This window comes from Phenylobacterium sp. GW823-FHT02A09, from assembly GCF_058797775.1.
Window position 1 is genome coordinate 331,297 of sequence record NZ_JBXAJZ010000003.1, and the last position, 220,266, is coordinate 551,562.

Here is a 220,266-nt window from a genome sequence, read left to right on the forward strand (position 1 = left end):
AACTACTCGGCCAACATCATCCGGGCCGGCATCTCTGGCCCGATCATTGAGGACAAGCTGGCCGCCAGCCTGTCCTACATCCACCGCGAGCGCCGCGGGTTCGTCTACAACGTCACCAACGACGAATATGTCGGCGACGTCGCAACCGACGCGATCCGGCTGAAGGTGAACTACAACGCCACCGACAAGCTCGCGATCCTGTTCGCCGCCGACTACTTCGAGGACAACGGCGACCCGACCCCGAAGCAGACCCGCGTGCAGCCGGGCGGGGTGATCAACAAGAAGGTCAACTACTCGGAGTGGCCGATCAGCAACCACACCGAGCTGGGCGGCGCCTCGATCCGCGCGACCTACGAGCTGGACGAGAACACGTCGTTGCGCTCGATCACCTCGTATCGGGCCTTCAAGCAGCCGGGCTACTATGATCAGGACGGCGGCGCCAACGCGATCAACCGCACCTACTCCGATCACCGCAACGAGAACTGGTCGCAGGAGATCCAGTACCTCTACAACGGAGATCGGCTGAACGTCGTCGGCGGCCTGTTCTACCTCTACGACAACTTCCGTTCCTACCGGACCGGCTATTCGCCGCTGAACAGCCACGCGCTGCTGCCCTACCGCAACGAGTTCCTGCAGGCGCGGACGACGCTCCAGGACTCGGCCGAGAAGACCAAGAACTACTCGGTCTATGGTCAGGCGACCTATGAGCTGACGCCGACCATCAGCGTCATCGCCGGCGCCCGCTACACCGTCGAGAAGCACAATTTCCGCTTCACCGGCGACGAGCGCAACGCCCAGGGCCAGTACCTTCCGATCAACTACACGATCTATCGCGACTGGGAGAATTGGAACTCGTTCACGCCGAAGCTGGGAGTCGACTGGCGGGCCAACGACCATGTCCTGGCCTATCTGACCTATTCCAAGGGGTTCAAGGCGGGGGGCTTCGACGGCCGGGCCAATTCCAAGGAGGCGGCCGGCCTGCCGTACGATCCCGAGTACGTGACGGCCATCGAGGCCGGTCTGAAGACCGACTTCTTCAACCGCAGCCTGCGCGCCAACCTGGCGGTCTTCCACAACAAGATCAAAGGCTACCAGGCCACCGCCCTGGACGAGAACAACGTCAGCCACCGCATCAACCTCGGCGAAGTCGAGACGCAGGGCTTCGAGCTCGAAACCACCTGGGCGCCGGTCGCGGGCCTCTCCCTGCTCTACAACATCGCCTTCATGGACTCCGAGGTCCTGAGCGCCGGGGGCGCGGCGTCCAACACCGCACAGTTCGTGGGCAAGAAGGTCCAGAACGCGCCGGAGTGGTCGCACTTCGTCTCGGTCGACTACGTGCTGCCGATCACCAAGTTCGGCGAGTACCGGGTCGGCGCCGAGTACGTGAACCGCTCGGAATACTTCATCGACGGCCCCAACACCGTCACGGCCGCGGCCGAGGCCCAGGAGTTGGTGAACCTCTCGGCCAGCTTCCAGCCTGAAAACGCCCGCAACTGGCGTTTCTCGTTCACCGTCCGCAACCTGCTGAACGACCAGTTCGACACCGGCGGCACCCGCGGCAACGGCGTCACGTCGTCCAACGCCACCACCTATTCGGATCCGCGCACCTGGTTCGTGCGCGTCCGCTACGCTTACTGAGGCCGCGTCCCATGCAGTACGTCAATCTGGGCCCGACGGGCCTGAAGGTTTCCCGCATCGCGTTCGGTTGCTCGAGCTACGGCTCCACCGACTGGATGCCGTGGGCGCTGCCGCCCTCCGAAGCGCTGCCCTTCTACAAGGCGGCGTTGGAGGCGGGGATCAACTTCTTCGACAACGCCGACTCCTATTCGACCGGCCTCGCCGAAACGATCCAGGGCGACGTCTTCAAGGAGCTGGGCGTGGACCGCGAGCGCGTCGTCATCGCCACCAAGGTGTTCGGCGCCATGGGCCCGGACGTCAACCAGCGGGGGCTGTCGCGCAAGCACATCCGCCATGCGGTCGAGGCCTCGCTGCGTCGGTTGCGGACCGACTACATCGACCTCTACCAGATCCACCGGCTCGACCCGACCACCCCGCCGGAAGAGGTGCTGGAAGCGCTGGACGGCCTCGTGCGCGAGGGCAAGGTCCTGCACATCGGCGCCTCGAGCATGTACGCGTGGCAGTTCGCCAAGCTGCAGGCCCTGGCCGAGCAGAATGGCCTGACCAAGTTCGTGACCATGCAGAACCGCTACAACCTCCTCTACCGGGAGGAGGAGCGGGAGATGATCCCGTTGTGCCTCGACCAGGGCGTCGGCGTCATTCCCTACAGCCCGCTGGCGCGGGGTCTGCTCACCGGTTCGCGCCGGCGCGGCACCAAGCGCTCGGAGGTGGTGAAGGACTTCGCCCGTCCCGAGGACGAGGCCGTGGTCGACCGCGTGCTGGAGGTCGCCGAGGCCCGCGGCGCGCCGGCCGCGCAGGTCGGTCTGGCCTGGCTGCTCTCGCGCCCGGGCGTCACCGCCCCGATCGTCGGGGCCACCAAGCTCAACCACATCACCGACGCGGTGGCGGCGCTGGACGTGGCGCTGACGCCCGAGGAGATCGCGCGGCTGGAGGAGCCCTATGTGGCTCAGCCCCCGCAGTTCGGCCGCGAGACCGTGCCCTCGCACAACGCCGCGTCGCGCGCGGCGATCGCCGCCGCGCTCGGCCAGGCGGAAGACTGACATGGCTGGCAAGCGCACCCTGCCGACGCCGTTCTCGGATCCCTTGCGGTTCGAGGGCGCGGCGCGGACCTCGACCGCCTCGCGCGGGCTGAACGTCGCGCGCCGCGTGGGGCTGCGCCTGCTGACCCATGTGCTGCCGCTGATGCTGGTTATCATCACCTGCACGTTCTTCCTGATCCACTCGGCGCCTGGCAGCTTCGTCGAGATCATGTCCTCGGAGATGCAGATCTCCGATCAGGCGATGATCGACCGGCTGACCGTGACCTACGGGCTCGATCAGCCGCTCTGGATCCAGTGGCTCAAGTACCTCGAGGCGATCGCCCGCTTCGACCTGGGGTTCTCGTACCGCCAGAACATGCCGGTGCTCGACGCGATCCTGCACCACCTGCCGGCGACCCTGATCCTGATGGTGACGGGTCTGCTGGTCGCATTGATCTCCGGTGTCGCGGCCGGCGTCCTGGCGGCGTCGCGGCCCAACAGCACGCTCGATCGGGTCCTGTCGCTGGCCGGCGTCTTCCTGTTCGCCGCGCCGGGCTTCTGGCTCGGCATCATGTTGATCGTGCTGTTCGGGGTCGTGCTCGGATGGCTGCCGATCGGCGACATGCGCACCATCGGCGGCGACTTCGGCGTCGTCGGCGGCGTGCTGGACGTTGCCAAGCACCTGATTCTGCCGGCCGTCGCCATGGGGCTGCACCAGTCGGCGATCTATCTGCGCGTCACCCGCGCGGCGATGATCGAGGCGTCCGCCGCCGACTATGTGAAGACCGCGCGCGCCAAGGGCCTGTCGGAACGGGCGGTGGCCCTGCGCCACGTCTTCCGCAATGCGCTGTTGCCGATCGTCACCGTGCTGGGACTGCAGTTCGCGACGGTGTTCTCGGGCTCGGTGGTGGTCGAGGCGGTGTTCAACTGGCCCGGCATCGGCAGTCTGCTCTACGACGCCGTCGTGGCCCGCGACTATCCCATGGTGCTGGGGGTGATCATCCTCAGCGCCCTGGTCGTCATCCTGGTGAACCTCGTGGTCGACGCGCTCTACGCGTGGCTCGATCCGCGCATCGCGCTGGACTAGCGGCATGATCAGCTTCCTCCAACGGTTCTCGCAGAACCGCCTGGCCCTGGCAGGTCTGATCCTGCTGGGCCTCGTCCTGCTGGTCGCCCTGCTGGCGCCGGTCATTTCTCCGCAAGACCCCCTGCGGATCGTCGGACCGGCGTTGTCGCCGCCGTTCTCGCCGGGCTTCCCTCTGGGGACCGACGCGCTGGGCCGCGACATGCTGGCGATGCTGGTCCACGGCGCGCGCACCACCTTGCTGATCGGCGTCGCCGCGGCCCTCACGGCGATCTTGATCGGCGTCTCGGTCGGCGCCATCGCCGGCTACTACGGCGGCGTCGTCGGGGCGTTCTTCACGCGCCTGATCGAGCTCTTCCAGACCATTCCCGGCCTCATCTTCCTGCTGGCGGTGGTGTCGTTCGTCGGTCCGCAGCTGATCTTCGTGGTGCTGGCCATCGGCCTCATCTCATGGGAGTCGATCGCGCGCCTGACCCGCGGCGAGTTCCTGACCTGGCGCAAGCGCGACTTCGTGCTGGCCGGCCGGACCATCGGCATGGGCGACCTGCAGATCATCTTCGGCGAGATCCTGCCCAACGCCATCGGGCCGGTGCTGGCGGTGTCCACGCTCAGCATCGCCGGCGCGATCCTGGCGGAGTCGGGATTGTCGTTCCTGGGGCTCGGCGACCCGTCGGTGACCACCTGGGGTCGGCTGATCGGCGAGGGCCGGGGACTGATCCGCACCGCCTGGTACGTCTGCGCCATCCCCGGGGTGGCGATCGTGCTCACCGTCTTCGCGCTCAGCCTGGTCAGCGACGGCCTCAACGACGTTCTCAATCCCCGGAGGCAGCGATGACCTTGGCCGAGCCGCTGATCGAGGCGCGGGGACTGTCCACCGCTGTGCGGACCGCGGCGGGCGAAACGTCGATCGTGCGCTCGCTCGACCTGTCGATCGGCCGCGGCGAGACCGTGGCGATCGTCGGGGAGTCCGGCTGCGGCAAGTCGCTGGCCGCCCTCTCGATGATCCGTCTGCTGCCCAAGGGACAGGCGCGGGTCACCGGCGGCGAGGTGCGGCTGGACGGGCGCGACATCCTGGGACTGCGCGAGCGCGAGATGAACGCCCTGCGCGGGCGCGACATCGCCCTGATCTCCCAGGACCCCATGAGCGCGCTCAATCCGCTGATGACCGTCGGCGCCCAGCTCTACGAAGCGATCGGCGCGCATGCGGCCTTGCCGCGCGAGGCCCTGCGCGCGCGGGCCCTGGAGCTCATGCGCCTGGTTCGCATCCCCGATCCGGAGACGCGGCTGGGCGAATATCCGCATCGCCTCTCGGGCGGCATGTGCCAGCGGATCGTCATCGCCATGGCGATCGCGGGCAATCCGCGGCTGCTGATCGCCGACGAGCCGACGACGGCGCTGGACGTGACGATCCAGGCCCAGGTGCTGCAACTGCTGCAGCGCCTGAAGGAGGAGACCGGGATGGCGTTGCTCATCGTCACCCACGACTTCGGGGTCGTCGCTGAAATGGCCGACCGGGTCGCGGTGATGTACGCCGGCCGGATCGTCGAGGAAGGCCCGGTGCGCGAGATCTTCCGCGCGCCCCGGCATCCCTACACGCAAGGGCTCCTGGCCCTGACGCGGCCGGTCCCGGCCGGAGAGCGGCTGCCGGAGATCCCCGGCGTCGTGCCGCCCTATGCCGACCGACCCGCGGGCTGCGCATTCCGCGGCCGCTGCGAGCGTGCGCTGGAGATCTGCGGAACGACGGCCCCGGTCCGCCGCATCGTCGGCCGCCGCCATGAGGTCGAGTGCTGGTTCGATGGGGAGGTGAGCGCATGAGTCTGCTCAGCATCAAGGATCTGCACGTCAGGCTGCCGACCGGGCAGGGCGTGGTGCACGCCGTCAACGGCCTGGATCTCGAGATCGAGGCCGGGACGACGGTCGGACTGATCGGCGAGTCGGGCTGCGGAAAGTCGACGCTCGGCAAGGCGATCCTGCGACTGGCGCCGTCGGCCGAGGGCGCGATCGAGCTCGACGGGCGGGACATCACCCATCTGGACGCCCAGGCGCTGCGCGCCGTGCGGCCGAAGATGCAGATGATCTTCCAAGACAACGGCAGCGCGCTCAATCCGCGCCACACCATCGGCAAGAGCATCGGCCAGCCGCTGCGCCTGGCCGGGTGGTCGGCAAAGGAGACCCGTCACCGGGTCGAGGAGCTGCTGGCCCTGGTCGGACTTCCCGCCGACGCTTATGGCCGCTATCCGAACGCGTTCTCGGGCGGCCAGCGCCAGCGGATCGGCATCGCCCGCGCGATCGCCCTCAATCCCAGCCTGATCGTCTGCGACGAGCCGGTGTCGGCCCTCGACGTCTCCGTGCGGGCCCAGGTCATAAACCTGCTGGGCGACCTGCAGCGCGATCTGCAGATGTCCTACCTGTTCATCTCGCACGACCTTTCGGTGGTCGAACACATCGCCGATCGGGTGGTGGTCATGTACCTCGGCCGGATCGTCGAGCAGGGGACGCGGCAGACCTTCTGGTCGGCGCCCCGGCACCCCTATACGCGCGCGCTGCTGGCCGCCGCGCCGGCGACCGATCCCGACGCCGTCAAGGCCATCGACAAGCCCGTCCTGCAGGGCGAGCTGCCCAGCAACCTGAACCTGCCCCAGGGCTGCTTCTTCCAGGGCCGCTGCCCGCTGGTCGAGCCGCGCTGCCGCGAGGTCGCGCCGCAACTGCGGCCCGCCGAGGGCGGCAATCTCGTCGCCTGCCATCTCGTTCCCGAAGCCGCCGGCGCACAGGCCGGCGCGTCGGTCCAACTTGCTCCTACCGAAAGTCAGTAACCCGATGCCCTCGACCCTGATCTCCACGCGCCAAGGCTGGATCCAAGACCCGCAGGCGCTGTTCGACGCCGTGCAATCGGCCCTGACCGAGAGCATCGGCACGCCGCCGGCGGCGCGTCACCTGCGGCTGGTCGAGCACCCCGCCAGCCATTTCAACAGCGGCCCGGGCGAGAGCGACCGCTACACCGAGCTGCAGATCACGCTCTTCTCGGGGCGCACCGACGAGCTCAAGCAGGCGCTGTTCGCGGCGGTGAAGCGCAATCTCGGCGGCCTCGGCCTGGCGGAGGCCGACGTCAAGGTGATCCTGATCGAGTCCCCGCGCGAAAACTGGAGCTGAGCGGTCCGGCCGATTTTCGATGACCGCTTTCGCCGCCTTTCGTTCGGGCGACTTCCGTTGGTTCTACGCGGCGCGGGTCGCCAACAACCTGGGCACCAACATCATGCTGCCGACGCTGGGTTGGCAGGTCTATGCGCTGACGCGTGATCCCCTCGCGCTGGGCATGGTGGGGCTGGCGGTCTTCGTGCCGGTCCTGCTGTCCACCTTGCCGTCGGGCCAAGCCGCCGACCGCTTCGAGCGGCGCAACGTCTATCGCCTCTTTCAGCTGGTGCTGACCGCCGCGGCGGTGCTGCTTACCGCGTGCACGATCGCGGGCGTGACCTCGGCGGCGCCGTACTTCCTCGCGGCCGGCGTCTTCGGCATGGGCAAGACCTTCTCGGCGCCGTCGGCCCTGGCCTGGATGCCGCGGCTGCTGCCGGTCCAGGATCTGCCCAACGCGGTGGCGTGGACCTCCTCGGCCTTCCAGCTGACCGCCATCGCCGGGCCTGCGATCGCGGGCCTGATCATCGCCGGCTCGGGCGAGGCGTCGGCCTACGGCGTGGCGGCGGGCTCCTATCTCGCCTCCTTCGTCCTGGCCACCCTGGTGAAGACCCGCAGTCGCGGCGGCGACACCCAGACCAGGGGCCTGGCGCATCTGCTCGGCGGGCTGACCTTCATCGCCCGCAGCCCGCTGATCCTGTCGGTGACGACCATGGACCTGTTCGCCGGCCTGCTGGGCGGGGCGACGGCGCTGCTTCCGATCTTCGCCACCGAGATCCTCCACGTCGGCGAGGCCGGCTTCGGGGTGCTGCGCAGCGCCCTGGCGGTCGGAGCCCTGGCGGCCGGGACGCTCATCGCCCTCCGGCCGCTGCGGCGACGGGTGGGACTCTGGACCTTCGTGGCGCTCGCCGTGTTCGGGGCCTCGCTGGTCGTGTTCGGACTGTCGAAGTCCTACCTGCTGTCGGTCGCCGCGCTGACGGTGATGGGCGCGGCGCGGATGGTCGGGGCCTGCGTGCGCCAGCTGCTCATCCAGCTCTCGACGCCGGACGACATGCGCGGACGGGTGAGCTCGGCCAACATGGTGTTCGGAAGCGCCTCGACGGAGCTCGGCGACATGGAGGCCGGGTTCGTCGCCTCCCTGACCGGGGCCGCGCCGGCCGCTGTCATCGGCGGCGTCGGGGTGCTGGCGGTGGGCGGCCTGTGGCTGTGGCTTTTTCCGACCCTGCGGAAGATCGACCGGATCGAGGATGCTCTGACGCCGTCCTTCGCTGGCGCAGGGGAGCCCGCCCGGCCCGCCGCGTTGGCGGGCCGGGGGACGTCCGGCTAGGAAGGACCCTGGGCCGGCGCGTTCTCGGGGAACCGCGCCCCGACGGTCACGCCGACCGGGAAGGCGGCCTCCAGTTCGGCGAGGATCTCCTGGTCCAGCTGCAGGTCGTTGGCCGCCCAGTTGCTTTCCAGGTGCGAGACCCGCCGCGTGCCCGGGATCGGGACGACGTTCTTGGAGAGCACCCAGGCCAGCGCCACCTGGGCGCTGGTGGCGCCGAGCCGGCCCGCGACGCCTTCGATCGCGGCGCGGCGGCGGGCGTTCGCCTCGACCGCCTCGGCCTGGAACCGGGGGTGACGGTGACGGACGTCCTCGGAGTCCTCGGGCGCCGAAGCCCCGGCCAGGAACCCGCGACCCAGCGGCGAGAACGGCACGAAGGTGACGCCCAGCTCGCGGGTGGTCGGCAGGATCTCGGCCTCCACCTCGCGGGTCCACAGCGAGTACTCGCTCTGCAGGGCGGCGATCGGATGCACCGCGTGCGCGCGCCGGACGGTCTCGGCGGTCGCTTCGGAGAGGCCGATCGCGCCGATCTTGCCTTCCTCCTTCAGCCGCACCAGCCCGCCGATCGCGTCCTCGATCGGCAGCGAGGCGTCGATGCGGTGCAGGTAGTAGAGGTCGATCTGCTCGACCCCGAGCCGCTTGAGGCTCTTCTCGACCTGGAGGCGGGTATAGGCGGGGCTGTTGTTCACCCGCTTGCCTTCGGCGCCCTCCTGGGCTTCGCCGCCGCCGACGATGCCGACCTTGCTGGCGATCACCACCTGGTCGCGGCGGCCGCGGATCGCCCGGCCGACCAGCTCCTCGTTGTGGCCGGCGCCGTAGACGTTCGCCGTGTCGATCAGATTGATCCCGAGCTCCAGCACGCGCTCCAGCGTCCGTAGCGACTCCGCCTCATCGGCATGCCCGTAGTTGTGGGACAGGCCCATGGCCCCGAACCCCTGGCGGCTCACCTGGAATGATCCGATCGAGCTCATTTGTTATCCTTCTAATCCTATTGACCTACTAGGATATGGCGCGTAACAGACACGGCCTCAGGGGGCAAGGCGAGCCTTGCCGCCAGCCGGCTCAAGGCGCGTTGCGCGCCGCAGCTGGACAGTGAAAATCTAGCGGGACCACGGCGAAATGAGCAACAGACCTCTGCATTTCGGCTTCAGCTACACGCCGTACGGCGAGCCCGGGGCGCGGTTCGATCCGTTCGATCCCGCGCAGATTTCAAACCTGGCTCAGAGCGTCGAGAAGGCCGGCTTCACCTTCATCCGTTTCCAGGACAAGCAGGCGGTCGGCGAGGGGCCGGCGGCCTTCGCCCGCACCGAACCCTTCACGACGGCGTCGTTCCTGGCCACCCGCACCAAGCGGCTCGGCTTCTTCGTCACCGGCAATACGAGCTATTTCGAGCCCTTCAACCTGGCGCGCCTCACCTCGTCGCTGGACCACGTCACCCATGGCCGGGCCGGCTGGGAGCTGGTTTCGGGCGCCTCCTATCCCGCGGCGATCAATTACAGCCAGGCTGAGCCGTCGGCCGAGGAGCACTACGGACGTGCGGCCGAGGCCACCGAGATCCTGCGCAAGCTGTGGGACTCCTGGGAGGACGACGCCTTCATCCGCAACAAGGCGACCGGCGAGTACGTCGACGGCGACAAGATCCATCCGATCCATCACGCCGGCGAGCGCTTCCGCATCAAGGGGCCGCTGAACGTCGCGCGGCCGCCCCAAGGCCAGCTCGTCGTGGCGCACGAGATCACCTCGGAGCTGTCCTATCGGCTCGCCGCCGCCGAGGCCGAAGTGGTCTTCTTCGGCGCCCATCCGGTCGAAGAGCTGAAGGCTCGCGTTCAGACCTTCCTGGCGGCGCTCGCCGCCGCCGGCCGTGACCGCTCTGAGGTCCGCCTGTTCGCCGAGGCGACGCCGATCGTGGCGGCAGATGCGGCCGACGCCGCGGCGCTGCTGGAGCAACTCGGCGCGGACGCCGCTTCGCATTTCGCCGGGACGCCGGGCGAGATCGCCGCGCAGCTGGCCGCCCATGCCGACGCGGTCGGCCTCGATGGCCTGACGCTGAAGGCCGCGGCGCTGCCGGGGCAGCTCGACGCCCTGGTCGAGCAGCTTGCGCCCGAACTGCAGCGCCTGGGCCTGCTGGCCGCCCCGCAGAACGGCGCGACCCTGCGCGACCACCTGGCCCTGAAGAAGCCCGTGAACCGCTACGCGGCCGCCTGAGCCGAAGCATCGACGTCGGTCGGCCGTGGGGCCGGCCGACCCAACAATTGACGACTCTCGCCGGCCAAGGTTCGCCGGCGCCAAAGTGGAAATGTCCTATGGCTGAGCGTGAACTGCACTTCGGACTGATGTTCTGGGCGAACGGCACCCACCCGTCGGGGTGGCGGATGCCGACGGCGCTCGAGACCGCGCCCTTCGACATCGAGTTTCTGCAAGGCGTGACCCAGATCGCCGAAGCGGCGAAGTTCGACTTCCTGTTCCTGGGCGACCGCCTGGCCTCCGACCCGGCGCTGCAGACCACCAATCCCTCGCAGATGTCGCGGCTGGAGCCGTTCATTTCGGCCTCCAGCCTGGCCGCCGCCACCAGCCGCATCGGCATCGTGGTCACCGCCAACCCGACCTATTACGACCCCTTCGCCATCGCGCACCTGACGGCGTCGCTGGACCATCTGTCCGGCGGGCGCGCCTCGTGGAACCTGGTGACCGGCGCAGATGAGATCGCCGCCGCGAACTTCAGCCGCGACGAGCACTGGGACACCGACAAGCGCTACGACTGGGCCGAGGAGTTCGTCCAGGTCGCCAAGAAGCTGTGGGATTCCTGGGACGAGGACGCCTATGGGCCCGAGCCGAACAGCGGCGCCCGGTCCATCAACCACCGCGGCCGCTTCTTCTCCATCGACGGCCCGTTGCCGGTGCGCCGTCCGCCGCAGGGCCACGTGGTGATCCTGCACGCCGGCACCTCCGATCGCTCGCGTGAGCTGGCGGCCCGCGACGCCGACGTCGTGTTCGCCGCCGGCCCCACCATCGCGGTGGCCAAGGCCTATTATGACGACGTGAAGACCCGGGCGAGAAAGTACGGCCGCACGCCCGACCAGATCGCCATCCTGCCGGGCATGACGCCGATCGTCGCCCCGACCACCGCCGAGGCGGTGAAGATCTACGACCAGCTCAACAGCTTCATCCAGCTCGACGCCGAGGACACGCTCGAAGAGCATCGCCGCTATGGCGCGCTGGGCGGCCGCGGCAAGCGCAACCTCTCCAACGTCACCCGGGTGATCGAGGTCGACGTGCGCGGGCGCGCGCCGGACGAGGCCGTCGACCCGCGGGTCCTGAAGGAAGCCAACGAGGAGGGCCAGCGCCTGTTCGCCCAGATCAGCGAGCGCACGCGCCGCGACGTCACCGGCGCGAACCGCATCACCTACCGCGACCTGATCATCGCCGCGGCGGGCCAGGGCGGCGGCGTGGTCGGCGATCCGATCGAAGTCGCGGACTACATCCAGGACTGGTTCGAGAAGGAGGCCTGCGACGGCTTCAACATCTTCCCGTCGTACAATCCCGACTCGGTCAGCGCCTTCGCCGATCTGGTCGTGCCGGTGCTGCAGGACCGCGGGCTCTATCGCCGCGACTATTCGGGTCCGACCTTCCGCGATCATCTCGGCCTGGCGCGCCCGGCCAACACCCTGAGCGGCGCCCGCGCCGCGGCGGAATAGGTCATGAGCCGCTCCGAAGTCCTGATCTCGGCTGGGGACCTGAAGTCGCGGCCTGACGCGGTGCTGATCGACGTCGGCCCGCGCGAAGGCCGCGACGTCGGCCTCGCCGGCGCCGCGCCGGCGGAGCTCGGCGCCGACTTCGCCGGCGTCGGCGGCGGCGACCTCGGATCCCGGCCGTTGCCGCAGGTCGCCGATCTGCAGGCCCGCGTCCGGCGCTGGGGCGTCAACGCCGACGCCCTGGTCGTGGTCTATGACGACAAGGGCGGCCTGCAGGCCGCCAGAGCTTGGTGGACGCTGCGCTGGGCGGGGCTGTCCCAGGTGCGATTGCTCGACGGGGGGCTCCAGGCGGCGCAGGCCACAGGGCTGCCGCTCGGGCCGCTCACGGAGCGATCCGGTCCGCAAGGCGATGTCGTCCTGTCGGCCGGGCATCTGCCGGTTCTGGACGCGGACGGCGCCGCCGGACTGGCGCGCGCGGGACGGCTGCTCGACGCACGCGGCGCCTCGCCCTTCAAGGGCGACGAGGCGGCGCGGACCGGCGGGCATATTCCCGGTTCCGTCAATCTTCCGGCCGCGGGCAACCTCGGCCCGGACGGGCTCTTCCTGTCAGACGAGGCCTTGGCGTCGCGCTATGCGGCGTGGGGCGACGGACTGGGCGTCTCATGCGGGGCGGGCGTGTCGGCTGCGCACGCCGCCGCGGCGCTGGCGATCCTCGGCAAGACGCCCGCGCTCTACGTGGCGTCCTGGTCGGGATGGAGCAGCGACCCGCATCGCCCCGTGGCGTACGGCTAGCTTCAGGCTAATTGGGACGACACGAGCCCTGGCGGCCCGGGAGGGACTCGAACCCCCGACCTTCGCTTTAGGAAAGCGCTGCTCTATCCTGCTGAGCTACCGGGCCGACCGGTGGGGGTGATAGCGCAAGGCTGTTCCGGTGGGAATGGCTGCGATAGAGGGGCGTATGGGGTTCTTGAAGGTGTTTCGCCTGCTCTACGTGCAGGTTCTCGTCGCGATCGCGCTGGGCATCGCCGTGGGCGCGATATGGCCTGACGTCGGCATCGCGCTGAAACCGCTCGGCGACGGCTTCATCAAGCTGATCAAGATGGCCGTCGCGCCGGTGATCTTCTGCACCATCGTCGCCGGCATCGCCCGGATGAGCGACATCAAGGCGTTCGGCCGGCTGGGCGCCAAGACGCTGATCTATTTCGAGGTGGTCTCGACCCTGGCGCTGGTCATCGGCCTGGTGGTCGGCAACCTGGTCAAGCCGGGGCAGGGGTTCAACATCGACCCCAGCACCCTCGATCCCAGCATCGCCGCCGGCTATGTCGAGAAGGCCGAGCATGGCGACAGCCTGCCCGACTACATCCTCAGCCTGATCCCCGACGCCTTCTTCGGCGCCTTCGCCGACGGCGCGCTGCTGCAGGTGCTGGTCATCGCGATCATCACCGGCTTCGCCTGCTCGCGGCTGGGGGCGTTCGGCGACAAGGTCGCCGGCGTGCTCGAGGACATCTCGAAGGTGTTCTTCTCGATCATCCAGGTGATCGTGAAGCTGGCCCCGATCGGCGCGTTCGGCGCCATGGGCTTCACCATCGGCAAGTACGGGCTCGCGGCGCTGCTGAAGCTGGGCGCGCTGGTGGCGACCTTCTATGCGACATCGCTGCTGTTCGTGCTGGTGGTGCTGGGCCTGATCGCGCTGGCCGCCGGCTTCTCGATCTTCAAGTTCCTGCGCTACATCCGCGAGGAGCTGCTGATCGTGCTGGGCACCTCCTCGTCGGAGTCTGTGCTGCCGCAGATGATGGACAAGATGCAGCGGCTGGGCGCGGGCAAGACCACGACCGGCCTGGTGATCCCGACCGGCTACTCGTTCAATCTCGACGGCACCAACATCTACATGACCCTGGCCACGCTGTTCCTGGCCCAGGCGACCAACATCGACCTGACCCTGACCCAGGAACTGACCCTGCTGGGGGTGGCGATGCTGACCTCGAAGGGCGCCAGCGGCGTCACCGGCGCGGGGTTCATCACCCTGGCCGCGACCCTGGCGGTGGCGCCTCAGATCCCCATCGCCTCGCTGGCGATCCTGGTCGGCGTCGATCGGTTCATGAGCGAGTGCCGGGCCCTGACCAACCTGGTCGGCAACGGCGTGGCCACCCTGGTCATCGCCCGCTGGGAGGGCGATCTCGACCGCGAAACCCTGGCCCGCGAGCTCGAACGCGGCCCCAACCATGTCGCCGCCGCGCCGGTCCCCGCCCACGCCGAAGCCGACTGAACCGGCGAATTCAAATCGCGATCAACCCGCGATTGACTTGCGTCGGGTGGCGCCGATGAGGCAGGTTCAACCTAGGGCTAGTAGTTGAAGCGCCAGGGGAGCACGCCATGTTGGAGGCGGCCGCTCAGAGGGGGATGTCGGGCGGTGACCCGAAGGACCCGGTCTTCGCCCTCGTCGAGGTGATCGAGGCGCTGTCCGGCGTGCGCTCGGTCGAGCAGATCGCCGACATCGTGCGGACCCGCGCCCGCGCCCTGTCGGGCGCCGACGGGGTGACCTTCGTGCTGCGCGACGGCGAGGAGTGCGTCTATCTGGACGAGGACGCCGTCGCCCCGCTCTGGAAGGGGCTGCGCTTCCCGATGAGCGCCTGCATCTCGGGGTGGGCGATGCTGAACGGGCGGACCGCGGTGGTCCCGGACATCTACGTCGACGCGCGGATCCCGCTTGACGCCTATCGTCCGACATTCGTGCGCAGCCTGGTGATGACGCCGGTGCGTCCAGACGACGCCATCGCCGCCATCGGCGCCTACTGGAGCCAGCCGCGCGAGCCGACCGAGGCGGAGGTCACCCTGCTGCAGGTGATCGCCCGCGCCACGGCCACGGCCCTGGCCAACGTCCAGGCCTACGCCTCGCTGGAAGAGACACTGGAGCGGCGCAAACTGCTGATCCGCGAGCTCGACCATCGCTGCAAGAACACCCTGGCCGCCGTGCAGTCGATCGCCGACCAGACGCTGCGGCGCTCGGCCTCGCCGGCGCATTTCGTCGAAGCGTTCAGCGGCCGGATAGACGCGTTGTCTCGGGCGCACGAACTGCTGACCCGCGGCGACTGGGGGCCGGCGGGCCTGGCCGACGTGGTGGGGCAGGCGCTGACCCCGTTCTGCGGGGTCGGCGGGCTGCGGCTGGCGGTGTCGGGACCCCAGGTCGGGCTGACCCCCGAGACGGCCGTGGCGCTGCACATGACGGTTCACGAGCTGGCGGTGAATGCGACCAAGTACGGTGCGCTCAGCGTCGAGGGCGGACGGCTCGACGTGAGCTGGGAGGTCGACCAGCGCGAGGCGCCTGGCGCGCTGGAGTTCCGCTGGATCGAGCGCGGCGGCCCGAAAGTCGATGCGCCGAGCACGCGCGGGTTCGGTTCGCGGCTGATCGAACAGGGCATGGCCCAGGAGCTCGGCGGCGAGGCGCAGATCATGTTCGACCCGGAAGGCGTGCAGTTCCGTCTCCGCGCGCCGCTCTCGGCGCGGATGGCGCTCGCATGACGCCGCGGGTGGTGCTGGTCGAGGACGAGCCGCTGGTCTCGATGATGATGCAGGACCTGCTGACGGACCTGGGCTGCGAGGTCGCCGCGGCCTTCGGAGCGCTGGCGCCGGCGCTGGCGTGGCTGTCGCGTCAGGAAACGCCGCCGGACGGAGCGGTGCTGGACGTCAATCTCGGCGGCGGCGAGACGGTGTTCCCGCTGGCCGAGGCGCTGCGCGCGCGGGGGGTGCCGTTCGTCTTCGCGACGGGTTATGGAGTCCTGCCGAGCGACGGCTTTCCGGACACTCCGCTGCTGAGCAAGCCGGTCAACCAGGATCAGCTCTTGCCGGTGGTGCGGGCGTTTGCGGCCCTCGCCTAGCGTCGCTTAACGGGCCAGGTTCGGCCCGACGGGAACCAGGATGCAGCAACGCGCCCCATCCCGTATCGGGTCCGCCACGCCGTCGCGCCGCCTGCTGCTCGCCGGCCTGGGCGGGCTGCTCGCCACGCCGGTCGCCGCCCGCGTGATCCCCGGCGTGACGGAAGACGTCTGGTTGGCCTACGAGGCGCGGTTGCGCGCGCGGGCGAGCGACGCCGGCGGCGGCGCGTTCCAGGGCGCGAGCGAGCGCCAGCTGCTGGTCCTGACCAACGCGGCCCGCACGGCGAGCGGCGCCCCGGCCCTGGCCTGGAATTCCGAACTGGCCAAGGTCGCGCGCGGGCATGCCGCCGACCTCGCCGCCCGCGGCTATGTCGAGCACTTGTCGCCCGAGGGCTTCGATCCCAGCCACCGGGTGGGACTGCTGGCGCGGCGGATGATCGGGTCGGCCAGCGAGAATATCGCCTATCGCCGCGCGGCGCAGACCGCCGACGCCGACGACTTGATGGGCATCTGGCGGCGCAGTCCCTCGCACTGGTCGAACCTGCTGCGGACGCGCTACGCCCAGGCCGGGTTCGGCGTCGTGGCGCGCGGCCAGCGGACCTATGCAGTGGGGCTCTATGCGCGCCCGGACGGGGCGCTGGGCGCGCCGCTCCCGTTCAAGCTGGAACAGGAGGCCGAGCTCGCCAACGCTTTACGGCAGGCCTCGCCGGCGTTCGACAGCTTCGCCCTGGCCGACCCGCTGGATGAGGACGCGGCCTGGGCGCGGCTCGAGGGGGGCGAGCCGCTGCCGCCGGGGATCTATCAGCTGCGGCCGCGGCGGCGCGTCGACCGCTTGCGCTACCAGATCCTCTGGGGACCGATCTTCGCGCGGGTCTAGCCGAGCCGCGCCAGCAATTCGGCGCGGATCGTGGGCCAGGCCTGCGAGGTCGGATCGATCAGTTCGAAGTGGCCGGCGTCTGCGAAGTCGATCACCTGCACGGCGTCGCCCGCCGCGGCTGCGGCGCGGCCGTACGCGGCGCCGAAGGCGCTCGGCACGATGTGGTCCAGGGCCCCGGAGATCACCGTCTGCGGTGCGCCAAGCGGCAGCAGGCGGGGCGGAGAGGTGTCGGCGTAGACGTCGTCGCGCGCGCCGGCTCCGACCAGGGCGTCGATGACCCCCGGGCCGCCGCACTCGTCGGGCCCCTCGGCGTGATAGGCGGCCAGGTCGATGATCCCGGCCAGCGGGACCGCGCCGCGCGCGGGCAGGGGGCCTTCGACGTAGAGCGGACTGGTCGGGGCCAGGCGCGGGCGCCCCAGCGCCCAGACCGCCAGGTGACCGCCGGCCGAGTGACCGCTGAAGACGGTGCGCGAGAGGTCGAGCGCGTGCGGCCTCGCAAGCTGGCGCAGGTGGTCGACGGCCGCGCCGACGTCAAGGAAGGTGCCGGGGAAGCCGCCGCCGTCATGGCCGATGCGGCGGTACTCGATGTTCCACACGGCCACGCCGTGCGCGCGCAGGTCGGCGCAGGCGTAGTCCATCAGTTCCAGTCCCGGCAGGTCGGCGCGCCAGCAGCCGCCGTGGATCATCACCAACAGCCGGCGGGGGCCGGCCCCGGGCGGCAGCCAGAGTTCCCCGAACTGCAGCGGATGCACGCCGTAGGCGATGCGCAGGTCGGCGGCGACGCGGGGGCGGGACAGCAGGTCGCTGAAAGTGATCGGCGCGGGCATGCGGAACTCTGGATGCGAAAACGCCCGACCTTGCGGCCGGGCGCTTCGAACTTGCAATCGGGTGGGGCGGTTAAGCCGCCACCGCCTTCACCAGGCTCTTGTTGAGGATGGTGATGGCCTCTTCGCGGTCGATGCGCTCGATCGCGGCGACTTCGCGGGCCATGCGGTCCAGCGCCGATTCATAGAGCTGGCGTTCCGAGTACGACTGCTCCGGCTGGTTTTCGGCGCGGTGCAGGTCGCGGACCACTTCGGCGATCGAGATCAGGTCGCCCGAGTTGATCTTGGCTTCGTATTCCTGGGCGCGACGCGACCACATGGTGCGCTTCACGCGGGCGCGGCCCTTCAGGGTGGTCAGCGCCTGGACGACGACGTTGCCTTCGGCCAGCGAACGCAGCCCGGCGGTGCGGGCTTTCGCGGTCGGGACGCGGAGGGTCATCTTTTCGTGGTCGAAGGTGATGACGTAAACTTCGAGAGAATAGCCGGCGACTTCCTGGGTTTCGATCCCCTGTACCTGGCCCACGCCATGAGCCGGATAGACGACGTGATCGCCGACCGAGAATTCCAGACCGCTCTTGCTCATTCGCTCAAGTCCTTTCGACTCGTCCGAACCCGTTAAGAGGCGTTAATCGGCGCCCACAAGGCCAAAGGACATCCGCCGCAAAAACTGCGCGGTGTCTTACCCCTGTAGGAACGGAATAGACCTCTAGGACACCCTTCGCCTTTTTGCGGCGTGACACTGGCCGGGGACGGCTCTTCTGCAGAAATTGATGCGGCGCGCGTGATCGCTACCCTCACATCAGCGCGGAAGGTATCATAAAAATCAGCCGAAAGAAAGGCTTGCCCCTTTAGGAGGCGCCTATGAGCCGCGGCCGGGCTTTTCGCTGAAGTACTTTTCGAACTTGCCGGTCTCGCGCTCGAACTCCTCGCGGTCGGCGGGCGGCTCGCCCTTCACCGTGATGTTCGGCCAGACCTTGGCGTAGTCGGTGTTGACCTTCAGCCACTTGGAGTCGGCGTCGTCCTCGGTGTCCGGCTTGATCGCGTCCACCGGGCATTCCGGTTCGCAGACGCCGCAGTCGATGCACTCGTCCGGATTGATGACGAGGAAGTTCTCGCCTTCGTAGAAGCAGTCGACCGGACACACCTCGACGCAGTCCATGAACTTACATTTGATGCAAGGATCCATGACGATGTAGGTCATCGCGAGGTACAACTCCGGCCGGTCTAATCGGGCGGCGGTTTTTCCGGCTCCGGGCGCCCAAAGTCAATGGCCGTGGCCCGCAACTTATCTGGAAGGGGCTTTAGCCGCTCCCGTCGGGCGCAGACTCATCACCGTTTCGGTCGCCGCCTCGACCGCCGTCCGCGAGTAGGTCAGCGGCACGTACCGCCCCTTGGCCCACAACGGAAACAGGTCGCGGAAGTGCGGGCTGGCCGGGTCGCCGGACTGGCCCGGCGTGTTGATCGCCACGCTGTTGTCCCAGGCGCCGACGTCCAACACCATTCGGAAGGAGGCGCCGGCGACGACGCGGTAGTCGTTCGGCCGCCAGGTCGCGGCCAGCGGCGACAGCGCCGTCCCGGCCATCGGCGCGGTCCCGCTGGACCAGGCCTCGCGCTCGGCGGCCGGGACCAACGGAGTCAGCGCGTGATCGAATCGCGCCTGATGCAGCTTGCCCCACGCCCAGGCCTTCGGATCGGGGCCGAGCTGGCCGGCGACCTCGTCATAGGCGGCCAGCAGGCTTTCGGAGAGGATGGCGTCGCGCGCGGCGGCCGGATCGGCGCCCAGGCTGGCGTCCGGCGCCTCGAGCAGCGCCATGACCGCGGCGATGTCGCCATTCCCCACCGCGGCGCGGGCGGCCTGCGGCACGGCGCGGGCGACGGCGGCCTTGCCCAGGTGCTTGGTGATCCAGACCTCGTAGAGCGCCGCGCCGGCGCTGTCGGCGCTGGTCTTCTGGTCCCATCCGGCCAGCAGGGCGATGGCGGCGGCCAGCTTGGCGTCGTTGGTCTTCACGCCAGCCAGCAGGGCGTTCATCCGCCGCACGGTGACGTCGGTCGGATCCGTCTGCAGCGCCATGGCGTCGGCCAGGGTCAGCTTGTCCTTGGCGGCCAGCACCTCCTCGATCCGCTGCATGCGGGCGGCGTTGGACCACTCGAACCCGACCTTGCGCTCAGCGTAGGGGTAGTCCCTGGGCAGGTTCAGCTGGTTGGCCGAGGCGAACCAGCCCGAGGCCGGGTTATGTGTGCTGGGCAGTTCCTCAAGCTTCAGGAAGCCGGTCCACTCGTAGCGGCCGTCGCCCGGGACCGGCGTCAAGCCGTCCCAGTTGGCGCGCCGCGGCACCTTGCCGGCCGCGACCCAGCCGATGTCGCCCTTGGTGTCGGCGAAGACCTGGTTCTCGGACGGCGCGCCCCATTCCGACAACGCGTCGCGGAAGCTCGGCCAGTCCTTGGCGGTCATGTAGCCCATCGAGCCGAAATAGGCCGACGTGCCGGGCTCGGCCCAGACGCTGCGCACGGCGAAGGCGCGCGACTTGGCGGCGTCGGCGTAGACCACCGGGCCGTGGCGGGTGAAGTGCAGCTCGACCTTGCGCGGCGCCTCGCCCTTGACTTCGATGGTCTCGGTGACGGCGGTCATGTCGGCCCAGCCGTCGGCGTAGCGATACTTGAGCGGCGCGCCGGCCTGCGTCTCGTAGACGTAGAGATCTTCCTGGTCGGCCGGGAAGATGGTCAGGCCGAACGCGACCGTGCCGTTGTGGCCGATGGAGACGCCGGGCAGCGCTGGCTCGCCGGCGCCGATCACCGAAAAGCCGGGGGCTTCCATGTGCACGATGTAGCGCAGCGAGGGGGCCGAGTGCTCGCGGTGCGGGTCGTTGGCCAGGATCGGGCGGCCGCTGGCCGTGCGGCTGCCGGCCACGGTCCAGTTGTTCGAGCCGATCGCCTCGGGCGGGATCTCGAGCATGGCGAGCTTGGCCTGCGAGCCGGTAAAGCGCACGCCGCGCGTGGCCAGTTCGTAGTCGCCCAGCACCGCCTCGGGGATGTCGCAGGGATCGAGGCCCTCGGGGACCTTGGTCTCCCACTTGGGTTCGATGTGCTTGTAGAGCCGGGCGGCGTCGATGCCGGCGGCGCAGGCGATGCGGGCGCGGCCGACTTCGTTGGGGACGTTGCGGGTCAGGCCGTGGCTGCGGATGCGGACCACGTCGTCGGCGCTCCAGCGCTCGGGCCTGGTTCCGGCGACCTGGAACTCCTGGGGCAGCGGCCGTTTGCCGGCAGCGATCTCGTCGACAAAGGCGTTGAGGCCGGCGACGAAGGCTTCGGTGTTGTCCTTGGCCCCGGCGCCATAGGCGTTCCACTCGCGGGACATGTCGCCGCGATAGAGGAACAGGCGCGCCGCGCGGTCCTGGGCGACGTAGTCGGGCCCGAAGTCCTTGGCCAGCAGGCCGAGGCCGCGCTTGCGCCAGAGGTCGACCTGCCAGAGCCGGTCTCGGGCGACGTTGTAGCCCTGCAGGAAGAAGGCGTCGCGGGTGCCCGCCGCATAGATGTGGGCGATGCCCCAGCGGTCGATGCGGATCTCGGCGGGCTTGTTCAGCCCGGCGACGCTCAGCGTCTCCTGCCTGGGCGCGGCGACCGCGGCGGTGGAGCAGAACAGGACGGCGAGCAGGGCGGCGGACACGAGGCGTTGCATACGGCCACGCTAGGCTGCGCGGTCGGCGCCGACTAGCCCTTGGAGGCGGCGATCAGCGCCGCGCGTTCTTCGGCGGTGAGCGGCCGCCACTTGCCCTCCGGCAGGTCGCCGAGCTTCAGGGGGCCGACGCGGACGCGCATCAGGTCGACGACGCGCAGTTCGACCAGCTCGGCCATGCGGCGGATCTGGCGGTTGCGGCCTTCCTTGAGCACGATATTCAGCTTCTGCTCGGTCACCTGGGTGACCTTGGCCGGGCGCAGCTTGCGGCCGTCGAGCTCGAGGCCATGGCGCAGCAGGGCGATCTTCTGGGGGGTGATCACCCCGGTCAGGAGCACGTTGTACTCCTTGTCCATCTCGCTCTCCGGCCCGATCAGGGCCTTGGCCAGCACGCCGTCCTCGGACAGCACCAGCAGGCCGCGCGACTCGCGGTCCAGCCGGCCGAGCGGGGCCAGGTTGTTGGCGGCGGTCGGAATGGTCGCTTCGCCGCCCCATAGCGCCTGACGGGTCAGCAGGGTGACGGCCTCGACCTGGTCGTCCTGCGGCAGCGACGAGACGATGCCGATCGGCTTGTGCAGCACGATCGAGAGGCTGGAACTCAGCTGTTCCTGGGCGCTGTCGTTCAACACCAGGGTCTGGCCCTGCAGGATTTTGCGGCCGGCGTCGTCCACTCGCTCGCCGTCGATGAACACCAGCCCCTGGGTGATCAGGCCCTCGGCCTCGCGCCGCGAGCAGACGCCGCTCTGCGCCAGCCACTTGTTGACGCGTTGGGGTTCAGGGTCGTCGTAGCGCCGGGTCCAAGCCATGGCGTCCATGTAGGCCGCGGGCTAGCCGGCGTCCATCGGGGCGTAGAGCGTGCGGGCCTCCTCGGCCGGGCCGCGGCGTTCGCCCAGGGCGGCGACCTCGACGGCGATCAGCCGCCCGCCGAGGGCGAAGACCACCCGGTCGCCGACCTTCAGCGGCCGGGCGCACTTGTCGATGCGGGTCTCGGTCCCGCCGCGGGTCAGGCGCACCTTCCCGTCGTCGAGGAACTTGGCGGCCAGCGAGCGGGTCTTGAAGAACCGCGCGCGCCACAGCCACACGTCCGCCCGGCAGGCGTCCTCGCTCACGACGCCTGGCTCCGCGCCGCCTTCGGCTTACGCCGTCGGCGGGGGCGGCGCGCGGGCGGCGGCGCCTCCTTCAGCGCCGCGAGGGCGGCGAACGGCGAGTTGGCGGGCGGCGGGGCGGCGATCTGCGGCTTCGGCTTCTCGCCGCGCCGGCGCCAGACCAGCGGCTCGCCGTCCTTGGGCTTGGTGGTGGGGGCGAAGGCGAGGGCGCGCATGATCTCGCGGGCGTCGGTCTCGCTCCAGCCGAGCTCTTCCCGGGCCTGGTCCGAGAGCAGGCCGGCCTTGGGCGCGGCGCGCAGCAGGGCGTCCAGCCGCTCCAGGGTCTCGACCGGGACGGCGTGGCGGCCGACCGCGCGCAGGCCGAAGGCGGCGAGGATCCGCGGTTCGGGGAGCGGGCCGTCGAGGCGTCCGGCGGCGGGCCGCCCCTCGCGCGGGACGAAGCCCTGGGCGAAGGCCAGGGCCTGCGACCGCAGGAGCGCCGGCAGATAGAGGCTGAAGGCGCCCAGCCGCACGCCCAGCGACTTCAGGGTGCGTCGCTCGACCTGGCTCAGCGCCTTGGCGTCGGCCCGCACCAGGTCGCGATCCAGCACCCCGCCGGCCTCGATCAGGCGATAGGCGAGCCCGCGGGCCAGACCCTTGACCTTGCCCGTGGCGACGGCGCTCTCGAGCCTGCGCAGCGGCGCCAGGCGGCGGGCGGCCTCAGCGGCGAGGAACGCTTCCAGCCGACGGGCTGCGCGTTCGCGGGCCTGGCCGGGGCCAAGCTCGCCATAGAGCCGCACGCGCGGCGCGAACGGCGTGCCGCCGGCGAAGGCCCCGGCCGCCTCGCCGCGCCAGAGCACGACGCCGTCGGGGGTGAAGGCAAAGGCCTCGTCCGGCTCGGCCGACAACTGGCCGAGCCGCTTGGCGATCTCGGGCGAGACGGCGGCGACGGCGGCGGCGCGCAGCGCCTTCTCCTCGATCACCGAGGAGCCATGGGCCGGTTCGAAGGCGACGCCGCTCAGCTTGCCGACGTACTGGCCTTCGACCGTCACCGCGCCGTCGGCGGCGACGCCGGCGAGCACGTCGCCGCGCACGTGCAGCGCGCGCATCAGCACGCTGGTGCGGCGGTCGACGAACCGCGCCATCAGCTTCTCGTGCAGGGTGTCGGAAAGCCGGTCTTCGAGCAGTCGGGTCTTGCCTTGCCAGCCGCCCGGGTCGGCCAGCCAGTCGGGGCGGTTAGCGACGTAGGCCAGGGTGCGGACGCTGGCGAGTCTGGCCGCCAGGGTGTCGATCTCGCCGTCGGTGCGGTCCAGGTGCTTGTACTGGCCGGCGATCCAGTCCTCCGGGACCTTGCGGTCGCGGCTGGTCAGCCAGCCGAAGAACTCGCGCACCAGCCGGATGTGCTCCTCGCCCGAGGTCTTGCGGAAGTCCGGCGTCTGGCAGACGTCCCACAGGCGGGTCATGGCCGAGCGGTCGCGCTGGGTGCGGTCGATCACCTCCGGCTCGTCGGCCAGGGCGCGCAGGGTCTTTTCGTCCAGCGCCTCGGCCGACAGCTTCAGGCCGGGCTGGGCCGGCGGCGCCGAGAGCGAGCGCTGCAGGGCCGCGACCGAGGAGAAGTCGAGGGCGGCGTTGCGCCACTCGGCGGCGGTCACGGCTTCGAAGTGGTGCTCCTGCACCGCCTCGATCAGGTCGGCGTCCATGTCTTCGCACTCGCCGGTGACGCCGAAGGTGCCGTCGCGGGTGAAGCGGCCGGCGCGGCCGGCGATCTGGCCGACCTCGGGCGGGTGCAGGAAGCGGGTGCGCTTGCCGTCGAACTTGCGCAGGCCCGCAAAGGCCACGTGGTCGACGTCCATGTTCAGGCCCATGCCGATGGCGTCGGTGGCGACCAGGAAGTCGACCTCGCCGGACTGGTAGAGCGCGACCTGGGCGTTGCGGGTGCGGGGGCTCAAGGATCCCATGACCACCGCCGCGCCGCCGCGCTGACGGCGGATCAGCTCGGCGATGGCGTAGACCTGGTCGGCGGAGAAGGCGACGACGGCCGAGCGGCGCGGCAGGCGGGTGAGCTTCTTGGGCCCGGAATAGGTGAGGCGCGAGAACCGCTCGCGGGTGACGATCTCGGCTTCGGGCAGCAGCCGGCGGATCAGCGGCGCCATGGTGCCGGCGCCCATGAACATGGTCTCGAACCGACCGCGGGCGTGCAGCAGGCGGTGGGTGAAGATGTGGCCGCGCTCGGGGTCGGCGCAGAGCTGGATCTCGTCGACGGCCAGGAACTCGACCTGGCGGCTTAGCGGCATCGCCTCGACGGTACAGACGAAGTACTGCGCGCGGGCCGGGACGATCTTCTCCTCGCCGGTGATCAGGGCCACGCAGGACGGGCCGCGCAGTTTGACGATGCGATCGTAGATTTCGCGCGCCAGCAGCCGCAGGGGCAGGCCGATCATGCCGCTGGCATGGCCGAGCATCCGCTCGACGGCCAGGTGGGTCTTGCCGGTATTGGTCGGTCCGAGCACCGCCACCAACTTGGGCGGGCCGAAGTCCGACAGACGCGCGCTCATGAACTGAAGGTGGGGCGGGAATCACCGCGCGGCAAGCGCGGCTAAAGATGCCGGCCGACGTCCATCCTCTGGTGAAGCACCCGGACCACATCGAGCACGTCATCGATGAGCCGATAGAACAAAAGATGGGACCCGACGGAGACCTTGAAGTAGCCGGCTCGAACCTCGTGGCATGCACGGCCGCGGAGCGGATGGGCCGCTGCGTGCTCAATCGCCCGTTGGATGTCGCGAATGTAGTCCGTGGCGCGGTCGGCGCCCCAGCGATCGGCCCCGTAGTCCCAGATATCGCCAAGGTCGGCTTTCGCTTTGGGCGAAAGGACGTATGGGGCCATGGAGGATCTAGGCGCGCTTGGCGGCGATGAACGCGTCGAAATCGAAGGGCGTAGAAGGGCCGCTCTCTTCGCCCTCGATCAGGGCAAGGCGGAGGGCCTCAAGCTGGACCTCGCGTTCCTCCAGAAGGCGCAGGCTCGCACGCACGACCTCGCTGGCCGAGGCGTAGCGCCCTTTTGCGACTTCCATCTCGATGAACGTGGAGAAGTGTTCGCCGAGGCTGATGGAGGTGTTTTTGCCCATAGCGCGATGTTACCAAAAATTGGTACGTGTGGCTAGCCCGGCGGCGGCGTGAGCCGCCGCCGGAGCTTGGACTCCTACTTCGCCGCGGCGATGTAGTTGTCGATCACCTGGTCGAGGACCGTCAGCGGGGCGCCGCCCGAGAGCAGGCCCGCGTCGTGGAACTTGCGGATGTCGAACTTGCGGCCCAGCGCCTTCTTGGCTCGGGCGCGGGCGTCCATCCAGGTGATCTTGCCGACCATGTAGCTGCAGGCCTGGCCCGGCCAGACGCAGTAGCGCTCGACCTCGGTGATGGCGCTGGCCTCGGCATCGCCGATGTTGTCGACGAAGTACTTCACCGCCTGCTCGCGGCTCCAGCGCTTGTGGTGCATGCCCGAGTCGACCACCAGGCGGACGGCGCGGAACATGGCGTCGTGGATCATGCCGATGTGGCCGAGCACGTCGTTGTCGTACATGCCCATCTCGACCGCGAGCTGCTCGGCGTAGAGCGCCCATCCTTCGCTGTAGCCCGAGAAGCCAATCACCTTGCGGATCAGCGGCAGGTCGCCGGCTTCGTTGTTGAGCGCCAGCTGCAGATGGTGGCCCGGAAGACCCTCATGATAGGTCAGGGTCGGCAGGGTCCAGGCCGGCACCTCAGCGGTGTCGCGCAGGTTGATCCAGTAGATGCCCGGCCGCGTGCCATCGAGGCTGGGGGAGAAGTAGTAGCCGCCCGGAGCGCCGGCCTCGGTGGCCGGCGGCACGCGGCGGATTTCCAGCGGGGCCTTGGGCAGCTGGCCGAACCACTGCGGCAGCTTGCCTTCGATGACCTTCACCTGCTCGTTGAGCTTGGCCAGCAGCTCTTCCTTGCCGGCGTCGGTGTTCGGGTAGACCTGCTTGGGATCCTGGGCCATCGCGCGGTAGCGCTCGCCGACGCTGCCCTTGGTGTAGCCGGCCTTCTTCATCAGGGCGTCGGCCTCGGCGCCCAGGCTGGCGACCAGGTCGAGGCCGGTCTTGTGCACCTCGTCCGGCGTGATGTTCGAGGTCGTGTAGTTGCGCAGGCCAAGGCGATAGTACTCGTCGCCGTCCGGCAGGCGCCAGCAGCCGGCGTCGTGCACGGCCTTGGGGCGCAGGCCTTCCAGCAGGGCCAGCTGGCGGGCGAGGGCGGGGCGGACCTTGTCGGCGTAGAGGCCCTGGGCCTGACCGGCCCAGTCGCCCTCGATGTTCTTTTCCTTGGTGCGGCGCACGAGGCTGGCGACCAGCGGCGCCTTTTCAGGCTCGTAGGCGAGGAACGCCTTGAGCTGGGTGATCGCCTTGTCGAGCACGAAGTCCGGCGGGGTGACGCCCAGCGCCACGTCGTGGCGGACGACGTCGGCTTCCTGGTCGAGCAGGCGGCCGAACGCTTCCATCCGCGCGACATAGGCGTCGGCGTCGTCCTTGGCCTCGATCCGGTGCTGGGTGTCGAGGAAGTCCGGCATCTGCTGATAGGCGCCGGTCAGCTGCGAGATCACATAGGGCGAGTTCACGCCCTGGCCGCCGTACTGGAAGCGGCGATTGGCTTCGTCCTGAACCGCCAGCACGAACTCGACGGTGTCGTAGTTGACCGCGTCCATGCCCTTGAGCTGCTTGCGGTCGATGCTGCGCAGGTCCTTGAGGTCGCGGGCGGTGTTGGCCTTGTTCTCGGCGAGCGCGGTCAGCGAGTAGTCGGACAGTTCCGACTTGGTCCAAGCCAAGTCGCCCTTGTCGATGCCGAGCGCGGTCGGCAGCTCGGGCGAGCGGCGGAAGGTCTGGGCCATCGCCTTGTCGAAGTAGGCGTACATTTTGGCGGCTTCGCCGGTCGGCGCGGCGGCGAGGGCGAGCTTGGGCGCGGCGGCGGCGGCGCCGAACGCGGCGGCGCTCGCCAGAAGCTGGCGACGGTTATGCATGGGATCCCCCGAAACTGTAACTTTACAAAAGCAGTTACACCGCCGCAGGCCGGGGCTCTCGTTAAATCGTGCTAATCTGGCGCCACGTCCCTGGGGTCAATCCAAGGTGCGGCGGTAGCGGGCCATGGCCAGGGCGGTGACCACGCAGACGAAGGCGGTCAGGGCCAGCAGTTCGCGCCACATGTCCTCGATGCCCTGGCCTTTCAGCAGCGCGCCGCGCACGACCCGCAGGAAGTGGGTGACGGGCACCACCTCGCCGATCGCCTGGGCCCAGGCCGGCATGCCGCGGAACGGGAACATGAAGCCCGACAGCAGGATCGAGGGCATGATGTAGAACATGCTCATCTGCATCGCCTGCAGCTGGGTGCGCGCGACCGTCGACATCAGGAAGCCGAGCGCCAGCGAGCCGATGATGAACAGCGCCACCCCCAGCGAGAGGCCGACCCACCCGCCCATCATCGGCACGTCGAACAGGAAGCGGGCCAGCAGCAGAATGATCGCGGTCTGGATCAGGCCGACGACGACGTAGGGCGCCAGCTTCCCGACCATGACTTCGATCGGCTCGACGGGCGTGGCCAGCAGGCTTTCCATGGTGCCGCGCTCGGCCTCGCGGGTGACCGACAGCGCGGTCATCATCACCAGGGTCATGGACAGGATGACGCCCAGCAGGCCGGGGACGATGTTGTAGGAGGTGATCGCCTCGGGATTGTAGCGGCGGTGAACGATCACCTCGAACGGCCCGGCGACCGGCGCGCGTTGAGCCAGCGCGCCCTTCAGATCGTGAACCAGAGCCTGGGTCGGCAGGGCGGCGAGGGCGGCCACCGCCGGGCCGGTGGCGGACGGGTCGGCGGCGTCGACGTCGACGAGGATCTGGGCCTGGTCGCCGCGGGCGACGCGGCGCGTGAAGTCGCCGGGGATGGTGATTGCGAACTGCACCTCGCCGCGCCGGACCATCTCGTCCAGTTCGGCCGGCGTGCGGGCCTGGGCCACCAGGTCGAAGTACTCGCTGTTCTTCAGCGCGGCGGCGATGGAGCGGGCGAAGACGCTGTCTTCCTGCACCAAGAGGGCGGTCGGCAGGTGGCGCGGTTCGGAATTGATCGCGTAGCCGAACAGCAGCAGCTGGACGACCGGCATGGCCAGCATCATCGCGTAGGTGAGCTTGTCGCGAGTGAGCTGCTTGAACTCCTTGATCATCACCGCCAGCACGCGGCCCGCCGAGAACCCGTTCATCGGAAGTTGTCCTCCGACGTCTCCATCAGGCGGATGAAGACGTCCTCGAGGCTGGGCTCGACTTGTGTCCACTTGAACGGCGCACGGCGATAGGGGGCCAGGGCGGCCTCGAGCGCGGCGCGGTCGGTTCCCGAGACGTGCAGCGACTGGCCGAACGGCGCGGCCATCTCGACGCCGGGCAGGGCGCTGATCTCAACCGACAGACGGTCGATGCCCGGTCCTTCGCCGTTGAAGGTGATCAGGTGCGTGCTTTGGATCACCTCCTCGGCCGTGCCGCGGGCGATCAGCCGGCCGTAGCTGATGTAGGCGATCTCATGACAGCGCTCGGCCTCGTCCATGTAGTGGGTGGAGACCAGCACGGTCAGGCCCTCGGCCGAGAGGGCGTGGATCTCGTCCCAGAACGTGCGGCGCGCCTTGGGGTCGACGCCGGCGGTCGGCTCGTCGAGCAGCAGCAGCTTGGGTTCGTGCAGCGTGGCGGTGGCGAGCGCCAGCCGCTGCTTCCAGCCGCCCGACAGCGAGCCGGCCAGCTGGCCGCGGCGCTCGATCAGGCCGAGCCGCTCCAGCGCCTGGTCGACCCGCTGCTTGCGGTGGTCGAGGCTGTGGATGCGGGCGGAGAACTGCAGGTTCTCCTCGATGGTCAGGTCCTCATAGAGCGAGAACTTCTGGGTCATGTAGCCGGCGCGGCGCTTGATCAGGTTGGCCTGGGTGATGATGTCGAGGCCGAGCGCCGTGCCTTCGCCGCTGTCCGGCGTCAGCAGGCCGCAGAGCATCCGCAGGGTGGTGGTCTTGCCCGAGCCGTTGGGGCCGAGGAAGCCGCAGATCTTGCCTTCCTCGACCTGCAGCGAGACGTCCTGGACGACGTGCTTGTCGCCAAAGCTCTTGTTCAGCCCGCGGACGTCGATGGCCAGCGTCACTTGGCGCGCTCCAGCGGCTCGACGTCCACCGGCTGGCCGGGATTGAGCCGGGCCGAGGGAACCGCCTCGACCAGGAACACCATTCGGTCGCGGGCCTCGCGGCTGTAGATCACCGGCGGGGTGAATTCCGGCCGCGGGCTGATGTAACTGACCTTGGCGCTGAGCCCGCTCGGGCAGCCGTCGCAGGCGAACTTGACCACCGAGCCGACCGTGTAGATCGAGATGTCGGCCTGGGGCACGAAGAAGCGGACCTTGATGCGATCGTCCGGCAGCAGAGCCAGGATCGGCTGGTTGGCGGCGGCCCACTCGCCGGTCTGGAAGAAGACGTCCTCGACCCGGGCCGGGCCGGGGGCGATGGGCGCGATGTCGGTCAGCCGGGCCTGGGCGGCGACGAGGGCGGCGTCGGCCTGGGCCACGCGGCTGTCGGCGGCGCGGATCTGATCCTCGCGCGCGCCGAGCGCGGCGGCCTGGCGCTGTTTGCGGGCGGCGGCGACCTGGGCGGCGGCGGCGTCGCGGGCCGCCTGGGCGTCGTCGAGTTGAGCCTTGGCGTAGAAGCCCTTCTCGGCCAGCGGGCGGACCCGGCGCAGGGTGGCCTCGGCGTCGCGCAAGGTCGCCTCGGCGGCGGCGACATTGGCGTCGAACACCGCCAGTTCCACCGGCCGCTGACCCTTGCGGGCGTCGGCGGCCTGGGCCTGGGCGGCGGAGACCTCGGCGCTGGCCTGGTCGCGGGCGCCCTGCAGCTGTGAAGGGTCGACCACGAACAGCTTCTGGCCGCCCGCGACCTGATCGCCGCGTTGGACCAGCATCTGCTCGACGCGGCCGGCGACCGGCGAGGCCAGATAGAGCGCTTCGCCCTCGACATAGCCCGAGAGCACCGGCGAGCGGTGCAGCCGCGGGAAGACCCAAAGCACGGCGACCAGCACGGCGGCGACGACGAGCAGGCCGATGACCAGAAGGCGTTGCCTCATGCGGCGGCTCCTGTGTCGGGACGCGTGCCGCGGAGCCACAGCTCCACGTGCTGCTGCGCCAGGGTCGGAATGTCGAGCGGCTCGGCGCCGACGGGGACGAAGGTCTCGCGCCAGATGACGCCGAGCAGCATCGGCGAGACCAGCGAGATCGCGGCGAGGCGCGGGTCGCCGGCGCGCAGCTCGCCGCGGGCCTGGGCGGCGGCGATGGCCGCGGTCATCGTCCCAAGGGCCGGCTCGACCAGGCGTTCGCGCCAGGTGCGGGCGAGTTCCGGGAAGTTCCGCGACTCGCCGATCACCATCTTGATGATCCCGCCGACCGGGGTGTCCGTCGCGATGTTCGAAACGATCCCGGCGAAGGCCCGCAGCAGGTCGGGGAACGCCGCATGGTGTTCGGCCAGCGCGGTCTGGATGCGGCCGAGATTAGGGGCGACGCCGTGCTCGATCACGGCCCGGAAGATGTCCTCCTTGGTCGCGAAGTAGAGGTAGAGCGCGCCCTTGGAGACGCCGGCGCGGGCGGCGATGTCGTCGAGGCGCGCGGCGGCGAAGCCCTTTTCGGCAAAGATCGCCATCGCCGCGGCGATGATCTCGTCCGGGCGGTCGGCCTTGCGGCGCTTGAATTTCGGCTGTCCGGAGGGGAGCATCGGCGTTGCCACTAATAACTGACTGGTCAGTTATTAACGTCTCGCAGCGGGTTCCGCAATCCCATGGCGCTCCGGGCCGTTCTCACTGCCTAAGGTTCCGATGCGGAGCGGGTTCCCGAGCGGCCGACGAATTTTTCGCGGGACCGTGCGAGGCGCGCCAATCCAAAGGCAGGCTTGGGGTTTTGCGCTCCTACGGCCCGGCTAAGGGAAGACCCTGAGAGCCCGCCACCCTGGCCATCTGGCCAGGGTGCGACGGAACGTCGCCGCAACCTGTTGGCAACCATGCGCTGGCGAGGCCGTTACCGACGCCGAAGTCTGCCCGTTCAATGCGGGGAAACCCTTGGCTCATCAGGGGCGTTCGAAAGCATCCAGACTTAGGACAGAGGCGACGGGAGAGGTCGTAAGAAGATGATCGGTACAAAAACTCGCGCGGTGGTGTTGAGCGCGCTCGCTATCGGGACGCTCGGCCTCGGCGGCTGCGCCACCAAGAAGTTCGTCAACGAGCAAGTGGCCGTCGTGGACGGCAAGGTCGCCCAGCACGAGACCCGTCTGGGCGAACTGGACCGCACCTCGCGCGAAGCCCTGGACCGCGCGACCGCGGCCGGCAAGCTGGCCGAGGGTAAGTTCATGTACTCGGTGGTGATGTCGGACGACGCGCTGAAGTTCCCGCTCGGCAAGTCGACGCTGTCGCCGGAAGCCGAGTCGCGGCTGTCGGCCTTCGCCGAGCAGCTGAAGGGCGAGAACAAGAACGTCTACGTCGAGGTTCAAGGCCACACCGACGCCACCGGCTCGCCGGAAGGCAACATGCGCCTGGCCCAGGACCGCGCCGAGACGGTTCGCCGCTACCTGAACAAGCAGGGCGTGGCTCTGAACCGCATCGCCACCATCGCCTATGGCGAGGACGAGCCGGTCGCGCCGAACGACACCCGCGAAGGCCGCATGGCCAACCGCCGCGTCGTGCTGGTGGTCCTGTCCTAACAGGCAGGCTGCACCGCAGAATCGAAAGCCCCGCGCGTCCGCGTGCGGGGCTTTTGTCATTCTCGGCGAACGGCGTTCTGAGGTTAACGGCGGGTGGGAACACCGGCGAAACGAAGGGTGACCGAATCAGCGACTCGGGCCGATTCAGTTTTTGTTCCCTACAAGCTATTGTATCTCAAGGTCATTGGACCACAACGCGGCTCGCCGTCGGTCAGCACCGGGAGTCGCTTTTCTGACGGTTTGGGGCAGGCAAATGTCGGCTCCGCCTTGACGCCGACGGGACCCTTCGACTATATCGCCCGCTCCTTGGCGCGGGTTCGCCCGCCGCCCATCCCTTTCTCGCGTAGGTCATAAAGCCATGTCGCGTCGTTGCGAACTCACCGGTGTCGGTCCCATGGTCGGCCACAACGTCAGCCACTCGAACATCAAGACGAAGCGCCGCTTCCTGCCGGCCCTGTCGCCCGCCACGCTCCAGTCGGACGCGCTGGGCCAGTCGTTCCGTCTGCGCGTGACCAACGCCGCGCTGCGCACCCTGGACTTCAAGGGCGGCCTGGACGTGTTCCTCGCCGGCGCTCGTGACGAGCAGCTGTCGCCGCGCGCTCTGAAGATCAAGCGCCAGCTGAAGGCCAAGCTGGCCAGCCAAGCCGCCGCCTAAGTTTACGAGCTCTCTCCAGAGTTCAAAGGGCCGCCCTCCGGGGCGGCCTTTTTCGTTTCGGCCCTTGTCCGATCGGCCCATATTCGGCCGGGTCCGACTTGGAGCCCCCGCCATGACCCTTCGCAACGCCGCCCTGGCCCTGACCGCGCTGGCCGCGCTGGCGGCCTGCTCGCCGAAGTCCGAGCGCGCCGCGCCGCCCGAGCCCGCCGCCGTCGCGCAGGCCCCCTACAGCTTCAAGATCGGCGAGCTGCAGGCCAACGCCCTGCTGGACGGAACGATCAAGGTCGCCAACGACGGTAAGACCTTCGGGCTCGGCCACCCGCCCGCCGAGGTCGCCGCCGTACTCAAGGGCGCGGGCCACGACTCGCTCGATCTCAGCATCCAGCCCCTGTTGGTCCGTGGGCAGGGCCGCGTCATGCTGTTCGACGCCGGAGCGGCGAGGGTCGGGTTCGCGCAAGGCGGCCGGCTGCTCGCCTCGATGCGGGCGGCCGGCGTCGAACCCGCCCAGGTCACGGACATCTTCATCTCGCACAGCCACGCCGACCATGTCGGCGGCCTGACCGATGCGGGCGGCGCCCTGACCTTCCCCAATGCGACGATCCACGTCTCCGCGCCCGAATGGGCGGCGATGCAGGCCGATGCGGGCCAGGCGGCGCTGGTGAAGGCGATCTCGCCGAAGGTCGCGCCGTTCGCGCCGGGGGCGGAGATCCTGCCGGGCCTGGTGACGGCGGTCGAGGTCAGGGGGCATACGCCGGGCCACAGCGCCTACGAGATCGCCTCGGACGACAAGCGGCTGCTCTATATCGGCGATGCGGTGCATCACTTCGTGATCTCGGTCGCCAAGCCCGACTGGGCGATCGAGTACGACGGCGGCTCGGCGAGCGCCCCGGTCAGCCGCCGGGCGCTGCTCAAGATGGCCGCCGACCAGGACCTGCAGCTGTATGCGGTGCACTTCCCGTATCCGGGCCTGGGCCGGGTGAAGGCGCACGGCGAGGGGTTCGCCTGGGTTCCGGCAGAGGGCTAGGGCGAACCGGCCGATAGGACGGGTTTGCGGGCCAACAATCTGCCCGTAGGGCGTTTTGGCCTGCCGATAGGCGCGCCAGCGGCAGGTTTCGGCCGCGGGCTTCCAGCAAGCCGCCGCTAGGGCTTCCAGTCGAAGGCGAGCAGCAGGGTGCGCTGGCTGCTTTGGAAGTTGTCGTCCGACAGCATATAGAACCGCACCGAGCCGTCCTTGGCCGGGACCGCGGCGATGGCCTCGAAATTGTCGATGGTCAGCGGCCGCGCCATGTCCATGCGGGCGATCTCGCCCGCGCCGTCGTGGATGGTCAGGGCGATGCGGTTGCCGCGCACCGGGTCCCAGGCGCGCTGCAGCCAGGCGGTGCGGCCCTGGGGCAGGCGGGTGACGGCGACGAGGCCGAACTCGGCCGGCTTGGCGATGACCGGGCCGGGCGTGCAGCCGCCCGAGAGCTTGCAGGTCCAAGTCTGGCCGCTTTCCTCGCCGCCGGCGACATAGGCGTCGGGGCCGTTCGCGGGATCGGGGCCGAGCGCTTCCATGCCGCCGTTGGGCGGGAAGGTCGCTTCGGGGGCGGGGGCCTCGCGCGGCGGCGAGCCGTCGGCCGGGTAGAGCCAGATGCGGTGGCGCTGCTCGAAGCTGATCAGCATGTCGCCGTTGGCCAGCAGGGCCATGCCTTCGGAATCGGACTCCAGCTTGCCCTGCAGGGGCTTGCCGTCGAGACCGGCGAGGGCGCTGACCTTGCCGTCGGTCAACCCGACCAGGCGGCCGGCCTTGTCGAGCACGAGTCGCGCCTTGAGGAGGTCGCCTTCGTCGCTGACCGCGGTCAGGTCGACGCCATTGCGGACGGCCATGTCAGAGAGGCCGTGGAAGCGGGCGGTGTCGGACGAGGACAGCACCAGGCCGCCGGCGTAGTGGAAGTCGTCGATGCGGTCCTGAGCCGGGTCGGCCGGGTTCAGCGGGACCGGGGCGGCGATGATGGCGATGGCCGGACCGGCCGGCAGCGGCGCGATCGGCAGCGCCGGGGCCTTCTGGGCGCAGGCGGCCAGGGTCAGGGCGGCGAGGGCCGCCAGCTTCAATGCTCTCATGGTCGCAGTCCCCCTGGCTCGCAGCGGCGGCAGGCTAGCGCCCGGCGGGGGCCCGCCGCAACCTCTCCTGCAGGCCGCGTCGGGCAGCATTCACGCGTTCCGAGTTCCTCTCCCCCAAGGGGGCGAGGGAGAAGGGGGGCGGCGTCTAGGCCACGGCTCTGCGGACTTCCTTGAAGGTCGAGCGGCGGGCGGGGCCGCCTTGGGGGCCCTGGGTGCTGGGCGGCGGGGCCAGAAGGCCGGCGGTCTTGCGGGTGACCTTGCGGATCTCCTCGTCGAACAGCTCGGCCAGCTGGTCGACGATGACGCCGGCCAGTTGCTCGACGTCGACGATGGTGACGGCCCGGCGATAGTAGCGGGTGACGTCGTGGCCGATGCCGATGGCGATCAGCTGCACTGGGCTCTTGGTCTCGATCTCGGTGATCACGTCGCGCAGGTGACGCTCGAGGTAGTGGCCCGAGTTCACCGACAGGGTCGAGTCGTCGACGGGGGCCCCGTCGGAAATGACCATCAGGATGCGGCGCGCCTCGGGGCGGCCGATCAGCCGCTGGTGCGCCCACATCAGGGCCTCGCCGTCGATGTTCTCCTTGAGCAGGCCCTCGCGCATCATCAGGCCGAGGTTGCGGCGGGCGCGGCGCCACGGGGCGTCGGCGGCCTTGTAGATGATGTGGCGCAGGTCGTTCAGGCGGCCGGGCTGGGCCGGCTTGCCGGCCTTCAGCCAGTCCTCGCGAGAGGAGCCGCCCTTCCAGGCCCGGGTGGTGAAGCCGAGGATCTCGGTCTTGACGCCGCAGCGTTCGAGCGTGCGGGCCAGGATGTCGGCGCAGACGGCGGCGACCATGATCGGGCGGCCGCGCATCGAGCCGGAGTTGTCGATCAGGATGGTGACCACCGTGTCGCGGAACTCGGTGTCTTCCTCTTCCTTGAAGGCCAGCGAGGCGGTCGGGTCGGTGATCACCCGGGTCAGGCGCGCGGTGTCGAGGATGCCTTCCTCGAGGTCGAAGCTCCACGAGCGGTTCTGCTGGGCCATCAGCTTGCGCTGCAGCTTGTTGGCCAGGCGCGAGACGACGCTGGAGAGGCTGGCCAGCTGCTGGTCGAGATAGGCGCGCAGCCGGGTCAGCTCCTCGGCGTCGCAGAGCTCCTCGGCGGCGACGATCTCGTCGTGGGCGGTGGTGAACACCTTGTAGGTGGCGACCTTGGCGTCGCCCTTGAGGTCGGGGCGGGCCGGCTGCTCGCCTTCGCCCATCTCCGGCGGCTCGTCGGTGTCCTCGGCGTTGGGATCGTCCTCCGCCTGCATCATCTGGCTGTCGGCGTCCTCGCTCTCGCGATGGGTCGCCTCGTTCTCGTCCATCGAGGTCTGCTGGGGCGACGCGCCTTCGCCTTCGCCCTCGTCGCCGTCGTCCTGCGATTCCGCCTCGCCGTCCTCGCTGTCGCCTTCCTCGTCGTCGGCCTGATCGGGCGCGTCGGTCAGATCATCGCCCATGGAGAGGTCGCGCAGGATGGTCCGGGCGATCTTGGCGAACGCCTTCTGGTCGCCGGCCGCTTCCGCCAGGCGGTCGAGGTCGGCGCCGGCCTTGGATTCCACCTCGGCGCGGAACAGGTCGACCAAGGGCTTGGCCATCGAGGGCGGCGGTTCGCCGGTCATCCGCTCGCGGGCCAGCAGCGCGACGACATCGGCCATCGGCGGGTTGGCCAGCGCCTCGAGCTGGTTGAGCGGCTTCTTGGCCCAGGCGTGCTCGTGGACCGCGCGCAGGTTCGCCTTCACGCCGCCGAGGGCGTTGGCGCCGATCGCCTCGATGCGGGCCTGCTCCAGCGCGTCGTAGATCGGGGCGCCGAGCGCCGAGGCTGGCCGGCCCTTGGCGTGGGCGGCGGTGTCGTGGTGGGCCAGGCGCAGGGCCATCTGGTCGGCCAGGCCGCGGATGCGGGCGGCGTCGGCCGGGGTCAGGTCGCGGGGCGGATGTGGCAGCACGGCGCGGTTGCCGGCCAGCTGCGGGCCCTCGCCCGAATAGACGATTTCCAGGTCCGGCTTCTCAGCCAGGGAGCGCGCGGCGTGGGCCAGGGCGCGCTTGAAGGGCTCGACAGGGCTTTCCGGGTTCTTGGCCATGGCAGTCATTTAGAACGACGGTCCGCGTCGCCCAAGGGGGAATGCGCTCTGACGTGGGGGCAAGATGCGCTTGCAAGAAAATCGACGGGGTTGTCGGATCGCCGTCGGCGCCGTCGTCCTTGGTGCAACGGGCCGATGGGGCCGAGGAGGAAAGACGATGCGCGTGATGGTTCTGGTGAAGGCGACGGCCGACAGCGAAGCTGGGCTGATGCCGTCGAGCGAGCTGCTGGAGGAGATGGGCCGCTACAACGAGCTGCTGGTCGAGGCCGGGATCATGAAGGGCGGCGACGGGCTGCAGCCCTCGGCCAAGGGCAAGCGGGTGGCGTTCGACGGCGACAAGCGCGCGGTGATCGACGGGCCGTTCACCGAGACCAAGGAGATCGTCGCCGGCTACTGGCTGTGGGAGGTCAAGGACATGGACGAGGCGGTGGCGTGGGTGAAGCGCTGCCCCAACCCGATGCCGGGCCCGAGCGAGATTGAGATCCGCCCGTTCTACGAGATGGAGGACTTCGGCGAGGCGCTGACCCCGGCCGCGGCCGAGATCCACGACCGGGTCCGCGACAAGCTGGAGTCGAACTAGGCGGACCCGTCCCGCGAGGCGTCGAACAGCACGCGGATCATCGGGGTCAGGACGGCTTCCAGGTCGGCCGGCTGCGCGCCGGCCAGGGTCTTGATCTCCATCATCTGGCGCATGACCTGCAGGCCGGCGACCAGCGACAGGGCGATCGCGGCCCGCTCACGCGAGAGCGGGCCGCCGATCATGCGCTCCAGCGTCTCCTGGTGGCCGCGGCTGATCCAGTCGCGGCCGATCTGCGCCGCGCGCGGGCTGGAGGCCGAGTGCAGCAGCACCAGGAAGCCGTCGAGCGGCGTCTCGCCGGGGGCGGTGACCTGAACCAGGGCCTTGGCGAAGGCGGCCGGGAAGTCCTTCGCCGCCAGGTTGGCCGCCGACAGGATCACCGGGTCTCGCATGGTGTCGGTGCAGACCTCGGCGAACAGCTTTTCCTTCGAACCGAAGTAGCGGTTGACCAGCATGGCGGTGACCCCGGCGCCGGCGGCGATCTCGCGCACGCCGGCCCCGTCGTAGCCGGACTTGGCGAACGCACGGCGGGCGGAGGCCAGGATCGCGGCGCGAGTGGCGGCGGCGTTGCGGCGGCGGGGCGGGGTCGGTTGGGTCATGAATCTACGTCTGTAGACATACTCGCGTTCGATAAGTATACAAGTGAAGACTTATCGGATCGAGCGGCAGGAGCGAGCGATGGCGCAGCGGGTGTTGGTGACCGGCGGGACGGGGTTCGTCGGCGGTTGGACGATCGTGGAGCTGCTGCGGCGCGGCTATCAGGTCCGCACGACCGTGCGCAGCGCGGCGCGCGAGGCGGACGTGCGGGCGGCGGTGGCGACGCAGGTCCCGCCGGACGGGCTGGAGTTCGCGGTCGCCGACCTGAAGTCGGACGCCGGCTGGGACGACGCGGTCGCAGGCTGCGAGGCTGTGCTGCACATAGCCTCGCCGCTGGGCGGCGACGATGGCGAAGGCCTGATCGCGGCGGCTCGGGAGGGAACGCTGCGGGTGCTGGGCGCGGCGGCGCGGGCCGGCGTGACGCGGGTGGTGATGACCTCCTCGACGGCGGCCTGCACGCCGGCGGGGCCGTTGGAGCGGGCGATCGACGAAAGCGACTGGACCGATCCCGAGCAAAAGGACCTGGCGGCCTACCGCAAGTCCAAGCTGCTGGCCGAGAGGGCGGCGTGGGCGTTCATCGCCACGGCGCCGCAGACGCAGCTGACCACCCTCCTGCCCGGCGCGATCTTCGGGCCGGTGCTGACCCGCGAGCATCTGGGCTCGGTGGGGATCATCCAGCGGCTGCTGGACGGGCAGCCGCCGGCGCTGCCGCGGCTGGGGTTCAACATCACCGACGTGCGCGATCTGGCCGATCTGCACATCAAGGCGATGGAGGCGCCGGCGGCGGCTGGCCAGCGCTACATCGCGCTGGGCGAGTCGCTGTGGTTCGCCGAGTTGTCGCAGACCCTGCGCGAGCGGCTGGGCGCGGCCGGCGCCAAGGCCCCGAGCGCGAACATGCCCGACCTGGTGGCCAAGGGGCTGGCCGTGGCCTCGCCGGAGATGAAGGCGCTGCTGCCGCTGCTGGGCCGGACCCAGAAGTTCAGTACGCAGAAGGCGCGCGCGGAGTTGGGCTTCGCGCCGCGGCCGGCGCGCGACACGGTCGCCGACTGCGGGGCGAGCCTGGTCGACTGAAGCGACCGGAACGGGCGCCGGGCACGGGCGTTGCCTCCACAGTCAAGGAGGCGTTCCGATGCTTAAATGGGCTCTTATTTTCGCGGTGGTGGCGTTGATCGCCGGCGCCCTGGGATTTGGCGGGATCGCCGGCGCAGCGGCCGGCATCGCCAAGATCCTGTTCTTCGTGTTCCTGGTCGGCTTCGTGCTGTTCCTGGTGCTCGGCTTCATGGCCGGCAAGAAGATCACTGGCGGCTAGCCGCCAGAAGGCCTCCTCTCCCCCGCGGGGGGAGAGGAGGACGCCGCCTACTTCTTGGCCAGGTAGGCCTGGGACTGGCTGCCGACGAGGTCGACGAGGTCGCCCATGGCGAGGTTGACGTCGATCAGATGCAGGCCCCAATCCTTGAGGATGATCGGGCCGGCCTTCACGTCGCCGGCGATCTCGTCCGTACGCGGATCGTTCGGATCGGCGTTGATCCCCACCGACAGATAATCGAAGCCGTCCTTGGAGACGCACTCGCCGGTCAGCAGGCCGGGGACCGAGACGAACGGCGTCGTCACCTTGGCGCCGTCCTTGGTCCAGGCCGGCGGCGGCGCGGCTTCGGCGGCGATCATCGCCCCCGAGGACAGGTAGGCGTGCAGCGGCGCCTTGCCGCCGCCCAGCGCGGCCGGGTTGACGCAAGCCGCCTGCATGGCCGGGTTCGGCTCGCGCGGGACGCCGAAGCGGCTGCCCTTGGGCGGCGGCGAGGTCTCGCGGAAGCTGACATATGCCACCGCGCAGCCGGTCTGGGTCGGGCTCTTGCACAGCGGGATCGACTTGAAGGTCCCGACATCCTGGCCCTTGAGCACTGGCAGGTTGGTTCCGAGCAGCAGGGCCGAGACAAGCTGCTTCTGGGCCGGCTTGCCGTCGATCTCCTTGGCGATCAGCTCGGTCAGCAGGCCTGCGCCCTGGGAGTGGCCGATCAGCACGACGCCGCGGCCGTTGTTCTCGTGCTTCAGGTAGTAGTTCCAGGCGTCGGCGACGTCGTCGTAGTTGGTGGTCGGGATCGGTCCGGCCGGCGGCTTGGCGCCCGGGGCCATGCGCGCGCGCAGGGTGGTCAGGGTCACCTGCCGGTACATCGGCGCGTAGATCCTGCACTTGGAGCCGAAGCGGGCGAGCTGCTGCTCGACGACGCGGCGCTCCTCGGCGTTCGGCGTCATGTCCGAGAACAGGCCCGGATCGTTGGAGACGGTCGGATAGACGTAGAAGCAGTCGACCGGCGCGGCGAGGTCGGGCTTCCAGGTCTCCTTGGTCATCGAGCCATCCGCCTTGATCACCGTCGTGGTGTTGTCGATGGCGCAGGCGTCGGCGCGGCCCGGCCAGCACAGCCAGGCGTCGGTCTTCGAGTAGTCGTTATGGCCCGCAGCGGCCGGCGCCTGGGCGGCGGCCGGGACGGCGAAAGCGCTGAAAAGCAGGCCGGCGGCCGCGGCCGCAAGCGTGATCCTGGACATGTTTCCCCACCTGAAAATCTGGTCTTCGTAATGCGCCGGAGAATGCGCAGAACGCCGGTCGGGGTCCAGGCTTCTTAGCTGACCTCGGCTGTCAGGCGACCCGCTGTTCGGCGCAGAGGCGGGTGTCGAGGGCGCGGTCGATGGCGTCGAGCAGGTGGATGATCTCGATCGGCTTGGGCACGAAGCCGTTCATGCCGGCGGCCAGGTACTCGGCGACCTGGTGGTGCATGACGTTGGCCGATAGCGCCAGGATCGGGATCGGCGGCAGGTCGCGCTCGCCCTCGAGCCGGCGGATGGCGACGGTGGCCTCGACCCCGTTCATCACCGGCATCTGGCCGTCCATCAGGATCAGCTGGAAGTCGCCCTCGAAGAACGCGTCGACCGCCTGGGCGCCGTCGCCGACGATGGTCAGCTCGATCGGGAACGGCTCCAGCATGGCGCGCAGGATCAGCTGGTTGGTCAGGTTGTCCTCGGCCGCCAGGACGCGCAGGCGCGCGTCGGGTCGGGGGAGCCTGGCCTGGGCCGACGGCAGCGGCGCGGCGGGCGTCAGGGCCGGGGCGCGCCATTCCAGCGGCACGTGCAGGGTGAAGACCGAGCCCTCGCCGGGGACGCTTTCGACGGTGAGTTCGCCGCCCATCATCGCGGCCAGCTCGTGGCTGATCGCCAGGCCAAGGCCCGTGCCGCCGTAGCGGCGGGTGGTGGAGGCGTCGACCTGGATGAACTTGTCGAACAGGTCGTGCATGCGGTCGGCGGGGATGCCGATGCCGGTGTCGGCGACCGAGATGCGGACGGCCTCGGCCTGACGTTCCACGCGAACGGCGACCTCGCCGACGTCGGTGAACTTGACGGCGTTGGAGACGAGGTTGGCGATCACCTGCCGCAGCCGCACGCCGTCGCCGCACCAGACGCCGTCCGCGGCGGGGTCGAGGTCGAAGCGCAGGTCGACGCCCTTCTCGGCGGCCAGGGCCGCGAACGGCGCGCAGGCGACGTGCACGGCCTGGCCGAGGTCGAACTCGTGGGCGTCGATCTGCAGGCGGCCGGCCTCGATCTTCGACATGTCGAGGATGTCGTTGAGCAGCACCAGCAGGGTCTGGCCGCTCTCGCGCACCACGTCGAGCTGGCGGCGCTGGCCCTCCGTCAGGTCCTCGCGCGCCAGGATCTGGGTCATGCCGAGGATGCCGTTCAGCGGGGTGCGGATCTCGTGGCTCATATTGGCCACGAACTGCGACTTGGCGATGCTGGCGGCGGCGGCCTCGTCGCGGGCGCGGACCAGATCGTCCATGGTCTGGCGCAGCACCAGATCGTTGCGGTCGATCTCGCCGAACACCCGGTGGACGCGGGCGGCGAGCAGCAGGGCCGAGATCAGCAGCGCGACCATGCCGAGGGCGAACAGCGGCGCGACCTGGCGCAGCACGGCGTTGCCGGGGTGGCTGCTCGTCCAGGCGAGGGCGGCGATCGGCGTTTCGTCGGGCGCGCGCAGCTGCACGCTGGCCGGGACGGCGCGGTTCCAGGGCACAAGGCGCACGTCGGCGACCCGCATGGCTTGGGCCACGTCCTGCAGCAGGGCGGAGTCGACGCGGCGGGCCGAGATCAGCAGCCGGTCGGGCGCGCCGCGCGAATTGATGGCCGGGGTCTCGGGCACGATGTTGGTCACCGCGGCCATGTAGAGCTCGCCGCCGACGCTGATGATCCCGGTGCGGGTGATCGAGCCGCCGATGCCGCGGTTGCGGGCCGCGCCGCGCAGGGCCTCCAGCTCGCGGACCTTGGCGACCAGCGGGGCGGTCTCGCGCAGGAAGGCGGCGGCCTGGCGTTCGCCGGCGCGGGCCCCGTCGCGCCAGGCGTAGACCGGCTGGTCGGCCTCATCGAGCACGAACGAGGCGGCGTGGCGCATGTAGGTTTCGAAGTAGCTGCCGACGTAGAGGTCGGCCCATTCGGCGTCGAAGCCGTTGCGGCCGAGCTTCTGGTAGGCGTCGTCCCAGATCGAGGCCGAGATCAGCTGGCCGACCAGCTCGTGCTCGCGCTCGCGCAGGTAGTTCGAAACCAGCGCCCGTTCCTCGTCCACGTGGGCGCGGTCGACGACCTTGGCGGTGTAGAAGATTAGGCCCAGGCAGCCGGCGGCGACGATCAGCAGCACCGCCGAGGAAAACGCGACAATCCGGCTGATGGCGCGCCGGTTACGGGCGAGACTCGATCTGATCACACGACACACGCGACACCTGGTTCACCCAAGGTGTCGCCTACGCCGCGCTAGCAAATGGTGAATCGCGCCAGCTGGGCGGGAAATCTGCGACATCCCGCCTCAGCCATTGACGTTAGGTCAGGCCACGCGGACGCGGGCGGTGCTTTCCGGCAGGTCCTGGCCGAAGGCGCGCTGGAAGAACTCGGCCACGGTGCCGCGTTCGAGCTCGTCGCACTTGTTCAGGAAGGTCATGCGGAAGGCGAGCGCGATGTCGCCGCCGAAGATCTCGGCGTTCTGGGCCCAGGTGATCACGGTCCGCGGGCTCATGACGGTCGAGATGTCGCCGTTCATGAAGGCGTTGCGGGTCATGTCGGCGACGCGGACCATCGCGGCGATGGTGCGCTTGCCTTCCGGGGTGTCGTAGTGCGGCGACTTGGCCAGCACGATGTCGGCTTCGACGTCGTGGGCCAGGTAGTTCAGCGTGGTGACGATCGACCAGCGGTCCATCTGACCTTGGTTGATCTGCTGGGTGCCGTGATAGAGGCCGGTGGTGTCGCCCAGACCGATGGTGTTGGTCGTCGAGAACAGCCGGAAGAACGGGTTCGGGCGGATGACGCGGTTCTGGTCGAGCAGGGTCAGCTTGCCCTGCGCCTCCAGGATGCGCTGGATCACGAACATCACGTCCGGGCGGCCGGCGTCGTATTCGTCGAACACCAGCGCCACCGGGCGCTGGATCGCCCAGGGCAGGATGCCCTCGCGGAACTCGGTGACCTGCTTGCCGTCCTTCAGGACGATGGCGTCCTTGCCGACCAGGTCGATACGCGAGACGTGGCTGTCGAGGTTGACGCGGATCAGCGGCCAGTTGAGGCGCGCGGCGACCTGCTCGATGTGGGTCGACTTGCCGGTGCCGTGATAGCCCTGGACCATCACGCGGCGGTCGAAGGCGAACCCGGCGCAGATGGCCTTGGTCGTCTCGGCGTCGAACTTGTAGGCCGGGTCGATGTCCGGGACGTGAGCGTCACGTTCGGAGAACGCCGGAACGGTCATGTCGACGTCGACGCCGAAGGTCTCGCGAACCGAGACCTTCTTGTCCGGCACCAGGGCGATGAGCTTGTCTTCTTGCGTATTGGCGAAAGAGGTCATGGCGCGGTTCGATTACAAGGTTACGGGGCCGATGCAAACGGCTGTTTGCGCATGACGTCGCGTCGGCCTGGGAAGGGCAACGTCTTTAGCCGGATTCCACCTGTGAGGGCAGCCCGATCGCCCGATCGCGGGCAGACCGGTGCAGCCTGGCGCGCAATGTCAAAACTTCGGCGCATGAGGTCAACTGTTCGGGCGTAGGCTGCGCTCAAACAGGAGGAAACGACCATGGGCCAGATGCTCGCCGACGCGCTCACCGTCACCCCGCAGCCGAGCGGGTTCGGCGCGTTGATCACAGGCCTGGACCTGTCGGCGCCGCTCGCGCCCGAGACGCTGAGGCAGGTCAAGGACGCCTGGGCCCGGCACGCGGTGGTGGCGTTTCCCGACCAGCCGCTGAGCCTGGAGGCGCTGGAGGCCTTCACCCTGCAGATCGGGCCGTTCGGGGTCGATCCGTTCATCAAGCCGATGGCCGGCCATCCCAACGTGCTGGAGCTGCGCCGCGAGCCGGACGAGAAGGCCAAGAACTTCGGGGCCGGCTGGCACTCGGACTGGAGCTTTCAGAAGGAGCCGCCGGCCGCGACGCTGTTGCGCTCGGAGGTCACTCCGCCGGTCGGCGGCGACACCCTGTTCGCCGACTGCGCGCGGGCCTACGATGCGCTGTCGGACGGGATGAAGGCGCTGCTGGCGCCGCTGAAGGCGGTGCATTCGGCGACCCGCGCCTATGGGACGCAAGGCGTCTTCGCCAAGGAGACCGAGGCGCGGACGATGGAGATCATCGTCTCGGCCGAGGCCGACAAGACCCTGGTTCATCCGTTGGTCCGCACTCATCCGGTCACCGGCCGCAAGGCGCTGTTCGTCAGCCCGACCTACACGGTCGGCATCGAGGGCCTGACCTTCCAGGAGAGCCACGCGATCCTCGGCTATCTCTATCAGCACATGACCCAGGAGCAGTTCATCTACCGCCACAAGTGGAAGCAGGGGATGCTGCTGATGTGGGACAACCGCTGCACCGTGCACTTCGCCGAGGGCGGCTATGACGGCCACCTGCGGGTCATGCACCGCACGACGGTGGCCGGGGACGTGCCGGTTTAGGGGCTCTCAGCCGCTCATCCCGGCGAAGGCCGGGACCCAAGCGGAATTTCAGACACGCAGCCGGCGATTAATCGAAACGCCGCTTGGGTCCCGGCCTTCGCCGGGATGAGCGGCTGAGGGGGAGGCGCGATCATGAAACTCGGTCCGGCGCTGGTGATGACGCCTGACCTGGAGGCGGCGCTGGTCTTCTATCGCGACGTGCTGGGGCTGACGCTGGCCGAGCGGTTCGAGGGGCAGCTGGTGTTCGACCTGGGCGGGCGGGGGCTGCACGTCTTCGCCAGCGCGCGGCCGGCGCCGGAGACCGAGCATGGGGCCGACGGCGCCAGCGTGATCAGTTTCGAGGTCGAGGCGATCGCGCCGGCGATGGCGGCGCTGGCCGCCAAGGGCGTCGAGTTCCTGCACGCGCAGCCGGCCTGGAACGCCCAGGCGGGGCTGGCCTATGCGGCGTTCCGCGCGCCGGGCGGGATCGTGCACGAGCTGGTCGAGCGGCGGGGCTAGGCGCTGCGGATCGCCTTCCAGTGCTGGAGCCGTTCGGCGATCAGCGCCAGGCGGGCGGCGTCGTCGCGGCCGTCCATGATCGCGACCTCGGCCGGGTCGGCGCGCAGGTAGACGCCGGAGGTGCGGGCCCGGCTCTCGGGCTCGGCTTCGAACAGGGTGACGAAGTAGCCGGAGGCGCGGTCGGGGCTTTCCAGCAGGATCTCGGCGGTGCCGTGCAGCTGCGGCGCATCGGGATGCAGCGGCCGCTCGCCCTTCCAGTAGTAGAACAGGCCGGCCGGATCGCGTCGTTCGCGGACCGCCTCGCTCCAGTAGCGCGAGGAGAGGGCCCCGTCTTCCTGCCAGGCGCGGCCGGTCAGCTCCAGCTCCCCGCCTCGGCCGCGGGCGATGCGCAGCAGGCTCAGCGCAGAGGGCTCGCGCTCGCTGCGGGCGGTGAGCGAGAACTGCCACCAGGCGCCTTCGATGCGCGAGAGGCTGCGCTCGGCCTCGATGGCGCCGCGCAGCTTCTGCAGCATGGCCTTGGTCTCGGCGCCGGTGAGGGCGTCGTCGTAGCGCACGCAGGTCAGGCCAAGCAGATCGGTCGGCAGTTTCGCGCCGCGGGCGTGCAGGATGAAGGTGCGACGCATGCCCAGCACGCCGCCGAACAGGCCGGCCTCGAAGACCACGTTGTCGCGCGGCGAAGCCTGGGCGGCGTCATGGTCGGGCGCGGCGGCGGTCCAGTCGTCCTGGGCGAAGACGAAGGCGGCGAAGTCGACTTGGCCGGTCAGCTCCAGCAGGCGGCCGAGCGTGGTGGTGCCGGGATTGAAGGTCGTGGTCCAGGGCTCGACGTCGGCGACGTCCTCCAGCCCGCGGGTCAGGGCGGCGAGCAGCTTGGCCTGCTTGCCCGACGAGCCGAGGAAGATGCGCGGCTTGGTCATGTGGTCCTCCGGCCTGTCGGGACCAGAGTGCGGGCGAGGCGGGCGGCGGCGCCATCGGGGTTTCCCCGGAGATCGAGGGCGGACTCAGCGAGGGCGGCGAGACCATACGGCAAGCGGGCCGGCGGGAGCGAACCCGCGCTGCTGGGCCGAGGCCAGATTGCCGCCTTCATAGCAAACGACAGCGCGTCGAGGCAGCAGCGAGCCGACGGCGGCCAGGGCCTGACCACGTGATCCGAAAACGTTGGTCAGACCGATCACCTCCGCGGCCTCGTAGGCGACGGCTCCCGCTACGATTTTGTCCTGCGAATCGAAGCCGCCGAGGACGTGGACTTGGGCGTCGCGCAGCAGGTCGTCCGGAAACGTCCTGGCCTGCGCGACATGGCCTTCCCCGCGCCAAGCACTTTCCCAGTGTTTCAGATCGGGGAGCTCGACACGCCGCCAGCGCACGCCATCGCGCGGAGCAGAAGGGCCGTTGGGCTCGCGCCAGAGCCAAGCGGCGGTGAAAAGCTGTTCCATGCCGGCGTCGGCCAGGGGCAGGGAAGCGAAGCTGTCTTTGACGCTGAACTCGAAGGCCGACTGTCGGGCGAGGTCTTGGATGAACCTCGTCTGGGCCTGGAGATCGGCGTCAGGATCGACCGTCACGACGTTCGGATAGAACTGCGGGGTCTCTTCGATGCAGAACCACAGGCCGTGGGCGCGCTCGACAGGGAGGCCATGCGCCTTCCACACGGCGGCGCACCATTCAGCGTTGTTGCGCGCGGCGATCGCGTCTCGTCTCTCGAACAATTTGAGCTCGCGGTAACTAGGCGTCCCGCGCCGCCAGCCGCGCGGCGAGGGTGCGGGTGCGGCGCACGACGGTCCAGGCGGCGCCGGCGACGATGACCAGCAGGCCGAGGACGACGGCGTGGCCGTCCCAGCCCCAGAACGGCTCGAAGGCGGCGATGGCGCAGGTGGCGGTGAGGGCGGCCATGCGGTGCGGCTTGGCCATGGGGCCGGAGAAGTCGGCGGGAAGGCCGAGGCCGCGGCCGAGCTCGCGGACATAGGCGGTGAGCACGGCGAGGACCGCGGCGGCCCAGCCGAGCGGGGCGCCGAGGGTGAAGCCGGAGAGATCGGCGAAATAGCCGGCGCCGACCAGGAACAGGGCGTCGGCGATGCGGTCGGGCAGCTCGTTCCAGATCGGACCGGAGGGGCCGCCCTTGCCGTGCTCGACCGCCACCATGCCGTCGAGCAGGTTGCAGAGCAGGCGCAGCTGGATGCAGACCCCGGCCCCGATCAGCAGCGCGCCGCGATGGAACCGGGTCTGGTCGCCAGCCGCATAGAGGAAGGCCAGCAGGCCGAGCAGGGCGAAGATGATGCTGCCGGCCGAGATCATGTCCGGGCTGGCGCCGGCCTTGGCCAGGCCCGAGGCCAGGCCCTGGGCCCAGCCGGTCCCGCGCGACTTCAGGGGGCGGCGATTCTCGGGCGTTTCGGTCATCTGGGAGCCTTGGCTTGGCCGCGCGCCAAGGTCGCGGCGTAGACGATGGCGTAGAGGGTGGAGACCGACCACGGCACGGCGATGGTGCGGACGATCTCGGGCGTGCCGATCAGGGTGTGGACGCCGACCAGCAGGGCGAGGGTCGCCGTTGCGGTGACGGCGGGCGGGACGACATAGGCGAGCGCCCCGGCGAAGCGCGGGCTCATCGCCTCCAGCGCCCGCTTGAGCACCAGGGTGATCAGGCCCGAGAGCACGCCTTGCGAGACCGCCGGGAGCGCGGCGGCGGCCAGGCCGTGGCCGGCGTTGGCGTAGAGCGCCCAGCCGCCCATCGCCAGGAAGGCGAAGCCGACGTGGGCGAAGGTCGTGCCGGCGAAGGTGCGGAGCGCGCTCAAAGGTGACAGGACGTGGCTTTGCTGCTGGGGGGATGGAATCTGCGCCGCCATCGGCTGTACGGTCAAGGCTGCGAACCAGCAGGAGCAGCTGACGGATGGATGCGGTCTCGGCCTTCTTTGCACAGCAGTCGCCGGTGGTCCTGTGGGGCCTCTCCGGGGTGCTGGCGGTGCTGACCCTGGCGGTCGGGATCACGGCGCTGCTGCCGGTGATCAAGCCGGCGGGGGACTTCACCAACCTGCGCCAGCGGATCGCCTCGTGGTGGGTGATGATCGCGCTGCTGGCCGGGGCGCTGCTGCTGGGCTGGCAGGCGTTCACGGCGCTGATGATCGTGATCTCGTTTATCGCCCTGCGGGAGTTCCTGTCGCTGGCCCCGGTGCGGCGCGAGGACCGGCTGATCGTGCTGGCGGCGTTCGTGGCGATGGGGATCAACTACCTCTTCATCGTCATCGACGACTACGGCCTCTATCGGGTGTTCATCCCGACCTATGTGTTCCTGATCATCCCGTTCCTGATGGCCTGCATCGGCCAGACGCGGGCCTTCCTGGCGACCACGGCGACGTTCCACTGGGCCATCGTCACCTGCGTCTACAACCTCGGCTACATCGCCTTCCTGATGCGCACCCCGGCCGCCGAAGCGCAGCCGGCCGGGGCGGCGGGGCTGGTGTTCTTCCTGCTGGTGGTCACCGAGGCCAACGACGTGGCGCAGTACGTCTGGGGCAAACTGTTCGGCAAGCGCAAGATCGTGCCCAAGGTCAGCCCCAACAAGACCTGGGAGGGCTTCATCGGCGGATGGGCGACCACCAGCGCGCTGATCTGGTTCCTAGGTCCGGTGTTCACGCCGCTGAGCGGGATCGGGCTGGCCTGCCTGGCGATCTTCCTGCCGCTGGCGGGCTTCGCCGGCGACGTGACGATGAGCGCCATCAAGCGCGACATCGGGGTCAAGGACACCAGCGCCCTGATCCCCGGCCACGGCGGGCTGCTGGACCGGGCCGACAGCCTGACCTTCACCGCGCCGCTCTACTTCCACATCCTCGCTTACTTCGCCCTGGGGCACTTCTGATGCGCTGGTTCCGCCGCCTCGTCCTGGTGCTGATCGGTCGGCCGATCGCGCGGGTGTTCACCGGCGCCGACATCGTCGGGCGCGAGAAGCTGCCCTTGAAGGGGCCGGCGATCCTGGCCGCCAACCACGCCAGCCACGTCGACACCATCCTGATGCTGACGCTCTATCCGTCCAAGGGCCTGGACCGGGTGCGGCCGGCGGCGGCGGCCGACTACTTCCTGCGCGGCGGACTGATCAGCTGGCTGTCGAACACCATCATCGGCATCGTCCCGGTGGCCCGCGACAAGGCCGGCACCGGGGTAGACGTGCTGGCGCCGGTGCGCGCGGCGCTGGAGGCCGGCGACATCGTGCTGATCTTCCCGGAGGGTACGCGCGGCGACGGCGAGGAGATGGCGCAGCTGAAGAGCGGCGTGGCGCGGCTGGCCGAGGACGTGCCGCAGGCGCCGGTCTATCCGATCTGGCTGCAGGGCGCGGGCCGGGTGCTGCCCAAGGGCGAGGCGCTGCCGGTGCCGATGAACTGCACGGTGCTGGTCGGCGACCCGCTGCACTGGCGGGGCGACCGCAAGGCGTTCCTGGAGGAGCTGCGCGTGCGGCTGGAGGACCTGAAGGCCAAGGCGCCGCCGCAGCGGTGGGCTTGATTTCGCCTTCTCCCGCAAGGGGAGAAGGAAGCTTCAGAACCCCTCGGCGTCGAGGTCGACGGCGATGTCGGAGCCCGCGGCGAGGTCGAGCCAGAGGGCGATGCGGGGCATTTCCTGTTCGAAGAAGTAGCGGCAGGCAGCGACCTTGCCGGCGGTGAAGGCGTCGGCGGGGAGCGTCTTGGCGGCCAGCGCCATGTCGAGCCACAGCCAGCCGACCAGCGCATGGCCGAAGGCGCGCAGGGCGCTAGTGGCGCCGGCCAGGGCGTGCGGGGTCAGCGGCGCGGCGATGTCCCTGGCGAAGGCGGCGATCTGCTCCCAGGCGGCGAGCAGGGCCTGAGCGTTCGCCGCGAGGACGGCGTCGCCTTGCGCCGCGGCGGCGGTGGCTTCGATGCGGGCGCGCAGCTCGGCCAGGGCGGCCGGATCGCGGGCCAGCTTGCGGCCGACCAGGTCGATGCCCTGGACGCCGGTCGTGCCCTCGTGGATCGGGTTGAGGCGGTTGTCGCGGTAGATCTGCTCGACGTCGAAGTCGCGGGTGTAGCCGTAGCCGCCGTGGATCTGGATGGCGAGGTCGTTGGCGGCCAGGCCCATCTCCGAGGGCCAGGTCTTGGCGGCCGGGGTCAGCAGGTCGAGCAGGCGGCGCGCGGCCTCGGGGTCGGCGCCCGTCTGCTCCTCGTCGAGCAGGCGCGCGCAGTAGAAGATCAACGCCATGGCGCCCTCGGCGTAGGCCTTCTGGGCCAGCAGCATGTTCCGGACGTCGGGGTGGCCGATGATCGGGGCCGGCGCATTGGCCCCTGCCGGGCGGCCCTGCAGCCGCTCCTGGGCGTAGGCCAGCGACTGCCGGTAGCCGCGATAGCCGAGCATGGCGGCGCCGAGGCCGACATTGATGCGGGCCTCGTTCATCATCTGGAACATCTGCGCCAGGCCCTGGCCGACCTCGCCGACCAGGTAGCCGACCGCGCCGGGCCGGCCGCCGGGCGCGTGGGCGCCGTCGCCGAAGGCCAGCACGGTGTTGGGGATGCCGCGATAGCCCATCTTGTGATTGAGGCCGGTGACGACGACGTCGTTGCGCGCGCCATCCAGGACCTTGGGCACGATGAAGAGGGAGATGCCCTTGACGCCCGGCAGCGGCTTGCCGTCCGGGCCAGGGGTCTTGGCCAGCACCAGGTGGACGATGTCGCCGGTGATGTCGTGGTCGGCGCCGCTGATCCACATCTTGCCGCCGCGCAGGCGGTAGCGGGCGCCCAGGGCGTCGTCGCCGTCGGGCGTCGCCAGGGTGGTGATGTCGGCGAGCGAGGAGCCGGCCTGCGGCTCGGACAGGCACATGGTGCCGAGCGCCTCGCCGGCGATCTGCGGCTGGGCGAAGGCGGCGACCTGGGCGGGCGTGCCGAAGGTCGCGATCAGCCGGGCGTTGGCCATGGTCAGCATCGGGAAGGCCGAGGCCGAGATGTTGGCGGCCATGAACGCGGCCATCGAGGCGCTGGCGGCGACGATCGGCAGCTGCAGGCCGCCGAGATCGGCCTCGAAGGTTCCGGCCATCAACCCGGCGGCGGCGTACTGGCGCACGGCGTCGGCGATCTCGGGGATGACGTGGACGCCGGCCGCGTCGAGCCACGGCTCGCGCTGGTCGGCGGGCTTGTAGGCGGGGACGAACACTTCGGCGGCCAGGCCCTCGCTGAGGTCGAGAACCGCGTCGAGGGTTTCGCGCGAATGGTCGGCGAAGCGCGGCTGCGCAAGCAGGTCCTCGATCTTCAGCCAGTCGAACAGCAGGAAGTCGAGATCGCGGCGGTTCAGGTGGTAGCTGCTCATCGATACGCCCTCGCGGCGCACCTGCGCGCCGGGGCGGGTGCTAGCAGACGCGCCTTGACTTGCAAATTGAAACTTATTGAGCTGCGCGCCTGCTGACAGCATGCTGGCGGCAGGGGGCGAGCAGGATCTTCGCAATGAAGGAGGCGAGGATGATCCGGGGAAGCTGCAACTGCGGGACGGTCAGGTTCGAACTGGCCGCGCCGCCGACGATGATGGGGACCTGCCACTGCTCGCGCTGCCGCAAGGCCGGGGCGGGGACGTTCGTGATCGTGGCGCGCGAGACGCTGAACTGGATCGCCGGGCGCGAGGACGTCGCCAGCTATCTGCCCGACCCGCCGTTCAAGTACGCGCGGTGTTTCTGCCGCCGTTGCGGGACCGGGCTGGGGGAGATCGCCTCGGAGGCGGAGAGCTTCCCGATCGCCGCCCACTGCCTGGACGACGACCCGCAGGTGCGCAACCGCTTCCACGAGTGGGTGTCGGTCAAGCCGGCCTGGTACGAGATCTGCGACAGCGCCAAGCAGTTCCCGGAGAACCCGGGATAGGGCGTCAGCTCATGCTGGCGAGCGTTTTCACGTAGTCGCCCAGGTGCGGCTCCACGAGGCGCGCGACCTCGTTGAGCAGCAGGAGCAAAAGGAGCCAGCCCGCTGTCCAAAGCAGCGCTCGCTTGAAGAAGGAGGCGGCGATGATGGTCATCAGCGCCATGGCTCCTGGCATCCAGCTTATCATGAGCAGCCGATAAGCCTGAGTATGAGGGATCAGCTGCTGCTTCGCGATTAGGGGAACCAGCGACACGCCAATCGAGACGAGCGACAGCAGGACGACGACCCCGATGAGCGGGATTGCGACACAAAAGAAGACGACGAAGGCCGTCACGCAGAGCGCACAGAACAGGTACTCGAAGCGGCGCCTGGGTAGATCGGCCATCATGTCGTCGATCGCCGCCTTGCCCTTCTCGTTGCCCCAAAACGACCTGAGCATGTCGAGGAATGAGATTCCCCGAGTGGTGAGAAGTTGGCCGTTGATCGCCGCCAGGCCGAGCCCGAGGATCGTCAGGGCGTCTCGCGTGCGGTCCGGCAGATGGAAGGGCAGCCAGCCATAGAGCGTGTTCTGGATCTCGCGGAAAATCGCCACGAGCAGCTTCATGCTAAGCGAGAGCGTAATCAGGCCCTGGGCGCTTCCGATGATATTGAAGGTCGCCACGACGCCCAGAAAGAAGGTGATCCGGGTCATCGCCGTGGCGATCGGGTGGCGTTGCTCTTTGGCCTCGATGACGTCTTCGCTCATGGCGCGCACCTTCTCGGAGGGTGCGACAAGCTTAACTACAGCGGCCGGTTGTTCGTCCAGCGTGCGCCGGCGTCGCCCCTCAGGCCATCTTGGCCTTCCTGAGGACCTGGTAGGCCTTGATCACGCGCTGGAGCTTGTGTTCGGCCGAGCGGTCGCCGCCGTTGGAGTCGGGGTGGGTGCGCTTGACCAGCTCGATGTAGCGGGCGCGGATGGTCGGGCCGTCGGCGTCCTCGTCGAGATCGAGGTCGGCCAGGGCGTTGCGCTCGAGCTTGCCGAGACGGCGGGCCGGCTCAGCGGCCTTGGCCTGCGGCTTGGCGCCGGCCCCGAACAGGCTGAACGGGTCGGCGTAGCCTTCGCCCTTGCCGAAGCCGTGGGCGGCGCCGGCGGCCTCGCGCGAGAACTTGCTGGCCTTGAACTGCCAGGTCGGGCGGTCGCCGACCGCGCTCTGGGCCTGGCGCTTGCGGATCTCGCCCTCGCTCATGCCGGCGAAGAAGTCCCACTGCTTGTTGTACTCGGCCGCGTGCGGCTGGCAGAACCAGTAGTGCTCGTTGAGCATGTCGCGGGATTTCGGGGCGCGCGCCGTCGCCGCCGTCCGGCAGCCCGGATGGTCGCAAGCCCGTTCGCCGGGCTTCAGCGCATAGACATCGTCGTTCCGCTTGGCCTCCTCCTCCGAACCGGGGGGACGCACACGGATATCGACGAACTTAGGCTTGTATTGAAACGCGCCGGCCATGGCCCAAGTATGAAGCTCCCTGAGTCCCTTTCAAGAATTGAACATCGATACGATGGGCGCCATATTTGAGGCCATCCACCACAAGCTGAACGCGGCGTTTTCGCCCACCCGGCTCGAAGTCGTCGACGACTCCGACAGGCATGCCGGGCATAGCGGCGCCCGCGAGGGCGGCGAAAGTCACTTCAACGTGCTGATCGAGTCCGCGGCCTTCGCCGGGGTGTCGAAGGTGGTGCGTCAACGCCTGGTCTACAAGGCCCTGGCCGACGAACTGGCCGGCCCGCTGCATGCGCTGTCGGTGAAGGCGATCGCGCCCGGCGAGGCGGCCTAAAACTTCTATCGCGGACCGGAACGAGCGTTTGAACGTTCGTAGCTGGGCCGACATAATAAACGCGTATGTGAGCGCTCACATCTGGGGAGGTGGGGATGCAGACGACGATCACGGTCAATGGGACGGCGCGTACGCTCGACGTCGATCCGCGGACCACCCTGCTGGACGCCCTGCGCGAGCACCTGGGCCTGACGGGCTCGAAGAAGGGCTGCGACCACGGCCAGTGCGGCGCCTGCACCGTGCTGGTGAACGGCGTGCGAATCAATTCCTGCCTCTCGATCCTGGCGATGCACGACGGCGACCAGGTGACGACCATCGAGGGCCTGGGTCAGCCGGGCGCGCTGCATCCGGTGCAGCAGGCGTTCCTGGAGAACGACGCCCTGCAGTGCGGCTACTGCACGCCGGGACAGATCTGCTCGACGGTCGGCATGCTGCAGGAGGCGGCCGATGGCTGGGCCAGCCGCGAGACCGCCGACCTGACTGCGCCGACGTCGCTGAGCGACGCGGAGATCCGCGAGCGGATGAGCGGCAACATCTGTCGCTGCTCGGCCTATCCGCAGATCCTGGCGGCGATCCGCGACCTGGCCGGAGAGCCGGCATGAAGCCCTTTACCTACGAGCGGGCCAGCGACGCCCAGGCGGCGGTGAAGGCGGTGGCCGAAAATCCGGGCGCCAAGTTCCTGGCCGGCGGCACCAACCTGCTGGACCTGATGAAGCTGGAGATCGAACGGCCGACCCACCTGGTCGACGTCGGGCGGCTGCCGTTCGCCGGGATCGAGGCGACCGCCGAGGGGGGCCTCCGGATCGGCGGGGCGATGACCAACGCCAAGCTGGCGGCGCATCCGAAGGTGCGCGAGCTCTATCCGGTGCTGGCGCGGGCGATCCTGGCCGGCGCCTCGGGCCAGCTGCGCAACAAGGCGACGACGGCCGGCAACCTGCTGCAGCGGACGCGCTGCGATTATTTCTACGACACCGCCAAGCCCTGCAACAAACGCCAGCCGGGTTCGGGCTGCAGCGCGATCGGCGGGCCGGGCGGCTATGGCGCGATCTTCGGGGCCAGCGAGGCCTGCATCGCCACCCATACCTCGGACATGGCCGTGGCGCTGACGGCGCTGGACGCCAGCGTCGAGACGATGACCCCCGACGGCGGGACGCGGACCATCAAGGTCGAGGCGCTGCACCGGCTGCCCGGGGCGACGCCGCAGGTCGAGACCGACCTGGCGGCCGGCGAATTGATCACCACGGTGGTGCTGCCGCCGCCGCCGGCGGGCGGACAGGCCTACGCCAAGGTCCGCGACCGGGCGTCCTACGCGCACGGCCTGGCCATGGTGGCGGTGGCCGGCGGGCGGGTGGCGTTCGGCGCGGTGGCGCACAAGCCCTGGCGCGCGGCCAGGGCTGAAGAGGCGCTGGCGGCCGGGGCGAGCGCGGCCGAGGCGGCGAGCGCCGAAGTGGCGCGCGCCGACGCCGACGACCGCCGCACGCACAAGATCGCCCTGGTCCGCCGGCTGGCGGCCGCGACCATCGAAGACGCCGGGAGCGCCCGATGACCTCTGTCCGCGACTGGGCTGCGCCCAACCCCGTCACCGAGAACCGCGGCGGCGTGATCGGCAAGGGCGTCGACCGCTACGAAGGCGCGCTGAAGGTCACCGGGACCGCGCCCTACGCCTATGACACCGTGGCGCCCTCGCCGCCGGCGATCGGGGTGCTGGTCACCGCGACGATCCCGCGCGGGAAGGTGACGTCGGTGGACACGGCGGCCGCCGAGGCTTCGCCGGGCGTGCAGCTGGTCTGGACGCACCTGAACGTGCCGACCCAGGCGCCGCGGGGCACGCGGGCCAATCCGCGCAGCCAGAGGGCCTCAAACCCGGCGCTAGGGAGCGACCGGGTCGAGTACTACGGCCAGAGCGTCGCCTTCGTGGTGGCCGACACTTTCGAGAACGCGCGGGCCGCGGCCGAGCTGGTGAAGGTTGAGTATGCGACCGAGCCGGCGGTGGTCGATTTCCTGGCCAGCTTCGACCAGGCGACCCTGCCGCCGGACGAGGAGGACGTGCACATCGGCGACTTCCACGGCGCCTTCGCCGCCGCGCCGGTGACCATCGACGAGAGCTATTTCAGCCCGCTGCAGAACCATGTGCAGATGGAGCCCTGCGCCACCGTCGCCTGGTGGGAGGGCGACAAGGTCACGGTGCACACCTCGATCCAGATGGTGAAGGGCGGGCAGCACGCCCTGGCCGAGACCTTGGCGATCCCGTCGACCGACGTGCACCTGCTGACCCGCTACATCGGCGGCGGGTTCGGCGGGAAGGGGCAGCCCTACGACGACCTGATCCTGTCGGCGCTGGCGGCGCGGGAGCTCGGGCGGCCGGTCAAGGTCGCCTACACCCGCCAGCAGATGTTCCACGGCACCATCCACCGCCCGGCGGTGAACATGCGCGTGCGGCTGGGGGCCGATCCGGACGGGCGGCTGTCCGCCTTCGCGGTCGAGGCGACCACGCACTGCGCGCGGGCGGCGACCTTCACCGAGCACGCGGCCAACTTCTCGCGCAACCTCTACGCCGCGCCCAACCGGCTGACTGGCCACCGCCTGGTGCGGATGGACCTGCCGCACGCAGGGCCGATGCGGGCGCCGGGCGAGGCGCCGGGCATGCTGAGCCTGGAATGCGCGATGGACGAACTGGCCGAGAAGCTCGGCCTCGATCCGATCGAGCTGCGCATCCGCAACGAGCCGGACATCGACCCGGAGACCGGCAAGCCGTTCTCGATCCGCCAGCTGGTGCGCTGCATGACCGAGGGCGCGCAGCGGTTCGGTTGGGAGCGCCGCAACCCGGTCCCTGGCCAGGTCCGCGACGGGCGCTGGATGGTCGGCATGGGCATGGCCGCGGCGATCCGCGGCAACTTCCTGCTGCCGGCCAAGGCCGGGGTGCGGATCGACGCCGGCGGGATCATCACCCTGCGCCAGGGCATGACCGACATCGGCACCGGCACCTATACGATCCTGCAGCAGATCACCGCCGAGACCCTGGGCGTGCCGCTGGGCCACGTGCGGGTCGAGATCGGCGACTCCGACTTCCCGCCGGCCCCCGGCTCGGGCGGCCAGTTCGGGGCGGCGACGGCCGGATCGGCGGCGTTCGAGGCCGGGATGAACCTGCGCCGGGCGCTGACCGAACTGGCGGTGGGCGATCCGAACTCGCCGCTCTATGGCGGGCCGGCCGAGTACGTGACCTTCGAGAACGGAAATATCGCCATCGAGAACCGCAGCGAGACGCTGGCGGCGCTGGTGCGGCGAGCCGCGCCCGACGGGGTCTATGTCGAGGGCTCGATCTCGCCGGCGGCCGATGCGCGCGACTATTCCCAGCATACCTATGGCGCGCACTTCGCCGAGGTGGGGGTGAACCAGGTCACCGGCGAGGTGCGGCTGCGCAAGATGTTCGGCGTGTTCGCCGCCGGGCGGATCCTCAACGCCAAGACCGCCAAGAGCCAGATCACCGGCGGGATGATCTGGGGCGTGGGCACGGCGCTGACCGAGGTCAACGCCGTCGATCCGCGCTTCGGCTCGCTTATGAACCAGGACATGGCCGAGTACCTGGCGCCGGTGCACGCCGACATCGTCGACCTGGACTCGATGTTCCTCGACGAGGCCGACGACAAGGCCAATCCGATGGGCATCAAGGGGGTCGGCGAACTGGGCATCGCCGGGGCCGGGGCGGCGATCGCCAACGCCATCTACAACGCCACCGGCGTGCGCCTCCGCGACTATCCGATGACCCCGGACAAGGTGCTGGCCGGGCTGATGGCGAAGGGGCTGTAAGCGTCGGGTGCTCCCCCGCTGGGGGAGCTGCCAGCCGAACGGCTGACTGAGGGGGACATCGACGTCCGCTGCTTGAGAGCGGTCCCCCTCCGTCTCGGCGCTTTGCGCCGATCCACCTCCCCCAGCGGGGGAGGATCTAGGTGATGGGCCACTCGATGCGCAGCGGCGGGACGCCGGCTCGGCAGCGGGCGCTCGCACGTGCGGCGGCGAGGAATTCCGGGATGCGATCCCGGGGTGCGGCTCCGCGGATGATGTCGCCGAGGACCATGTCCGACTGGCTGCAATCGGTCGGAATGGTGATTTCGTAGCGGCCGTCGCCGAGTTCGCCCACGTGGGAGATGGGATAGCCGCCGGGGCGGTACGTGTAGGAGAAGTCTATCAGCCCCTCGCGGAAGCGCACGTTGTCGGAGCGGCCGACCGGAAGTTCGAAGTGGAGATAGCCTTGGGGAGCGTCGGCGCTGCGGTCGCGGCCAGCAGGCTGGCCACGACGCTTGCCGTGGCCGAAACCAGAATGGTCACGTCGGATTATCCTACCCGCGGAAGAAGCTCGCCGAGGATGCGGGCGAGGTCGCCTTCGCGGAAGGGCTTCTGGAGGACCGGCGAGCCCTTGTCGGCCTCGCGCAGGCCGGCGTCGCCGTAGCCGGTGGCGAAGGCGAAGGGGGCGCCCTTCTCGCGCAACAGGTCGGCGAGCGGGAAGATCGGCTGGCCGCCGAGGTTCACGTCCAGCACCGCGCAGTCGAGCTCGACGCTGTTGGCCAGTTCGATGGCTTCCTCGAGCCGAGACGCGGGCCCGACCACCTTGCAGCCCAGGTCTTCGAGCATGTCCTCGATGAGCATCGAGACCATCATCTCGTCTTCGACCACCAGGACCCGCAGGCCGGCCAGGTCGCTAAGTCCGGTCATTCGGAGGGCTCCAAGACGTGAAGGGGAAGATCCATCCGGCAGGATAATCCTGTTGGATGATAGTCCAGTCGGACGCGGCCAGCGAGTTCTCCCGCAAGACCGCGCTCGAGAAGTCGGCTGCCGAAGCCCTGGCGCTCCGGCTTGACCACCTTGGGCCCGCCGGACTCGGTCCATTCGATCATCAGGCGGCGGTCGGATTGCTGGTCGTCGAGGCGCAGGCGCAGCGCCACGTGGCCGGCCGGCGTCGACAGGGCGCCGTACTTCAGCGCGTTGGTCGCCAGCTCGTGAAACGCCATGCCGAGCGCCACCGCCGCCTTGGGCCGCAGCCGCACGTCCTGGTCGCCCTGGAGGGTGAAGCGCGCGCCGCCGCCCTGGCGTCCGCCGCTGTAGGGACGCAGTTCGGCGGCCAGGATGTCGAACAGGCTGGCGCCTTCCCAGTTCTGGGCGGTGAGCAGGTTGTGGGTCTGCGAGAGGGCCATCAGCCGAGCTTCGAACGCCTTGTAGTAGGTGTCGATATCCTTGGCGTTAACCAGGCTCTGGCGGGCCAGGGATTGCACCGAGGCCAGGGTGTTTTTGACCCGATGGTTCAGCTCGTTGAGCAGCAGCACCTGGCGCTCCTCGGCCAGCACGCGCTCGCGGACCTCGGCGCGGGCGGATTGGTGCAGGCGGACATTGTCGATGGCGACGGCCGCCTGGGCGCCGACCCCGGCCATCAGGTGCTCGAGTCGTTCGGAGAAGCGGCCGGGTTCAGGGTGGCCGAACAGCAGCGCGCCCAGCACCTCCCCCGAACGGGAGATCACCGGCACGCCGAGATAGCTGCGCACCGGCAGGTGGCCCTTGGGCATGCCCTGGAACGGGGCGTTGCGGCCGTAGCGCGGGTCGGCGGTGATGTCGTCGCTGCGCAGGATGCCTTCGCCGTTGAAGGTCGGCGCGAAGACCGCGGTCTTGCGGACCATCGGGAAGTGGTCGAAGGCCGAGCGCGGCGCGCCCGACAGCGAGTAGAGGGTCAGCGTGTCGCCGTTGTCGTCGAAGGCCGTATAGAAAAAGGCGCCGAAGGCGGCGCCGGTCAGCTCCACGCCGCCGTCGACGACGATCTGTACGATCTGCTCGAGGTCGCCGCCGGCGCCGATGGCCGCGGCGATGCGGTTGAGCGCGTCGGCGCGGACGGTCTCTTCGGCGAGGGCCGCGCGGGCGCTCGCCAAGCGCGCTTCCAGCGCCTCGATCCTGGCGGACGTCGTCTCAGTCATGCTCACGGTATCGCACGGCGCCCCAGAACTGTGCCGACTTAGGCTGCAAACCAAAGTTGTTTTATCAGCTAGGTCAAGAGGCTACGCCTAATGAACTAGTCTTGTTCGCTCCGCTGGGGCGGTGAGATCTTGATCGCGGTGATCTGATTGCGCTCGCGCCGCACGATCTGGAAGCGATGACCATAGAACGTCCAGGTCTGACCGACCTTCGGAATGGTCTGGGCCTCGTGGATGACCAGGCCTGCGACGGTGACCGCGTCGTCGTCGGGCAGGTCCCAGTCGAGGGCGCGGTTGAGATCGCGGATAGCCACCCAGCCGTCGACCACCACCGCGCCGTCGGCCTGGCGGCGCACGCCGTCGAGGGCGCTGTCGTGCTCGTCCTCGATCTCGCCGACGATCTCCTCGAGGATGTCCTCAAGCGTGATCAGCCCCTGCAGGGCGCCGTATTCGTCGACCACCAGGGCGAAATGGTTCTGGCGCTTGAGGAAGGCGGCGAGCTGGTCCTTGAGCGAGGTGGTCTCAGGGATGAACCACGGCTCGCGGGCCAGGGCCGGCAGGTCGATGGTCTCCAGCGGCGCGCCGGCCAGGGCGGTCAGCACGTCCTTGGCGTGCAGCACGCCGACGATGTTCTCCGGGTCGTCGCGATAGAGCGGCACGCGGCTGTGACCGGTCTCCAGGAGTTCGGCCAGCACCTCCTTAGGCGACAGCGCCGCGTCGATCATCGAGATCGAGCGCCGGTGGACCATGACCTGGGTGACGTCCATCTCCGACAGGTCCAGCACGCCGCCGAGCATGTGGCGGTCGCTGCTGGCGACCAGGCCTTCGGAGTGGTGGTACTCGACCGCGCCGCGGATCTCCTCGTGAGCGGCCAGGACATCGGTCTCCATCGACAGCTTGATGCCGAACGGGCGCAGAGTCTGACGCACGATCCACTGGGCGCCGTTGGCCAGCGGGCCGAAGATGCGCACCACCCACCAGGTCGGGATCGACAGGGCGCGGGCGACGTCGTCGGCGCGGGCGATGGCCAGGGTCTTGGGCAGGATCTCGCTGAACACGACGATCAGCACAGTCATCACCGCGGTGGCGAGCAGGGCGCCGACCGGACCGGGAAACGCCGTGGACAGCGCCACGGTGGTGAGCGCCGAGGCGCCGATGTTGATGACGTTGTTGGAGAGCAGGATGGCCCCGATCATCTTCTCCTGATCGGCCATCATGCGGTTGACGCGCTTGGCGGCGCGGTCGCCCTCGCGTTCGAGCTGGTGCATCCGCGCGCGGCTGGCGGCGGTCATCGAGGTTTCGGCCGCCGAGATCAGGCCCGAGAGCGAGAGCAGAACGACCAGCACGGGCGCCAGGCCCGCGAGGACGGCGAAGATCGTCACAGAAGCGCGCCTTCAGCGACCAGGAAGTCGCGGACGGCCTGGCCGTCGACGTTCTTGGCGACGAACGCATCGCCCAGGGCGCGGGCGAGGATGAAGGTCAGGCGCCCGCCCTCGGCCTTCTTGTCCTGGCCCATGTGGCGCACGAGCTTGCGTGCGTCGAAGGCGCCGGAGCCGACCTGGTCAAGGCGGGTGGGCAGGCCGACGGCGGCGATGGCGGTCTCGGCGCGCTGGGCGTCCTGGGCCGAGCACAGCCCCTGGGCGGCCGAGAAGCGGAAAGCGATGGCGCTGCCGGCGGCGACGGCCTCGCCGTGCAGCAGGGCTTCGCCGTAGCCGGTCTCGGCCTCCAGCGCGTGGCCGAAGGTGTGGCCGAGGTTGAGAAGGGCGCGGCGGCCGGCTTCCTTCTCGTCGGCCTCGACGATCTCGGCCTTCATCTCGACCGAGCGGGCGACGGCGTAGGCCAGGGCGTCGGGATCGCGGGCGAGTACGGCCGGGCCGTTGGCCTCCAGCCACTCGAAGAACGCGAAGTCGCCGAGCAGGCCGTACTTGATGATCTCGGCGTAGCCGGCGCGCATCTCGCGGTCGGGCAGGGTGGCCAGCAGGTCGAGGTCGGCGAGGACCAGCCGCGGCTGGTGGAAGGCGCCGATAAGGTTCTTGCCGCGCGGGGTGTCGATGGCGGTCTTGCCGCCGACCGAGGAGTCGACCTGGGCCAGCAGGGTGGTGGGGATCTGGATGAAGTCGACGCCGCGCTTGTAGATCGCGGCCGCGAAGCCGGCGAGGTCGCCGACCACGCCGCCGCCGAAGGCGATGATCAGGTCGCCGCGGTCGAGTTCCAGCTCGAGCAGCCGGTCGCAGACGTCGGAGAGGCCGTCCCAGCTCTTGGTCGGCTCGCCGGGCGGCACGACGATGGCCTGGGACGAGATGCCCGCCGCGGCGAGGGCGTCGGTCAACCGCTGACCGTGCAGCGCCCAGACTGTCTCGTCGCTGACGATGGCGGTGCGGCCTTGTTTGAGCATCGGGGCGAGGAGCACGCCGGCCTGGCCGAGCAGGTCCCCGCCGACCACGACGTCGTAGGCGCGATCGCCGAGGCCAACGCGGACGGTGCGGCTCATGGGGCTTGTTCCTCGAGGTGACGGGTCAGGGCGCGGATCACCTGGTCGACGGTGACGTGGTGGGCCGTGTCGCCGGTTTCGACGGTGATGTCGGCCTCGGCGTAGACAGGATATCGCTTCTCGGCGAGCTCGGTGAGCACGGCCAGCGGGTCCTTGCCCGAGAGCAGCGGGCGGCTGTCCTTGCGCGACACGCGGCGGACCAGCACCTCGAGGTCGGCCTTCAGCCAGACCGAGATCGAGCGTTCCTTGATCAGGGCGCGGGTCTCGTCGTTCATGAACGCGCCGCCGCCGGTGGCCAGTACGTGCGGCGGGTTTTCCAGCAGGCGGGTGATCACCCGGCGCTCGCCCTCGCGGAAGGCGGGCTCGCCCATCTCGGCGAAGATGTCGGGAATGGAACGGCCGGCGGCGGCCTCGATCTCGACGTCGGCGTCCTTGAACGGCAGGTCGAGCGCGTTGGCGAGGCGGCGGCCGACGCTTGATTTGCCGACCCCCATCAGGCCCACGAGGGTGATGGTGCGGGCGCGCAGCGGTGTGTAACGGTCCATGAACGGCCAGGGTCTTACACGAGCATGTGCCTCGACGCCAAGTTGACCCTACTGCAAAGCTGGCAAGGATGAGCCGTAAGCTTACTGTCCTGACCCTCGGCGCCGTCCTGATCGGCGCCGTTCCCGCCTTTGCGCAGCCGGCCGTGGAAGTGACGCCGCTGGCCGCCCCCGATGCTTTCGCCAACGGCGCGCGCGACACCGGACTGCCGGCCGACCTGTGGCGCGGGGCCTCGCTGGAGACGGCGCGCACGGTGCTGCCGCTGGTGGCCGCCAAGCCGTTGTCGCCGGCCGCCGCGGCGCTGACCCGGCGGGTGCTGGCGACCGGCGCCAACGGCCCCGAGGGCGCCGCCCAGGATCGCGACCTGGCCGGGGCGCGGATCGCCGCGCTGATCGCCCAGGGCGGGATCAAGGACGCTGCGAGCATCCTGTCGCGGACCTCGGGCCTGGAGAGCAATCCGGCGATGGCGCAGGCGGGCGCCGAGGCGGCGTTGCTGGCCGGCCAGGACGAGCGCGCCTGCAGCATCGGCGACAGCCTGGCGAGCGGCCGCGAGGACATCTACTGGCTGCGGCTGCGGGCCTATTGCCAGGCGCGGGCCGGCCAGTCCGACGCCGCCCATGTGACCTTCGACCTGGCCCAGGGGGTGGCGCGCGACGCCGTCTACGGGCGGCTGATGGGCGCCAAGCTGGCCGGAGCGGGTAATTCCGGCGCGGCCTCGCTGCGCAATGGATTGGACTATGCGCTGTCGCGCAGCCTGGGGCTGGACCTTGGCGCGGCGACGCCAGCGCCGGCGGTGGCCGCGGCGTTGGCGACCAGCGAGCCGGGCGCGGCGACCTGGAGCGTCGAGAGCGGGCCGGGTCCGCTGCAGGCGGCGATCGCCGCGGTGGCGGCCGGCGACCTGGCCGCGGCGCAGACGTTGCGGGCCGGGCTGACCGCCGACTCCGTTCCGGTCAACGAGCTGGCGTTGCTGGACGGGTTGATCGCAGCGGCGAGCGGCAAGCCGGACGGCCCGACCCTGGACCGGTTGGTCGAACGCGGCGCGGTCTCGGACGCCAAGGTCCGCGGCAAGATGCAGAACGCGGGGATCCTGCTGGCGGCGCTGGGCGCGCCGATGACGCCGCAGGCGCGCGGAGAGTTCGCGAAGTTCGCGGGGGCGGAGCCCGGCAAGGCGACGGTGGCGCGCGGCCTGGCGCTGGACCTGGCCGGCGAGGCGAAGCTGATGGGCGAGAGCGCGCTGCTGGCGTTGTGGATCAGCGCCGACGCCGGGGCGGCCGGGCCGACCACCGGCGACCGGGCGCGCATCGTGCGGGCGCTGCGGCTGGCCGGACTGGACGCCGACGCGCGGGCCTTCGCCGTCGAAGGGTTGCTGGCGCAGAGATGAACGGCGCCGGCTGGATCGAAGCCTTCCTGGAGATGATGGCCGGCGAGCGGGCCAGCGCTCGCAACACGCTGACCGCCTATGGCAAGGATCTGGCCGATGCGCAGGCCTTCCTGAAAGGACGCGGCGTCGATCTGAGCACCGCGGGAGCCGAGCAGGTCGAGGCCTATTTCGCGGCGCTGAGCGACCGCGGCATGTCGCCGGCGACGGCGGCGCGGCGGCGCTCGGCCGTGCGGCAGTTCTATCGGTTCGTGCTGGGCGAGGGCTGGCGCAGCGACGATCCCTCGCGCCGGGTCGACGCGCCGAAGAAGGGACGGCCGTTGCCCAAGGTGTTGAGCCGGGCGGAGGTCGACGCGATCATCGCCGCGGCCGGGGCGCGCGACGGCGGCCAGGGCCTGCGGCTGGCCTGCATGATCGAGCTGGCCTACGCCTCGGGCCTGCGGATCTCGGAGCTGACGGCGCTGCCGCTGTCGGTGCTGGCGCGCGATCCGGCCTATCTTATCGTCAAGGGCAAGGGCGGCAAGGAGCGGCTGGCGCCGCTGAACGAGGCCGCACGCGCCGCGGTGAAGGCCTATCTGGAGGTCCGCAAGACCTTCCTGCCGAAGGGCGACGCCGCAAACCCGTGGCTGTTTCCCTCGCGCAGCAAGGCCGGGCGGCTGACCCCGCGGCGGTTCGCCCAGCTGCTGGACGAGGCGGCGGCCGACGCCGGGATCGACCCGGCGCGGGTCAGCCCGCACGTCCTGCGCCACGCCTTCGCGACGCACCTGCTGGAGGGCGGGGCCGACTTGCGGGTGGTGCAGAAGCTGCTCGGCCACGCCGACATCGCCACCACCCAGATCTACACCCACGTCGCCGGCGAGCGGCTGCGCGAGGTGGTGGCGAGCAAGCACCCGCTGGCGAAGAAGTAGGGGCGGCGAGGTCGCTTACCCCTCATCCGACCCGCTGCGCGGGCCACCTTCTCCCGCAAGGGGAGAAGGATGACTCAGCTGGTGATCCGGTACCGGCCCGAGCCGTCAGGGCAGACGCGGACGTAGCGTTGCTCGCTGCTGGAGACCTGGGCCGGGGCCAGGCGGCACTGCATGCGGTCATAGTCGCCGTAGGCGTACTGGCCTGACTGGCGCGAGCGGTCGAAGTCGCTCTCCTGGTACGGGATGGTCTGGTCGTAGCTGTAGTAGTAGCCGCGCTCGTCGCACTTCGCCGAGGCGCGGCCGACCCCAAGGCCGATGCCGCCGCCGACCAGGGCGCCGAGCACCGCGCCTTCGGTGCGCACGCCGCGACCCGCGACGTTGGAGCCGAGCGCGCTGCCGAGCAGGGCGCCGATCAGCGCCCCGCCGATCGAGCGGTTGGTCTTGCTGTTGGTGCAGGACGGATCGTTGCTCATGTAGGCGGTGGTCGAGGCGTCCTGGGCGTAGGTGTCGGCGGTCCAGACCGGCGGCGGGCCGTAGGCGCGCTCGTAGGCGCCGGCGCCCCAGCGGCGGTCGTAGTCGGTGCGGGCGCGGTCATAGGCGGCCAACCGCTGTTCGTAGTCGAAGCGGCTTTGGCTGGAAGATGGCGCGCCGGTCGCCGGCTGGTAGCTCGGCTCGTTCCAGGTCGGGGCCGGACCGTAGGCCTGGGCGTAGGCGCCGTAGCCGTACTGGCGGTCGTACTGCTCGCGCGCGCGTTCCCAGCGGGCTCTGTCGGCCTCGTAGGCCTGGCGCTGCTGCTCGTAGGCGGCGCGGTCGGACTGGTAGCGGCTCTGGTCGTACTGCGACTGCGACGTCTGGCGCGGGTCGGAGTAGGGGTTCGGAGCCGGATACTGGCTCTGGTAGGTCGGCGGGTATTGGTTCTGATACGGCGGCTGGTACTGCCCCTGATACTGGCCCTGGTATTGGGCGTAGGCCGGCGGCGCGATCATCGCGACGGCTGCGGCGGCGGTGAGAACGGCTTTGGTGACGTGCATCGGCGGACTCCCTGGTTCGCAACAAAACGTGAGCGGGCCGGGGCAGTTGCAGCGCTGGGAGGCTGCCAGCTTGACGCGGGGCGCCCGATGGCTGTTCCTCGGGGTTGTGAGGCGGGCGCTTCGCGCCTAGTTTCCGCCCCTTCCGCAAACGGAAAGAGAAGATTCCTCGAATGGCCGCACACTATCTCGAGTTCGAGCGCCCCATCGCCGACCTCGAAGCGAAGATCGAGGAACTGTCGAAGCTGTCGGAAACGACCGGCTCGGGAACCCTGGACGCCGAGATCGAGGCGCTCCGCGCCCGCGCCCAGGAAGTCCGCAAGCAGGCCTATTCCAAGCTGGACGCCTGGCAGAAGACCCAGGTCGCGCGCCACCCGGATCGTCCGCACTTCATCGACTATGTCGGCGGGCTGATCGACGAGTTCGTCGAACTGCGCGGCGACCGCAAGTTCGCCGACGACCAGGCGCTGATCGGGGGCCTTGGCCGATTCCGCGGCCAGCCGGTGGTGGTGATGGGCCACGAAAAGGGCCGCGACACCGTCAGCCGGGTGAAACACAATTTCGGCTATGCGCGGCCCGAGGGCTATCGCAAGGCCATCCGCCTGATGGAGCTGGCCGAGCGCTTCAACCTGCCGGTCATCAGCTTCGTCGACACCCCGGCCGCCTATCCGGGCGTCGGCTCGGAAGAACGCGGGGTGGCCGAGGCCATCGCTCGCTCGACCGAGAAGAGCCTGATGTTGGAAGTGCCGATGATCGCCATCGTCACCGGCGAGGGCGGCTCGGGCGGGGCGCTGGGCATCGCCTGCGGCAACCGGGTGCTGATCCTGGAGCACGCGATCTATTCGGTGATCCCGCCGGAAGGCGCCAACTCGATCCTGTGGCGCGGCGCGCGCACGGCCGAGGAAGCGGCCAAGGCGATGAAGATCACCGCCCAGGACCTGATCGGCATGAAGATCGTCGACCGGATCATTCCGGAACCGCCGGGCGGCGCGCACTCCGACAAGGAGGCGATGGTCGCGCTGGTCGGCGAGGTGATCGCCGACGAACTGGCGAAGATCGCCGACATGACCACCGAGCAGCTGAAGAAGCAGCGCGCCGACCGCTTCTATGCGATCGGCCGCACCGGGCTGCAGTAGGTCTGCGCTCCAAACGGCTTGCCTGACGCGGCGTCGGCGGGCTCAGTGTCGTCCAAACAAACGTTTGGAGGGCGCGATGGCCTTGAAAACCCGTTTCACCGAGCTCGTGGGCGTCGAGCATCCGATCGTCCAGGGCGGCATGCAGTGGGTCGGCCGGGCCGAACTGGTCGCGGCGGTCGCCAACGCCGGCGGCCTGGGCTTCATCACGGCCCTGACGCAGCCGACGCCGGATGACCTGCGGCGCGAGATCGACCGCTGCCGCAAGCTGACCGACAAGCCGTTCGGGGTGAACCTGACCATTCTGCCGGCGATCACCCCGCCGCCCTATGCCGAGTACCGCCAGGCGATCATCGACAGCGGCGTCACCGTCGTGGAGACCGCCGGCTACAAGCCGCAGGAGCATGTCGACCACTTCAAGGCGCACGGGATCAAGGTGATCCACAAGTGCACCGCGGTCCGCCACGCGCTGTCGGCCGAGCGGATGGGCGTGGACGCGATCTCGATCGACGGCTTCGAGTGCGCCGGTCACCCCGGCGAGGACGACATCCCCGGCCTGATCCTGATCCCGGCCGCGGCCGACAAGGTGAAGATCCCGATGATCGCCTCGGGCGGCTTCGGCGATGCGCGCGGACTGGTGGCGGCGCTGGCGCTGGGCGCCGACGGCGTGAACATGGGCACCCGCTTCATGTGCACCAAGGAAAGCCCGATCCACCAGAAGGTGAAAGAGCAGATCGTCGCCAACGACGAGCGGGCCACCAACCTGATCTTCCGGACGATGCACAACACCGCGCGGGTGGCGAAGAACGCCGTCTCCGACGAGGTGGTGGCGATCGAGCGCCGCGGCGGCGCCAAGTTCGAGGACGTGAAGGACCTGGTCGCCGGGGCCCGCGGCAAGGTGGTCTACGAGGCCGGCGATCCCGAGCACGGCATCTGGTCGGCGGGCATGGTCCAGGGCCTGATCCACGACATCCCGTCGTGCGAGGAGCTGATCGGCCGCATCGTCCGCGAGGCCGAGGAGATCATCCACGGCCGCCTGGCCCGCTTCGCCCCGAACCGCCAGTCGGTTCCGGCCTAGCCGAACATCGAAGCCGAAATGAAGAACCCGCCGGAGCGTGCGCTCCGGCGGGTTTTCTGTGGCCGTTCGGGTCTGTCGGCCGCCCGCCCGTGGGGCGGGCGGGCGGCCTTTCGAGACCCTAGTAACGCAGGGTCGCGCCCACGTAGAAGAAGCGCCCGCGGTTGTCGAAGTTCGACGAACCGGTGCCGACGCCTTGGAAGGTTTCGGGCAGGTAGGGCGGGTTCTCGTCGGTGAGGTTGATGATCCCGCCGCGCACCGAGATCTGATCGTTGATCGTGTAGGCCGCGCGCAGGTCGTGGCTGTAGTAATCGCCGGTGTAGTACGGCGACAGCTGGGTCGGGGTGAAGGCCGTCGTCGAGGCCATCGAGCCGATGTAGTGGGTGGTCCAGGTCAACGACGCGTCGTTGTAGTTCCACTGGACGCTGGCTTGCGCCTTCCACTCCGGGGTCGCGTTCGTGATGGTGTTCGCGAACTGGGTGTAGGCCTGGCCCGGCAGGCCCTGCTGGGCCCAGCGGTACATCCAGGTGGCGTCGGCGCGGAACAGCAGCTGACCCCAGGACTTCTGGAACATTTCTTCGAAGTCGAGGCCGTATTGGACCGAGGCGTCGTAGCCCTCGACCTTCACCTTGGCGACGTTCTGGTTGGTCAAGATGACCTCGACCACGCCGCCCGGGACCGCGCCGCCGTTCGTCCCGGTCGGGTCACGCACGATGAGCGAGCAGAACGGGTTGGAAGCGTACGCCTCGGTCGACTGGTAGCAGAGGTCCTGCAGCAGGGTGTTGATCGGGATCGTGCCGACCTGGTCGGAGATGTTGTACTTGAAGAAGTCGAGCGAGACCTGCAGCCGCGGGATCCAGCGGGGCTGGACGACGACGCCGAGGTTGTAGGTGTTCGCGGTTTCCGGGCCGAGGTCCGGGTTGCCGCCTTGCAGCAGCGGCAGCGACGGGCGGCCGGTGCCGAAGTTCGAGACGAAGGTCGCCGGGTTGTAGTTCGCGATCGCGGCCGAGCAGGTGGCGAGGCGCAGAGCCTTGTTGGCGGCGCTGGCGACGGCGTAGCTGTCCTTGTCGCAGGGGTCGATGGCCGCGGTGGTGAAGTTGCGGCTCTGCGGCGAGTACAGTTCGACGATGTTCGGCGCGCGCACGGCGGTGCCTTGCGAGGCGCGGAAGCGGACGTCCTCGACCGGGGCCCATTCCAGGCGGACCTGATACTGGTCGGTCTTGCCGATCGACGAGTAGTCGGCGATGCGGCCGGCGGCCTCGAAGGTGAGCTCCTGGGCGAACGGCAGATCCTTCAGAAGCGGCACGCGAAGTTCGGCGTAGGCTTCCTTGGTGTCGTACTCGCCTTGGCGGGTGCCGATGGCGTTGAAGAACAGAGCGCCCGTGGCGCCCAGGGCGTCCTGGGCGAAGAAGCTTTCTTCCTTGCGGTACTCGGCGCCCATGGCGAAGCCGATCGGGCCGGCCGGCAGTTCGAACAGGTCGGTGCCGATGTTGGCGGCGACGACGGTCTGCTTGACCTCCTGGTCGGTGACCGAGTTGGCGTTGGTCCAGGCCACGGCGGCCTGATTGGCGCCGTTGACCAGATCCCACGGCACGCAGCCGGCGGCGCGGGCGGCGACGTCGCGGCAGACGACCTGGCCGTTGACCAGCACGGCGTCGGTGGCCTGCTGGACGCGGGCGACCTGGGGCACATTGTACGAAGTCGTCGTGCCGGTGGTCTTGCCGAACTGGGCGTACCAATCCCAGTTGAACTTGCGGCCGATGGCCTCGAAGTCGCCTTCCATGCCGCCGAGGACGCGGAGGGTCTCACGCTCGGTCTTGACGTCACGGCCGCCGAACTCGGTCCAGAACTTGCCGACCTGGGCGGTGGAGCCCTGGGTCAGGGTCTTGCCGGCTGCGAGCCATTCGGCGCGCAGGGCCGCCGCGGTGGAGCCCGCGCCGTTCAGGTAAGCGTTATCGCCGCGCAGCACGACCGGCATGGTGCCGCCGCCCTGGGCGTTGGAGAACGGCGGCTGGAAGAAGCCGTAGCCGTCGACCTTGGAGTAGGTGATGTCGGCGAAGGCCTTGATGTTGTCGGTGATGCGGTAGTCGGCGTAGCCGCGAATGGTGCCGCGTTGCGACTTGGCCTGCAGGGCGTTCAGCGAGGCCGAGTAGAACAGGGCGTCGTCCTGACAGGTCGGCTGGACGGCCGGGGTCGAGCAGGGGGCGCTGAGGCGCACCACCTGCGAGGGGTTGCGGTAGTCGAGGGTGACCGCGCGGGCGACGCCGACGGCGCCCGGCAGCAGCTGGAAGGTCGCGGTCGGGGTGGTGTTGGTCTTGCTGGCCGGAATCACCGTCTGCGGGTTGGCCAGGGTGTTGCGGCGGATGCCGGGATAGCCCCAGTCACGGTCGACCTGGAAGATCGGCTCTTCGCGCGAGATTTCGCCGCCGACCAGGATGTTCAGACGGTCGTCCAGCAGCTTCGTGCCGTACATGCCCGAGAGGCGGAAGGTCTCGCCGTCGCCTTCCTGCGAGGTGCCGACCTGGCCCTCGATCTGCAGGCCGTCGAATTCCTTCTTCATGATCAGGTTGACGACGCCGGCGATGGCTTCCGAGCCGTAGACCGCCGAGGCGCCGCCCGCCACGGTGTCGACGCGGTCGACCATCATGGCCGGCATCAGGTTCAGGTCGACGGCCGGCGAGGAGGCGTCGGAGAAGACGATCCGGCGGCCGTCCTGCAGCACCAGAGTGCGCGTCGGGCCAAGGCCGCGGATGTCGGCACGCGACTGACCGGCCAGGAACAGCGTCGAGGACGTGTTCTGCGAGTTGCTGGCCGCGTTGATCATCGGCAGGTCCATGAGCATGTCGCCCAGCGACACGGCGCCGGAGGCGACGATCTGCTCGGAGTCGATGGTCGACAGCGGCACGGGCGCATTGAAGGTGTCGCGGCGGATGCGCGAACCGGTGACGACGATTTCGTCAACCGCGACTTGCTCTTGGGCGGTAGCGATAGCGGGCACGGCGAAACTGGTCGCCGCGACAGAGCCGAGCAATACGGCTCGAAGCGCGTTCTTCATTGGAACTTTCAATCTGGCCCCCCGGCCTGTGTGAGGAAGAGGGCTCCGGGTGGGACGCCGAAGCCACGGTTTCTCGGCCGTGTCCGCAACGCCAGATTGTTACAGTCGCTGTCGCGATTGTGACCGTCAGGCGTCCCGAAAACGGCGAACCGGGACGCTTCCACGCGCTTGTTTCGTCCGCAACGGCAAAGTCACAGTTTCGCAACAATACGTATCAGGGAGTATCAGATCGCCCAGATGTGCGGCGCTTGCGACACACTTGTGACGCTGCATCCAGCTTGGCCTTGAGGCGCAAAACCTTGAACGATCAGGCGATCGCCTTGAGCGTCGCGCCGAGTTCCTCGACGCTGTCCGGGGTGACGGCCCACGAACACATGAAGCGCACCGAGCCGTCGAGGAATCGATAGGCGAACCAGCCAGCGGCGTGGAGGCGGCCAAGCGTCGCATCGTCCATCTCGACGAACACGGCGTTGGCCTCGACCGGGTGGCGCAGCGGGAAGGGCGACAGTTCGGCCAGCCGCCGGGCCATGGCGTTGGCGTGGGCGGCGCGGGCGACGAAGGCGCCGCTCTCCAGCATGCCGATGAACGGGGCGGCGTAGAAGCGGCCCTTGGACGGAAGCTGGCCCGACTGCTTCAGCCGCGCGTCGAACCGGGTCGCCAGCTTGCGGTCGAAGATCACGACCGCCTCAGTGGCGGTCATGCCGGCCTTGGTCCCGCCGACCACCAGGATGTCGACGCCGAGCGAGCCGATGGCCTTGAGGTCGAAGCCCGCGGCCGCGGCGTTGGCCAGCCGCGCGCCGTCGAGGTGGACGCCGAGGCCCTTGGCCTTGGCCGGGGCGGTCAGGCCGGCGAGCTCCTCGACCGAATAGACCGTGCCGTACTCGGTGGCGTTGGTCAGCGACAGGGCGACCGGGAACTGACGGTGGGCCATGTCCGGCTGGGCCAGCGGCGCGGCCAGGGCGGCCGGATCGATGCGGCCGCTGGCGCCGGGCAGGCCGACGAGGCCGAGGCCCTGGCCGAAGAAGCCGGGAGCGCCCGTCTCGTCGGTGCAGACGTGGGCGTGCTGGTGGGCGAGGACCGCCTCGAAGGGGCGGCAGAGCGTGGCCAGGGCGATGGCGTTGGCGGCGGTGCCGGAGGCGACGAAGCGGACCTCGGCGTCGGCGTCGAGCAGGGCGCGGACGGCGTCGGCGGCGCGGGCGCTGACCGTGTCGGTCCCGTAGCCGGAGGTGAAGCCGGTGTTGGCGGCGACCAGCGACTCGATCGCTTCGGGCGCGGCGGGGGCGGTGTTGTCGGAAGCGAAATCGTAGCGGGCCATGCCCGACTTGGTAGCGCGGCCTCAGGTCACGGCGAAACCCGGAGTTTTCTGCTTTTTTCATAGACCCCTGGCATGGTGTCGCCAGGGGGAGCGTTGCGTATGGGTGGTTCCGAGGCGGCCGACCTGACTTCGCGGTTGGCGAGCGTGGCCCGGCTGACGCCGCATTCGGTGGTGCTGTGCGATCCGGCCGGGCGGATCGACTGGGTCAATGACGGCTTCACGGCCATGACGGGCTACGTCCTGGACGAGGTGAAGGGACGCACCCTGGCCGAGGTCGTACGCTGCCCGGACGCCGATCCCGAGGCCTGGGCGGTCATGGACACGGCCGCCGCGGTCGGCGAGGGGTTCCGCACCGAGGTCATCGATCAGACCAAGGACGGACGGCGAATCCACGTCGACGTCGACATGCGGCCAAGCTATGGGGCCGATGGCGCGCTGGACGGCTTCATCGTGATCACCGCCGACATCTCGGCCGCGCACGCCACCCGTGAGCGGCTCAAGGCCGCCTCGCTGGCGCTGAAGTCCGCGGGCCGGCTGGCGCGGCTGGGCGGCTGGGAAGTGGACCTGCTCGAGGGCGTGGTGCGCTGGAGCGCGGAACTGGCGGAACTGTTCGGCCGCCCGGCGGTCGACGACCAGATCGAGTCGCTGGCGGTCTATGCCGACGAGGACCGCGAATGGGTGCTGGCGCATCTGCGCGAGGCGATGACCACCGGCATTCCGATCGACTTCGAAGCGCGGGCGCGCCGGGCCGACGGCGAGATCATCTGGGTGCGGGTGATGGGCGAGCCGCTGATGATCGACGGCCGCTGCGTGGCGCTGCACGGCGCCAGCCAGAACGTCACCGCCCAGCGCCAGGCGACCGCGGAGCTGCGCGAATCCGAACGCTTCGGCCGCGCGGTCATCGACAGCGTCGCCGCCTACCTGACCGTGATCGACGAGCACGGCGCGATCATCGCCGCCAACTCGGCCTTCAAGAAGCTGGGCGCCGAGCTGCTGGGCGCCGACGTCTACCCGATGGGCCGCAACCTGTTCGGCGTGTTCGACGGCCTGCCCGGCGGGCGTGGCAAGGCGCTGGTGCGCGGGGTGCGATCGGTCATCGCCGGCGAGGCGGACAGCTTCTCGCGCGCCTACCAGGCCAGGGACGGCGAGTGGTTCCGGCTGACCGCCATGCGCTTCCAGGGCGAGGGGCCGCTGCGATGCGTGGTGGTCACCCAGTCGATCGAGGACCTGAAGCGCTCCGAGCGGCGGCTGAAGGTGGTGAACACCTCGCTCAAGCGCGCCCGCGACCAGGCCAACGCCGCCAATGTCGCCAAGTCGGCGTTCCTGGCGACCATGAGCCACGAGATCCGCACGCCGCTGAACGGCGTGCTGGGCATGGCCCAGGCGATGGAGCGGGACGAGTTGAGCCCGCGCCAGCGTGAGCGGCTGGGGGTCGTGCGCCAAGCCGGCGAGACCCTGCTGGTGCTGCTGAACGATCTGCTGGATCTGTCGCGGATCGAGGCCGGAAGGCTGGACCTGGAGGATGGGGCGATCGACATCTTCGCCCTGATGCAGGGAGCGGAGTCGACCTTCGGGCCGTTGGCGGCGGAGAAGGGGCTGGCGCTCGAACTGGAGATCGAGCCGGCGCTGAAGGGCGTGTGGGTCGGGGATCCGACCCGGATGCGCCAGATCGTGCACAACCTAGTCTCCAACGCGGTGAAGTTTACGGCGCAGGGCTATGTCCGGGTACGGGCTCTGCGGCGGGCCGGCAAGCTGGTGCTCGAGGTCTCGGACTCGGGACCGGGGATCGCGCCCGAGCGCCAGGGGGCGCTGTTCCAGAAGTTCGTCCAGGAGGACGCCTCGACCACGCGGCGGTACGGCGGCTCGGGACTGGGCCTGGCGATCTGCCGGGAACTGGCCGAGCTGATGGGCGGGACCATTGCGGTGGCCTCGCAGCCCGACGAGGGGGCGAGCTTCACCTTGTCGCTGCCGCTGGTGCGGGCCAAGGCCGCGCCGGCGATCGCGCCCGAGGCGCCCGCTGCGGCGCCGGCCAGCGAACTGCGGGTGCTGGCTGCCGAGGACAATCCGGTCAACCGGCTGGTGCTGAAGACGCTGCTGAACCAACTCGGCGTCGAGCTGTGCTGCGTCGAGGACGGCGCGGCGGCGGTGGCGGCGGCCGAGGAGGGCGGCTGGGACGTGATCCTGATGGACGTGCAGATGCCGGTGATGGACGGCCCGACGGCGGCGCGCGCGATCCGCGAGCGCGAGGTCGAGCGGGGACTGGCGCGCACGCCGATCATCGCCCTGACCGCCAACGCCATGGCCCACCACGAGGCCGAGTATCGCGCCGCCGGCATGGACGTCCTGGTGCCCAAGCCGGTGGAGCTGGAGCGTCTGATCGGCGCGATCGCCGCGGTGACCGAGGGGTGAGGTCCTAAATTGCTCCTCCGCTGGGGGAGCTGTCGGCCGGATGGCCGACTGAGGGGGATCGCTGAGTCCGCAGGCCCCCTCCGTCGCGCTTCGCGCGCCGCCTCCCCCAGCGGGGGAGGAACTTAGCCGTGCTCCCGGCCCCAGGCCTGGACGTCGGCGACGAAGAGGTCGGGTTCCTCCATGGCCGCGAAGTGCCCGCCGCGCGGCTGGTCGCTCCAGCGGACGATGTTGTAGGCGCGCTCGGCCCAGCCGCGCGGCGGGGCGGTGTAGAGCGGCTCGCCCGGGAAGTTGGCGAAGGCGGTCGGGGTCTCGCAGCGCTGGCCTTCGGCGAGGGCGACGCCGCCCTCCTCGATGAAGCCGCGATAGTACCAGGCGCCGGTCGTGAAGCTGCCGGTCATCACATAGAGCATGATGTTGGTCAGCAGCTTGTCCTTGGGATGGACCTCGTCGAAGGGCTTGTCGCGCAGGTCCGACCAGTCGTGGAACCGCTCGGCGATCCAGGCGGCCTGGCCGACCGGATTGCCGGCCGCCATCCAGGCCAGCGACTGGGGCTTGGAGGCCTGGAGCCGGAAGTAGGCGCCCATCAGCTCCATCATCTGGCCCTGGCGGGTCAGCCAGGCGACCTCAGCCTCGTCCTTGGGACCGCCGAATGGACGCAGAGCCATCATGTTGAGGTGGATGGCGCGGACGTGGCCGCCGTGCTCGTGGCCGAGCCAGGAGGTGACCATCGCGCCCCAGTCGCCGCCCTGGGCGAGATAGGTCGAGTAGCCCAGCACCTGCGTCATCAGGGTGTTGAACAGCCGCGCGGTGGTGCGCTGGCCGATCGGGCGGACCGGCTTGGACGAGAAGCCGAAGCCCGGCAGCGACGGGATCACCAGGTCGAAGGCGTCCTTCGGGTCGCCGCCGAAGCGGCTGGGGAAGGCGAGCTTTTCGATTGCGCCCCAGAATTCGTAGTGCGAGCCCGGCCAGCCGTGGGTGAGCAGCAGCGGCCGCTTGCCGCCCGCCTCGCCGACCACATGCACGAAGCGCAGGTCGTAGTCTTCGACCCGGGCCGTGAACTGCGGGAAGCGGTTGAGGTCGGCCACCGCCGCACGCCAGTCATAGGCGCCGGTCCAGTGGGCGCAGAGTTCCTTCAGGTAGGCGCCGTCGCAGCCATAGGCCCAGCCGTCGGGGACCTCGGGGGCGGGCGGCCAGGGATAGGCGCGGACCTGGTCGAGCACCGCCTGCACGGCCTGGTCGCTCCAGGCGACCTCGAACGGTTGAACCATGTGACGCTGCCTCTCCCCTGATCGTTGATCAGGAAGATGGCGGGCTTGCCGCAAGGGGCGTCAACTCGAATTCCTCTGGAGGGAAAAGGGAGGTCTACCCCTCCGGGCGCAGGCCCTTGGCCAGGGCGTGGCCGAGCTGGCGGTTGAGGGTGCGGGCCATGCCCTTGGGCAGCTTGCCGGCCAGTTCGAGGGTCACTGCGCCGTGGGTCGAGGCCCAGAACATGCGGCCGATCTCCTCGGGGTCGCCTTCCATGACGCCGGCCTCGACCAGGCCGCGGATGTAGGCCGACTGCATGGCGTTGGCGCGGGCGGCGGCGGCGACCAGCTCGGGATAGTCCTTCTCGTGCGGCTGGTTGAGGTCGAACATCAGCTTGTAGGTCTGCGGATGTTCGAAGGCGAAGTTCAGATAGGCCTCGCCCACCGCCGAGCTCTTGGCCTTGGCGCTGCCCTGGGTGGTCGAGAGCGCGGTCTCCAGCGCCTCGGCGAAACGGTTGAAGCCGTTGGTCCGCACCGCCGCCAGGATGTCTTCCTTGTCGGTGAAGTAGCGGTAGGGGGTCATCGGGCTGACGCCGAGCTCGGCGGCCAGCTGGCGCATGGTCACCGCGTCCGGTCCCTTTTCCGCAAACAGCTTCTCGGCCGCGTCGCACAGGCGTTCGCGGAAGTCGGCGACATCGGACTCGGAGAGGACGCGGGGCATCGGTAAACTCGACCCAAAGAAAGTGCTTGTCCTGGGTTAGCTCTTACGTAATAAATTTACAACGTAAAAAGGCGAGGAAGCGATGTCGGACTGGGATGTGCTCGTCGCAAAGGACGATCTGCGCAAGATCGAGGTGCGAAACGCCCCGCCGCGGGCGCCGCTGGCCGACGGTGAGGTCAGACTCGAGGTCGAGCGGTTTTCGCTGACCGCCAACAACATCACCTACGGGCTGATCGGCGAGGCGTTCGGCTACTGGAAGTTCTTTCCGGCCGACGCCGGGTTGGGCCGCATCCCGGTCTGGGGCTTTGCCAAGGTGGTGGAATCCCACGCCGCCGACACGCCGGTGGGCCTGCGGGTGTTCGGCTATCTGCCGATGTCGAGCAGCTTCACCGCCAGGCTGGCGCGCAAGGGCGGCGGCTTCATCGACACCTCGGCGCATCGGGCCGAGCTGCCGCCGACCTACAACGCCTATGCCGAGGCGCCGGAAGACGCGTCGGACGACCACCGGGCGCTGCTGCGGCCGCTGTTCATGACCTCGTGGCTGCTGGACGACTTCCTGTCCGAGGACGGGTCGTTGAAGACGCTGGTGCTGTCGAGCGCCTCGAGCAAGACGGCGATGGGCTTGGCCTGGTTCGCGCGGCGGCGCGGCCTGCCGGTGGTGGGCCTGACCTCGCCCGGCAATGCGCAAACCCTGGCGGGCCTCGGGCTCTACGACAAGATCGTCCCCTACGGCGACGCGAGCGGGCTGAAGGTCGAGGGCCCGGCAGTCTATGTCGACTTCGCCGGCGATGCGCAGGTCAACGAGACGGTGCACGCGGCGCTGGGCGGCGACCTGGCGCGCAGCATCATCGTCGGCGGCACCCACTGGAGCGGCGATCGCGCGCCGCGCGCCCTGGCCGGTCCGCAGCCGGTGCTGTTCTTCGCCCCCGACCAGATCCGCAAGCGCGCGGCCGAATGGGGCCAGCAGGAGCTGGACCAGCGGTTCACGGCCGCGCTGCGCGCGTTCGTGGCCGACGCCGGCTGGCTGAAGCTGAAGCAATCGACGGGCCCGGAGGGCCTTCTGGCCGCCTATCGCGAGGTGCTGGAAGGCCGGGCCCGGCCCGACGAAGGACACATCATTCGACCGGCGTGAAGCCGGCCAAAGAGGAGGAAGACCATGGACGGCGATGTTCGCATCAACCCCTACCTGTCCGGTAACTTCGCGCCGGTCCGCAGCGAGGACGACTTCGAGCTGACGGTGACCGGGGAGATCCCCAAGGAACTGCGCGGCACCCTCTATCGCACCGGGCCGAACCCGCAGTTCGAGCCGCGCGGCGAGTACCACTGGTTCTCGGGCGACGGCATGATCCACGCCTTCCACGTCGAGGACGGCAAGGTCAGCTACCGCAACCGCTATGTGCGGACCCCGAAGTGGGAGGCCGAGAACGCCGCGGGCCGGTCGCTGTGGGGCGCGTTCGGCAACCCGATGACCAGCGATCCGAGCGTGGTCGGCAAGGACAGCGGCGGGGTGGCCAACACCAACATCGTCTTCCACGCCGGCAAGCTGCTGGCGCTGGAGGAAGGGCATCTGCCGTTCGAGATGCAGCCGCGGACGCTGGAGTCGAAGGGGCCGGTCGAGCCGTACAAGGGCCGGGTCACGGCGCACCCGAAGATCGACCCGAAGACCGGCGAGATGGTCTGGTTCGGCTATGGGATCGGGCCGATGCCGTTCGGGACGGGGATCAGCTACGGCGTCACCGACGCGAGCGGCAAGGTCGTGCGGCGCGACGACTTCGAGGCGCCCTATTCCTCGATGATCCACGACTTCCTGGTCACCGATAACTACGTGCTGTTTCCGGTGCTGCCGCTGACCGGCAGCATGCAGCGGGCGATGAGCGGCCTGCCGGCCTTCGCCTGGGAGCCCGACAAGGGCAGCCACGTGGCGGTGATGCGCCGCGACGCCGACGTCTCGACCATCCGCTGGTTCAACGCCCCGCCGTCCTATGTCTTCCACCCGATGAACGCCTGGGAAGAGGACGGCAAGATCATCGCCGACGTGTTCCGCTATGACAGCGCCCCGCTGTTCCCGAACGCCGACGGTTCGCCCGGCGCCAAGGCGGCGGCGCGGCTGGTGCGCTGGACGTTCGACCTGACGGGGAACTCCGACGCGATCAAGGAAGAGGCGATCGACGACCTGGACGGCGAGTTCCCGCGCTTCGACGAGCGGCATGCGGGCCTGGCCTATCGCCATGGCTGGTATGCGGCCGATCCGAGCGCCGCCAAGACCATCAAGCAGACGGCGATCGCGCACCTGGACCTGAAGACCGGCAAGCGCCAGGTCTACGAGCTGAGCGGTGGCGACATGACGTCGGAGCCGGTGTTCACGCCGCGCTCGGACACGGCGGACGAGGGCGACGGCTGGGTGACCGCGGTCATCTGGCGGGCGGCCGAGAACCGCAGCGACTTCGTGGTCTTCGACGCCCAGGACATCGCCAAGGGCCCGATCGGGACCGCGCACCTGCCGCGCCGCGTGCCGTTCGGGTTCCACGGCAACTGGGTGGCGGGATAGGCGAGGTCCTGACGGAGGGAGAGCAGTCCCCCTCCGTCTCGCCTACGGCGATCCACCTCCCCCAGAGGGGGAGGGTCTGGGCTGCGAAGATGCTCCCCCTCTGGGGGAGCTGGCAGCCGAAGGCTGACTGAGGGGGACTTTGGCCCTAGACCTGTCGCCCTAACGAGGAGCGGGAGGCGTCATGCGGGCGATCTGGTACGACCGGACGGGACCGGCGCGGGAAGTGCTGGAGCTGGGCGAGCGGCCGACGCCGCAGCCGGGGCAGGGCCAGGCGCTGATCCGGGTGCGGGCCTCGGGGGTCAATCCTTCGGACGCGGGCATGCGGGCGGGACCTGCGCCGATGGCCTATCCCCGCATCACGCCCAACAGCGACGGGGCTGGGATGGTCGAGGCGGTCGGGCCAGGCGTCGCCGAAAGCTGGATCGGCAAGCGGGTCTGGTTCTACAACGGCCAGCGTAACGGCCGGGCGTTCGGCTCGGCGGCCGAGTACATCGAACTGGACGTCGACCTCCTGAGCGAACTGCCGGACGCGGTGTCGTTCGCACAGGGCGCGACCCTGGGCATTCCGTGCATGACCGCGCACCGCAGCCTGTTCCTGGCTGGGCCGGTGCAGGGGCGCACGGTGCTGGTCACCGGCGGGGCCGGCGCGGTCGGCCATTACGCCGTGCAGCTGGCGGCCTGGGCCGGCGCGACCGTGATCGCCACGGTCAGCTCAGAGGAAAAGGCGCAGCGGGCCCGCGCGGGCGGCGCGCACCACGTCATCGACTATCGCCGCGAAGACGTCGCCGCGCGGGTGCGCGAGCTGACCGGCGGGCAGGGCGTGCACCACGTGGTGGAGGTGGACTTCGGCGGCAATCTGGCCTCGACCCTGGCCAGCGTGCGGCTGAACGGCTCGATCGCCTACTACGCCACCAAGGGGGCGCGGGAGCCGGTGTTTGCGGCCGGGGCGGCCATGGGCATGAACCTGCAGATCAACAGCGTCTACCTGCCGGTCTCGCCGCACGAGGCGCGGCGCCGCGCGCAGGCCGACATCACCCGCTGGATCGGGACCGGCGAGCGCATGCTGTCGGTGGCGGGGCGTTTCCCGCTGGAGGACTGCGCCGGGGCGCACGAACTGGTCGAGAGCGGCGGCAAGGTCGGCACCGTGGTGGTCGAGCCGTGACGGCGCCGGAAGACGCCATCCGCGCGCGGCGCAAGCTGACCAACAAGCTGATCGCCGCCCATGACGCGCCGCGGCTGAAGCCGTTCTTCGCGCCCGACGCCAACCTGATCTCGGGCGAGGGCGGTCTCCTGATGGGCGCGCCGGCGATCATCGCCGCCTTCGAGGCGCAGTTCGCCGATCCTAGCTTCGTGACCTATCTGCGGACCGCGCAGAGCGTGACGCTGGCGGCGGACGGGATGCGCGCCGCCGAGGCAGGGACCTGGCTGGCGACCTGGAAGGATCAGACCGCGACCGGGCCCTACCTGGCCGCCTGGAAGAAGGTGGTCGGCCAGTGGGTGATCGAGAGCGAGACCTTCGTGACGGTCGGCTGACGCCGCGGCGCGGTTGAACCGCGCGCGGCCCGACGCTATGAAGGGGCATGGTTCGCACCTTTGCAGCCCTTCTTGCGCGACTTACCGGCGGCCGCCGGACCTAGACGGCTGCCCCGGCGGCGGCACGCCAGCCTCATCGACAATCCTATCTGCCCGCCTCGTGAGAGAGAGCCGCACCATGCTGCGCGACCCATCCGTCAAATATCGTCCGTTCCCCCAAGTCGACCTGCCCGACCGCCAGTGGCCGTCGAGGACCATCACCAAGGCGCCGCGCTGGCTGTCGACCGACCTGCGTGACGGCAACCAGGCCCTGGCCGACCCGATGAACGCCGAGAAGAAGCAGCGCTTCTTCGACCTGCTGGTCGGGATCGGCGCCAAGGAGATCGAGGTCGGCTTCCCGTCGGCGGGCGCCACGGAGTTCGATTTCATCCGCGGTCTGATCGAGCAGGGCCGCGTGCCTGACGACGTGATGATCCAGGTGCTGACGCAGTCGCGGCGCGACCTGATCGAGACCAGTTTCGCGGCCCTGGAGGGCGCGCGGACGGCGACGGTCCATCTCTACAACGCCGTCTCGCCGGTCTGGCGCGAGGTGGTGTTCGGCCTGGACCGGGCCGGTGTGAAAGCGCTGGCGGTCGAGGGCGTCAGCATCATGCGTGAGCAGGCCGAGCGTCGGCCGGGCACCGACTGGCGCTACGAGTACAGCCCGGAGACGTTTTCGACGGCCGAGCTGGAGTTCAGCCTGGAGGTCTGCGAGGCGGTGCTGGACGTGCTGGAGCCGACGCCGGAGCGGCCGGTGATCCTGAACCTGCCGGCGACGGTCGAGGCGTCGAGCCCGAACATCTACGCCGACCAGATCGAGTGGATGTGCCGCCACATCTCGCGGCGTGACAGCGTGGTGATCTCGCTGCATCCGCACAACGACCGCGGCACCGGCGTGGCGGCGGCGGAGCTGGGCCTGATGGCCGGCGCCGACCGCATCGAGGGCTGCCTGTTCGGCAACGGCGAGCGCACCGGCAATGTCGACCTGGTGACCCTGGCGCTGAACCTCTACACGCAGGGCGTCGATCCGGGGCTGGACTTCTCGGACATGGAGACGGTGGTGAAGACCGTCGAGTACTGCAACCAGCTGCCGGTCCACCCGCGCCATCCCTATGCCGGCGAGCTGGTGTTCACGGCGTTTTCGGGCAGCCACCAGGACGCGATCAAGAAGGGCTTCGACGCCCAGGCCAAGCGCAACGACCAGCTGTGGGCGATGCCCTACCTGCCGATCGACCCGGCCGACCTGGGCGGCAGCTACGAGGCGGTGATCCGGGTCAACTCGCAGTCCGGCAAGGGCGGCGTCGCCTGGGTGCTGCAGCAGGACAAGGGCCTGAGGCTGCCCAAGCCGATGCAGGCGGACTTCAGCCGCGCGGTGCAGCAGCTGGCCGACGAGACCAGCCGCGAGCTGGCGACGACCGACATCTGGGAGGCGTTCGAGCGCGCCTATCATCTGACCCCCGGCCAGAAGTTCGAGCTGGTCAGCTTCGAGGAGTCCGGCGTCTCGCGGGTGGACCATCAGCGGGTGTTCGTCGGCCAGCTGCGGCTGGACGGGCGCGAGATGACGATCCGCGGGCGCGGCAACGGACTGATCTCGGGGCTGCTGGCGGCGCTGGCGCACGACTGCGGGCTGAAGCTCGACGTCGCCGACTTCCAGGAGCACGCGATCGGGGCGGGCAGCGACGCGATGGCGGCGGCTTACGTCCAGTGCCGCACGGCGGACGGACGCACGGTGTTCGGGGTGGGTATGGACGCCGACGTGGCGACGGCCTCGGTGCGGGCGGTGCTCAGCGCGGCTAACGGGGTGACTGGATAGTTGCTCCCCTTCTGGGGGAGCTGTCAGCCGAATGGCTGACTGAGGGGGACTTGTGACTCAGCAGGCCCCCTCGTCGCGCTTCGCGCGCCACCTCCCCCAGGGGGGAGGAATTGGCTGCTGTCGCCGCTCATCCGGGTGAAGGCCGGGGTCCAGCGCATCGACCGAGCCGGTGACCGACTCCAAGCGCGGTCGTGGGCCCCGGCCTTCGCCGAGATGAGCGTCAGCGGGTGAGGAAGAACTCCACCGGGGTGGAGACCTCGATCCGTTCGCCGCGCACGGTGTGCGGGGCGCCGGGGAAGGGGTTGGAGCGGCCCAGCATGGCCATGGCCTCGGCGTCGAGGGTGGCGTAGCCGGACGAGCGGGTGACGTCGCCGCCGAGCAGCCGGCCCTGGCGATCGACCGCGAAATGCACATGCACGACACCTTCCTCGCGGCGCATGCGCGCGCGCTTGGGATAGGTCTTGTGCGCTTCGAGCCAGGCGCGCAGGCGCGAGGCGTAGTCGTTGCTGGTCCCGTTCTTGGCGTCGATGTCGAGCCCGTCGCGGGTTCCCTGGCGCTGGGCGGCCGGCGCCGGGGCCGGCGGGCCGGCGGCGGCGACCTGGACGGGCGACGGCGAGGGAGCAGCGGCCGAAGCGGCCGCAGACGGCGCGGCGGGCGCCGCCGACGGCTGCGGCGTGGGGACAGCGGTGGAAGACGTCGGCGCAGGCTCCCGAGGAGGGGAGGAAGGAGCCTGCGCCGACGTGGGGACCGGGGCGTTATTCGCGCCGCCCCGGACCTGAACCAACTCCGCCATGATCACGGTCTCGTCCCACACCGGCGCGTCGTCGGCCGCCGAGCGCATGACCAGGGCGAGGACGCCCAGGTTCAGCGCCGCGGAGACCGCGAAGGCGACCGTGCGTGTGGGCGTGACCGCGAACATCAGAACGTCCGAGCCAGCGTCAGCTTGAAGGTGCGGCCTTCGGCGTCGAGCGACTGCAGATGGCGTCGGAACTGCTTGTCGAGGACGTTGTCGACCGCGGCGCGGACTTCCAGGCCCTCGAACGGACCCTGGTCCGGCGTCCAGGTCAGGAAGAGGCCGTGCACGCCGTAGCCGCCGGTGCGACGGCCGCCAGGGCCGATGTCGTCCTGGTCGGCCGCGAACTCGCCGCGCCAGCCGGCGCTGAGGTTCTGGTCGATGAACCGCCAGCCGACGGTCATGTCGAGCTCGTCGGCCGGGATGGTGTTGAGCGGCAGGCCGGTGATGCGGTTCTCGCCCTCGATCCGCGAGAGGCCGGCGCGCGCGAAGAGGTTGCGCGAGGCGTATTCGGCCTCGATCTCGACGCCCTCGAAGCGGGATTCACCAACGTTCACGAAGTAGGCCGAGTTGGCCGTGCCGCGGGTGATCAGGTTGGAGACGTCGTTGCGGAAGGCGGTGACCTTGGCGCGGACGGCGTCGCCCTGGGCCAGGACGTCGTCGAACGACAGGGTGAAGCCGCCCTCGAAGTTGTCCGACTCTTCCGGCTTCAGGTTGAGGCTGAAGTTCGAGGCCGTGGCGCTGGTGCGGCTGTAGATCTCGTCGAGCACCGGCATGCGCACGGTGCGGGCGACCGAGCCGAACACCGCGAAGTTGTCGGTGAACGAGTAGAGCACGGCCAGCTTGGGCGAGGCGGCGCTGTCCTCGACCTGGGTGCGGTTGGTGACGCCGGCACCGGGCTTCAGCTTGGTCCAGTCGACGCGGACGCCGGGGATGATGGTCAGCTTGTCGGTCCAGATCAGTTCGGCCTGGGCGTAGAGGCCGTACTTGTCCATGTCGCCTTCGGGGTGGGTGGCGGCGCCCGGCACGGTGTTGCCGGCGGCGTTGACCCGCGGATTGCGCCGCTCCTGCGTGTAGGCCTGGGCGCCGAGGAACAGGAAGCCGGTCCAGTCCTCGCCCCAGTCGAAGCGCGAGGTGTTCTGGATGCGGCCCTGCCAGGTCTCGTAGGAGAACTCGGAATAGACCACGCCGGGCAGGAAGGTGGTCTCGCGCTGCTCGACCTTGGAATTGGCGTAGGAGACCTGGCCCTCGAGGTCGAACAGCTTGGAGCCGCCGAAGTCGTTTTCGTAGCCGAAGGTGGCGGTGATGTCGTCGACCTTGCGGCGGACCGGGGTCGTGCCGAAGGCCTCGGCCTGGTCGTACATCTGGGTGCTGTCGGACAGCCAGTTCTGGTAGGTCGCCCAGATGCTGTGGTCCTTGTCGCCGCCGATGTAGTAGCGGCCCTTCAGCAGGTAGGAGCTGGAGGAGACGCCGGATGGGTCGACGGTGGTCCCGTCGCCGCTCTTGTAGTTGTCGGCTTCGCGGCGGGTGTACATCGCCAGCAGGTCGAGGTTCTGCGTCGGCTGGCCGGCGACGATCGCCGTCCCGAACACGCCTTCGTTGTTGCTTTCGAAGCCGGCGCGCAGGCGCACGGCGAAGCGGTCGTCGCCCGTCAGGAAGTCCGAGGCGTCCTTGGTGGTGAAGTTGACCACGCCGGCCAGCGCGCCCGCGCCGTAGAGGGTCGACGAGGCCGGGCCGCGCAGGACCTCGACGCGCTTGTACATGTCCGGCTCGCTGAACAGCGCGCCCATCCGGTACTGCTCGTAGAACTTCGTCACCCCGTCGATCTGGGTGAGGATGCGGCTGTCGGAGTCGGCGATGCCGGTGCCCATGCCGCGGATGTTGAAGCCTTGGCCGAGGGCCGAGACGCCGCCGACGACGCTGACGCCCGGAATGGCTTCCAGCAGGTCGCCCATGGTGGTGGCCTGGGCGGCGTCGATGTCGTCCTGGTCGAGGGCGGTGACGGCCTGCGGCGTGTCGATGGCGACCTTCTCGGCGCCGGCCGAGACGACGATGCGGCCGAGCGACAGCTGGGCCGCGGCGCCTTCGGGCGCGGCCTGCTGGGCGTTGGCCGCCCCGGCCATCAGCAGGACGGACGCACCCGCCAGAAGTCCAATCCGCCTACGCCCCATATCGCGCCCCATCGATCTTTCCAAAGGATATGCAAGTGCGAGTCAATCGCATATGACTCGTGCGACGCCCCCCGCGGGCGCTCAGTGAGGCCGCTAATGCCGCATCCGAAAGTCAATTGCAAGTGACTCGCAACTGCATTAGTCGGCGAAAGACGAATTGATGATGGGGGACCCAATGGGGCGTATCGGATTTGCGGCGCTGGCAGGCGCCGGACTGCTGGCGGCGGCGCCGGGCATGGCGCAGGCGCACATGCCCTACATGCTGCCGAACGTGTTCGACCTGACCAGCCGCGACCACGTCACGGTGCAGGCGAGCTTCACCGAGGACCCGTTCCAGGCCGAGGTGGTGATGAAGTCCGACGCCTGGCACGTGCGCGGGCCGGGCGGCGCGGTGACCCCGATTTCCGGCGTCACCTATCTGCGCGACCTGGCGGTGTTCGAGGCCCCGATCCCGGACCAGGGCACGTACCGCGTGTCGTCGGGCGAGCGCTTCGGCCGCAAGGGCAAGATGTACCGCGACGCCAAGGGCCAGTGGATCATCAGCGAGGGCAAGGACAAGCCGGCCGACGCGCCGCTGGTCGAGGTGCAGAGCATGACCCTGGCCGAGGTCTATGTGACCCGCGGCGGGCCGAGCAAGGACGCCCTGGCGCCGACCGGCAAGAGCCTGGAGCTGCGCCCAATCACCCATCCGAGCGAGATCTTCGCGGCCCAGCCGGCCCAGTTCGAGCTGCTGTTCGAGGGCAAGCCGGTCGGCGGCGCCCATGTCGAGGTGTTCCGCAGCGCCGGCGTCTATGACGGCAAGAAGCAGGTCGGCGGCCAGATCACCACCGACGCGGCCGGCAAGTTCGCGATCACGCCGCCCGACGCCGGGACCTACCTGGCGCTGATCCGTTACCGCACCGAAGCCCCGGCCGGCGCCGAGACGCCCTACCGCAGCTACTCCTACACCCTGACCTTCGAAGCGACCGAATAGGACCGACCGACATGACCAGCTTTCGTCTTCCCCTTGCCGTGACCGCCGCGCTGCTGGCGCTGGGCGCGGCCTCGGCGCACGCCGCCCCGCACGAGCACTCGGCCTTCGTCACCGACTACGACCTGGACAAGGACGGCAAGGTGACCGCCGCCGAGTTCAAGACCGCGCGCGACCAGCGCTTCGCGGCCATGGACGCCGACAAGGATGGCGTGCTGACCGAAGCTGAGTACGTCGGCGAGTACGAGGGCCGCCTGACCGCCCAGCTGGCCGCCTCGAGCGAGAGCGCCGAGCGCAAGGAAGAGCAGCGCGTGCGCCAGATGCGCCAGGCGCACGTCCGCTTCGGCGTCCTCGACTCCGACAAGGACGGCAAGATGACGCCGGCCGAATTCGAGGCCTCGGGCCTGCGCGCTTTCGCCGAACAGGACGGCGACGGCGACGGCGTGGTCACCGCGGCCGAGAAGAAGAAAGGCGATTAGGATCTGGCCATCCTAGAAGCCTGAGGGCTGGGGCGGCGCGTACGGGCGCGCCGCCTCAGCCCAATGCCTCCCACATCGCCATGGCCAGGCTGAAGGCGCGCATGTCGCCGGTCGTGGTGCCCGCCATCTTGTTCATGGCGTAGGCGAAGACCGTGCGCGCATCCATGTCGACGATCACCAGCGAGCCGCCGTAGCCGCCCCAGTAGATGGTGTTGGGGTTGGGCAGGGGCACCGCCCCGCCGGCCAGGCCAAAGCCCATGCCGAAGCGCGCCGGGATGCCGAGGATCAGGTCCGGCCCCTCGATCTGCAGCTCCAGCGCCTTGCGGCAGCCGGCCTCCGACAGGATCCGCTTGCCCTTGGCGACGCCGCCGTTGGCGAGGACGGACTGCACCTCGGCGACCGAACGGGCGTTCCCGGTGCCGCCGGCGGCGGGGATCTCCGCGCCGCGCCAGGCGCGCGTGCGGGTCTCCGACACCTCCAGCGGCGGGTTGTCGGACATGTTGGCCTGCAGTTCGCTCTGCGCGCCCGGGCCAAGGCCGGCCTCGGCCGGCGGCGGGGCGATCAAGTCGGCGACGCGGGCGTCTTCCGAGGCCGGCAGGCCGATATGGAAGTCGGCCCCCAGCGGCTGCGCGATCTCCTCGCGGAACACCGTGCCCAGGCTCTTGCCGGTGATGCGGCGCACGACCTCGCCGACCAGGTAGCCCTGGGTCAGGCCGTGATAACCCGGCGCCGTACCCGGCTCCCAGAACGGGGCCTGGGCGGCCAGCATCGAGGTCGCCTTGTCCCAGTCGTAGAGGTCTTCCTTGACCATCGGCTCCTTCCAGCCCGAGAGGCCGGCGGAGTGGCTCATCAGGTGGCTGACCTTGACCGCGTCCTTGCCGGCCGCGGCGAACTCCGGCCAGTAGCGGGCGACCGGGGCGTCGAAGTCGAGCTCGCCGCGATCGGCGAGCAGCAGGGCCGTCAGGGCGGTCATCGTCTTGGTGGTCGAGTAGACGTTGACGAGGGTGTCGCGCTCCCAGGGGCGGGTGCGGGCCTCGTCGGCGAAACCGCCCCAGAGATCGACCACGGTTTCCCCTTCCACCGTGGCGCAGAACGAAGCGCCGATGTCGGCGCCGCTGTCGAGATTGGCCTCGAACGCCGTGCGCACGCCGGCGTACTTGTCGTGGACGAGACCCTGAACTGCACCGTCGGCCATGGTCTGGCTCCTCCCATTTTGGGGGAGCCTAGCAGCCCTGGGCGGCTAGCCGAAGAGTTTGCCGAACAGGCCCTTGCGCGGCGGCGCTGGCGGCGGGGCGATGTCGCCGGCCAGGTCGGGCAAGCCGGCTTTGCGCGAGACCAGCACCTCGATGTACTCCGCGTGGATGCCGCGGCCGAGGTCGTCGATGGTCCAGATCGTGGTGCTCAGGCCGCTGACGGAGTCCCAGTACGCGGCGATGTCGTAGCCCCAGTCGATGGTCACCAGCGAGCCGTTCGGGTCCATCGGGTTGCCGTGATAGACCGGCTCGAGCAGGTGGTCGACGCCGCCGTCCGGGCGACGGGCGGCGCGGCGGACCGACGGCTTTTCCTTGTTCACGATCGGCACGGTGCAGACGTGCAGGCCGCCCGGCTTCAGGGTGCGGGCGATCTCGCGCAGGGCCAGATCCGGCGCGAAGACGTGCTCCATGACGTCCTGGGTGACGACAAGGTCGAAGCTGGCGTCGGCGAAGGTCTGGCGCTCGAGATCCTCGGACCGCCAGCCGCCGGCCGGATGGGTCGATCCCCAGGGGATCGACGGGTCGTACTGGCTGGCCCTGTAGCGCGGCGCCTGGTCGGCCAGGCGCCGGCTGGCGGCGGTGCCGGGCGAGCTTTCGTGGATCGTCAGCTCGCGCCAGTTGGGCCGCAGCTGGGCGAGCACCGAGAACAGCGCCCGCTCGCGCGGTTGGGCGTTGCAGGTCTGGCAGAGGAAGTGGTCCCGCAGCCAGGGATCCCTGGCCGCGAAGGTGGCGGGTAGTTCGCAGACTGGGCAGAAGCCGTCGACCTGGAAGAGGAAGTCGGCCATCTGCTCGGGTCCTCTAGATCAGCGCACCATGGCAGTGCTTGAACTTCTTACCCGAGCCGCAGGGACATACCTGGTTGCGACCTGTCTGCTCCCAGCCGTCGGGCAGGGCCGTGATCGGCAAAGCCTGGCGCTGTTCGGCCGAGAGGCCGTCAGGCAGGGCGCCCATCTGGGCCGCGTTCTCGCCAGTGAGCGGGTCCATGTGGACTTCTGTCAAGCCGGACAGCGGCGCGATGGGTTCGGGCTCGGCGAACTGGAACTCGACGGTCATCAGCCAGCGGGTGACGTTCTGGCGCAGATCGACGAGAAGCTTCTCGAACAGCGTGAACGCCTCGGTCTTGTACTCGTTCAGCGGATCGCGCTGGCCGTAGCCGCGCAGGCCGATGACGTTGCGCAGGTGATCGAGGTGCATCAGGTGCTCGCGCCACTGCAGATCGATCATCTGCAGCAGGAAGCTCTTTTCCAGATTGCGCATCTGGTCAGGGCTGATGGCGGTCTCACGTTCGGCGGCGCGGGCGTCCGCCGCCTGTTGGAGGCGCGCGAGGATTTCTTCGTTGGCGATGCCTTCCTCGGCCGCCCACGCGGCGAGCGGCAGGTCGAGACCGAGCAGTTCCTGGACGCGCTCGGTCAGGCCGGCGATGTCCCACTGCTCGGCGTAGGCCTTGGGCGGCAGGTGGCGCTCGACCAGGTCCTCGACGGTGTCCTGGCGCATCTCGGTGATGATTTCCGAGAGGTCGGCGGCGGTCATGAACTCGGCGCGCTGCTCGAACACGGCCTTGCGCTGGTCGTTCACGACGTCGTCGTACTTGAGCAGGTTCTTGCGGATCTCGTAGTTGCGCTGCTCGACGCGCTTCTGGGCCTTCTCGATGGCGGCGTTCAGCCACTTGTGGGTGATCGCTTCGCCTTCCTGGACGCCGAAGGTGCGCATGATCGCGTCCAGGCGCTCGCCGGCGAAGATACGCAGCAGGTCGTCCTCGCAGGAGAGGAAGAACTTCGAGTGGCCGGGGTCGCCCTGACGGCCGGTCCGGCCGCGCAGCTGGTTGTCGATCCGGCGGCTTTCGTGGCGCTCGGTGCCGAGCACGTAGAGGCCGCCGGCGGCCAGGGCCTGCTCCTTCAGCGCCTTGGTGTCGGCCTCGATGCGGGCGCGCTCCTCGGCGGCGGCCTCGGGCGTGACCTCGATGCCGAGACCGCGCTGTTCCTCGCGCCACTTCAGCACGCGGATGTCGATGTTGCCGCCCAGCTGGATGTCGGTGCCGCGGCCGGCCATGTTGGTGGCGATGGTCACCGCGCCGGGGATGCCGGCGTCGGCCACGATCATGGCTTCCTGCTCGTGGTAGCGGGCGTTCAGAACGTTGTGCGGCACGCCGTTCTGGGGCTTGCCGTTATGCTCGAACTTATGGGCCTTGAGCAGCTCGGACAGCTGTTCGGACTTCTCGATCGAGACGGTGCCGACCAGGATCGGCTGGCCGCGCACGTAGCAGGCCTCGATCTGCTTGATGATCGAGTCGTTCTTCTCGCGCTCGGTGCGATAGACCTCGTCGTCGTCGTCGATCCGCGCGACCGGACGGTTGGTCGGGATTTCCGAGACGTCCATCTTGTAGATGTCGCCGAACTCCTGGGCTTCGGTCGCGGCGGTGCCGGTCATGCCCGAGAGCTTGGTGTAGAGGCGGAAGTAGTTCTGGATGGTGACCGAGGCCAGGGTCTGGTTCTCGGGCTGGATGTTGGCGCCTTCTTTGGCCTCGATGGCCTGGTGCAGGCCCTCGGACAGGCGGCGGCCCTGCATCATGCGGCCGGTGAACTCGTCGATCAGGATCACCTCTCCGGCGCGGACGATGTAGTCCTTCTCGCGGGTGTAGAGGACGTTGGCGCGCAGCGCCTGATTCACGTGGTGGACGATCGAGACGTTGGCCGCGTCGTAGAGGCCGGCCGAGTCGGGATCGAGATGGCCGCCGGCGGTCAGCAGCTCTTCGACCCTCTCGGAGCCTTCCTCGGTCAGGATAACCTGGCGCTGCTTCTCGTCGTGGTCGAAGGTCGTGGGATCTTGGATCAGCTCCTTCATGACCAGATCGATGGTCTTGTAGAGCTCGCTGCGGTCCTCGGTCGGGCCCGAGATGATCAGCGGGGTGCGGGCTTCGTCGATCAGGATGGAGTCGACTTCGTCGACGATCACGAAGTTATGGCCGCGCTGGACCATTTCGGTGGGGTCGTAGACCAGGTTGTCGCGCAGGTAGTCGAAGCCGAACTCGTTGTTCGTGCCGTAGGTGATGTCGGCCTGGTAGGCGGCCTGGCGCTGGCCCTGGCTGAGGCCGTGGACGATGACGCCGGTCGAGAGGCCGAGAAAGGCGTAGACCTGGGCCATCCAGTCGCCGTGCAACTGAGCCAGGTAGTCGTTGACGGTGATGACGTGCACGCCCTTGCCGGCGAGCGCGTTCAGATAGGTCGGCGAGGTGGCGACCAGGGTCTTGCCCTCGCCGGTGCGCATCTCGGCGATGCCGCCGTTGTGCAGCACGATGCCGCCGACCAGCTGGACGTCGAAGTGGCGTTGGCCCAGCACCCGGCGCGAGGCTTCGCGCACGACGGCGAAGGCTTCTTCGAGGAGCTGGTCGAGGGTCTCGCCTTTGGCCAGGCGGTCCTTGAACTCTTGGGTCTTGCCGCGAAGCTCGGCGTCGGAGAGCGCCTGCATCTTCGGCTCTAGCGCGTTGATCTTGGCGATCCGCGAGTTGAGGCCTTTGACCTTGCGGTCGTTCGAGGAGCCGAAGAAGCGTTGGAAGATGCTCAAGGGAAATCGTTCCGGATTTGCGGGAGGGCCCGGCGGCGGCGCCTCTAAGCCTGCTCGCCTGCCCGGAAATTCCGCTCTTTTCAGGGCGCGCGAGACTTAAGCAGCGCCCATGCCAGTGTCAACGCGGCGAGGTTGATGTCTGCGTGAAGGGAGCCGCACGCCCACCTTCCGGTCATCCCGGCGAAAGCCGGAACCCAAGCTGGCCGTCAACCAAGCGAGAGCAGGTTATTCAGGTCCGGATAGAGATCGCGCCAGGTCGGATTGGCCGCCTCGATCAACTCGATTTTCCAGCGACGCTTCCATTCCTTGATCTGGCGTTCGCGACGAAATGCGCCTTCGCGACCTTCGAAGGCCTCGAACCAGGCGAGTTGAGTGACATCGTACTTGGCGGCGAAACCGCGCCGGACCTTCTCTTTGTGTTCGAAGATCCGCTTCGGAAGGTCGTCGGTGCTTCCGGTGTAGAGCGTCCCGTAGGGACCGCTCGCCAGGATGTAGGTGTAGAAGCCCCTCCCCCGCTCAGCTGAAGTTCAGCTTGGGTCCCGGCTTTCGCCGGGATGAGCGGGGGAGGGGGCAGTTCTCAAGTCAGGCCAGGCTTAGTAGATCTCGATGAGACCCGCCGCGCCCATGCCGCCGCCGATGCACATGGTGACGACGCCCCACTTGGCGCCGCGGCGCTTGCCTTCCTGCAGGATGTGGCCGGTCAGACGGGCGCCGGTCATGCCGTAGGGGTGGCCGATGGCGATGGAGCCGCCGTTGACGTTGTACTTTTCCGGGTCGATGCCGAGCTTGTCGCGCGAGTAGAGGCACTGCGAGGCGAAGGCTTCGTTCAGCTCCCACAGATCGATGTCTTCGATCTTCAGGCCATGACGTTCCAGCAGACGCGGCACGGCGAAGACCGGGCCGATGCCCATTTCGTCAGGGGCGCAGCCGGCGACGGCCCAGCCACGGAACGCACCGAGCGGCTCGAGACCGGCCTTGGAGGCGGCCTTGGCTTCCATCAGCACCACGGCGGCGGCGCCGTCCGACAGCTGCGAGGCGTTGCCGGCGGTGATGAACTTGCCTTCGCCGCGGACGGGCTGGAGCTTGGCCAGGCCTTCGATGGTGGTGTCCGGACGATTGCACTCGTCGCGATCGACCGTGTAGTCGACGATGCTTTCTTCCTTCGTCTCCTTGTTGACGACCTTCATCTTGGTCGCCATCGGGACGATTTCGTCCTTGAACTTGCCGGCCTGCTGGGCGGCGGCCATGCGGCGCTGCGATTCCAGGCTGTACTCGTCCTGAGCTTCACGGCTGACCTTGTAGCGTTCGGCGACGATGTCGGCGGTGTCGATCATCGGCATGAACAGAGCCGGGTACTGGGCGCTCAGGTTGCGGTCGAAGTTGTCGCCGCCGCCGCCGCCGCCCGGGAAGGACAGGGACTCGACGCCCGCGCCGATGGCGACGTCAGCGCCGTCGTTACGGATGTAGTTGGCGGCCGTGGCGATGGTCTGCAGGCCCGACGAGCAGAAGCGGTTGACGGTCACGCCCGACGTGGTGATCGGCAGGCCGGCCAGCAGGCCCGCTTGACGGCCCAGGTTGCCGGCGCCGTGCGCGACGTTGCCGAGGATCACGTCTTCGACGGCGGCCTTGTCGACGCCCGAGCGCTCGACCGCATGCTTGATCGCATGAGCGGCCATGGTGACGGTCGGGGTCATGTTGAACCCGCCGCGTTGGGACTTGGCCAGGCCCGTCCGAGCGTAGGAGACGATTACGGCTTCACGCGTCATGAAATGATTCCTCCGAAAAAAATGAGGCCGCGACGGCTGTTATCCGGTCCGGGCGGCTTTAGATCGGGCGCGACCTTTGCATCCCCGCGCCGAGTTGGCTAGGGACGGGCAAGCGCCTGCGGGCGGTTTTCGCACACGAGGTACGTCGACAATGACGAACTCCGCCTTCCGTCGCGTCCCGAACGCGCTGGCGCTGGCCGCGGTCATGCTGGTCGCGGCGACGCTGCTCGTCGCCTGCGGCGATCGCGGCGGAACCGAGGGCGCGCCCGCGCCCGGCGACACCGCCGTGGCCAAGGTCGACGGCAAGACGGTTTGGGCCTCGGACGTGAAGCGCGAGGCGGTGGCCCAGGGCCTGATCGGCGAAGGCGAGCCGCTGGACGTCTCCTCGGACCTGTTCCGCCGGGTGTTGGACGAGGTGGTCGATCAGAAGCTGCTGGCCGCCGAGGCGCTGAGCCGCAAGCTGGACAAGGATCCCGTGGCGCAGAAGCGGCTGGCCGCGGCCCGCGAGCGCATCCTCGGCGACATGCTGGTCGAGAGCGTGGTCGCCGACGCCGTCAACGACAACGCCATCCGCGGGCTCTACCAGGAGCAGCTGAAACTGGCCAAGCAGTCGGAGGAGATCCGCGCCCGCCAGATCGTCGTCGCCACCGAGGCCGAGGCCGAGGCGGTGCGCAAGCTGCTGGCGACCGGGGCGTCGTTCGACGCCCTGGCGATGGAGCGCTCGACCGACGCGGCGACCCGGTTCAACGGCGGCGACCTCGGCTACTTCACCGTGGACGTCATGCCCGAGGCCTATGCGGCCAACCTCAAGACGTCGAAGGTCGGCGACATCGTCGGCCCGTTCGGTATCGAGGGCGGCTGGGCGATCCTGAAGATCGAGGACCGGCGGCTGGAGCAGCCGATCACCTTCGAGGCGGCCAGACCGCAGATCGTGCGTTTCCTGACCTATGACCAAGTCCGCGACCTGCTGGAGAAGCTCCGAAGCCGGGCGAAGGTCCAGACGCTGATCGGCGCGCCGCAAGACGTGCCGGGTCAGCCGAAGGAACCCGCCGACGCCCCGAAGACCGCTCCGCAAACTCCCGCGACGAAGGCCGCCCCGGCCGCGTCCGCCGCCTCAGCCAAGGCCGCCCAGCCATGACCAAAACGCCCGCCGCCCCGAAGAAGGCCGCCAAGTCCACCGCCGGCAAGGCGCTGGAAGCCGCCGCCAAGCCCGTCGAGGCGCTGGCCGGCGCGATCGTCGATCCGCTCGCCACCGCCATCAAGCGTGCCGCCAAGATGACCGAGCCGGTCCCGAAGGCCGAACCCGCCAAGCCCGCCAAGGGCGCGCTGCCGGTGTCGCCGCTGGCCGTACCGTTCCCGCAGATCCCGCCGATCGCTGGCGTGCAGCTGGCGACCGGCCGGGCCGGCTTTTACAAGCACGAGCGCGAGGACCTGCTGGTCATGCGCTTCGCCAAGGGCACGGCCGGCGCCGGCGTGTTCACCCGCCACGGCATCGGCTCGGCGCCGGTCGATTGGTGCAAGAAGCATCTGGAAATGACCAAGGGCGCCGACGTGCGCGCCTTGGTGGTCAACGCCGGCTGCGCCAACTCCTTCACCGGCAAGCCGGGCGCCGATGCGGTGCGGCGGGTGGCCTCGGCCGTCGCCAAGCGCTTCGACTGCCGCCAGCGCGACGTGATGGTCGCCTCGACCGGGGTGATCGGCGTGCTGCTGGACGATACCAAGATCGCCCACCGGCTGCCGGACGTGGAAGCCAAGCTGATCGACGACGGCTGGGCCGGCGCGGCGCGGGCGATCATGACCACCGACACGTTCCCGAAAGGCGCCTACGCCGAGGCGACGATCGACGGCGAGAAGGTTCGCATCGCCGGCATCGCCAAGGGCTCGGGCATGATCGCGCCGGATATGGCGACGATGCTGGCCTTCGTGGCCACCGACGCCAAGATCTCGTCGACCGCCCTGCAGACCCTGGCCAGCCTCTACACCCGCAACAGCTTCAACGCGGTGACGGTGGACGGCGACCGGTCGACCAACGACACCCTGCTGCTGTTCGCGACCGGCCAGTCCAGCGCGCCGAACATCACCCGCGCCGGCGACCGCCGGCTGGCCGATTTCCGCGAGAAGCTGGAGGCCGTGCTGATGGACCTGGCGCTGCAGCTGGTCCGCGACGGCGAGGGCGCCAGCAAGTTCGTGAAGGTGACGGTGAGCGGCGCCGAAAGCTCGGCCAGCGCCCGCAAGATCGCCCGCACCATCTGCGAGAGCCCGCTGGTCAAGACCGCCTTCGCCGGCGAGGACGCCAACTGGGGCCGGATCGTCATGGCCGTCGGACGCGCCGACGAGCCGATCGACCGCGACCGGGTGAAGGTGCAGTTCGGGCCGCTGGTCGCCGCGCAGGACGGTCTCATCTCTCCGACCTACGACGAGGCCAAGATGAGCGCCTACATGAAGAACCAGGAACTGGAGGTGTCGGTGGACGTCGGCGTCGGCCGCGCCTCGGCGACCATGTGGACCTGCGACCTGACCAAGCAGTACGTCGCGATCAACGGCGACTATCGGTCGTAGGGGCTGTCTAGTTCCTCCCCCGCTGGGGGAGGTGGATCGCCGCCTTGGCGGCGAGACGGAGGGGGACTGCTCTCACGTGAAGTGCGTCCCCCCTCAGTCAGCCATTCGGCTGACAGCTCCCCCAGAGGGGGAGCACTTCGCCTTAGCTTAGTCGATCGGCGACCAGCGCTTCTCGGCGGCGGGCTTGGCGCCACGCTTGGGGCCCTTGAACTGCGACTGGTCGATCGGCGTGGTCGCGGCGCGCTCGCCATGAGCGCGCTGGCCGCCGGCGCGGTGGTCGGTGTGGCGCTGGGGCTGGCCCTGGCGCTGTTCGCCGCCGCCCTGGCGTTGACCGCCGGCCTTGGCCGGCCGGTTGCGCTGCTTGCGCAGGCCCGGGGGCAGGTCGCTGCGGCCCTGCGGCTTGCCGCCGCCGCCGCCGCGTGCGGCGTTCTTGCGGCCGGCCTCGGCGCGTTCGGCCGCCACTTCCGGCATCGCCTGGGTCATGACGTGCAGACCGCGGTCGTTGCGGCGATCGAAGGACGGGATGGTCTGGCGGGTGACCTTCTGGATGTCCTTCAGCAGGTTGCGCTCGTCGTCGGCGCAGAACGCCACGGCCGAGCCGTCGGCGCCGGCGCGGGCCGTACGGCCGATCCGGTGGACGTAGGCTTCGGGCACGTTCGGCAGCTCGTACTGGATGACGTGGCTGACCGCGTCGATGTCGATGCCGCGGGCGGCGATGTCGGTGGCCACCAGCGCGCGGACTTCGCCGGCCTTGAAGGCGGCCAGGGCGCGCTCGCGCTGGCCCTGGCTCTTGTCGCCGTGGATGGCGGCGGCTTCGACGCCGGCCGCCTCGAGCGACTTGGCCACGCGGTCGGCGCCGCGCTTGGTGCGGGTGAAGACGATCACACGCTTGAAGTCGCGCTCGGCGAACATCTCGCAGAGCAGGGCGCGCTTGCGGGCGGTCTCGACGAAGATGACCTGCTGCTTGATGCGCTCGACCGTGGTGGCCTGCGGGGTCACCGAGACCTTGGTCGGGTTGGGGCGCAGCAGTTCGCCGGCCAGCTTCTCGATCTCGCTGGGCATGGTGGCCGAGAAGAACAGGTTCTGACGCAGGCGCGGCAGGTGCTTCACGATCTGCCGGATCGGCACGATGAAGCCCATGTCGAGCATCTGGTCGGCCTCGTCGAGGACGAACATTTCGACGCCCTGCAGGGTGATGGTCTTCTCTTGCAGGTGGTCGAGCAGGCGGCCCGGCGTGGCGACCAGGACGTCGACGCCCGGGGCCATGGCGCGCATTTGGCCGCCATACTTCACGCCGCCGAAGATCACGGCGACGCTGAGGTTCATGTGCTTGCCGTAGGCCTTGAAGCTTTCGGCGATCTGGGTCGCCAGCTCGCGGGTCGGCGAGAGCACCAGCACGCGGCAACCGCGGCGCGGCGCGGCCTGCTTTTCAGCGGCCAGGCGGTGGATGATGGGCAGGGCGAAGGCGGCGGTCTTGCCGGTGCCCGTCTGGGCGATGCCGAGCAGGTCCTTGCCGGCCAGCACGCCGGGGATGGCCTGGGCCTGGATCGGGGTCGGCTTTTCATAGCCCTCGTCGTTGAGGGCCTTGAGCAGCATCTTGTCGAGGCCGAGGTCGGTAAACTTGGTCAAACGAGTGTCTTTCACGGATGCGCCGAGCGCGGCCGCTCGCATGCAGCGAGGGTCGCGAAGGTCGCGGGTCATTTGTGGAAAGCCCCCGCGTGGCGGGGCGATCTATGCGATCTCTTCAGGGCGCTCGACAGCTGGGTCCGAAGTGCGGAACCATCACGCGGCTGGAGCGCCGATAGCGCCACGAATGTTGCGGCGCAGCAGGGGTATGGCTGGCGGCGCGCCGAAAGTCAAGGTTTGCAAGGGATTGCCGAGGCCGATGCCCGAAATGCCGGACGACCTGCCGCTGACCGAGCGCCATGCGGTGCGGGTGGTGGTGCGCGATTGCGAGGGGCGGATCCTGCTGTTCCATACGCGCGACGTCGCCGAGCCGGAGCAGGGCGAGTGGTGGGAGCTGCCCGGCGGCGGCATCGACGCCGACGAGACCTATCTCGACGCGGCGCTGCGTGAACTGCGCGAGGAGACCGGCATCGTGGCCCGGGCCGATCAGGTTGGCCGCCCGTCGTGGCGGCGCACCGCAACCTTCCGCTATCGGCGGGCCCGGCGGTTGCAGCACGAGGTGGTCGTCGAGGTGACGCTCGACGGGCGCGGCGCGGCGATCGACGAGACCGGGCGCCTCGACTACGAGCTCGAGGACTACACCGACTATCGCTGGTGGACGCCGGCCGAGATCGAGAGACACGACGGCCGCTTCTATCCGGGGCGGCTGCCGGCCCTGCTGGCGCGGTTCCTGGCCGGCGAGGACATCGACGAGCCGTTCGAGCTCTGGTCCTGACCCCTTGCAATCGCGGGCGCATCCCGCGAGGAAGCTGCCATGTCCGACACCAAGCGCATGGTTCTCGTCGCCGCCGCGGCGCTCATCGACTCCGACGGCCGGGTGCTGATCTGTCAGCGTCCGCCGGGCAAGCAACTGGCCGGGCTGTGGGAATTTCCGGGCGGCAAGGTCGAGCCGGGCGAGACGCCCGAACAGTGCCTGATCCGCGAACTGGACGAGGAACTGGGCATCGTCGTCTCGCACGCCTGCCTGGCGCCGTTCGTGTTCGCGAGCCACACCTACGAGGACTTCCACCTGCTGATGCCGCTCTATCTGGTGCGGCGCTGGGAGGGCGCGGTCACCGCCAAGGAGCATTCCGGCATCGCCTGGGTGAAGCCGATGAAGCTCACCGACTATCCGATGCCGCCGGCCGACGCGCCGCTGGTGGCCTGGCTGCGCGACCTGATCTGAGATGAAAAAGGCCCGCGGTGAGCTCGGATCACCGCGGGCCTCTCAGGGCCGGAGCTAGCTAGTCCCCAACCGGTTCGACGCAGGCTGTGCATCGGACCTCTCAAGGTTGAACCCGAGTCCCGACGCAACGCCAGCGCCATATCGCCGTTCGATTGGGGCGAAACGTCGCACCTTGGCGCGACCGCGATTGATAAGCGTCGAGCGCGCTTGTTCGGGCTCGCAGTAAGTTTAGCTTATCCCGATGCCGACCCTCCGACAGCTGCGCTACCTGACCGCCCTCGCCGACGAGCGCCACTTCGGCCGCGCCGCGGCGGCTTGCCATGTCACCCAGCCGGCGCTGTCGATGCAGATCCGCGAGCTGGAAGCCGAGCTGGACCTGGTGCTGGTCGAGCGCGGCCGCAGCGCCAGCGTGCTGACCCCGGACGGCGCGGCCCTGGCCGAGCGGGCGCGCGCGCTGACCGCGGGGGTCAAGGATCTGGAGGACTTCGCGCGCGAGCGCCGCGGCGCGGGCTCGCGGCGGCTGGCGCTGGGGATGATCCCGTCGGTGGCGCCCTATCTGCTGCCGCGGGTCCTGCCCGTGCTGCAGGCGGTGCTGCCGGGGCTGGAGCTGAAGGTGCGCGAGACCCAGACCGCAGCGCTGCTGACCGAACTGGCGGCGGGCGACCTGGACGCGGTGATCGCGGCCGCGCCGCTGGCGGCGGACGGGATCGAGACCGTGCCGCTGTTCGAGGACCCGTTCCTGCTGGCCAGCCCGGCGGCCGCGCCGCTGGCCGCAGAGGATCCGCGGCGGCTGCCGCCCGACCGGCTGCTGCTGCTGGAAGAGGGCCATTGCCTGCGCGACCAGGCGCTTGGGGCCTGCGAACTCAGCGACCTCGCCACCTTCGGCGCGACCAGCCTCACGACGCTGCTGCAGCTGGTGGCGCACGGGCAGGGCGTGACCTTGCTGCCGCAGATGGCCGCCCGGGACCTGGCCGATCCACGCATCAGTCTGGCGCGGTTTCCGGACCCGGCCCCGCGGCGGACCATCGTCATGGCCTGGCGCGCCGGCTCGGCGCGGCGCCGCCAACTGAAGGACATTGCTGCGCGGCTGACAGCGGAGGCGGCCGATGACGCCTGAACCCTGGCTGATGGAGTTCATGGCCCAGGAGCGGCTGCCGGCGAGCTACGAAACGGTGGTGCGCGAGGTGGCGGTTCCGCTGGCGGAGCGCATCGCCGCGGCCGCGCGGCCGGGCGGGATCGTGGTCGGGATCTGCGGTCCGCAGGCCAGCGGCAAGTCGACCCTGACCGTGGTGCTGGCGCGGCTGCTGGAGCGGCGCGGCCTGAAGACGGCGGCGATTTCGCTGGACGATCTCTATCTGACGCGGGCCGAACGGCAGGACCTGGCGCGTCAGGTGCATCCGCTGCTGGCGGTGCGCGGGGTTCCGGGCACCCACGACGTGACCCTGGGCGTGGAGATGCTGCGGGCGCTGCGCACGCCGGGGATCCACGAGCGGCCGGTGTTCGAGAAGGCCCGCGACGACCGCCGCGACCACGGCGCGCCGTTCGAAGGTCCGGCGGACGTGGTGCTGTTCGAGGGCTGGTGCGTCGGCGCGCGCGCCCAGCCGGCGCAGGCGCTGGCCGCGCCGGTCAACGCGCTTGAGGCGCAGCGGGACGACGACGGCGCCTGGCGCGAGTTCGTGAACGCGGCGCTGGCCGGCCCCTATCAGCAGCTGTTCGGGGGACTCGACCTGCTGGTGCTGCTGCAGGCCCCGAGCTTCGAAGTGGTGCTGGGCTGGCGGATCGAGCAGGAGCGCAAGCTGCGCGAGCGGCTGGCGCGCGAGGGCGCGGACGCCGGCCGGGCGATGAGCGACGCGCAGGTCGAAGCCTTCATCGCCCACTACGAGCGGCTGACGCGCTGGATCCTGGCGGAGATGCCGGCGCGCGCCGACGTCGTGGTGGCCCTGGACGCGGATCGGCGACCGACCCTGCGGGCATGAAAAAGGCCGCCCCGGCGGACCGGAGCGGCCTTCGAAAGGCGTGAGCCGAGGCCTTAGGCGGCCGGTTCGGCGTTCAGCACCGTGGTCAGACGGGCGCGCAGGGCAGGGTCTTTCTGCACGGCGGCCGACATGTCGTTGTATTGTTGCGGCGACAGGCCGCTGGCCTGCACGGCCGCGCCCATCTTGCCGATCATTTCCTTCTGCACCTCGGCCTTGGTCGGGCCGTCGGCGCCGGCCATCTTCGGGGTGTACTCGCCGTTGATCTTCTGGATCTCGGTCATCGCCGAGCCGAAGGCCTTCAGATCAGCGTCGGAGAAGCCGCCCGCGGCAGGCGCTTCAGCGGCGGGTGCGGCCGGAGCGGTCTGGGCTTGCACGGAAGTCGCGGCGACAGCGGCGCCGAGCAGGCCGGCGGCCAGGATAGCAATACGCATGTAGGGGGGTTCCTGTAGTCGTTTTGGGGTCGAGCCAGGATCGAGCTTAGAGCGCCGACGTGGCCAAAAAGCGACCCGGCTTGGCCGTTCGGTCCGTGAAGATTTCGTGGCGCCCAGGATCGATGCAGCCGGCCCGGTCCGCGGGCGCCGCAAATCCCGTCGACAACGGCGATATCTCACCTATAGATTGCGATCGCCCTCCGATGCAGCTGAGGGCCGCTGGGGGGCGTCATGAGAATTGTCGGCATCGTCGTCGCGTGCCTGTTGCTGGCCGCGTGCACTACCACCAATGCCCAGCTTGCGAGCTCGGCGAGCGTCAAGCCGCCGCCCGGCGCGCGCGTGCTGATGGTCGAGCCGGACGTGCAGCTGTCGCTGCTGACCGCGTCGGGCGTCCAGGAGCCGAAGGCCGACTGGAGCGCGGCCGGCAAGGCCAACCTGACCGCCGAGGTCGAAAAGGCGCTGAAGGCGCGGGCGCACAACTACAAGCCGCTGAACCCCGACGAGGCCATGGCCGGCCGCGTCGGTCAGCTGCTGCGCCTGAACGAAGCGGTCGTGACCTCGGTGCAGTACTACTCGTACCTGCCGACCAAGCGCGGCGCGTTCGACTGGACCCTGGGCGAGGGCGCCCAGGCGATCGGAACCAACTACGAAGGCGACTACGCGCTGTTCGTGACCAGCAAGGGATCGTGGTCGAGCGGCGGGCGCTATGTCGCGTTCATCGCGGTGGCGGCGGTCGGCGGCGCGATCCCGATGGGCGGCCAGAGCGCGACGGCTTCGCTCGTCGACCTGAAGACCGGCCAGATCGTGTGGCACAGCACCGCCGTGGCGGCGCCGGGCACCGACATGCGCACGCCGGAGGGCGCGGCGGATCTGGTCGCATCGCTCCTGAAGACGCTGCCGCTCTAGCGCCATGCGCCGGACCGGCACGATACTGGCGTTCGGCGCGGCGCTTGCGGCCTGCGCCTCGCCGGCGCTCGCGCAAACGCGCGCGCCCGGCGCGCGGCCGAACCTGACCAGCGACGAAGGCGGGTTATGGGACGCCTCGGGCAAGGCCGAGCGCGAGGTGAAGACCTCGGCCGAGCTCAACACCGATCCGGCCCTGAACGCCTATGTGCGCGAGGTGACCTGCAAGGTCGCCGGGCCGTACTGCAGCGACATCCGCGTCTACGTGCTGGACCGGCCTTTCTTCAACGCCTCGATGGCCCCGAACGGCTACGCCGAGGTGTGGTCGGGCACGTTGCTGCGCGCGACGGACGAGGCGGAGCTGGCCTTCGTGCTGGGCCATGAGGTCGGGCACTTCGAGAAGAACCACACCCTGGAATCCTTCCGCGAGACCAAGGCGCGGGCCAATGCGGTGATGGTGGTGTCGGTCGGCCTGGCGATCGCCGGCGCCGCGGCCGCGGCCAGCGCGCCGACGGCCCAGAGCGCGCAGAGCATGACGGACGCCACGCGCGGGGTCATCGACGTGGTCTACCTGGCCGGGGTGGCTTCGCTGTTCGGGTTCAGCCGCGAGAACGAGCTGGAGGCGGACCAGGCCGGGCTGGCGCGGCTACGGGAAGCCGGCTACGCGCCGAGCGCCGCGCCCGACACCTGGCGCAACCGGATGAACGAGGCCCAGGCCTCCGACTTCAAGCGCGTGCGCGAAAGCGGCGCGCGCACCAACATCTTCGCCAGCCATCCGGTCGATCAAGAGCGCATGGCTGCACTCGAGACCCAGCTGAAGGGCGGGCCCGCGGCGGGCGAGGCCGGCCGCCAGCGGCACCGCGCGGCGATCCGGCCGCACCTGGCGGCCTGGCTGCGCGACGACCTGCGGCGGCGCGACTATGGCCAGACGCTGGCGGTGCTTTCGCGCCTGGCGGCCGACGGCGAGGACCTCGGGGTGCTGCAGTTCTATCGCGGCGAGACCTACCGGCTGCGCCGGGCCGACGGCGATCAGGCGCTGGCGCGCGACGCCTACCTGTCCGCCGCCGCCTACGCCGACGCGCCGGTCGCGGTCTGGCGCGAGCTGGGCGACATCCGCCGTAAGGAAGGCGACGTCGCCGGGGCGCGTACAGCCTATCAGAGCTACCTCGCCAAGGCCGCCGACGCCGACGACGCCTGGCTGGTGCAGGACAGCCTCAACAGCCTTTCACAAGGAAACTGACCATGGGGAAAACCACCATGCGGGTCATTCGTCCGCTGCTCGCCGTCGCGCTGGCTTCGCAGCTGGCCGTCGGCTGCGAGACCGTCAAGCTGGCGCCGGCCGGGCCGTTGGCCGTGGGCGCCGGGCAGCAGGTGACCCTGGGCCGAAACTGGTCGGACGTCAGCGTGATGATGTATCCGCGCGCCAAGAAGGTGCATCTGCTGACCATCGACGGGCCGCTGCTGAACCGGCTCTACCTGACCGAGGGCCTCGCGGTCGGCGAGCGCATGGTCGCCTCGGCCAGCAAGGAGAAGCCGACCCCGGCGGTGCGCTCGGGCATGTCGGCCACGGAGCGCCTGGAATTCGTCGCCGACAGCGTCGCGGCCATGGACTATCAGCGCGTCCAGACCGCCAAGCCGCGTCCGGCCAAGCTGGGCGAGGCCCCGGCGATCCGCTTCGACCTGTCGGCCCAGACGTCGGACGGCCTGGACGTGAAGGGCGCGGGCGTGGTCGCCGAGAGCGGCGGCAAGCTCTACGTCATCCTCTATCTCGCGCCGGCCGAGCACTACTTCCAGGCCAACCTGGCCGAGGTGGAGCAGATCATGTCCTCCGCCCGGATCGTCGGCTGAGCTAGTCCTCGTCCCGCGGCAGCGGGTTCTCGACGACGCCGAGCGCGTCGGCCAGGCGCATCTTGGCCGAGCCGGGCTTCAGCGGCTTCTGCTGGCTGGGGTCGGGCGCCCAGCCGGTCAGGGTCAGGATCTCGAAGGTCGCGGGCACGCGGCCGTCGGGCTCGGCGAAGCGCTCGACATAGATCTCGAAGGCGCGGGCCAGGACCTGGCGGGTCAGCCGCTTGGGGTGGCGCTCGGCCAGGACGCTGGTCTCGCCCATGGCGCGCAGGTCGGCGAGCAGCTTGAGCGGGTGGGCGTAGCGGACGGTGACGCGGTCGACGTCGGCCACCGGCAGAGCGAAGCCCGAGCGCTGCAGCAGGCCGGCGGCGTCGTAAGGGTCGGCGAAGGGCGAGACGCGGGAACCCGCGCCGCCGGTCAGTTCGGCCTCGGCGGCGAGCAGCGACTGGCGCAGCTCGGTCAGGGTCGCGCCGCCCAGCAGCGAGCCGATGAACAGGCCGTCCGGCTTCAGCGCGCGGCGGATCTGGATCAGCGCCCCGACCACGTCGTTGGTCCAGTGCAGGGCCAGGGTCGAGACGACCAGGTCGAGGCTGCCGGCCGCGAAGGGCAGGCGCTCCTCGTCGGCGACCAGGCGCAGGCCCTGGCGACCGGCCAGCATCTTCGGCGACAGGTCGGCCTCGACCAGCAAGCCGACGCGGGCGGCGGCGTCGCTCTCGGCGAGGAACCGCGCGAAATGGCCGTTGCGCGCGCCCAGATCGACGGCGCGCGGGAAGTCGCGCATGATCGCCTCGAGGCGCACCACGGCGTCCTCGGCGGCGCGAGCCTTGAGGAAGTCGGCGGCGGCGTAGCCGGTGGCGGCGCGGTCCAGACGGGCGCGGTGCTGGTCGCGGTCGAATATGCGGGGCGGGGCGGGCATGGGCTTTCTAGATGGCGATGCGGACGCCCGGTGGAAACCCGGGCCGCGCGCGAAGGCCGCGGTTCGTACCGCGCTGGACCTGCTTTTCCCACCCCAATCGCTCGACGGCGGCGCGCCGGCGATGAGCGGCGGCCTCAGCGCCGCCGCCTGGAGCATGATCCCGTTCATCGACGGGCCGCTGTGCGACGGCTGCGGGCTGCCGTTCGAGTACGACCTGGGCCACGGGGTGCGCTGCGCCGACTGTTCGGCCCGGCCGCGGGCGTTTTTCCGGGCGAGGGCCGCCTGCCTCTACGACGAGACCTCGCGCGGGCCGATCCTGCAGCTCAAGCACGCCGACCGCACCGACCTGGCGCCATTGATGGCCCGCTGGATCAGCCGCTCGGCCCGCGAGCTGCTGGACGAGGCCGACGCCTTGGTTCCAGTGCCGCTGCATCGCTCGCGGCTGCTGGGACGTCGCTACAACCAGGCCGCCGAGATCGCCCGGCCGCTCAGCCGGCTGTCGGGGGTGGCCTATCTGCCGGACGCGCTCGGGCGGGTGCGGGCGACGGCGCCTCAGGGCGGCAAGTCGGGGAGCGGGCGGCGGCGCAACGTGGCCGCGGCCTTCGAAGTGCCGCCGGCCAAGGCCAGGCGGGTGGCCGGCAGGACCATCCTGCTGATCGACGACGTAATGACCACCGGCGCCACTTTGGAAGGCTGCGCGCGGGCTTTGCTGGCGGCGGGCGCGCTGCGCGTGAATGCCGCAGTGGTCGCGAGGGTTAAAGAAACCTCAAGTCGGGCCATATAGAACCGAAACCGTAGCAACCCGTTTCAGTTGAGCCATGGCCGAAGTCACCATTTATACGAAGCCGTACTGCCCCTACTGCATCCGCGCGGTGTCGCTGCTGGAGAAGAAGGGCGTGGAGTTTAACGAGATCGAAGCCGCCTTCGATCCGGAGAAGCGCCAGGAGATGGTCCAGCGCGCCAACGGCCGCGCGACCTTCCCGCAGATCTTCATCGGCGAGCAGCACATCGGCGGCTGCGACGACATGATGGCGCTGGAATACGACGGCAAGCTGGACGCGCTGCTGGCCGCCTGAGGCTTGAGCGCGGGCCGGCTCTGACCTATCGGAGTTGGCCATGACCCTGCGCGTCGGCCTGATCCAGACGAGAACCCCCGCCAGCCACGAAGCGGCCCTGGCGCACGTGACGCCGCTGGTGCGGCAGGCGGCGGCGGAGGGCGCGAGCTTCATCGCCACGCCCGAGGGGACCAACATCCTGCAGAAGGACAAGGCCGCGCTGCTGCCGCAGCTGACCTTGCTGGAGAACGATCCCGTGGTGCGGGGCCTGCGGGCGCTGGCCGCCGAGCTTGGCGTCACCATCCTGATCGGCTCGGCGCTGGTGAAGCGCGCCGACGGCAAGGCCGCCAACCGCGCGGCCCTGATCACGCCGCTGGGCGAGATCGCCGCCACCTACGACAAGCTGCATATGTTCGACGTGGACTTGCCGACGGGCGAGACCGCGCGCGAAAGCGAGACCTACGAGCCGGGCGCTCAGGCGGTGGCGGCGCGGGCCGGCGAGCTGAAGCTAGGCCTCACCATCTGCTACGACGTGCGGTTCCCGGCGCTGTATCGCGCCCTGGCCCTGGCTGGGGCCGAGGTGATCGTCACGCCGGCCGCCTTCACCCGACCGACCGGCGAGGCGCACTGGGAGACGCTTCTGCGCGCCCGGGCCATCGAGACCGGAAGCTTCGTGCTGGCCCCGGCCCAGGGCGGCTTCCACGAGGACGGCCGTGGCACCTGGGGCCGCACCCTGGCGATCGGGCCGTGGGGCGAGGTGCTGGGCAAGCTCGACCACGACGAGCCGGGCGTGCTGATCGCCGACCTGGATCTGGCGGCCGTCGCCAAGGCGCGGGCGGCGATTCCGGCGCTGCCCAATGCGCGGAGCTTTGCGGCGCCTATATCCATCGCATGATCCGTTACGCGCTCATCTGCGAACACGACCACGCGTTCGAGGGCTGGTTCGGCTCGTCGGACGATTTCGACGACCAGGCCGGCCGCGGGCTGGTCTCGTGCCCGTTCTGCGACAGCAAGGCGGTCGAGAAGCAGATCATGGCCCCGTCGGTGGCGGGGACGAAGAAGAGCGCCGGGGCCGACCTCTCGCCGCAGATGCGCTCGATGGTGATGGAGGCGATGGGCAAGGTCCGCGCCCACGTCGAGGAGAACTTCGACTATGTCGGCGACGCCTTCGCCGGCGAGGCCCGCGCCATCCACGAGGGCCGCTCGGAGGACCGCGGCATCTATGGCGAGGCCAGTCCCGCCGAGATCAAATCGCTGAAGGACGACGGGATCGCGATCGCGCCGTTGCCGCCGGCCACCCCGAAGAAGTCGGACGTGAACTGACGTTCCTTGCCGCCGCGCCTGACGCCCCATAGGCTCGCCGCCAGTTCATGGGGAGCGTCAATGATCCGTACCTTCACCGCCGCCGTCTTGGCGGCCGCCGCCGTCGCCTCGCCTGCGATGGCGCAGAGCCCGCGTCCTGACCAGCTGGCGTTCCGCGACCTCTACAAAGAGCTGATCGAGATCAACACCACCCTGTCGGTCGGCAGCTGCACGGCGGCGTCCGAGGCGATGGCTGCGCGGCTGAAGGCGGCGGGCTTCGCTGACGAGGACCTGAAGATCATCGTCGCGCCGGACCGCCCCAAGGACGGCAATCTGGTGGCGACGCTGAAGGGGACCGACGCCAAGGCCAAGCCGATCCTGCTGCTGGCCCACATCGACGTGGTCGAGGCCAATCGCGACGACTGGGAGCGCGACCCGTTCAAGCTGGTCGAGGAGAACGGCTTCTTCTACGCCCGCGGCGCGGCCGACGACAAAGCCCAGGCCGCGGTCTGGGTCGATACGCTGGCCCGCTACAAGACCGAGGGCTTCAAGCCCAAGCGCACGATCCGCATGGCGCTGACCTGCGGCGAGGAGACACCCGACACCTTCAACGGCGTCCAGTACCTGATCAAGAACCACCGCGAGCTGATGGACGCCGCCTTCGTGCTCAACGAGGGCGCGGGCGGGCGGCTGGACGCGCAGGGACAACGCGTCTCGCTGGGCGTCCAGGCCGGCGAGAAGGTCTATCAGGACTACACCCTGGAAGTGACCAATCCGGGCGGCCACTCCTCGGCGCCGGTGCGCGACAACGCGATCTATCACCTGTCGCAGGGGCTGGCGCGGCTGGGCGAGTACGACTTCCCGGTGAAGCTCAACGACTCAGTGCGCGCCAACTTCGTGCAGATGGCCAAGATCGAGGGCGGTCCGATGGGCGAGGCGATGGCCGCCGTCGCCAAGGATCCGTCCAACGCCGCGGCGGTGGCGGCGGTGGCCCGCGATCCGGGCCGCAACTCGATGATGCGGACCACCTGCGTGGCGACCATGGTCAACGCCGGCCATGCGCCCAACGCCCTGCCGCAGCGGGCGCGGGCCAACGTCAACTGCCGGATCCTGCCGGGCGAGGGCGTCGAGGCCACCCGCGAGGCGCTGGTCAAGGTGCTCGCCGACCCGGCGATCAAGGTGACCACGGTCGGCGAGCCGAGCCCGGTCACCCCGCCGCCGGTCCTGAACAAGCAGATCATGGGGCCGGTCGAGACCGTCTCGGCCAAGCTGTGGCCGGGCGTGCCGATCGTGCCGGTGATGGCCACCGGCGCCACCGACGGCCGGTTCCTGAACGCGGTGGGCGTGCCGACCTACGGCCTGACCGGGATGTTCAGCGAGCCGACCGGCAACGGCGCCCACGGACTGAACGAAAAGATGCGCGTGCGCTCGCTCTATGAGGGCCGCGACTTCCTCTACGAGGTGGTCAAGCTCTACGCGAACCAGAAGTAGGGCGACCGCTCACCCCGGCGAGGGCCGGGGCCCAAGCGGCGCTCCGGCCTGGCTGGAGCGCCGCTTTTCGTTGGGGATTCAGCTTGGGTCCCGGCCTTCGCCGGGATGAGCGGAGCGGTCGTCAGAACGTCTTGCGCAGACCCAGCGACAGCACGTAGCCGGCGCCCTCGACCTCGCCGCGCAGGCGCGTGGTGGTGGCGGCCGGGGTGCCCTCGTAGAACACCGTGTCGTGGTGGACGTCGGAATTGGCGAAGTCGATGTAGGCGAAGGCCGCGTCGACCTTCAGACCCGACATGACGTCGGCCGTCGCGCCGACCCCATAGAGCCAGCGGTCGCCGTCCGGCACCCGCGCCGTACGGGCCTCGTCCGGCGTCGGGGTCGGGTCGTACTGGACGCCCGCGCGCAGGGTCAGCTTGTCGTTGACGGCGTAGTCGAGGCCGACGCCGCCCGAAGTGACGTCCTCGTAGCCCTGGAACAGGTTTTCGCCGCCGCCGGCGAACTTCACGTCGATGGATTCGAATTCGCCCCAGCCGATGCGCTGGACCTGGGCGTTGAGCGCGAGCTTGTCGGTGGCCTGCCAGCGGGCGCCGAGTGTGGCGATCCATGGCGTGGTGAAGGCCGCCGAGCCGCCGACCTCGCGGTTGACCGGCGCCAGCGGGCCGAGCAGGCCGCCGACCAGGACGTTGCCGTCGAGGTCGTGCTCGATCTTCGAGCGGTAGCTGGCGCCGACCGTCACCGGCCCGAAATAGGCCTGGGCGCCCAGCGTCCAGCCGAAGTCCCAGCCGTCGCCGCTGAGCTGGGAGATGCCGTCGGGCAGCAGCGGCGAGAGGTTCGGATAGGCGGTCTGCAGCTTGGCGTCTGTGTACTGGGCGCTGACCCCGGCCCCGAGGTCGAGCCATTCGGTGACCTTCATCGCGCCGGTCAGCTGGATGTCAGCGGTCGTCAGCCGCGAGGTGAGAGCGTCGTACCTCGCCCACGACTGCTTGCGGTACTCGGTGGTGAAGTTGAAGGGCGCGGCCACCGACAGGCCCAGCGCGAAGCGGTCGCCGATCGGCGTGGCGATGGCGAAGTTCGGGGCGACGCCGTCCTGGATCGGGCTGAAGGCGCGCGGTTCGCCCTGGATCGGGATGGTCAGGCCGTTGGGATAGGTGATGGTCGAGCCTTCGTTGCGGACGGTCGCATCGACGAAGACGGCGTGCAGGCCGACATAGGCCTCGCGGCCCGAGCGGGCGATGGCGGCGGGGTTCCACCACAGCGAGGCGACGCCCTGGTCGGCGACCTCGCCGGAATAGGCGCGGCCAGCGCCCTTCACCGACTGTTCCTGCAGATAGTAGCCGCCGGCATGGGCGGTCGTGGACAGGAGGGCGGTTGCGGCCGTGGTCGCCGCCAGGAGGGTCAGCCGGGTCATGGGGAGTGCTCGTCTTCCGGGGGAGGATCCGTGCGCGGATCGGTTGCCCCCCAAACCCGGTGAACCCGCCGCCGGTTGCAGAACGGCGATCAAGCGCTTGCCAAACCGTGGCTCAGGAGCCACATTTAAATAAATTGGCATGGAGTCTGTCATATGTCTGGATCGCAGAGCGCGGCGAAGGTCGGGCGCACGCTGGCGGACTCCGTCCCCTATTGGCCGCCCAAGACCAAGCCGCCGGCGGGTTCGCCGAACATCCTGGTGGTGCTGTTCGACGACGTCGGGTTCTCGGACTTCGGCTGCTACGGCTCGCCGATCAAGACCCCGACCATCGACAAGCTGGCGGCCGAGGGGCTGCGCTACACCGGCTTCCACACCACGGCCATGTGCTCGACCACGCGCGCGGCGCTGCTGACCGGGCGCAACCATCATTCGGTGGGCATGGGCTGCTTGGCCAACTTCGATAGCGGCTTCCCAGGCTATCGCGGCAAGATCGCCAAGGAGGCCGGGACCCTGCCGGAGATCCTGCGCGGCCAGGGCTATGGGACCTACATGGTCGGCAAGTGGCACGCGACGCCGGTCAACCAGACCGGCGCGGCCGGGCCGTTCGACGGCTGGCCGCTGGGCCGCGGCTTCAACCGCTTCTACGGCTTCATGGACGCCGAGACCGACCAGTTCTCGCCGGAACTGGTGCGCGACAACACCCCGGTCGAGGCGCCGGCCGGCTATCGCGACGGCTATCACCTGACCGAGGACCTGGTCGACGAGAGCATCCGCTTCGTCGCCGATCACATCGCCGACGCCCCCGACCAGCCGTGGCTGCTGTGGCTGGCGCTTGGCGCGTGCCATGCGCCGCACCAGGCGCCGATGGACATCATCCGCAGCTATGACGAGGTGTTCGAAGGCGGCTGGGACGTCGAGCGCGAACGCCGGCTGGAACGTCAGAAGGCGATGGGGATCGTGCCAGTCGACACCGAGCTGCCGCCGCGCAACGACGGGGTGAAGGCCTGGGCCGACCATTCGCCGGACGAACAGAAGGTGTTCACCCGCCTGCAGAGCGCCTTCGCCGGCATGCTGGACCATGCCGATCGCCACCTGGCGCGGCTGGTCGATTTCCTCGAACAGGCCGGCGTGAAGGACGACACGCTGATCCTGGTGCTGTCGGACAACGGCGCCAGCCAGGAGGGCGGGCCGCTGGGCTTCGTCAACGCCATGGGCCCCTACAACATGAAGTTCGAGCCGATGCCCGAGAAGCTGGCGCGGATCGAGGACATCGGCGGCCCCGACAGCCATTCGAACTTCCCGTTTGGCTGGGCCCAGGCCTCGAACACGCCGCTGCGCCGCTACAAGCAGAACACCCATGGCGGCGGCATCCGCGACCCGCTGGTGATCAGCTGGAAGAACGGGATCGCCGCGCGCGGCGAGACCCGTGGCCAGTTCGCCCATGCGTCCGACTTGACCCCGACGCTGCTCGAGCTGCTGGGCATGACCTCGCCAGAGGCCATCGCCGGCGTCGCGCAGATGCCGATCGAGGGCGAGAGCTTCGCCGCATCGCTGAGCGACGCTTCCGCCCCGGCCAAGACCTCGCCGCAGTACTTCGAGATGTTCGGCCACCGCGGCCTCTGGAAGGACGGCTGGAAGGCGGTGGCGTTCCACCCGCCGGGCACGCCCTTCGACCAGGACGTCTGGGAGCTCTACCACCTGGACGCGGACTTCTCGGAGACCCGCGACCTTGCGCAGGCCGAGCCCGAGCGGCTGGAAGCGCTGATCGATGAGTGGTGGGCCCAGGCCGAGCGCAACAACGTGCTGCCGCTGGACGACCGCTTCGGCCCGCGCTTCGCCGAGAACGCCCTGCGCCACCAAGGCGCGCGCAAGCAGTTCGTGTTCCACAAGGGCATGGGCCACGTGCCCAGCGACTGCGCGCCCGACGTGCGCTCGCGCTCGTACTTCATCGAGGCCGACGTCACCCTGGGCGCGGGCGACGAGGGGGTGTTGATCGCCCATGGCGACGCCACCAGCGGCTACTCGCTGTTTGTCCGCGACGGGCGGCTGCACCACACCCTGAACGTCGGGGGCCTGCGCACGACTGTCAGTTCCGACGTAGCGGTCGAGCCGGGCCGTCGGCGGCTGGGCGTCCAGTGCGTGCAGGGCGACGGGCGGCGCTTCATTCTCAGCATCGACGGCCAGCCGGCCGGCGAGGTCGCCACCCATCTGGGCTTCATGACCCTGATCTCGTGGTCGGGCCTCGACATCGGCCGCGACCGCGGCAGCGCGGTCGGCGACTATGCCGAGCCGTTCAAGTTCACCGGCGCCCTGCGCACGGTGACGGTGAACATGGACGCCGACCAGGCTCTAGATGGAGACGCGGTCGGGGCCGCGGAGCTGGCGCGCCAGTAGATTGCGCCCTCCAACTCCGGGTTGCGGAAAGGCTCTCCCTCGGCCACTGTCACGGTGATCCGGGGGGAGGAACTACGTGTTTGTCAGAGTGATGGCGCTCGCCGCCGCGTTGCTGGCGTCGGCGTCCGTGGCGCTTGCGGCGCCGCTTGAGGCCTATGGCAAGCTGCCGAGCATCGAGGCGGCGGCCATATCGCCGGACGGCGAACGGTTCGCGGTGATCCTGACGACCGGCGAGGATCGCCAGATCGTCGTCAAGGAGATCGCCACCGGAAAGGCCAGCGTCATTCACGCGGGCGCGGCGAAGGTCCGTGACCTCGACTGGGCCAGCCCGCAGCATCTGCTGATCACCGCCAGTGTCACCGCGACCATCGCCAACGTGATCGCGCCGCGCCAGGAGTACACGACCGTCGTGCTCTACGACGTGGCGGCGAACCGGCAGATCCGGCTGATGCACGACGCTGAGAGCAGCCTCAACATCGTGCTCGGCACGCCGTTCCGGCGGACGGTCGATGGGAAGCCGATGGCCTTCGTGCAGGGCATCAGGTTCGACAGCACCGGCCGGGGGCGGGTGGCCCTTTACCGCATCGATCTCAAGAACGGCGCCTCGAAGGTCGTCCACGAGGGCTTCCCGAACACCGAGGAATGGCTGGTCGGCGGCGACGGCGAGCCGGCGGCGGCCTCGGTGTTCGACTACACGACCGGGATCTGGACGCTGAAGGTCAAGGTCCCTGGCGGCTGGAAGGAGGCCATGCGTTCCGAGGGCTACCTGGATCGGCCGAGCCTGGCCGGCCTGGGCCGCGACGGACGGTCGATCCTGCTGTTCGACGAGGTGGACGACGAGCGGGTGCTGCGCGAGCTCAACGCCGACGGCACGTTCGGCGAGCCGATGTCGACCAAGGGCGGCGATCAACTGCTGTTCGATCCGGCGGGGCACAACCTGATCGGCGCGCGGGCGCTGGTGGGCGACGAGTTCCGTTACGACTTCATGTCGCCGTCCGACCAGAAGGTCTGGCGGTCCATCGAGGCGGCGTATCGCGGCCAGCACGTGCAGCTGCTGTCGTGGTCGAACAATCGCGAGCGCCTGCTGATCCGGGTGGATTCGCCGACCGAGGGACCGGGGATCGCCTACGTGGATTGGAAGGCCCGGCGCTCGGACTGGGTCGGTGCGGTCTATCGCGACCTGACCGAACAGGACATCGCCCAGGTCAAACCGGTGAAGTTCAAGGCCGCGGACGGCCTCGAGCTCAGCGGGTATCTCACGCTGCCGCGCGGCCGCGAGGCCAAGAAGCTGCCGCTGGTCGTCCTGGCGCACGGCGGGCCGGCTGCGCGCGATACGCCGACCTTCGACTGGTGGGCGCAGGCGCTGGCGTCGCGCGGATATGCGGTGCTGCAGGTCAATTTCCGCGGCTCGTCGGGGTTCGGCGCGAAGTTCCTCGAGGCCGGCTATGGCCAGTGGGGACGCAAGATGCAGACCGACCTGTCGGACGGCGTGCGCCATCTGGCGGGCGAGGGGATCGTCGATCCGGCGCGGGTCTGCATCGTCGGGGCCAGTTACGGCGGCTACGCGGCGTTGGCGGGGGCGACGCTCGATCGCGGCGTCTATCGCTGCGCGGCCTCTGTCGCGGGCGTGTCCGATCTGCAGCGCATGGTCGCCTGGTCGAGGACCAACAAGGGCCGCACGGCCCAGAAGTACTGGATCCGCTTCATGGGCGCCGATGATCCGAACGACCCGGTGCTGAAGGACCTGTCGCCCGCGCAGAAGGTCGACGGCGTGACCACTCCGATCCTGTTGGTGCACGGCCGCGACGACACGGTGGTGCCGCTGGAGCAGAGCGCCATCATGGAGCGCGCCCTCAAGCGGGCCGGCAATGCGCCGGAAATGGTGGTCATGAACGGCGAGGATCACTGGCTCTCGCGGGGCGAGACGCGGCTGCGGATGCTCAGCGCAGTGGTGACGTTCCTCGAAAGGAACAACCCGCCGAGCTGACGCCGACGGCGCGCCAGTAGATTGAGTGGTCCAACTCCGGGTTGCATGGGTTGCTTGGCTCGGCCAAGGTCCTGGTGATCCGGGGAGGGACTGTCATCGTGTTCATCAGAGTGCTTGCGCTGGCTGCGGCGCTGCTTTCGGTCGCTCGGGTCGCAGACGCCGCGCCGCTTGAGGCGTACGGCCGCCTGCCGGCCATCGAGGCGGCCGCCTTGGCCCCGGACGGCAAACACTTCGCGTTGGTGACGACGGAAGGCGACGAGCGCCGGATCCTGATCAAGGACGTCGAGACCGGCCAGGCCGAGGTGATGGTCGCGGGGCGCGCAAAGGTGCCGGGCATAACCTGGGCTGGACCGGGCTATCTGCTGGTGACCAACAGCCGGGCGACGGAGGTCGTCGGCGCCCTGGACTCCCGCGCCCAGTACACCACCATCAGCGTCTTCGATGTCGCGCGCCGCAGGGGCTTCCCCCTGCTCATCGACGCGACCACCGGCATGAACGTCACCGTCGGTACGCCGCAAGTGCGCGACGTCGGCGGCGAGGTGCGGATCTTCGTCAAGGGTGTGCGGTTCGACAATGCAGGGCAAGCGCGCCTGGCCCTCTACCGCGTCGATCCTGAGAGGCGGCGCTCGACGGTGCTGCACACCGGGTTTCCTAAGACCGAGGACTGGCTCGTCGGCGCCGACGGCGAACCCTTGGTCGAGACCGGATATGACGCCGCGAACGGCCGGTGGACGCTGAAGCTGAACGGGCAGGGCGGATGGCGGGACGTGAAGTCGCTGACCACCTTCGCCGAGACGCCGACCCTGATCGGGCTGGGTCGGGACGGGGTGTCCGCGCTGGTCGAGGAAGAGGTCGACGGCAAGCAGATGCTGCGGGAGCTGGCGCCGGACGGCGCGTGGCCCGAGCCCTTCGCCGATGTCAGCGGGCAGGGCGTGATCCTGGATCCGCGGGGCGCCCACATGACCGGGGTGACCTATCTGGCGGGCGACCAGCGCCGCTACGATTTCCGCAGTCCGGAAGACCAGCAGCTCTGGCGGTCGGTGCAGGCCGCCTATCCGGGGCAACTGGTCGAGCTCGTCTCATGGTCGAACGACCGCAAGCATCTGATCGTCAGCGTGGACTCGCCCGTCGAGGGCCGGGCGCTGGCCTTTGTCGACTGGTCCAAGAAGAAGGCCGACTGGATCGGCCCCTACTATCCGGAGCTGACGGCGGCCGATATCGCGCCGGTGAAGCCGGTGCGGTTCAAGGCCGCCGACGGCCTCGACCTCTCCGGCTACCTGACCCTGCCGAAGGGCCGCGATGCCAAGGGCCTGCCGCTGGTCGTGCTGGCGCACGGCGGGCCGGCTTCGCGCGATGCGCCGGGCTTCGACTGGTGGGCGCAGGCGCTGGCTTCGCGCGGCTACGCGGTGCTGCAGGTGAACTTCCGCGGCTCCGAAGGCCTGGGTCCTGAGCTCCTGGAGGCGGGGTTCGGCCAGTGGGGCCGCAAGATGCAGACGGACCTCTCCGACGGGGTTCGCCAGCTGGCGGCGCAGGGGATCATCGACGCCGGGCGCGTGTGCGTCGTCGGCGCAGGCTACGGCGGCTACGCGGCCCTGGCGGGCGCGACGCTCGATCGCGGCGTCTATCGCTGCGCGGCCTCGGTGGGCGGCGTCTCCGACCTGCGCGGGATGTTGACCTCGGCGCGGGACGGCGCGGCCCAGCGCTACTGGATGCGGTTCCTGGGCGTCGACGGCCCCAACGACCGCAAGCTGATCAAGCTGTCGCCGGCCTTCAACGTCGAGGGCGTGAGGACGCCGATCCTCCTCGTGCACGGCCGCGCGGATCGCGAGGTCCCGTTCGAGCAGAGCCAAGCCATGGCCGACGCGTTGAAGGCGGCGGGCAATCCCGCCGAGCTGGTGGCGCTAGGCGGCGAGGAGCCCTGGCTGTCTCGGGGCGAGACCCGATTGCGGATGCTCAATGCGGTGACGATGTTCTTGGAGAAGAACAACCCGCCGAGCTGATTTCGGGACCATCCCTGTTGTGTGGCGAAATCGCCACACTACATCCCGTCGAGGCGCGGCCGTGCTTGATGAAGGCGGTCGCGTCAATCCGCCTATCGAGGGGAACGCATGAACATCGACCTCTATTCCGACCGCGCCAAGCAGGCGATCCAGTCGGCCCAGAGCCTGGCGCTGGCGCGCCGCCATCAACAACTCGCGCCCGAGCACCTGCTGAAGGTGCTGCTTGAAGAAAAGGACGGCCTGAGCCGCGCGCTGATCCAGAGCGCGGGCGGACGTCCTGACGCGGCCGACAAGGCCGCCGACGACCTGCTGGCCAAGCGGCCGAAGGTCGAGGGCGGATCGGGCCAGCTCTACATGGCGCCCGAGACCGCGCGCATCTTCGCCGAGGCCGAGGCCGGGGCGAAGGCTGGCGGCGACGCCTTCGTCACCACCGAGCGGCTGCTGATCGCCATCGCCAAGGAAGGCGGCGACGCGGCCAAGGCCCTGAAGGACGCCGGAGCCAACGCTTCGGCGCTGGAAGAGGCCGCCAAGGCGATGCGCAAGGGCAAGACCGCCGACAGCGCCTCGGCCGAGGAAGGCTATGACGCGCTCAAGCGCTATGCCCGCGACCTGACCCAGGCCGCGCGCGACGGCAAGCTCGACCCGGTGATCGGCCGCGACGAGGAAATCCGCCGCACGATCCAGGTGCTGAGCCGCCGCACCAAGAACAACCCGGTGCTGATCGGCGAACCCGGCGTCGGCAAGACCGCCATCGTCGAGGGCCTGGCCCTGCGCATCGTCAACGGCGACGTGCCCGAGAGCCTGAAGGACAAGCAGCTGCACGCGCTCGACATGGGCTCGCTGATCGCCGGCGCGAAGTATCGCGGCGAGTTCGAGGAGCGGCTGAAGGCCGTGCTCGGCGAGGTCACCGCGGCCGAAGGCTCGATCGTGCTGTTCATCGACGAGATGCACACCCTGGTCGGGGCCGGGAAAACCGACGGGGCGATGGACGCCTCGAACCTGCTCAAGCCCGCCCTGGCGCGCGGCGAGCTGCACTGCGTCGGCGCGACCACGCTGGACGAGTACCGCAAGCACGTCGAGAAGGACGCCGCCCTGGCCCGCCGGTTCCAGCCGGTGTTCGTCAGCGAGCCGACCGTCGAGGACACGGTCTCGATCCTGCGCGGGCTGAAGGAGAAGTACGAGGTGCACCATGGCGTGCGCATCTCCGACAGCGCCATCGTCGCCGCCGCGACCCTATCGAACCGCTACATCACCGACCGCTTCCTGCCCGACAAGGCCATCGACCTGGTGGACGAGGCGGCCAGCCGCGTGCGAATGGCGGTGGACAGCAAGCCCGAGGAGCTGGACGAGATCGACCGGCGCATCGTGCAGCTGAAGATCGAGCGCGAGGCCCTCTCCAAGGAGCCGGACGCCGCTTCGCAGGCGCGTCTGGAAAAACTGGAAGACGAGCTCGACGATCTGGAAGGTCGCTCGGCGGAAATGACCGCCCGCTGGAAGTCCGAGAAGGACAAGGTCTCGTCGGCCGCCCAGGCCCGCGAGGCCCTGGACCGGCTGCGCGCCGAACTGGTCGCGGCCCAGCGCCGCGGCGACCTGCAGCGCGCCTCGGAGATCGCCTATGGCGAGATCCCGGCCCTGGAGCGCCGGCTCGAGCAGGAGGAGACGGCCGCGGCCGAGAACCCGATCAGCCCCGAGGTGGTCGACGCCGAGCAGATCGCCGCCGTGGTCAGCCGCTGGACCGGCATCCCGGTCGACAAGATGCTGGAAGGCGAGCGCGAAAAGCTGCTGAAGATGGAGGACGCTTTGCGCGGCCGCGTGGTCGGGCAGGAGGAGGCGCTGGTCGCCGTCTCCGACGCCGTCCGCCGTGCGCGCGCCGGCCTGCAGGATCCCAACCGTCCGATCGGCTCGTTCCTGTTCCTCGGCCCCACTGGGGTCGGCAAGACCGAGCTGACCAAGGCGCTGGCCGAGTTCATGTTCGATGACGAGAGCGCGATCACCCGCCTCGATATGTCTGAATACATGGAGAAACATTCGGTCAGCCGGATGATCGGCGCGCCTCCCGGCTATGTCGGCTACGACGAGGGCGGGGCGCTGACCGAAGCCGTGCGGCGCCGGCCCTACCAGGTCGTGCTGTTCGACGAGGTCGAGAAGGCGCACCCGGACGTGTTCAACGTGCTGCTGCAGGTGCTGGACGACGGTCGCCTGACCGATGGCCAGGGCCGCACGGTCGACTTCCGCAATACGATCCTGATCATGACCTCGAACCTCGGTTCCGAGTTCCTGGCCAACCAGGCCGAGGGCGAGGACGTTGAGGAGGCGCGGCCCCTGGTCATGGAGGTGGTCCGCCGTCACTTCCGGCCCGAGTTCCTGAACCGGATCGACGAGATCATTCTCTTCAAGCGCCTGGGCCGCGGCGAGATGGATAACATCGTCGCCATCCAGCTGCAGCGGGTCGAGAAGCTGCTGGCCGACCGGCGCATGTCGATCGCTCTGGACTCCGCGGCCATGCGCTGGCTGGCCGACAAAGGCTACGACCCGGTCTATGGCGCCCGGCCGCTGAAGCGGGTGATCCAGAAGGAGCTGGTCGATCCGATCGCCCGCAAGCTGCTGGCGGGCGAGCTGGAGGACGGCGCGGTGATCCAGGTCGGGGCCGACGCCGACGGTCTGGAGATCGGCAAGGCCAAGGTCCACTAACGACAACGCCCCGGAGAGCGATCTCCGGGGCGCTTTGTCTTGCGAAGCGGTCGGGCGCTAGAGCTCGACTTTCACCGCGCGGCCGCCGCGGACTTCGACGCGGCGCATGACCGCGATGTCGGGGCCAGGGCCGCTGACCGGCTTGGCGACCGTGATCACGTACCAGGCGCCGTTGGCGAGCCCGGAGAAGCTGAAGGCGCTGTTGGCGTCGCAGACCGCGCGCTTGACGAAGGCCGAGTAGTCGCCGCTGGGCGCCGACGGCGTGCGGGCGCGGACTTCATCGGCCGGCAGGGCGGCGCGCTCTGCCGAGGTGTAGAGGATCGCCATCCGGCGGCGGGTCCACGGCGTCTCGGGCGTCAGCACGACCCCGGCGCCCGTGCAGGAATAGCGGGTCTGGCCGGCCTTGTAAGTCAGGCGGCCGTCGACGCGGCCCGAACCAGGCACGGCCGACCACGAGAAGTCCTCGGCGCGGAAGACGCCGGCCGTAGCGGGGCCGCCGCCGGGCGGCGGAGGCGGGGGCGGGCCCAGGGTCGGTGCGCAGGCGGCGACGAGCAGAAGGGCGGCGGAGGCGGAGAGCAGACGGATGCGTGACATGGCGCGCGCACATTACGCACCGCAAAGCCTGTGCGCCAAGGGTTAACCCCTAGAGCTTGTTCACTTGAATTTTGAGCCTCCCGGGAGGCTTGCTTGGGCTGCCGGCCGGAGGGATCGACCCTAGTCGTCGCCGTGCACCCGCCCGCGCTTGGCCTTGACGTCGCCGCGGCGGACCTTGGCTTCGACGCGGCGCTTCTGGGAGGCCTTGGTCGGCTTGGTCTTCTTGCGCGGCGGGGGCGGCGGCTTGGCGGCCTCGCGGATCAGCTCCAGCAGGCGTTCCTGTGCGTCGGCGCGGTTGCGCTCCTGGGTGCGAAAGCTCATCGCGGTCAGCACCAGCACGCCGTCCTGGGTCAGCTTGCGCCCGGCCAGCCGCATCAGCCGCACGGCGACGTCGTTGGGCAGCGAGGGCGAGCGGCGCACGTCGAATCGCAGCTCCACAGCCGTGGAGACCTTGTTGACGTTCTGGCCGCCGGGACCGGCCGACCGGATGAACCGCTCCGTGATCTCATCTTCCGAGATGGCGATGGTGGGGGTGACTTCGATCACCGGTCTTTTCCGATACCTGGGTTCCGGCTAACTATGCCGCATGCGCGCTTTCGCGACCCTTATGCACGTGACCTGCCGAACCGCCCAAGCGGGATCGGTGAGGGATGTCGCGCGCTAGGACCGCTTAGCCGCAATTCGCCCCACCCAGCCCCGCCGCGAGGACGGGGCTTTTTCATGGCTCCGTTCTTCGACCCAACGAGAGAAGACGATGAGCCAAGACGAGATAATGATCCGCGCCGCCGAGCCGGAGGACGTGCCGGACCTGACCGAGGTGATGAACCAGCCGCGCGCCGTCTGGGGAACGATGCAGGTTCCGTTCACCAGCGTCGCGACGCGGCGCGAGCGCTTCAAGACGACATCAACGACGCAGACGCTGCTCGTCGCGGCGACCGGCGGCAAGGTCGTCGGCAGCCTGGGGCTCAGCCGCCTCGAGGGGCGTCGCAGTCAGGTCGGCACGTTCGGCATGGCGGTGCACGACGCCTATGCCGGCCGCGGCGTGGGCACGGCCTAGCTGGCGGCCGCCGTGGAACAGGCCGACCGCTGGCTGGGCCTGCGGCGCCTGGAGCTCACAGTGTGGAGCGACAACGCCCCAGCCATCGCGCTCTACGAACGCTTCGGGTTCGAGCGCGAGGGGTTCATGCGAGACTATGCCTGGCGCGATGGGGAGCATGTCGACGCCATCTCTATGGCGCGCCTTCGGTCCTAGCCGGCGCGGCAGGCCGAGCAGCGGCCGCGGGCTTCCAGGGTGATGGTCGCGACCTGGTAGCCCGCGCTCTCGGCCTCCTTCAGCTGGGCGGAGAAGTCGGGCTCGAACTCCTGGGCGGCGCCGCAGCAGTCGCAGATCAGGAAGGCGGCGCGATGCTCGCCGCCGTCATGTCGGCAGGGTACGTAGGCGTTCAGGCTCTCGATCCGGTGGGCGAAGCCCAGGCGTTCGAGGAATTCCAGCGCGCGATAGACGGTCGGCGGCTTGGCCGGTTCGCCGTGCTCGCCGAATGCGGCGATGAGGTCGTAGGCCTTCTGCGGGCCGTCCGACTCCAGCAGCAGTTCGAGCACGCGGCGGCGTGGAGCGGTGAGGCGTTCCTGGGTCGCCACGCAACGGCTCTCGGCCGCGCCGAGCGCGTGACTGAGGGCGTGACCCTTGAGCCCCGGATGCGCGCCGTCCGCGTGATGACACTCGCTTCCCATGAGCCTTGGCTACCTGCCTCTCGCGTTCGCCGCAAGCAAAGCCGCTTGACGGGCGGTTATGTTATCTCATAACGGTCTATGTTATTTCGTAACACGGCGAGCCGGTTTCAAGTCCGTAGGCCGTGAGTATGCCTGAGGCGTCTACATGACCAAGACCTACCTGCTCGCCGCCGCCGGCGTTGTTGCGCTGACTGCGGGATCGGCCCACGCCGAGGCGGCCAAGGAGGTCTCCGAACTGGTGGTGACCGCCGCGCCCTATGTCGTCTCGATGGACTCGGTCACGACCAGCGTCGAGGTCATGAAGCGCGACGACCTGGACGCCGCGCCGTCCGCGGGCTTGGGCGATGTGCTGTCGGGCCTGCCGGGCGTGCGTTCGACCTTCTTCGGGCCGGGGGCGAGCCGGCCGGTGATCCGGGGCCTGGCCGGGCCGCGGGTGCTGGTGCTGAGCAACGGCGTCGGGATGATCGACGCCTCGTCGCTGTCGCCCGATCACCAGGTGGCCAACGATCCCCAGGAAGCCGAGCGCATCGAGGTGCTTCGCGGGCCCTCGGCCCTGGCCTATGGCGGTTCGGCGATCGGCGGCATCGTCAACATCATCGACGACCGGATTTCGAGCACCAAGGTCGAGGGCGTCCACGGCCGGCTGCTGGCCTCCGGAACGACCGTCGACGAAGGTTCGGCGGTCTCGGCCTCGGTGAAGGCGGGCGTCGGCGGTTGGGTGTTCAGCCTGGACGGCCTGCACCGCGAGAGCTCGGACTACGACATCCCCTCGCCGGCGGAGTCGCGCCGGTTCATGGCGGCCGAGGGCGAGGAGTATCTGGGCAAGGAGCCCTCGACCGTCGCCAACACGGCGGTGAAGCTGGACGCCTATGGCGGCGGCGTCTCCTACGTCGGCGACAAGGGCTTCCTGGGCGTGGCGGTGAAGCGCACCGACACCACTTACGGCGTCCCCGGCCATTCGCACGAGGCGGGCGACGACCACGACCACGACCACGATCATGACCATGATCACGAGGACGAGGAAGGCGGCGTCCAGATCGACCTGAAGCAGACGCGCTACGACCTGCGTGGCGGGCTCAACCTCGATCTTGGCCCGTTCGACCAGCTCAAGGTCTCGGCCGGATACGCCGACTACGAGCATGCCGAGCTGGAGGGCGGCCACATCGGCACCCAGTTCCTCTCGGAAGGCTGGGAAGCGCGGGCCGAGCTGGTCCAGAAGGCGCGTGGCGGCTGGCAGGGCGCGGTGGGGCTGCAGGCGCTGTCGCGGACGCTCGACGCCAACGGCGATGAAGCCTACGTGCCCTCGACCGAAACCCACGAGCTGGGCGTCTTCACCCTGCAGCGGCTGGACAACGACACCTGGGGCGTCGAGGGCGGGCTGCGGCTCGACCGCCGCGAGCTCGAGACCGATGCGGCCTCCCGCGACTTCACCAATGTCTCGGCCAGCATCGGCGGCTTCCTGCGCCCGGCCGAGGGGTGGTTCCTGGGGCTGTCGGCCTCGCGCACGGCGCGCGCCCCGACAGAGGCGGAGCTGTTCGCCGACGGCGCCCATGCGGCCACCCGCGGGTACGAGGTCGGGAACGCCGACCTGGACTCGGAAGTCTCCTATTCGCTGGACGCTACGGTGCACTATGGCGAGGGGCCCTGGGAGATGGACCTGCACGCCTTCGCCGTGAAGTACGACGGCTTCATCGACCTGCGCGCCAACGGCCAGATCGATCCGGAGAGCGGCTTCGCCGTGTTCGACTACCTGCAGACCGACGCGACCTTCTATGGCGCTGAGGCCGAGGCGTCGTATCGCCTGTGGCAGGACGGCGAGCGCAGCTTCAAGTTGGAAGGCGCGGCCGACTACGTGCACGGCGACACTGACCTTGGCCCGCCGGCGCGCATTCCGCCGTGGTCGGTCACGGGGCGGGCGGTGTTCGACGGCGGCTGGTGGACCGGCAAGCTGGAGCTGCGCCACGTGGGCGAGCAGGATCGCGTGGCCGAATACGAGCTGCCGACCGACAGCTATCAGATGATCAACGCCTACCTGTCGGCGACGCCGTTCGCCGACCGCAAGCTGCGGCTGTTCCTGGAAGGGCGGAACCTCAACGACGCGGAGGCCCGCGAGCATGCCTCGTTCCTGAAGGACCTGGCCCCGCTGCCGGGGCGCAGCTTCCGCATGGGCGTCGGCTACAAGTTCTAGCGGCCAAAGAAAAACCCCTCCCGCGAGGGAGGGGTTGATCGCTTTCAGAGCCTAGGCGCTGGCCTCAGGCTTCCTCAGTCTCGTTCGAAGAAGCTTCACCGCCCTCGAAGCTGCGCGGGGCGCGACGACGGCGGGCCTTGGGCTTTTCTTCGCCCTCGGCGGCGGGAGCTTCGGCCTTGGGCGCGCGCGGCGCGCGCGGAGCCTTCAGGAAGGCCGGGGCGTGGCTTTCGCCGCCGTCCTCGTCACGCAGCACCGGCGAAGCCTGCTGTTCGGTCGCGACCAGCGGCGCGGCCTTGGGTTCGACGACAGCCAACGGATCGCGCTCGGGGCGGTCCTGACGGTCGGCGCGCTCGGCGCGGTCCGGACGTTCGCCACGATCTTCGCGGTCACGACGGCCTTCGAAGCGTTCGCTGCGGGGACGGTCGTCACGGTCGCGGCGATCTTCGCGCTCGGCGCGGGGGCGGTCGTCACGCGGGCGGTCGTCACGGGGACGCTCGTCGCGGGGGCGGTCATCGCGCTGACGGTCGTCACGAGGCCGGTCGTCGCGGTCGCGATAACGGTCGTTGCGGTCGCGGTTGCGGCCCTCGAAGCGGTCGTTGCGTTGACGGTCGTCGCGGTTGCGGTCGTCGCGCGGACGATCCTGGCGATCGTCGCGGTCGCGCCAGCGCTCGCCGCGGGCCTGCTGGCCTTCGCCTTCGCCGTTCTCGCCGGATTCAGCGGCCTCGTTGGCCGCCGCTTCAGCTTCCGCCGCCGCGGCCTGGGCGCCGCTCTCGTCCTCGAAATCGATGTCGAGGCCGCCTGAATAGTTGTCGCGGCCGAGGATCTCGGCGGCGGGCTTGTTCGGCTGCATGGCGCGCACGGTGCGGAAATAATGCTCGGCGTGCTGCAGGTAATTTTCGGCCAGAACCCGGTCGCCGGCGGACGAAGCGTCCCGAGCCAGCTGTTGGTACTTTTCGAAGACGTGCTGGGCGTTGCCGCGCACCTTCACGCCGTCAGGACCGTTCGAATCGAAGGCCCTGTTCGCGTTCTGCTGCTGAGGCTTTCCGCCGCCGCCGCCGCCACGATTGCGGCCGCGCTGGCGCTTCATACCCTTGAAATCTCTCATTCTCTGTGTCCACCGCCGCTTCGGCCTCGCCGGGAAGCGCGCGGTCTATCCTCTCGCCTTGATCGGGCCGTATCGCCCGTAAGTCCGTGTTGAAGACGTAAGTGTTCTCCGTCGTCCGCCCTGACCTTGAGGCGCGAGACACGCTAAGCCTGCGCGCCTGCCGATACGGCTTTCCGTCCTGGTTTCTCAGGGCGGCCCAAGCCTCTAGCACCGGCGAATTGGGTGGAGACGAGATAAAGACTTAGCGATTCACTTGCGGGTTTCCAAGGGGTTTTTCACGCCCACAACGACGCGGTCGTTGGTCGACAAATCCTTGATCGTCCAGACTTCACTGCCGCCTGCTTCGTTGAACAGGGCTTCGACCTGATCCTTCTGGTCGTAGCCGATCTCGACCGCGAAGAGGCCGCCCGGCTTCAGCACGCGCATAATCTCGGGGGCCAGATGTCGGTAGGCGTCCAGGCCGTCGGCGCCGCCGTCCAGCGCCAGGCGCGGGTCGAAATGGCGCACTTCCGGCTCGAGGGTTTCGATCACTTCGCTGGCGATGTAGGGCGGGTTGGAGACGATGACGTCGAAGCTGGCGTCCTGCAGGCCGGCGGTCCAATCGCCGCGGGCGAAGGCGACGCGACCGGCGAGGCCGAGGTTGGAGGCGTTCTCGCGCGCCACGGCCAGGGCGTCGTCGGAGATGTCGGTGGCCAGACCCTTGGCGGCGGGCCGCTCGGCCAGGATCGAGAGGATGATCGCACCCGATCCGACGCCGAGGTCGAGGATGTCGAAAGCCATCTGCTCGGGGAACTGCTTGAGCACATAGTCGACGATGACTTCGGTCTCCGGCCGCGGAGTCAGGACGTCGGCGTTCACCGCCAGCATGACTTTCCAGAAGCCTTTGCGGCCGAGAATGTGGCTGACCGGCTCGCGGCGTTCGCGGCGCGAGACGTACTCCTCGAGGCGCGCCTCCTGCTCGGACGTCAGCGCGCGGTGCGGATCGGCGACGATGTCGGCCCGGGTGGCGTCGGCCGCGGCTTCGACCAGCAGGCGGGCGTCGATCACCGGCCCCACGAGGCCGACCGCCTCCAGGCGCGTCTTGGCCGACTGCCAGGCTTGCAGGAGGGTGATCGTCATGCAGCGGGCTCCAGGGACGGAAGGGTGGCGGCGTCGCCGACCGTGACGCGTCCAGAATCGGTAACGTGGACATAGATGCCCAGGTTCATGTGCCCATAGTTGTCGAACAGCGCCTTGACCACATCCATGTCCCGCTCGGCGGTGTCCGGGTTCACGTGCGTCGCTGCGCAGCGGACGATGGGCTTGAACACCTTGGCGCGGGCGAAGCCGACCATCAGCTCGCGGCCCTCCCACTCGTTCTCGATCCAGGCCGGCCAGCCTTCGACATAGAGGTTGCCGCGGAAGCGCAGGGGATCGACCGGACGGCCGATCTTGGCCTCCAGGTCGCGAACGCTGGCCATGTTGACGATCGAGACCTGGCCCAGCGGATGGTCCATGAAACGGTAGCCGGGCGCGTCCAGCACCTTGAGCTCGCCGCGGAGCTCTTCGCCCAGCAGGGCGGTCAGCCAGGCGGCGAAGGCGGCGCGGCCGTCGGCCTGTTGCAGCGAACCGCTGAAGTCCGGTTGGCCCTCTGCCGTCGCCGACAGCACGCCGCTGGCTTCGTCGTAACGGGTGCGGGCCTTGGCCACCTCGGCGATGGACATCAGCACCGTGAACTTCTGCTTGGGGGTATAGGCCGGCGCGGCCGGATCGAAGCCTGAGGGGCCGTTCTCGACGGCGTAGAGCCGGTCGCAGGGGAACGGGCCGCCGGCGGTCAGTTCGGCATGGCTAAGGCGCTCGGGGGTGAAGCCCTTGACGGGGTGGCGGTAAAGCGCAGCGATGTGTCCGGTCATGTGCCCCTCGTCGTCCTGATCGTCGGCAGATGGGTTGTCTTCGCACAGTCGCGCCCGCGCCGGTAGCTGTCCGCCCCGGGGAACACTGGCAAGATCGGGGTGTTCCAGCCTGTCTGGCGCGGCGGAGAAAGGGTGGCGATGGCGGATCAGGAGGAGCGATCGGCGTGGGACCGCGCCGTCGGGATCTTCTGGCGGGCGGCGCCCTGGGTCGGCTTCATTGCGATGACCGAGCTCTGGCGGCGCAGCCGCCAGCGCGTACGTGGCGGTCTCAGCGTCGACGCCATCGCCACGCCGGGAGCCTTCGAGGAAGCCGAGCCGCGGCGCGGGCGCGTCGCCCACGGCCCGCACGCGATCCCGCCGAAGGGCTGGAAGGACATCGCCTGGCGCACCTATCAGGAGATCGGGCGCGACCGGCTGCCGTCGGTGGCCGGCGGGGTGACGTTCTACACGCTGTTGGCGCTGTTTCCGGCGATGGGCGTGTTCGTCTCCCTCTACGGGCTGATCGCCGACGTCGCCGCGGTCCAGCAGCAGCTGGACACCCTGGCCACGGTGTTCCCGGCCGAGGTCATCGACATCGTCGGCCAACAGATGATCCTGCTGGCCAGCCGGCCTTCGGCGACGCTGTCGGTTGCGTTTTTGGTCAGCCTGCTGCTGTCGGTGTGGTCGGCCAACGCCGGCATGAAGGCGCTCTTCGACGGCCTCAACGTCGCTTACGACGAAGAGGAACGGCGCAGCTTCTTCAACCGGACCTGGAAAACCTACCTGTTCACATTCGGAGCCCTGCTGTTCCTGGTGGTGATGAGCGCGGTGCTGGTGGCTGCGCCGATCGCGTTCGAGCAACTGGGGCTGGACGAGTTGGCGGTGATCTGGATTCCGCTGCGCTGGATGATCCTGCTGGCGATGGCGGCCGGCGCGTTCGCGGTGATCTATCGCTACGCGCCATGCCGGGCGCGGGCCCGCTGGCGGTGGGTCGGCGTCGGGGCGACGGCGGCGGCGGCCTTCTGGCTGCTCGGGTCGCTAGGTTTTTCCTGGTATCTCAACAACATCGCCCACTACGACGTGACCTACGGCTCGCTGGGCGCGGTGGTGGCGTTCATGACCTGGATCTGGTTCTCGGTGATGGTCGTGCTGCTGGGAGCCGAGATCAACGCCGAGATCGAGCACCAGACGGCGCTCGACACCACGATCGGCCCGGAGAAGCCGATGGGCGAGCGCGGCGCGGCCATGGCCGACAGCGTCGGCCTGGCCTTCCACCTGGATATCTCGAAGATCACCAACAAGGCGGTGAGCGACAGCCTGCGGCAGGCCGAGCGCGTGCGCCGGGCGCTGCGGCGCTAATTGAACTCGTCTTCCAGGGCGGCCAGGCGGGCGGCCTGGTCCTCGGCGATCAGCGGATTGATCACGTCGTCGAGGGCCTCGCCTTCGATGACCTTGGCGAGGTTGTAGAGCGTCAGGTTGATCCGGTGGTCGGTCACCCGGCCCTGCGGGAAATTGTAGGTGCGGATCCGCTCGGAGCGGTCGCCTGAGCCGACCTGGCTCTTGCGGGCGTCGGCGCGGGCGGTGTCGAGCGCCTCGCGCTGCTGGTCGTAGAGGCGGGCCTGGAGCACCTTCAGCGCGCGGGCGCGGTTCTGGTGCTGGGACTTCTCGGACGAGGTGACCACGATGCCGGTCGGCAGGTGGGTGATGCGCACGGCCGAGTCGGTCTTGTTGACGTGCTGGCCGCCCGCGCCCGACGAGCGATAGGTGTCGATGCGCAGGTCCTGTTCGCGGATCTCGATCTCGACGTCCTCGACCTCGGGCAGCACGGCCACGGTGGCGGCCGAGGTGTGGATGCGGCCGCCGGCCTCGGTCTCGGGGACGCGCTGGACCCGGTGGACGCCGCTCTCGAATTTCAGCCGGCCGAACACGCCGTCGCCGGTGATCGAGGCGATGATTTCCTTGTAGCCGCCGACTTCGCCTTCCGAGACGCTGTCGATCTCGACACGCCAGCCATGGTTCTGGGCGTAGCGCTGGTACATGCGGAAGAGGTCGCCGGCGAACAGCGCGGCCTCGTCGCCGCCGGTGCCGGCGCGGACTTCGAGGATAGCCGAGGCGTTCTCGTCCCTGTCCTTCGGGGCCAGCAACAGGGCGACCTCGTGCTCTAGACCCGGCAGGCGCTCATTCAGCGCGGCCAGTTCGTCCTGCGCCATGGCCGCCATCTCGGGGTCGCCGGCCTTGGCCATCTCCTCGAGTTCAGGCAGCTCCTCGCGGGCGCGGGCCACGGCCTGCACCGCGTCGGCCACGGGCTTCAGTTCGGCGTGCTCCTTGGAGAGGCGCACGATCTCGACGCCGTCGGTGGCCGCGCCCATGCGCGCCTCGATCTCGCGGAAGCGGTCGAGGACCTGATCCAATCTGGCCTGGGGGAGACGCACGGGCTTCCAGTCGCTGGTGAAACGAAGGGACGCCTCTTAACGCCCTCAAGGCGAGCCTCCAACGAAAAAGGCCCTCTCCGTGAGGAGAGGGCCTTCAGGTTCGCCGAAGCGAAAACGTCTTAGACGCGCACGCCCGTGAGCGGAGCCGAGCCGAAGGCGCCCAGCTTCACGTTGCCGCTCATCGAGTCGCCGGCCACGGTGGCCGAGAATTCGAGGGTCATCGGCATCGGTTGGGTGATGGCGGTCGACCAGGTCAGGGTGTCGCCCGAAACTTTGCCTTCGATGGCTTGCTCACCCATGCGGCCCTTGGTCTGGCCGGTGAAGGTGTCGCCGCTCGTGGTGATCGAGGCTTCGACCTCTTGAGCGCCCATCGGCGAGTTGATGGTGATCTTCCAGTTGCCGTCAGCGGACATTGTGTCCCTCCCTGGGGTTTAGGCGGGGCACCTAATCAAGGCTGCGACACAAGCGCAAGAGGTGACGCGGGCGTCATCTTTGACAATGTTCAATTTGAAATGCCGTTCGGGGACCGGCGTTCAGGCTGTGAGCGGAGGAAGCTCGGGCTCGGCGAGCTCGAAGCCGACGTCCCGCAGGGCGCGGCCAAGTCGTTGGATGCGCTCGTAGAATTCCACGGCTGCGTCCATCATCTCTGGCGAGGTGAACACCGCGGCCGGCGCGATCAGGCCGCCCGGGACACGCTCGATGATGCCCAGCGAAATAAAAGCCTCGACATAGCGGCCGACGATCTCGGCTGGCGCGCCGATGGCCTTGTAGAGCGCCGCGTCGGTCATCGGCAGGCTGCCCTTGTCGGGACCGATGCGGTGCAGGCCGGCGTAGCGCTCGTCGCCGAGCAGGTTCTCGCCGTTAGCGCTCCAGATGGTGGTGAAGACCATCAGGGCGAACACGTCGCCGCCGTGCAGCTTGGCGAAGGAACGAAGCGCCGCGAGGATCTCGAAGGTGCCGGTGCGGAGCACGGCGCGCCGATTGTCGGCTGCTGCGTCCATGGTCGCCCCCTTCGAATTGCGTTCGCCGAACGACCTATGCGAACCGGCGCGGCCCTGGTCAACCGTCCAGGTCAGTCGCCGAAGGAGAAACCGGCCGAGCGCATCGAGGTGACCATATGGACCACGCTCTCATAGAGTTCGCTGGTGCCCTGGAGCATCTCCGGCTGGGTGAACACCGCGGTCGGCACCACCAGCTTGCCCGAGACCTCCTCGGCCAGCCCCTTGTCGAGCAGGCGCTTGACGTAGGTCTGCAGGATGTCGTCGGGCATCGGCAGAGCGGCGCGCAGGTCTTCGAGGCTGGCGGGCTTGCGCAGGGCGTCCGGCGGGATCGACTTGAGCTGGACGTAGCGCTGGTCGCCGATCAGATGGCTCGAGTTCAGCACCCAGAGGGCGGTGAACACGAAATACTCGATGACGTCGTCGCCGTGGACCTTGGCCATGGCCCGCGAGATCTTGGTCATCTCGGTGGCGACGATGCGAACGACGGCGCGGCGGGTGTCCGCTGGAACGGGAGAGAACGTAGTCAAATCAATACCCCAGAGCACTCATCACAAGGTCTAGGGCATTTCGTCGGGCGCGAATAGCGGGCCAGACGCAGTTCGCATAACGTGTGATCTATTCGGCCGCCTGCAGCGCGGCCTGCTCGGCCTTGGCGAGCTCGGCGGCCTTGGCCTCGACCAACTCGACGATGTGGTCGACCATCCGATCGTTGTCCATCTTGTGGTCCGGCTTTCCGGCCAGATAGACCATGCCCGCGCCCTTGCCGCCGCCGGTGAACCCGACGTCGGTCATCAGCGCCTCGCCGGGGCCGTTCACGACGCAGCCGATGATCGAAAGGCTCATCGGGGTGGCGATGTGGGCCAGGCGCTGTTCCAGCGCCTCGACCGTGGCGATGACGTTGAAGCCCTGCCGCGCGCAGGACGGGCAGGCGATGATGTTCACGCCGCGGTGGCGCAGGCCCAGCGACTTCAGGATGTCGAAGCCGACCTTGATCTCCTCGACCGGATCGGCGGCCAGGCTGACGCGGATGGTGTCGCCGATGCCGGCCCAGAGCAGCGCGCCCATGCCGATCGCGGACTTCACGGTGCCGGTGCGCAGCGCGCCCGCCTCGGTGATGCCGACGTGCAGGGGGCAGTCGATCGCCTCGGCCAGCTGCTGATAGGCCGCGACGGTCATGAAGGGGTCGGACGCCTTCACGCTGATCTTGAACTCGTGGAAGTCGTTGTCCTGCAGGATGCGGGCATGATCGAGGGCGCTCTCGACCATCGCGGCGGGGCAGGGCTCGCCGTACTTCTCGAGCAGGTGCGGTTCGAGGCTGCCGGCGTTGACGCCGATGCGCATCGAACAGCCATGGTCGCGGGCCGCCTGGATGACCTCGCGCACGCGGTCGGGCGAGCCGATGTTGCCGGGATTGATCCGCAGGCAGGCCGCGCCGGCCTTGGCCGCTTCGATGCCGCGCTTGAAGTGGAAATGGATGTCCGCCACGAGCGGGACCTTGGCCTCGCGGGCGATGGTCTTGAACGCTTCGGTGGAGTCGACGTCGGGGCAGGAGACCCGCACGATGTCGGCCCCGGCCTCCTCGAGCTGGCGGATCTGATCGATGGTCGCCGCGGCGTCGGCCGTCAGCGTGTTGGTCATCGATTGGACCGTGATCGGAGCGTCGCCGCCCACCTCGACCTTGCCGACGCGGATCTTGCGCGAGACCCGGCGGTCGATGGCGCGCCAGGGGCGGACGTGGGTGTGATCTTGCACGGTCATGGCTTCGAAAATAAGGGCTTTGGCGGGAAAACGCGAGGCCACGCGGCGCCGCAACGACGCGGCGCCGCTCGCATGGGGTCAGGTGATGTCTTCGCCGTGCTTGACCCCGCCGGCGACCAGCTGGCTCCAGACCTGTTCGGCGCTCTCGGCGAAGCTGAAGAGCTCGAGATCGGAAGCCTTGATCATGCCCTCGGCGATCATGGTGTCGAAGTTGATCACCGAGCGCCAATAGGCCTCGTCGAACAGCACGACCGGGATCCGGGGGGCCTTGTCGGTCTGGCGCAGGGTCAGGATCTCGAACAGCTCGTCCAGGGTGCCGAAGCCGCCTGGGAAGACCACAAGGGCGTTGGCGCGCATGGCCAGGTGCATCTTGCGCATGGCGAAGTAGTGGAAGCGGAAGGTCAGGTCCGGGGTCGAATAGGCGTTGGGCTCCTGCTCGAACGGCAGGGTGATGTTGAACCCGACCGAGGGGGCGCCGGCGTCGACCGCGCCGCGGTTGGCGGCTTCCATCACGCCGGGGCCGCCGCCGGTGGCGATGACGTTGTCGCGCGGGCCGCCGTTGCTGAGCAGGGCGCCGCCGCGCTGGGACGCGATCTTGCCGAACTCGCGGGCGGCGCCGTACCAGGCTGCGTGGCGGCCGGGACCGGCCTCGGAAATGCGGGCGCTGCCGAACACCACGATGGTCGAGCGCACGCCCCAGGCGCGCAGAGCCTCTTCGGCCTTGGCGTACTCCAGCAGGAAGCGCACGCCGCGCATCGAGTCGCCGAGCAGGAAGTCCTCGTCGAGCGCGGCCAGCCGAAAGGACGGGGCGGCCATCTGCTCGGCGTTGCTGGGGTGCTCTCCGCCTTTTGTGACGCCTGCGACCATGACTGAACCTCCGTACTGAATCGGAGGTCAACTTCGCCGAGACGGCGCGGCGAGGCTAGCCCGCAAGCTTCTCGGCGGCGATCGTCGGGGCCGGCATCACGCCCTTGCTCTGCCCGCCGACGAACACCTGGAAGGCTGCCGGGTCGGTGACCTCGAGGGTCAGGCCCTTGAGGTTCGGGACGCGGTAGGCCTCGCCCGCCGAAAGCTGTCGGGCGAAGTAGGCCGCTCCGCCATTGCCGCGGACGATCAGGGACGCGCCCTTGCGGGCTTGCAGGGTGACGAGCGAGGCGGCCGGCTGGGCGCCGTAGACGGCGCCGCGGGGCGCGAAGGTCGCGGGCAGCGGTTCGGCGGCCGTGGGATCGACCTGCGGGGCCAGCGTCGCGGCCTTCTTGGCGGCGACGACGGCGTCGGACGAGCCGCCGGCGGCGGTGGCCTCGGCCAGGCCCGGCGTTTCGTAGGGCGTCGGGGTGGTGGACTCGACCGGGGCCGGCAGCGGCGCGCCGAGCGCGACCGGGCCGGCCGGCGCGCCGAGCTTGGCCTTGGCGATGGCTGCGGCGGGCGCGGTGTGCGGCGGCGGAGCCTCGGCGGTCATCGCGCGCTGGGCGACGTTCCAGAGCACGATCGCAGCGATCACCAGCATGCCGCCGCCGATGACCAGGGTCAGGCGCGGATCTTTCGACTCCACGACGCCGATCGGCGCGCGCAGGGCGGTGTCGTGGACGGGCTCGTCGCGGCGGAAGCGTTCGACCGCGGCGTCGCCGTCGAGGCCCAGGGCCGCAGCGTAGGCGCGGATATAGCCGATGGTGAACGGACGCGAGGGCAGTTCGTCCAGGCGCATCTCTTCGATCGCGGCCAGGTAGCTGCGGCGAATTCGCGTGGAGTCGGCCAGTTCCTGCAGGTTGAGGCCGCGAAGTTCCCGGGCGGCCTTCAGCGCCGCGCCAATATCGGGTCCAACTTCGAGGGATGGGGTCAGGCCGCCGGCGCGGTTGGTCTCGCGATCACCGCCGTTACGCAAATCCAGACTGGTAACCCCGCCAGTATCGAGCGGCATGGCTACTTTGGCGCCTCTTGCTAGCGTTTACGATCTAAAGGCGAAGTCGCGCCCTGCCAGATTTACAGTACAGGTCTTAATATTAGGTTGTGAGTATCACCCTAGGCATTGAAATTCAATGCGCTAATCGGGTGGCGGGGTGCGACGCAGCGTCCCCGGTGAAGCCTGTTTCAGATGGCCAAATACAATTTTCGGGCGAGGGTCTCGATCTCATTCCGGACCGATCCGGCCGAGGTCCGCAGCAGGGCGGTGACGCCGCGGCGGGCGGCCTCGCGATCGCAGGACAGCACCATCTGCTTGACCGGCCCGATGCCGGCCGGCGGCATCGACAGGCGGTCAAACCCAAGCGCCACAAGGGCGAAGGCTTCGAGCGGGCGGCCCGCCATCTCGCCGCACACGGACACCGGCGTGCCGGTTTCCTCACAAGCCTTCTGGATCACTTCCAGCGCCCGCAGCGCCGGCGGCGAGAGGAAGTCGTAGCGGTCCGACACCCGCGGGTTCCCGCGGTCGGCGGCGAACAGGTATTGCATCAGGTCGTTGGTGCCGACGCTGACGAAATCAGTCATCGGAAGCAAAGCGTCCAGGTGCCAGACGACGGCGGGCGCCTCGATCATCGCGCCGACGTCGAGCCGAGACGGCGCTGGGCGGCCGCGGCGCTGGGCCCAGGCGACCTCGTGATCCACCAGGGCGCGAGCCGCGCGGAACTCGTCGACGCTGGCGACCAGCGGGAACATGATGCGCAGCGGCCGACCGCGGGCGGCGGCGATCAGGGCGCGAAGCTGCAGGCGCAGCAGCGCCGGACGGTCCAGCCCCATGCGGATCGCGCGCCAGCCGAGGGCGGGATTTTCTTCGCGCTCGGCCTCAAGGTACGGCAGCACCTTGTCGCCGCCGAGGTCGAGGGTGCGGAAGGTCACCGGCCGATCGCCGGCGGCGTCCATCACCCGGCCGTAGAGCGCCGTCTGCGCATTGAAGCGCGGCATCTCCTCGGCGACCATGAACTGGAACTCGGTGCGGAACAGGCCGATGCCTTCGGCGCCGGTCTCGCCGAGGATGTCGAGATCGACGTCCAGGCCGGCGTTCATCAGCAGCGTGACCTTGGCGCCGTCGCGGGTGAAGGCCGGCGTGTCGCGCAGCTTGGCGAACTCGGCGCGCCGCTGCAGGCGCACCTCCAGGCGGGCGTGCAGCGCCTTCACGACGTCGACGCGCGGGCGCAGGTAGGCCTCGCCGGTTTCGGCGTCGACGATGACCGGGTCGCCTTCAGACACCTTGTCGCGCAGGCCGGGCAGGCGGCCGACGCAGGGGATATCCAGAGCGCGCGCGACGATCGCCGCGTGACTGGCCGAGGAGCCTTCTTCCAGCAGCAGGCCGGCCAGTTTGGTGCGGTCGTACTCCAGCAGATCGGCGGGCCCGAGGTTCCGCGCGATCAGGATGGCGTTCTCGGGCAGGTCGCGGGCCGCGTGCCCCTCGCCCGAGAGGTGGCGCAGCAGCCGGTCGGCCAGGTCTTCGAAGTCGTGCAGGCGCTCGCGCAGATAGGGATCGCGCGCCTGGCCCAAACGCGCGCGGTGCTCGGAGCGCACCCGCTCGACGGCGGCCTCGGCGGTGAGGCCGTTGTGGACCGCGTCCTCCAGGCTGCGGTTCCAGCCGCGGTCGTGGGCGAACATCTTGTAGGTCTCGAGCACCTCGTAGGAGGCGTCGACGAGGCCGTGCTCGCCAGTGAGCATGTCGTCGATCTGGGCTTGCAGGCCCAGGATCGCGGTCTTCAGGCGCGCCTCTTCGGCGACCACGTCCTCGGCCAGCAGCTGCGAGGGGGCGACCGGCGGTTCGTGCAGGACGGCGACGCCAAGCGCGAGGCCGTCGGCGAACTTCGAGCCGATCAGCCGCTCGGGCCGGTGCGGGGCGATCTCGACGCCCTTGAGTTCGCCCTCGAGCTCGCTGCCGGCGACCATTTCGGCCAGCACCATGGCGACGATCTGGAGGTCCTCGACCTCGTCGTCGGTATAGACCCGCTCGGTGCGGTTCTGGACGACCAGCACGCCGATGGCGCGGCCGCCGCGCAGCAGCGGCACGCCCATGAAGGCGTGGAACGGGTCTTCACCGGTCTCGGGCCGGTAGGAGAAGGCGGGGTGATTGGGGGCGTCCGACAGGTTGAGCGGCCGGCCCAGGCGCATGATCTCGCCGACCAGGCCCTCGCCGGGCTTCATGCGGGTGACGTGGACGGCTCCGGGATCCAGGCCCTCGGTGGCGAACAGCTCCATGTCGCCGCTGGCGCGCCGCATGTAGAGCGAGCAGACCTCGGCGACCATCGAGCGGGCGATGATCCGCACCACGATGTCCAGGCGCGATTGGGCCGGCCCGCCCGAGGCGAGCGCTTCGCGAATCTGCCGCAGCAGACTGCGTTGTCCCCGAACCGCGATCCCCGGCATGGCCATCAGGCGAGTTTCTCTCCCTTTTCCCTAACCGCCTCCTAGCAGCTTTGCGCGTCGGAACGGAGACGAAAACGGGGCGGCGCGACTTTGTGAGCGCGGCCATGCGGGACGTCGCGGCCGCCGCCAGTGCCCGGCGGCGCTTTGCCGATATTTCGCGCAGCGGCGCTGGTTCGCGCGGCGCCGGCCCTCAGCGCACGATGCTGATCGAATGTTCGCCGTAGGGGTTGGCTCCGTCTTGTCCCGGAGCCAGCGCCACCCAGGCGAGGAAGCCGAGCGAAATCGCCGTCGCCAGCGCCAGGGCGCCTAAAAACGGGGCGTTGCTCTGGGCCATCCGGACGATGGCCTCGTCGGCCTTTGCGTCGCCCGCCGCGGCGAGCGCGGCCCAGACGACGACGGCGGCCCACGGCGCGATCTGGGCCAGTTGCAGCCAGCCGCTGCGGCCCATGTCATGCAGGCGCTTGGTGGTGATGTTGATCATCGCGATCGAGGTCGCCAGTCCGACGATCAAGCCGACCAGCGGCATGAGCGAACTGAGCACCGAGACCACGAACAGGCCCAGATAGGTCTGTCGAAAGGCCTTGGCGCTAAGACGTCCACGAGCCGAAAAATACAACCAGCGCAGTTCCATCCGTTCCCTCGCTCCGCTGCCGGCATCATACTCAAGCTTGATTGCAGCCGCAGCCAGCACTCTTTCTGGCTGAGGCGCATTGGGGGCGCTGGAGCCGGATGTCCGCGGCCCCTGCGGCGAGCTTGGAGTGTGGCGGTGATTGTCGGCATCGACCTGGGGACCACCAATTCGGCGATCGGCGTCTGGCGGGACGGCGAGACGCAGCTGATCCCCAACAGCCTTGGCCACTACCTGACGCCGTCTGCGGTCGGCATCGCCGACGACGGCGCGGTGCTGGTCGGCATGGCCGCGCGCGAACGGCAATCGACCCACCCGAACGACACCGCCACCGCGTTCAAGCGCTACATGGGCAGTCAGAAAGCGACCCGGCTGGGGCGGCGCGATTTCCTGCCCGAGGAACTGTCGGCGCTCGTGCTGCGCGCGCTGAAGGCCGACGCCGAGGCGTTCCTGGGAGAACCCGTCACCGAGGCGGTTATCGCGGTGCCGGCCTATTTCAACGACAAGCAGCGCAAGGCGACGCGACGGGCCGGCGAATTGGCCGGGCTGAGGGTCGAGCGGCTGATCAACGAGCCGACCGCCGCGGCGCTGGCCTACGGCATCGGCGAGCGGGAAGACGAGGTGCGCTTCCTGGTGTTCGACCTGGGCGGCGGCACCTTCGACGTCTCGGTGCTTGAACTCTTCGACGGGGTGGTCGAGGTGCGCGCCTCGGCCGGCGACAACCGGCTGGGCGGCGAGGATTTCAACGACCTGCTGGTCGACATGCTGCGTCGCCGCTTCGACCCTGTATGGGGCGAGGCTGCGCGGGACGACGCCGCGCTGCTTCAGCGCCTGCGCGCGGCGGCCGAGCGCGGACGCCGCGAGTTGTCGGAGAAGCCGACTGCGAAGCTGTCGGTGGTCTGGAAGGACAGGGCCTACGAACACGAGGTGACGGCCGAGGCCCTGGAGGCGGCGGCGGAGGGGCTGCTGAGCCGTTTGCGCGATCCGGTGCTGCGTTCGCTGCGCGACAGCGATCTGCGGATCGGAGCGCTGAACGAGATCGTGCTGGTCGGCGGCGCGACGCGGATGCCGATGGTCCGCAAGGCGGTGACGCGGATGTTCGGACGTTTCCCAGCCGCATCGATCAATGTCGATGAAGCAATCGCCCGAGGGGCGGCCGTGCAGGCCGGCCTGAAGGCGCGGGACGCGGCGCTGAACGAGGTCGTGCTGACCGATGTCTGTCCCTATTCGCTGGGCGTGGACGTCGGCGAGCATGGTCCGAACGGCCAGATCCGCACGGGCTTGTTCTCGCCGATCATCGAACGAAACACGACCATCCCCGCCAGTCGCGTCGAGTCCTTCCGCACGCTGCGGGCGGGCCAGCGGCAGATCGAATTCGGCGTCTACCAGGGCGAGGCGCGCTGGGTCGCCGAGAACATCAAGCTCGGCGACATCGTCATTCCGATCCCGGCCCGGCCGGCGGGCGAGGTCGAGGTGCAGTGTCGCTTCACCTACGACATCAACGGCCTGCTGGAGGTCGACGTCGAGGTGCCGCTGACCGGCGAGCGACGGCAGCTGGTCGTCGTCGATGAGGACAATGTCGACGAGGCCGACGTCGCGACGCGGCGGGCAGCGTTGGCGCAGCTCAAGGTGCATCCGCGCGACGAGGCCTCCAATCGCGCGGCGATGGCGCGGGCCGGCCGTTGCTACGAGGACTTCATCGGCGAGCGCCGCGACTATGTCGCCCGCCTGATCGGTCAGTTCGAGAGCGTGCTGGACCGGCAGGATCCGCGGGCGGCGACGCTGGCGCGGGGCGAGCTGCTGGCGGCGCTGGACCAGCTGGAAGGCGAAAGCTTCCTGTGAGCGGACGGTCGATCTGGGAGGTTCTCGGCCTCGATCCGACTGACGACGCCCGGGCGATCAAGCGCGCCTACGCCCAGCGGCTAAAGCGGACGCATCCCGAGGACGACGCCGCCGGCTTCCAGCTGCTGCGGCAGGCGTATGAGCACGCGATGGCGATCGCCGCGCACGAGGCGGCTCGCGGGGGCCATGCGGTCGAGGTCGAGCGCCCCGAACCGGCGCACGAGGAGCCGGCGCCCGCCGAGCCGTTCATGCCCGAAGAGGATCCGCACGAGGCGCACTGGCGCATCTGCGGGCGGTTGGAGCAGCTTCTAGCCGTGGAGGGCGGGGCCGATCCCGCCGCCATGAAGACTGCGCTCGAAGCGGTGCTGTGCTCGGACTCGATGGAGAACCTCGAGATCTACGCGGACACCGAGGTGGGATTGGCGCGGGTGCTGCTGCACTTCGCGCCACGCGGCGACGTGTTGCTGCCGAGCGCGATCCAGCACTTCGGCTGGTACGACCAGGAGGGGCGCTGGGACCTCGCGCCCGAGATCCGGGGCGCGCTGGCCCGCGAGCGTGCGCTGGGGATGATCGAACGGCTGTGCAATCGCCGTCATGAGCATCACCAGGGCTACATGACCCTGCTCGCGGGGCCGCCGGAGGCGCTCGCCTTCTGGCGACGGCTGCGGCTTGGCCGCCGTCATCGCCTGGTGTCGGAGTTTCTTCACTTCGCGGCCGGACATGCGCCGGGCGTGCTGCATATGCTTGACGCCGAAGCTGTCGAAGCGTGGGAGCGGCGAATCGCGCGGCGCGAGAAGACGCGGACCGCCCGTTCGGCGTTCTGGGTGATCGGGGCTTTCCTGGCGGTGGTGCTGCTGCTGTTCGCCGCATCGCTGCTCGACCACCCCCAAGACCTGGCGGCGCGGGCGGCGGCGGAGCCGAGCAACCAGGCGCTGTGGGCCGACCTCTGCCGCGAGCGCGCCCGCGGGGAGGCACCGACGGAGATCGAGCTCAACGACTGCGAGCGGGCGCTGGCGCTGGCGCCGCGGTCGCTGGGCGTGCTGGGCGACCGGGCGCTGATCAAGGCCAGGATCGGCGACATGGCCGGGGCGGTCCGCGACTACGACGCCTTGCTGGGGCGAAGTCCCGGCAATGTCCGGGCGCTCTACGGCCGCGGCGCGGCGCGGATCGCGATGGGGGAGGCGCAGGTTGGCGGCGCCGACCAGGCTCGCGCGACCGAGCTGGACCCAGCGGTGGCCGTCAGCATCGGCAGCTATCAGATCAGCCAGATCGCGCCGCGGCCGTCGATATACTCGCGCTCGCCCGAAAGCTCGCCCGAAAGACTGACGCCGACCGAGATTGTCGGCTTCGACATGCCGGCGGCCGTGCTGCAGCGACCCGAAGGCGTCAGCCTCACCGCGGCCTATCCCGAGCGCGCCTCGCAGGTCCGGGCGAGCGGCGCGGTGAAAGTGCGTTGTCGCGTGCGGCTCGACGGGCGGGCGAGTGATTGCGTCGTGCTGTCCGAGTCGCCGCAGGATCTGGGCTTCGACGACGCCGCGGTGGGCATCGTCGAGCAGTTCGTATTCGCGCCGGCCCGCCTGCGCGGCAAACCGGTCGACGGCGCCTTGGTCACGATTCCGGTCACCTTCTCCAAGCCGGAAGGCTAGGCCTCGCTCCACGATTGCCTGAGCGGCGCGGTCACCCTCATAGTTCCCGAATAACAACGTTCGGGGCGGCGACTATGGGGAAGGCGTGGCTGGGGCTGGTCGGCGGGCTGGCGGTGATCCTGAGCGGAGCGCTGCTGGCCTGGCTGGTGCAGACGGCGGGCGGGGTCAGCGTGCGCGATGTCCGCTTCGCGGGCGACCGGGGCACGACGCTCTCGGCGCTGGTCTACACGCCGGCGTCGGCGACGGCGCAGACGCCCGCGCCGGGCGTGCTGCTGAGCCATGGCTACATCAACACCCGCGAGATGCAGTCGGCCTTCGCCATCGAGCTGGCGCGGCGCGGCTTCGTGGTGGTGGCGATGGACCAGCCGGGTCACGGCTATTCCGACGCCATTGTCGGCGCCAACGACTTCGGCGGGCCGGCGGCGCTGCGCTACCTGAAGAGCCTGCCGCAGGTCGACAAGGCCAACATCGGCCTGGCCGGACATAGCCTGGGCGGCGGACCGGTGGTCGGGGCGGCGGCGTCCGATCCGGACGGCTATCGCGCGGCGGTGCTGCTGGGATCGACCCCTGCGATCGGGGCGGTGTTCGGCTCCAAGGCCCGGGCTGACCTGCACAACCTCGCGGTGGTCTTCGGCGGCTATGACGAGTTCGCCGAGCTGATGTGGCAGGTCCCGCGCGGCTTTTACGTTCCGCGCTCGCCGGCCCTGCAGGCGTTGTTCGGGACGCGTGAGCCGATCGTTCCGGGCCGGGTCTACGGCGACATCGCCGCCGGAACCGCGCGGGTGCTGTACGTGCCGCCGGTCACTCACCCCTGGGAACACTTCTCGGCAGGCGGCGTGGCGCCGACCATCGACTGGTTCCAGCGCACCCTGGACGGCGAGGCGCGGCCGCTGCCGCCTCAGAACCAGATCTGGTTCTGGAAGGAAGTCGGCACCCTGATCGCCTTCGCGGGGATGGCCGCGGTGTTGCTGGCCGCGTTCGAGATCCTGCTCAGCGTGCGTTGGCTGCACCGACTGGATCGGCGCCCGCAGGCGCTGGGGCCGCTTGCGCCGCGTCGGGACGGACGCTGGTGGCTGTTCTTCGCGGCGACGGCGGCGCTGCCGGCGATCACGTACTACCCGCTGATGAAGCTTGGGATGCTGTTCCTGCCGATGCCGCTCTATCCGCAGTGGATCACCAACCAACTGCTGGTCTGGGCGCTGGGAGGCGCGGCCCTGACCCTGGTGATCGGCCTGGCGAGCAAGGCGCCGAGGCCGGCAGTGGGCGCTGACTGGCCAAGATCGGCGGCGATTGCGGTGCTGACGGTGGCGGTGGGCTATCTGACCCTGGCCGTGGTGGCGCGCGTGCTGCATGTCGACTACCGCTTCTGGGTCGTCGGGCTGAAGCCGCTGGACCTGCGGCAGTTGGGCTTTGCGCTGGCCTACCTGCCGCTCTGGACGGTGTTCTTCGTGATCGCGTTGCGGGGCCTGCATAGCCGGCTGGCGGTGGCGGGCCAGGGACGCTGGAGCCACTACTTCGCCGGCATGCTCGCGATGTCGCTGGGCTTCGTGGTGCTGCTGGCGATCCAGTACGGGGCGCTGTTCCTGACCGGCCGGCTGGCGATGGCCGAGCCGCTGAACACCATCATCGCCATCCAGTTCGTGCCGCTGCTGGCCCTCGTCGGGGTGATCTCGGTGTTCACCTGGCGGCGCACCGGCAGCCATCTGCCCGGGGCGCTGATCTGCGCGCTGCTGCTGGCCTGGTACGTCAGCGCCGGTACGGCGACGCACTGGTCGCCCAACTTCCAGCTGCCGATGCCCGGTTAGAGGCTAGGGACGAGAGACCCGCTTGGCCATCAGCAGGTCCGGACGGCCGAAGCCGTTGGCGTCGGGCACCAGGCCGACCGCCTCGTAGCCGAGCTTGCGGTAGAAGAAGAACGGGTGGCCGTTGGTCGGGGCGATCTGGGCCAGCTTGGCCAGGGCGTCCGGGAAGATGTCGGCTCCGAACAGGCTGGTGCCGCCGTACTCGTCGTCGGTGCCGAGATAGACTGTCAGCTTGCCCATGGCCGCCACCCGCGCCTCAAGCGCGGCGGTGAGTGCCGCGCCGACGCCCTTGCCGTGATGGCGCGGATCGACCGCCAGTGGGTGCAACTCGGCCGCGTGGCTGTAGGTGTCGATGCCGCCGATCAGACCCAGGACGTTCTCGCCGTCGAGCGCGGCCATGGCGAACCGCTCGGGGACGGTGAGGAAGGTCTCGACCTCGGCCTCGGCCTCGCCGTCGTCCTGATAGGCCGGGATATGGGAGAAGGCCTCGCGCAGGATGCGCGCGCATTCGGCGCGCTGGGCGGCGTTCAGGTGCTCGAAGGCGACGATGTCCATGGCGTGACAACGTACGCGCACCGTCGCGCGCCCGCCAGGATGTGGTCGGTGCGCTCGACGCCGGCCGGCGCGAGCATGGCGCGGAACAGCGCCAGCTCCGAGCGGCAGAACCCCTGGCAGGCGGTGGCCGCCGCGCAGATCGGACAGTGGTTCTCGATCAGCAGGTAGCCGCCCTCGTCCCGGGGCGTCCATTCGGCCATGTAGCCCTCGGCGGCGCGGACCGCGGCCAGGCGTTCCAGTTTCTGCTCCAAGGTCTCCGCGGCGCCGAGCGCGCGGCGGTAGCCGATCTCGACGGCGCGCTCGCGCCGCGCCACCAGCCGATCGAGACCCTCGTCGCCAAACTCGCCGCGAACGGCCTCCAGCAGTTCAACGGTCAGTTGGGCGTGGGTGTTGGGGAACCGTTCGTCGCCCTTGGCGCTGAGCGACCAGGACCGACGGGGGCGGCCGACGCCCATGCGTTCGGTGACGTGCTCGACCAGGCCCTCGGTATGCAGCTTTTCCATTTGCAGGCGGGCGGCCTGGCGGGTGACACCCATGGCCTCGGCGATCGCCTTGGTCTGGGCCGGGCCCTTGCTCTTCAGCAGCAGGAGGATCTGGTCGGATGTGCTGTGCATTTGACAAATAGATGATTGCAAAACCCGCGCGCCGGGTCTAGCGCCAAATATGTGAAGTTGGAGATTGTCAAATGGTGGCGGCAGCGCGGGCGGACGGAAGCTGGGCCGATGTGGTGGGCGAGGGGCGGCTGCCGCGGTTCGTCCTGATCTGCCTGGGCGTCTGGATCAGCGCTGCCGACTCCATGGTCACGGCGACGATCATGCCCAGCGTCGGGGCCGATCTCGGCGGCTATGCCTATTTCGGCTGGGCGACGGCGGGCTTCCTGCTGGGCTCGGTGCTGGCGGGGGCGAGCTCGGGTCTGCTCGGCCTGCGCTTCGGCCTGCGGCGCGCGACGGCCGCCGCCGCGGTGCTCTACGCCGCCGGCTGCGCGCTCAGCGCCGGCGGTCCGGACATCGCCAGCTTCCTAATAGGCCGAGTGTTGCAGGGTCTGGGCGGCGGCTGGGTGGTCGGGTTCTGCTCGGTCGCCATCGGCCTGATGTTCCCGGACCGGCTGCTGCCGCGGGTCTATGCGACGATCACCGCGATCTGGGGCGTGGCGAGCCTGCTGGGGCCGCTGATCGGCGGGATCTTCGCCGACCTGGGCGCCTGGCGCTGGGTGTTCTGGCTGTTTGCGATCCAGGGCGTCGGCGTGGCCTGGGCCGCCTATGTCATGCTGCCCAGCGATCGGGGAAACGACGACGCCAAGGTCGCCTGGCCGCAGCTGGGGATGATCGCAGCCGGCGTCATGGCGATCGGCCTGGCCGACATGGCTCGTGACTTCGTCCGTTCGGGACTGCTGACGGCGCTGGGCTGCGCGCTGCTGGCCTTTACGGTCTGGTTCGATGGGCGGGCGCGCACGCGGCTGCTGCCGAAGGGGGCGAGCGACCTGACCACCATTCCCGGGGCGGGGTTCGCCGCGATGTTCCTGCTCACCGTCGCCTCGATGGGTTTTGCGATCTACGGCCCTGCGATCCTGCAGAAGCTGGCCGGGCTGACGGCGCTGGAGGCCGGCTACGTGATCGCCGGCGAGGCGGCGGCCTGGACGGTGATGGGTCTGATGGTGGCGCACCTGGCCGGCGCGTGGCCCTCGCGGATGATTCGGCTAGGTGCGATCGTCGCCACCCTGGGCGTGGCGTTCGCGGCCCTGACCATGCCGTCGGCCTCGGTCGTCGGCGTGGTGGTCGCGGGCCTGTTCCTCGGCGGCGGTTTCGGCCTGTCCTGGGCGTTCATGAGCCAGCGCATCCTGGCCTCGCTGCCGGAAGGCGATGAGCGGGCGATCGGCGCGGCCGCGATGACCACGGTGCGGCTGACCGGCTCGGCGGTGGGCGCGGCGGCCGCCGGGGCGGTCGCCAACCTGGTCGGGTTCTCGCAAGGACTGAGCGAGGCCAGCGCCCGCTCGGCCGGCCTTTGGGTCTTCGTCGCGGTCTTGCCGCTGGCGATCGCCGGGGTCTGGGCGGCGTTCGGCCTGACCTCGGCTAAGACGCGCGAAGCGCCCCCAGCATGATCCGCGACAAGGCCGCGATCGCCTCGTCGCGGCTCATCCGTCCGGCCGCGGCCGCCTGCGAGAGGATGTCGGCGGCCCCGATCACGCCCAGCAGCACGGCGCGTCCCTGCGGCCCTGACAGCGGAGCGAAGCGGGCCAGGGCCGCGAGGTACTGGTCGACATAGCCTTCGCGCAGGGCCTGGCGGAAATCGTCCATCTCCTCGCTGGCCGACAGGGCCGCGGCGATGGCCCCGAACTCGGGACCGGCCTGCAGCACGCAGTCGACATAGGCGGCGCTGAGGATCTCGACCACGTCCTCCAGGGTCTTGGCCTGCGTCGCCAGCGCCGTTTGCACGGCCTGGGCCTGTCGTTCGTCGAAATAGCGGTAGAGCGCGATCAGCAGGCCGGCCCGCGTGCCGAAATGCTCGTAGGCGATGGGTTTGGTGACGCCGGCCTGCTCGGCCAGCCTGGCCAGGGTCAGCGCGTCAGTGCCCTCGGCGCGCACAATGCCCGCGGCTGTCTCCAGAAGCTGATTACGCCGCTGATCGCGCGGCATGCGCCTGCTCGACACGCCTGTCCTTCCATGCCGCTTGACAGCGATCTTACCATACGTAACTTACTATTTGTAACTTACAGATCGTAACAACAGACTTAGCGGAGGCGGACGTGACAGCCAACACCCTTCAGCTGGCGCCGGTCGGGCCGGACCAGATCGCGCGGTTCGCCCCGCTGATCCCGGGCCTGATCCGGGCGACCGGACCGGTCAGCTACGATTATCAGTTCGGCGTCGACGGCCTGTTGGAGCAGGTTGTCGCCGCTTCCTGGGGCGCGCCGGACACGCTGTTCTGCGCGGCCTGCACGACCGCGGTGGTTCAAGGAAACGAACTGCTGGGCATTGAACTCGGCTTCGCCGGGTCGAACTTCTACGCGTTCAAGGCCAATCTCGTGGCGCTGGCGCCAAGCCTGATGGCGCAGGGCAAGGTCAGCTACGAGCAGTTCTCGGGACTGGCGGCGCGGGCCGAGACGGCGAGCTATCTCAACGCCCACGTTCCGGACGACGTCTACTACCTGCACGCCCTGTCGACGCCGCCGCAGCATCGCGGCAAGGGCGTGGGACGCGATCTGCTGAAGGCCGCGATCGCGCGGGCGAAGCAGGCGGGTTATCGCGAGCTGCAACTCGACGTGCTGGCCGACAACCCCGCCGTCGGCTTCTACCAGGCGATGGGCCTGCGCATCCTGGCCGAGCTGCGCTCGCCCGAACTCTCGCGCGACCATGGATTTCCGAGCGAGTACCGCATGGCGGTGACGCTGTGAGCCCGCGGGTCGTCATCGCCGGGGGCTACGGCCTGGTCGGCGGCTGGGTCACGCGGCATCTGCGGGCGGCGGGTCACGATCTGGACCTGGTGCTGGCCGGCCGCAATCCTGAGCAGGGGAAGGCTCTGGCGGCCGAGCTCGAGGCGCGGACCGCGCGGTTGGACGTCGCCGATCCGGCGACGGCCCTCGCCGCATTGGGTCCGGCCGACCTCGTGGTCGCCACCTTGCAGGACCCTGGCGACAACCTCCTGGCCGCCGCGCTGAGGGCCGGGGCCGCCCACATCGGCATCGTGCGGACCGCCGACAGCATGGGGTCCAGCGCTGTCACGGCGGTCAACCTGGCGCGGGCCCCGGCGCTGATGTTGGGACACTGGCAGGCGGGCGTCCTGACCCTGGCGGCGATGGCCGCGGCGCGGGCGTTCGTCGAGGTCCGGCGGGTCGAGATGGCCGCGCTCTACGACTATGCCGACCCGATCGGACCGATGACCGCGTCCGACTCCGGCGGGTTCGTCGGCCGGGCGTTGGTCCGCCAGGCCGGCGCGTGGACGAACCTCGATGCGGCCAGCAACGGCAGAAGGGTCGAGCGGGCCGGAATGGAGCCCTTTGACGCCCTGCCGATGGGCGTGCTCGATACCCCAGCCCTGGCCTCGATGACCGGCGCGGCCGATGTGCGGTTCGACCTGGGGACTGGGACGTCGATCGGGACCGCGGGCGGGGAGGCGGCCTCGCACGAGCTCTACATCGACATCGCCGGAACTGATGCGACGGGCCGCGAGCGCGTCCAGCGGACGGTGGTCAGCGATCCGAAAGGCCAGGCCCACCTGACCGCCTTGGGGGTGCTGATCGGCGTCGAACGGCTGCTGGGCCTGGACGGTGGGCCGCCGCCAGCCGCCGGCCTGCGGTTTCCGGAGACGACGCTGGATCCGGAGCGGGCCATGGCGCGCCTGGAAGCGTTCGGCGTGCGGATCGAGACCCTGTGATGTGGGCGCTCGCCGTGAACGTCGCCGCCCGCGGCAAGCGCGGGCGGATGTTGCTCAGACTCTAGAGCTGGTCGAGGCCGAAGCCGGCGTGCAGGGCGCGCACGGCCAGTTCGGTGTAGGCCGCGTCGATCAGCACGCTGATCTTGATCTCCGAGGTCGAGATGACCTGGATGTTCACGCCCTTGTCGGCCAGGGACTGGAACATGGTCTTGGCGACGCCGGTGTGGCTGCGCATGCCGACGCCGATGACCGAGACCTTGGCGACGTCTTCGTTCACCTGGACGTCGTCGAAGCCGATCTGCGGCTGGTGGGCGCGGACGATCTCGACCGCGCGCTGGGCGTCGCGCTTGCCGACCGTGAACTCCATGTTCGCGGTGTCGGCGGTGCGGGCGTGGCTCTGGACGATCATGTCGACATTGACATTGGCGTCGGCCAGCGCGCCGAAGATCACGGACGAGACGCCCGGATGATCGGGCAGGCCGAACAGGCTGATCTTGGCCTCGTCACGGCTGTAGGCGACGCCGCTCACGATGCGCTTTTCCATGATCTCTTCCTCGTCGCACACGATGGTGCCTTGGCCGGGCGCTTCGCCGGGCTCGACAAAACTGGACAACACCCGCACCGGCACGTTCTGGGCCATGGCGAGTTCGACGGAACGGGTCTGCAGGACTTTCGCGCCCAGCGAGGCCATCTCGAGCATCTCCTCGTAGGAGATCTTGCCGAGCTTCCTGGCCTTGCTCTCGATGCGCGGGTCGGTCGTGTAGACGCCGTCGACGTCGGTGTAGATATCGCAGCGGATCGCCTTCACCGCCGCGGCGACGGCCACGGCGCTGGTGTCCGAGCCGCCCCGGCCGAGGGTGGCGATGCGGCCGTCGCGGGTCACGCCCTGGAAGCCGGCGATCACGGCGACCTCGCCGGCGTCGAGCGCGGCGGCCAGCTTCTCGGGCGGGATGTCGTCGATGCGGGCGCGGCCGTGCGCGTCGTCGGCTATGATCGGAATCTGCCAGCCCAGCCACGACTTGGCCGGCAGGCCCATGTTGCGCAGGGTCATGGCCAGCAGGCCGGCGGTGACCTGCTCGCCCGACGCGACGACGGTGTCGTACTCGTCGTCCGAGGACGGCAGGCCTTGGGCCGCGGCGCCCGCGCCATCGGTCCAGGCGACCAGTTCGTTGGTCTTGCCGGACATGGCCGAGACCACGACGGCGACCTTGTGTCCGGCCGCGACTTCAGCCGCCACCAGGCGGCCGACGCGTCGGATACGCTCGAGGTCGGCGACGGACGTGCCGCCGAATTTCATCACTAGCCGAGACAGCGCAGGAGCTCCGCTTGAGAGGGAAGGCTGCGCCTAATAGCGGGGCCTGCCGCCAGGGGCAATGTCTGCCTTCGCAGGCGCGAAAAGGACGCGCCCTGCGCAAGATGGCGCCCATTCTGAGCCTTGCGGGGCGATAGGGGCTGGCGCCGTGCGCCGCTCGGTAGGAAAAGGCTTTCATGTCGTCTGCGTCCGCATCCTCGATCGACCCGAAAGAGGTCGAACAATTCTCGCGCATCGCCGCCGAATGGTGGGATCCGAAGGGCAAGTTCGCCCCGCTGCACAAGTTCAATCCGGTGCGGCTGTCGTTCATCCGCGATCAGGTGCAGGAGCGGTTCGGGCGCGATCCGAAGGCGATCCGGCCGTTCGAGGGCCTGCGGCTGCTGGACATCGGCTGCGGCGGCGGACTGCTCTGCGAGCCGATGACTCGGCTGGGCTTCCAGGTGACCGGCGTCGACGCTTCGGAACGCAACATCGGCACCGCCAGCGCTCACGCGGCCGAACAAGGGCTGGCCATCGACTACCGCGCCACCACGGCCGAGGACCTGCTGGCGGCCGGCGAGCGCCCGTTCGACGTGATCCTGAACATGGAGGTCATCGAGCACGTCGCTGATCCGGGAGCCTATCTGCGCGACTGCGCGCGGCTGCTGGCGCCGGGCGGGCTGATGATCGTGGCGACGCTCAATCGCACGCTGAAGGCGCTGGCCCTGGCGAAGATCGGGGCCGAGTACGTGCTGCGCTGGGTGCCGGCCGGAACCCACGACTGGAACAAGTTCCTCAAGCCGGAAGAGCTGCGTGGTTTCCTCGAGGGCGAGCCGGTCGCGGTGCACGGGCCGTTCGGCGTGGCGTTCAATCCGCTGACCGATCGGTGGGCCCGCTCCTCGGACTGCGACATCAACTACATGGTGACGGTGACGCGGGACGCAGCGTAAAGAGGCCCGCCACGAGGAAGTACCCATGCCGTCTATCAGGGTGCTTGGTCACGCCTATCGCGCCTGGCGCCGTAACAGGACGTGGGCCAAGCACGAGCCCGAGACCCCGTATCTCGCCGATCTGCTCAGCGGTTCGCCGGTCTGCCTGCACGTGGGCGCCAGCGATGGTCGGCACTCGTACGTGATGACCCAGGTCGCGCCGAAGGCGCGGATCCACGCCTTCGAACCGTCGGCCTTCACCTTCGAGGTGCTCAAGACCTGCCTGGCCTGGCACCGGATCTCGGCCCACGTCACCCCGGTCAATGCGGCGGTGGCCGACATCCCCGGTGAACTGCTGCTGGTGACGCCGATCAAGATGTCCGGGCGGATGGCGCGGGGCTACGCCTATGTCGCCTCCGAGCGACCGCAGAGCCCGGTGCGGCCGGACTTCGAGGACATGGGCGCGGAGGTCGAGACGACCTCGGTGACGACCCTCGACCGCTATTGCGAATCTCAGGGGCTGAGCCGGGTCGATTTCATCCGCATGGACGTCGAGGGCGCCGAACTGAAGGCGCTGAAGGGCGCCGAGCAGATCATTGAGCGCGACCTGCCGCACGTGCTGATCGAGATCCATCCGCTGATGCTCGAGGGCCGGTTCGGCGGTTCGGCCAAGGCGGTGCTCGAGGTCTTCTTGTCCCGCGGTTACCGAATGTTCGCGCTCAACGGCGACCGTCTGGAAGAATGTTCGGACGTCGACGTCGAGGCCCCTTGGAAGGACTATTTCTTCGTTCACCCGGACCGGGCCGGCGAACTGCCGGACGGGGTCTTCAAGGCGCGCATGGCCGCCTGAGGCCGTGGCTTTGACGCGCCGCATCGTCCTGGTCGGCGCGACCGGCGCATTCGGCGAACGGCTGGCGCGGCTGCTGGCGTCCTGGCCTGAGATCGACCTGATCCTGGCGGCGCGGGGGCTGGAGCGGGCGCAGGTGCTGGCGCGCGAATTGGGCTGCGCAGCGGCAGGTTTCGACCGCGACCGCCCAGAAACCCTCCAAGGTTTGCGGCCGTGGGCGGTGATCGACGCCGCCGGGCCGTTCCAGCACGGCGCCCTGGATCTGGCGCGGGCGGCCATCGCCGTGAAGGCGCACTACATCGACATCGCCGACGGCCGCGACTTCGTCGCCCGTTTTCCCGCCGCCCTGGATGAGGAGGCGCGTGCGGCCGGCGTGCTGGCCGTGACCGGCGCCAGCTCGACGCCGGCGCTGTCGAACGCGGCGCTCGGCGCCATCGCCGCAGCCTGGTCCAGCATCGATCGGGTCCGCGTGGCCATCTCGCCCGGCGCGCGGGCGCCGCGCGGCGTCTCGGTGGTCCGGGCGATCCTTTCCTATGTCGGCCAGCCGGTCCGGGTGTTCTCCGGCGGCCGCTGGACCAGCGAGCCCGGCTGGAGCGGTCTGCAACGCATCGCGATCCCCGGTGTCGGGAAGCGCCTCGTCTCGCTGTGCGAGACCCCGGACCTCGACCTGATGGCCGGGCGCGTCGGGACGGAAGCGCGGTTCCTGGCCGGGCTGGAGCTGGCGCCCTTGCATCTGGGCCTCTGGCTGCTGTCGTGGCTCGTGCGGCTGCGTCTTGTCCGCTCGCTGGAGCCGGCGGCCGCGCCGTTGCGGGCGATGGCCGATGCGGCGGCGCGCCTGGGATCGGATCGCGGCGGGATGGTCGTGCTGGCCGAAGGGAGCGGCGACGACGGCGCGCCCCGCCGCGCGCGCTGGTCGCTGGCGGCGCAGGCCAATGCCGGGCCGACCGTGCCTGTGGCGGCGGCCGCGGCCATGCTGCGCGGCCTGCTGGCGGGGCGGATCGCTACCCGCGGCGCGCGGGCTTGCGTCGGCATGGTCACGCTCGACGAGATCCTCGCCGAGCTGGATGGATTGGCGATCACGACCCAGCTCGATCACGGCGCGCCGGATGCGCCGACGCTGCTACGGCGGCTGCTTGGCGACGGCGTTTGTGCGCTGCCCGCGCCGGTGGTCGAGGTGCACGACCGCTTGGCGGCTCGGACCTTCAGCGGCCAGGGCGTAGCGCGCGGTGCGCGCGGACCGCTGCAGCGGCTGTCGCGCGCGGTGATCGGCCTGCCGGAGGCAGGGCGATACCCGGATCTTCGGGTAACGATCGCGCCCGACGCGCGCGGCGAGCGCTGGACGCGCGACTTCGGGCCCTGCCGGTTTTCGTCGCGGTTGCGGTCGCTGGCCGCGCCCGGCGAATTCGAGGAGCGGGTCGGGCCGCTGAGCTTCAGGTTTCGACCTGTGTTGAAGGCGAACGGCTTTTCCTGGCGCTTGCTGTCGTGGCGGCTGGGACCGCTGGTCTTGCCGATGGCCCTGGCGCCGCAGGTGCGCGCGGCGTCGTTCGAGCGCGACGGCGTCTATCGGTTCAGCGTGGTCACAGCCCATCGGTGGCTGGGCGTGGTCTTCGCCTACAGCGGGCGCCTGGCCGTCTGACGGGCCCAGAACGCGAACATATCCCGCTGTAGTTGAGATGTTGCGACGCAACGAAACTGCCTTCGCCTCAAGGCGTTCACCCTACATCAGGCATCCGAGTTGGGAGCTGAACCTTGCAAAAGAGACCCAAGGGCGTGTTGTCCGTGGGATGGGCGTGTTTCACGTCGGCCGCAAGCGGCCGCACCGAACACGTGCCGACGTCGGACGACTATCCCGACAGCGTCGTGAGACGCTTTCGCTTCGAGGCCGGCGGCGGCCTTGGCTGGAAGATTTCCGCGCTCACCACGCCCCGCGAGCGGCCCGCGCCATGGAAGATCGTGGTCGTGACCGGCGCGCCGTCCTGGGCCGAGTACTGGGCCCCGGTACTGGCCGGCCTGCCGCAGGACCGCGAGATGGTGGTCGTCGACCGCCCCGGCTACGCCGGCTCCGAGCCCGTGGAGTATGTCGGCGACATCCAAACCCAGGCCCGCGCACTGGCGCCGCTGCTTCTGGCCCGGCCGGGCCAGAAGGTGCTGCTGGTCGGCCAGTCGTACGGCGCGGCGATCGCCTCGATCATGGCCGAGCAGAACCCACGCCGCGTCGCCGGACTGGTGATGCTGTCGGGGTACTTCGGGGAGTCCGGCCCGACCGCGCGCTGGCTGGTGCACCTGGGCACGAAGCTCCTGAAGGTCATCCCGCGCGACCTGCGTCATGCGGTGTTGGAGGTGTCAGGTCAGCCGAGCCAGTTGGAGCACCTGCACAAGGCCCTGTCGCGGCTGCGCATCCCCGTGCACGTGATCCACGGCGACAAGGATGACTTTGCGCCGATCGAGATCGCCGAGCGGCTGGCGGTCCAGACCGCAAGCTGGAAGCCGATCCGGTTCGAGCGGGTGGCCGGCGGCAACCACTTCATCAGCGACGGTCCGGTCGAGCCGCTGTTGGCCTCGCTGGAGGCCTGCATCCCGGCTCGCACCGCCTGGACGCTGCCCCTGCCGACCTGGGCGCGACTGGCCTGGCCCAAGCTGCGCCTGGGCGGACGCACGGCGCAGGCCTGATCACGATTGGGCCGGCGGGCGGAACTTCACGCGTGGGGCTGGGTTGGGTCGCCGCTGGGCGGGCCTCCGGAGGACCCAAGATGAACGTGAAGTTCTTGCCAGCCCTCGCCGGCGCCGCACTGGCGGCGCTCGCCGCCTCGGCCTCAGCGCAGCAACCGATGCAGTATGATCAAGGTCGCGGGCTCTATCCGCCGATCGACACCCCGGCGAACCAGCCGGCTCGGAATTACGAGGCGCCGCCCGTCGCCGAGACCGGACGGGCGGTGAACACCGCGGCCACCACGTCCGACCTGCGCGCAGGGTCGCGCGTTAAGGACGCAGCCGGCGCCGAGGTCGGCCAGGTGGTCAAGGTCGACGGCGGCATGGTGACCCTCTCGTCGCACGGCAAGACGACCAAGGTGCCGATGTCGAGCCTCAGCACCTCGGGCTCGGACATCATCTCGTCGTCCAGCCGCGCCGACGTCTGGGCGCCGAAGTAACCCCAAGCGACCTCACCAGCGCCCGATCGGGTGTCTCACGCCAAAAACGCCCTTGGCCGCGGCCATCTGAACAGCGATAAGGTTGGCGTGACGAGCGCCGCGGCCATACCGTGGCTTCGATAATCCGCGCCCGATCGGGCGTCGCTTGGGGAGATCGCCGTAGATGAAAGCCGCAGTGCTGCGCGAAGTGGGCAAGCCGCTTCAGATCGAAGACGTCCAGATCAACAAGCCGGGCCCGCACGAAGTGCTGATCCGCACCAAGGCCGCCGGCCTCTGCCACTCCGACCTGCACTTCATGCAAGGCTCGTATCCGACGGCTCTGCCGGCGGTGCTGGGCCATGAAAGCGCCGGCGTCGTCGAGCAGGTCGGGTCCGAAGTGCGCACCGTGAAGGTCGGCGACCACGTCATCACCTGCCTGTCGGCCTACTGCGGCCACTGCGAATTCTGCCTGACCGGCCACCTGTCGCTGTGCGTGTCGCCCGACACCAAGCGCGACGCCGACGAGGAGCCGCGTCTGAAGGCCACCACCGGCCCGATGCAGCAGTACCTGAACCTGTCGTCCTTCGCCGAGCAGATGCTGATCCACGAGCATGCCTGCGTCGCGATCCGCAAGGACATGCCCCTCGACCGCGCCGCGCTGATCGGCTGTTCGGTGATGACCGGCGTCGGCGCTGCGATCCATACGTCGAGCGTTCGTCCGGGCGAGACCGTGGCGGTCATCGGCTGCGGCGGCGTCGGCCTGGCGGCGATCAACGGTGCGGCGATCGCCGGCGCCGGCCGGATCATCGCCATCGACATGGTCGCCTCGAAGGGCAACCTGGCGCATCAGTTCGGCGCCACCGACTTCATCGACGCCTCCAAGACCGACGCGGTGAAGGAAGTGCTCGAGATGACCAAGGGCGGCGTGCACCACTCGTTCGAAGCCATCGGCCTGTCGAAGACCGCCGAGCAGGCGTTCGGCATGCTGCGCCGCGGCGGGACCGCCAACGTCATTGGCATGATCCCGATCGGCCAGTCGATCACCCTGCCGGGCTTCGCCTTCCTGGGCGAAAAGAAGCTGCAGGGCTCGATGATGGGCTCGAACCGCTTCCCGGTCGACATGCCGCGCCTGGTGGACATGTACATGAACGGCAAGCTGAAGCTCGACGAGATGATCTCGCAGCGGATCAAGCTGGAGCAGGTCAACGAAGGCTTCGACGAGATGAAGAAGGGCGAACTGGCCCGCTCGGTGATCGTCTTCGACTGACGAACTGATCCCCGCTGGGGACGAACAGGAGCCCTCCCTTCGGGGAGGGCTTTTTTCGTGGGCGCTCGCTCAACTATTTGTAAGGCCCGCGCCCGGGGCGCGTCAGGTGGCTGGACGAGGCTTGCTGACAGGCGGATGTCCCCGCCGTTCGGAGCAAGTCCCATGAAGCCCACCCTCATCGTCGCTGGTTCGCTGGCCGCCTCGCTCGCCCTGGCCGGCGTCGCCATGGCCGCCGCGCCGACCGCCGCCCCGGCGACCCAGACCGCCCCGGCCAAGCCCGCCGCGCATCACAAGAAGCACAAGTCGCACCACAAGGCCGCTCCGGCCGCGGCTGCGACCCCGGCCGCCAAGTAGCCCGGCGAGCCAAGGAGGAAACGCCATGTCCCGCAGTCTGTCCCTGATGACGGCCCTGGCCCTCGTCGCCGGTCTCTCGGCCGGCGGCGCGGCCTCGGCCGCCACCCAGTGCCGCGACGCCCAGGGGCATTTCGCCAAATGTTCGGCCGCTGCCCCGGCCAAGCCTGAAAAGTGCCGAGACGCCAAGGGGCACTACGCCAAGTGCTCCTCGGCCAAGACGCCTCCTGCCACCAAGGCCCCAACCAAGTAGGAGGCTTGGAGCCCCCGGACGGATCGCACCCGGCCCGGGGGTTCTACTTCACGAAGTATCCGAGCAAGGCCGGGCGGAGGTACTCCTCCATGACCCCGTCCGTGACCACCGGACGCCGCCGCGGCTCCAGCGGCAGACAGGCGTTGAACGTCACCATCATCGCATGCGCCGCCAGCAGCGGGTCGACCGGACGGATCGAACCGTCGGCCAGGCCGTCGGCGATGATGCCGGCGAACGAGTTCGTCGTCTGGAGGAAGCGCACCAGCATCTGCCGGCGCATCGCCGGCGGCACCGCGGCGATGCAGTGGTGGCGCAGCAGCCGCCCGCCGGCGCTCTGCGCCTGCAGCATGCCGAGCGACGTCACCGCCAGCCACAGCCGTGTCCAGTTGCTGCCCGCCTTGGCCGCCTCGCGTTTGGCCTGGTCGATCAGGTCGAAGGTCGCGCCGAAGCAGGCGACCGCCAGTTCGTCCTTGTCGGCGTTGTGGTGATAGAACGAGCCCTTGGTGACCTTCAGTTCGGCCGAGATCTTGTCGACCGAGGCGCCGCGATAGCCCTCGCGGTTGATCAGCTTGGTGGCGGCCAGCAGGAACCGGTCGCGGGTCACCTCGTCGTTCTCGGCGCTGGGGGTTCCGAAGTCGAGCAGCGGGCCGTCCGGCCAGGGCTGGCCTGCGGCCGGCAGGCCGTTGATCATGATGTCGCTAAGCCGGGCCGCGACGCGCGGATAGTCCTGCGGCTCGTAGGTCGGCAGCCAGGTGTCGGCCCAGGTGAGCTGGTTGACGACGAGGCGCGCCAGGCCCTGGCGGCGCGGCGTGCTGACCCAGGGGGTGTCGTCCGACTTCAGCAGCCGTCCGATGCGGACGTAGAGCGCTTCGAAGCTCTGGATCACCGGCTGCTTCTGCTCACCCTCGATCAGGTAAACTTCGCTGAACGGCGCCAGCACCTCCTCCTCGCCGACCGCGATGCGGCGTCGGGTCTCGAAGTAGGCGGCGACGAAGGCGGTCAGGCGTTCGGCCGGGGTGGTGTGGGTCTCGGCTTCGTCGAGCATCCTCGCGAAGCGGGCGATAGTGTCGTGCAGCACCGCGGCGGCAAGGTCTTCCTTGCGCTTGAAGTAATAGGTCAGGCTGACCGGGTGTAGGTCCATTCGCTTGGCCACGGCGGCCAGCGTGAACCCGCTCATGCCCTGATCGGCGAACACCTTGGTCGCCGCGCCCATGATGGCGTCGCGCTTGGCGGCGTACCGCGCGCGGGGCTTTGGTTTGACGGCTGCTGTCAAGGCGAGTCTCCGCGCGAGCAGGTTCAATCTGCCACATTAGTGCGCGGGAGAGCCGGTTGGAAGCGGCGTGGAGGCTGCCGTTAGGACAACCTAGCGTCGCAGGGCCAAGGGCGGGGTGGTTTCCGCCACCGCCAGACGAGCCGGAGTCTCGTCGGCGCCCTGGTCGCGGACCAGCGCGTCGATGCGGGCCTTCTGGGCCCGGAAAGCGGCCAGTTCGGCGCCCGCCAGCACGGTGCCCTGAGGCACCTTCGCGCCGATCGGGTTCACGCGCTTGCCGTTCTGCCAGATTTCGTAGTGCAGGTGCGGGCCGGTGGAGGCGCCGGTCGAGCCGACATAGGCCACGACCTGGCCCTGGCTGATCCGCGCGCCGGTCTTGATGCCTTTGCCGAAGCGCGACAGGTGCGCGTAGCCGGTCTCAAAGCCGCCCGAGTGGCGAATGCGCACCCAGTTGCCGTAGCCGCCCCAGCGGCGGGCCTCGACGACCACGCCGTCGCCGGCGGCGAGCACCGGGGTGCCGGTTCCGGCCCCGAAGTCGATCCCCTGGTGCATGCGGTTGTAGCCGAGGATCGGGTGGCGACGCATGCCGAAGCGGCTGGTCATCCGGGCGTTGTCGACCGGCGTGCGCAGCAGGAAGCCTTTGATGTTCTTGCCGGATTCGTCGAAGTACTGGACGTCGCCGTTCTGGCGTTCGAAGCGATAGAACTGCACGCCCTTGATCTGGGCGTACTCCAGGTCGCCGGTCTCGATGGTGCGGCCGCTCTCCGTGACCTTGCGGTCGAAGACCATCGTGAACGCGTCGCCGGCCTTCAGGTCGCGGTCGAAGTCGACCTTGTGGGAGAACAGCTTGACCATGCCGGCGACGATCGAGGGGTTGGCCCCCATGCGCGAGGCGCTCTCGTAGAGCGAGCCGGTGATCTCGCCGCGGGCGACCATCTGCTCGTCGCGGATCTTTTCCTCCATCTCGCGCAGGCGCAGGGCGCCGTCGAAGGTGCGCGAGAGGGTGATGGACTGGGCAGGGCCGGTGCGGAGCGACAGGCCGACCAGGCGGGCCGGACCGCGTTCGCCGCGCGGCTTGGCGACGGCGGCGTCGAAGGCCATGCCAGCCTTGATGTGCACGGTGTCCATGGCCTCGGCCAGGGTCTCGACAGCGCGGCGCGCCTCGTCGCGCGGCACGCCGGCGCGCTCTACGGCGGATTCCAGCGTTTCGCCCGGCAGCACCTTGACCGGCACGCTCTGCGGGCGGCCGAAGCCGGGCTGAGCCTCGGACTGGGTGAAGGCTGCGTGCTGCAGGGCGGTGATCGCCGCCGGATCGAGCGGCGCCTTGGGCGGGGCGGCGGCCTGGTCGGCGGTGAGCTTCCAGCCCAGCGCCAGGGCCGCGACGCCGGCCACGCCGATGGCGAGGCGAGGAGTCAGCCGAAAGGTCGGACGTCGCGGATCGAACTCTTGCATCGTGCCCCCGTACTCGCGATGCCACACGGCTTGCCGGCCATGCGAAAGCTGCGTCGTAACTGGCGAACGGCTTAGCCGTTCTCTACCGATATGGTTAATCGCCGGTAACCAATCCGGCGACCCTCACAGCTCCGGTTAGAGCAGACCAAGGACCAGTTCGGCAGGACGGCACAGCGCCGCACCCTTCGGGGTCGAGACGATAGGGCGATTCACCAGGATCGGATCGAGGATCATGGCCGCGACGATCGCCTCGTCTGAGGTGGCCGGATCGGTCAGGCCGAGCTCGACCGCCTTGGTGCCGCGCTCGCGCAGGAACTCGCGGGGGGAGACGCCCATCTTGGCCGCCAGGCCCACCAATTGATCCTTGGTCCAGCCGGCCTTCAGGTACTCGACGACGGTGGGCTCGACGCCCTTTTCGCGCAGCAGGGCCAGGGTGTTGCGCGAGGTCCCGCAGGCGGGATTGTGATAGATGACGATGTCGTCCTGCGCGGTCATGCGGGGTCCTCCGGGCCTGGCTGGGCTAAGCGGGATCGGCATAGCGCGTTCGCCCGGCGGTGCGCCAGACCTGCGACGGTCTTGTGAAAACCAGCGCTTGTTCTTGACGGACGGCGGGTGCGGCTCGATCTAGGTCCGATCTGGGCCATTTCGATATTCGGAGAACTGCAGACGATGAAGAAGCTTCTCGCGGCCGCGAGCATGGCGATGCTGATCGCTACCCCGGCCTTCGCCCAGATGCCCGGCGCGGCCGACACCTCGCGCATCGCCGCAGCGACCTACAAGGTCGACGGCCACCACACCCAGGTCGTCTGGTCGCTGAACCACATGGGCTTCTCGGTGCTCTACGGCATGTTCGGCGAGATGACCGGCAGCCTGACCCTCGATCCGGCCAATCCGTCGGCCGCCAAGGTGGTCATCGACATCCCGATGTCGGGCTCGACCACGACCTCGCCGGGCTTCACCAAGCACTTGGCGAGCAAGGACCTGCTCGATGTCGAGAAGTTCCCGACCGCCAAGTTCGTCTCGACCTCGGTCGTCGTCGACGGCCAGACCGCCAAGATCAACGGCGACCTGACCCTGAAGGGCGTGACCAAGCCGGTGACCCTCGACGCCAAGCTGACCGGCGCCGGGACCAACCCGATGAGCAAGGCGGCCACCGTCGGCTTCGAGGCCACCGCCAAGATCAAGCGCAGCGAGTTCGGCCTGGGCTACGCCCTGCCGGTGGTCGGCGACGACGTCGATCTGAAGATCACGGCCGCCTTCGAAAAGTAAGGCGCTACCAGGTGAACCTGCGGGCGCCGCCGACGATGGTCGCGCCCGAGGTTCCGAAGGCCATCAGGTCGGCGGGGCGAGCGGGCAAGGGCTTCGCTTCCGCCGGCCATTGGTCGATGACCGTGGAATACTTGACCTCGATCGCTCCCGGGCTGGGGGCGCGGAAGGTCAGGGTGAGGCCCTCGGTAGGGGCCTCCCATCCGATCCGGGCCGAGCCGCCGGTGAGCGGCTTGAGCGGATGGCCGTTGACGGCCGCATTCTCCAATTTGGTCTTGGCGTCGAGGCGCAGCGACAGCGTGCGCGCGCCCGGCGCGTCGAGGTGCAGGCGGTAGCCGCCGTCCGGCAGGCGCGTGAACGCCATGGAGCCTGGCGGGACGGCGACGGCGGCGGCCGGAGCCGCCCAGACGCCGTCGCGGCGCAGGCCCGGCAGCTTGGTCCGCGCCACTGCGCCGCCGTCGGCTGACAGGATCCCGCGGGTCCAGTCGGGCAGGCCGGGCGCATCGCTGATGCGATAGGCGCGCCCCTCCTCGCGGTTCAGATAGTAGGCGATGTGGGTGACCTGCGGGTGGCGGGCGGTCCACGGCGGATCGAACCGCACCACCGCGACCGCGACGAGGCCGAGCAGGACGACGGCCAGGGCCGACATCCGCGCGCCCTTCTGGTCTTCGGCCGGCTGCGCCAGCGGCCAGAGCGTCAGCGCTGCGAGCCAGACGACCACGGCGAGCAATTCGGGCTGGTCGAGGCCCTGGTAGATGCCGTGCCCGAACGCCAGCAGCCACGAGAGGCCGAGCACGCCGGCGATCGCCAGGGCGACCAGCACAGGCAGGCTGCGGCGTGCGCCAAGCGTGGTCAGCGCCGCCGCCAGGCTCGCCAGGACCAGCGGCCAACCGACCAGGAAGGCGGTGGTCGGGGCCGCATATTGCAGGGCGACCGCGATCAGCAGGCCGGTGGCCAGGACGCCGGCCCAGGCGCCGGCCAGGCGCGCAGGGCGTCCGAAACTCGCCAACGCCAGTACGGCGGCGACCGCGCCGAGCGTCAGTCCGACAAGGTCGAAGCGGCCGAAGGCCGAGCAGGCCACGCCGGCGATCAGGGCCAGGACGGCGCCGGCCAGCCGGGTGCGGCCGCGGCCGGCGGCGGCGGCGGCCAGCAGCAACGCGCCGACGCCCAGCAGGGCGAGCGCGGTCTCCCAGCGCCCGGCCTGGGCCAGCAGTTGGCTCTGCTCGAGGAAGCCGAACGGGACGCCGGTGGCGAGGCGCGCGAGGCGGAACACCGCCGCGGCGAAGGTCAGGGCGAACAGCGCCGCGCCCATGCCTTTCAGGACGTCGAAGAACGACAGCGCGCCGGCCCGCCGCGCGCGCAGCATCGCCAAGGTCAGCAGGAGCCCGGCCGCCGCGACGACGATCCAGCCGGCGGCCTGAGGGTAGGCGAGGATGTGGCCGCCAAAGGTGTTGGCGTAGACGAGGTTCGGCCCCTTGGCGGGCAGCGTCTTGGCGTCAGCGGCGGCGATCGTCGCCGCCAGCACCTGCTCGCCAATGTGCTGCAGCGATCCCTTGTCGAGGTTGGCGGGGGTCGAGGTGGCGGCGTGGTAGTCGAACTGGCTGCCGATGAAGGCGTAGTTCAGGCCCGCAATCCCTTTGGCCTTCGACACCGAGAAGTCGGTGTCATTGGGCATGTGCTCGTAGAGGAAGACGGTCAGGGACGAGGCGACGGGCGCGACCGCGCTCTTGCGGAAGAGCTCGATCGTGCCGGCGTTGTCGGCTCCGGTCTGGAACATCTGGGCGCGGCCGCCGCCGCCGCGGGCCTCCATGTTGAGCAAGAAGCCGATGCGGCCGGCGAGCGGGTGCTGGTCGAAGAACGCCTGGGCGCCGAGCAGGCCGCTTTCCTCGCCGTCGGTGATCAGCAGGATGACGTCTCGGGCCGGTTGGCCCTTGGCCTTGATCGCGCGGGCGATCTCGAGGGCTGCGGCGGTTCCGGTCGCGTCGTCGGCGGCGCCGGGCGAGCCCGGGACGCTGTCGTAGTGGGCCATGACGGCCACGGCGGGGGCGGAGCGGTCGGCGCCGGGCAGCACGCCGATGATGTTCTCGACGGTCCCTCCGGCGATCCAGCCGTCTTCCTGGCGCAGCACCTGCGCGCGCTGGACCTGCGGCGAGAGACCAAGCGCGCTCATCCGCGCGATCAGGTGGTCGCGGACCGCGGCGTTGGCCGGGCTGCCCATGGGATGCGGACCCTTGGCGATGACTTCGACGTCGGCCATGGCGCGGCTGGCGGAGAAGGCCGTGGCCGGCGCGTCGGCGGGGAGGGGCGTCGGCGTGCGCTCCTGCGCCCAGCCGACCAGGAACGCGAGCGCAAGGCACACGACCAGTGCGATAGTTCTTCCCAACGCCGCCTCCCCGCGAACTTTGGAGCGGAGCCTAGCGCGGAACGCGGGCAAAAAGAAAACGCCCGCCGGAAGGAGCGGCGGGCGTTCGGTCGTCTAGTGAAGCGTCGGGCCCGTTCAGGCGGCCGCGGCGCTCTCATGCGGGTCGCGCAGCACGTAGCCGCGGCCCCAGACAGTTTCGATGTGGTGCTTGCCGTCGGCTGCGGCCGCCAGCTTCTTGCGCAGCTTACAGATGAAGACGTCGATGATTTTCAGCTCGGGCTCGTCCATGCCGCCGTACAGGTGGTTCAGGAACATTTCCTTGGTGAGCGTGGTGCCCTTGCGGAGCGAGAGCAGCTCCAGCATCTGGTATTCCTTGCCGGTCAGGTGGACGCGGCTGTTGTTCACTTCGACGGTCTTGGCGTCGAGGTTCACGGTGATGTCGCCGGTCTTGATGACCGATTGGGCGTGGCCCTTGGAGCGACGGACCACCGCGTGGATACGGGCGACCAGTTCATCCTTGTGGAACGGCTTGGTCATGTAGTCGTCGCCGCCGGCGCCGAACGTCTTGACCTTGGTGTCGATCTCCGCCGTGCCGGACAGGATCATGATCGGAGTATTGATCTTCGCGACCCGCAGGGTGCGCAGAACGTCCATGCCGCTCATGTCGGGCAGGTTCAGGTCGAGCAGGATCAGATCGTAGTCATAGATCTTGCCCAGATCGACGCCTTCTTCGCCGAGGTCCGTCGTATAGACGTTAAAACCCTCGGATTTGAGCATCAATTCAATGCTCTGCGCCGTGGCGCTGTCGTCTTCGATCAACAGTACGCGCATCAGTTCCTCCTCGAACGGTAGCGCTAAAAACCTACGTATTCGGGCAATCCGCCCCGATCCTCGCGGTTAACTTGCCAGCGAGTTAATTTATGACCGGTTAATGGTGAAGCGCCTTCGGACGAATCGTTAACTCGGTTCGGGAATCGGCCACAAGCGCCGGCCCCTGAGGGCGAGTCGCGCGGCCGTTGAATCTTTTGTGATTGGACTTGATGGGCGAACAGCGACTGCCGCGCGCCCCGAACTTAACCGCGCGCGCCGAGCGGAACGGTCACGCCGGCGGGTCGTTTGGACCTGGAACAATCCCCCAGCCCAAAGGATCGTCATGGCCGTGAAACTGAAGCCGCTCGCCGACCAGGTCATCGTCATCACCGGAGCATCGTCGGGCATCGGCCTGGCGACTGCGCGCAAGGCCGCCAAGGCCGGCGCGGCGGTGGTGCTGGCCGCGCGCAACGGCGAGGCGCTGCGGGCGATCTGCGAGGACATCAACGCCCAGGGCGGCCGGGCCCACGCGGTGGTCGCCGACGTCGGGGCGCCGGAGGACGTCGACAAGATCGCCCGGGCGGCGGTCGCGCGGTTCGACCGCTTCGACACCTGGATCAACGACGCCGGCGTCGGGCTCTACGGCGAATTGGCCGACACCTCCGCCGAAGACCACGAGCGGCTGTTCCGGACCAACTACTTCGGGGTGGTCAACGGCTCGCTGGAAGCGGTGAAACACTTCAGGGAAAACCGTCGGCCCGGTGCGGTGATCAATGTCGGCTCGGCGCTCTCTGACGTGGCCGCGCCGCTGATGGGCGCCTACTCGGCCTCCAAGCACGCGGTGAAGGGCTTCACCGACGCGCTGCGCCTGGAAGTGTTGCGCGAGAAGATCCCGGTCTCGGTGACGCTCATCAAGCCGTCGAGCGTCTCGACCCCGTTCGCCGACCATGCGCGCAACATGATGGATCAGCCCGCCTCGCTGCGGCCGCCGCGCTATGCGCCCGAGGTCGTCGCCGACGCGATCTTGCACGCGGCCGCCCATCCGGTGCGCGACATCGTGGTCGGCTCCGGGGCGCGTCCGATGGCGATCGGGTCGGCGGCCGCGCCGATCGTGGTCGACAAGGTGCTGGCGCGCATGTTGCCGCCGATGAGCCGGCGGCGCGGGGACAAGCCCACGCGCGACAATCTGTACGAGCCCGGCCTCGACGGTCTGACCGAAAGCGAGCACCTCAAGGGCCGCCGTTTCAGCGTCTACACCGAGGCGCAGAAGCGGCCGGGCCTGACGCTCGGCCTCGGTGCGCTGGCGGTCGTCGGCCTAGCCGCTTTCCTCGGCCGTGAGAGCCTGGCCAAGAACGCGCGGCCGATGCTGGCCAAGGCGGCGCGGCCGCTGCTGATGCGAGCCGCCATGCAGCGCCCCGCGACCGCCGCCAAGCTAGTGGCGCGCCATCCGGGCAAGGCGGCGCGGCTGGCCGCCGCCCTGCGTTGACCAAGCGGGGAATCTTCATCGGGAGTTAACGGCGGCGGGCGGATTCTCCCAGGCGGTCGAATCTGACCGCTGGGGTCCAGTCCTTGCGTAGCCTTGTCGCCGCCGTCGAGCGGATCGATCCGCTCACCGTATCCGGCCGCGTCGCGGCCGTGAACGGCCTCCTGATCGAGGCGCGGGGCGGACTGACGCGCCTGGCTGTGGGCGCGCGCGCCGAGATCGAGCGCCGGGCCGACAAGCCGCTGGCCGCTGAGGTGGTCGGCTTCCGCGAAACCCGCGCCCTGCTGATGCCGTTCGGCCCGGTCGAGGGCGTCGCGCCGGGCGCCGAGATCCGCATCGAACCGCAAGGCTCGGCGGTGCGGCCGACGACGGCCTGGCTGGGCCGCATTGTCGACGCCTTCGGCGAGCCGATCGACGGTCTGGGACCGCTGCCGCAGGGCACGGCCGCCTATCCGCTGCGGGCCGCGCCGCCCGCCGCCCATGCGCGCGGCCGGGTCGGCGAGCGCCTGGACCTGGGCGTGCGCTCGATGAACGTCTTCACCACCTGCTGCCGTGGCCAGCGCCTGGGCGTGTTCGCGGGCTCTGGCGTCGGCAAGTCGGTGCTGCTGTCGATGCTGGCCAAGCAGTCGGACTGCGACGCGGTCGTGGTCGGGCTGATCGGCGAGCGGGGCCGCGAGGTCCGCGAGTTCATCGAAGAGACCTTGGGCGAAGAAGGTCTCAAGCGCGCCATCGTCGTGGTCGCCACCTCCGACGAGCCGGCGTTGAAACGCCGGCAGGCCGCCTACATGACCCTGGCCATCGCCGAGTTCCTGCGCGACCAGGACCTCGAAGTCCTCTGCATGATGGACAGCGTCACTCGCTTCGCCATGGCGCAGCGCGAGATCGGCCTGGCCGCTGGCGAGCCGCCGACCACCAAGGGCTATACCCCCACTGTCTTCACCGAACTGCCCAAGCTGCTGGAGCGGGCCGGGCCTGGACCAATACGCCCGGATGGCACCACGGCCGGACCGATCACCGGAATCTTCACCGTGCTGGTCGACGGGGATGACCACAACGAACCCATCGCCGACGCCGTACGCGGTATCCTCGACGGCCACATCGTCATGGAGCGGGCGATCGCCGAGCGCGGCCGCTTCCCGGCCATCAACGTGCTGAAGTCGATCAGCCGGACGATGCCGGGGTGCCACCTGCCGCACGAGCGCGAGATCGTGAAGGCCGCGCGCCAGTCGCTGTCGGCCTATGCCAACATGGAAGAACTGATCCGCATCGGCGCCTATCGCGCCGGCGCCGATCCGCAGGTCGACCGCGCCATCGCCCTCAATCCTTCGCTCGAGGCGTTCCTCGGCCAGGACAAGGACGAGGCCACCAGCCTGGACGACAGCTTCAACATCCTCGCCCACATCCTGAACGGTGAAGCCGCATGAGCTGGGCCAAGTCCCTGATCAAGCTTTCGACCTACGAGGTCGAAATCCTCCAGAAGCGCCTGGGCGAAATCGCCGACCGGCGCATGCAGTGCGAGATGAAGCTGGCCTTCCTCGAAGCGGAAGGGGAAGCCGAGGCGCAGCGCGCGCGCCAGGACGCCGAGGCCGGCTGGTACCAGGTCGGCTTCTGGGAAGGCTTGCGCGCCCGAAAGGCGCTGATCCAGGCCGACATCGATCGCATCGCCATCGAGGAAGCCGGGGCCCGCGACGCGCTGGCCTTGGCCTTCGAAGAGCAGAAGAAATACGAGCAGGTGGCCGAGGGCATTCGTCTGGCCCAGGTCAAGGAGGCCGCGCGTCTCGAGACCGCCGCCCTGGACGAGCTGGGGCTGCGCCGGGCGGCCGGCGGCCGGTGAGCCTTTCACGGCGTTCGGTGGTCGGAGCCGCGCTGGCTCTGGCGGCCTGCGACCGCGGCCCCGACGCCCAGGCCGCGACGCTGGACCTGCCGCCCTTGAAGTCGGTGGCGCCGTTTCCGGTCGGAACCTGCGTCCAGGCCTTCCAGCTCGACGAACCGGATCTGTCGGCGTTGATCGCCACTCAAGTCTCCCAGCTCACCGCCGAGTGGGAGATGAAGATGGAGTACATCGTCCAGGAGGACGGCTCGCTCCGCTTCGACGCGCCCGACCGCATCGCCGCCTTCGCCCGCACGCACGGCATGCGGTTCTTCGGGCACACGCTGGTCTGGTACGCGCAGGAGCCGTCGGCCTTCAAAAACCTGGACACTGGCCGGGCAAGTTTCGAGGCGGCCTATCGCAATTACATCTCCGCCGTCGTCAGTCGCTATCGCGGGCAGGCGGTCGGTTGGGACGTGGTCAACGAGGCGGTGGACGAGGAGGGCGACGGCTGGCGCGATTGCCTATGGTCGCAGCGGCTGGGGCCGCTGGAACACATGGTGCTGGCGTTCCAGCACGCGCGTGCGGCCGACCCTGACGCGGTGCTGTTCCTCAACGACTACAACCTGGAGAACCGCCCGAAGAAGCGGGCCACGTTCATGAAGCTGGTCGAGGCGCTGCTCAAGGCCGGCGCGCCGCTGACCGGCGTCGGGACCCAGACGCATGTGGCGGCCGACCTCGCCCCGGGCATGATCACCGCGGCGATCAAGGACCTGGCCAGCTTCGGCCTGCCGGTCCACCTGTCGGAAATGGACGTCTCGTTGAAGCGGGCCGAAGGCGTGCATGGCCGCGCCAACCTCGAGGCGGGACAGGCGCGGCTCTACACCGAGGCGGCGGAGGCCTTCTCCAGCCTGCCGGCGCAGCAGCGCTTCGCGTTCACCCACTGGGGCCTGCGCGATCCGGATTCCTGGCTCAACTACAAGAGCGGCGGCGATCACCCGCTGCTGTTCGACGGCAAAGGCCGTCCGAAGGCGGCGACAGCCGCCTGGATCAACGGGCTGCGCTAGTTCAGCGGGCCCGGCGTCGGCGGGCGGGGCGCGGCGCGCGCGGGGGCCGGTTCGGCGGCGTCGGCCGCTTCGCGCAGGGCGTGCAGATCGTCGCTGAGGCGGAACAGGGCGACATAGAGCTCGCAGAACGAACGCCACAGCAGCACCAGGCCGGCGACGACCAGCAGGCCGGCGACCAGCACCGGGATCGCCAGAATCACGCCGATCCAGCTTTCCTCGCGCAGGGCGACGCCGACGGCGGCGCCGACCGTACCGAACGCGATCAGCGCGATGACCCCGAGGCCGGCCCAATAGATGAGATGAATCACCTGGTTGGTCATCAGGCGCTCGAAGGTCAGCAGATCCCAGAAGATCGAGCTGCCCGGGCCGCGCCGGGTCGGGGAAGCAGGTCGCCGCATTCGATTTCCAACGCTTCGCGGCCCAATCGACCGCGCCAGGGGCAAATCGCTACCAGCCGGGGGGCGCGGCTGCAACGCCCGTCGCGCCGCAGTCTTCCGCCGGGCGTCGCGGTAGGGCGGTTTTGAACCCCGGGCAGGGGCTCCGGCGGCGCTGGGATGACAACATTCGCTGAATGCGTGTTAGCCTTCGAGCATGGGCACGACGACACAAGCCGCCGACTGGAGACTTGAGCCGATCTCGGGCGCCGACCGCGACGTGGTCGAAATCATCGGCTTGCCGCCCGAACAGGAGGCGTTCGCCGGCAGTCTGGACGAGGTGTTCGGGCGCTTGAACGAGACCGACGCGGTCGGGCTCGAGCAGGGCTTCGCGGTCATCGAACCGGGCGGCGAGGTGGTCGGCTTCTTCGTTCTGCGCGAGGGGCTGCGCCGCCCGCCCTGGGCGCCCCCCGGCACCGTCAGCCTGCACAATTTCCGGGTTCGGCCCGGCTTCCAGGGCCGGGGCGTCGGCCGGCGCTGCATCACCCTGCTCGAGGCCTGGTTCGTGCGCGAGCGGCCGGTGCAGCCGCAGCTGATGCTGGCGGTGAACGCCCGCAACATCGCGGCCATCGAGGCCTATCGGAAGATGGGCTTCGTCGACACCGGCGGCCGGCACGAGGAGGGCTTCGGCCCGCAGCTGATCTTCGCCAAGCCGCTGGGCTGACGCCGAGCTAGATCTGCCCGACCGTCTTCAGCCGGGCCTTCGGGTGGATCTCGTTCTGGCTGAGCACCGGGGTCTGGCCGCGGAAGCGCTCGATGATCGAGCGGACGTAGGGGCGGATCTGCGGGCTGGTCAGCAGCACGGCGCTGTCGCCGGCCAGGGCCGCGCGCTCGAAGCTGTCGCGGACGGCGCGGATGAAGTCCTGCAGTCGCGAGGGGGCCAGGGCCAGCTGCTTTTCCTCACCGGCGCCGATCAGCGCGTCTGCGAAGGCGTTCTCCCACTCGCCCGACATGGTGATGATGGGCAGGGCGCCGTCGTCGCCGCGATAGGCGAACGAGAGCTGACGGGCCAGGCGGCCGCGGACCTGTTCGACCAGCAGGGTGATCGAGGCGGTGTGCGGCGCGGCCTCGCCGATGCCTTCGAGGATGGCCGGCAGGTCGCGGATCGAGACGCGCTCACGCAGCAGCGCCTGCAACACCCGCTGGATGGTGGTGGCCGAGACGACGGCCGGCACCAGGTCGTCGACCAGCTTCTTCTGCTCGCCTGGCAGGTCCTTCAACAGCTTCTGGACCTCGGCGTAGGAGAGCAGGTCGGGCATGTTCTCCTTGAGGATCTCGGTCAGGTGCGTGGTCAGCACGGTGGCCGGATCGACGATGGTGTAGCCGCGGAAGGTGGCTTCTTCGCGCAGGGAGTCGTCGATCCAGGTGGCCGGCAGGCCGAAGGCCGGCTCGCGCATGTGCTCGCCGGGCAGCTCGACCTGGCCGCCTGACGGGTCCATGGCCATCAGCGAGCCAAGCCGCACTTCGCCGCCGCCGCCTTCCATCTCCTTGATGCGGATCATGTAGCCCTGCGAGGGCAGGCGCATGTTGTCGAGGATGCGCACCGCCGGCATCACGAAGCCGAAGTCCTGGGCCAGCGTGCGGCGCAGGGCCTTGATCTGGTCGGTCAGGCGGCGGCCTTCGAGGTCGTTGATCAGCGGCAGCAGGCCGTAGCCGAGCTCGATCTTGATCTCGTCGATGGCCAGGGCTTGGCTGATCGGCTCTTCCTGGTCCTGGGCGGCCGCGGCCGCATCGACCGGCACCAGCTCGACCGGCGGCGGGGCGAGGGCGTCCTGTGAGCGCTTCCAGGCCAGGAAGCCGGCGCCGGCGGCCAGGGCCGCGAACGGGATGATCGGCATGCCCGGGATCAGGGCGATGACGCCGGCCGACGCCGAGACCATGCCCAGGCTGATCGGGTTCATCGCCAGCTGGGCGACGAGGGCCTTGTCGGCCGAGCCGTCGACGCCGGCCTTGGACACCAGGAAGCCGGCGGCGATCGAGATGATCAGGGCCGGGATCTGGCTGACCAGGCCGTCGCCGATGGTCATGATGGTGTAGGACGAGGCGGCCTGGGCGAGCGGCACCTTGTGCTGCACGACGCCGATCAGGATGCCGCCGATGATGTTGATGGCGACGATGATCAAGCCGGCGACGGCGTCGCCGCGCACGAACTTGCTGGCGCCGTCCATGGCCCCGAAGAAGGTGCTTTCCTGCTCCAGCTCCTTGCGGCGCTTCTTGGCCTCGTTTTCCTCGATCAGGCCAGCCGACAGGTCGGCGTCGATGGCCATCTGCTTGCCGGGCATCGAGTCCAGGGTGAAGCGGGCGGCGACTTCGGCGATCCGGCCCGAACCCTTGGTGATGACGACGAAGTTCACGATCACCAGGATGATGAACACGATCACGCCGATGACGAAGTTGCCGCCCATCATCAGCTTGCCGAAGCCTTCGATGATCTTACCGGCCCCGTGCGCGCCTTCGTGGCCGTGACCGAGGATCAGGCGCGTCGAGGCGATGTTCAGCCCCAGGCGGAACAGGGTGGTGACCAGCAGAACAGTCGGGAAGGCCGTGAATTCCAGCGGCTTCTTGATCAGAAGCGAGGTCATCAGGATCAGCACTGACGAGGTGATCGACACCGCCAGCAGCATGTCCAGCATGAACGGCGGGATCGGCAGGATCAGCAGGATGACGATGCCGATGACGCCCAGAGCCAGGGCGACCTCGCCCTTCATCAGCCAGCCCAGCATTTCGCGGGCCGACGGACGGGTCGAGGAAGGGAGCGAGGCGTCGGTCATGATCTGCTCGGGTTACTCGTTCAGGCCGCGCTGGCGCCCATCTGCGGGGCGGGCACCGGGACGCCGGCCTCGGTGTATTCCTTGAGCTTGTTGCGCAGGGTGCGGATCGAGATGCCGAGGATGTTGGCCGCGTGCGTGCGGTTGCCCAGGCAGTGCGAGAGGGTGTCGATGATCAGCCGTTGCTCCATGTCGGCGACGGTCTGGCCGACGAAGGTGCGGGTCACCGCCTCGGCGGCGTCGGCCGCGGTCTGGGCGGCGCGGGCGGCCGGGTCGGGGGCGGCCAGCGGCTGGCCGTCCGGCAGGCGGATCGCGCCTTCCTCGATCTCCGGCCCGCTCGCCAGCAGCACCGCGCGGTGCATGGCGTTCTCCAGCTCGCGGACGTTGCCCGGCCAGCGGTGGGCGGCCAGACGGCGCTTGGCTTCGGCCGACAGCGGCCGCTCGGGCATGCCGTTGGCCTTGGCGTATTTGCGGATGAAGAACTCGGCCAAGGCCACCACGTCGCCCGGGCGCTCGCGCAGCGGCGGCAGCCGCAGGTTCACGACGTTGAGGCGATAGAGCAGGTCCTCGCGGAACGTGCCGTCCTTGACCGCCTGGGCCAGGTCGCGGTTCGAGGTGGCGAGGATGCGGATGTCGACCTTCACCGGCTTGGCGCCGCCGACCCGGTCGATCTCGCGCTCCTGGATGGCGCGCAGCAGCTTGGCCTGCAGGCGGGCGTCCATCTCGGAGATTTCGTCGAGCAGCAGGGTGCCGCCGTTGGCTTCCTCGAACTTGCCGATGCGGCGGGCCACGGCGCCGGTGAACGCGCCCTTCTCGTGGCCGAACAGCTCGCTTTCCAGGAGGTTCTCGGGAATGGCCGCACAGTTGACCGAGATGAACGGGCGGCTGGCGCGGCGCGACTTCTGGTGCACGTAGCGGGCGATGACTTCCTTACCCGAGCCGCTTTCCCCGGTGATCAGGATCGAGGCTTCGGACGGGGCGACCTGATCGGCGAGGCTGATGACGCCCTGCATGCCGGGATCGCGCACGACCATCGGCTTCTCGTCGTCGGAGACGGCGGCCAGGACGGCGGCGATCATCTCGGCGTCCGGCGGCAGCGGGATGAATTCCTTGGCGCCCGCGCGGATCGCGTCGCCGGCCTTCTGGGCGTCCGGATCGACGCCGCAGGCGACCACCGGGACGCGGATGCGCTCGCCCTCGTTGGCGGCGATCAGACCGGCGATGTCGAGGTCGTAGTCGACCAGCAGCAGGTCCGCGCCCTGGCCCGCGCGCAGAGCGTGGGTGGCCGCCTCGATGGTCTCCACATGGCTGACCTTGGCGCCCGCCGTCATCGCCATCTTCACGGCGTTGGAGAGCTGTCCGTTCAGTTTTCCGACGACCAAAAGCCGCATAGCACTATCTCCTACAGACCCTCAGGCGATCAGCCCTGAGTGTCGCCGTCCTTGATGATTTCGGTCATGGTCACGCCCAGGCGGTCGTCGACGATGACGACCTCTCCGCGGGCGACCAGCCGGTTGTTCACGTAGATGTCGATGGCCTCGCCGACCTTGCGGTCCAGGTCGAGGACGCTGCCCGACTGCAGCTGCAGCAGCTGGGCCACCGACATGGTGGCGCGGCCGAGCACCGCCGAGATCGAGACGGGAACGTCGAAGACCGGCGCCAGGTCGGTCGCGGTCTTGTCCTCGATCTCCAGGCCCATCTCGGCCATGGGCATGTCGGAGGGACCGAATTCGTCGAGTTTGAGGTCGTTGTCGGACATGGCGGTCAGCTTTCGCTTCCGGGAATGAGGGGTTCGGCGTGCAGCCCTTCGGCGGCGAGCGCCGCTTCCAGAGCGGCGGCCACGCGGGCGGCCGCGGCGGCGGGGTCGAAGGCGGCCGAGCCGTCGCCGAAGTCGAGCGTGAATGCGGACGGTCCGACGCCGGGGGCGGGACGAACCTGGATGGCGCCGGGGTAGCCGATCGCCTGGGCGGTTTGTTCCAGCGCCGCCTGGGCGCCTTCGGCCAGATCGGCGCCGACGCTGACGACCAGCCGCGGGGAGGCTTCGATCTCGCGCGCAAGACTTTCCAGCGCGGCCTGGATCGGCGCCTCGGGGAACTTGGCGAGGGCGGCGTCGGCGATGGCGCGGGCGCAGGCCAGGGCGAGTTCGGCCGAGCCGACGCGATGCTCGTGGGCGACCCCGGCCAGCCGGGGCAGGGCCTGGCCGACGCTGGCGGCGATCTGCGACAGGGCCTGGGCCTGCAGCGCGGCCATGGAGCCCAGGGCCTGGCGCTCGCCCTCGGCGAAGGCCTGGGCGCGCAGGGCCTCGACCTCTTCGGCCGGGAACAGGCGCTTGGGCCGCTGGGCGGCGTAGGCGACGTCGCCGGCGTTGTCGAACACCGTGTCGAAGCCGAACTTCTGGTGGGGCGTGCTGGTCATCAGTAGATCAGCTCGTCATCGCCGCCGGCGCCGGCCAGCATGATCTCGCCTTTGGCGGCCAGGTCCTTGGCGACCTGGACCATGGCCATCTGGGCCTGGTCGACGTCGCGCAGGCGCACCGGCCCCATGCCTTCCATGTCCTCGCGCATGATCTTGGCGGCGCGCTCGGACATGTTCGAGAAGAACATCTCGCGCAGGCTGTCGGAGGCGCCCTTCAGCGCCAGGCCGAGCTGGTCCTTCTCGACGTTGCGCAGCAGGGTCTGGACGCCGCCGGGATCGAGCTTCGAGAGGTCTTCGAATACGAACATCAGGGCGCGGATGCGCTCGGCGCTCTCGCGGCTGCGTTCCTCCAGCGCGGCGATGAAGCGCGCCTCGGTCTGGCGGTCGAAGGCGTTGAAGATGTCGGCCATCATCTCGTGGCTGTCACGCTTGGACGTGCGCGCCAGGTTCGACATGAACTCGGTGCGCAGGGTCTGCTCGATCTTGTCGAGGATCTCGCGCTGCACCGGCTCCATGCGCAGCATGCGAGTGACGCATTCCAGCGCGAAGTCTTCCGGCAGGGCGGCCAGCACGCGGGCGGCGTGGTCGGACTTCACCTTGGACAGCACGACGGCGACGGTCTGCGGGTATTCGTTCTTCAGGTAGTTGGCGAGCACCGCCTCGTTCACGTTGCCCAGCTTGTCCCACATGGTCCGCCCGGCCGGACCGCGGATCTCCTCCATGAGGGAGTCGACCTTGTCGGGCGGCAGGAAGGCTTGCAGCAAACGCTGGGTCTGTTCGAACGAGCCCATGATCGCGCCGGCCCCGGACATGCCGGAGATGAAATCGACCAGCAGCTGCTCGACGGCGCTGGACGAGACGGTGCCGAGGCCGGCCATCGCCTGGGAGATCTCCTTGATCTCCTCTTCGTCCAGGTGCTCCCAGATCGTCTTGTGCTCTTCGCCGAGCGCGAGCAGCACAACCGCGGCGCGCTCAGGACCGCTGAGCTTGGATGCGTCGTTGATGGACTTCACGCGGCTGCTCATGTCGTCTCGTGGAGCCAGCTACGCAGCAGCGAGACGGACTCTTCAGGGTGCGTCTCCACGAACTCCGAGACGCGCTTCACCGAGGAGGCTTTCACCTGCCCCTCGATGCGGGCGATGTCGATGCGCTGCTCCAGCTCGTTGCCAGGGCCAGGCAGGGCCAGCGGCTGGCCGGTGGCGGGATCGAGCTGGATCTGCATCGGCTGACCGTCGGCGGTGGTCACCAGGCGCGTGACCGAGGGACCGCCGGCCAGGGCAGGCATGCCGCCGCCGCCCGACGAAGGCTTCAACAGCGGGCGGACGACGAAGAAGATCAGCAGCACGGCGACGAGGCCGAGGATGGCGATCTCGACGGCGCGCATGATGTCGTTCTTGTCGAAGCCCATCAGCGGATTGGAGGCCTCCACGCCGCCCTCGGCGTCGGCCGTGGGGAAGCGGACATTGACGACGGTGACCTGGTCGCCGCGGTCGGCGTTGAAGCCGACGGCGGTGCGGACCAGCTGCTCGATGCGCTGCATCTCCTCGGCCGTGCGCGGGGTGTACGCACCGGGCTTGCCGTCCTGGCCCGCGGCGGTGGCGCCGTCGACGGCCACGGCGACCGACAGGCGCTTCATGTCGCCCGGCTCCTGCACCTCGGTGCGGAGGGTCTTCGAGATCTCGTAGTTGGTGGTCGATTCCGTGCGGCCGCTGGCCGACTGGTTCGTCGCCTCGCCGTTGGCGCCGACGCCGCCGGGGATGTTGGCGCTGGCCGAGACGGCGCCGTTGGCGTCGGGCTGGTTCTCACGCGAGGTCTCTTCGTTGGTGGTCTCGGAGCGGACGACCTGACCGTCTGGGTCGAAGGTCTCCTGCTGGACGGTGACGCGGGCCAGGTTGAGGTCGGCGGTGACGTTGACGCGGGCCTTGCCGGGGCCGACGACGCCCTCGACCAGCTTGGTGACGGTCTTGGCGATGCGCTGTTCGACCTCGCTGCGGCGGCCGTCGGCGGCCTGGGCGCCGAAGCCGTCTTCGCCGGTCGACAGGGTCTTGGCGTGTTGGTCAACGACGGTGACGCGGCCGGGCTTCAGGTTCGGCACCGCGCTGGCGACCAGGTTCTGGATCGCCTGCACCTGGTCGGCCGACGGCGCGCGGCCGCCGACGCCGATGGTGACGGCGGCCGAAGGCTGCTCGGCCTCTTCCTCGAACAGCTGGCGCTTGGGCAGCACCAGGTGAACGCGGGTCGAGGTGATGCCGTCGAGGCCCTGAATCGTGCGGGCCAGCTCGCCTTCCAGGGCGCGCTGGCGGTTCAGCTGCTGGACGAAGTCGGTCTGGCCCAGGGCGTTTGCTTCGTCGAAAATCTCGTAGCCGACCGAACCGGAGGTCGGCAGCCCCTTGGACGACAGCATCAGGCGCGTCGACGCGACCTTGTCGCGCGGCACCATGATGGTCGAGCCGTCGCCCTTGACCTCGTACTTCACGCCCGCCTGGTCGAGGGCCGTGGTGATGGAGCCGGCTTCCTTGAGGTCCAGGTTCGAATAGAGCAGGGCCTTGGGCTCGCCCAGGTTCATGGTGAGCGCGATCAGCGCAGCGGCGACGCCGACCCCGATCCCCAGGATGGCCGCCAGTCGTCCGATTCCGAACCTCTGCAGGGCGGCGACGAAGTTGTTCAACGCGGGCGTCCTTCCCGGGGTACGCGGGACGGACGCTCACTCGCCCGCCGCTAGGCAGGATTTACCCAGTGCTTGGTAAACGACGCGTTTACATTTGCCGCGTTAACGCCTCAATTCGTGGAAGAATCTTGTTCTTTATGGTTGAGAAAAATCAACCACTCCAAGGGGTAAGCGCGCCCCAGAGGCCAAGCAGCAGCGTGAAGACGCCGTAGAGCAGGGCGGTAAAGGTAAACGCCGCCTTGCGTGTGGCCGTCCACGAATCAACCCGCCGTCCGCCGCGCCAGATCGCCGGCATCAGGATCAGCCCGCCCACCGTCAGGGCCGCGGCGACGAGCACGCAGGCCGAGGCGATGATGAGCGTGGCGCCCGGCCAAGCGTACATGACGTTGGCGATGTCGGCGGCGTTCGCCGCCCAGGCGCCGAACAGGGCCAGGGCGATCAGCCAGAGCACCGCCTGGGTGGTTTGCAGCAGGCTCGCCTGACGCTGGATCGCCGTCTCGCGGAAGTCGCGGCGATTGCGCAGGAACAGCCCGCCGATCGTCGCCAGCGCCGCCAGTCCGACCAGGATCGCCACGCCGGCGAGGACGCCAGGGCGCTTCCAGAAGCCGGTGCGCTCGAAGGTCTGGTCGCCGAAGGCGCTCTGGAAGCTGTGGGCGCGGCCGCCGTCGATGGCGAAAGCCAAGTGGTCGGAGCCGGTGGTGGAAATGAAGCGGCCTTCCGACAGGTCGCCCTGCGGCACGAAGCTCCTGGTCTTGCCGTTGGCCGTCACCAGCAGATAGCCGTCGGGCGTCACCGCCACTGACGCGCCGCCGATCATCAGACCGACCATGCCTTCGAGGCCGCGATAGGCGCGGCGGGTGCCGACATAGTAGCCGGCGAAGTCGCCGCCGCGCTCGGCCAGGACGCGCGAGCCTTTACGGGGGAACGTCTCAGGCGCGACGTAGAACTGCTGCACGACGTCGCCGGCCAGGCCCATGGCTAGGTCGCCGCCGGTCTCGGTGTTGGTGCTGATGAAGACGCCGAGGTTCAGGTCCGGGATCACGACCATGTTCGACAGGAACGACAGGGTGCCGCCGGCGTGGCCGAAGCCGGTGCGGCCGCCGGGCAGGTTGTACTCGATGAAGCCGTGCCGCCAGCCGTTGACGCCGGGCGAGGTCTTGCGGATCGGAGTGTTGAAGGCGCGGGCCGCGCCGGGACCGTAGATGACCGCGCCGTCCAGCGTGCCGCCGTTCAGCAGCAACTGCATGTAGCGGGCCATGTCGGCCGCGGTCGACGAGGCCGAGCCGGCCGGCGCCACCTGGCTGATGTACTCGAACGGCCGGGCGACATAGCCGCCTGGCGTCCAGCGGTAGCCTTCGGAAATGTTGTCGCCGAGGCGTTCAGGGATCGCCCCGGGAATGCCGGCCTTCGGCGGATGCGGTTCGCGGAAGCTGGTGCTGTTCATCCGCGCGGGCAGGAAGATCCGTTCTTCGATCAGCCGCTCGAACGGCTTGCCGGCGACGTAGGACACCGCCTGGCCGGCGAGGGCCGCGCCGTAGTTGGAGTAGGCCGAGGCCGAGCCCGGTTCGCGCACGCGGCGCGGCCGCTCCTGGCGCAGGTAGTCGGCCATCGGGCGCACGCGGTCGAAGTTGCGCTCGAACAGGTGGCCGAGCGCGCGGTCCTCGAAGCCGGGCGAATGATCCATGAGGTTGATCACCCGAACGGGCGTGCGGAAGCCCTGGTCGCGGATCTGCAGCCGCTCGGGCAGGTAGAGATTGACCGGTGCGTCCTGGCGGATGCGGCCGGCCTCGATCTCGTTCATCAGCGCGATCCAGGTGAAGGTCTTGGAGATCGAGCCGATGCGGAACAGCGTCTGGTCGGGATCGACCTTGCGGGCCGGCGACAGCGCGGCCAGGCCATAGCCCTTCTTCAGCACCACCTGGCCGTTCTGGACGATCGAGACGGTGACGCCGGCGATGTGGTCGCGGTCCATGGCGCTGCGCACGACGCCGTCGATGTAGGATTCGAGTTCAGCGGCGGGGATCGCTTCGCCGGGCGTCAGGCGGGCGCCCGAAGCGGCGGCGGGCAGGGCAGGCGCTGCGGTCAGCGGAACGCCCGGCGCGGCGGCCGTGGTCGTTGTCGCCGCCGCGACGGGCGTTGCAGCCGCGGCCGTAGTCCGCGCGACGGGGCGCGGACGCTGCTGGCGCTGAAGGCTGGCGTAGGGGACCGGGCCGCGCGGATTGACAGCCGGCGCGGAGGCCGGCGGCGGGCTGGCGGCAGGGGCCGCGGCGGGTGCAGGCTGGGCCGTGTCCTGGGCCGTCGCCGCCGTGGCGGCGCAGGCGAAGGCGGCGGCGAAGACAGCCTTGAAGATCAAACGCATGGATGATTACCCGCTGGCCCCTGTTGCCCCACGATTCCTCTTGTAGGGCGCCGCACGCGCGGGGCGCTAGAGCGGTTGCGGCCTGCGACGATCAGGCCGTGGATCAGTGTTCACTCGCCCCCCGGCGGACCGGTCGGGAAGGCGTAGAGCGGCAGCATCGGGCGCAGTTCGCCGCCGATCCAGATCTGCGGCTCGGAGGGCGGCTTCATGCCCTCGGCGATCTCTCGCAGGGCCACGCAGCTCTTCACGGCGCTCGCCAGGGCGGCGAAGTCGCGGACCGACGGGCTCGACTTCAGCACGCAGTCGTCGAAGAACGGATAGATGTTGTCCTCGCCGCAGCCGAACGAGGTGCGGTCGGGGCGCGCGGCGGTCAGGATCATGCGGTTCGGATGGGCCAGCGGCCGCACGAACACGCCCGAGAAGCAAGCCGACACGATCACCACGGTCGGGCGGTTCTGACAGGTGGAGTCGAGGATCCGCCCGAGCAGCCCGGGGGTGAGGATCTGCTGGTCGACGACCACGCCCTGCGGCGCGCCGTGCGAAGTGAAGTAGACCAGGCAGCCGGACTTGGCCTTGGCCGACAGGTCGTTCAGCGAGCGGTAGATCGCCAGGGTGTCCGACTTCAGCGGCTTGTCCTTGTAGCGCTCGGGCCGGACCGAGAACTGGACGATGTTTTCGCGGGAAAAGCCGAGCCGCTGCAGTTCCTTCGAGACGTCGCGGCGGGCGTTGTCGAAGGCCTCGGTCGGGCCGCCCCCCGCGCCGTGGAAGTCGCCGGCGATGACCACCGCGGCCCAGTCGCCGAACGGGCCGGCCTGGGCTGACGCCACGGAAGGCGCGACCATGGCCAAGGCCCAAATGAAAAACGCGCCGACAATGCCAGCGCGTTTCAACATGTCAGCTTTTGTACCGCTGGAAGGGCGTGGGCACCGCCGTCCCCGTCGCCTTGGCTACCAGCCTTCCGTCGGCGTCGTAGAGTTCGCCCTCTGTAAAGGCGATGGTTCTGCCCCACTTGGCGACCTTGCCGATCCCCTTGAGCTTGCCGGGCATGGCCGGGCGGAAGAAGGTGGTCTTCATCTCGGCGGTGGGCGCGACGTGGGTCATGCCCGAGGCGACCATGCAGGCCACCGACATGCATTCGTCCAGCATGGCGCAGAGGTAGCCGCCCTGGACCTGCTTCATCGGGTTGAGCAGCAGTTCGGGCTTGGCGTCGAACTCGACCTCGACCGACTTTTCGGCCTGGCTGACCGCGACGATGCGGAAGCCGAGGGTCTGGGAGCCGGTGGGTTGGTTCTTCGAGCGCTGGAAGCGCGCGAGGATGGCTTCGTCCGTCAGGACTTCGGGTTCGGCGGGGGCGACGTCGGTCATGCGGGCGAGTTACTTCTTTCGGAAGGTGTCGAGCGACACGACGTTGGGCGCGTTCGGATCGGCCGGTTCGCTCGGCGCGGGCGGCGGCTCGGCCGCGGCGGCGGGCAGGGTGGCGGCGGCGGCCGGGCTTTCGAACTGCAGCAGGAACTGGACGCTCGGATCGTAGAACCGCGTCACGGCCGCATAGGGCACCGACACGCGCTTCGGCTGGCCGCCGAACTTCAGGGTCACCGAGAAGAAGGTCTCGCCCGGCGCCAGGTCCCAGTACTGGTGCTGCAGGACGATGGTCATTTCGTCCGGGTACTTCGACAGCAGGTCGTTGGGGCCCGAGACGCCCGGGGCCTCGGTCTTGAAGGTGATGTAGAAGTGGTGCGCGCCCGGCAGGCCTTCCGGCGCCGCGGCGCGTTTCAACGCGGCCTTCACCACGCCGCGCAGGGCCTCCTGGGCCATGGCTTCGTAGTGCATCTGATCTTGGGCCGGCGGGTCTTGGGCCATCGAAACTCCGGGGGTACTGAACGTGGTGCGGAGGGTAGCGTTTCGGCGTGCGCGCGCAAGGCGGCTCTCGTCGCAGGGGACGCCTAATCGCAGGATGGGTCAGGTGAAGGTGGAGGGGTTCTGTTGCAAGGCCCCCTCCGGGCCCCGCCTAGCGCTGCTAAGACGCTAGGAGTTTAGGTCGAAATCTATCGAACCGCTTACGCGGCCAGACGGACTTCTTCAGCGAAGTTATCGTTCGCATTTAGTTTAAAGCCCGAAACGGTGGGCCAAGCCGAGAGAAAGCAACACCTTTAGACGTCTGTCGATGCTGATCGGCCCCATGCTTTCCGGCGATAACGACCGGGGAAGATTGGTGGAGCCGCCGGGAATCGCACCCGGGTCCAGTCCGCTTATGACGTGCGCGTTTATCTCCATAGTCAGGGCAAGCCCCGACACCGCCAATATAGGGGCGGCGCGCCGGATTTAGAAGAACTTCCGGCTGCGGAACGGTGGATGACCGTTCGCGAAGCGCGAACGGACAGGCCGATTTCGCGAACCGCCGCGGCGGTTGCGCGGGCGGGTTCGGCGTCGGCGCGGGCTCGCCGCTAGGCTTTGCGCACGCTTTCAACGCCTGGAGTTTCCCCGTGAGCCCCCTCGTCTACGCCGCCCGCCCGATCCTGATCGACATGGCCGCGACCCTCGTCTTCTACGTCTTCCTCGCCGCCAGCGGCGACGTCGCCCTGGCCACCGGCGTCGGCATCGCGCTGGGGGTGGCGCAGGTAGTCGTGATGAAGATGCGGGGGCGCAAGATCGCGGCCATGCAATGGACGGCGCTGGCCCTGGTGGTGATCATGGGCGGGGCCACGCTGATCACCCACGACGCGCGGTTCGTGCTCTTCAAGGCGACGATCGTCTATGGCGCGATCGGGGCGGCGATGCTGGAGCGCGGCTGGATGGGCCGCTACATGCCGCCGATCGCCCAGGGCCGTATCCCCGAGTCCTACATCAACGGGGCGGGATACGTCTGGGCGGGGCTGATGTTCGTCAGCGGACTGCTCAATCTCGGCATGACGCTGCTGGCCGACCCGAAGCTGACGGCGAGCGTCATGTCGCTGTGGGCGCCGGGGTCGAAGCTGGCGCTGTTCGCCGCGCAGTACCTGCTGTTCAGGTCGGTCGCGCGGCGAAACACGGCGGTCAGCGTCTAGCGGACCACCAGCACCGGCACCGGGGCGTGGCTGAGCACTTCGGAGGTCTGGCTGCCGAGGATCAGTCGGCCCAGGCCACGGCGCCCGTGCGAGGCCATGACGATGATGTCGACGCCCTGCGACTTGGCGGTCTCGATGATCGCCTCGGCCGGCGGCGAGTTCGGCACGTGCAGGGTCTTGGCGGCGACGCCGGCTTTTTCAGCGGCGGCCTTGGCCAGGCCGAGCACGCGGTCGGCGAACTCCTTCTGGATCTCGTCGTAGTTCCCCATCTCGGTCGGCACCCAGCCGCCGGCGGCGCTGGCATAGACCGGGAACGGCTCGGTCACGGTGATCAGGGTCACCTGCGCGCCGAGCGCCTTGGCGAGCGTCAGACCTTGATCGACGCCCTTCTGGGCCGTTTCGGAGCCGTCGGTGGAGATGAGGACGTGCTTGTACATTTTGTCTCCATGCACTGGGCCGGGCCACGTTCGTGCGACCCGCTTGAGTATTCGCTTTTGAAATCCGCAGTTCCAATTCCGCGAAACTACATAGGTTGCACGCGGGCCCGCACCCTAACAGCCGGGCTTCCGGCGGGTCATCCAGCCCGCGCTCAACTCTGAGTGAGCGTTACGTCGTTCGCAGAGCGACGCTATCTCAAGCTTCAACCATGGGTTAGCCTCGATTCAAACGGGAGGCATTCCATGCAGAAGTTCGTCGCTGAGTTCATCGGTACGCTTACGCTAGTGCTCTTCGGTTGCGGCGCCGCCGTGTTGGGCGGCGACAACGTCGGCCAGCTCGGCATCGCCCTGGCCTTCGGTTTCGCGATCGTCGCGATGGCCTACGGGATCGGCTCGATCTCCGGCTGCCACGTGAATCCGGCGGTCAGCCTGGCGGTGTTCATCGCTGGGCGGATGAACGCCCGCGACCTCATTCTCTACTGGATCGCCCAGTTCCTCGGGGCGCTGGTCGGCGCCGGCATCCTGGCGGCGATCGCCGGGACGGCGGGAGGCCTCGGCCAGAATGGCTGGGGGCCGGGCTACAACGGCGAGTTCAGCATGCAGGCGGCGCTGATCTTCGAGGTGGTGATGACCGCCCTGTTCGTCATCGTGATCCTTGGTTCGACCTCGACGGCGGCCCCGGCCGGCTTCGCGGGTCTCGCCATCGGCATCACGCTCGCTGTCATCCACATCGTCGGCATCCAGGTCACCGGCGTGTCGGTGAACCCGGCGCGCAGCTTCGGACCGGCGGTGCTGGTCGGCGGCCAGGCGCTGTCGCAGCTCTGGCTGTTCTTCGTCGCTCCGGCGATCGGCGCGGTCATCGGCGGGGCGCTCTACCGCCTCAACGTTCTACGCTAGGCGCAGGCGGAGCCGCCGGCTCGTCCTGCGGCGGCGGCTCCGTGAAGTTCGGCGGCTGGGGGCGGGCGTTCGGCGCCGGCTTCAGCGCGCCGCCTTCGGCGATCAGGTCGCGATAGGCGGACCGCGCCGCCGAATAGTTCGCACCGCCGGGATAGATCACGTCGATGCGCGGCTCGTGGCCGAGCATCAGGTCAAGCACGGTTTCCAGCACGTCGGCGGCCTGGCCGATCTCGGCGCTGTCGCAGGCGCGGCGCACGGCGCGCACCTGGCCTGGCTGGGCCAGCGTCAGGTCATAGGAGGTGCCGTCGACGCAGAGCGCGTCGGCCGCCCCGGCGCTGTCGACTACCCGGACTTCGCGTGGCGAGCTCCAGAGCGGATCCTGGACCAGGGCGGTCAGCCGCGCGGCCGCGCCTTCGGGCGCCTCGGCGTCGAAGCCGACACGGCGGGCGATGCCAGGTTCGCAGCATCCGAGGCCGGCGCGGGCCTGGATGAAGGCTTTGCCGTCGCGTCGCACGGTGGCTCGCACCAGGGTCTGGCGCGCCGAGGTCGCCGGCCGCACGGCGATCTCGACGATCAGCTCGCCCGAGCGCAGCACCTGGTTCTGCAGCGGAGGCAGGCCCCAGAGCCGGTAGAGCAGGGGATCATAGCCGTTGGCGACGACCAGCGGCCGCTCGCCGCGGCCAGGGCGGCGGCCGCCGAGCGGGTCGGCCGCTTCGTCTGGCTTTGGACGTTTGTCGTCCCACCAGGACTTCGGATCGGGATCGGGCCAGGGCCAGTCGAGGACCGGCTGGGGCGGCGCGGGCTGCGGCGCGGCCTGGGCGTCGGCCAGCTGCGGCGCGGACAGGAAGAGGAGGCCAAGAACGGTCGCAGCGATGCGGACCATCCGATCCTCCTTCCTACATGGCGTCAGGGCCCCGGGTGATGGAAAGCACGCCGGTGCGCGAGAGTTCCACCAGGCCGAGCGGACGCATCAGCTCGATGAACTTGTCGATCTTCGAAGAGGCGCCGGTCAGTTCGAAGATGAAGCTGTCGATGGTGGTGTCGAGCACCTTGGCGCGGAAGATGTCGGCGATGCGCAGGGCTTCGACGCGCTCGGGACCGGTTCCCTTGACCTTCACCAGGGCGAGCTCGCGCTCCAGGCCGTTGGGGTCGCGGGTCACGTCCTGGACGTGGCGAGTGGCGACCATCTTCTCCAGCTGCGCCTCGATCTGCTCGAGCACGTGCGGCGCGCCGCGGGTGACGATAGTGACGCGGCTGGTGTGCGCCCGGCGGTCGGTCTCGGCGACGGTTAGGCTCTCGATGTTGTAGCCGCGGGCGGCGAACAGCCCGACCAGCCGATGCAGCACGCCAGGCTCGTTCTCGACCAGGATCGCGAAGGTCGCCAGGTTCTCGGCTTCCTCGGCGTGGCTGAGGTCGTAGACGGAGGCGGGCTGGGCGTCGGACATGCAGGGCTCTCTAATCGTCGGTGGCTGAGGACGTGTCACAAGCAGGCGCGGGGGGCAAGTCGCGACTGACGGTCGGCGGGGAACGCATCATGAACATTTCACTTGCGCGGAACGGTGTTTGGTGAGGGGAATGCCACGCCGGGCGCTGCGCCCGGGCTGTCCTGAAACCCCCTGGAGCTGACAGTCATGAGCACCCAAGACATCGCCAACGATCTGGTCGCCCTCTGCAAGGCCGGCAAGTTCGACGAGGCGGGAGAAAAGTACTGGGCTGAAGACGTGCTGAGCGTCGAGGCTGCGCCCGGCGACATGGCGCAGATGCGCGGCAAGGAGGCCCTGCGCGGCAAGGGCGAGTGGTGGGCGAGCGCCCATGAGGTGCATTCCACCGAAGTCGAGGGCCCCTACGTGAACGGCGACCAGTTCGTGGTGCGGTTCAAGATGGACCTGACCCAGAAGGAGTCCGGCAATCGGATCCAGATGGACGAGGTCGGCGTCTACACGATCAAGGACGGCAAGATCGCCGAGGAGCGGTTCTTCTACGGCTGAGGCGGGGCGGGCGGCGCCGGGAGTTCTTCGGCGCCGCCGCTCGACCTAGACCAGACGCTTGCCGGCGTCGTCGATGATCGAACCGAGGTCGCGGGCTTCCTCGGCCATGATCATTTCGTTGTGGGCCTTGCCGGACGGGATCATCGGGAAGCAGTTCTCTTCCTTGGTGACCCGGCAGTCGAACAGCACCGGCTTGGGGCTGGCGATCATCTCGCGGATCTTGTCGTCCAGCTCGTCCGGATGCTCGGCGCGGATGCCGACGCCGCCGAACGCCTCGGCCATCTTCACAAAGTCCGGCAGGCTCGACGAATAGGAGTGGCTGTAGCGCTCGCCGTGCAGGAGCTGCTGCCACTGGCGGACCATGCCCATCCATTCGTTGTTCAGGATGAAGACCTTGATCGGCAGGTCGTACTGAATGGCCGTCGAGATCTCTTGCATGGTCATCTGCACCGAGGCGTCGCCGGCGATGTCGATGACCAGGGCGTCCGGATGAGCCATCTGCACGCCGACCGCGGCAGGCAGGCCATAGCCCATGGTGCCGAGGCCGCCGGAGGTCATCCAGCGGTTGGGCTTGTCGAAGTGATAGTACTGGGCCGCCCACATCTGGTGCTGGCCGACCTCGGTGGTGATGTAGGTCTCGCGGTCCTTGGTCAGCTCGTACAGGCGCTCGATGGCGTACTGCGGCTTGATCAGCTTGGCGTCGGGCCGATAGCGGAACGACTGGCGCGCGCGCCAGGCCTCGATCTGGCGCCACCAGTCGTCCATGGCCGCCTTGTCGGTCGACAGATTGCGGGACTTCCAGGCGGCGATCATGTCCTCCAGCACGCTGGCGGCGTCGCCGACGATGCCGATGTCGGCGCGGACGTTCTTGCTGATCGACGAGGCGTCGATGTCGATGTGGATCTTCTTCGAGCCGGGGGCGAAGGCGTCGAGGCGGCCGGTCACCCGGTCGTCGAAGCGCGCGCCGATCGCCACCATGACGTCGCAGTCATGCATGGCGTTGTTGCTCTCGAAGCTGCCGTGCATGCCGACCATGCCCAGCCACGCCGGATCAGAGGCCGGGAAGGCGCCCAGGCCCATCAGGGTCGAGGTGACCGGCGCGCCGGTCAGCTTGGCGAGCTCGCGCAGCAGTTCGGCCGCCCGCGGGCCGGCGTTGATGACGCCGCCGCCGGTGTAGAGGATCGGGCGGCGGGCGCCGGCGAGCAGCGCCACGGCCTCGGCGATCTTGTTCTGGTCGCCCTTGGTGCGCGGGCTGTAGTTGTGCGCGTGGGTGACCTCGGTCGGACCCTGGTAGACGCCCTTGGAGAACTGGACGTCCTTGGGGATGTCGATGACGACGGGGCCGGGCCGGCCGGACGTGGCGATGTGGAACGCCTCGTGGATGATCCGCGGCAGGTCGGCGACGTCCTTGACCAGGTAGTTATGCTTGGTGATCGGGCGGGTGATGCCGATCGTGTCGCACTCCTGGAACGCGTCGGTGCCGATCAGGTGGGTGGCGACCTGGCCGGTGAAGACGACCATCGGGATCGAGTCCATCAGGGCGTCGACGATTCCGGTGATGGCGTTGGTCGCGCCCGGGCCGGAGGTGACCAGGACCACGCCCGGCTTGCCGGTCGAACGGGCGTAGCCCTCGGCCATGTGGGTCGCGCCCTGCTCGTGGCGCACCAGGACGTGCTGCAGGCGCTGCTCCTCGAAGAGCGCGTCGTAGATCGGCAGCACCGCTCCGCCCGGATAGCCGAACAGCACCTCGACACCCTGGTCGATGAGGGCGCGGACCACGATCTCGGCGCCGGTCAGGGTCTCAACCGTCGTTTCGGCAGCTATCGTCTGGTGGGCTGTCATTTCAGCAAGGCCTTGATTTTCGGCAATAAAAAAGGCCCTCAAGGGGCCTGGGCGAGCGACCTTCAGCGGTCTGACACGTGGTCAGTCCGCGAGAGGTCGCACAGGGAGTACAAGAAGCTCACGCACGAGCATTCTCCAAATGAAGTCGCCGAGGTCATGGCATGCCCCGTTCACCCCGTCAAGGCGGGGTGAAGCGCAATAAACTGCCTCCATTGCTCCTCAGGGGCGACGGCGGTCAGGCGCGGCCAGTCGGACATCTGACCGCGCAGCCAGGTGGCTTGGCGCTTGGCGTATCGGCGGGTTTCGCGCTGAGCGTTCTGCAAACCTGCCGAAAGGCTGACCTCGCCGGAGAGCGTTGCGGCGAGCTCCCGGTAGCCGACCGCCTTCATGGCCGGGAGATTGGGATCGAGCCCGCGGGCGGCGAGGGCGGCGACCTCGTCGAGTGCGCCCTCCCGGACCATGATCTCCAGACGCCGGTCGCAACGATCGAACAGCGCCTCGCGGGGCGGATCGAGCGCGACGCCGGCCCAGCTCCCGGGGGGGATGGCCGGATCGGTGCGCGCCTGCCAGTCGCTGAGCGAAGTCCCGGAGGCGGCGAACACCTCCCAGGCCCGGGTCAGGCGCTGGCGGTCGGCCGACGAGATGCGCGCCTCGGCGGCGGGATCGGCCTGCGCCAGCCGTTCGCGGAAGGCCGCCTCGCCCATGGCCTCGAACTCGGCGGCGGTCTGCGCCCGGACGTGCGAGGGCGTCTCCGGCACCTCGGCCAGGCCGTGGGTCAGGGCGCGGAAATAGAGGCCGGTGCCGCCGACGATCACGGTCGGGCGGCCGCGGGCGGCGATCTCGTCGACCAAGGTCACGGCGGCGCGCAGCCAGCGTCCGACGGACCAGCCCTCGGCGGCGTCGACCACGCCGAACAGGTGGTGCGGGGCGGCGGCTTCCTCCTCCGGCGACGGGCGGGCGGTCAGCAGGCGCAGGTCCGCATAGAGCTGCAGCGCGTCGGCGTTGACGATCTCGGCGCCGATTTCGCGGGCCAGGCGCAGGGCGAGCGCGGACTTGCCGCTTGCGGTCGGCCCGGCGATCAGCCAGATGCGGGGCTCCATGCAGATCGCCCTTACCCTTGTCGGTCCCGATTCAGACGCCGCCGCGAAGGCGCTCGCCACACTGGCCCCAGCGCTCGCAGGCGTGCACGCCCGCGTCAAGGAGCCCCGCACCCTCGGTCCCGGCGCGCTCGACCTGCTGGTGGACGGCGCCGACGTCGCGAGCGTCCGCGCCGCCGCCGAGGCGGCCCTGGCCGGGAGCGGCGTCGACGCCTGCGCCCAACCCTGGGACGGCCGCAAGAAGCGGCTGCTGCTGGCCGACATGGATTCGACCATCATCAACGTCGAGTGCATCGACGAGCTGGCCGACTTCGCGGGCGTGAAGGACAAGGTCTCGGAGATCACCGAGCGGGCCATGCGCGGCGAACTGGATTTCGAAGGCGCCCTGCGCGAGCGGGTCGGGATGCTGAAGGGCCTGCCGCTGGGCGACCTGCAACGGGCCTATGACGAGCGCGTGCGGCTGAACCCCGGGGCGCGGACCCTGGTGCGGACCATGTCGGCGAACGGCGGCCGCGCGGTGCTGGTCTCGGGCGGCTTCACCTTCTTCACCTCGCGCGTGGCGCAGGCGGCGGGCTTTGCGGCCAACCGCGCCAACACCCTGAACGAGGACGGCAGCGCGCTGACCGGCACGGTCGGCGAGCCGATCCTCGGCCGCGAAGCCAAGCTGGCGGCGCTGAAGGAAGAGGCGGCCGGCATGGGCGTCGAGCTCTCGCAGACCCTGGCGGTCGGCGACGGAGCCAACGACCTGGCGATGATCGAGGCCGCCGGCCTGGGCGTCGCCTACCGCGCCAAGCCGATCGTTTCGGCGCAGGCCGACGCCAAGGTCGATCATGCCGACCTCACCGCGCTGCTCTACTTCCAGGGCTATCGCGCCGACGAGTTCGTAACGGACTGAAGCGGGGTTTGAATTCCGCTCATGGCCGCCGCGCGCTAGAAGCCCGGCCATGAGTTTGCCCCGTCTTCCCGCGGCCGTCGTCTTCGACATGGACGGCCTGCTTTGCGACACCGAGGTCGTCTATCGCGACGCCATGACCGCGACCTGCGCCGAGCATGGCCACGACATGCCATTGAGCCTGTTCATGAGCATGATCGGATTGCCGGGACCGGCCGGCAACCAGAAGGTCCTCGACCACTTCGGCGGCGACTTCCCGATCGACGCCTTCAACGCGCGGGTGATGGAGCATGTCGACGCGGCCTGCGAGACCGGCATCGCCCTGAAGGCCGGCGTTCTGGAGATGCTCGACCACCTGGACGAGCTTGGCCTGCCGCGGGCGATCGCCACCTCGTCGAGCCATCGGGCGGTGCAGGCGCACCTGGGCAAGAGCGGGATCATCCCGCGCTTCAACGCCATCCTGGCGCGCGGCGACTATGAGCGGGGCAAGCCGAACCCTGATCCGTTCCTGGCCGCCGCCGCGCGGCTGAACGTGGCGCCGGAGCTGTGCCTGGCGCTGGAGGACAGCCACAACGGCGTCCGGGCCGCCTCGTCGGCCGGGATGATGACGATCATGGTCCCCGACCTGCTGGAAGCCACCGACGAGATGCACGAGCTGTGCGTGCGTATCGCCGGCGACCTGCACGAGGTGCGCGGCCTGATGGCCGCGGCCCGCGTGCTCTCCTAGCGCTGGGCGGGCGCGGCGGCCGGCGGCGGGCCGGCCTTCACCTCGTCGACGACCGACTTCACGACATTGGCCGGGATGGCGAAGGCGAGGCCCGCGCCGGGCTCGCCGCGGGACTCGCGGGCGCTGGCCATGCCGATCACCTGGCCGGCGCTGTTGAGCAGCGGGCCGCCGGAGCCGCCGGCGGTCAGGGCGGCGTCGGTTTGCAGATAGGCCTTCACCGGGCCGCTGAGCGCCGCGCCGGCGAAGGGATCGTCCTCGTCGACCGGCGCGCCGATCTGGCGGTTCACGGCCGAGATGATGCCGGAGGTGGCGGTCCCGACCAGACCGTAGGGCGCGCCCATCAGCACGACCGGCTGGCCGGCCTTGACCTGATTGCTGTCGCCGAACGAAAGGGCGGCGAGCTGGCGGCCGGGGGTGGCGCGGTAGACGGCGACGTCAGCGGCCTCGTTGGCGCCGGCCAGTTCGGCGCGGGCGACCGTGCCGTCGGCGAACACCAGGTTGACCACCGGCAAGCCGCCGGTGACGTGGGCGGCGGTGACCACCAGCCCGTCGGCCGAGACCACGAAGCCCGAGCCCATCTGCATCGGCGCGCCGCCGTTGCGGCCGTCAGAGCCGGAGACGGTGAGCATGACGGTGGCGGACTGGGCGCGCTGGACCGCGTCGACGAAGTTGGTCGCGCCGCGGGCGGCCGGGGCCTCGCCGCGATGGCTGAGCCCCCAGCCGATGAGCAGCAGGATCAGGAAAATGACGACGCCGGCCGCGGCGTAGAGAAGCTGTTGGGTGCGCAAAGTGCGGGCTCCGACGTAGTGACTCACGCCGGAAAGCGGCCAAGGCGCAGCTTGGTTCCCTTTAGGGCGTGCTGCGGATGGACGCAGTTTGGGGCGCTTTAGGGGCAGATCTGTCTAGGATTCGGCCAATCGACGGCGATGGATCGCCCGCCGAGCCGCGTAGGCGGCTCCAACGGCGATCACGAAGGCCAGGGGCGCGGTCAGCTCGCGCGGCGCCAGGGTGGTCAGGAGCCATTGCGCAAGGCGTCAGTCGGCGGAGCGGCCCGCGGCGAGGACCGCCTGGGTGAGGCGCTCGAGCAGGCGCGCGGCGAGGCGCGTACGCTGCCAGTAGAGCGGCACGGCGATCCGGCGGCCGGGCGGCAGTTCGACCAGGCGGCCGCTGGTCAGGTGCGGTGCGGCCAGGGCAAGCGGCGTCATCGCCCAGCCGAGCCCGGCCAGGCAGAGGTCGAGCATGCCCTGGGTCGAGGGCGACCAGTTGACCGGAGCGGTCAGCTCGAGGTCCAGCGCTTCGCGCGCCCAGCGCGCCTGGAGCATGTCGCGACGGTCGAAGCGCAGGGTCGGCGCCTGACTCAGGCCGGCGGCGTCGACGCCCGCCGGAAAGGCCGCGGCGACGAAGGCGGGCGCGGCGGTCGCCACATAGACCATAGGGGGCAGCTCAGGTGCGGCAGCCCTGCACCGGGACCGGGTCGGCGGTCACGGCGGCCAGCACCTCGCCCGAGCGCAGGCGCTCGGCGGTGTGCCCCTCGTCGTCGAACACCAGGTCGAGGGTGGCTGTCGCCTCGCGCGCGAAGGCGGCCGCGGCCTGGGGGAACCAGGTGCTCATGCTGTCGGCGTTGACGGCGATGCGGATCGACGGCGGTCCGGCGGCGCTCTCGGCCAGGCCCGGCAGGTCGGCGGTCAGCTCCCGCTCCAGAAGCCGAACCTGCTCGGCGTGGGCGCAGAGCTGGGCGCCGATCGCGGTGGGGCGGCAGGGGGCGCCGCGGGTCACCAGCACGGCGCCGAGCCGTTCCTCCAGGCCCTTCACCCGCTGCGACACCGCCGAGGGCGTTACGCCCAGCCGCAGCGCCGCCTTCTCGAAGCTGCCTTCCCGCGCTACGGCGGCGAGGGCGTCCAGGGCGGCGTAGTCCAGCATTAAGTCTTCCTAATTCAGCCTTAGCATCTTTAGCTCGACTAACGCGGTTGTCGAGGGCATCAGCGCGGCATGCTCACCGCCTCGCTTCCCGCCTTCACCAAGGGCTTTGCCCTGTCCGCCGGCCTGATCATGGCGATCGGCGCGCAGAACATGTTCATCCTGCGCCAGGGCCTGCGGCGCGAGCACGTCGGGCCGCTGGTGCTGTTCTGCGCCAGCGCCGACGCGCTGCTGATCATCGCTGGGGTCAACGGGCTAGGCGCGGCGCTCAACCTCGTGCCGGGGCTGTCGCTGGCCATGGGCCTGGGCGGCGCGGCGTTCCTCGGCTGGTACGGGGTGTCGGCGCTGCGCCGCGCCGCACGGCCGGGCGTGATGGTGGTGCAGCAGCAGGCGGCGATGACGCTGGGCGCGGCGCTCACGGGCGCAGCCGCCTTCACGTTCCTGAACCCGCACGTCTACATCGACACGGTGATGCTGATGGGGGCGGTGGGCGCGAGCCTGTCGCCGGCCGAGCGGCCGCCGTTCATGGCCGGGGCGGCGCTGGCCAGCCTGGCGTGGTTCTCGGCGCTGGGGTTCGGAGCGCGCCTGCTGGCGCCAGTGTTCGCGCGGCCGGCGGCCTGGCGGGTGCTGGATGTCGGCGTCGGGCTGATGATGCTGGCCCTGGCCGCCTCGCTGCTGAACGGCGCGTTCGCGGGGGCCTACAGCTCGATCCAGTAGTGGACCGAGGTCTCGCCGGGGATCCAGACGTGCGGGATGGCGGCGGTGCGCACGCCGCCGTTCTTCTCGATGACGCGGAGCGAGGCGGCGTTGGTCGCGCTGACGGTCAGCAGCACGCGGGTCAGCGGCAGATGGGCGCGGATGTAGTCGAGGCCGGCGGCGAGGATGGCGCTGGCGTGGCCCTGGCCGCGGGCCGAGGGGCGTACGGCGTAGCCGACGTGGCCGCCGACCTTTTCCAGGTTCTCGTTCAGGTTATGGCGGATGTGCAGCGAGCCAAGGAATTCGTCGCCTTCGACCCACCAGAGCACGGTGTAGGGCACGGCGGCGCCGTGGCTGCCGTCGGGCAGGACGACGTGGGTCGGCGGGGTGAGCTGGCCGGCGACGAAAGCGGCCGGGTCGGCGGCCACCTGCGCGATGCTTTCGGGTGTTTCCGGCCGGAGGGTGTCGAGGGCGTAGCCCTCGCGCATCGCCGCCACGAAAGACGGCATATGCGCGAGGTCAGGCCGGACGAGACGCAGCGCCATCAGCGGGCGTTGGGGCCGCGCTCGAAGTACTTGAAGAAGGCGCTGTCAGGCGAGAGCACCATGGTCGTGTCGCCCTGGCCGAGCGAAGCCTCGTAGGCCTGCATCGAGCGGTAGAACGACGCGAAGGCCGGGTCCTTGCCGAAGCTCTGGGCGAAGAGGCGGGTCCGCACGGCGTCGCCGGCGCCGCGGGTGGTCTCGGCCTGCTCGCGGGCGGTGGCGAGCGTGATGGCCACTTCCTTGTCGGCGCCGGCGATGATCTCGCGCTTCTCCTGCTCGCCCTGGGCGCGGATGCGGGCCGCCTCCTGTTGGCGGCTGGTCTGCATCCGGCGGAACACCGACTCCTGGATCTGCGGCGGGTAGTCGGCGCGCTTGATGCGGATGTCGATGATCTGGATGCCGAGGCGCGAGGCGGCGGCGCGGGCGACGACGTCCTTCTTGGTCTGGGCCAGCAGCGCTTCACGACGGCCCGAGATGATCTCGGTCGAGGTCGCGGTGCCGAGCACCTGACGCAGCGAGGAGTTGACCAGCCGCTCGATGCGGTCGCTGGCCGTCTGTTCGTCGCGCAGGGTGCGGTAGTAGAGCAGCGGATTGGAGATCCGGTAGCGGACGAAGGCGTCGACCACCAGGCGCTGCTGGTCGGAGGCGGTGATTTCTTCCTGCGCCGCTTCGATGGCCAGGTTGCGCTTGTCGAACTGGACGACGTTCTCGACGAACGGGACCTTCATCTTGAGGCCGGGATCGGGATCGCCGGGCGCGTTGATGACGCGGACCGGTTCACCCAGACGCACGATCACCGCCTGCTTGCGCTGGTCGACGATGAAGAAGGTCTGCGAAAGCACGATCAGCAGGCCGGCCAGCAGGATGCCGAGGATGGGAAGGCTGCGGTTCATCGGGCGGCTCCCGTCGAGGGAGCGACCGTGGGCGCGGCGGGCTCCGCGGCCGGGGCCGGCTGGGTGCGCGGACGGAAGACGTCAGGCGGCAGGATGATCGGCGCGCTCGCGCCCTTGCCGTCGATGACGACCTTGTTCGACTTGGCCAGCACGCGTTCCATGGTCTCGATGTAGAGGCGGTCCTTGGTCACGCCCGGAGCCTGGCGGTACTCGTTGTAGATCTGGTTGAAGCGGGCCACGTCGCCGGTCGCTTCGCGCACGGCCTGCTCGCGATAGCCTTCGGCCGACTGGACGAGCTTGGCCGCGTCGCCCTTGGCTTCGTTGACCACCCGGTTGCGGTAGGTGTTGGCCTCGTTTCGGGCCGACTCCTGGTCCTGGCCGGCGCTGTTCACGTCGCGGAACGCAGCGGCCACTTCCTGCGGCGGGTTGGCCGAGCGGATCTGGACTTCGACGACGCTGATGCCGGCGCCCCAGGAATCCAGGGTCTTCTGCATCAGTTCGGCGGTCTGGGCCTGCACCTGGCCGCGGCCGGTGGTGAGGATCGGCTGCAGGTCGGACTTGCCGACCACTTCGCGCATGGCGCTTTCGGCCGCGGCCTTCACCGAGGCGTCGGGGTCGCGCAGCGTGAACACGTACTTGCTGGCGTCGGCGACGCGCCAGGTGACGCTGAAGTTGAGGTCGACGATGTTCTCGTCGCCGGTCAGCATCAGGCTTTCCTCGGGGACCTTGGCGTCGCCCACCCCGCCGATGTCGATGCGGTTCAGGGTGGTGACCGGCACCTTCTCGACCCGCTCGATCGGGGCGGGGAGATGGTAGCGGATGCCCGGGGCCTCGGAGCGCGAATAGGCGCCGAAGGTGGTGACCACGGCCTGCTCGTTGGGCTGGACGATGTAGACGCCCGACAGCGCCCAGAGACCGACGCCGACGCCGGCGACCGCGGCGACCGCGGCGGGACGCACGCCGTCGCCGCCAGGACCGCCGAAGAAGTCGCGCAGCTGGCGCTGCAGCCGCTCGAAGGCGGCGTTCAGCTCAGGACCCTCGGGCCGGCGCGGGCCGCGGGGGCCCCCGCCGCCGCCGCCTCCGCCCAGCGGGCGGCGGGGTCCGGGTTTCTTGTCGCCGTTCCCTTCGTTGGGCGGCGGCGCGCCCCAGGGTCCAGGGTTCGCGTTGTCATTCCAAGGCATGGTCGCGTCGTCTTGCTTTCGTCTCGGCGCGGCCGCGTCGTTAGGCCCGTGCGTGGGCTTGTAAACCGGCGCTGTGAGCCGGATATGTGGCCCAACACCGGTTAAAGCAAGTCAAAGGGCCGTATGGATCCGACAATCCCCGACCGCGACAGCATCCTGGCGGCGCTTGATCGCGTCCTTGATCCGAAGACGGGCAAGGGGTTGGCGAGCGCCGGGCTCGTCCGTGGGCTGACGGTCGGGCGCGGGCGCGCCGGCTTCATGCTCGAGGTGCCGGCCGGCGAAACGGCGCTGTACGCGCCGGTGCGCGACGCCGCCCAGGACGTGCTGGCGGCCTTGCCGGGCGTCGAGAAGGCGCAGGTCGTGCTCACCGCCGAGCACGCGGCCACGCCGCCGGCCGAGGGCGTGACCCGGGTGCGCAAGGGCGTGCGCGTCTCGCAGGATCCGCAGGCCGCGCCGGCCCCGCCGGCCGACGCCCAGCGTCCGGCCCACGTGCGCCGGGTGATCGCGGTGGCCAGCGGCAAGGGCGGGGTGGGCAAGTCCACGGTGTCGGTCAACCTGGCGACGGCGTTCGCCGCCCAGGGGCTGAAGGTCGGGCTGCTGGACGCCGACGTCTATGGGCCCTCGGCGCCGCGGATGCTGGGCATCGACGAGGAGCCGGCCTTCGTGGACGGCAAGCTGCAGCCGCTGGAGGCCTGGGGGCTGAAGGTGATGTCGATCGGCTTCATGGTCGACGAGGGCGCGCCGATGATCTGGCGCGGGCCGATGGCCAGTTCGGCCGTGCGCCAGATGATGAACGACGTGGCTTGGGGCTCGGAGGCCGCGCCGCTGGACGTGCTGGTCGTCGACCTGCCGCCGGGCACCGGCGACATTCAGCTGACCCTGATCCAGAAGATGAAGATCGACGGGGTGGTGATCGTCTCGACGCCGCAGGAGATCGCGCTGATCGACGCGCGGCGGGCGGCCTCGATGTTCCAGAAGACGGCGACGCCGATCCTGGGGGTGATCGAGAACATGGCCTTCTTCAGCGACCCGACGACCGGCGCGCCGATCCCGATCTTCGGCTCCGGCGGGGCCAAGGCCGAGGCGGAGAAGCTGGGCGTGCCGGTGCTGGCCGAGATCCCGCTGGAGGTGCCGCTGCGCGAGGCCTGCGACCAGGGCCGGCCGCTGGTGGCGACCGCGCCCGAGAGCGCGGCCGCCAAGGCCTTCATCGCGGCGGCGAAGGCGCTGCTCTAGCTGATAGATCCTCCCCCGCTGGGGGAGGTGGATCGGTGCGAAGCCCCGAGACGGAGGGGGACCGCTCTCCTCGGGATGGAGTCAAAGTCCCCCTCAGTCAGCCTAACGGCCGACAGCTCCCCCAGAGGGGGAGCATTTTCTTGGACCTAGCGCGGCGCGTCGGTCGCCAGGCCGACGCCGCTGACGCTGTCGAGCAGGCCGGCTTGCGCGGCCAGGGCGTCGCGCTCGTCGAGCTGGCGGCGGACTTCGGCGTGGCGCTTGGCGTCGAGCTTCCAGCCGATGAAGGCCGCGCCGCCGAAGAACACCAGGATGATCGGGGCGAACACGTAGCAGAGCTCCAGGCCGCGGATCGCCGCGGGAGTGTTCGTCGCGCCCTCGGCGGCGTTGTAGCCGACGAGGTCGAGGACGGTGAAGCTGATGCCGACGGTGATCGCGGTGCCGATCTTCTGGGTGGTGGTGACCAGCGCGTAGAGCAGGCCGACGCGTTCCTTGCCGGTCTCCAGGCGGACCTCGTCGGCGACGTCGGCGACCATGGCGCGGACGATCAGCACGAAGGCCGAGGAGACGAAGCCGACCGAGAACATGCCCGGGATCGCCAGGGCCATGGTGGCCGGCGGAATGATCATCAGCGCCGACTGGCTGACCGCGTAGGCGACCGCCGAGACGATCAGGGCGCGGTGCTTGCCGATCTTCTGGGCCAGCCAGCCCCAGAACATGGCGCCGACCAGGCCCGCGCCGATGAAGAACACCAGCAGCAGGCCGGTCTGCTGGTGCGAGTAGCCGCGGGCGTCGTGGAAGAAGAACAGGTAGAGCGCCGCGGTGGTGCCCGGGCCAAGCGCCATGAACAGGTCGGCGAAGATCAGGCGGGCCATTTCCGGGCGGCGGACCAGCTCCCAGTAGTCGCGCAGGGTGACGCGTTCCTTGCCGGTGTCCGGGGCCACGCGCTCAGGAGTGAACAGGGTGCAGAGCGCCAGGGTCACCGGGATCAGCAGGATGCAGAACCAGCCCATGGCGTGGACGCCGTTGGCGCCTTCGCCTTGCTTGCCCAGCGCCAGCGGCAGCAGCAGGATCAGCACCGCGCCGATGACGCCGACCGCCTGGATGACCCCGTAGACCCGCGAGCGGTCATGGTAGTCGGTGGCCAGAGAGGCGCCCCAGGCGGCCTGGGCCAGGGTCAGGATCGAGACCCCGAGATAGAGCACCAGCAGCCACTCGATGAGATAGGCCTCGGTGATGCCCGGATGGGCCATGAACAGCATGTAGGCGGCGACCATGACGATCGGGCCGCCGGCCAGCAGCCAGGGCCGGTAGCGGCCGAAGCGCGTGCGGGTGCGGTCCATGGCCATGCCGAGCAGCGGGTCGATCGCCAGGTCGATGAGCCGCACGATGGTGAAGGCCACGCCGACCGCGGCCAGCGACAGGCCGAGCTGGCCGGCGAAGAACCGCGGCAGGTAGACCGCCATCACCAGGCCGATGGCGGCGATGGGCAGGGCGGTCGAGGAAAACGCCATAACGACGGGCAAGGGCAGGCGGGTGCTGCCAGCGGCGGAATGCGCCATGTATCGCCTCAAATGTCAGGCCCCTGAAAAATGAAGGGGCAGGGTCAAAATGAAACCGGCCCGGACGAAGCCGGGCCGGGGCAGTCGTGTTATCGACCCGCTTGGGGCGGGACCGCAATGGCCGCTTCAGCAGAGACGACCTCGATGATCGGAGTCTCGTCGTAGAGAGCGTCGCGTTCGTCCAGCTGGCGGCGGATTTCGCCGTGGCGCTTGGCGTCGAGGGCGTAGCCGATCATGCAGGCGCCGCCGAGCATCACGAACACCACCGGTCCGATCAGATAGGCGAGCTCGAGGTTGTGGATGGCCTCCGGCGTGTTCACCGCGCCTTCCTTGGCCTGATAGCCGACAGCTTCGAGCACCAGGAAGGTCAGGCCGATCGAGAAGGCGCCGGCGATCTTCGAGGTCATGGTGGTGATCGCGTAGAGCAGGCCCGAACGTTCCTTGCCCTGCTCGAGGCGGACCTCGTCGGCGATGTCGGCGGTCATGGCGCGGGTCAGCACGTTGAAGCCCGCGGCCAGGAAGCCGGCCATGAACATCGGGAAGATCGCGATCAGCATGTTGCCCTTGGGGATCGCCATCAGCGAGATGAGGATCAGCGAGTAGCCGGTGGTGGCGACCATCACCGCGCGGTGCTTGCTGATCATCATGGCCAGGCGGCCCATCATCGGCGCGCCGGCGAAGCCCGCCAGGATGTAGACCGCCAGCAGGATCGAGGCCTGGCCGGTGGTGAAACCGCGGCTGTCGGTGAAGAAGAACAGATAGAGGGCGCTCATCCAGCCCGGGCCCAGGGCCAGGCAGAGGTCGGCGGCCAGGATGCGGGCCATGCTGGGGCGCGACACCAGCGACCAGTAGTCGCGCAGCTTGAACTGGTGGCCGGGGACGTCGGGGGCGATCCGCTCGGGCGTGCGCCAGACCACCAGGCCGACGGCGATCGGGGTCAGGGCGAGGATGAACCAGCCCATGGTGGCGACGTTGCCGGAATCAGGCAGGCCGCGGGCCTCGGCGATGATCGGGATGGCGAGCACGGCGGCCGCGCCGAGCACGCCGACCGCGGTCATGATGCCGAAGACGCGCGAGCGGTCGTTGTAGGCCGGGGCCAGGGTCGCGGCCCAGGCGGCGTGCGAGAGGCTGAGGATCGAGGTGCCCAGGTACATGACCAGCAGCCAGAAGATCAGATAGCCGATGCCGACGCCCTCGGCCGGCATAAACAGCCAGTACATCGAGGCCATCAGGAACGGCGCGCCGACCACGGTCCAGAGCCGGTAGCGGCCCCACTTGGTCCGCGTCTTGTCCATCACCCAGCCCAGCAGGCCGTCGACCGGAATGTCGATCATGCGGACGATGAAGAAGGCGCCGCCGACGGCGGCGAGGCTGACGCCCAGGTGGCTGGCGTAATGTCGGGGCAGGTAGACCGCGACCGCGATAATCACCGCCTGGATCGGCAGGCTGGTCGCGGCGAACGCGAATATGGTGGACAGCGGCAACGTGCTGGCGCGCGGAGCCGGCGAGGCCTGGGTCAAGGTTCGATTCTCCCTAGGGTGGGCGAGCCTCTGACGGGCCACCTCATTCCCTTAGGTTACGCGCGATCACCTAGGGGGCGGCAAGTGAATTCGTTGAAATGCGGAAGACGGCGCGACGGTGCGTCGCGCGCGCCGCACTGCATGCACGCAAAGCGAGTACCTTCAGGTTCCGCTCGTCGTTAGCAGGGCGGCGATCTTCTCGGCGTCGGCGGCGCTGACCGGGTTGTAGACCAGCATGCTGAGGTCCAGCCGCCCGTCGACGGCGAAGACCGAGTGCTCGAAGGCGATGGTCCCGAGTTGCGGGTGGCGCATCCGCTTGACCGCCTCGACCTGCGGCAGGACCTCGTTCTCGCGCCACATGGCGGCGAACTCCGGGCTGCAGCGGCAGAGTTCCTCGACCAGCGGGGCGACTTCGTCGGCCGCGCCGGCCCGGGCGGCGTCGACCCGGAAGGCGCTGACCACGAAGCGGGCGATGGCGTCCCAGTCGTAGTGCCGGGCGCGGGCCTGCGGATCGAGGAACATCAAGCGCAGGGCGTTGCGGTCCTCCGGCGGGGCGGCGTCGTAGTCGGTCAGCAGCACGCTGGCCGCGCGGTTCCAGGCCACCACGTCCCAGGTCGCGGTGCGGATCAGGGCCGGGCAGGGCAGCAGAGCGTCAAGCACCCGCTGCAGGCGCGGCGAGGCGCCTTCGCTTGGCCGGTAGCGGGCCTCGGGCGGGCGGCCGAGGCCGAGCAGGAACAGATGCTCGCGTTCGGCCTCGGTCAGCAGCAGGGCGCGCGAGATGCGGTCGAGCACGTCGGCCGACGGCGCGCCGCCGCGGCCCTGTTCGAGCCAAGTGTACCAGGTGGGGCTGATGTTGGCGCGCTGGGCGACCTCCTCGCGGCGTAGGCCCGGCGTGCGCCGCCGCCCGGTCGCAAAGCCCAGCGCCGTCGGATCGAGCTTGCCGCGGCGGTCCTTGAGGTAGGTCCCGAGCCGGTTGTCGTCTGCGAAGGTCAGGCTCATGCTAGTACCAATTATACCCTGATAACGGCACTACTTTACCAGGATGATGAGGCGCGCGCACGTTGTCGATCAAGACAGCCAAGGAGATCGGGCGATGCGCGTATTCGTGACAGGGGCGACGGGGTTTGTCGGGACGGCGGTAAGCGCCGAACTGATCGGCGCCGGGCATCAGGTGCTGGGGCTGACCCGGTCGAGCGCGGGGGCCGATGCGCTGGCGACGCTGGGCGCGCAGGCCCACCCGGGATCGCTGGAGGATCTGGCCAGCCTGGAGGCGGGCGCGGCCCAGGCGGACGGCGTGATCCACTTGGCCTTCAACCACGACTTCTCGACGTACCAGGCCAACTGCGAGGACGACCGGCGGGTCGTGGCGGTGTTGGCCGCAGCCCTGGCGGGGTCCGACCGGCCGTTGCTGGTGACCTCGGGCACGGGGATGAGCACGGCCGGACCGGGCAAAACCGCGAGCGAAGACGATCCGCCGGCGAGTTCGGCGTTGCTGCCGCGGGCGGCGTCCGAGGAAGCGGCGCAAGCGGCGGCGTCGGGCGGCGTCAACGCCGGCGTGGTGCGGCTGCCGCAGGTGCACGACACCCAGAAGCACGGGTTGATCACCTACGCCATCGAGCTGGCGCGGGCGAAGGGCGTCTCTGCCTATGTCGGCGAGGGCGCCAATCGCTGGACCGCCGCACACGTGACCGACGTCGCGCGTCTCTACCGACTGGCGCTGGAGCGGGGCGAGCGCGGCGCGCGCTATCACGCGATCGCCGAGGAGGGGATTGCGATGCGGGCCATCGCCGAGGCGGTCGGGCGGCGCGTCGGGGTTCCGACCCGCTCGATCACGGCCGAGGAGGCGCCCGCGCACTTCGGCTGGATGGCGATGTTCGCCACGCACGACGTGCCGGCCTCCAGCGCCCTGACCCGCCAGAAGCTCGGCTGGACGCCGACGGGACCCGGGCTGGTCGCCGACATCGAGGCGGCCTGAAACAAAAACGGGCGGCCGTCCCGTGAGGAACGACCGCCCGCGTATTCGCGTCCGTCAGGTGCGGAGGCTTAGCCGCCTTGCAGCTTGCGGAAGAACTTGCCGCTCTGCTCTCCGCCGGTGACGTAGGCTTGCTGGCCGGCCGGGTCGGCGATCTTGGCCCAGTTGTCGCGGACTTCTTCGACCGACAGGCCGCCTTCGCCGAGGTACACGCCCTCGGTTTCGTAGATGCGCGACAGGGCGAAGGCGCCGGCGCCGGCGGTCAGGATCGCGCCGTTCGGGGCTTCTTCCGAGGCCAGGTAGACGACGCCCGGGGTGACGTATTCCGGCTTCAGACGCTCCAGCACTTCGGCCGGCATCAGGTTCTCGGTCATGCGGGTGGCGGCGACCGGGCTGATGGCGTTGATGTGGATGTTGTTCTTCTGGCCTTCGAGCTTGATGGTGTTCATGAAGCCGATGATGCCGAGCTTGGCCGCGCCGTAGTTCGACTGGCCGAAGTTGCCGTACATGCCCGACGACGAGGTCGTCACGACGATGCGGCCGTAGTTCTGCTCCTTCATGATCTCCCAGACCGCCTTCACAGGCTTCACGGTGCCCATGAGGTGGACGTTCACGACCAGCTCGAAGTCCGAGATGTCCATCTTGGAGAACGACTTGTCGCGCAGGATGCCGGCGTTGGCGATCAGGATGTCGATGCGGCCCCAGGTGTCCATCGCCTGCTTGATCATCAGGGCGACGCCGGCGTCGTCGGTGACCGACGAGCCGTTGGAGATGGCTTCGCCGCCAGCGGCCTTGATCTCGGCGACCACGGCGTCGGCCGCGGCCGAGGAGCCGCCCGAACCGTCGACCGAACCGCCCAGGTCGTTGACCACGACCTTGGCGCCGCGACGGGCCAGCTCGAGGGCGTGCTGACGGCCCAGGCCGCCGCCCGCGCCGGTGACGATCGCGACTTTGCCGTCGAAGCGGATGTCCGCCATGAGAAGTCTCCCATCAAACAGGGGTTTGAAATTTCGCCGCGGTTTGTGCGGTGCGGGAGAGGGCACGTCAAGCGGGGACCAGATCGTCCCCCATTGGGGGAGGTGGATCGATGCGCAGCATCGAGACGGAGGGGGACTGCTCTCGTCGCAGAGGACTCAAAGTCCCCCTAGTCAGCCATGTGGCTGACAGCTCCCCCCAGAGGGGGAGCAACTGGCGAGCTCTAGCGCGCCGCCAGGGCCTGGGCGCCGTCGCGCATGAACTTCACGAGCACGCGCTGGCCGATCAGGAAGGGGGCGCTGTCGGCGCTGACCACGACTTCGACGACGCGGTCGTCGGCGCGTTCGCTGGGATCGTCCGACTGCAGCTTGCGGGCGCCGAACACGGCGGCGCGGCGCAGGACCTTGCCGTTGTAGACCTTGGTCGGCTCGGACTCCGGGGCGATCTGCACGGTCTGGCCGATGGCGACGTGGGGCAGGGCGCTCTCGGCGATCTCGGCGCGGACGATGCGCGGGGCCTCGGGCTCCAGGTCGAACATGTTGGAGACGTTGAGGGTCGAGGCGCCGGCGCCCGGATTGGCGTAGCGGCGGGCGATGCGGCCGTCGGTCGGGGCGCGGATGATGGTCAGTTCGAGGTTGTAGCGGGCCTCCTCCAGGGCCGCCTGGGCGGTGGCGATGGCGGCGCGCTGGGCCTGGATGTTGGCCTGGGCCTCGCGGATCTTGTCGGCGGCCTGGTCGACCTTCTGGGCGGCGACGAAGTTGGTCGAGACCAGGCCCTGCAGGCGCTTGTGCTCGCGCTCGGCGCTGGAGAGCTGGACCTGGTACTGGGCCATCTGGGCCTTGGCCTGTTCGACCGAGGCGGCGGCGCGGGCGGCCGAGAGCTTGGGCTCGTCGTCTTCCTGGCGGGCGAGGATCTGGCCCTTCACCACCTTGTCGCCTTCCTGGACATAGACCTCGCGCACGATGCCGGCGCGGCGGGCGGCGACCTGGATCATGCCGCCCTCGACGTCGGCCTTGCCGTTGGCGACGGCGACGAACGGGCTCTTGGGCGCGGCGGCCGCGGCGACCTTGGCCTCGGCTTCCTTCTTGGCCTTGGCCTGGCTGGAGGCCATGAAGGCGCCGCCGCCCAGCACGACGAGGGCCGCGACGACCGCGATCTTGATGCGGTTGGATTTCACGAAGGCGAGCATGGTCTCTTAGGCTCCAACGAGCTCGGTATGGCTGACGGCGGCAGGCTGGGACGCGCCGGTGCGGCGATCGTCCAGAATGCGTCCGTCTTCGATGTGGATGATGCGGTCGGCATAGGCCTCGAGCCGCGGATCGTGGGTCACGCAGATGACCGCCGCGCCGTGCTCCTTGGCCGCGCGCTGCAGCAGCTTGATGACGATCTGGCCGTTCTCGCCGTCCAGGGCGCTGGTCGGTTCGTCGGCGAACAGCAGGCGCGGATCCTTGGCCAGGGCGCGGGCGATGGCGACGCGCTGCTTCTCGCCGCCCGACAGTTCGGAGGGGCGCTGGTCGAGCCGGTGGCCGAGCCCGACCTCGGTCAGGGCCAGGGCGGCGCGGTCCTTGGCCTCCGACGGCGAGTAGCCCTTGTACTTGAGGATCGTGGTCACCTGCTGCAGGGCGCTGAGCGCGCCGAACAGGTTGAAGCCCTGGAAGATGAAGCCGCAGTGGTCGAGGCGGAACTTGTCGATCCTGCCGGGGCGCTGGCTCCAGAGGTCTTCGCCCAGGGCGACGACCTGGCCCTCGTCCGGCCGCAGCAGGCCCGAGAGGCTGGCGATCAGCGTCGACTTGCCCGAACCGGACGGGCCCATGACCATGGTCATCTCGCCGTGGCGGCAGTCGAAGTCGACCGACTTCAGCACCTCGATGTGGGTGCGGCCCGTCTTGAAGCGCTTGGTGAGGCCCTTGCCTTGGAGGGCGACGGCGTTGTCCGAGGTCATCGCAGCAGGTCCGCAGGTTGGCTCTTCTTGAGGATGCCGAGGGCCATCAGGCCGGAGGCCAGCGAGATCGCCATCAGCAGCACGCCGACCGCCACGACCCAGCCGAGCGGGAAGCCCATCGGCAGGCCGCCGCTGCGCGCGAGCATCGAGACGAGGAAGGTGAAGAGGGCGGTGGCTCCGAGGCCGACGACCCCGACCCAGAACGAGAGCTCCAGCACGATCAGCCGCAGCGAGCCCATCGACACGCCGAGCGCGCGCAGGGAGGCGAACTCCTTGATGTTGGCGAGGATGGCTCCGCGCAGGGTCTGCGACGTGATGCCGACCCCGATCAGGAAGCCGAGGAACACCGAGAAGCCGAGGAAGATGCCGATGATCTGCTCCTTCATCAGCGCGCTCTCGTTGGCCTTGGCGAGCTCGGCGCGGGTCCAGGCGCGGTAGGCGCCCTTGGCGTCGGCGTTGAGCTGGTCGCGGACCGCCGCGGCTTGGGCGGGATTGTTGACGCGGACCATCAGCGGGCCGGTCTTCTCGCCCTTCTCCATCATGCCGAGCCGGCGAAGCGTGTCGCGCGAGACGACGATCGAGGGCTGGTTGATGTCGGGATAGTTGTCGAGCAGCGCGCGGACGCGGACGGTCTTGCCGTTGACCGTGGCGGTGTCACCGAGCTTCACGCCGAGACGGCCGAGCCCGGAGCGGTCGATGGCGACGGCGTTCGGCTCCATCAGCGCGATGCGCACGCTTTCCGGGTAGTCGACCGGCAGGGTCAGGGCGCCCGGCTCGGTGTCGACCATGTTCACCTGCACGAAGGTGGTGACCTGCTTCTGGCCGTCCTGGGGCTGGTTGGTCCAGCGGCCGCCGCCGCCGTCGAAGCTGGCGACCTCGGCGACGTTTGGGTTGAGGTAGAGCTGCGGGCCGATGCGCCGCGGCAGGCTGGAAGGGCCTGAGTTGATGAGGCTTTCCGACTTGGCCGGCATGATCATCAGATCCGCGCGCGAGCGGTTGATGGTGGCCGTCGCCGCCTGGATCATGCCGGTGAACATGCCGACCTGGGCCAGGATCAGCAGGCCCGAAAAGGCGAGCGCGATCACCGCCGCCAGATAGCGGCGCCACTCGTAGATCAGGGTCGCTAGAGCCAATGACATGGGGCCCTCCTCGCGCTCAGCATGTGCGGCCGACCGGCGTTCTCGCCTAGTTAAATCGAGGTAAGGCGCGGGCTTGGCCGCTGGTCCCGCCGAAATGCAGGTGTTACAGAGTTACATCTTTGCGGCGCTCAGTGGCGGCCGCCATTCAAGTTGGTGATGATGAATTCAGTGAAGTTCGGCGCGGGCCTCGGACTGGCCGCCGCGTTCTCGATTGCCGCCGCGCCGGCGCTGGCCGACGAAGGCATGTGGACCTACGACAACTTCCCGCTGGCCAAGGTCAACGAGGCCTACGGGCTGAAGCTGGACCAGAAGTGGCTCGACCGGATGCAAGGCGCGTCGGTGCGCCTGACCACCGGCTGCTCGGCCTCGCTGGTCTCGGGTTCGGGCCTGGTGCTGACCAACCACCACTGCGTGGTCGAGTGCGTCCAGGACCTGTCGTCGGGCGACAAGGACTATGTGCAGGACGGCTTCCTGACCAACGGGCGCGAGGACGAGAAGAAGTGTCCGGGGATGCAGGCCGAGATCCTGACCTCGATCACCGACGTCACCAAGGACATCCAGGCGGCCGGCGCCGGCAAGACCGGCCAGGACTATGTCCGCGCCCGCGAGGCGGCCATGGCGGCGATCGAAAAGGCCGGCTGCGGCGATGATCCGAGCCTGCGCTGCCAGGTGATCACCCTGTACCGCGGCGGCCAGTTCAAGCTCTACAAGTACCGCAAGTACGCCGACGTGCGGCTGGTGTTCGCGCCGGAGTTCGCGACAGCGTTCTTTGGCGGCGACCCGGACAACTTCAACTTCCCGCGCTTCAACCTCGATGTCGGCTTCATCCGCCTCTACGAGAACGGCAAGCCGGCGGTGACTCCGACCCACCTGACCTGGGCCACCCGCGCGCCGCAGGAAGGCGAGGCGACGTTCGTCTCCGGCAACCCCGGCTCGACCAACCGCCTGCTGACCGTCTCGCAGCTCGAGACCCTGCGCGACCTGACCATCCCGGTCGGCCAGCTGCAGCGCTCTGAGATCCGCGGCCGCCTGGCGCAGTTCGGCGAGGAGAGCGCCGAGCACAAGCGCATCGCCACCGACCCGCTGTTCGGCGTCGAGAACAGCTTCAAGGTGTTCTACGGCCAGCAGTCGGCGCTGAACGACAAGGCGTTCATGGACGCCAAGAGGGCCCAGGAGGCCGAGCTGAAGGCCAAGGTCGCCGCCGACCCGAAGCTGGCCGCCGAGATTGGCGACCCGTGGAGCGACATCGCCAAGGCGCAGGCCGCCTACGCCAACAATTATCTGCGCTATCGCCAGATCGAGGGCGGGGCGGGCTATTCGAACCTCTACTACTACGCCCTGACCCTGGTGCGGGCGGCGCAGGAACGGGAGAAGCCGAGCGCCGAGCGGCTGGCCGAGTACGCCGACACCCGCCTGCCGCTGGTCGAGAAGAAGCTGCTGGACGCCAAGCCGGTCGATGCGGAGCTGGAGGAGGTCTACCTGGCCTTCTGGCTGTCGAAGACCCGCGAGTACCTGACCACCGACGATGCTGCGGTGAAGGCGCTGCTGGGCAAGGAGAGCCCGGAGGGCCTGGCCAAGCGGGCGGTCGCCGGCTCCAAGCTGGCCGATCCGGCGGCGCGCAAGGCGCTGTGGGACGGCGGGCTGGCGGCGATCAAGGCCTCGGACGACCCGCTGATCCAGTTGGTGCTGCGCAACGATCCGGCCGCCCGCACGGTGCGCAAGGCCTGGGAGACCGACGTCCAGGGGCCGACCGACGCGGCGGCCGAGCGCGTCGCCCGCGCCAAGTTCGCGGCCTATGGCGACGCGGTCTATCCGGACGCGACGTTCAGCCTGCGGCTGTCCTACGGCAAGGTCGCCGGCTGGAGCTATCGCGGCGTGACCGTTCCCTCGATGACCAAGTTCGCGGGGCTCTACGACCGGGCGACCGGAGCGGAGCCCTACAAACTGGCGCCGCGCTGGGTCGAAGCCCAGGCCAAGGTCAACCCGACTACGGTCTACAACTTCGTCACCACCAACGACATCATCGGCGGCAATTCCGGCTCGCCGGTGGTCAACGCCAAGGGCGAGGTGCTGGGCGCGGCCTTCGACGGCAACATCCACTCGCTGGGCGGCGCCTTCGGCTATGACGGGTCGATCAACCGCACGGTGGTGGTCGCGACCTCGGCGGCGACCGAGGCGCTGACCAAGGTCTATGGCCGGACCGCGCTGGTGAAGGAACTGACCGGGAAGTAGGGGATGGTCGATTGCTCCCCCTGGGGGAGCTGTCAGCCGGCTGGCTGACTGAGGGGGACTTTGACTCAAGCTCAGCGAGAGCAGTCCCCCTCCGTCTCGATGCTCCGCACCGATCCACCTCCCCCAGTGGGGGAGGAACTGCTTGCGCTTGCCGTGCGCGGCGCGCGCCTCATATTGGCGGCATGTCCAGTCTCCGCATGCCGCAGGGATCGACGTCGCCGCTGTTCAAGACCGGCGCGAGCATCCTCGACTACGAGATCCAGGAGGAGCGCGGCTACGCGCTCGGCCGCGCCGGGGAGCGGGTCGAGCGCGCGCTTGCGGCCCTGAAGGCGTTCGACGGTCCGGACGAGGATCGCGCGCCGCTGCTGAAGGAGGCCGCCACCGCGGTCTGGTACTACTTCATCCAGCGCGAGGCGTGCGGCATCCGCAATCAGAAGCCGGCCATCGAACACTACGGCATTCCGCGCGAAGTGCTGATGCGGCTAGGCGCGCGCTAGGCCTTCATCCGCCGCGCCAGGTCCTGCAGCGTCGCACGCAGGTCGACGATTTCATTGAGCGGCAGATGCAGCTGGCAGGCGAGGGCGGCCGGCACTTCGGCGGCCTTGTCGCGCAGGGCGCGGCCGGTGTCGGTCAGGTCGATCTGGACCTTGCGTTCGTCCTGGGCGTCGCGGCGGCGGGTGACGAAGCCGGCCGCCTCCAGCCGCTTTAGCAGCGGGGTGAGGGTGCCGGAGTCGAGGTCCAGCGCCTGGCCCAGCGCTTTGACGGTGCGTGGAGCGGTTTCCCACAGCGCCATCATCACCAGGTACTGCGGATAGGTCAGGCCCAGCGGCTCGAGCAGCGGGCGATAGGCGCGCGTGACCAGCCCGCTCGCGGCGTACAGCGCAAAGCAGAGCTGGTTGTCGAGGGCCAGCAGATCGCCGGCCGCGGGTGCGGCCGGCGTCGTCGGCGAAGATTTGGTCTTGGCGGTCATTCAGCTCGCACAGATATCGCAACATCGACGTTGCCGCGAATGGCGTTGGAATAAGGGCAGACCTGGTGAGCGGCGGCCACCAGGGCCTCGGCCGCGGCCTGGTCCAGGCCTTGGGTTTCGGCGTCGAGCGCCACGCCCAGCTTGAAGCCGCCCTCGGCGCGCGGATGCAGCTCGACCGTCGCGGTGACGGCCGCGCCTTTCAGCGGGATCTTCTGCTGGCCAGCGATGTAGCGGACGGCGTTCTCGAAACAGGCGGCGTAGCCGGCGGCGAACAGTTGCTCAGGGTTGGTCCCGCCGCCCTTGCCGCCCATTTCGCGGGGGAGGGCCAGGTCGAGGCTGAGCAGGCCGTCCTGGGATTCGACGTGGCCGGCGCGGCCGCCGACGGCGCGAGCCTGGGTAGCGTAGAGAGCGGTCATCTGATTATCTCCAATTCAATTGTGTACAATTAAATATGAGGCAATCAAGCTTCGTCAAGGGGCGACGTGGGGACGCGACGCTGCGTGCGCTTGCATGACCCTGCCCTGCCGTAGTCAATAGCGCGAGATTTCCTGCGCGAGTCCGCGCGGACCTGAGGAAGATTGGACGCCGCGAGCGCGGAGTCCGGGGGCCATGCATGTTTCGTCCTGAGAACGCCCAGAGCCTGGCCGGCCTGGGCTTTGTGATCGCCGTCTGCTGGGCGCTCTCGGAAAACAAGAAGGCCTTTCCCTGGCGGCTGGCGCTTGGCTCGGTCGCGGTGCAGATCGGGCTGATCCTGCTGCTGTTCGGGCTGCCGGGCGCGCAGACGGTGATCGAGACGATCAACCGCGGGGTCGACGGCCTGGCCGCGGCCACCGCCACCGGCACCCAGTTCGTGTTCGGCTACATGGGCGGCGGCGAGCAGCCCTATCAGGTGACCAACTCCGGCGCGCTGTTCGTCTTCGCCTTCCAGGTGCTGCCGCTGATCCTGGTGATCTCGGCGCTGTCGGCGCTGCTCTGGCACTGGGGCATCCTGAAGTGGATCACCCGCGGCTTCGGCCTGCTGTTCCAGAAGACCATGGGCCTGGGCGGCGCATCGGCCCTGGCGGTGGCGGTGAACATCTTCCTGGGCATGATCGAGAGCCCGATCGTGATCCGCGCCTATCTCGACAAGCTGACCCGCTCGGAACTGTTCCTGATGATGGTGGTCGGCCTGGCGACGGTGGCCGGCTCGACCATGGTCGCCTATGCGACGATCCTGAAGACGGTGCTGCCTAACGCCGCCGCGCACGTGCTGGTCGCCTCGATCATCTCGGCCCCGGCCGGCATCCTGCTGGCCAAGATCATGATCCCCGAGAAGCCGGGGCAGGGCGGGCTCTACGCCGACTATTCCTCGCTGCTGAAGTACGACAGCTCGATCGACGCGATCAGCAAGGGCACGATGGACGGCCTGACCGTCGTGCTGAACATCTCGGCGATCCTGATCGTGTTCGTGGCCTTCGTGGCGATCGGCAACGCGCTGCTGTCGGTGCTGCCGATGGTCGGCGGTGAGGCGATCACCATCGAGCGGATTCTGGGTCTGGTGTTCTCGCCGCTGGCCTGGGCCATGGGCGTCCACTGGGACGAAGCGCTGAAGGCCGGCTATCTGCTGGGCGTGAAGCTGATGCTGACCGAGTTCATCGCCTTCATTCAGCTGGGCGCCATCCCGTCGGGCGAGATGACCGAGCGCACGCGGATGATCCTGACCTATGCGCTGTGCGGCTTCGCTAACGTCGGGTCAGTCGGGATAACCGTGACCGGCATGGGCGTCTTGATGCCCGAGCGACGCAACGAGATCATCGGCATGGTCTGGAAGGCGCTGATCGCCGGCTTCCTGGCCACCTGCATGACCGGGGCGCTGGTCGGGGCCATGCCGCGGGAACTGTTCGGACAATAGGGCGGCCGTCAGAGCCGCGGGAGGATCGGGGATGAAGCTCTACGACACGGCGATGGCTCCCAACCCCCGGCGGGTGCGCTGGTTCATGGCCGAGAAGGCGATTGGCGACATCGAGATCGTCCAGCTCAACCTGATCCAAGGCCAGCACAAGCAAGCCGACTACCTGGCCAAGGCCGGGCTGCCGAACGTCCCGGCGCTGGAGCTCGACGACGGGACAACGATCACCGAGTCGCTGGCCATCTGCCGCTACCTGGAAGCCCGCTATCCCGAGCCGAACCTGTTCGGGCGCACGCCCGAGGAAGCGGCGGTCGTGGAGATGTGGACCCGGCGCGCCGAGATGCTGGTCGCCAACCCGTTCATGCTGGGCGTGCGTCACACCCATCCGGCGCTGGCGGCGCTCGAGGCGCCCAACCCGCCGGTCGGCGAGTACAACAAGGAGATCGGCCTGAAGGGGCTGAAGGTGCTCGATCGCCGGCTGGGCGAGAGCGAGTGGCTGGCCGGCGAGCGCCTGACCATCGCCGACATCATCGCCTTCATCGGCATCGACTTCACGCGGATGATCAAGCTGCCGATCCCCGAAGATCTGTCGAACCTGCACCGTTGGGCCGACGTCATGCGCAGCCGCCCGGCGGCGAAGGCGGCGATGTGAGGAGCTTGGCTTTCGCGCTCGCCCTGGTCGCCGCGCCGCTCGCCGCGAGCGCCGCCGAGCTGACCATCCAGCCGCCCGGCGGGACGGCCAAGGTGCTGACGGAGGCCGACCTGGCCGGCCTGCCGCGCGAGAGCGTGAAGCTGGGCGCCAAGACCTATGAAGGGCCGGTCCTGGCCTATGTGCTGCGCGCCGGCGGCATGCCGGTCGGGGCCAAGCTGCACGGCGATCCGCTGCGCGCCTATGCGGTGGTCAGCGGCAAGGACGGGTTCAAGGCGGTCTATTCGCTGGCCGAGCTGGACCGCGACTATCATGCCGGGACGGTGATCCTGGCCGACAAGGTCGACGGCGCGCCGCTGGACGACAAGGCCGCGCCCTGGCGGCTGGTGCTGTCGGAAGACAAGAAGGCCTGGCGCAGCGTCTACGGCGTGACGAAGATCGAAGCGACGATCGTTCCCTAGGCCCGCGCCCAGACGTCCCGGGCGACCGACAGCTTGTCGCCGGTCTCGTCGCTGAAATAGGGCGTGAAGCCTTCGCGCACATAGACGTGGCGGGCGCGATCGTTGCCGGGGCGCACGTGCAACTGCACACCCTCGGCCGAAGTACTGGCGAAGACCCAATCGACCGCCGCGCGGAACAGCTGGGTTCCAATGCCGCCGCCAGGGGCGTCCACAGCGATCCGTCGCAGCAACACCATCGGGTTGTTGAATTCCTGCAGGATCACGAAGCCGGCGAGACCCGCCTCCTTGCGATAGCCGAGATAGCGGGCGTCGGGCGAGGCGAACTCGGCCTGGTGCTCGGCCTCGTTGAACTGGCCGATGAAGGCGTCGTAGCCGGGCAGGCGCTCGATGCGCATGACCTCGGCGATGTCGGCCGGCGTCAGCGGATCGAGCTGGGCCACGGCGCTAGTCCTTCAGGGCCCGCAGGATCGAACGGATCCCGAAGGCGCTGAGCACGCCGGTCATGATGCAGATGACGATCTCCATCGAGAGATCGACCACCTGGCTCGGCGCCGTCGCGCCACGGCTCCCGCTCATCGCCGCGAACATGATCAGGTCCATGACGAAGAACAGGAAGATCGGTCCGGCGATCAGGACCATCAGAGCGGAGGGCGCGATCTTCTTGGCGATGGCGGCGTCGAGCTTCTTCATGGTCAGGTCCGGGGCTTGGTCTTCTTGATGATCGCCGAGAAGCTCATCACCGGCTCGCCGCCGGTGGTGATCAGGCCACGGACGAACACCATGCTGCGGGCGGCCTTGACCACCTCGCCGCGGCACTCGACCAGCGAGCCGACGGGCACCGCGCCGACGAAGTCGCCGTTGAACTGGGCGGTCACGCTGCGGCTGTCCTGCAGGTCGTCGCGCGCGATGACGAACAGGCAGTAGTCGGCGAAGGTCATGATCGCGCCGCCGTGCATGAAGCCGCCGCCGTTCATGTGGTGCTGTTCGGCGCGCATGGCGCAGACCCGTTGGCCGGTCTCGTCGACCCGGTAGTAGAACGGCCCGGCGTGATCCTCGAACGGGTCGCTGCCGTAAAGCACCCAGCCGGCCCACTCGCCGTCTTTCACGACCTGGTGCTTCCAGCCGCCGCTTTCGAGTTCTTCGCCGCCGTCCATTCCCGTCCCCTGACCCCCTATGAAGGGTTTGCCCGCCGCGGTCCCAGTCACTAGTTTGCGGCCCGAAGCGAACTAGGCGGCGGGGACAAGTGATGCAAGGCCGGACTGTCTTTCTCTGCGGGGGCTTGCGCTCGCCGATCGGCCGCTACGCCGGCGCCCTGTCGAAGGTGCGGGCCGACGATCTGGCCGCCCATCCGCTGAAGGCGCTGATGGCCGCCTATCCGAAGCTGGACTGGGCGCGGGTCGACGAGGTCGTCTACGGCTGCGTCAACCAGGCTGGCGAGGACAACCGTAACGTCGCCCGCATGGCGTTGCTGCTGGCGGGCATGCCGCAGAGCGTGCCGGGCCTGACGGTCAACCGGCTCTGCGCCTCGGGCCTCGATGCGGTGATCGCCGGGGCGCGGGCCATCGCCTCGGGCGACGCAGACCTGATCGTGGCCGGCGGCGTGGAGAGCATGAGCCGCTCGCCGTTCGTCATGGCCAAGCCGGACGCGGCGTTTTCGCGCAGCCCGGAGATCTACGACACCACCATCGGCTGGCGGTTCGTGAACCCGGCGATGAAGAAGGCCTATGGCGTCGACGCCATGCCCGAAACCGCCGAGAACGTGGCGACCGACTTCCAGATCAACCGCGAGGACCAGGACGCCTTCGCCCAGCGCAGCCAGGCCCGCGTTGGCGCAGCGCGCGCGGCCGGCTTTTTCGACGGCGAGATCGCGCCGCTGACCATCAAGGACCGCAAGGGCGAGGTGGTGGTGGCGCAGGACGAGCATCCGCGTCCGGACACCAGCCTGGAGGCGCTGCAGGCGCTGAAGCCGATCGTCCGCGAAGGCGGCACCGTGACCGCGGGCAACGCCTCGGGCGTCAACGACGGGGCTGCGGCGCTGCTGCTGGCCAGCGCCGAGATGGTCGAGAAGCTCGGCCTGGAGCCGCTGGCCCGGATCCAGGGCGGGGCGGCCGGCGGCGTCGCGCCGCGGGTGATGGGCGTCGGCCCGATCCCGGCGGTCGAGAAGCTGACCGCGCGGCTGGGGATCAAGGTCGGCGACTTCGACGTCGTCGAACTGAACGAGGCCTTCGCGGCCCAGGCCCTGGCCTGCACCCGCGCCTGGGGCCTGGCCGACGACGCCGCCCATGTGAACGCCCACGGCGGGGCGATCGCCATCGGCCACCCGCTGGGCGCGTCGGGCGCCCGCATCGCCCTGACCGCGGCCCGCACGCTGAAGCTGAACGGCGGCGAGCGCGCCCTGGCGACGATGTGCGTCGGGGTCGGGCAGGGCTCGGCCCTGGCGCTGGCGCGCGCCTGACATGCGGCGCCTCGCCATCGCCGCGCTGGGCGTCTGGCTCGCGGCCGGCGCTGCCCAGGCCCAGTTGCCGACCATCCCGGTCGAAGCGCTGACGGCGGCGGGGCTGGACCCGCACACCAAGGCCGAGAACGGCCTGGTGCAGGTAATGACCGGCCAGCGGGCGGTGATCCGCCTGGATGACGCCGGCCAGCCGGCGCTGGACGACGTCGAGGCCGGGCGGGTCGGCATGGCCGCCGCCGACGGCAAGGAAACCTACAAGGGCGCGGGGGCCGGCAAGCTGGCCTTCGCGCTGGACGCCTCGGTCGAGAAGCGCCAGTCGATCCTGAAGATCTGGAACGGCCTGACCCGCCCGATCGCCTACGAGGCCGAGATCACCGCCCTGCGCGGCGGCAAGCTGATGAAGCGGATGAGCACGATCTGCACGGTCCCGGCCGGCGCCGTGGGCTATGAGGTCTGGCCCGATCCGGTTATCAGCGTCACCCTCTCCAAGTTCGCCGAGACCCCGGCGGACCAGCACGTCTGCCAATAGCCGAGACTTCTCCATGGCCCTCGACCTCGAAACCCGTGAACAGCTCATCGACACGGTCCGCCGGTTCGTCACCGAACGGCTGCGGCCGCTGGAGGCCAAGGTCTCCGAGGACGACGCCATCCCGGCCGAAGTCATCGACGAGATGAAGGGGCTCGGCCTCTTCGGCCTGTCGATCCCCGAGGAGTTCGGCGGCCTCGATCTTTCCATGGAGGACGAGTGCCTGGTCGGCGTCGAGCTGGGCCGCACCAGTCCGGCGTTCCGCTCGGCGTTCGGCACCAATGTCGGCATCGGCAGCCAGGGGCTGGTCATGTTCGGCACCGAGGCCCAGAAGGCCAAGTACCTGCCGGGCATCGCCTCGGGCGAGATCATCACCTCGTTCGCCCTGACCGAGCCGGAAGCCGGCTCGGACAGCGCCAATGTCCAGACTACCGCCATCCGCGACGGCGACGTCTATGTTCTGAACGGCACCAAGCGGTTCATCACCAACGCCAACAAGGCCGACCTGTTCACGGTCATGGCTCGCAGCGACCCGGGCAAGGCCGGCGGCGGCGGGGTCAGCGCCTTCCTGGTCGAGCGCAATCTGCCCGGCCTGTCGGTCGGCAAGCCCGAAAAGAAGATGGGCCAGCAGGGCGCGCACATCTGCGACGTGATCTTCGACAACGTCCGCGTGCCGGTCGAGAACCGCCTGGGCCAAGAGGGCGAGGGCTTCAAGGTCGCCATGCAGGTGCTGGACCGCGGGCGGCTGCACATCTCGGCGGTCTGCATCGGCGTGGCCGAGCGGCTGCTGGCCGACTGCGTGGCCTATGCGACCGAACGCAAACAGTTCGGCCAGGCGATCTCCAGCTTCCAGCTGGTCCAGGGGATGATCGCCGACTCCAAGACCGAGGCGCTGGTCGCCAAGGCGATGACCATGGAGACCGCCCGCAAGCGCGACGCCGGCCAGAGCGTGACCATGGAAGCGGCGGCGGCGAAATACTTCGCCTCGGAGATGGTCGGCCGCGTCGCCGACCGCGCGGTGCAGATCTTCGGCGGCGCCGGCTATGTCGCCGACCACGGCATCGAGCGGTTCTATCGCGACGTGCGCATCTTCCGGATCTACGAGGGCACCAGTCAGATCCAGCAGGTGGTCATCGCCCGTGAAACCCTGAAGCGGGGCGGCTGATCATGAGCGTCGACATGGAAGCGGTGATCTTCGACGTGCTGGGCAAGCTCGCGCCCGGCAAGTCGGCCTCGTCCGAAGAGGTGGCGCGCGCCGCCGACAACGAGAACTGGCGGCGGCTGACCGGCCATGTGCGCAACACCGCGCGCGGCCTCGCCCGCCAGGGCAAGATCGTCATCACTCGTCATGGCAAGCCCGCTGACCCCGAGAAATTCAAGGGCGTCTACCGCCTGCGCCTGCCGCTGGAGGGCGAAGTGGTCGCAGCGCCGCCGGCCGCCGGCGACGTGGACGAGTAGAACGCTTGGGCCCATATCGGGCCGATGAGCCTTTCGGCCGTTCTTGACGACATCGCCGCCTGCCGGGCCTGCGCCGGTGAACTGCCGCATACGCCGCGGCCGGTGGTGTTCGTGCGCCCGGAGGTCCGGCTGCTGATCGCCGGCCAGGCGCCGGGGCGGCGCGTGCACGAGAGCGGCCTGCCGTTCACCGACGCGTCCGGCGATCGCCTGCGCCAATGGATGGGGATCGACGCTGAGACGTTCTACGGCCGGCCGGAGATCGGCGTCGCGGCCATGGCGTTCTGCTTTCCGGGCACCAATCCGAAGGGCGGCGACTATCCGCCGCCGCGGCGCTGCGCGCAGCTCTGGCGGCCGCAGCTGCTGGCCGAGCTGCCGAAGGTCGAATTGACCCTGTTGGTCGGGAGCTACGCCCAGGATTGGGCCCTGGGGCCGCGCGCTCGGAGCAACATGACGGAGACCGTGCGGGCCTGGCGCGACTATGCGCCTGAGTTTCTGCCGATGCCGCACCCATCCTGGCGAAACACCGGCTGGCTGAAACGGAACCCCTGGTTCGAAGCCGAGGCGGCGCCCTATCTTCGCCAAAGGGTTTTGGAGATTTTGGGCTCGTGAAACGCCTCGCTGCTGTCCTCGCCGCCATGATGCTGAGCGCCTGCACCCCGTTGATGGTGCAGCAGGCCGGCGCGCCGCCGAGCGGCTTCCAGGGGCCGCGGCTGGAGCGGGACGTCTTCGTCTCGTTCGACGGCGCGCGGCTGGGCCTGACCCGCTGGGAGGCGCAAGGCGAGCCGCAGGCGGTGGTCGTGGCCCTGCACGGCATGAACGACTACGCCAACGCCTTCCACCTGGCCGCGCCGTACTGGGCGCAGAACGGCGTCACCACCTACGCCTTCGATCAGCGCGGGTTCGGGCGTTCGCCCAATCGCGGCATCTGGGGCGGCGACGAACTGATGATCGACGACCTGCGGACGATGGTCTCGGTGGTGCGGATGCGCCATCCGGGCGTGCCGCTGGTCGTCGCAGGCGAGAGCATGGGCGGGGCCGTGGCGATCGAGGCCTTCGCCTCCGACGCGCCGCCCGACGCCGACCGGTTGATCCTGATGGCGCCGGCGGTCTGGGGCTGGTCGAACCAGCCGCTGCCCTACAAGACCATGTTGTGGCTGGCCTCGCGCTTCACGGCGGCGAAGGTCTACGAGCCGCCGCGCTGGCTGACCAGCCGGGTGAAGCCGACCGACAATCACGACGAACTGGTGGCCATGGGCCGCGACCCGCTGATGGTCTGGGGCGCGCGCTCGGACACCCTCTACGGCCTGGTGGCGATGATGGAGCGGGCCTGGGCCGGGACCGGTCAGATCAAGGTTCCGACGCTGTACATCTATGGCGCCAACGACGAGATCATTCCCGAGTCGCCGTCGTTTCAGGCCGCGAAGAAGCTGAAGCCCACCGACCGCTCGGCCTATTACGCCAAGGGCTGGCACCTGATGACCCGCGACCACCAGGGGCCGGTGGTGTGGGCGGACCTGCTGTCGTTCATCAAGACGCCGCAGGCGCCGTTGCCCTCCGGCGCGCCGACCATTCCCGGTTCTCCGACCCAGCCCAATGCGCCGGTCAACGCCGAGGCGGAGGCGCGGCTCAGAGCGGGCTTGTGATGCGCCAGGGAGGGGCGTAAGGCGAGGCAAGCTCTTCCAGTTCGAGGCTTTGACCGCAGCATGACCTTGTTCGATTCCCCCGCATTCGAGGGTCACGAAGGCGTCCATTTGTTCTTCGATGAAAAAACCGGCCTGAAGGCGATCGTCGCGGTGCACTCCACGGCGCGCGGACCTGCGGCCGGCGGCTGCCGGATGTGGCCCTACCCCAGCGCCGAGGCGGCGCTCGACGACGCGCTGCGGCTGTCGCGGGCGATGTCCTACAAGAACGCCATGGCCGACCTGGAGCTGGGCGGCGGCAAATCGGTGATCGTCGGCGACAGCCGGACCATGAAGACCCCGGCGCTGTTCGAGGCGTTCGGGCGCGCGATCGAAGCGCTGAACGGCGTCTACTGGACGGCCGAGGACGTCGGCGTCTCGCCGGTCGACCTGGGCTATGCGCGCAAGGAGACCCGCTACGTCGCCGGCCTGGAAGGACATCCGGCCGCCTCGGGCGATCCGAGCCCGGTGACCGCCGAGGGCGTGTACCGGGGCGTGCGGCTGGCGGTGCGCCGCGGCCTGAACCGCGACCTCGACGGCGTGACCGTCGCCATCCAGGGCGTCGGCCATGTCGGCGCTTACCTGGCCGAGAAGCTGCACGCGGCCGGCGCCAAGCTGATCCTCACCGACGTCAACGAAGAGGCGCTGTCGCAGGTGGCGGCGCGGACCGGGGCGAGCATCGTCGCGCCGGGCGCGATCTTCGACGCGCAGGCCGACGTCTTCGCGCCGTGCGCCCTGGGCGGGGCGATCAACGAGAGCACCCTGCCGCGGCTGAAGGCGAAGATCATCGCCGGCGGCGCCAACAATCAGCTGGCCACGCCCGAGATCGGCCGCGAGGTGTTCGCGCGGGGGATCCTCTATACGCCCGACTACGTGATCAACGGCGGCGGCATCATCAACGTCGCCGGCGAGATCCGCGCGCTGGAGCGCGGCGAGGCCTTCGACCAGGCCTGGGTCGAGGCCAAGCTCGACCGTCTGACCCTGACGCTGGAAGAGGTGCTCGACCGCGCCGCGTCCGAGGGCCGGCCGAGCCACGAAGTCGCCAACGAGATGGCCAAGGCGCGGATCGCCCAGGCCGCTGCGGGTAAACTGGCGGCGTAGACCCCATAGTTCCGATCGTCATCCTCGGCCGCGCAGGCGTGCCGGGGATCCATATCCGCTGAGCGCCTTCGGCAGCGCTCGGCGTCTATGGATGGGGCCCGGCCATGACGAACGATAGGTAGTCCGTCTCTCTTGAGGGGCCGCCTAGGCCGCCTTCTCGGCGACCCACTTGCGCGGGTGCTGGCTGCGGAAGCCGACGGCCAGCCGGTTCCAGACGTTGATCGCGCCGATCAGCATGGTCAGCTTCACGGCTTCGGCCTCGTCGAAATGCTCGCGCATGGTCTCGTAGTCGGCGTCCGGCGCGCGGGTCTGGGCGATCAGGGTCAGGGAGTCGGTCCAGGTCAGCGCCGCCTTCTCGCGCGGGGTGAACAGCGAGCTCTCCCACCAGGCCGACAGCAGATACAGGCGCTCCTCGCTCTCGCCGTGGGCGCGGGCGTCGCGGGTGTGCATGTGAATGCAGAAGGCGCAGCCGTTGATCTGGGAGGCGCGGGTCTTCACCAGCTCGATCAGGCTGTGTTCGAGGCCGGACGAGACGACCGCCGTCTCGAGCGCGGTCATGGCCGCGATCATCTCGGGCGCGGCGGCGAAGGGGTTCAGGCGAGCAGACATGGGGAGGTCCTGTGCTGGGGGTTCAGCAACAGGACGCGCGGGCCACGCGCCGTGTGACACGGCGCGGCGAAAAACCGCCCTAGAGCACTCGTGGCAGGACGAAGATCGCGAGCAGGACCAGGATCACCAGGATCAGGATCGGACCGGCGTGTTTGCGCCCGCCGAGCATCGAGCCGCCCGACTTGGCCTGTCGGGCGGCCTTCTCGCGGGCCGCCTTGGCCGCCGACTCGCGAGCCTGGACGGCCTTTCGACGTTCGGCGAGGTCGACGACCTCGGGATCCTTCTCGGGCTTCATGGCTACCGATCTAGCACGCCTTCAGAGCGAGGCCATCCGTGCGGTGCGCGGTTCCTTCACAACGGTCAGCAGGATGATCAGGCCGACCACCAGGAAGCCGATCGAGGCCCCGAACACCACGTTGAAGCCGTAGTGGTCGGCGATGAAGCCGCCGGCCAACGGACCGAGCGAGGCCATGATGCCCTCGGCGGTCGAGGAGATTGCGATCCGCATCGGCATTTCGGCCCGCGAGCCGAATTCCAGGATCATCGTCTGGGCCGCCATCATGTAGCCGGACTGGGCCGCGCCGAGCCCGAAGAAGGCCAGGAAGATCGCCCAGGGGGCGTGGTTCAGCATCAGCAGGGCGGTCGCCAGGGTCCAGGCGAACAGCGAGACCGCCAGCACCAGCTTGAAGCCGGTCTTGTCGCCGAGATAGCCCCAGACCAGGTTCGACAGGGTGTCGGCGCCGAGGAAGGCGAGGCTGAGCAGGCCGAGGGTCATGCCGTCCAGCTTCATCGTGGAGGAGACGAAGATGATGTAGAACGGCGTGGCGATCCGGCTGGCCGTGGCGACCATCTGCACGACCAGGAACCAGGCATAGCCCTTGTCCGACATGATCAGCGCGGGGAAGTCCTTCAAGCGGTCGCGGAACCGCGCCTGGGCCGGCAGGTTCGGCGGCTCGGGCTCCTTGAGCAGCAGCTGCAGCGCCCAGAGGCCCATGCTGGTCAGGAACGCGGCGAGCGCGAAGGTGGTGGCGTAGCCGTTGCCGAAGACGTTGCCCTCGATCAGGTACTTGCCTGCCGCCCACGCCAGGGCGGCGGCTATGAGCCCGCCGGTGGCGTTGCGCCAGGCCTGCAGGCGGCCGCGGCGGCTGAGCGGGATGACCTTGGCCATCAGCAGGCCGAACACCACCCGTTGGGTGCCCATGAACAGCCCGAACAGGAACATCAGGATCATCATGGTGACGACCAGCGTCTGATCCTTGAGGAACCAGCCGGCCAGGGCCATGCCGACGATCTGGACGCGGGCCAGGCCGCCCATCCAGACGGCGGCCGGCATCACCTTGCTGCGGTGTTCGATCTGGGTGGCGCCGAAGATCGGCGAGATCACGCTGCCGACCTGCTGCAACGCCAGGCCGAGCCCGACTATGGTGTTCGATCCGGAGATCATGTGCAGGTAGGCGGGGAGGAAGGTCGGCGCGTTGATCAACCTGAACCCGGTCATGCCGAGCATGCCGTGCAGGTAGTTGCCGATGTAATTGCGCTTCAGATTGTCCCAGACGAACTTCTCGTAGGCGGCTTCCTTC

The 220,266-nt window shown here is 69.4% G+C and carries 213 protein-coding genes, 1 tRNA gene, 1 other RNA gene and 1 pseudogene (2 of these 216 cut by a window edge); 103 read left to right on the forward strand and 113 right to left on the reverse strand.

Features of this window, described 5'->3' with window-relative positions; genetic code table 11:
- The 8 genes in view from AC1Q87_RS14250 to AC1Q87_RS14285 are tightly spaced (at most 19 nt apart) and all read left to right on the forward strand, a layout consistent with a single transcriptional unit that may run on beyond the window.
- A protein-coding gene (locus tag AC1Q87_RS14250; RefSeq protein ID WP_492609585.1) for a TonB-dependent receptor crosses the window boundary here: on the forward strand, window positions 1–1,638 show its 3' portion. 489 nt of this gene lie to the left of the window's left edge; 1,638 of the gene's 2,127 nt are visible here — the last part of the coding sequence; its start codon lies off the left edge, out of view; the stop codon is at window positions 1,636–1,638.
- A gap of 11 nt (window positions 1,639–1,649) precedes the next feature.
- A complete protein-coding gene (locus AC1Q87_RS14255; protein ID WP_492609586.1) occupies window positions 1,650–2,678 on the forward strand; it encodes an aldo/keto reductase in 1,029 nt (342 codons plus the stop codon).
- A 1-nt stretch (window position 2,679) separates the two neighbouring features.
- Window positions 2,680–3,744 carry an ABC transporter permease gene (locus AC1Q87_RS14260; protein WP_492609587.1) on the forward strand — a complete coding sequence of 355 codons (1,065 nt, stop codon included), beginning with the start codon at window positions 2,680–2,682 and terminating at the stop codon, window positions 3,742–3,744.
- 4 nt (window positions 3,745–3,748) lie between these two features.
- On the forward strand, window positions 3,749–4,576 hold the full coding sequence (locus tag AC1Q87_RS14265; protein ID WP_492609588.1) for an ABC transporter permease: 828 nt from the start codon (window positions 3,749–3,751) through the stop codon (window positions 4,574–4,576).
- Complete coding sequence (locus AC1Q87_RS14270; protein WP_492609589.1) at window positions 4,573–5,556, forward strand: ABC transporter ATP-binding protein; 984 nt, start codon at window positions 4,573–4,575, stop codon at window positions 5,554–5,556. Before AC1Q87_RS14265 ends, AC1Q87_RS14270 begins: the two co-directional genes overlap by 4 nt.
- The gene (locus AC1Q87_RS14275; RefSeq protein ID WP_492609590.1) at window positions 5,553–6,554 is read left to right on the forward strand and encodes an ABC transporter ATP-binding protein; all 1,002 of its coding nucleotides are present in this window, start codon (window positions 5,553–5,555) and stop codon (window positions 6,552–6,554) included. The genes AC1Q87_RS14270 and AC1Q87_RS14275 overlap by 4 nt, the downstream gene beginning before the upstream one ends.
- 4 nt (window positions 6,555–6,558) lie before the next feature.
- Window positions 6,559–6,891 carry a tautomerase family protein gene (locus AC1Q87_RS14280; protein ID WP_492609591.1) on the forward strand — a complete coding sequence of 111 codons (333 nt, stop codon included), beginning with the start codon at window positions 6,559–6,561 and terminating at the stop codon, window positions 6,889–6,891.
- Window positions 6,892–6,910: 19 nt separating this feature from the next.
- Window positions 6,911–8,197, forward strand: coding sequence for an MFS transporter (locus tag AC1Q87_RS14285; RefSeq protein ID WP_492609592.1), 1,287 nt, complete (start codon window positions 6,911–6,913; stop codon window positions 8,195–8,197).
- On the opposite strand, the gene AC1Q87_RS14290 is transcribed toward AC1Q87_RS14285, so the two are convergent.
- A complete protein-coding gene (locus AC1Q87_RS14290) occupies window positions 8,194–9,165 on the reverse strand; it encodes an aldo/keto reductase (RefSeq protein WP_492609593.1) in 972 nt (323 codons plus the stop codon). The two genes, AC1Q87_RS14285 and AC1Q87_RS14290, sit on opposite strands and share 4 nt — an antisense overlap.
- Window positions 9,166–9,313: 148 nt before the next feature.
- Here AC1Q87_RS14290 and AC1Q87_RS14295 point away from each other — a divergent pair, with 148 nt between their 5' ends.
- From AC1Q87_RS14295 to AC1Q87_RS14305, 3 genes are all read left to right on the forward strand, one after another.
- The gene (locus AC1Q87_RS14295; RefSeq protein WP_492609594.1) at window positions 9,314–10,399 is read left to right on the forward strand and encodes an LLM class flavin-dependent oxidoreductase; all 1,086 of its coding nucleotides are present in this window, start codon (window positions 9,314–9,316) and stop codon (window positions 10,397–10,399) included.
- Between the two features lie 98 nt (window positions 10,400–10,497).
- Window positions 10,498–11,889, forward strand: coding sequence for an NtaA/DmoA family FMN-dependent monooxygenase (locus tag AC1Q87_RS14300; protein ID WP_492609595.1), 1,392 nt, complete (start codon window positions 10,498–10,500; stop codon window positions 11,887–11,889).
- A gap of 3 nt (window positions 11,890–11,892) precedes the next feature.
- Window positions 11,893–12,678 carry a sulfurtransferase gene (locus AC1Q87_RS14305; RefSeq protein WP_492609596.1) on the forward strand — a complete coding sequence of 262 codons (786 nt, stop codon included), beginning with the start codon at window positions 11,893–11,895 and terminating at the stop codon, window positions 12,676–12,678.
- A gap of 29 nt (window positions 12,679–12,707) precedes the next feature.
- Here the strand turns inward: AC1Q87_RS14305 and AC1Q87_RS14310 are convergent.
- Window positions 12,708–12,784: transfer RNA gene (locus AC1Q87_RS14310), tRNA-Arg, on the reverse strand.
- Window positions 12,785–12,844: 60 nt separating this feature from the next.
- Here AC1Q87_RS14310 and dctA point away from each other — a divergent pair.
- The 4 genes from dctA (at window position 12,845) to AC1Q87_RS14330 (ending at window position 16,635) form a co-directional block, all read left to right on the forward strand.
- Window positions 12,845–14,152 (forward strand): C4-dicarboxylate transporter DctA, encoded by a 1,308-nt coding sequence (gene dctA / locus AC1Q87_RS14315; RefSeq protein ID WP_492609597.1) that lies wholly within the window; start codon window positions 12,845–12,847, stop codon window positions 14,150–14,152.
- Window positions 14,153–14,259: 107 nt separating this feature from the next.
- The gene (locus AC1Q87_RS14320; protein ID WP_492609598.1) at window positions 14,260–15,405 is read left to right on the forward strand and encodes a sensor histidine kinase; all 1,146 of its coding nucleotides are present in this window, start codon (window positions 14,260–14,262) and stop codon (window positions 15,403–15,405) included.
- Window positions 15,402–15,761 carry a response regulator gene (locus AC1Q87_RS14325; protein ID WP_492609599.1) on the forward strand — a complete coding sequence of 120 codons (360 nt, stop codon included), beginning with the start codon at window positions 15,402–15,404 and terminating at the stop codon, window positions 15,759–15,761. The genes AC1Q87_RS14320 and AC1Q87_RS14325 overlap by 4 nt, the downstream gene beginning before the upstream one ends.
- 40 nt (window positions 15,762–15,801) lie before the next feature.
- Window positions 15,802–16,635: a CAP domain-containing protein gene (locus AC1Q87_RS14330; RefSeq protein ID WP_492609600.1), complete on the forward strand. Its 834-nt coding sequence runs from the start codon at window positions 15,802–15,804 to the stop codon at window positions 16,633–16,635.
- On the opposite strand, the gene AC1Q87_RS14335 is transcribed toward AC1Q87_RS14330, so the two are convergent.
- The 14 genes from AC1Q87_RS14335 to AC1Q87_RS14400 all read right to left on the reverse strand — a co-directional run bounded on the left by AC1Q87_RS14335 (window position 16,632) and on the right by AC1Q87_RS14400 (window position 30,996).
- Window positions 16,632–17,462 carry an alpha/beta hydrolase family protein gene (locus AC1Q87_RS14335; RefSeq protein ID WP_492609601.1) on the reverse strand — a complete coding sequence of 277 codons (831 nt, stop codon included), beginning with the start codon at window positions 17,460–17,462 and terminating at the stop codon, window positions 16,632–16,634. The genes AC1Q87_RS14330 and AC1Q87_RS14335 overlap by 4 nt on opposite strands.
- Window positions 17,463–17,532: 70 nt before the next feature.
- A complete protein-coding gene (locus tag AC1Q87_RS14340) occupies window positions 17,533–18,042 on the reverse strand; it encodes a CarD family transcriptional regulator (RefSeq protein WP_492609602.1) in 510 nt (169 codons plus the stop codon).
- 276 nt (window positions 18,043–18,318) lie between these two features.
- Window positions 18,319–18,660, reverse strand: coding sequence for a ferredoxin FdxA (gene fdxA / locus AC1Q87_RS14345; protein WP_492609603.1), 342 nt, complete (start codon window positions 18,658–18,660; stop codon window positions 18,319–18,321).
- Window positions 18,661–18,744: 84 nt separating this feature from the next.
- Window positions 18,745–21,135 (reverse strand): penicillin acylase family protein, encoded by a 2,391-nt coding sequence (locus AC1Q87_RS14350; RefSeq protein WP_492609604.1) that lies wholly within the window; start codon window positions 21,133–21,135, stop codon window positions 18,745–18,747.
- Window positions 21,136–21,167: 32 nt separating this feature from the next.
- A complete protein-coding gene (locus AC1Q87_RS14355) occupies window positions 21,168–21,938 on the reverse strand; it encodes a pseudouridine synthase (protein ID WP_492609605.1) in 771 nt (256 codons plus the stop codon).
- A gap of 21 nt (window positions 21,939–21,959) precedes the next feature.
- Complete coding sequence (locus AC1Q87_RS14360) at window positions 21,960–22,241, reverse strand: RNA-binding S4 domain-containing protein (protein WP_492609606.1); 282 nt, start codon at window positions 22,239–22,241, stop codon at window positions 21,960–21,962.
- Window positions 22,238–24,772, reverse strand: a complete 2,535-nt coding sequence (locus AC1Q87_RS14365) for a helicase-related protein (RefSeq protein WP_492609607.1) — start codon at window positions 24,770–24,772, stop codon at window positions 22,238–22,240. The genes AC1Q87_RS14360 and AC1Q87_RS14365 overlap by 4 nt, the downstream gene beginning before the upstream one ends.
- 41 nt (window positions 24,773–24,813) lie before the next feature.
- Window positions 24,814–25,104: a type II toxin-antitoxin system RelE/ParE family toxin gene (locus tag AC1Q87_RS14370; protein WP_492609608.1), complete on the reverse strand. Its 291-nt coding sequence runs from the start codon at window positions 25,102–25,104 to the stop codon at window positions 24,814–24,816.
- A 7-nt stretch (window positions 25,105–25,111) separates the two neighbouring features.
- Window positions 25,112–25,345, reverse strand: a complete 234-nt coding sequence (locus AC1Q87_RS14375) for a type II toxin-antitoxin system ParD family antitoxin (RefSeq protein ID WP_492609609.1) — start codon at window positions 25,343–25,345, stop codon at window positions 25,112–25,114.
- A 74-nt stretch (window positions 25,346–25,419) separates the two neighbouring features.
- A complete protein-coding gene (locus AC1Q87_RS14380; protein WP_492609610.1) occupies window positions 25,420–27,243 on the reverse strand; it encodes a DUF885 domain-containing protein in 1,824 nt (607 codons plus the stop codon).
- 96 nt (window positions 27,244–27,339) lie between these two features.
- Entirely contained in the window at window positions 27,340–28,473 is a 1,134-nt protein-coding gene (locus AC1Q87_RS14385) for an ABC transporter permease (RefSeq protein WP_492609611.1), read from the reverse strand.
- The gene (locus AC1Q87_RS14390) at window positions 28,470–29,387 is read right to left on the reverse strand and encodes an ABC transporter ATP-binding protein (RefSeq protein WP_492609612.1); all 918 of its coding nucleotides are present in this window, start codon (window positions 29,385–29,387) and stop codon (window positions 28,470–28,472) included. The genes AC1Q87_RS14385 and AC1Q87_RS14390 overlap by 4 nt, the downstream gene beginning before the upstream one ends.
- On the reverse strand, window positions 29,384–30,355 hold the full coding sequence (locus AC1Q87_RS14395) for an HlyD family secretion protein (RefSeq protein ID WP_492609613.1): 972 nt from the start codon (window positions 30,353–30,355) through the stop codon (window positions 29,384–29,386). Before AC1Q87_RS14395 ends, AC1Q87_RS14390 begins: the two co-directional genes overlap by 4 nt.
- Complete coding sequence (locus AC1Q87_RS14400) at window positions 30,352–30,996, reverse strand: TetR/AcrR family transcriptional regulator (protein ID WP_492609614.1); 645 nt, start codon at window positions 30,994–30,996, stop codon at window positions 30,352–30,354. Before AC1Q87_RS14400 ends, AC1Q87_RS14395 begins: the two co-directional genes overlap by 4 nt.
- A 408-nt stretch (window positions 30,997–31,404) precedes the next feature.
- On the opposite strand from AC1Q87_RS14400, the gene AC1Q87_RS14405 reads away from it, so the two are divergent.
- From AC1Q87_RS14405 to AC1Q87_RS14415, 3 genes are all read left to right on the forward strand, one after another.
- The gene (locus AC1Q87_RS14405; protein WP_492609615.1) at window positions 31,405–31,974 is read left to right on the forward strand and encodes an OmpA family protein; all 570 of its coding nucleotides are present in this window, start codon (window positions 31,405–31,407) and stop codon (window positions 31,972–31,974) included.
- A gap of 358 nt (window positions 31,975–32,332) precedes the next feature.
- Window positions 32,333–32,629 carry a 50S ribosomal protein L28 gene (gene rpmB, locus AC1Q87_RS14410; protein WP_436060257.1) on the forward strand — a complete coding sequence of 99 codons (297 nt, stop codon included), beginning with the start codon at window positions 32,333–32,335 and terminating at the stop codon, window positions 32,627–32,629.
- A 112-nt stretch (window positions 32,630–32,741) separates the two neighbouring features.
- Window positions 32,742–33,653 (forward strand): MBL fold metallo-hydrolase, encoded by a 912-nt coding sequence (locus AC1Q87_RS14415; protein ID WP_492609616.1) that lies wholly within the window; start codon window positions 32,742–32,744, stop codon window positions 33,651–33,653.
- A gap of 116 nt (window positions 33,654–33,769) precedes the next feature.
- On the opposite strand, the gene AC1Q87_RS14420 is transcribed toward AC1Q87_RS14415, so the two are convergent.
- Window positions 33,770–34,729 (reverse strand): esterase-like activity of phytase family protein, encoded by a 960-nt coding sequence (locus AC1Q87_RS14420; protein ID WP_492609617.1) that lies wholly within the window; start codon window positions 34,727–34,729, stop codon window positions 33,770–33,772.
- Between the two features lie 145 nt (window positions 34,730–34,874).
- The gene (cobT, locus tag AC1Q87_RS14425; protein WP_492609618.1) at window positions 34,875–36,827 is read right to left on the reverse strand and encodes a cobaltochelatase subunit CobT; all 1,953 of its coding nucleotides are present in this window, start codon (window positions 36,825–36,827) and stop codon (window positions 34,875–34,877) included.
- Between the two features lie 157 nt (window positions 36,828–36,984).
- Here cobT and AC1Q87_RS14430 point away from each other — a divergent pair, with 157 nt between their 5' ends.
- Complete coding sequence (locus AC1Q87_RS14430; RefSeq protein ID WP_492609619.1) at window positions 36,985–37,407, forward strand: YciI family protein; 423 nt, start codon at window positions 36,985–36,987, stop codon at window positions 37,405–37,407.
- On the opposite strand, the gene AC1Q87_RS14435 is transcribed toward AC1Q87_RS14430, so the two are convergent.
- Window positions 37,404–38,003, reverse strand: coding sequence for a TetR/AcrR family transcriptional regulator (locus tag AC1Q87_RS14435; protein ID WP_492609620.1), 600 nt, complete (start codon window positions 38,001–38,003; stop codon window positions 37,404–37,406). The genes AC1Q87_RS14430 and AC1Q87_RS14435 overlap by 4 nt on opposite strands.
- Window positions 38,004–38,082: 79 nt before the next feature.
- Here AC1Q87_RS14435 and AC1Q87_RS14440 point away from each other — a divergent pair, with 79 nt between their 5' ends.
- Complete coding sequence (locus AC1Q87_RS14440; RefSeq protein WP_492609621.1) at window positions 38,083–39,072, forward strand: NAD-dependent epimerase/dehydratase family protein; 990 nt, start codon at window positions 38,083–38,085, stop codon at window positions 39,070–39,072.
- Between the two features lie 58 nt (window positions 39,073–39,130).
- The gene (locus tag AC1Q87_RS14445) at window positions 39,131–39,310 is read left to right on the forward strand and encodes a DUF1328 domain-containing protein (RefSeq protein ID WP_492609622.1); all 180 of its coding nucleotides are present in this window, start codon (window positions 39,131–39,133) and stop codon (window positions 39,308–39,310) included.
- 47 nt (window positions 39,311–39,357) lie between these two features.
- On the opposite strand, the gene AC1Q87_RS14450 is transcribed toward AC1Q87_RS14445, so the two are convergent.
- The 3 genes from AC1Q87_RS14450 to cobS all read right to left on the reverse strand — a co-directional run bounded on the left by AC1Q87_RS14450 (window position 39,358) and on the right by cobS (window position 43,864).
- A complete protein-coding gene (locus AC1Q87_RS14450) occupies window positions 39,358–40,542 on the reverse strand; it encodes a DUF3089 domain-containing protein (RefSeq protein WP_492609623.1) in 1,185 nt (394 codons plus the stop codon).
- Window positions 40,543–40,633: 91 nt separating this feature from the next.
- Window positions 40,634–42,742 carry a hybrid sensor histidine kinase/response regulator gene (locus AC1Q87_RS14455; protein WP_492609624.1) on the reverse strand — a complete coding sequence of 703 codons (2,109 nt, stop codon included), beginning with the start codon at window positions 42,740–42,742 and terminating at the stop codon, window positions 40,634–40,636.
- A gap of 117 nt (window positions 42,743–42,859) precedes the next feature.
- A complete protein-coding gene (gene cobS / locus AC1Q87_RS14460; RefSeq protein ID WP_492609625.1) occupies window positions 42,860–43,864 on the reverse strand; it encodes a cobaltochelatase subunit CobS in 1,005 nt (334 codons plus the stop codon).
- 225 nt (window positions 43,865–44,089) lie between these two features.
- On the opposite strand from cobS, the gene AC1Q87_RS14465 reads away from it, so the two are divergent.
- Together AC1Q87_RS14465 and AC1Q87_RS14470 are read left to right on the forward strand one after the other, a co-directional pair.
- Complete coding sequence (locus AC1Q87_RS14465; RefSeq protein WP_492609626.1) at window positions 44,090–44,953, forward strand: TauD/TfdA dioxygenase family protein; 864 nt, start codon at window positions 44,090–44,092, stop codon at window positions 44,951–44,953.
- 132 nt (window positions 44,954–45,085) lie between these two features.
- Window positions 45,086–45,451 (forward strand): VOC family protein, encoded by a 366-nt coding sequence (locus tag AC1Q87_RS14470; protein ID WP_492609627.1) that lies wholly within the window; start codon window positions 45,086–45,088, stop codon window positions 45,449–45,451.
- On the opposite strand, the gene AC1Q87_RS14475 is transcribed toward AC1Q87_RS14470, so the two are convergent.
- The 4 genes from AC1Q87_RS14475 to AC1Q87_RS14490 form a co-directional block, all read right to left on the reverse strand.
- On the reverse strand, window positions 45,448–46,365 hold the full coding sequence (locus AC1Q87_RS14475; RefSeq protein WP_492609628.1) for a TIR domain-containing protein: 918 nt from the start codon (window positions 46,363–46,365) through the stop codon (window positions 45,448–45,450). The genes AC1Q87_RS14470 and AC1Q87_RS14475 overlap by 4 nt on opposite strands.
- Window positions 46,366–46,449: 84 nt before the next feature.
- A complete protein-coding gene (locus tag AC1Q87_RS14480) occupies window positions 46,450–47,094 on the reverse strand; it encodes a hypothetical protein (protein WP_492609629.1) in 645 nt (214 codons plus the stop codon).
- A gap of 73 nt (window positions 47,095–47,167) precedes the next feature.
- Complete coding sequence (locus tag AC1Q87_RS14485) at window positions 47,168–47,839, reverse strand: CDP-alcohol phosphatidyltransferase family protein (protein ID WP_492609630.1); 672 nt, start codon at window positions 47,837–47,839, stop codon at window positions 47,168–47,170.
- A complete protein-coding gene (locus tag AC1Q87_RS14490) occupies window positions 47,836–48,231 on the reverse strand; it encodes a hypothetical protein (protein ID WP_492610023.1) in 396 nt (131 codons plus the stop codon). Before AC1Q87_RS14490 ends, AC1Q87_RS14485 begins: the two co-directional genes overlap by 4 nt.
- A 95-nt stretch (window positions 48,232–48,326) precedes the next feature.
- On the opposite strand from AC1Q87_RS14490, the gene AC1Q87_RS14495 reads away from it, so the two are divergent.
- Together AC1Q87_RS14495 and AC1Q87_RS14500 are read left to right on the forward strand one after the other, a co-directional pair.
- A complete protein-coding gene (locus AC1Q87_RS14495) occupies window positions 48,327–49,292 on the forward strand; it encodes a phosphatidate cytidylyltransferase (RefSeq protein WP_492609631.1) in 966 nt (321 codons plus the stop codon).
- Entirely contained in the window at window positions 49,292–49,930 is a 639-nt protein-coding gene (locus tag AC1Q87_RS14500; protein WP_492609632.1) for a lysophospholipid acyltransferase family protein, read from the forward strand. The genes AC1Q87_RS14495 and AC1Q87_RS14500 overlap by 1 nt, the downstream gene beginning before the upstream one ends.
- Before the next feature lie 33 nt (window positions 49,931–49,963).
- On the opposite strand, the gene AC1Q87_RS14505 is transcribed toward AC1Q87_RS14500, so the two are convergent.
- Entirely contained in the window at window positions 49,964–51,736 is a 1,773-nt protein-coding gene (locus AC1Q87_RS14505) for an acyl-CoA dehydrogenase (RefSeq protein WP_492609633.1), read from the reverse strand.
- Between the two features lie 149 nt (window positions 51,737–51,885).
- On the opposite strand from AC1Q87_RS14505, the gene AC1Q87_RS14510 reads away from it, so the two are divergent.
- On the forward strand, window positions 51,886–52,278 hold the full coding sequence (locus tag AC1Q87_RS14510; protein ID WP_492609634.1) for a GFA family protein: 393 nt from the start codon (window positions 51,886–51,888) through the stop codon (window positions 52,276–52,278).
- 4 nt (window positions 52,279–52,282) lie between these two features.
- On the opposite strand, the gene AC1Q87_RS14515 is transcribed toward AC1Q87_RS14510, so the two are convergent.
- Both AC1Q87_RS14515 and AC1Q87_RS14520 read right to left on the reverse strand, forming a co-directional pair.
- A complete protein-coding gene (locus tag AC1Q87_RS14515; RefSeq protein WP_492609635.1) occupies window positions 52,283–53,020 on the reverse strand; it encodes a hypothetical protein in 738 nt (245 codons plus the stop codon).
- A 79-nt stretch (window positions 53,021–53,099) separates the two neighbouring features.
- A complete protein-coding gene (locus AC1Q87_RS14520; RefSeq protein WP_492609636.1) occupies window positions 53,100–53,753 on the reverse strand; it encodes a J domain-containing protein in 654 nt (217 codons plus the stop codon).
- Window positions 53,754–53,805: 52 nt separating this feature from the next.
- Here AC1Q87_RS14520 and AC1Q87_RS14525 point away from each other — a divergent pair, with 52 nt between their 5' ends.
- From AC1Q87_RS14525 to AC1Q87_RS14540, 4 genes are all read left to right on the forward strand, one after another.
- A complete protein-coding gene (locus AC1Q87_RS14525; protein WP_492609637.1) occupies window positions 53,806–54,081 on the forward strand; it encodes a BolA family protein in 276 nt (91 codons plus the stop codon).
- Between the two features lie 95 nt (window positions 54,082–54,176).
- Window positions 54,177–54,683, forward strand: coding sequence for a 2Fe-2S iron-sulfur cluster-binding protein (locus AC1Q87_RS14530; RefSeq protein ID WP_492609638.1), 507 nt, complete (start codon window positions 54,177–54,179; stop codon window positions 54,681–54,683).
- On the forward strand, window positions 54,680–55,627 hold the full coding sequence (locus AC1Q87_RS14535) for an FAD binding domain-containing protein (protein WP_492609639.1): 948 nt from the start codon (window positions 54,680–54,682) through the stop codon (window positions 55,625–55,627). The genes AC1Q87_RS14530 and AC1Q87_RS14535 overlap by 4 nt, the downstream gene beginning before the upstream one ends.
- Window positions 55,624–57,888, forward strand: coding sequence for a molybdopterin cofactor-binding domain-containing protein (locus AC1Q87_RS14540; RefSeq protein ID WP_492609640.1), 2,265 nt, complete (start codon window positions 55,624–55,626; stop codon window positions 57,886–57,888). The genes AC1Q87_RS14535 and AC1Q87_RS14540 overlap by 4 nt, the downstream gene beginning before the upstream one ends.
- A 136-nt stretch (window positions 57,889–58,024) precedes the next feature.
- On the opposite strand, the gene AC1Q87_RS14545 is transcribed toward AC1Q87_RS14540, so the two are convergent.
- The 6 genes from AC1Q87_RS14545 to AC1Q87_RS14570 all read right to left on the reverse strand — a co-directional run bounded on the left by AC1Q87_RS14545 (window position 58,025) and on the right by AC1Q87_RS14570 (window position 63,071).
- The gene (locus AC1Q87_RS14545; protein ID WP_492609641.1) at window positions 58,025–58,288 is read right to left on the reverse strand and encodes a hypothetical protein; all 264 of its coding nucleotides are present in this window, start codon (window positions 58,286–58,288) and stop codon (window positions 58,025–58,027) included.
- Window positions 58,289–58,413: 125 nt separating this feature from the next.
- Window positions 58,414–58,791, reverse strand: a complete 378-nt coding sequence (locus AC1Q87_RS14550; protein WP_492609642.1) for a response regulator — start codon at window positions 58,789–58,791, stop codon at window positions 58,414–58,416.
- Window positions 58,788–60,038, reverse strand: coding sequence for a sensor histidine kinase (locus AC1Q87_RS14555; protein WP_492609643.1), 1,251 nt, complete (start codon window positions 60,036–60,038; stop codon window positions 58,788–58,790). The genes AC1Q87_RS14550 and AC1Q87_RS14555 overlap by 4 nt, the downstream gene beginning before the upstream one ends.
- 95 nt (window positions 60,039–60,133) lie before the next feature.
- Window positions 60,134–61,411: an HlyC/CorC family transporter gene (locus tag AC1Q87_RS14560; protein ID WP_492610018.1), complete on the reverse strand. Its 1,278-nt coding sequence runs from the start codon at window positions 61,409–61,411 to the stop codon at window positions 60,134–60,136.
- 2 nt (window positions 61,412–61,413) lie between these two features.
- On the reverse strand, window positions 61,414–62,526 hold the full coding sequence (gene aroB, locus AC1Q87_RS14565; protein ID WP_492609644.1) for a 3-dehydroquinate synthase: 1,113 nt from the start codon (window positions 62,524–62,526) through the stop codon (window positions 61,414–61,416).
- Entirely contained in the window at window positions 62,523–63,071 is a 549-nt protein-coding gene (locus AC1Q87_RS14570; protein ID WP_492609645.1) for a shikimate kinase, read from the reverse strand. Before AC1Q87_RS14570 ends, aroB begins: the two co-directional genes overlap by 4 nt.
- Before the next feature lie 68 nt (window positions 63,072–63,139).
- Between AC1Q87_RS14570 and AC1Q87_RS14575 the strand changes: the two genes are divergently transcribed.
- Together AC1Q87_RS14575 and AC1Q87_RS14580 are read left to right on the forward strand one after the other, a co-directional pair.
- Window positions 63,140–64,450 carry a hypothetical protein gene (locus AC1Q87_RS14575; RefSeq protein ID WP_492609646.1) on the forward strand — a complete coding sequence of 437 codons (1,311 nt, stop codon included), beginning with the start codon at window positions 63,140–63,142 and terminating at the stop codon, window positions 64,448–64,450.
- Entirely contained in the window at window positions 64,447–65,355 is a 909-nt protein-coding gene (locus AC1Q87_RS14580) for a site-specific tyrosine recombinase XerD (protein ID WP_492609647.1), read from the forward strand. Before AC1Q87_RS14575 ends, AC1Q87_RS14580 begins: the two co-directional genes overlap by 4 nt.
- Before the next feature lie 74 nt (window positions 65,356–65,429).
- On the opposite strand, the gene AC1Q87_RS14585 is transcribed toward AC1Q87_RS14580, so the two are convergent.
- On the reverse strand, window positions 65,430–66,386 hold the full coding sequence (locus AC1Q87_RS14585; RefSeq protein WP_492609648.1) for a YMGG-like glycine zipper-containing protein: 957 nt from the start codon (window positions 66,384–66,386) through the stop codon (window positions 65,430–65,432).
- Window positions 66,387–66,556: 170 nt separating this feature from the next.
- On the opposite strand from AC1Q87_RS14585, the gene AC1Q87_RS14590 reads away from it, so the two are divergent.
- Both AC1Q87_RS14590 and AC1Q87_RS14595 read left to right on the forward strand, forming a co-directional pair.
- Entirely contained in the window at window positions 66,557–67,519 is a 963-nt protein-coding gene (locus tag AC1Q87_RS14590) for an acetyl-CoA carboxylase carboxyltransferase subunit alpha (RefSeq protein ID WP_492609649.1), read from the forward strand.
- Between the two features lie 76 nt (window positions 67,520–67,595).
- Window positions 67,596–68,594 carry an NAD(P)H-dependent flavin oxidoreductase gene (locus tag AC1Q87_RS14595; RefSeq protein ID WP_492609650.1) on the forward strand — a complete coding sequence of 333 codons (999 nt, stop codon included), beginning with the start codon at window positions 67,596–67,598 and terminating at the stop codon, window positions 68,592–68,594.
- A 118-nt stretch (window positions 68,595–68,712) separates the two neighbouring features.
- On the opposite strand, the gene AC1Q87_RS14600 is transcribed toward AC1Q87_RS14595, so the two are convergent.
- A complete protein-coding gene (locus AC1Q87_RS14600) occupies window positions 68,713–71,589 on the reverse strand; it encodes a TonB-dependent receptor plug domain-containing protein (protein ID WP_492609651.1) in 2,877 nt (958 codons plus the stop codon).
- 364 nt (window positions 71,590–71,953) lie between these two features.
- Entirely contained in the window at window positions 71,954–72,961 is a 1,008-nt protein-coding gene (locus tag AC1Q87_RS14605) for a beta-eliminating lyase-related protein (RefSeq protein ID WP_492609652.1), read from the reverse strand.
- Between the two features lie 99 nt (window positions 72,962–73,060).
- Here AC1Q87_RS14605 and AC1Q87_RS14610 point away from each other — a divergent pair, with 99 nt between their 5' ends.
- Window positions 73,061–75,370 carry an ATP-binding protein gene (locus AC1Q87_RS14610; protein WP_492609653.1) on the forward strand — a complete coding sequence of 770 codons (2,310 nt, stop codon included), beginning with the start codon at window positions 73,061–73,063 and terminating at the stop codon, window positions 75,368–75,370.
- A gap of 122 nt (window positions 75,371–75,492) precedes the next feature.
- Here the strand turns inward: AC1Q87_RS14610 and AC1Q87_RS14615 are convergent, their stop codons facing one another.
- Both AC1Q87_RS14615 and AC1Q87_RS14620 read right to left on the reverse strand, forming a co-directional pair.
- On the reverse strand, window positions 75,493–76,638 hold the full coding sequence (locus AC1Q87_RS14615; RefSeq protein WP_492609654.1) for an epoxide hydrolase family protein: 1,146 nt from the start codon (window positions 76,636–76,638) through the stop codon (window positions 75,493–75,495).
- 94 nt (window positions 76,639–76,732) lie between these two features.
- Entirely contained in the window at window positions 76,733–77,335 is a 603-nt protein-coding gene (locus tag AC1Q87_RS14620; RefSeq protein WP_492609655.1) for a TetR/AcrR family transcriptional regulator, read from the reverse strand.
- Window positions 77,336–77,417: 82 nt separating this feature from the next.
- Between AC1Q87_RS14620 and AC1Q87_RS14625 the strand changes: the two genes are divergently transcribed.
- From AC1Q87_RS14625 to leuA, 5 genes are all read left to right on the forward strand, one after another.
- A complete protein-coding gene (locus AC1Q87_RS14625) occupies window positions 77,418–78,467 on the forward strand; it encodes a DUF2855 family protein (protein ID WP_492609656.1) in 1,050 nt (349 codons plus the stop codon).
- Between the two features lie 24 nt (window positions 78,468–78,491).
- Window positions 78,492–79,883, forward strand: a complete 1,392-nt coding sequence (locus tag AC1Q87_RS14630) for a carotenoid oxygenase family protein (RefSeq protein WP_492609657.1) — start codon at window positions 78,492–78,494, stop codon at window positions 79,881–79,883.
- A gap of 181 nt (window positions 79,884–80,064) precedes the next feature.
- Complete coding sequence (locus tag AC1Q87_RS14635) at window positions 80,065–81,045, forward strand: NADPH:quinone reductase (RefSeq protein ID WP_492609658.1); 981 nt, start codon at window positions 80,065–80,067, stop codon at window positions 81,043–81,045.
- Window positions 81,042–81,416, forward strand: a complete 375-nt coding sequence (locus AC1Q87_RS14640; protein ID WP_492609659.1) for a YybH family protein — start codon at window positions 81,042–81,044, stop codon at window positions 81,414–81,416. The genes AC1Q87_RS14635 and AC1Q87_RS14640 overlap by 4 nt, the downstream gene beginning before the upstream one ends.
- Before the next feature lie 178 nt (window positions 81,417–81,594).
- A complete protein-coding gene (gene leuA, locus AC1Q87_RS14645) occupies window positions 81,595–83,268 on the forward strand; it encodes a 2-isopropylmalate synthase (protein WP_492609660.1) in 1,674 nt (557 codons plus the stop codon).
- Window positions 83,269–83,488: 220 nt separating this feature from the next.
- Here the strand turns inward: leuA and AC1Q87_RS14650 are convergent, their stop codons facing one another.
- Both AC1Q87_RS14650 and AC1Q87_RS14655 read right to left on the reverse strand, forming a co-directional pair.
- Window positions 83,489–84,187: an energy transducer TonB gene (locus AC1Q87_RS14650; RefSeq protein ID WP_492609661.1), complete on the reverse strand. Its 699-nt coding sequence runs from the start codon at window positions 84,185–84,187 to the stop codon at window positions 83,489–83,491.
- Entirely contained in the window at window positions 84,187–86,232 is a 2,046-nt protein-coding gene (locus AC1Q87_RS14655; protein WP_492609662.1) for a TonB-dependent receptor domain-containing protein, read from the reverse strand. Before AC1Q87_RS14655 ends, AC1Q87_RS14650 begins: the two co-directional genes overlap by 1 nt.
- 175 nt (window positions 86,233–86,407) lie before the next feature.
- On the opposite strand from AC1Q87_RS14655, the gene AC1Q87_RS14660 reads away from it, so the two are divergent.
- Both AC1Q87_RS14660 and AC1Q87_RS14665 read left to right on the forward strand, forming a co-directional pair.
- The gene (locus tag AC1Q87_RS14660) at window positions 86,408–87,205 is read left to right on the forward strand and encodes a DUF4198 domain-containing protein (RefSeq protein WP_492609663.1); all 798 of its coding nucleotides are present in this window, start codon (window positions 86,408–86,410) and stop codon (window positions 87,203–87,205) included.
- 11 nt (window positions 87,206–87,216) lie between these two features.
- Window positions 87,217–87,681 (forward strand): EF-hand domain-containing protein, encoded by a 465-nt coding sequence (locus tag AC1Q87_RS14665; RefSeq protein WP_492609664.1) that lies wholly within the window; start codon window positions 87,217–87,219, stop codon window positions 87,679–87,681.
- Window positions 87,682–87,736: 55 nt separating this feature from the next.
- Here the strand turns inward: AC1Q87_RS14665 and AC1Q87_RS14670 are convergent, their stop codons facing one another.
- The 5 genes from AC1Q87_RS14670 to AC1Q87_RS14690 all read right to left on the reverse strand — a co-directional run bounded on the left by AC1Q87_RS14670 (window position 87,737) and on the right by AC1Q87_RS14690 (window position 94,261).
- Window positions 87,737–88,876 carry a serine hydrolase domain-containing protein gene (locus AC1Q87_RS14670; RefSeq protein WP_492609665.1) on the reverse strand — a complete coding sequence of 380 codons (1,140 nt, stop codon included), beginning with the start codon at window positions 88,874–88,876 and terminating at the stop codon, window positions 87,737–87,739.
- A 45-nt stretch (window positions 88,877–88,921) separates the two neighbouring features.
- Window positions 88,922–89,719, reverse strand: coding sequence for a class I SAM-dependent methyltransferase (locus AC1Q87_RS14675; RefSeq protein WP_492609666.1), 798 nt, complete (start codon window positions 89,717–89,719; stop codon window positions 88,922–88,924).
- 13 nt (window positions 89,720–89,732) lie between these two features.
- Window positions 89,733–92,495 (reverse strand): preprotein translocase subunit SecA, encoded by a 2,763-nt coding sequence (gene secA / locus AC1Q87_RS14680; RefSeq protein ID WP_492609667.1) that lies wholly within the window; start codon window positions 92,493–92,495, stop codon window positions 89,733–89,735.
- A gap of 206 nt (window positions 92,496–92,701) precedes the next feature.
- Window positions 92,702–92,986 carry a GIY-YIG nuclease family protein gene (locus AC1Q87_RS14685; RefSeq protein WP_492610019.1) on the reverse strand — a complete coding sequence of 95 codons (285 nt, stop codon included), beginning with the start codon at window positions 92,984–92,986 and terminating at the stop codon, window positions 92,702–92,704.
- Window positions 92,987–93,088: 102 nt separating this feature from the next.
- A complete protein-coding gene (locus AC1Q87_RS14690; RefSeq protein ID WP_492609668.1) occupies window positions 93,089–94,261 on the reverse strand; it encodes an acetyl-CoA C-acyltransferase in 1,173 nt (390 codons plus the stop codon).
- Window positions 94,262–94,412: 151 nt separating this feature from the next.
- Between AC1Q87_RS14690 and AC1Q87_RS14695 the strand changes: the two genes are divergently transcribed.
- Complete coding sequence (locus tag AC1Q87_RS14695; RefSeq protein WP_492609669.1) at window positions 94,413–95,399, forward strand: peptidylprolyl isomerase; 987 nt, start codon at window positions 94,413–94,415, stop codon at window positions 95,397–95,399.
- On the forward strand, window positions 95,396–96,820 hold the full coding sequence (argJ, locus tag AC1Q87_RS14700) for a bifunctional glutamate N-acetyltransferase/amino-acid acetyltransferase ArgJ (RefSeq protein WP_492609670.1): 1,425 nt from the start codon (window positions 95,396–95,398) through the stop codon (window positions 96,818–96,820). Before AC1Q87_RS14695 ends, argJ begins: the two co-directional genes overlap by 4 nt.
- Window positions 96,821–96,967: 147 nt before the next feature.
- Here argJ and AC1Q87_RS14705 read toward each other — a convergent pair whose 3' ends face one another.
- The gene (locus AC1Q87_RS14705) at window positions 96,968–98,449 is read right to left on the reverse strand and encodes a DEAD/DEAH box helicase (RefSeq protein WP_492609671.1); all 1,482 of its coding nucleotides are present in this window, start codon (window positions 98,447–98,449) and stop codon (window positions 96,968–96,970) included.
- Between the two features lie 256 nt (window positions 98,450–98,705).
- On the opposite strand from AC1Q87_RS14705, the gene AC1Q87_RS14710 reads away from it, so the two are divergent.
- From AC1Q87_RS14710 to AC1Q87_RS14725, 4 genes are all read left to right on the forward strand, one after another.
- Window positions 98,706–99,221: an NUDIX hydrolase gene (locus AC1Q87_RS14710; RefSeq protein ID WP_492609672.1), complete on the forward strand. Its 516-nt coding sequence runs from the start codon at window positions 98,706–98,708 to the stop codon at window positions 99,219–99,221.
- A gap of 39 nt (window positions 99,222–99,260) precedes the next feature.
- The gene (gene mutT / locus AC1Q87_RS14715) at window positions 99,261–99,671 is read left to right on the forward strand and encodes an 8-oxo-dGTP diphosphatase MutT (RefSeq protein WP_492609673.1); all 411 of its coding nucleotides are present in this window, start codon (window positions 99,261–99,263) and stop codon (window positions 99,669–99,671) included.
- Between the two features lie 241 nt (window positions 99,672–99,912).
- Window positions 99,913–100,788, forward strand: coding sequence for a LysR substrate-binding domain-containing protein (locus AC1Q87_RS14720; RefSeq protein ID WP_492609674.1), 876 nt, complete (start codon window positions 99,913–99,915; stop codon window positions 100,786–100,788).
- Entirely contained in the window at window positions 100,778–101,647 is an 870-nt protein-coding gene (locus AC1Q87_RS14725) for a kinase (protein ID WP_492609675.1), read from the forward strand. Before AC1Q87_RS14720 ends, AC1Q87_RS14725 begins: the two co-directional genes overlap by 11 nt.
- Window positions 101,648–101,700: 53 nt before the next feature.
- Here the strand turns inward: AC1Q87_RS14725 and AC1Q87_RS14730 are convergent, their stop codons facing one another.
- Window positions 101,701–102,078, reverse strand: a complete 378-nt coding sequence (locus tag AC1Q87_RS14730) for a DUF4168 domain-containing protein (RefSeq protein WP_492609676.1) — start codon at window positions 102,076–102,078, stop codon at window positions 101,701–101,703.
- 231 nt (window positions 102,079–102,309) lie between these two features.
- Here AC1Q87_RS14730 and AC1Q87_RS14735 point away from each other — a divergent pair, with 231 nt between their 5' ends.
- From AC1Q87_RS14735 to AC1Q87_RS14745, 3 genes are read left to right on the forward strand one after another with little or no spacing between them, the layout of a single operon-like run.
- Entirely contained in the window at window positions 102,310–102,984 is a 675-nt protein-coding gene (locus tag AC1Q87_RS14735) for a hypothetical protein (RefSeq protein WP_492609677.1), read from the forward strand.
- 4 nt (window positions 102,985–102,988) lie between these two features.
- The gene (locus tag AC1Q87_RS14740) at window positions 102,989–104,221 is read left to right on the forward strand and encodes a M48 family metallopeptidase (protein ID WP_492609678.1); all 1,233 of its coding nucleotides are present in this window, start codon (window positions 102,989–102,991) and stop codon (window positions 104,219–104,221) included.
- A 2-nt stretch (window positions 104,222–104,223) separates the two neighbouring features.
- A complete protein-coding gene (locus tag AC1Q87_RS14745; RefSeq protein WP_492609679.1) occupies window positions 104,224–104,829 on the forward strand; it encodes a hypothetical protein in 606 nt (201 codons plus the stop codon).
- Between the two features lies 1 nt (window position 104,830).
- Here AC1Q87_RS14745 and AC1Q87_RS14750 read toward each other — a convergent pair whose 3' ends face one another.
- A complete protein-coding gene (locus tag AC1Q87_RS14750; protein WP_492609680.1) occupies window positions 104,831–105,742 on the reverse strand; it encodes a methyltransferase domain-containing protein in 912 nt (303 codons plus the stop codon).
- Here AC1Q87_RS14750 and AC1Q87_RS14755 point away from each other — a divergent pair.
- From AC1Q87_RS14755 to AC1Q87_RS14775, 5 genes are read left to right on the forward strand one after another with little or no spacing between them, the layout of a single operon-like run.
- Entirely contained in the window at window positions 105,741–106,526 is a 786-nt protein-coding gene (locus AC1Q87_RS14755; RefSeq protein WP_492609681.1) for a ComF family protein, read from the forward strand. The genes AC1Q87_RS14750 and AC1Q87_RS14755 overlap by 2 nt on opposite strands.
- Before the next feature lie 34 nt (window positions 106,527–106,560).
- The gene (grxC, locus tag AC1Q87_RS14760; protein WP_492609682.1) at window positions 106,561–106,818 is read left to right on the forward strand and encodes a glutaredoxin 3; all 258 of its coding nucleotides are present in this window, start codon (window positions 106,561–106,563) and stop codon (window positions 106,816–106,818) included.
- Window positions 106,819–106,858: 40 nt separating this feature from the next.
- Entirely contained in the window at window positions 106,859–107,692 is an 834-nt protein-coding gene (locus AC1Q87_RS14765) for a carbon-nitrogen hydrolase family protein (RefSeq protein WP_492609683.1), read from the forward strand.
- Window positions 107,689–108,120 (forward strand): DUF1178 family protein, encoded by a 432-nt coding sequence (locus tag AC1Q87_RS14770; RefSeq protein ID WP_492609684.1) that lies wholly within the window; start codon window positions 107,689–107,691, stop codon window positions 108,118–108,120. Before AC1Q87_RS14765 ends, AC1Q87_RS14770 begins: the two co-directional genes overlap by 4 nt.
- Window positions 108,121–108,180: 60 nt before the next feature.
- Window positions 108,181–109,590, forward strand: coding sequence for a M20/M25/M40 family metallo-hydrolase (locus tag AC1Q87_RS14775; RefSeq protein WP_492609685.1), 1,410 nt, complete (start codon window positions 108,181–108,183; stop codon window positions 109,588–109,590).
- 121 nt (window positions 109,591–109,711) lie between these two features.
- Here the strand turns inward: AC1Q87_RS14775 and AC1Q87_RS14780 are convergent, their stop codons facing one another.
- On the reverse strand, window positions 109,712–110,998 hold the full coding sequence (locus AC1Q87_RS14780) for an OmpP1/FadL family transporter (RefSeq protein ID WP_492609686.1): 1,287 nt from the start codon (window positions 110,996–110,998) through the stop codon (window positions 109,712–109,714).
- 153 nt (window positions 110,999–111,151) lie between these two features.
- Here AC1Q87_RS14780 and AC1Q87_RS14785 point away from each other — a divergent pair, with 153 nt between their 5' ends.
- The 4 genes from AC1Q87_RS14785 to clpB all read left to right on the forward strand — a co-directional run bounded on the left by AC1Q87_RS14785 (window position 111,152) and on the right by clpB (window position 120,070).
- Entirely contained in the window at window positions 111,152–113,392 is a 2,241-nt protein-coding gene (locus AC1Q87_RS14785; protein ID WP_492609687.1) for an arylsulfatase, read from the forward strand.
- A 76-nt stretch (window positions 113,393–113,468) separates the two neighbouring features.
- Window positions 113,469–115,379 carry an alpha/beta hydrolase family protein gene (locus AC1Q87_RS14790; protein ID WP_492609688.1) on the forward strand — a complete coding sequence of 637 codons (1,911 nt, stop codon included), beginning with the start codon at window positions 113,469–113,471 and terminating at the stop codon, window positions 115,377–115,379.
- Window positions 115,380–115,477: 98 nt separating this feature from the next.
- Entirely contained in the window at window positions 115,478–117,379 is a 1,902-nt protein-coding gene (locus AC1Q87_RS14795) for an alpha/beta hydrolase family protein (RefSeq protein ID WP_492609689.1), read from the forward strand.
- A 108-nt stretch (window positions 117,380–117,487) separates the two neighbouring features.
- Window positions 117,488–120,070 carry an ATP-dependent chaperone ClpB gene (gene clpB / locus AC1Q87_RS14800; RefSeq protein ID WP_492609690.1) on the forward strand — a complete coding sequence of 861 codons (2,583 nt, stop codon included), beginning with the start codon at window positions 117,488–117,490 and terminating at the stop codon, window positions 120,068–120,070.
- Between the two features lie 57 nt (window positions 120,071–120,127).
- Here the strand turns inward: clpB and AC1Q87_RS14805 are convergent, their stop codons facing one another.
- On the reverse strand, window positions 120,128–120,664 hold the full coding sequence (locus tag AC1Q87_RS14805) for a hypothetical protein (protein ID WP_492609691.1): 537 nt from the start codon (window positions 120,662–120,664) through the stop codon (window positions 120,128–120,130).
- A gap of 120 nt (window positions 120,665–120,784) precedes the next feature.
- Window positions 120,785–121,210 (reverse strand): alternative ribosome rescue aminoacyl-tRNA hydrolase ArfB, encoded by a 426-nt coding sequence (arfB, locus tag AC1Q87_RS14810; RefSeq protein WP_492609692.1) that lies wholly within the window; start codon window positions 121,208–121,210, stop codon window positions 120,785–120,787.
- Window positions 121,211–121,436: 226 nt separating this feature from the next.
- Between arfB and AC1Q87_RS14815 the strand changes: the two are divergent.
- A pseudogene (locus AC1Q87_RS14815) lies at window positions 121,437–121,916 on the forward strand (GNAT family N-acetyltransferase).
- On the opposite strand, the gene AC1Q87_RS14820 reads toward AC1Q87_RS14815, so the two are convergent.
- Window positions 121,913–122,395 (reverse strand): Fur family transcriptional regulator, encoded by a 483-nt coding sequence (locus AC1Q87_RS14820; protein ID WP_492609693.1) that lies wholly within the window; start codon window positions 122,393–122,395, stop codon window positions 121,913–121,915. The pseudogene AC1Q87_RS14815 and the gene AC1Q87_RS14820 sit on opposite strands and share 4 nt — an antisense overlap.
- A gap of 145 nt (window positions 122,396–122,540) precedes the next feature.
- Here AC1Q87_RS14820 and AC1Q87_RS14825 point away from each other — a divergent pair, with 145 nt between their 5' ends.
- Complete coding sequence (locus AC1Q87_RS14825; RefSeq protein ID WP_492609694.1) at window positions 122,541–124,583, forward strand: TonB-dependent receptor; 2,043 nt, start codon at window positions 122,541–122,543, stop codon at window positions 124,581–124,583.
- A gap of 64 nt (window positions 124,584–124,647) precedes the next feature.
- On the opposite strand, the gene AC1Q87_RS14830 is transcribed toward AC1Q87_RS14825, so the two are convergent.
- The 3 genes from AC1Q87_RS14830 to AC1Q87_RS14840 form a co-directional block, all read right to left on the reverse strand.
- Window positions 124,648–125,688 (reverse strand): DUF4167 domain-containing protein, encoded by a 1,041-nt coding sequence (locus AC1Q87_RS14830; RefSeq protein ID WP_492609695.1) that lies wholly within the window; start codon window positions 125,686–125,688, stop codon window positions 124,648–124,650.
- Between the two features lie 249 nt (window positions 125,689–125,937).
- Entirely contained in the window at window positions 125,938–126,807 is an 870-nt protein-coding gene (prmC, locus tag AC1Q87_RS14835) for a peptide chain release factor N(5)-glutamine methyltransferase (RefSeq protein WP_492609696.1), read from the reverse strand.
- Window positions 126,804–127,580: an MOSC domain-containing protein gene (locus tag AC1Q87_RS14840; RefSeq protein WP_492609697.1), complete on the reverse strand. Its 777-nt coding sequence runs from the start codon at window positions 127,578–127,580 to the stop codon at window positions 126,804–126,806. Before AC1Q87_RS14840 ends, prmC begins: the two co-directional genes overlap by 4 nt.
- 138 nt (window positions 127,581–127,718) lie before the next feature.
- On the opposite strand from AC1Q87_RS14840, the gene AC1Q87_RS14845 reads away from it, so the two are divergent.
- Window positions 127,719–128,918: a YihY/virulence factor BrkB family protein gene (locus AC1Q87_RS14845; protein WP_492609698.1), complete on the forward strand. Its 1,200-nt coding sequence runs from the start codon at window positions 127,719–127,721 to the stop codon at window positions 128,916–128,918.
- Here AC1Q87_RS14845 and prfA read toward each other — a convergent pair.
- The 9 genes from prfA to AC1Q87_RS14890 form a co-directional block, all read right to left on the reverse strand.
- Window positions 128,915–129,991, reverse strand: a complete 1,077-nt coding sequence (prfA, locus tag AC1Q87_RS14850; RefSeq protein WP_492609699.1) for a peptide chain release factor 1 — start codon at window positions 129,989–129,991, stop codon at window positions 128,915–128,917. The genes AC1Q87_RS14845 and prfA overlap by 4 nt on opposite strands.
- A gap of 119 nt (window positions 129,992–130,110) precedes the next feature.
- Complete coding sequence (locus AC1Q87_RS14855; RefSeq protein WP_056021923.1) at window positions 130,111–130,404, reverse strand: hypothetical protein; 294 nt, start codon at window positions 130,402–130,404, stop codon at window positions 130,111–130,113.
- A 120-nt stretch (window positions 130,405–130,524) separates the two neighbouring features.
- Window positions 130,525–130,992 carry a hypothetical protein gene (locus AC1Q87_RS14860; protein WP_492609700.1) on the reverse strand — a complete coding sequence of 156 codons (468 nt, stop codon included), beginning with the start codon at window positions 130,990–130,992 and terminating at the stop codon, window positions 130,525–130,527.
- Window positions 130,993–131,063: 71 nt separating this feature from the next.
- Window positions 131,064–131,519, reverse strand: a complete 456-nt coding sequence (locus AC1Q87_RS14865) for a hypothetical protein (protein ID WP_492609701.1) — start codon at window positions 131,517–131,519, stop codon at window positions 131,064–131,066.
- Window positions 131,520–131,607: 88 nt separating this feature from the next.
- Window positions 131,608–132,750, reverse strand: a complete 1,143-nt coding sequence (gene ispG, locus AC1Q87_RS14870; protein WP_492609702.1) for a flavodoxin-dependent (E)-4-hydroxy-3-methylbut-2-enyl-diphosphate synthase — start codon at window positions 132,748–132,750, stop codon at window positions 131,608–131,610.
- Window positions 132,751–132,828: 78 nt separating this feature from the next.
- Window positions 132,829–133,617 carry an LOG family protein gene (locus tag AC1Q87_RS14875; protein WP_492609703.1) on the reverse strand — a complete coding sequence of 263 codons (789 nt, stop codon included), beginning with the start codon at window positions 133,615–133,617 and terminating at the stop codon, window positions 132,829–132,831.
- Window positions 133,618–133,672: 55 nt separating this feature from the next.
- Complete coding sequence (locus AC1Q87_RS14880) at window positions 133,673–134,668, reverse strand: helix-turn-helix domain-containing protein (RefSeq protein WP_492609704.1); 996 nt, start codon at window positions 134,666–134,668, stop codon at window positions 133,673–133,675.
- A 170-nt stretch (window positions 134,669–134,838) separates the two neighbouring features.
- Window positions 134,839–137,097 (reverse strand): phosphoenolpyruvate--protein phosphotransferase, encoded by a 2,259-nt coding sequence (gene ptsP / locus AC1Q87_RS14885; RefSeq protein WP_492609705.1) that lies wholly within the window; start codon window positions 137,095–137,097, stop codon window positions 134,839–134,841.
- A 184-nt stretch (window positions 137,098–137,281) separates the two neighbouring features.
- Window positions 137,282–137,722 (reverse strand): DUF805 domain-containing protein, encoded by a 441-nt coding sequence (locus AC1Q87_RS14890; protein WP_492609706.1) that lies wholly within the window; start codon window positions 137,720–137,722, stop codon window positions 137,282–137,284.
- Between the two features lie 129 nt (window positions 137,723–137,851).
- Here AC1Q87_RS14890 and AC1Q87_RS14895 point away from each other — a divergent pair, with 129 nt between their 5' ends.
- The 3 genes from AC1Q87_RS14895 to AC1Q87_RS14905 all read left to right on the forward strand — a co-directional run bounded on the left by AC1Q87_RS14895 (window position 137,852) and on the right by AC1Q87_RS14905 (window position 143,012).
- A complete protein-coding gene (locus tag AC1Q87_RS14895; protein ID WP_492609707.1) occupies window positions 137,852–139,561 on the forward strand; it encodes an Hsp70 family protein in 1,710 nt (569 codons plus the stop codon).
- Window positions 139,558–141,207: a TonB family protein gene (locus AC1Q87_RS14900; protein ID WP_492609708.1), complete on the forward strand. Its 1,650-nt coding sequence runs from the start codon at window positions 139,558–139,560 to the stop codon at window positions 141,205–141,207. The genes AC1Q87_RS14895 and AC1Q87_RS14900 overlap by 4 nt, the downstream gene beginning before the upstream one ends.
- Window positions 141,208–141,281: 74 nt before the next feature.
- Window positions 141,282–143,012, forward strand: a complete 1,731-nt coding sequence (locus AC1Q87_RS14905) for an alpha/beta hydrolase (protein WP_492609709.1) — start codon at window positions 141,282–141,284, stop codon at window positions 143,010–143,012.
- A gap of 3 nt (window positions 143,013–143,015) precedes the next feature.
- Here the strand turns inward: AC1Q87_RS14905 and AC1Q87_RS14910 are convergent, their stop codons facing one another.
- Both AC1Q87_RS14910 and AC1Q87_RS14915 read right to left on the reverse strand, forming a co-directional pair.
- Window positions 143,016–143,564 (reverse strand): GNAT family N-acetyltransferase, encoded by a 549-nt coding sequence (locus AC1Q87_RS14910; RefSeq protein WP_492609710.1) that lies wholly within the window; start codon window positions 143,562–143,564, stop codon window positions 143,016–143,018.
- Entirely contained in the window at window positions 143,537–144,178 is a 642-nt protein-coding gene (locus tag AC1Q87_RS14915; protein ID WP_492609711.1) for a helix-turn-helix transcriptional regulator, read from the reverse strand. The genes AC1Q87_RS14910 and AC1Q87_RS14915 overlap by 28 nt, the downstream gene beginning before the upstream one ends.
- 71 nt (window positions 144,179–144,249) lie before the next feature.
- Here AC1Q87_RS14915 and AC1Q87_RS14920 point away from each other — a divergent pair, with 71 nt between their 5' ends.
- Window positions 144,250–145,662 (forward strand): MFS transporter, encoded by a 1,413-nt coding sequence (locus AC1Q87_RS14920; RefSeq protein ID WP_492609712.1) that lies wholly within the window; start codon window positions 144,250–144,252, stop codon window positions 145,660–145,662.
- Here the strand turns inward: AC1Q87_RS14920 and AC1Q87_RS14925 are convergent.
- On the reverse strand, window positions 145,634–146,197 hold the full coding sequence (locus AC1Q87_RS14925; RefSeq protein WP_492609713.1) for a TetR/AcrR family transcriptional regulator: 564 nt from the start codon (window positions 146,195–146,197) through the stop codon (window positions 145,634–145,636). The two genes, AC1Q87_RS14920 and AC1Q87_RS14925, sit on opposite strands and share 29 nt — an antisense overlap.
- Before the next feature lie 110 nt (window positions 146,198–146,307).
- Between AC1Q87_RS14925 and AC1Q87_RS14930 the strand changes: the two genes are divergently transcribed.
- Both AC1Q87_RS14930 and AC1Q87_RS14935 read left to right on the forward strand, forming a co-directional pair.
- Window positions 146,308–146,955: a GNAT family N-acetyltransferase gene (locus AC1Q87_RS14930; protein ID WP_492609714.1), complete on the forward strand. Its 648-nt coding sequence runs from the start codon at window positions 146,308–146,310 to the stop codon at window positions 146,953–146,955.
- Complete coding sequence (locus AC1Q87_RS14935; RefSeq protein ID WP_492609715.1) at window positions 146,952–147,935, forward strand: NAD(P)H-binding protein; 984 nt, start codon at window positions 146,952–146,954, stop codon at window positions 147,933–147,935. The genes AC1Q87_RS14930 and AC1Q87_RS14935 overlap by 4 nt, the downstream gene beginning before the upstream one ends.
- A gap of 61 nt (window positions 147,936–147,996) precedes the next feature.
- Here the strand turns inward: AC1Q87_RS14935 and AC1Q87_RS14940 are convergent, their stop codons facing one another.
- Window positions 147,997–149,247: an aspartate kinase gene (locus AC1Q87_RS14940; protein ID WP_492610020.1), complete on the reverse strand. Its 1,251-nt coding sequence runs from the start codon at window positions 149,245–149,247 to the stop codon at window positions 147,997–147,999.
- A 176-nt stretch (window positions 149,248–149,423) separates the two neighbouring features.
- Between AC1Q87_RS14940 and ubiG the strand changes: the two genes are divergently transcribed.
- The 8 genes from ubiG (at window position 149,424) to AC1Q87_RS14980 (ending at window position 156,001) form a co-directional block, all read left to right on the forward strand.
- Entirely contained in the window at window positions 149,424–150,176 is a 753-nt protein-coding gene (gene ubiG / locus AC1Q87_RS14945) for a bifunctional 2-polyprenyl-6-hydroxyphenol methylase/3-demethylubiquinol 3-O-methyltransferase UbiG (protein WP_492609716.1), read from the forward strand.
- A gap of 25 nt (window positions 150,177–150,201) precedes the next feature.
- Window positions 150,202–151,005, forward strand: coding sequence for an FkbM family methyltransferase (locus tag AC1Q87_RS14950; RefSeq protein ID WP_492609717.1), 804 nt, complete (start codon window positions 150,202–150,204; stop codon window positions 151,003–151,005).
- A gap of 4 nt (window positions 151,006–151,009) precedes the next feature.
- Complete coding sequence (locus tag AC1Q87_RS14955; protein ID WP_492609718.1) at window positions 151,010–152,638, forward strand: DUF4166 domain-containing protein; 1,629 nt, start codon at window positions 151,010–151,012, stop codon at window positions 152,636–152,638.
- Window positions 152,639–152,751: 113 nt separating this feature from the next.
- Window positions 152,752–153,672, forward strand: a complete 921-nt coding sequence (locus tag AC1Q87_RS14960) for an alpha/beta fold hydrolase (protein WP_492609719.1) — start codon at window positions 152,752–152,754, stop codon at window positions 153,670–153,672.
- Window positions 153,673–153,752: 80 nt separating this feature from the next.
- Window positions 153,753–154,151 (forward strand): hypothetical protein, encoded by a 399-nt coding sequence (locus AC1Q87_RS14965; RefSeq protein ID WP_492609720.1) that lies wholly within the window; start codon window positions 153,753–153,755, stop codon window positions 154,149–154,151.
- A 163-nt stretch (window positions 154,152–154,314) separates the two neighbouring features.
- The gene (locus AC1Q87_RS14970; RefSeq protein ID WP_492609721.1) at window positions 154,315–155,397 is read left to right on the forward strand and encodes a Zn-dependent alcohol dehydrogenase; all 1,083 of its coding nucleotides are present in this window, start codon (window positions 154,315–154,317) and stop codon (window positions 155,395–155,397) included.
- 162 nt (window positions 155,398–155,559) lie between these two features.
- A complete protein-coding gene (locus AC1Q87_RS14975; protein ID WP_492609722.1) occupies window positions 155,560–155,751 on the forward strand; it encodes a hypothetical protein in 192 nt (63 codons plus the stop codon).
- A 25-nt stretch (window positions 155,752–155,776) separates the two neighbouring features.
- Window positions 155,777–156,001 (forward strand): hypothetical protein, encoded by a 225-nt coding sequence (locus AC1Q87_RS14980; RefSeq protein ID WP_492609723.1) that lies wholly within the window; start codon window positions 155,777–155,779, stop codon window positions 155,999–156,001.
- 43 nt (window positions 156,002–156,044) lie between these two features.
- Here the strand turns inward: AC1Q87_RS14980 and AC1Q87_RS14985 are convergent, their stop codons facing one another.
- The 3 genes from AC1Q87_RS14985 to arsC all read right to left on the reverse strand — a co-directional run bounded on the left by AC1Q87_RS14985 (window position 156,045) and on the right by arsC (window position 159,218).
- Entirely contained in the window at window positions 156,045–157,274 is a 1,230-nt protein-coding gene (locus AC1Q87_RS14985) for a TetR/AcrR family transcriptional regulator (protein WP_492609724.1), read from the reverse strand.
- A 90-nt stretch (window positions 157,275–157,364) separates the two neighbouring features.
- The gene (locus AC1Q87_RS14990; RefSeq protein WP_492609725.1) at window positions 157,365–158,723 is read right to left on the reverse strand and encodes a M23 family metallopeptidase; all 1,359 of its coding nucleotides are present in this window, start codon (window positions 158,721–158,723) and stop codon (window positions 157,365–157,367) included.
- Between the two features lie 135 nt (window positions 158,724–158,858).
- Window positions 158,859–159,218: an arsenate reductase (glutaredoxin) gene (gene arsC / locus AC1Q87_RS14995; RefSeq protein WP_492609726.1), complete on the reverse strand. Its 360-nt coding sequence runs from the start codon at window positions 159,216–159,218 to the stop codon at window positions 158,859–158,861.
- 174 nt (window positions 159,219–159,392) lie between these two features.
- Here arsC and AC1Q87_RS15000 point away from each other — a divergent pair, with 174 nt between their 5' ends.
- Window positions 159,393–159,992, forward strand: a complete 600-nt coding sequence (locus tag AC1Q87_RS15000) for a YceI family protein (protein WP_492609727.1) — start codon at window positions 159,393–159,395, stop codon at window positions 159,990–159,992.
- A 4-nt stretch (window positions 159,993–159,996) separates the two neighbouring features.
- Here AC1Q87_RS15000 and AC1Q87_RS15005 read toward each other — a convergent pair whose 3' ends face one another.
- The gene (locus AC1Q87_RS15005) at window positions 159,997–162,348 is read right to left on the reverse strand and encodes a M20/M25/M40 family metallo-hydrolase (RefSeq protein ID WP_492609728.1); all 2,352 of its coding nucleotides are present in this window, start codon (window positions 162,346–162,348) and stop codon (window positions 159,997–159,999) included.
- 138 nt (window positions 162,349–162,486) lie between these two features.
- On the reverse strand, window positions 162,487–163,182 hold the full coding sequence (gene ctrA / locus AC1Q87_RS15010) for a response regulator transcription factor CtrA (protein ID WP_183773298.1): 696 nt from the start codon (window positions 163,180–163,182) through the stop codon (window positions 162,487–162,489).
- A gap of 322 nt (window positions 163,183–163,504) precedes the next feature.
- Between ctrA and AC1Q87_RS15015 the strand changes: the two genes are divergently transcribed.
- The 4 genes from AC1Q87_RS15015 to AC1Q87_RS15030 all read left to right on the forward strand — a co-directional run bounded on the left by AC1Q87_RS15015 (window position 163,505) and on the right by AC1Q87_RS15030 (window position 167,521).
- A complete protein-coding gene (locus tag AC1Q87_RS15015) occupies window positions 163,505–164,647 on the forward strand; it encodes an SDR family oxidoreductase (protein ID WP_492609729.1) in 1,143 nt (380 codons plus the stop codon).
- 83 nt (window positions 164,648–164,730) lie between these two features.
- Window positions 164,731–166,068: a flagellar protein export ATPase FliI gene (gene fliI, locus AC1Q87_RS15020; RefSeq protein WP_492609730.1), complete on the forward strand. Its 1,338-nt coding sequence runs from the start codon at window positions 164,731–164,733 to the stop codon at window positions 166,066–166,068.
- Window positions 166,065–166,478, forward strand: coding sequence for a flagellar export protein FliJ (locus AC1Q87_RS15025; RefSeq protein WP_492609731.1), 414 nt, complete (start codon window positions 166,065–166,067; stop codon window positions 166,476–166,478). The genes fliI and AC1Q87_RS15025 overlap by 4 nt, the downstream gene beginning before the upstream one ends.
- On the forward strand, window positions 166,475–167,521 hold the full coding sequence (locus tag AC1Q87_RS15030) for an endo-1,4-beta-xylanase (RefSeq protein WP_492609732.1): 1,047 nt from the start codon (window positions 166,475–166,477) through the stop codon (window positions 167,519–167,521). Before AC1Q87_RS15025 ends, AC1Q87_RS15030 begins: the two co-directional genes overlap by 4 nt.
- On the opposite strand, the gene AC1Q87_RS15035 is transcribed toward AC1Q87_RS15030, so the two are convergent.
- Entirely contained in the window at window positions 167,518–167,919 is a 402-nt protein-coding gene (locus AC1Q87_RS15035; protein WP_492609733.1) for a DUF4282 domain-containing protein, read from the reverse strand. The genes AC1Q87_RS15030 and AC1Q87_RS15035 overlap by 4 nt on opposite strands.
- A gap of 193 nt (window positions 167,920–168,112) precedes the next feature.
- Between AC1Q87_RS15035 and AC1Q87_RS15040 the strand changes: the two genes are divergently transcribed.
- Entirely contained in the window at window positions 168,113–168,619 is a 507-nt protein-coding gene (locus AC1Q87_RS15040) for a GNAT family N-acetyltransferase (protein WP_492609734.1), read from the forward strand.
- A 7-nt stretch (window positions 168,620–168,626) separates the two neighbouring features.
- On the opposite strand, the gene flhA is transcribed toward AC1Q87_RS15040, so the two are convergent.
- The 11 genes from flhA to ssrA all read right to left on the reverse strand — a co-directional run bounded on the left by flhA (window position 168,627) and on the right by ssrA (window position 180,497).
- Complete coding sequence (gene flhA, locus AC1Q87_RS15045; RefSeq protein ID WP_492609735.1) at window positions 168,627–170,726, reverse strand: flagellar biosynthesis protein FlhA; 2,100 nt, start codon at window positions 170,724–170,726, stop codon at window positions 168,627–168,629.
- A gap of 20 nt (window positions 170,727–170,746) precedes the next feature.
- Window positions 170,747–172,114 (reverse strand): sigma-54-dependent transcriptional regulator FlbD, encoded by a 1,368-nt coding sequence (gene flbD / locus AC1Q87_RS15050; protein WP_492609736.1) that lies wholly within the window; start codon window positions 172,112–172,114, stop codon window positions 170,747–170,749.
- A 29-nt stretch (window positions 172,115–172,143) separates the two neighbouring features.
- On the reverse strand, window positions 172,144–172,482 hold the full coding sequence (fliN, locus tag AC1Q87_RS15055; RefSeq protein WP_492609737.1) for a flagellar motor switch protein FliN: 339 nt from the start codon (window positions 172,480–172,482) through the stop codon (window positions 172,144–172,146).
- A 5-nt stretch (window positions 172,483–172,487) separates the two neighbouring features.
- Entirely contained in the window at window positions 172,488–173,138 is a 651-nt protein-coding gene (locus AC1Q87_RS15060) for a FliH/SctL family protein (RefSeq protein ID WP_492609738.1), read from the reverse strand.
- The gene (gene fliG, locus AC1Q87_RS15065; protein WP_492609739.1) at window positions 173,138–174,163 is read right to left on the reverse strand and encodes a flagellar motor switch protein FliG; all 1,026 of its coding nucleotides are present in this window, start codon (window positions 174,161–174,163) and stop codon (window positions 173,138–173,140) included. The genes AC1Q87_RS15060 and fliG overlap by 1 nt, the downstream gene beginning before the upstream one ends.
- Entirely contained in the window at window positions 174,160–175,806 is a 1,647-nt protein-coding gene (gene fliF / locus AC1Q87_RS15070; protein ID WP_492609740.1) for a flagellar basal-body MS-ring/collar protein FliF, read from the reverse strand. The genes fliG and fliF overlap by 4 nt, the downstream gene beginning before the upstream one ends.
- A 151-nt stretch (window positions 175,807–175,957) precedes the next feature.
- Window positions 175,958–178,165, reverse strand: a complete 2,208-nt coding sequence (locus AC1Q87_RS15075; RefSeq protein ID WP_492609741.1) for a serine hydrolase domain-containing protein — start codon at window positions 178,163–178,165, stop codon at window positions 175,958–175,960.
- A gap of 110 nt (window positions 178,166–178,275) precedes the next feature.
- On the reverse strand, window positions 178,276–179,007 hold the full coding sequence (locus AC1Q87_RS15080; protein ID WP_492609742.1) for a C13 family peptidase: 732 nt from the start codon (window positions 179,005–179,007) through the stop codon (window positions 178,276–178,278).
- A gap of 52 nt (window positions 179,008–179,059) precedes the next feature.
- Window positions 179,060–179,530: a PaaI family thioesterase gene (locus tag AC1Q87_RS15085; RefSeq protein WP_436060394.1), complete on the reverse strand. Its 471-nt coding sequence runs from the start codon at window positions 179,528–179,530 to the stop codon at window positions 179,060–179,062.
- 9 nt (window positions 179,531–179,539) lie between these two features.
- Complete coding sequence (locus AC1Q87_RS15090) at window positions 179,540–180,025, reverse strand: SspB family protein (protein WP_492609743.1); 486 nt, start codon at window positions 180,023–180,025, stop codon at window positions 179,540–179,542.
- A 108-nt stretch (window positions 180,026–180,133) separates the two neighbouring features.
- Window positions 180,134–180,497: a transfer-messenger RNA gene (gene ssrA / locus AC1Q87_RS15095) on the reverse strand.
- 151 nt (window positions 180,498–180,648) lie between these two features.
- On the opposite strand from ssrA, the gene AC1Q87_RS15100 reads away from it, so the two are divergent.
- Complete coding sequence (locus AC1Q87_RS15100; RefSeq protein ID WP_492609744.1) at window positions 180,649–181,209, forward strand: inner membrane-spanning protein YciB; 561 nt, start codon at window positions 180,649–180,651, stop codon at window positions 181,207–181,209.
- On the opposite strand, the gene AC1Q87_RS15105 is transcribed toward AC1Q87_RS15100, so the two are convergent.
- On the reverse strand, window positions 181,206–181,646 hold the full coding sequence (locus AC1Q87_RS15105; protein WP_492609745.1) for a universal stress protein: 441 nt from the start codon (window positions 181,644–181,646) through the stop codon (window positions 181,206–181,208). The genes AC1Q87_RS15100 and AC1Q87_RS15105 overlap by 4 nt on opposite strands.
- Window positions 181,647–181,889: 243 nt before the next feature.
- Here AC1Q87_RS15105 and AC1Q87_RS15110 point away from each other — a divergent pair, with 243 nt between their 5' ends.
- Complete coding sequence (locus AC1Q87_RS15110) at window positions 181,890–182,543, forward strand: aquaporin (RefSeq protein ID WP_492609746.1); 654 nt, start codon at window positions 181,890–181,892, stop codon at window positions 182,541–182,543.
- Here AC1Q87_RS15110 and AC1Q87_RS15115 read toward each other — a convergent pair.
- On the reverse strand, window positions 182,527–183,426 hold the full coding sequence (locus AC1Q87_RS15115) for a hypothetical protein (RefSeq protein ID WP_492609747.1): 900 nt from the start codon (window positions 183,424–183,426) through the stop codon (window positions 182,527–182,529). The two genes, AC1Q87_RS15110 and AC1Q87_RS15115, sit on opposite strands and share 17 nt — an antisense overlap.
- 13 nt (window positions 183,427–183,439) lie before the next feature.
- Window positions 183,440–183,988 (reverse strand): acetolactate synthase small subunit, encoded by a 549-nt coding sequence (gene ilvN / locus AC1Q87_RS15120; protein WP_492609748.1) that lies wholly within the window; start codon window positions 183,986–183,988, stop codon window positions 183,440–183,442.
- Between the two features lie 186 nt (window positions 183,989–184,174).
- On the opposite strand from ilvN, the gene AC1Q87_RS15125 reads away from it, so the two are divergent.
- Window positions 184,175–184,531, forward strand: coding sequence for a SnoaL-like domain-containing protein (locus AC1Q87_RS15125; RefSeq protein ID WP_492609749.1), 357 nt, complete (start codon window positions 184,175–184,177; stop codon window positions 184,529–184,531).
- A 45-nt stretch (window positions 184,532–184,576) separates the two neighbouring features.
- Here the strand turns inward: AC1Q87_RS15125 and AC1Q87_RS15130 are convergent, their stop codons facing one another.
- Window positions 184,577–186,373, reverse strand: a complete 1,797-nt coding sequence (locus AC1Q87_RS15130) for an acetolactate synthase 3 large subunit (protein ID WP_492609750.1) — start codon at window positions 186,371–186,373, stop codon at window positions 184,577–184,579.
- A 170-nt stretch (window positions 186,374–186,543) separates the two neighbouring features.
- Window positions 186,544–187,473 (reverse strand): tRNA (adenosine(37)-N6)-dimethylallyltransferase MiaA, encoded by a 930-nt coding sequence (gene miaA, locus AC1Q87_RS15135; protein WP_492609751.1) that lies wholly within the window; start codon window positions 187,471–187,473, stop codon window positions 186,544–186,546.
- Between miaA and serB the strand changes: the two genes are divergently transcribed.
- Window positions 187,472–188,365 (forward strand): phosphoserine phosphatase SerB, encoded by an 894-nt coding sequence (gene serB / locus AC1Q87_RS15140; protein ID WP_492609752.1) that lies wholly within the window; start codon window positions 187,472–187,474, stop codon window positions 188,363–188,365. The two genes, miaA and serB, sit on opposite strands and share 2 nt — an antisense overlap.
- A gap of 49 nt (window positions 188,366–188,414) precedes the next feature.
- Window positions 188,415–189,089: an HAD family hydrolase gene (locus AC1Q87_RS15145; protein WP_492609753.1), complete on the forward strand. Its 675-nt coding sequence runs from the start codon at window positions 188,415–188,417 to the stop codon at window positions 189,087–189,089.
- Here the strand turns inward: AC1Q87_RS15145 and AC1Q87_RS15150 are convergent.
- From AC1Q87_RS15150 to AC1Q87_RS15160, 3 genes are all read right to left on the reverse strand, one after another.
- Window positions 189,086–189,904, reverse strand: coding sequence for a S1C family serine protease (locus AC1Q87_RS15150; protein WP_492609754.1), 819 nt, complete (start codon window positions 189,902–189,904; stop codon window positions 189,086–189,088). The two genes, AC1Q87_RS15145 and AC1Q87_RS15150, sit on opposite strands and share 4 nt — an antisense overlap.
- A gap of 219 nt (window positions 189,905–190,123) precedes the next feature.
- The gene (locus tag AC1Q87_RS15155) at window positions 190,124–190,522 is read right to left on the reverse strand and encodes a LysR substrate-binding domain-containing protein (protein WP_492609755.1); all 399 of its coding nucleotides are present in this window, start codon (window positions 190,520–190,522) and stop codon (window positions 190,124–190,126) included.
- 10 nt (window positions 190,523–190,532) lie between these two features.
- Window positions 190,533–191,009, reverse strand: coding sequence for an ArgP/LysG family DNA-binding transcriptional regulator (locus tag AC1Q87_RS15160; protein ID WP_492609756.1), 477 nt, complete (start codon window positions 191,007–191,009; stop codon window positions 190,533–190,535).
- 69 nt (window positions 191,010–191,078) lie between these two features.
- Between AC1Q87_RS15160 and AC1Q87_RS15165 the strand changes: the two genes are divergently transcribed.
- Window positions 191,079–191,723 carry a LysE/ArgO family amino acid transporter gene (locus AC1Q87_RS15165; RefSeq protein WP_492609757.1) on the forward strand — a complete coding sequence of 215 codons (645 nt, stop codon included), beginning with the start codon at window positions 191,079–191,081 and terminating at the stop codon, window positions 191,721–191,723.
- On the opposite strand, the gene AC1Q87_RS15170 is transcribed toward AC1Q87_RS15165, so the two are convergent.
- From AC1Q87_RS15170 to hflK, 3 genes are read right to left on the reverse strand one after another with little or no spacing between them, the layout of a single operon-like run.
- Window positions 191,705–192,211, reverse strand: coding sequence for a GNAT family N-acetyltransferase (locus AC1Q87_RS15170; protein WP_492609758.1), 507 nt, complete (start codon window positions 192,209–192,211; stop codon window positions 191,705–191,707). The two genes, AC1Q87_RS15165 and AC1Q87_RS15170, sit on opposite strands and share 19 nt — an antisense overlap.
- 35 nt (window positions 192,212–192,246) lie before the next feature.
- On the reverse strand, window positions 192,247–193,137 hold the full coding sequence (gene hflC / locus AC1Q87_RS15175; protein WP_492609759.1) for a protease modulator HflC: 891 nt from the start codon (window positions 193,135–193,137) through the stop codon (window positions 192,247–192,249).
- Window positions 193,134–194,318, reverse strand: a complete 1,185-nt coding sequence (hflK, locus tag AC1Q87_RS15180; protein WP_492609760.1) for an FtsH protease activity modulator HflK — start codon at window positions 194,316–194,318, stop codon at window positions 193,134–193,136. The genes hflC and hflK overlap by 4 nt, the downstream gene beginning before the upstream one ends.
- Before the next feature lie 123 nt (window positions 194,319–194,441).
- Between hflK and AC1Q87_RS15185 the strand changes: the two genes are divergently transcribed.
- Window positions 194,442–195,551 carry an Mrp/NBP35 family ATP-binding protein gene (locus tag AC1Q87_RS15185; RefSeq protein ID WP_492609761.1) on the forward strand — a complete coding sequence of 370 codons (1,110 nt, stop codon included), beginning with the start codon at window positions 194,442–194,444 and terminating at the stop codon, window positions 195,549–195,551.
- A 146-nt stretch (window positions 195,552–195,697) separates the two neighbouring features.
- Here the strand turns inward: AC1Q87_RS15185 and AC1Q87_RS15190 are convergent, their stop codons facing one another.
- The 3 genes from AC1Q87_RS15190 to AC1Q87_RS15200 form a co-directional block, all read right to left on the reverse strand.
- Window positions 195,698–197,110 carry an MFS transporter gene (locus AC1Q87_RS15190; RefSeq protein ID WP_492609762.1) on the reverse strand — a complete coding sequence of 471 codons (1,413 nt, stop codon included), beginning with the start codon at window positions 197,108–197,110 and terminating at the stop codon, window positions 195,698–195,700.
- 89 nt (window positions 197,111–197,199) lie between these two features.
- Window positions 197,200–198,630, reverse strand: a complete 1,431-nt coding sequence (locus AC1Q87_RS15195) for an MFS transporter (RefSeq protein WP_492609763.1) — start codon at window positions 198,628–198,630, stop codon at window positions 197,200–197,202.
- 162 nt (window positions 198,631–198,792) lie between these two features.
- Window positions 198,793–199,629 (reverse strand): helix-turn-helix transcriptional regulator, encoded by an 837-nt coding sequence (locus AC1Q87_RS15200; RefSeq protein ID WP_492609764.1) that lies wholly within the window; start codon window positions 199,627–199,629, stop codon window positions 198,793–198,795.
- A 94-nt stretch (window positions 199,630–199,723) separates the two neighbouring features.
- On the opposite strand from AC1Q87_RS15200, the gene AC1Q87_RS15205 reads away from it, so the two are divergent.
- On the forward strand, window positions 199,724–200,605 hold the full coding sequence (locus AC1Q87_RS15205) for an SDR family oxidoreductase (protein ID WP_492609765.1): 882 nt from the start codon (window positions 199,724–199,726) through the stop codon (window positions 200,603–200,605).
- A gap of 68 nt (window positions 200,606–200,673) precedes the next feature.
- On the opposite strand, the gene AC1Q87_RS15210 is transcribed toward AC1Q87_RS15205, so the two are convergent.
- From AC1Q87_RS15210 to AC1Q87_RS15225, 4 genes are all read right to left on the reverse strand, one after another.
- Window positions 200,674–201,579, reverse strand: a complete 906-nt coding sequence (locus tag AC1Q87_RS15210) for an SDR family NAD(P)-dependent oxidoreductase (protein ID WP_436060415.1) — start codon at window positions 201,577–201,579, stop codon at window positions 200,674–200,676.
- A 221-nt stretch (window positions 201,580–201,800) separates the two neighbouring features.
- Window positions 201,801–202,766 (reverse strand): HlyD family secretion protein, encoded by a 966-nt coding sequence (locus tag AC1Q87_RS15215; protein ID WP_492609766.1) that lies wholly within the window; start codon window positions 202,764–202,766, stop codon window positions 201,801–201,803.
- 6 nt (window positions 202,767–202,772) lie between these two features.
- On the reverse strand, window positions 202,773–203,519 hold the full coding sequence (locus AC1Q87_RS15220; protein ID WP_492609767.1) for an ABC transporter ATP-binding protein: 747 nt from the start codon (window positions 203,517–203,519) through the stop codon (window positions 202,773–202,775).
- On the reverse strand, window positions 203,516–204,658 hold the full coding sequence (locus AC1Q87_RS15225) for an ABC transporter permease (protein ID WP_492609768.1): 1,143 nt from the start codon (window positions 204,656–204,658) through the stop codon (window positions 203,516–203,518). Before AC1Q87_RS15225 ends, AC1Q87_RS15220 begins: the two co-directional genes overlap by 4 nt.
- Before the next feature lie 156 nt (window positions 204,659–204,814).
- On the opposite strand from AC1Q87_RS15225, the gene AC1Q87_RS15230 reads away from it, so the two are divergent.
- Both AC1Q87_RS15230 and AC1Q87_RS15235 read left to right on the forward strand, forming a co-directional pair.
- Window positions 204,815–206,890, forward strand: coding sequence for a S46 family peptidase (locus AC1Q87_RS15230; protein WP_492609769.1), 2,076 nt, complete (start codon window positions 204,815–204,817; stop codon window positions 206,888–206,890).
- Between the two features lie 182 nt (window positions 206,891–207,072).
- Window positions 207,073–207,387, forward strand: coding sequence for a DUF6665 family protein (locus tag AC1Q87_RS15235; protein ID WP_492609770.1), 315 nt, complete (start codon window positions 207,073–207,075; stop codon window positions 207,385–207,387).
- Here the strand turns inward: AC1Q87_RS15235 and AC1Q87_RS15240 are convergent.
- Together AC1Q87_RS15240 and AC1Q87_RS15245 are read right to left on the reverse strand one after the other, a co-directional pair.
- Entirely contained in the window at window positions 207,384–207,860 is a 477-nt protein-coding gene (locus AC1Q87_RS15240) for a MarR family winged helix-turn-helix transcriptional regulator (RefSeq protein WP_492609771.1), read from the reverse strand. The two genes, AC1Q87_RS15235 and AC1Q87_RS15240, sit on opposite strands and share 4 nt — an antisense overlap.
- The gene (locus tag AC1Q87_RS15245) at window positions 207,857–208,276 is read right to left on the reverse strand and encodes an organic hydroperoxide resistance protein (RefSeq protein WP_183773369.1); all 420 of its coding nucleotides are present in this window, start codon (window positions 208,274–208,276) and stop codon (window positions 207,857–207,859) included. Before AC1Q87_RS15245 ends, AC1Q87_RS15240 begins: the two co-directional genes overlap by 4 nt.
- Window positions 208,277–208,473: 197 nt before the next feature.
- On the opposite strand from AC1Q87_RS15245, the gene AC1Q87_RS15250 reads away from it, so the two are divergent.
- Genes AC1Q87_RS15250 through AC1Q87_RS15260 form a run of 3 tightly spaced genes read left to right on the forward strand, consistent with a single transcriptional unit; the run spans window position 208,474 to window position 210,858 of the window.
- On the forward strand, window positions 208,474–209,751 hold the full coding sequence (locus AC1Q87_RS15250; RefSeq protein ID WP_492609772.1) for a NupC/NupG family nucleoside CNT transporter: 1,278 nt from the start codon (window positions 208,474–208,476) through the stop codon (window positions 209,749–209,751).
- Between the two features lie 31 nt (window positions 209,752–209,782).
- The gene (locus AC1Q87_RS15255; RefSeq protein WP_492609773.1) at window positions 209,783–210,400 is read left to right on the forward strand and encodes a glutathione S-transferase family protein; all 618 of its coding nucleotides are present in this window, start codon (window positions 209,783–209,785) and stop codon (window positions 210,398–210,400) included.
- A 5-nt stretch (window positions 210,401–210,405) separates the two neighbouring features.
- Window positions 210,406–210,858, forward strand: coding sequence for a molybdopterin-dependent oxidoreductase (locus tag AC1Q87_RS15260; RefSeq protein WP_492609774.1), 453 nt, complete (start codon window positions 210,406–210,408; stop codon window positions 210,856–210,858).
- On the opposite strand, the gene AC1Q87_RS15265 is transcribed toward AC1Q87_RS15260, so the two are convergent.
- Genes AC1Q87_RS15265 through AC1Q87_RS15275 form a run of 3 tightly spaced genes read right to left on the reverse strand, consistent with a single transcriptional unit; the run spans window position 210,855 to window position 212,012 of the window.
- The gene (locus tag AC1Q87_RS15265; RefSeq protein ID WP_492609775.1) at window positions 210,855–211,298 is read right to left on the reverse strand and encodes a GNAT family N-acetyltransferase; all 444 of its coding nucleotides are present in this window, start codon (window positions 211,296–211,298) and stop codon (window positions 210,855–210,857) included. The two genes, AC1Q87_RS15260 and AC1Q87_RS15265, sit on opposite strands and share 4 nt — an antisense overlap.
- Window positions 211,299–211,302: 4 nt before the next feature.
- Window positions 211,303–211,548, reverse strand: coding sequence for a hypothetical protein (locus AC1Q87_RS15270; protein WP_492609776.1), 246 nt, complete (start codon window positions 211,546–211,548; stop codon window positions 211,303–211,305).
- Window positions 211,549–211,550: 2 nt separating this feature from the next.
- A complete protein-coding gene (locus AC1Q87_RS15275) occupies window positions 211,551–212,012 on the reverse strand; it encodes a PaaI family thioesterase (protein WP_492609777.1) in 462 nt (153 codons plus the stop codon).
- A gap of 92 nt (window positions 212,013–212,104) precedes the next feature.
- On the opposite strand from AC1Q87_RS15275, the gene pcaF reads away from it, so the two are divergent.
- The 7 genes from pcaF to AC1Q87_RS15310 are packed head-to-tail and all read left to right on the forward strand — an operon-like array spanning window position 212,105 to window position 218,077.
- Window positions 212,105–213,313, forward strand: coding sequence for a 3-oxoadipyl-CoA thiolase (gene pcaF, locus AC1Q87_RS15280; protein WP_492609778.1), 1,209 nt, complete (start codon window positions 212,105–212,107; stop codon window positions 213,311–213,313).
- Window position 213,314: 1 nt separating this feature from the next.
- Window positions 213,315–213,842 carry a hypothetical protein gene (locus tag AC1Q87_RS15285; RefSeq protein ID WP_492609779.1) on the forward strand — a complete coding sequence of 176 codons (528 nt, stop codon included), beginning with the start codon at window positions 213,315–213,317 and terminating at the stop codon, window positions 213,840–213,842.
- Window positions 213,843–213,855: 13 nt separating this feature from the next.
- Window positions 213,856–215,004, forward strand: a complete 1,149-nt coding sequence (locus tag AC1Q87_RS15290) for an acyl-CoA dehydrogenase family protein (protein WP_492609780.1) — start codon at window positions 213,856–213,858, stop codon at window positions 215,002–215,004.
- 2 nt (window positions 215,005–215,006) lie between these two features.
- Entirely contained in the window at window positions 215,007–215,297 is a 291-nt protein-coding gene (locus AC1Q87_RS15295; protein ID WP_374453435.1) for a DUF3253 domain-containing protein, read from the forward strand.
- A gap of 24 nt (window positions 215,298–215,321) precedes the next feature.
- On the forward strand, window positions 215,322–215,906 hold the full coding sequence (locus AC1Q87_RS15300) for a uracil-DNA glycosylase family protein (protein ID WP_492609781.1): 585 nt from the start codon (window positions 215,322–215,324) through the stop codon (window positions 215,904–215,906).
- Window positions 215,903–216,940 (forward strand): alpha/beta hydrolase, encoded by a 1,038-nt coding sequence (locus AC1Q87_RS15305; RefSeq protein ID WP_492609782.1) that lies wholly within the window; start codon window positions 215,903–215,905, stop codon window positions 216,938–216,940. Before AC1Q87_RS15300 ends, AC1Q87_RS15305 begins: the two co-directional genes overlap by 4 nt.
- A 60-nt stretch (window positions 216,941–217,000) precedes the next feature.
- Entirely contained in the window at window positions 217,001–218,077 is a 1,077-nt protein-coding gene (locus tag AC1Q87_RS15310; RefSeq protein WP_492609783.1) for a Glu/Leu/Phe/Val dehydrogenase dimerization domain-containing protein, read from the forward strand.
- A gap of 144 nt (window positions 218,078–218,221) precedes the next feature.
- On the opposite strand, the gene AC1Q87_RS15315 is transcribed toward AC1Q87_RS15310, so the two are convergent.
- From AC1Q87_RS15315 to AC1Q87_RS15325, 3 genes are all read right to left on the reverse strand, one after another.
- On the reverse strand, window positions 218,222–218,686 hold the full coding sequence (locus AC1Q87_RS15315; protein ID WP_492609784.1) for a carboxymuconolactone decarboxylase family protein: 465 nt from the start codon (window positions 218,684–218,686) through the stop codon (window positions 218,222–218,224).
- A 79-nt stretch (window positions 218,687–218,765) separates the two neighbouring features.
- Window positions 218,766–218,981, reverse strand: a complete 216-nt coding sequence (locus AC1Q87_RS15320; RefSeq protein WP_492609785.1) for a hypothetical protein — start codon at window positions 218,979–218,981, stop codon at window positions 218,766–218,768.
- A gap of 21 nt (window positions 218,982–219,002) precedes the next feature.
- Window positions 219,003–220,266: the 3' portion of an MFS transporter gene (locus AC1Q87_RS15325; protein WP_492609786.1), read on the reverse strand. The gene runs 77 nt beyond the window's last position; the window shows 1,264 of its 1,341 coding nt (coding positions 78–1,341); its start codon lies off the right edge, out of view — the gene reads right to left on this strand; the stop codon is at window positions 219,003–219,005.

Coding starts and splice junctions, on each gene's coding strand:
- AC1Q87_RS15235 (WP_492609770.1), top strand. CDS start 207,073: ATGTCCAGTCTCCGCATGCCGCAGGGATCGACGTCGCCGCTGTTCAAG.
- AC1Q87_RS15200 (WP_492609764.1), bottom strand. CDS start 199,629: ATGAGCCTGACCTTCGCAGACGACAACCGGCTCGGGACCTACCTCAAG.
- AC1Q87_RS14635 (WP_492609658.1), top strand. CDS start 80,065: ATGCGGGCGATCTGGTACGACCGGACGGGACCGGCGCGGGAAGTGCTG.
- AC1Q87_RS14905 (WP_492609709.1), top strand. CDS start 141,282: ATGGGGAAGGCGTGGCTGGGGCTGGTCGGCGGGCTGGCGGTGATCCTG.
- AC1Q87_RS14280 (WP_492609591.1), top strand. CDS start 6,559: ATGCCCTCGACCCTGATCTCCACGCGCCAAGGCTGGATCCAAGACCCG.
- AC1Q87_RS14845 (WP_492609698.1), top strand. CDS start 127,719: ATGGCGGATCAGGAGGAGCGATCGGCGTGGGACCGCGCCGTCGGGATC.
- AC1Q87_RS15215 (WP_492609766.1), bottom strand. CDS start 202,766: ATGCTCGCCTTCGTGAAATCCAACCGCATCAAGATCGCGGTCGTCGCG.
- pcaF (WP_492609778.1), top strand. CDS start 212,105: ATGCAAGGCCGGACTGTCTTTCTCTGCGGGGGCTTGCGCTCGCCGATC.
- AC1Q87_RS14465 (WP_492609626.1), top strand. CDS start 44,090: ATGGGCCAGATGCTCGCCGACGCGCTCACCGTCACCCCGCAGCCGAGC.
- AC1Q87_RS15125 (WP_492609749.1), top strand. CDS start 184,175: ATGAGCACCCAAGACATCGCCAACGATCTGGTCGCCCTCTGCAAGGCC.
- AC1Q87_RS14340 (WP_492609602.1), bottom strand. CDS start 18,042: ATGAGCAAGAGCGGTCTGGAATTCTCGGTCGGCGATCACGTCGTCTAT.
- AC1Q87_RS14440 (WP_492609621.1), top strand. CDS start 38,083: ATGGCGCAGCGGGTGTTGGTGACCGGCGGGACGGGGTTCGTCGGCGGT.
- AC1Q87_RS15290 (WP_492609780.1), top strand. CDS start 213,856: ATGGCCCTCGACCTCGAAACCCGTGAACAGCTCATCGACACGGTCCGC.
- AC1Q87_RS14805 (WP_492609691.1), bottom strand. CDS start 120,664: ATGTCACGCATCCGTCTGCTCTCCGCCTCCGCCGCCCTTCTGCTCGTC.
- AC1Q87_RS14270 (WP_492609589.1), top strand. CDS start 4,573: ATGACCTTGGCCGAGCCGCTGATCGAGGCGCGGGGACTGTCCACCGCT.
- AC1Q87_RS15040 (WP_492609734.1), top strand. CDS start 168,113: ATGGGCACGACGACACAAGCCGCCGACTGGAGACTTGAGCCGATCTCG.
- AC1Q87_RS15220 (WP_492609767.1), bottom strand. CDS start 203,519: ATGACCTCGGACAACGCCGTCGCCCTCCAAGGCAAGGGCCTCACCAAG.
- AC1Q87_RS15320 (WP_492609785.1), bottom strand. CDS start 218,981: ATGAAGCCCGAGAAGGATCCCGAGGTCGTCGACCTCGCCGAACGTCGA.
- AC1Q87_RS14880 (WP_492609704.1), bottom strand. CDS start 134,668: ATGCCGCTCGATACTGGCGGGGTTACCAGTCTGGATTTGCGTAACGGC.
- AC1Q87_RS14470 (WP_492609627.1), top strand. CDS start 45,086: ATGAAACTCGGTCCGGCGCTGGTGATGACGCCTGACCTGGAGGCGGCG.
- AC1Q87_RS14620 (WP_492609655.1), bottom strand. CDS start 77,335: ATGCCCCGCGTCCTCTCCGAGTCCGATGTCGCCGACTTCCGCGAACGC.
- cobT (WP_492609618.1), bottom strand. CDS start 36,827: ATGGCCAAGAACCCGGAAAGCCCTGTCGAGCCCTTCAAGCGCGCCCTG.
- AC1Q87_RS14590 (WP_492609649.1), top strand. CDS start 66,557: ATGGCCGCACACTATCTCGAGTTCGAGCGCCCCATCGCCGACCTCGAA.
- AC1Q87_RS15205 (WP_492609765.1), top strand. CDS start 199,724: ATGCGCGTATTCGTGACAGGGGCGACGGGGTTTGTCGGGACGGCGGTA.
- hflK (WP_492609760.1), bottom strand. CDS start 194,318: ATGCCTTGGAATGACAACGCGAACCCTGGACCCTGGGGCGCGCCGCCG.
- fliG (WP_492609739.1), bottom strand. CDS start 174,163: ATGAGCAGCCGCGTGAAGTCCATCAACGACGCATCCAAGCTCAGCGGT.
- AC1Q87_RS14950 (WP_492609717.1), top strand. CDS start 150,202: ATGCCGTCTATCAGGGTGCTTGGTCACGCCTATCGCGCCTGGCGCCGT.
- AC1Q87_RS14375 (WP_492609609.1), bottom strand. CDS start 25,345: ATGGGCAAAAACACCTCCATCAGCCTCGGCGAACACTTCTCCACGTTC.
- ctrA (WP_183773298.1), bottom strand. CDS start 163,182: ATGCGCGTACTGTTGATCGAAGACGACAGCGCCACGGCGCAGAGCATT.
- AC1Q87_RS14675 (WP_492609666.1), bottom strand. CDS start 89,719: ATGGCCGACTTCCTCTTCCAGGTCGACGGCTTCTGCCCAGTCTGCGAA.
- AC1Q87_RS15170 (WP_492609758.1), bottom strand. CDS start 192,211: ATGCCGTCTTTCGTGGCGGCGATGCGCGAGGGCTACGCCCTCGACACC.
- AC1Q87_RS14540 (WP_492609640.1), top strand. CDS start 55,624: ATGACCTCTGTCCGCGACTGGGCTGCGCCCAACCCCGTCACCGAGAAC.
- aroB (WP_492609644.1), bottom strand. CDS start 62,526: ATGAGCCGCACCGTCCGCGTTGGCCTCGGCGATCGCGCCTACGACGTC.
- AC1Q87_RS14755 (WP_492609681.1), top strand. CDS start 105,741: ATGGGCTTTCTAGATGGCGATGCGGACGCCCGGTGGAAACCCGGGCCG.
- AC1Q87_RS14325 (WP_492609599.1), top strand. CDS start 15,402: ATGACGCCGCGGGTGGTGCTGGTCGAGGACGAGCCGCTGGTCTCGATG.
- AC1Q87_RS14745 (WP_492609679.1), top strand. CDS start 104,224: ATGGGGAAAACCACCATGCGGGTCATTCGTCCGCTGCTCGCCGTCGCG.
- AC1Q87_RS15115 (WP_492609747.1), bottom strand. CDS start 183,426: ATGGTCCGCATCGCTGCGACCGTTCTTGGCCTCCTCTTCCTGTCCGCG.
- AC1Q87_RS14365 (WP_492609607.1), bottom strand. CDS start 24,772: ATGAGCGCGCGTCTGTCGGACTTCGGCCCGCCCAAGTTGGTGGCGGTG.
- AC1Q87_RS14495 (WP_492609631.1), top strand. CDS start 48,327: ATGGATGCGGTCTCGGCCTTCTTTGCACAGCAGTCGCCGGTGGTCCTG.
- AC1Q87_RS14255 (WP_492609586.1), top strand. CDS start 1,650: ATGCAGTACGTCAATCTGGGCCCGACGGGCCTGAAGGTTTCCCGCATC.
- mutT (WP_492609673.1), top strand. CDS start 99,261: ATGTCCGACACCAAGCGCATGGTTCTCGTCGCCGCCGCGGCGCTCATC.
- AC1Q87_RS14570 (WP_492609645.1), bottom strand. CDS start 63,071: ATGGACCGTTACACACCGCTGCGCGCCCGCACCATCACCCTCGTGGGC.
- AC1Q87_RS14530 (WP_492609638.1), top strand. CDS start 54,177: ATGCAGACGACGATCACGGTCAATGGGACGGCGCGTACGCTCGACGTC.
- AC1Q87_RS14260 (WP_492609587.1), top strand. CDS start 2,680: ATGGCTGGCAAGCGCACCCTGCCGACGCCGTTCTCGGATCCCTTGCGG.
- AC1Q87_RS14820 (WP_492609693.1), bottom strand. CDS start 122,395: ATGGGAAGCGAGTGTCATCACGCGGACGGCGCGCATCCGGGGCTCAAG.
- AC1Q87_RS14860 (WP_492609700.1), bottom strand. CDS start 130,992: ATGGACGCAGCAGCCGACAATCGGCGCGCCGTGCTCCGCACCGGCACC.
- AC1Q87_RS14585 (WP_492609648.1), bottom strand. CDS start 66,386: ATGCACGTCACCAAAGCCGTTCTCACCGCCGCCGCAGCCGTCGCGATG.
- AC1Q87_RS14415 (WP_492609616.1), top strand. CDS start 32,742: ATGACCCTTCGCAACGCCGCCCTGGCCCTGACCGCGCTGGCCGCGCTG.
- AC1Q87_RS14840 (WP_492609697.1), bottom strand. CDS start 127,580: ATGACCGGACACATCGCTGCGCTTTACCGCCACCCCGTCAAGGGCTTC.
- AC1Q87_RS14435 (WP_492609620.1), bottom strand. CDS start 38,003: ATGACCCAACCGACCCCGCCCCGCCGCCGCAACGCCGCCGCCACTCGC.
- AC1Q87_RS14330 (WP_492609600.1), top strand. CDS start 15,802: ATGCAGCAACGCGCCCCATCCCGTATCGGGTCCGCCACGCCGTCGCGC.
- AC1Q87_RS14520 (WP_492609636.1), bottom strand. CDS start 53,753: ATGGCCGGCGCGTTTCAATACAAGCCTAAGTTCGTCGATATCCGTGTG.
- AC1Q87_RS14575 (WP_492609646.1), top strand. CDS start 63,140: ATGAGCCGTAAGCTTACTGTCCTGACCCTCGGCGCCGTCCTGATCGGC.
- AC1Q87_RS14515 (WP_492609635.1), bottom strand. CDS start 53,020: ATGAGCGAAGACGTCATCGAGGCCAAAGAGCAACGCCACCCGATCGCC.
- AC1Q87_RS14475 (WP_492609628.1), bottom strand. CDS start 46,365: ATGACCAAGCCGCGCATCTTCCTCGGCTCGTCGGGCAAGCAGGCCAAG.
- AC1Q87_RS15295 (WP_374453435.1), top strand. CDS start 215,007: ATGAGCGTCGACATGGAAGCGGTGATCTTCGACGTGCTGGGCAAGCTC.
- AC1Q87_RS14780 (WP_492609686.1), bottom strand. CDS start 110,998: ATGACCCGGCTGACCCTCCTGGCGGCGACCACGGCCGCAACCGCCCTC.
- rpmB (WP_436060257.1), top strand. CDS start 32,333: ATGTCGCGTCGTTGCGAACTCACCGGTGTCGGTCCCATGGTCGGCCAC.
- AC1Q87_RS15245 (WP_183773369.1), bottom strand. CDS start 208,276: ATGACCGCTCTCTACGCTACCCAGGCTCGCGCCGTCGGCGGCCGCGCC.
- AC1Q87_RS14430 (WP_492609619.1), top strand. CDS start 36,985: ATGCGCGTGATGGTTCTGGTGAAGGCGACGGCCGACAGCGAAGCTGGG.
- AC1Q87_RS14990 (WP_492609725.1), bottom strand. CDS start 158,723: ATGCAAGAGTTCGATCCGCGACGTCCGACCTTTCGGCTGACTCCTCGC.
- hflC (WP_492609759.1), bottom strand. CDS start 193,137: ATGAACCGCAGCCTTCCCATCCTCGGCATCCTGCTGGCCGGCCTGCTG.
- cobS (WP_492609625.1), bottom strand. CDS start 43,864: ATGACCTCTTTCGCCAATACGCAAGAAGACAAGCTCATCGCCCTGGTG.
- AC1Q87_RS14920 (WP_492609712.1), top strand. CDS start 144,250: ATGGTGGCGGCAGCGCGGGCGGACGGAAGCTGGGCCGATGTGGTGGGC.
- AC1Q87_RS15275 (WP_492609777.1), bottom strand. CDS start 212,012: ATGGACGGCGGCGAAGAACTCGAAAGCGGCGGCTGGAAGCACCAGGTC.
- AC1Q87_RS15185 (WP_492609761.1), top strand. CDS start 194,442: ATGGATCCGACAATCCCCGACCGCGACAGCATCCTGGCGGCGCTTGAT.
- AC1Q87_RS14445 (WP_492609622.1), top strand. CDS start 39,131: ATGCTTAAATGGGCTCTTATTTTCGCGGTGGTGGCGTTGATCGCCGGC.
- AC1Q87_RS14275 (WP_492609590.1), top strand. CDS start 5,553: ATGAGTCTGCTCAGCATCAAGGATCTGCACGTCAGGCTGCCGACCGGG.
- AC1Q87_RS14890 (WP_492609706.1), bottom strand. CDS start 137,722: ATGGAACTGCGCTGGTTGTATTTTTCGGCTCGTGGACGTCTTAGCGCC.
- AC1Q87_RS14740 (WP_492609678.1), top strand. CDS start 102,989: ATGCGCCGGACCGGCACGATACTGGCGTTCGGCGCGGCGCTTGCGGCC.
- AC1Q87_RS14875 (WP_492609703.1), bottom strand. CDS start 133,617: ATGGTCGCAGGCGTCACAAAAGGCGGAGAGCACCCCAGCAACGCCGAG.
- AC1Q87_RS14370 (WP_492609608.1), bottom strand. CDS start 25,104: ATGGCCCCATACGTCCTTTCGCCCAAAGCGAAAGCCGACCTTGGCGAT.
- argJ (WP_492609670.1), top strand. CDS start 95,396: ATGACCAAAACGCCCGCCGCCCCGAAGAAGGCCGCCAAGTCCACCGCC.
- AC1Q87_RS15160 (WP_492609756.1), bottom strand. CDS start 191,009: ATGCTGGACTACGCCGCCCTGGACGCCCTCGCCGCCGTAGCGCGGGAA.
- AC1Q87_RS14830 (WP_492609695.1), bottom strand. CDS start 125,688: ATGAGAGATTTCAAGGGTATGAAGCGCCAGCGCGGCCGCAATCGTGGC.
- AC1Q87_RS14650 (WP_492609661.1), bottom strand. CDS start 84,187: ATGTTCGCGGTCACGCCCACACGCACGGTCGCCTTCGCGGTCTCCGCG.
- AC1Q87_RS15090 (WP_492609743.1), bottom strand. CDS start 180,025: ATGGCCCAAGACCCGCCGGCCCAAGATCAGATGCACTACGAAGCCATG.
- AC1Q87_RS15015 (WP_492609729.1), top strand. CDS start 163,505: ATGGCCGTGAAACTGAAGCCGCTCGCCGACCAGGTCATCGTCATCACC.
- AC1Q87_RS14910 (WP_492609710.1), bottom strand. CDS start 143,564: ATGGACATCGTCGCCTTCGAGCACCTGAACGCCGCCCAGCGCGCCGAA.
- AC1Q87_RS15000 (WP_492609727.1), top strand. CDS start 159,393: ATGAAGAAGCTTCTCGCGGCCGCGAGCATGGCGATGCTGATCGCTACC.
- AC1Q87_RS14385 (WP_492609611.1), bottom strand. CDS start 28,473: ATGAACGGGTTCTCGGCGGGCCGCGTGCTGGCGGTGATGATCAAGGAG.
- AC1Q87_RS14775 (WP_492609685.1), top strand. CDS start 108,181: ATGATCCGTACCTTCACCGCCGCCGTCTTGGCGGCCGCCGCCGTCGCC.
- AC1Q87_RS15035 (WP_492609733.1), bottom strand. CDS start 167,919: ATGCGGCGACCTGCTTCCCCGACCCGGCGCGGCCCGGGCAGCTCGATC.
- AC1Q87_RS14785 (WP_492609687.1), top strand. CDS start 111,152: ATGTCTGGATCGCAGAGCGCGGCGAAGGTCGGGCGCACGCTGGCGGAC.
- AC1Q87_RS14915 (WP_492609711.1), bottom strand. CDS start 144,178: ATGCACAGCACATCCGACCAGATCCTCCTGCTGCTGAAGAGCAAGGGC.
- AC1Q87_RS14855 (WP_056021923.1), bottom strand. CDS start 130,404: ATGTCCGCTGACGGCAACTGGAAGATCACCATCAACTCGCCGATGGGC.
- AC1Q87_RS15075 (WP_492609741.1), bottom strand. CDS start 178,165: ATGCGTTTGATCTTCAAGGCTGTCTTCGCCGCCGCCTTCGCCTGCGCC.
- AC1Q87_RS14535 (WP_492609639.1), top strand. CDS start 54,680: ATGAAGCCCTTTACCTACGAGCGGGCCAGCGACGCCCAGGCGGCGGTG.
- fliN (WP_492609737.1), bottom strand. CDS start 172,482: ATGTCCGACAACGACCTCAAACTCGACGAATTCGGTCCCTCCGACATG.
- arsC (WP_492609726.1), bottom strand. CDS start 159,218: ATGACCGCGCAGGACGACATCGTCATCTATCACAATCCCGCCTGCGGG.
- AC1Q87_RS14695 (WP_492609669.1), top strand. CDS start 94,413: ATGACGAACTCCGCCTTCCGTCGCGTCCCGAACGCGCTGGCGCTGGCC.
- AC1Q87_RS14690 (WP_492609668.1), bottom strand. CDS start 94,261: ATGACGCGTGAAGCCGTAATCGTCTCCTACGCTCGGACGGGCCTGGCC.
- AC1Q87_RS14605 (WP_492609652.1), bottom strand. CDS start 72,961: ATGGCCCGCTACGATTTCGCTTCCGACAACACCGCCCCCGCCGCGCCC.
- AC1Q87_RS14665 (WP_492609664.1), top strand. CDS start 87,217: ATGACCAGCTTTCGTCTTCCCCTTGCCGTGACCGCCGCGCTGCTGGCG.
- flbD (WP_492609736.1), bottom strand. CDS start 172,114: ATGCGGCTTTTGGTCGTCGGAAAACTGAACGGACAGCTCTCCAACGCC.
- AC1Q87_RS15165 (WP_492609757.1), top strand. CDS start 191,079: ATGCTCACCGCCTCGCTTCCCGCCTTCACCAAGGGCTTTGCCCTGTCC.
- prmC (WP_492609696.1), bottom strand. CDS start 126,807: ATGACGATCACCCTCCTGCAAGCCTGGCAGTCGGCCAAGACGCGCCTG.
- AC1Q87_RS15230 (WP_492609769.1), top strand. CDS start 204,815: ATGATGAATTCAGTGAAGTTCGGCGCGGGCCTCGGACTGGCCGCCGCG.
- AC1Q87_RS14405 (WP_492609615.1), top strand. CDS start 31,405: ATGATCGGTACAAAAACTCGCGCGGTGGTGTTGAGCGCGCTCGCTATC.
- AC1Q87_RS14350 (WP_492609604.1), bottom strand. CDS start 21,135: ATGCAACGCCTCGTGTCCGCCGCCCTGCTCGCCGTCCTGTTCTGCTCC.
- serB (WP_492609752.1), top strand. CDS start 187,472: ATGCAGATCGCCCTTACCCTTGTCGGTCCCGATTCAGACGCCGCCGCG.
- AC1Q87_RS15310 (WP_492609783.1), top strand. CDS start 217,001: ATGACCTTGTTCGATTCCCCCGCATTCGAGGGTCACGAAGGCGTCCAT.
- AC1Q87_RS14395 (WP_492609613.1), bottom strand. CDS start 30,355: ATGAGGCAACGCCTTCTGGTCATCGGCCTGCTCGTCGTCGCCGCCGTG.
- AC1Q87_RS14380 (WP_492609610.1), bottom strand. CDS start 27,243: ATGCATAACCGTCGCCAGCTTCTGGCGAGCGCCGCCGCGTTCGGCGCC.
- AC1Q87_RS15315 (WP_492609784.1), bottom strand. CDS start 218,686: ATGTCTGCTCGCCTGAACCCCTTCGCCGCCGCGCCCGAGATGATCGCG.
- AC1Q87_RS14525 (WP_492609637.1), top strand. CDS start 53,806: ATGGGCGCCATATTTGAGGCCATCCACCACAAGCTGAACGCGGCGTTT.
- fdxA (WP_492609603.1), bottom strand. CDS start 18,660: ATGACCTACATCGTCATGGATCCTTGCATCAAATGTAAGTTCATGGAC.
- AC1Q87_RS14710 (WP_492609672.1), top strand. CDS start 98,706: ATGCCCGAAATGCCGGACGACCTGCCGCTGACCGAGCGCCATGCGGTG.
- flhA (WP_492609735.1), bottom strand. CDS start 170,726: ATGACCGACGCCTCGCTCCCTTCCTCGACCCGTCCGTCGGCCCGCGAA.
- AC1Q87_RS14975 (WP_492609722.1), top strand. CDS start 155,560: ATGAAGCCCACCCTCATCGTCGCTGGTTCGCTGGCCGCCTCGCTCGCC.
- AC1Q87_RS15130 (WP_492609750.1), bottom strand. CDS start 186,373: ATGACAGCCCACCAGACGATAGCTGCCGAAACGACGGTTGAGACCCTG.
- AC1Q87_RS15240 (WP_492609771.1), bottom strand. CDS start 207,860: ATGACCGCCAAGACCAAATCTTCGCCGACGACGCCGGCCGCACCCGCG.
- AC1Q87_RS14300 (WP_492609595.1), top strand. CDS start 10,498: ATGGCTGAGCGTGAACTGCACTTCGGACTGATGTTCTGGGCGAACGGC.
- AC1Q87_RS14925 (WP_492609713.1), bottom strand. CDS start 146,197: ATGCCGCGCGATCAGCGGCGTAATCAGCTTCTGGAGACAGCCGCGGGC.
- clpB (WP_492609690.1), top strand. CDS start 117,488: ATGAACATCGACCTCTATTCCGACCGCGCCAAGCAGGCGATCCAGTCG.
- miaA (WP_492609751.1), bottom strand. CDS start 187,473: ATGGAGCCCCGCATCTGGCTGATCGCCGGGCCGACCGCAAGCGGCAAG.
- AC1Q87_RS14735 (WP_492609677.1), top strand. CDS start 102,310: ATGAGAATTGTCGGCATCGTCGTCGCGTGCCTGTTGCTGGCCGCGTGC.
- dctA (WP_492609597.1), top strand. CDS start 12,845: ATGGGGTTCTTGAAGGTGTTTCGCCTGCTCTACGTGCAGGTTCTCGTC.
- leuA (WP_492609660.1), top strand. CDS start 81,595: ATGCTGCGCGACCCATCCGTCAAATATCGTCCGTTCCCCCAAGTCGAC.
- AC1Q87_RS14770 (WP_492609684.1), top strand. CDS start 107,689: ATGATCCGTTACGCGCTCATCTGCGAACACGACCACGCGTTCGAGGGC.
- AC1Q87_RS14980 (WP_492609723.1), top strand. CDS start 155,777: ATGTCCCGCAGTCTGTCCCTGATGACGGCCCTGGCCCTCGTCGCCGGT.
- AC1Q87_RS14505 (WP_492609633.1), bottom strand. CDS start 51,736: ATGAGCAGCTACCACCTGAACCGCCGCGATCTCGACTTCCTGCTGTTC.
- AC1Q87_RS14400 (WP_492609614.1), bottom strand. CDS start 30,996: ATGCTCCCCTCCGGACAGCCGAAATTCAAGCGCCGCAAGGCCGACCGC.
- AC1Q87_RS15110 (WP_492609746.1), top strand. CDS start 181,890: ATGCAGAAGTTCGTCGCTGAGTTCATCGGTACGCTTACGCTAGTGCTC.
- AC1Q87_RS14290 (WP_492609593.1), bottom strand. CDS start 9,165: ATGAGCTCGATCGGATCATTCCAGGTGAGCCGCCAGGGGTTCGGGGCC.
- ptsP (WP_492609705.1), bottom strand. CDS start 137,097: ATGGCCATGCCGGGGATCGCGGTTCGGGGACAACGCAGTCTGCTGCGG.
- AC1Q87_RS14595 (WP_492609650.1), top strand. CDS start 67,596: ATGGCCTTGAAAACCCGTTTCACCGAGCTCGTGGGCGTCGAGCATCCG.
- AC1Q87_RS15190 (WP_492609762.1), bottom strand. CDS start 197,110: ATGGCGCATTCCGCCGCTGGCAGCACCCGCCTGCCCTTGCCCGTCGTT.
- AC1Q87_RS14970 (WP_492609721.1), top strand. CDS start 154,315: ATGAAAGCCGCAGTGCTGCGCGAAGTGGGCAAGCCGCTTCAGATCGAA.
- AC1Q87_RS15145 (WP_492609753.1), top strand. CDS start 188,415: ATGAGTTTGCCCCGTCTTCCCGCGGCCGTCGTCTTCGACATGGACGGC.
- AC1Q87_RS14660 (WP_492609663.1), top strand. CDS start 86,408: ATGGGGCGTATCGGATTTGCGGCGCTGGCAGGCGCCGGACTGCTGGCG.
- AC1Q87_RS14555 (WP_492609643.1), bottom strand. CDS start 60,038: ATGACTGAGACGACGTCCGCCAGGATCGAGGCGCTGGAAGCGCGCTTG.
- AC1Q87_RS14750 (WP_492609680.1), bottom strand. CDS start 105,742: ATGCCCGCCCCGCCCCGCATATTCGACCGCGACCAGCACCGCGCCCGT.
- grxC (WP_492609682.1), top strand. CDS start 106,561: ATGGCCGAAGTCACCATTTATACGAAGCCGTACTGCCCCTACTGCATC.
- AC1Q87_RS15105 (WP_492609745.1), bottom strand. CDS start 181,646: ATGTACAAGCACGTCCTCATCTCCACCGACGGCTCCGAAACGGCCCAG.
- AC1Q87_RS14320 (WP_492609598.1), top strand. CDS start 14,260: ATGTTGGAGGCGGCCGCTCAGAGGGGGATGTCGGGCGGTGACCCGAAG.
- AC1Q87_RS14335 (WP_492609601.1), bottom strand. CDS start 17,462: ATGCCCGCGCCGATCACTTTCAGCGACCTGCTGTCCCGCCCCCGCGTC.
- AC1Q87_RS15270 (WP_492609776.1), bottom strand. CDS start 211,548: ATGAAGAAGCTCGACGCCGCCATCGCCAAGAAGATCGCGCCCTCCGCT.
- AC1Q87_RS14625 (WP_492609656.1), top strand. CDS start 77,418: ATGTCGGACTGGGATGTGCTCGTCGCAAAGGACGATCTGCGCAAGATC.
- AC1Q87_RS14720 (WP_492609674.1), top strand. CDS start 99,913: ATGCCGACCCTCCGACAGCTGCGCTACCTGACCGCCCTCGCCGACGAG.
- AC1Q87_RS14965 (WP_492609720.1), top strand. CDS start 153,753: ATGAACGTGAAGTTCTTGCCAGCCCTCGCCGGCGCCGCACTGGCGGCG.
- AC1Q87_RS15080 (WP_492609742.1), bottom strand. CDS start 179,007: ATGGTCGCGCCTTCCGTGGCGTCAGCCCAGGCCGGCCCGTTCGGCGAC.
- AC1Q87_RS14450 (WP_492609623.1), bottom strand. CDS start 40,542: ATGTCCAGGATCACGCTTGCGGCCGCGGCCGCCGGCCTGCTTTTCAGC.
- AC1Q87_RS14355 (WP_492609605.1), bottom strand. CDS start 21,938: ATGGCTTGGACCCGGCGCTACGACGACCCTGAACCCCAACGCGTCAAC.
- ispG (WP_492609702.1), bottom strand. CDS start 132,750: ATGACCGTGCAAGATCACACCCACGTCCGCCCCTGGCGCGCCATCGAC.
- AC1Q87_RS14725 (WP_492609675.1), top strand. CDS start 100,778: ATGACGCCTGAACCCTGGCTGATGGAGTTCATGGCCCAGGAGCGGCTG.
- AC1Q87_RS14285 (WP_492609592.1), top strand. CDS start 6,911: ATGACCGCTTTCGCCGCCTTTCGTTCGGGCGACTTCCGTTGGTTCTAC.
- AC1Q87_RS14500 (WP_492609632.1), top strand. CDS start 49,292: ATGCGCTGGTTCCGCCGCCTCGTCCTGGTGCTGATCGGTCGGCCGATC.
- AC1Q87_RS14265 (WP_492609588.1), top strand. CDS start 3,749: ATGATCAGCTTCCTCCAACGGTTCTCGCAGAACCGCCTGGCCCTGGCA.
- AC1Q87_RS14825 (WP_492609694.1), top strand. CDS start 122,541: ATGACCAAGACCTACCTGCTCGCCGCCGCCGGCGTTGTTGCGCTGACT.
- AC1Q87_RS14550 (WP_492609642.1), bottom strand. CDS start 58,791: ATGACCGGACTTAGCGACCTGGCCGGCCTGCGGGTCCTGGTGGTCGAA.
- AC1Q87_RS14420 (WP_492609617.1), bottom strand. CDS start 34,729: ATGAGAGCATTGAAGCTGGCGGCCCTCGCCGCCCTGACCCTGGCCGCC.
- AC1Q87_RS15250 (WP_492609772.1), top strand. CDS start 208,474: ATGTTTCGTCCTGAGAACGCCCAGAGCCTGGCCGGCCTGGGCTTTGTG.
- AC1Q87_RS15155 (WP_492609755.1), bottom strand. CDS start 190,522: ATGGTCTATGTGGCGACCGCCGCGCCCGCCTTCGTCGCCGCGGCCTTT.
- AC1Q87_RS14305 (WP_492609596.1), top strand. CDS start 11,893: ATGAGCCGCTCCGAAGTCCTGATCTCGGCTGGGGACCTGAAGTCGCGG.
- AC1Q87_RS15085 (WP_436060394.1), bottom strand. CDS start 179,530: ATGACCGACGTCGCCCCCGCCGAACCCGAAGTCCTGACGGACGAAGCC.
- AC1Q87_RS14655 (WP_492609662.1), bottom strand. CDS start 86,232: ATGGGGCGTAGGCGGATTGGACTTCTGGCGGGTGCGTCCGTCCTGCTG.
- AC1Q87_RS14615 (WP_492609654.1), bottom strand. CDS start 76,638: ATGGTTCAACCGTTCGAGGTCGCCTGGAGCGACCAGGCCGTGCAGGCG.
- AC1Q87_RS15210 (WP_436060415.1), bottom strand. CDS start 201,579: ATGGCGGACATCCGCTTCGACGGCAAAGTCGCGATCGTCACCGGCGCG.
- AC1Q87_RS14580 (WP_492609647.1), top strand. CDS start 64,447: ATGAACGGCGCCGGCTGGATCGAAGCCTTCCTGGAGATGATGGCCGGC.
- AC1Q87_RS14765 (WP_492609683.1), top strand. CDS start 106,859: ATGACCCTGCGCGTCGGCCTGATCCAGACGAGAACCCCCGCCAGCCAC.
- ilvN (WP_492609748.1), bottom strand. CDS start 183,988: ATGTCCGACGCCCAGCCCGCCTCCGTCTACGACCTCAGCCACGCCGAG.
- AC1Q87_RS14510 (WP_492609634.1), top strand. CDS start 51,886: ATGATCCGGGGAAGCTGCAACTGCGGGACGGTCAGGTTCGAACTGGCC.
- AC1Q87_RS15285 (WP_492609779.1), top strand. CDS start 213,315: ATGCGGCGCCTCGCCATCGCCGCGCTGGGCGTCTGGCTCGCGGCCGGC.
- AC1Q87_RS15300 (WP_492609781.1), top strand. CDS start 215,322: ATGAGCCTTTCGGCCGTTCTTGACGACATCGCCGCCTGCCGGGCCTGC.
- AC1Q87_RS14630 (WP_492609657.1), top strand. CDS start 78,492: ATGGACGGCGATGTTCGCATCAACCCCTACCTGTCCGGTAACTTCGCG.
- AC1Q87_RS14730 (WP_492609676.1), bottom strand. CDS start 102,078: ATGCGTATTGCTATCCTGGCCGCCGGCCTGCTCGGCGCCGCTGTCGCC.
- AC1Q87_RS14485 (WP_492609630.1), bottom strand. CDS start 47,839: ATGACCGAAACGCCCGAGAATCGCCGCCCCCTGAAGTCGCGCGGGACC.
- AC1Q87_RS15255 (WP_492609773.1), top strand. CDS start 209,783: ATGAAGCTCTACGACACGGCGATGGCTCCCAACCCCCGGCGGGTGCGC.
- AC1Q87_RS15225 (WP_492609768.1), bottom strand. CDS start 204,658: ATGTCATTGGCTCTAGCGACCCTGATCTACGAGTGGCGCCGCTATCTG.
- AC1Q87_RS14670 (WP_492609665.1), bottom strand. CDS start 88,876: ATGGCCGACGGTGCAGTTCAGGGTCTCGTCCACGACAAGTACGCCGGC.
- AC1Q87_RS14295 (WP_492609594.1), top strand. CDS start 9,314: ATGAGCAACAGACCTCTGCATTTCGGCTTCAGCTACACGCCGTACGGC.
- ubiG (WP_492609716.1), top strand. CDS start 149,424: ATGTCGTCTGCGTCCGCATCCTCGATCGACCCGAAAGAGGTCGAACAA.
- AC1Q87_RS15060 (WP_492609738.1), bottom strand. CDS start 173,138: ATGACCAGCACGCCCCACCAGAAGTTCGGCTTCGACACGGTGTTCGAC.
- AC1Q87_RS14610 (WP_492609653.1), top strand. CDS start 73,061: ATGGGTGGTTCCGAGGCGGCCGACCTGACTTCGCGGTTGGCGAGCGTG.
- AC1Q87_RS15025 (WP_492609731.1), top strand. CDS start 166,065: ATGAGCTGGGCCAAGTCCCTGATCAAGCTTTCGACCTACGAGGTCGAA.